General features: G+C 32.1%; 203 protein-coding genes, 8 tRNA genes, 1 other RNA gene, 2 pseudogenes, 3 riboswitches and 3 other annotated features (2 of these 220 running past the window's edge). Of the genes and pseudogenes, 46 read left to right on the plus strand and 168 right to left on the minus strand.

All coding sequences use genetic code 11. The features are described 5' to 3' along the window. The 6 genes from alaS to sal form a co-directional block, all read right to left on the minus strand. On the minus strand, positions 1-1,024 hold the 5' end (the start) of the coding sequence (gene alaS / locus MUA21_RS06825) for an alanine--tRNA ligase (protein ID WP_107525719.1). The gene continues 1,607 nt to the left of window position 1, outside the view; 1,024 of the gene's 2,631 nt are visible here — the first part of the coding sequence; it begins with the start codon at positions 1,022-1,024; the stop codon falls past the left edge of the window. A gap of 299 nt (positions 1,025-1,323) precedes the next feature. Continuing rightward, positions 1,324-3,711, minus strand: coding sequence for an SF1B family DNA helicase RecD2 (recD2, locus tag MUA21_RS06830; protein ID WP_262560918.1), 2,388 nt, complete (start codon positions 3,709-3,711; stop codon positions 1,324-1,326). 4 nt (positions 3,712-3,715) lie between these two features. After that, complete coding sequence (locus tag MUA21_RS06835) at positions 3,716-4,402, minus strand: tetratricopeptide repeat protein (protein ID WP_336606217.1); 687 nt, start codon at positions 4,400-4,402, stop codon at positions 3,716-3,718. Positions 4,403-4,587: 185 nt separating this feature from the next. Beyond that, positions 4,588-5,700 carry a tRNA 2-thiouridine(34) synthase MnmA gene (mnmA, locus tag MUA21_RS06840; protein WP_107525721.1) on the minus strand — a complete coding sequence of 371 codons (1,113 nt, stop codon included), beginning with the start codon at positions 5,698-5,700 and terminating at the stop codon, positions 4,588-4,590. Continuing rightward, the gene (locus tag MUA21_RS06845; RefSeq protein WP_262560919.1) at positions 5,701-6,843 is read right to left on the minus strand and encodes a cysteine desulfurase family protein; all 1,143 of its coding nucleotides are present in this window, start codon (positions 6,841-6,843) and stop codon (positions 5,701-5,703) included. A 60-nt stretch (positions 6,844-6,903) separates the two neighbouring features. Continuing rightward, on the minus strand, positions 6,904-8,535 hold the full coding sequence (gene sal / locus MUA21_RS06850; RefSeq protein ID WP_262560920.1) for a Sal family ABC-F type ribosomal protection protein: 1,632 nt from the start codon (positions 8,533-8,535) through the stop codon (positions 6,904-6,906). Positions 8,536-8,822: 287 nt separating this feature from the next. On the opposite strand from sal, the gene MUA21_RS06855 reads away from it, so the two are divergent. Further along, positions 8,823-9,821: an LLM class flavin-dependent oxidoreductase gene (locus tag MUA21_RS06855; RefSeq protein ID WP_064208878.1), complete on the plus strand. Its 999-nt coding sequence runs from the start codon at positions 8,823-8,825 to the stop codon at positions 9,819-9,821. 84 nt (positions 9,822-9,905) lie between these two features. On the opposite strand, the gene MUA21_RS06860 is transcribed toward MUA21_RS06855, so the two are convergent. The 3 genes from MUA21_RS06860 to cymR form a co-directional block, all read right to left on the minus strand. Then, entirely contained in the window at positions 9,906-10,073 is a 168-nt protein-coding gene (locus MUA21_RS06860; protein ID WP_157947928.1) for a hypothetical protein, read from the minus strand. A gap of 35 nt (positions 10,074-10,108) precedes the next feature. Further along, positions 10,109-10,291, minus strand: a complete 183-nt coding sequence (locus MUA21_RS06865) for a CsbD family protein (protein WP_046208102.1) — start codon at positions 10,289-10,291, stop codon at positions 10,109-10,111. A gap of 130 nt (positions 10,292-10,421) precedes the next feature. Then, complete coding sequence (cymR, locus tag MUA21_RS06870; RefSeq protein ID WP_019469423.1) at positions 10,422-10,841, minus strand: cysteine metabolism transcriptional regulator CymR; 420 nt, start codon at positions 10,839-10,841, stop codon at positions 10,422-10,424. An 86-nt stretch (positions 10,842-10,927) separates the two neighbouring features. Between cymR and MUA21_RS06875 the strand changes: the two genes are divergently transcribed. After that, entirely contained in the window at positions 10,928-12,208 is a 1,281-nt protein-coding gene (locus MUA21_RS06875; RefSeq protein ID WP_262560921.1) for a replication-associated recombination protein A, read from the plus strand. 74 nt (positions 12,209-12,282) lie between these two features. Here the strand turns inward: MUA21_RS06875 and MUA21_RS06880 are convergent, their stop codons facing one another. The 25 genes from MUA21_RS06880 to MUA21_RS07005 form a co-directional block, all read right to left on the minus strand. After that, a complete protein-coding gene (locus tag MUA21_RS06880) occupies positions 12,283-13,050 on the minus strand; it encodes a tRNA threonylcarbamoyladenosine dehydratase (RefSeq protein WP_107525722.1) in 768 nt (255 codons plus the stop codon). Positions 13,051-13,168: 118 nt separating this feature from the next. Then, positions 13,169-13,359: non-coding RNA, 6S RNA (ssrS, locus tag MUA21_RS06885), on the minus strand. Positions 13,360-13,419: 60 nt separating this feature from the next. Next, positions 13,420-15,186, minus strand: coding sequence for an aspartate--tRNA ligase (gene aspS / locus MUA21_RS06890; protein WP_262560922.1), 1,767 nt, complete (start codon positions 15,184-15,186; stop codon positions 13,420-13,422). Between the two features lie 12 nt (positions 15,187-15,198). After that, entirely contained in the window at positions 15,199-16,461 is a 1,263-nt protein-coding gene (gene hisS / locus MUA21_RS06895) for a histidine--tRNA ligase (protein ID WP_046208098.1), read from the minus strand. 342 nt (positions 16,462-16,803) lie between these two features. Beyond that, complete coding sequence (locus MUA21_RS06900) at positions 16,804-17,679, minus strand: N-acetylmuramoyl-L-alanine amidase family protein (RefSeq protein ID WP_064208877.1); 876 nt, start codon at positions 17,677-17,679, stop codon at positions 16,804-16,806. Continuing rightward, complete coding sequence (dtd, locus tag MUA21_RS06905; protein ID WP_046208096.1) at positions 17,676-18,128, minus strand: D-aminoacyl-tRNA deacylase; 453 nt, start codon at positions 18,126-18,128, stop codon at positions 17,676-17,678. The genes MUA21_RS06900 and dtd overlap by 4 nt, the downstream gene beginning before the upstream one ends. A 13-nt stretch (positions 18,129-18,141) precedes the next feature. Next, positions 18,142-20,331 (minus strand): RelA/SpoT family protein, encoded by a 2,190-nt coding sequence (locus tag MUA21_RS06910; protein ID WP_262560923.1) that lies wholly within the window; start codon positions 20,329-20,331, stop codon positions 18,142-18,144. A gap of 310 nt (positions 20,332-20,641) precedes the next feature. Continuing rightward, on the minus strand, positions 20,642-21,160 hold the full coding sequence (locus MUA21_RS06915) for an adenine phosphoribosyltransferase (protein ID WP_046208094.1): 519 nt from the start codon (positions 21,158-21,160) through the stop codon (positions 20,642-20,644). Between the two features lie 15 nt (positions 21,161-21,175). Beyond that, the gene (gene recJ, locus MUA21_RS06920; protein WP_262560924.1) at positions 21,176-23,452 is read right to left on the minus strand and encodes a single-stranded-DNA-specific exonuclease RecJ; all 2,277 of its coding nucleotides are present in this window, start codon (positions 23,450-23,452) and stop codon (positions 21,176-21,178) included. Between the two features lie 260 nt (positions 23,453-23,712). After that, positions 23,713-25,256, minus strand: a protein-coding gene (locus MUA21_RS13345; RefSeq protein ID WP_438873787.1) for an IS3 family transposase whose coding sequence is annotated in 2 segments (ribosomal slippage) — positions 23,713-24,579 and positions 24,582-25,256 — 1,542 coding nt in all. Because the reading frame shifts where the segments join, the coding sequence is not laid out codon by codon here. 153 nt (positions 25,257-25,409) lie between these two features. Further along, positions 25,410-27,686 (minus strand): protein translocase subunit SecDF, encoded by a 2,277-nt coding sequence (gene secDF, locus MUA21_RS06935; RefSeq protein ID WP_262560925.1) that lies wholly within the window; start codon positions 27,684-27,686, stop codon positions 25,410-25,412. Between the two features lie 326 nt (positions 27,687-28,012). Continuing rightward, the gene (gene yajC, locus MUA21_RS06940) at positions 28,013-28,273 is read right to left on the minus strand and encodes a preprotein translocase subunit YajC (protein ID WP_019468514.1); all 261 of its coding nucleotides are present in this window, start codon (positions 28,271-28,273) and stop codon (positions 28,013-28,015) included. A gap of 17 nt (positions 28,274-28,290) precedes the next feature. Then, entirely contained in the window at positions 28,291-29,430 is a 1,140-nt protein-coding gene (gene tgt / locus MUA21_RS06945) for a tRNA guanosine(34) transglycosylase Tgt (RefSeq protein ID WP_262560926.1), read from the minus strand. A 24-nt stretch (positions 29,431-29,454) separates the two neighbouring features. Further along, positions 29,455-30,480: a tRNA preQ1(34) S-adenosylmethionine ribosyltransferase-isomerase QueA gene (queA, locus tag MUA21_RS06950; protein WP_262560927.1), complete on the minus strand. Its 1,026-nt coding sequence runs from the start codon at positions 30,478-30,480 to the stop codon at positions 29,455-29,457. 2 nt (positions 30,481-30,482) lie between these two features. Next, positions 30,483-31,484 (minus strand): Holliday junction branch migration DNA helicase RuvB, encoded by a 1,002-nt coding sequence (gene ruvB / locus MUA21_RS06955; protein WP_262560928.1) that lies wholly within the window; start codon positions 31,482-31,484, stop codon positions 30,483-30,485. Positions 31,485-31,517: 33 nt separating this feature from the next. Next, positions 31,518-32,120 carry a Holliday junction branch migration protein RuvA gene (gene ruvA / locus MUA21_RS06960; protein ID WP_070658660.1) on the minus strand — a complete coding sequence of 201 codons (603 nt, stop codon included), beginning with the start codon at positions 32,118-32,120 and terminating at the stop codon, positions 31,518-31,520. Positions 32,121-32,132: 12 nt separating this feature from the next. Further along, positions 32,133-32,588 (minus strand): ACT domain-containing protein, encoded by a 456-nt coding sequence (locus MUA21_RS06965; RefSeq protein ID WP_046207921.1) that lies wholly within the window; start codon positions 32,586-32,588, stop codon positions 32,133-32,135. A gap of 11 nt (positions 32,589-32,599) precedes the next feature. Further along, positions 32,600-33,892: a GTPase ObgE gene (gene obgE, locus MUA21_RS06970; protein WP_064208870.1), complete on the minus strand. Its 1,293-nt coding sequence runs from the start codon at positions 33,890-33,892 to the stop codon at positions 32,600-32,602. 129 nt (positions 33,893-34,021) lie between these two features. Continuing rightward, on the minus strand, positions 34,022-34,306 hold the full coding sequence (gene rpmA / locus MUA21_RS06975) for a 50S ribosomal protein L27 (RefSeq protein ID WP_019468507.1): 285 nt from the start codon (positions 34,304-34,306) through the stop codon (positions 34,022-34,024). Positions 34,307-34,317: 11 nt separating this feature from the next. Further along, entirely contained in the window at positions 34,318-34,638 is a 321-nt protein-coding gene (locus tag MUA21_RS06980) for a ribosomal-processing cysteine protease Prp (RefSeq protein ID WP_064208869.1), read from the minus strand. A gap of 2 nt (positions 34,639-34,640) precedes the next feature. Continuing rightward, a complete protein-coding gene (rplU, locus tag MUA21_RS06985) occupies positions 34,641-34,949 on the minus strand; it encodes a 50S ribosomal protein L21 (protein WP_046207924.1) in 309 nt (102 codons plus the stop codon). Positions 34,950-34,961: 12 nt separating this feature from the next. After that, positions 34,962-35,035: a sequence feature (ribosomal protein L21 leader region), on the minus strand. A gap of 29 nt (positions 35,036-35,064) precedes the next feature. Beyond that, entirely contained in the window at positions 35,065-35,589 is a 525-nt protein-coding gene (gene mreD, locus MUA21_RS06990; protein ID WP_046207925.1) for a rod shape-determining protein MreD, read from the minus strand. Next, the gene (mreC, locus tag MUA21_RS06995) at positions 35,589-36,431 is read right to left on the minus strand and encodes a rod shape-determining protein MreC (RefSeq protein ID WP_262560929.1); all 843 of its coding nucleotides are present in this window, start codon (positions 36,429-36,431) and stop codon (positions 35,589-35,591) included. The genes mreD and mreC overlap by 1 nt, the downstream gene beginning before the upstream one ends. 463 nt (positions 36,432-36,894) lie before the next feature. Next, complete coding sequence (locus MUA21_RS07000) at positions 36,895-37,053, minus strand: hypothetical protein (RefSeq protein ID WP_164987239.1); 159 nt, start codon at positions 37,051-37,053, stop codon at positions 36,895-36,897. Between the two features lie 67 nt (positions 37,054-37,120). Then, positions 37,121-37,579: a DUF4930 family protein gene (locus MUA21_RS07005; RefSeq protein ID WP_262560930.1), complete on the minus strand. Its 459-nt coding sequence runs from the start codon at positions 37,577-37,579 to the stop codon at positions 37,121-37,123. A gap of 146 nt (positions 37,580-37,725) precedes the next feature. On the opposite strand from MUA21_RS07005, the gene MUA21_RS07010 reads away from it, so the two are divergent. After that, positions 37,726-37,905 (plus strand): hypothetical protein, encoded by a 180-nt coding sequence (locus MUA21_RS07010; protein ID WP_019468500.1) that lies wholly within the window; start codon positions 37,726-37,728, stop codon positions 37,903-37,905. 412 nt (positions 37,906-38,317) lie between these two features. Here the strand turns inward: MUA21_RS07010 and radC are convergent, their stop codons facing one another. The 7 genes from radC to MUA21_RS07040 all read right to left on the minus strand — a co-directional run bounded on the left by radC (position 38,318) and on the right by MUA21_RS07040 (position 46,404). Continuing rightward, positions 38,318-38,995 (minus strand): RadC family protein, encoded by a 678-nt coding sequence (gene radC, locus MUA21_RS07015; protein WP_262560931.1) that lies wholly within the window; start codon positions 38,993-38,995, stop codon positions 38,318-38,320. A 217-nt stretch (positions 38,996-39,212) separates the two neighbouring features. Further along, positions 39,213-39,422, minus strand: a complete 210-nt coding sequence (locus tag MUA21_RS07020; RefSeq protein WP_075100080.1) for a hypothetical protein — start codon at positions 39,420-39,422, stop codon at positions 39,213-39,215. Positions 39,423-39,579: 157 nt separating this feature from the next. Continuing rightward, positions 39,580-40,401: a squalene/phytoene synthase family protein gene (locus MUA21_RS07025; protein WP_107525733.1), complete on the minus strand. Its 822-nt coding sequence runs from the start codon at positions 40,399-40,401 to the stop codon at positions 39,580-39,582. A 233-nt stretch (positions 40,402-40,634) separates the two neighbouring features. Continuing rightward, positions 40,635-41,483, minus strand: coding sequence for an aldo/keto reductase (locus tag MUA21_RS07030; protein WP_262560932.1), 849 nt, complete (start codon positions 41,481-41,483; stop codon positions 40,635-40,637). A gap of 125 nt (positions 41,484-41,608) precedes the next feature. After that, positions 41,609-42,319 (minus strand): prepilin peptidase, encoded by a 711-nt coding sequence (locus MUA21_RS13290; protein ID WP_369076753.1) that lies wholly within the window; start codon positions 42,317-42,319, stop codon positions 41,609-41,611. Positions 42,320-42,499: 180 nt separating this feature from the next. Next, on the minus strand, positions 42,500-43,762 hold the full coding sequence (locus MUA21_RS07035) for a bifunctional folylpolyglutamate synthase/dihydrofolate synthase (protein ID WP_064208865.1): 1,263 nt from the start codon (positions 43,760-43,762) through the stop codon (positions 42,500-42,502). 11 nt (positions 43,763-43,773) lie between these two features. Next, on the minus strand, positions 43,774-46,404 hold the full coding sequence (locus MUA21_RS07040) for a valine--tRNA ligase (protein WP_262560933.1): 2,631 nt from the start codon (positions 46,402-46,404) through the stop codon (positions 43,774-43,776). Positions 46,405-46,444: 40 nt separating this feature from the next. Next, positions 46,445-46,685 (minus strand) — a binding site (T-box leader). Positions 46,686-46,743: 58 nt separating this feature from the next. On the opposite strand from MUA21_RS07040, the gene MUA21_RS07045 reads away from it, so the two are divergent. Next, positions 46,744-47,322 (plus strand): DNA-3-methyladenine glycosylase I, encoded by a 579-nt coding sequence (locus MUA21_RS07045; protein ID WP_262560934.1) that lies wholly within the window; start codon positions 46,744-46,746, stop codon positions 47,320-47,322. A 353-nt stretch (positions 47,323-47,675) separates the two neighbouring features. On the opposite strand, the gene MUA21_RS07050 is transcribed toward MUA21_RS07045, so the two are convergent. The 29 genes from MUA21_RS07050 to MUA21_RS07195 form a co-directional block, all read right to left on the minus strand. Next, positions 47,676-48,758: an AbrB family transcriptional regulator gene (locus tag MUA21_RS07050; RefSeq protein WP_262560935.1), complete on the minus strand. Its 1,083-nt coding sequence runs from the start codon at positions 48,756-48,758 to the stop codon at positions 47,676-47,678. Between the two features lie 224 nt (positions 48,759-48,982). Next, the gene (hemL, locus tag MUA21_RS07055; protein ID WP_046207654.1) at positions 48,983-50,266 is read right to left on the minus strand and encodes a glutamate-1-semialdehyde 2,1-aminomutase; all 1,284 of its coding nucleotides are present in this window, start codon (positions 50,264-50,266) and stop codon (positions 48,983-48,985) included. Between the two features lie 14 nt (positions 50,267-50,280). Next, positions 50,281-51,258 carry a porphobilinogen synthase gene (hemB, locus tag MUA21_RS07060; protein ID WP_046207655.1) on the minus strand — a complete coding sequence of 326 codons (978 nt, stop codon included), beginning with the start codon at positions 51,256-51,258 and terminating at the stop codon, positions 50,281-50,283. Next, entirely contained in the window at positions 51,248-51,934 is a 687-nt protein-coding gene (locus MUA21_RS07065; protein ID WP_107525739.1) for a uroporphyrinogen-III synthase, read from the minus strand. The genes hemB and MUA21_RS07065 overlap by 11 nt, the downstream gene beginning before the upstream one ends. A gap of 18 nt (positions 51,935-51,952) precedes the next feature. Beyond that, complete coding sequence (hemC, locus tag MUA21_RS07070; RefSeq protein WP_107525752.1) at positions 51,953-52,879, minus strand: hydroxymethylbilane synthase; 927 nt, start codon at positions 52,877-52,879, stop codon at positions 51,953-51,955. Positions 52,880-52,928: 49 nt separating this feature from the next. Beyond that, positions 52,929-53,768, minus strand: coding sequence for a cytochrome C assembly family protein (locus MUA21_RS07075; RefSeq protein WP_064208860.1), 840 nt, complete (start codon positions 53,766-53,768; stop codon positions 52,929-52,931). Positions 53,769-53,789: 21 nt separating this feature from the next. Next, on the minus strand, positions 53,790-55,121 hold the full coding sequence (hemA, locus tag MUA21_RS07080) for a glutamyl-tRNA reductase (RefSeq protein ID WP_107525740.1): 1,332 nt from the start codon (positions 55,119-55,121) through the stop codon (positions 53,790-53,792). Positions 55,122-55,270: 149 nt separating this feature from the next. Beyond that, positions 55,271-55,858, minus strand: coding sequence for a ribosome biogenesis GTP-binding protein YihA/YsxC (gene yihA / locus MUA21_RS07085; RefSeq protein WP_046207659.1), 588 nt, complete (start codon positions 55,856-55,858; stop codon positions 55,271-55,273). A gap of 177 nt (positions 55,859-56,035) precedes the next feature. Further along, positions 56,036-57,579, minus strand: a protein-coding gene (locus tag MUA21_RS13350) for an IS3 family transposase (protein ID WP_437129139.1) whose coding sequence is annotated in 2 segments (ribosomal slippage) — positions 56,036-56,902 and positions 56,905-57,579 — 1,542 coding nt in all. Because the reading frame shifts where the segments join, the coding sequence is not laid out codon by codon here. A 215-nt stretch (positions 57,580-57,794) separates the two neighbouring features. Beyond that, on the minus strand, positions 57,795-59,057 hold the full coding sequence (gene clpX, locus MUA21_RS07100; RefSeq protein WP_046207660.1) for an ATP-dependent Clp protease ATP-binding subunit ClpX: 1,263 nt from the start codon (positions 59,055-59,057) through the stop codon (positions 57,795-57,797). 186 nt (positions 59,058-59,243) lie between these two features. Further along, the gene (tig, locus tag MUA21_RS07105) at positions 59,244-60,554 is read right to left on the minus strand and encodes a trigger factor (protein ID WP_046207661.1); all 1,311 of its coding nucleotides are present in this window, start codon (positions 60,552-60,554) and stop codon (positions 59,244-59,246) included. Positions 60,555-60,738: 184 nt separating this feature from the next. Then, the gene (locus MUA21_RS07110) at positions 60,739-61,665 is read right to left on the minus strand and encodes a type 1 glutamine amidotransferase family protein (protein WP_262560936.1); all 927 of its coding nucleotides are present in this window, start codon (positions 61,663-61,665) and stop codon (positions 60,739-60,741) included. A gap of 12 nt (positions 61,666-61,677) precedes the next feature. Continuing rightward, a complete protein-coding gene (locus MUA21_RS07115; protein WP_262560937.1) occupies positions 61,678-62,289 on the minus strand; it encodes an NUDIX domain-containing protein in 612 nt (203 codons plus the stop codon). A 246-nt stretch (positions 62,290-62,535) separates the two neighbouring features. Next, a complete protein-coding gene (gene rplT, locus MUA21_RS07120) occupies positions 62,536-62,892 on the minus strand; it encodes a 50S ribosomal protein L20 (protein ID WP_019468478.1) in 357 nt (118 codons plus the stop codon). A gap of 66 nt (positions 62,893-62,958) precedes the next feature. Further along, the gene (gene rpmI, locus MUA21_RS07125; RefSeq protein WP_019468477.1) at positions 62,959-63,159 is read right to left on the minus strand and encodes a 50S ribosomal protein L35; all 201 of its coding nucleotides are present in this window, start codon (positions 63,157-63,159) and stop codon (positions 62,959-62,961) included. Positions 63,160-63,187: 28 nt separating this feature from the next. Next, positions 63,188-63,715: a translation initiation factor IF-3 gene (gene infC, locus MUA21_RS07130; RefSeq protein ID WP_037539866.1), complete on the minus strand. Its 528-nt coding sequence runs from the start codon at positions 63,713-63,715 to the stop codon at positions 63,188-63,190. A gap of 23 nt (positions 63,716-63,738) precedes the next feature. Then, positions 63,739-63,867 (minus strand) — a sequence feature (ribosomal protein L20 leader region). Between the two features lie 58 nt (positions 63,868-63,925). Further along, the gene (locus MUA21_RS07135; protein WP_107525743.1) at positions 63,926-65,419 is read right to left on the minus strand and encodes an amino acid permease; all 1,494 of its coding nucleotides are present in this window, start codon (positions 65,417-65,419) and stop codon (positions 63,926-63,928) included. A gap of 208 nt (positions 65,420-65,627) precedes the next feature. Beyond that, a riboswitch (Lysine riboswitch) is annotated at positions 65,628-65,801 on the minus strand. A gap of 59 nt (positions 65,802-65,860) precedes the next feature. After that, entirely contained in the window at positions 65,861-67,798 is a 1,938-nt protein-coding gene (gene thrS / locus MUA21_RS07140; RefSeq protein ID WP_107525744.1) for a threonine--tRNA ligase, read from the minus strand. Between the two features lie 340 nt (positions 67,799-68,138). After that, positions 68,139-69,062, minus strand: a complete 924-nt coding sequence (gene dnaI, locus MUA21_RS07145; RefSeq protein WP_073341759.1) for a primosomal protein DnaI — start codon at positions 69,060-69,062, stop codon at positions 68,139-68,141. Between the two features lie 3 nt (positions 69,063-69,065). Further along, complete coding sequence (dnaB, locus tag MUA21_RS07150; RefSeq protein WP_262560938.1) at positions 69,066-70,457, minus strand: replicative helicase loading/DNA remodeling protein DnaB; 1,392 nt, start codon at positions 70,455-70,457, stop codon at positions 69,066-69,068. Beyond that, complete coding sequence (gene nrdR / locus MUA21_RS07155; RefSeq protein ID WP_046207668.1) at positions 70,458-70,928, minus strand: transcriptional regulator NrdR; 471 nt, start codon at positions 70,926-70,928, stop codon at positions 70,458-70,460. Positions 70,929-71,189: 261 nt separating this feature from the next. Beyond that, a complete protein-coding gene (gap, locus tag MUA21_RS07160; RefSeq protein WP_262560939.1) occupies positions 71,190-72,215 on the minus strand; it encodes a type I glyceraldehyde-3-phosphate dehydrogenase in 1,026 nt (341 codons plus the stop codon). A gap of 254 nt (positions 72,216-72,469) precedes the next feature. Then, positions 72,470-73,096 (minus strand): dephospho-CoA kinase, encoded by a 627-nt coding sequence (coaE, locus tag MUA21_RS07165; protein WP_262560940.1) that lies wholly within the window; start codon positions 73,094-73,096, stop codon positions 72,470-72,472. A gap of 15 nt (positions 73,097-73,111) precedes the next feature. Beyond that, complete coding sequence (mutM, locus tag MUA21_RS07170) at positions 73,112-73,984, minus strand: bifunctional DNA-formamidopyrimidine glycosylase/DNA-(apurinic or apyrimidinic site) lyase (RefSeq protein ID WP_262562249.1); 873 nt, start codon at positions 73,982-73,984, stop codon at positions 73,112-73,114. 15 nt (positions 73,985-73,999) lie between these two features. Then, a complete protein-coding gene (gene polA / locus MUA21_RS07175; RefSeq protein WP_262560941.1) occupies positions 74,000-76,630 on the minus strand; it encodes a DNA polymerase I in 2,631 nt (876 codons plus the stop codon). Positions 76,631-76,991: 361 nt separating this feature from the next. Then, positions 76,992-78,680, minus strand: a complete 1,689-nt coding sequence (pnpS, locus tag MUA21_RS07180) for a two-component system histidine kinase PnpS (RefSeq protein WP_262560942.1) — start codon at positions 78,678-78,680, stop codon at positions 76,992-76,994. Beyond that, a complete protein-coding gene (locus tag MUA21_RS07185) occupies positions 78,680-79,390 on the minus strand; it encodes a response regulator transcription factor (protein WP_262560943.1) in 711 nt (236 codons plus the stop codon). The genes pnpS and MUA21_RS07185 overlap by 1 nt, the downstream gene beginning before the upstream one ends. 419 nt (positions 79,391-79,809) lie before the next feature. Further along, positions 79,810-81,078: an NADP-dependent isocitrate dehydrogenase gene (icd, locus tag MUA21_RS07190; protein WP_262560944.1), complete on the minus strand. Its 1,269-nt coding sequence runs from the start codon at positions 81,076-81,078 to the stop codon at positions 79,810-79,812. A 49-nt stretch (positions 81,079-81,127) separates the two neighbouring features. Next, entirely contained in the window at positions 81,128-82,246 is a 1,119-nt protein-coding gene (locus MUA21_RS07195) for a citrate synthase (RefSeq protein WP_064208851.1), read from the minus strand. 352 nt (positions 82,247-82,598) lie between these two features. Here MUA21_RS07195 and MUA21_RS07200 point away from each other — a divergent pair, with 352 nt between their 5' ends. Continuing rightward, positions 82,599-83,963: an amino acid permease gene (locus MUA21_RS07200; RefSeq protein ID WP_070039334.1), complete on the plus strand. Its 1,365-nt coding sequence runs from the start codon at positions 82,599-82,601 to the stop codon at positions 83,961-83,963. Positions 83,964-84,390: 427 nt separating this feature from the next. Here the strand turns inward: MUA21_RS07200 and pyk are convergent, their stop codons facing one another. From pyk to MUA21_RS07240, 8 genes are all read right to left on the minus strand, one after another. Further along, positions 84,391-86,151 carry a pyruvate kinase gene (pyk, locus tag MUA21_RS07205; protein WP_262560945.1) on the minus strand — a complete coding sequence of 587 codons (1,761 nt, stop codon included), beginning with the start codon at positions 86,149-86,151 and terminating at the stop codon, positions 84,391-84,393. Positions 86,152-86,171: 20 nt separating this feature from the next. Beyond that, positions 86,172-87,140 carry a 6-phosphofructokinase gene (pfkA, locus tag MUA21_RS07210; RefSeq protein ID WP_046206871.1) on the minus strand — a complete coding sequence of 323 codons (969 nt, stop codon included), beginning with the start codon at positions 87,138-87,140 and terminating at the stop codon, positions 86,172-86,174. A 393-nt stretch (positions 87,141-87,533) separates the two neighbouring features. Next, positions 87,534-88,478 carry an acetyl-CoA carboxylase carboxyltransferase subunit alpha gene (locus tag MUA21_RS07215; RefSeq protein ID WP_046206870.1) on the minus strand — a complete coding sequence of 315 codons (945 nt, stop codon included), beginning with the start codon at positions 88,476-88,478 and terminating at the stop codon, positions 87,534-87,536. Beyond that, entirely contained in the window at positions 88,471-89,337 is an 867-nt protein-coding gene (accD, locus tag MUA21_RS07220) for an acetyl-CoA carboxylase, carboxyltransferase subunit beta (protein ID WP_046206869.1), read from the minus strand. Before accD ends, MUA21_RS07215 begins: the two co-directional genes overlap by 8 nt. A gap of 75 nt (positions 89,338-89,412) precedes the next feature. Then, a complete protein-coding gene (ystJ, locus tag MUA21_RS07225; RefSeq protein WP_064208848.1) occupies positions 89,413-90,645 on the minus strand; it encodes an NADP-dependent malic enzyme in 1,233 nt (410 codons plus the stop codon). Between the two features lie 238 nt (positions 90,646-90,883). Continuing rightward, positions 90,884-94,087 carry a DNA polymerase III subunit alpha gene (locus MUA21_RS07230; protein ID WP_262560946.1) on the minus strand — a complete coding sequence of 1,068 codons (3,204 nt, stop codon included), beginning with the start codon at positions 94,085-94,087 and terminating at the stop codon, positions 90,884-90,886. A 20-nt stretch (positions 94,088-94,107) separates the two neighbouring features. Beyond that, a complete protein-coding gene (locus tag MUA21_RS07235) occupies positions 94,108-95,043 on the minus strand; it encodes a DHH family phosphoesterase (protein ID WP_046206866.1) in 936 nt (311 codons plus the stop codon). A 35-nt stretch (positions 95,044-95,078) separates the two neighbouring features. Next, complete coding sequence (locus MUA21_RS07240; protein ID WP_262560947.1) at positions 95,079-96,371, minus strand: DRTGG domain-containing protein; 1,293 nt, start codon at positions 96,369-96,371, stop codon at positions 95,079-95,081. A 223-nt stretch (positions 96,372-96,594) separates the two neighbouring features. Between MUA21_RS07240 and MUA21_RS07245 the strand changes: the two genes are divergently transcribed. After that, a complete protein-coding gene (locus tag MUA21_RS07245) occupies positions 96,595-97,008 on the plus strand; it encodes a universal stress protein (RefSeq protein ID WP_046206864.1) in 414 nt (137 codons plus the stop codon). A 145-nt stretch (positions 97,009-97,153) separates the two neighbouring features. Here MUA21_RS07245 and MUA21_RS07250 read toward each other — a convergent pair whose 3' ends face one another. Beyond that, positions 97,154-97,843: a metal-dependent hydrolase gene (locus MUA21_RS07250; protein ID WP_046206863.1), complete on the minus strand. Its 690-nt coding sequence runs from the start codon at positions 97,841-97,843 to the stop codon at positions 97,154-97,156. A gap of 204 nt (positions 97,844-98,047) precedes the next feature. Here MUA21_RS07250 and MUA21_RS07255 point away from each other — a divergent pair, with 204 nt between their 5' ends. Beyond that, positions 98,048-99,100 (plus strand): M24 family metallopeptidase, encoded by a 1,053-nt coding sequence (locus MUA21_RS07255; protein WP_046206862.1) that lies wholly within the window; start codon positions 98,048-98,050, stop codon positions 99,098-99,100. Further along, positions 99,097-99,726, plus strand: coding sequence for a copper homeostasis protein CutC (locus MUA21_RS07260; protein WP_046206861.1), 630 nt, complete (start codon positions 99,097-99,099; stop codon positions 99,724-99,726). The genes MUA21_RS07255 and MUA21_RS07260 overlap by 4 nt, the downstream gene beginning before the upstream one ends. 298 nt (positions 99,727-100,024) lie before the next feature. Here the strand turns inward: MUA21_RS07260 and MUA21_RS13355 are convergent. Together MUA21_RS13355 and ald are read right to left on the minus strand one after the other, a co-directional pair. Continuing rightward, a pseudogene (locus tag MUA21_RS13355) lies at positions 100,025-101,569 on the minus strand (IS3 family transposase). Positions 101,570-101,645: 76 nt separating this feature from the next. Beyond that, positions 101,646-102,761, minus strand: a complete 1,116-nt coding sequence (ald, locus tag MUA21_RS07280; protein ID WP_046206860.1) for an alanine dehydrogenase — start codon at positions 102,759-102,761, stop codon at positions 101,646-101,648. 150 nt (positions 102,762-102,911) lie between these two features. On the opposite strand from ald, the gene MUA21_RS07285 reads away from it, so the two are divergent. Together MUA21_RS07285 and MUA21_RS07290 are read left to right on the plus strand one after the other, a co-directional pair. Further along, positions 102,912-103,415, plus strand: coding sequence for a universal stress protein (locus tag MUA21_RS07285; RefSeq protein WP_046206859.1), 504 nt, complete (start codon positions 102,912-102,914; stop codon positions 103,413-103,415). Positions 103,416-103,623: 208 nt separating this feature from the next. Further along, positions 103,624-104,793, plus strand: coding sequence for an esterase-like activity of phytase family protein (locus tag MUA21_RS07290; RefSeq protein WP_107526092.1), 1,170 nt, complete (start codon positions 103,624-103,626; stop codon positions 104,791-104,793). A 244-nt stretch (positions 104,794-105,037) separates the two neighbouring features. Here MUA21_RS07290 and MUA21_RS07295 read toward each other — a convergent pair whose 3' ends face one another. From MUA21_RS07295 to ezrA, 9 genes are all read right to left on the minus strand, one after another. Beyond that, on the minus strand, positions 105,038-106,237 hold the full coding sequence (locus MUA21_RS07295; protein ID WP_107526091.1) for an acetate kinase: 1,200 nt from the start codon (positions 106,235-106,237) through the stop codon (positions 105,038-105,040). 87 nt (positions 106,238-106,324) lie between these two features. After that, positions 106,325-107,272 carry a class I SAM-dependent methyltransferase gene (locus tag MUA21_RS07300; RefSeq protein ID WP_046206856.1) on the minus strand — a complete coding sequence of 316 codons (948 nt, stop codon included), beginning with the start codon at positions 107,270-107,272 and terminating at the stop codon, positions 106,325-106,327. Positions 107,273-107,430: 158 nt separating this feature from the next. Next, on the minus strand, positions 107,431-107,925 hold the full coding sequence (gene tpx, locus MUA21_RS07305; protein WP_107526090.1) for a thiol peroxidase: 495 nt from the start codon (positions 107,923-107,925) through the stop codon (positions 107,431-107,433). 89 nt (positions 107,926-108,014) lie between these two features. Then, a complete protein-coding gene (locus tag MUA21_RS07310) occupies positions 108,015-108,554 on the minus strand; it encodes an RDD family protein (RefSeq protein ID WP_046206854.1) in 540 nt (179 codons plus the stop codon). 9 nt (positions 108,555-108,563) lie between these two features. Beyond that, positions 108,564-109,556 (minus strand): signal peptide peptidase SppA, encoded by a 993-nt coding sequence (gene sppA, locus MUA21_RS07315; protein ID WP_262560950.1) that lies wholly within the window; start codon positions 109,554-109,556, stop codon positions 108,564-108,566. Between the two features lie 225 nt (positions 109,557-109,781). Further along, positions 109,782-110,558 (minus strand): sulfite exporter TauE/SafE family protein, encoded by a 777-nt coding sequence (locus MUA21_RS07320; protein ID WP_046206852.1) that lies wholly within the window; start codon positions 110,556-110,558, stop codon positions 109,782-109,784. An 80-nt stretch (positions 110,559-110,638) separates the two neighbouring features. Continuing rightward, complete coding sequence (thiI, locus tag MUA21_RS07325) at positions 110,639-111,862, minus strand: tRNA uracil 4-sulfurtransferase ThiI (RefSeq protein ID WP_262560952.1); 1,224 nt, start codon at positions 111,860-111,862, stop codon at positions 110,639-110,641. Then, positions 111,859-112,995, minus strand: a complete 1,137-nt coding sequence (locus tag MUA21_RS07330) for a cysteine desulfurase family protein (protein ID WP_107526089.1) — start codon at positions 112,993-112,995, stop codon at positions 111,859-111,861. The genes thiI and MUA21_RS07330 overlap by 4 nt, the downstream gene beginning before the upstream one ends. 298 nt (positions 112,996-113,293) lie before the next feature. Beyond that, entirely contained in the window at positions 113,294-114,985 is a 1,692-nt protein-coding gene (ezrA, locus tag MUA21_RS07335) for a septation ring formation regulator EzrA (protein WP_107526088.1), read from the minus strand. Between the two features lie 224 nt (positions 114,986-115,209). On the opposite strand from ezrA, the gene MUA21_RS07340 reads away from it, so the two are divergent. The 3 genes from MUA21_RS07340 to MUA21_RS07350 all read left to right on the plus strand — a co-directional run bounded on the left by MUA21_RS07340 (position 115,210) and on the right by MUA21_RS07350 (position 117,287). Beyond that, a complete protein-coding gene (locus MUA21_RS07340; RefSeq protein ID WP_262560954.1) occupies positions 115,210-115,674 on the plus strand; it encodes a free L-methionine (R)-S-oxide reductase MsrC in 465 nt (154 codons plus the stop codon). 254 nt (positions 115,675-115,928) lie between these two features. Further along, complete coding sequence (gene rpsD, locus MUA21_RS07345; RefSeq protein WP_019468598.1) at positions 115,929-116,531, plus strand: 30S ribosomal protein S4; 603 nt, start codon at positions 115,929-115,931, stop codon at positions 116,529-116,531. A 249-nt stretch (positions 116,532-116,780) separates the two neighbouring features. Continuing rightward, positions 116,781-117,287, plus strand: coding sequence for a GNAT family N-acetyltransferase (locus tag MUA21_RS07350; protein WP_262560966.1), 507 nt, complete (start codon positions 116,781-116,783; stop codon positions 117,285-117,287). Positions 117,288-117,620: 333 nt separating this feature from the next. On the opposite strand, the gene MUA21_RS07355 is transcribed toward MUA21_RS07350, so the two are convergent. Further along, a complete protein-coding gene (locus tag MUA21_RS07355; protein ID WP_262560967.1) occupies positions 117,621-118,364 on the minus strand; it encodes a glycerophosphodiester phosphodiesterase in 744 nt (247 codons plus the stop codon). Between the two features lie 78 nt (positions 118,365-118,442). Here MUA21_RS07355 and MUA21_RS07360 point away from each other — a divergent pair, with 78 nt between their 5' ends. The 3 genes from MUA21_RS07360 (at position 118,443) to serA (ending at position 121,817) form a co-directional block, all read left to right on the plus strand. Further along, positions 118,443-118,883, plus strand: a complete 441-nt coding sequence (locus MUA21_RS07360) for an SACOL1771 family peroxiredoxin (protein ID WP_046206844.1) — start codon at positions 118,443-118,445, stop codon at positions 118,881-118,883. Positions 118,884-119,047: 164 nt separating this feature from the next. Beyond that, positions 119,048-120,208, plus strand: a complete 1,161-nt coding sequence (locus MUA21_RS07365; RefSeq protein WP_064208837.1) for a pyridoxal-phosphate-dependent aminotransferase family protein — start codon at positions 119,048-119,050, stop codon at positions 120,206-120,208. Then, the gene (gene serA / locus MUA21_RS07370) at positions 120,201-121,817 is read left to right on the plus strand and encodes a phosphoglycerate dehydrogenase (RefSeq protein ID WP_262560968.1); all 1,617 of its coding nucleotides are present in this window, start codon (positions 120,201-120,203) and stop codon (positions 121,815-121,817) included. Before MUA21_RS07365 ends, serA begins: the two co-directional genes overlap by 8 nt. Positions 121,818-122,226: 409 nt before the next feature. On the opposite strand, the gene MUA21_RS07375 is transcribed toward serA, so the two are convergent. The 3 genes from MUA21_RS07375 to MUA21_RS07385 all read right to left on the minus strand — a co-directional run bounded on the left by MUA21_RS07375 (position 122,227) and on the right by MUA21_RS07385 (position 125,869). Then, complete coding sequence (locus tag MUA21_RS07375; protein WP_262560970.1) at positions 122,227-123,348, minus strand: HAD family hydrolase; 1,122 nt, start codon at positions 123,346-123,348, stop codon at positions 122,227-122,229. A gap of 239 nt (positions 123,349-123,587) precedes the next feature. Continuing rightward, positions 123,588-125,084, minus strand: a complete 1,497-nt coding sequence (gene nagE, locus MUA21_RS07380) for an N-acetylglucosamine-specific PTS transporter subunit IIBC (RefSeq protein ID WP_107526082.1) — start codon at positions 125,082-125,084, stop codon at positions 123,588-123,590. A gap of 164 nt (positions 125,085-125,248) precedes the next feature. Next, positions 125,249-125,869: a lysophospholipid acyltransferase family protein gene (locus MUA21_RS07385; protein ID WP_046206839.1), complete on the minus strand. Its 621-nt coding sequence runs from the start codon at positions 125,867-125,869 to the stop codon at positions 125,249-125,251. 166 nt (positions 125,870-126,035) lie between these two features. Here MUA21_RS07385 and MUA21_RS07390 point away from each other — a divergent pair, with 166 nt between their 5' ends. Next, positions 126,036-127,322: a S1C family serine protease gene (locus MUA21_RS07390; protein ID WP_107526081.1), complete on the plus strand. Its 1,287-nt coding sequence runs from the start codon at positions 126,036-126,038 to the stop codon at positions 127,320-127,322. Positions 127,323-127,442: 120 nt separating this feature from the next. On the opposite strand, the gene tyrS is transcribed toward MUA21_RS07390, so the two are convergent. Further along, positions 127,443-128,705 (minus strand): tyrosine--tRNA ligase, encoded by a 1,263-nt coding sequence (gene tyrS / locus MUA21_RS07395; protein ID WP_107526080.1) that lies wholly within the window; start codon positions 128,703-128,705, stop codon positions 127,443-127,445. Between the two features lie 396 nt (positions 128,706-129,101). On the opposite strand from tyrS, the gene MUA21_RS07400 reads away from it, so the two are divergent. Further along, positions 129,102-130,013 carry a biosynthetic peptidoglycan transglycosylase gene (locus MUA21_RS07400; RefSeq protein WP_262560972.1) on the plus strand — a complete coding sequence of 304 codons (912 nt, stop codon included), beginning with the start codon at positions 129,102-129,104 and terminating at the stop codon, positions 130,011-130,013. Positions 130,014-130,256: 243 nt separating this feature from the next. On the opposite strand, the gene MUA21_RS07405 is transcribed toward MUA21_RS07400, so the two are convergent. Continuing rightward, entirely contained in the window at positions 130,257-131,924 is a 1,668-nt protein-coding gene (locus MUA21_RS07405; RefSeq protein WP_046206835.1) for a formate--tetrahydrofolate ligase, read from the minus strand. Positions 131,925-132,227: 303 nt separating this feature from the next. Continuing rightward, a complete protein-coding gene (acsA, locus tag MUA21_RS07410) occupies positions 132,228-133,937 on the minus strand; it encodes an acetate--CoA ligase (protein ID WP_046206834.1) in 1,710 nt (569 codons plus the stop codon). 181 nt (positions 133,938-134,118) lie between these two features. On the opposite strand from acsA, the gene MUA21_RS07415 reads away from it, so the two are divergent. Together MUA21_RS07415 and MUA21_RS07420 are read left to right on the plus strand one after the other, a co-directional pair. After that, positions 134,119-134,751 carry a hypothetical protein gene (locus tag MUA21_RS07415; RefSeq protein WP_046206833.1) on the plus strand — a complete coding sequence of 211 codons (633 nt, stop codon included), beginning with the start codon at positions 134,119-134,121 and terminating at the stop codon, positions 134,749-134,751. A 17-nt stretch (positions 134,752-134,768) separates the two neighbouring features. Then, positions 134,769-135,923: an acetoin utilization protein AcuC gene (locus MUA21_RS07420; protein ID WP_262560973.1), complete on the plus strand. Its 1,155-nt coding sequence runs from the start codon at positions 134,769-134,771 to the stop codon at positions 135,921-135,923. A gap of 194 nt (positions 135,924-136,117) precedes the next feature. Here MUA21_RS07420 and ccpA read toward each other — a convergent pair whose 3' ends face one another. From ccpA to MUA21_RS07470, 10 genes are all read right to left on the minus strand, one after another. Beyond that, the gene (gene ccpA / locus MUA21_RS07425) at positions 136,118-137,107 is read right to left on the minus strand and encodes a catabolite control protein A (RefSeq protein ID WP_262560975.1); all 990 of its coding nucleotides are present in this window, start codon (positions 137,105-137,107) and stop codon (positions 136,118-136,120) included. 311 nt (positions 137,108-137,418) lie between these two features. Next, the gene (locus MUA21_RS07430; protein ID WP_107525926.1) at positions 137,419-138,510 is read right to left on the minus strand and encodes a bifunctional 3-deoxy-7-phosphoheptulonate synthase/chorismate mutase; all 1,092 of its coding nucleotides are present in this window, start codon (positions 138,508-138,510) and stop codon (positions 137,419-137,421) included. A gap of 664 nt (positions 138,511-139,174) precedes the next feature. Further along, positions 139,175-140,392, minus strand: coding sequence for a hypothetical protein (locus MUA21_RS07435; protein WP_073341675.1), 1,218 nt, complete (start codon positions 140,390-140,392; stop codon positions 139,175-139,177). 82 nt (positions 140,393-140,474) lie between these two features. Then, positions 140,475-140,966: a DUF948 domain-containing protein gene (locus MUA21_RS07440; protein WP_046206829.1), complete on the minus strand. Its 492-nt coding sequence runs from the start codon at positions 140,964-140,966 to the stop codon at positions 140,475-140,477. Positions 140,967-141,037: 71 nt separating this feature from the next. After that, positions 141,038-142,351 carry a UDP-N-acetylmuramate--L-alanine ligase gene (gene murC / locus MUA21_RS07445; protein ID WP_262560977.1) on the minus strand — a complete coding sequence of 438 codons (1,314 nt, stop codon included), beginning with the start codon at positions 142,349-142,351 and terminating at the stop codon, positions 141,038-141,040. A gap of 23 nt (positions 142,352-142,374) precedes the next feature. Then, entirely contained in the window at positions 142,375-146,043 is a 3,669-nt protein-coding gene (locus MUA21_RS07450; RefSeq protein WP_262560978.1) for a DNA translocase FtsK, read from the minus strand. Positions 146,044-146,060: 17 nt separating this feature from the next. Next, entirely contained in the window at positions 146,061-146,660 is a 600-nt protein-coding gene (ytpR, locus tag MUA21_RS07455; protein ID WP_262560979.1) for a YtpR family tRNA-binding protein, read from the minus strand. A gap of 12 nt (positions 146,661-146,672) precedes the next feature. Further along, positions 146,673-147,536 carry a DUF1444 domain-containing protein gene (locus MUA21_RS07460; RefSeq protein WP_107525930.1) on the minus strand — a complete coding sequence of 288 codons (864 nt, stop codon included), beginning with the start codon at positions 147,534-147,536 and terminating at the stop codon, positions 146,673-146,675. 125 nt (positions 147,537-147,661) lie between these two features. Beyond that, positions 147,662-147,970 (minus strand): thioredoxin family protein, encoded by a 309-nt coding sequence (locus MUA21_RS07465; protein ID WP_046206824.1) that lies wholly within the window; start codon positions 147,968-147,970, stop codon positions 147,662-147,664. Between the two features lie 17 nt (positions 147,971-147,987). Then, the gene (locus MUA21_RS07470; RefSeq protein ID WP_192945923.1) at positions 147,988-149,064 is read right to left on the minus strand and encodes a M42 family metallopeptidase; all 1,077 of its coding nucleotides are present in this window, start codon (positions 149,062-149,064) and stop codon (positions 147,988-147,990) included. A gap of 82 nt (positions 149,065-149,146) precedes the next feature. Between MUA21_RS07470 and MUA21_RS07475 the strand changes: the two genes are divergently transcribed. Then, positions 149,147-149,464, plus strand: a complete 318-nt coding sequence (locus MUA21_RS07475; RefSeq protein ID WP_046206822.1) for a hypothetical protein — start codon at positions 149,147-149,149, stop codon at positions 149,462-149,464. A gap of 176 nt (positions 149,465-149,640) precedes the next feature. Here the strand turns inward: MUA21_RS07475 and MUA21_RS07480 are convergent, their stop codons facing one another. After that, on the minus strand, positions 149,641-150,468 hold the full coding sequence (locus MUA21_RS07480) for a YtnP family quorum-quenching lactonase (RefSeq protein ID WP_046206821.1): 828 nt from the start codon (positions 150,466-150,468) through the stop codon (positions 149,641-149,643). 301 nt (positions 150,469-150,769) lie between these two features. Between MUA21_RS07480 and MUA21_RS13360 the strand changes: the two are divergent. Then, a pseudogene (locus MUA21_RS13360) lies at positions 150,770-152,313 on the plus strand (IS3 family transposase). 123 nt (positions 152,314-152,436) lie between these two features. On the opposite strand, the gene trmB reads toward MUA21_RS13360, so the two are convergent. From trmB to MUA21_RS07525, 7 genes are all read right to left on the minus strand, one after another. Then, positions 152,437-153,078, minus strand: a complete 642-nt coding sequence (gene trmB, locus MUA21_RS07495) for a tRNA (guanosine(46)-N7)-methyltransferase TrmB (protein WP_262560980.1) — start codon at positions 153,076-153,078, stop codon at positions 152,437-152,439. Between the two features lie 15 nt (positions 153,079-153,093). Next, complete coding sequence (locus MUA21_RS07500; RefSeq protein WP_046208347.1) at positions 153,094-153,885, minus strand: phosphotransferase family protein; 792 nt, start codon at positions 153,883-153,885, stop codon at positions 153,094-153,096. Between the two features lie 458 nt (positions 153,886-154,343). After that, a complete protein-coding gene (gene dat / locus MUA21_RS07505) occupies positions 154,344-155,189 on the minus strand; it encodes a D-amino-acid transaminase (RefSeq protein WP_064208822.1) in 846 nt (281 codons plus the stop codon). A gap of 2 nt (positions 155,190-155,191) precedes the next feature. Beyond that, positions 155,192-156,601: a dipeptidase PepV gene (gene pepV, locus MUA21_RS07510; protein ID WP_262560981.1), complete on the minus strand. Its 1,410-nt coding sequence runs from the start codon at positions 156,599-156,601 to the stop codon at positions 155,192-155,194. Positions 156,602-156,823: 222 nt separating this feature from the next. Then, a complete protein-coding gene (locus MUA21_RS07515) occupies positions 156,824-157,222 on the minus strand; it encodes a YtxH domain-containing protein (RefSeq protein ID WP_073341656.1) in 399 nt (132 codons plus the stop codon). Between the two features lie 15 nt (positions 157,223-157,237). Further along, on the minus strand, positions 157,238-157,936 hold the full coding sequence (locus tag MUA21_RS07520) for a pseudouridine synthase (protein WP_262560982.1): 699 nt from the start codon (positions 157,934-157,936) through the stop codon (positions 157,238-157,240). Then, positions 157,933-159,570: a putative polysaccharide biosynthesis protein gene (locus tag MUA21_RS07525; RefSeq protein ID WP_262560983.1), complete on the minus strand. Its 1,638-nt coding sequence runs from the start codon at positions 159,568-159,570 to the stop codon at positions 157,933-157,935. The genes MUA21_RS07520 and MUA21_RS07525 overlap by 4 nt, the downstream gene beginning before the upstream one ends. Before the next feature lie 129 nt (positions 159,571-159,699). Here MUA21_RS07525 and MUA21_RS07530 point away from each other — a divergent pair, with 129 nt between their 5' ends. Next, positions 159,700-160,959: a BaiN/RdsA family NAD(P)/FAD-dependent oxidoreductase gene (locus MUA21_RS07530; RefSeq protein WP_262560984.1), complete on the plus strand. Its 1,260-nt coding sequence runs from the start codon at positions 159,700-159,702 to the stop codon at positions 160,957-160,959. A gap of 166 nt (positions 160,960-161,125) precedes the next feature. Then, positions 161,126-161,221 (plus strand): type I toxin-antitoxin system Fst family toxin, encoded by a 96-nt coding sequence (locus tag MUA21_RS07535; protein ID WP_107360307.1) that lies wholly within the window; start codon positions 161,126-161,128, stop codon positions 161,219-161,221. A gap of 155 nt (positions 161,222-161,376) precedes the next feature. On the opposite strand, the gene MUA21_RS07540 is transcribed toward MUA21_RS07535, so the two are convergent. From MUA21_RS07540 to MUA21_RS07550, 3 genes are all read right to left on the minus strand, one after another. Beyond that, the gene (locus tag MUA21_RS07540) at positions 161,377-161,688 is read right to left on the minus strand and encodes a rhodanese-like domain-containing protein (RefSeq protein WP_107525936.1); all 312 of its coding nucleotides are present in this window, start codon (positions 161,686-161,688) and stop codon (positions 161,377-161,379) included. A gap of 21 nt (positions 161,689-161,709) precedes the next feature. Further along, on the minus strand, positions 161,710-164,124 hold the full coding sequence (gene leuS, locus MUA21_RS07545; RefSeq protein WP_262560986.1) for a leucine--tRNA ligase: 2,415 nt from the start codon (positions 164,122-164,124) through the stop codon (positions 161,710-161,712). A 449-nt stretch (positions 164,125-164,573) separates the two neighbouring features. Further along, on the minus strand, positions 164,574-165,743 hold the full coding sequence (locus MUA21_RS07550; protein ID WP_046208338.1) for an MDR family MFS transporter: 1,170 nt from the start codon (positions 165,741-165,743) through the stop codon (positions 164,574-164,576). 109 nt (positions 165,744-165,852) lie between these two features. Here MUA21_RS07550 and mnmL point away from each other — a divergent pair, with 109 nt between their 5' ends. After that, complete coding sequence (gene mnmL, locus MUA21_RS07555; protein WP_262560988.1) at positions 165,853-166,806, plus strand: tRNA modification radical SAM protein MnmL/YtqA; 954 nt, start codon at positions 165,853-165,855, stop codon at positions 166,804-166,806. After that, entirely contained in the window at positions 166,803-167,363 is a 561-nt protein-coding gene (gene mnmM, locus MUA21_RS07560; protein WP_046208336.1) for a tRNA 5-(aminomethyl)-2-thiouridylate-methyltransferase MnmM, read from the plus strand. Before mnmL ends, mnmM begins: the two co-directional genes overlap by 4 nt. Before the next feature lie 122 nt (positions 167,364-167,485). Here the strand turns inward: mnmM and MUA21_RS07565 are convergent, their stop codons facing one another. The 3 genes from MUA21_RS07565 to MUA21_RS07575 form a co-directional block, all read right to left on the minus strand. Next, a complete protein-coding gene (locus MUA21_RS07565) occupies positions 167,486-167,887 on the minus strand; it encodes a transcriptional regulator, SarA/Rot family (protein ID WP_107525940.1) in 402 nt (133 codons plus the stop codon). Positions 167,888-168,035: 148 nt separating this feature from the next. Continuing rightward, the gene (locus MUA21_RS07570; RefSeq protein WP_107525941.1) at positions 168,036-168,992 is read right to left on the minus strand and encodes an L-lactate dehydrogenase; all 957 of its coding nucleotides are present in this window, start codon (positions 168,990-168,992) and stop codon (positions 168,036-168,038) included. A 291-nt stretch (positions 168,993-169,283) separates the two neighbouring features. Then, positions 169,284-170,108: an alpha/beta fold hydrolase gene (locus MUA21_RS07575; RefSeq protein WP_046208333.1), complete on the minus strand. Its 825-nt coding sequence runs from the start codon at positions 170,106-170,108 to the stop codon at positions 169,284-169,286. Positions 170,109-170,375: 267 nt separating this feature from the next. Between MUA21_RS07575 and MUA21_RS07580 the strand changes: the two genes are divergently transcribed. Continuing rightward, a complete protein-coding gene (locus MUA21_RS07580; protein ID WP_107525942.1) occupies positions 170,376-171,377 on the plus strand; it encodes a proline dehydrogenase family protein in 1,002 nt (333 codons plus the stop codon). Positions 171,378-171,859: 482 nt separating this feature from the next. Here MUA21_RS07580 and ribH read toward each other — a convergent pair whose 3' ends face one another. From ribH to MUA21_RS07605, 5 genes are all read right to left on the minus strand, one after another. Then, entirely contained in the window at positions 171,860-172,318 is a 459-nt protein-coding gene (gene ribH, locus MUA21_RS07585; RefSeq protein ID WP_064208811.1) for a 6,7-dimethyl-8-ribityllumazine synthase, read from the minus strand. An 11-nt stretch (positions 172,319-172,329) separates the two neighbouring features. Further along, the gene (ribB, locus tag MUA21_RS07590) at positions 172,330-173,508 is read right to left on the minus strand and encodes a 3,4-dihydroxy-2-butanone-4-phosphate synthase (protein WP_107525943.1); all 1,179 of its coding nucleotides are present in this window, start codon (positions 173,506-173,508) and stop codon (positions 172,330-172,332) included. Between the two features lie 10 nt (positions 173,509-173,518). Next, complete coding sequence (ribE, locus tag MUA21_RS07595; RefSeq protein ID WP_073341629.1) at positions 173,519-174,151, minus strand: riboflavin synthase; 633 nt, start codon at positions 174,149-174,151, stop codon at positions 173,519-173,521. 6 nt (positions 174,152-174,157) lie between these two features. After that, positions 174,158-175,201: a bifunctional diaminohydroxyphosphoribosylaminopyrimidine deaminase/5-amino-6-(5-phosphoribosylamino)uracil reductase RibD gene (gene ribD, locus MUA21_RS07600; protein ID WP_262560992.1), complete on the minus strand. Its 1,044-nt coding sequence runs from the start codon at positions 175,199-175,201 to the stop codon at positions 174,158-174,160. Between the two features lie 157 nt (positions 175,202-175,358). Beyond that, a riboswitch (FMN riboswitch) is annotated at positions 175,359-175,492 on the minus strand. A 394-nt stretch (positions 175,493-175,886) separates the two neighbouring features. After that, entirely contained in the window at positions 175,887-177,362 is a 1,476-nt protein-coding gene (locus MUA21_RS07605; protein WP_262560993.1) for an FAD/NAD(P)-binding protein, read from the minus strand. 161 nt (positions 177,363-177,523) lie between these two features. On the opposite strand from MUA21_RS07605, the gene MUA21_RS07610 reads away from it, so the two are divergent. Then, positions 177,524-178,453 carry an osmoprotectant ABC transporter substrate-binding protein gene (locus MUA21_RS07610; RefSeq protein WP_262560994.1) on the plus strand — a complete coding sequence of 310 codons (930 nt, stop codon included), beginning with the start codon at positions 177,524-177,526 and terminating at the stop codon, positions 178,451-178,453. Between the two features lie 395 nt (positions 178,454-178,848). Here the strand turns inward: MUA21_RS07610 and sagB are convergent, their stop codons facing one another. Both sagB and MUA21_RS07620 read right to left on the minus strand, forming a co-directional pair. Then, positions 178,849-179,703: a peptidoglycan release complex glucosaminidase SagB gene (gene sagB, locus MUA21_RS07615; RefSeq protein WP_262560995.1), complete on the minus strand. Its 855-nt coding sequence runs from the start codon at positions 179,701-179,703 to the stop codon at positions 178,849-178,851. Between the two features lie 164 nt (positions 179,704-179,867). Further along, complete coding sequence (locus MUA21_RS07620) at positions 179,868-180,092, minus strand: hypothetical protein (RefSeq protein ID WP_019468074.1); 225 nt, start codon at positions 180,090-180,092, stop codon at positions 179,868-179,870. Positions 180,093-180,313: 221 nt separating this feature from the next. Between MUA21_RS07620 and MUA21_RS07625 the strand changes: the two genes are divergently transcribed. Together MUA21_RS07625 and MUA21_RS07630 are read left to right on the plus strand one after the other, a co-directional pair. Then, positions 180,314-180,793 (plus strand): sigma-70 RNA polymerase sigma factor region 4 domain-containing protein, encoded by a 480-nt coding sequence (locus tag MUA21_RS07625; RefSeq protein ID WP_262560997.1) that lies wholly within the window; start codon positions 180,314-180,316, stop codon positions 180,791-180,793. 10 nt (positions 180,794-180,803) lie between these two features. Beyond that, complete coding sequence (locus MUA21_RS07630; protein WP_046207598.1) at positions 180,804-181,226, plus strand: competence protein ComK; 423 nt, start codon at positions 180,804-180,806, stop codon at positions 181,224-181,226. Between the two features lie 4 nt (positions 181,227-181,230). Here the strand turns inward: MUA21_RS07630 and MUA21_RS07635 are convergent, their stop codons facing one another. Then, a complete protein-coding gene (locus tag MUA21_RS07635; protein WP_046207599.1) occupies positions 181,231-181,680 on the minus strand; it encodes a hypothetical protein in 450 nt (149 codons plus the stop codon). A 500-nt stretch (positions 181,681-182,180) separates the two neighbouring features. Further along, positions 182,181-182,894 (minus strand): transaldolase, encoded by a 714-nt coding sequence (locus tag MUA21_RS07640; RefSeq protein WP_046207600.1) that lies wholly within the window; start codon positions 182,892-182,894, stop codon positions 182,181-182,183. 285 nt (positions 182,895-183,179) lie between these two features. Here MUA21_RS07640 and MUA21_RS07645 point away from each other — a divergent pair, with 285 nt between their 5' ends. From MUA21_RS07645 to MUA21_RS07655, 3 genes are all read left to right on the plus strand, one after another. Beyond that, positions 183,180-183,485: a hypothetical protein gene (locus MUA21_RS07645; protein ID WP_262560999.1), complete on the plus strand. Its 306-nt coding sequence runs from the start codon at positions 183,180-183,182 to the stop codon at positions 183,483-183,485. Positions 183,486-183,546: 61 nt separating this feature from the next. Further along, positions 183,547-183,912, plus strand: coding sequence for a fluoride efflux transporter CrcB (gene crcB / locus MUA21_RS07650; protein WP_046207602.1), 366 nt, complete (start codon positions 183,547-183,549; stop codon positions 183,910-183,912). Then, positions 183,909-184,265: a fluoride efflux transporter FluC gene (locus tag MUA21_RS07655; protein WP_046207603.1), complete on the plus strand. Its 357-nt coding sequence runs from the start codon at positions 183,909-183,911 to the stop codon at positions 184,263-184,265. The genes crcB and MUA21_RS07655 overlap by 4 nt, the downstream gene beginning before the upstream one ends. A gap of 77 nt (positions 184,266-184,342) precedes the next feature. Here MUA21_RS07655 and MUA21_RS07660 read toward each other — a convergent pair whose 3' ends face one another. The 3 genes from MUA21_RS07660 to metK form a co-directional block, all read right to left on the minus strand. Continuing rightward, complete coding sequence (locus tag MUA21_RS07660) at positions 184,343-185,179, minus strand: aldo/keto reductase (RefSeq protein ID WP_272884796.1); 837 nt, start codon at positions 185,177-185,179, stop codon at positions 184,343-184,345. A gap of 450 nt (positions 185,180-185,629) precedes the next feature. Next, positions 185,630-186,538, minus strand: coding sequence for a nuclease-related domain-containing protein (locus tag MUA21_RS07665; RefSeq protein ID WP_107525952.1), 909 nt, complete (start codon positions 186,536-186,538; stop codon positions 185,630-185,632). Between the two features lie 96 nt (positions 186,539-186,634). After that, entirely contained in the window at positions 186,635-187,831 is a 1,197-nt protein-coding gene (gene metK / locus MUA21_RS07670) for a methionine adenosyltransferase (RefSeq protein WP_262561001.1), read from the minus strand. A gap of 111 nt (positions 187,832-187,942) precedes the next feature. Beyond that, positions 187,943-188,055, minus strand: a riboswitch (SAM riboswitch). A 156-nt stretch (positions 188,056-188,211) separates the two neighbouring features. Between metK and pckA the strand changes: the two genes are divergently transcribed. After that, on the plus strand, positions 188,212-189,801 hold the full coding sequence (gene pckA / locus MUA21_RS07675; protein WP_070658751.1) for a phosphoenolpyruvate carboxykinase (ATP): 1,590 nt from the start codon (positions 188,212-188,214) through the stop codon (positions 189,799-189,801). 26 nt (positions 189,802-189,827) lie between these two features. Here pckA and MUA21_RS07680 read toward each other — a convergent pair whose 3' ends face one another. Further along, positions 189,828-190,631: an alpha/beta hydrolase family protein gene (locus tag MUA21_RS07680; protein WP_198644466.1), complete on the minus strand. Its 804-nt coding sequence runs from the start codon at positions 190,629-190,631 to the stop codon at positions 189,828-189,830. Beyond that, entirely contained in the window at positions 190,588-191,097 is a 510-nt protein-coding gene (ytkD, locus tag MUA21_RS07685; protein WP_064208801.1) for an RNA deprotection pyrophosphohydrolase, read from the minus strand. Before ytkD ends, MUA21_RS07680 begins: the two co-directional genes overlap by 44 nt. A gap of 61 nt (positions 191,098-191,158) precedes the next feature. Between ytkD and yidD the strand changes: the two genes are divergently transcribed. After that, positions 191,159-191,395, plus strand: coding sequence for a membrane protein insertion efficiency factor YidD (gene yidD / locus MUA21_RS07690; protein ID WP_064208800.1), 237 nt, complete (start codon positions 191,159-191,161; stop codon positions 191,393-191,395). Here the strand turns inward: yidD and menC are convergent. Continuing rightward, positions 191,392-192,396, minus strand: a complete 1,005-nt coding sequence (gene menC / locus MUA21_RS07695; RefSeq protein ID WP_262561006.1) for an o-succinylbenzoate synthase — start codon at positions 192,394-192,396, stop codon at positions 191,392-191,394. The genes yidD and menC overlap by 4 nt on opposite strands. A gap of 12 nt (positions 192,397-192,408) precedes the next feature. Beyond that, positions 192,409-193,797, minus strand: coding sequence for an o-succinylbenzoate--CoA ligase (gene menE, locus MUA21_RS07700; RefSeq protein ID WP_262561007.1), 1,389 nt, complete (start codon positions 193,795-193,797; stop codon positions 192,409-192,411). A 370-nt stretch (positions 193,798-194,167) separates the two neighbouring features. On the opposite strand from menE, the gene MUA21_RS07705 reads away from it, so the two are divergent. Beyond that, positions 194,168-194,338 carry a hypothetical protein gene (locus tag MUA21_RS07705; RefSeq protein ID WP_164987238.1) on the plus strand — a complete coding sequence of 57 codons (171 nt, stop codon included), beginning with the start codon at positions 194,168-194,170 and terminating at the stop codon, positions 194,336-194,338. 262 nt (positions 194,339-194,600) lie between these two features. Here MUA21_RS07705 and MUA21_RS07710 read toward each other — a convergent pair. The 12 genes from MUA21_RS07710 to hemE all read right to left on the minus strand — a co-directional run bounded on the left by MUA21_RS07710 (position 194,601) and on the right by hemE (position 199,873). Next, positions 194,601-194,689: transfer RNA gene (locus MUA21_RS07710), tRNA-Ser, on the minus strand. Between the two features lie 46 nt (positions 194,690-194,735). Further along, positions 194,736-194,807, minus strand: a tRNA-Glu gene (locus tag MUA21_RS07715). Between the two features lies 1 nt (position 194,808). Next, a tRNA-Asn gene (locus MUA21_RS07720) sits at positions 194,809-194,883 on the minus strand. Between the two features lie 10 nt (positions 194,884-194,893). Further along, a tRNA-Gly gene (locus MUA21_RS07725) sits at positions 194,894-194,967 on the minus strand. A 13-nt stretch (positions 194,968-194,980) separates the two neighbouring features. Continuing rightward, positions 194,981-195,056, minus strand: a tRNA-His gene (locus tag MUA21_RS07730). 11 nt (positions 195,057-195,067) lie between these two features. After that, positions 195,068-195,140, minus strand: a tRNA-Phe gene (locus MUA21_RS07735). Positions 195,141-195,158: 18 nt separating this feature from the next. Beyond that, positions 195,159-195,234, minus strand: a tRNA-Asp gene (locus tag MUA21_RS07740). A gap of 11 nt (positions 195,235-195,245) precedes the next feature. Further along, positions 195,246-195,319 (minus strand) — tRNA-Met (locus tag MUA21_RS07745). A 400-nt stretch (positions 195,320-195,719) separates the two neighbouring features. Continuing rightward, positions 195,720-196,277 (minus strand): alpha/beta hydrolase, encoded by a 558-nt coding sequence (locus MUA21_RS07750; protein WP_070658759.1) that lies wholly within the window; start codon positions 196,275-196,277, stop codon positions 195,720-195,722. A gap of 142 nt (positions 196,278-196,419) precedes the next feature. Further along, entirely contained in the window at positions 196,420-197,814 is a 1,395-nt protein-coding gene (gene hemY, locus MUA21_RS07755; RefSeq protein ID WP_073341603.1) for a protoporphyrinogen oxidase, read from the minus strand. A 17-nt stretch (positions 197,815-197,831) separates the two neighbouring features. After that, positions 197,832-198,755: a ferrochelatase gene (gene hemH / locus MUA21_RS07760; protein WP_046207614.1), complete on the minus strand. Its 924-nt coding sequence runs from the start codon at positions 198,753-198,755 to the stop codon at positions 197,832-197,834. 83 nt (positions 198,756-198,838) lie between these two features. After that, positions 198,839-199,873 carry a uroporphyrinogen decarboxylase gene (gene hemE, locus MUA21_RS07765; RefSeq protein ID WP_272884797.1) on the minus strand — a complete coding sequence of 345 codons (1,035 nt, stop codon included), beginning with the start codon at positions 199,871-199,873 and terminating at the stop codon, positions 198,839-198,841. 260 nt (positions 199,874-200,133) lie between these two features. On the opposite strand from hemE, the gene MUA21_RS07770 reads away from it, so the two are divergent. Continuing rightward, positions 200,134-200,637: a hypothetical protein gene (locus MUA21_RS07770; RefSeq protein ID WP_046207616.1), complete on the plus strand. Its 504-nt coding sequence runs from the start codon at positions 200,134-200,136 to the stop codon at positions 200,635-200,637. A gap of 53 nt (positions 200,638-200,690) precedes the next feature. Here the strand turns inward: MUA21_RS07770 and ecsB are convergent, their stop codons facing one another. Beyond that, the gene (gene ecsB / locus MUA21_RS07775; protein ID WP_262561009.1) at positions 200,691-201,914 is read right to left on the minus strand and encodes an ABC transporter permease EcsB; all 1,224 of its coding nucleotides are present in this window, start codon (positions 201,912-201,914) and stop codon (positions 200,691-200,693) included. Beyond that, on the minus strand, positions 201,911-202,648 hold the full coding sequence (gene ecsA / locus MUA21_RS07780; RefSeq protein WP_107525961.1) for an ABC transporter ATP-binding protein EcsA: 738 nt from the start codon (positions 202,646-202,648) through the stop codon (positions 201,911-201,913). The genes ecsB and ecsA overlap by 4 nt, the downstream gene beginning before the upstream one ends. A 127-nt stretch (positions 202,649-202,775) precedes the next feature. Here ecsA and MUA21_RS07785 point away from each other — a divergent pair, with 127 nt between their 5' ends. The 4 genes from MUA21_RS07785 (at position 202,776) to prsA (ending at position 205,636) form a co-directional block, all read left to right on the plus strand. Beyond that, positions 202,776-203,201: an HIT family protein gene (locus MUA21_RS07785; RefSeq protein WP_262561010.1), complete on the plus strand. Its 426-nt coding sequence runs from the start codon at positions 202,776-202,778 to the stop codon at positions 203,199-203,201. A gap of 77 nt (positions 203,202-203,278) precedes the next feature. After that, complete coding sequence (locus tag MUA21_RS07790; RefSeq protein WP_046207620.1) at positions 203,279-203,650, plus strand: YtxH domain-containing protein; 372 nt, start codon at positions 203,279-203,281, stop codon at positions 203,648-203,650. A 283-nt stretch (positions 203,651-203,933) separates the two neighbouring features. Further along, positions 203,934-204,500 carry a DUF3267 domain-containing protein gene (locus tag MUA21_RS07795; RefSeq protein WP_103161241.1) on the plus strand — a complete coding sequence of 189 codons (567 nt, stop codon included), beginning with the start codon at positions 203,934-203,936 and terminating at the stop codon, positions 204,498-204,500. A 146-nt stretch (positions 204,501-204,646) separates the two neighbouring features. Further along, positions 204,647-205,636 (plus strand): peptidylprolyl isomerase PrsA, encoded by a 990-nt coding sequence (gene prsA, locus MUA21_RS07800; protein WP_262561013.1) that lies wholly within the window; start codon positions 204,647-204,649, stop codon positions 205,634-205,636. 453 nt (positions 205,637-206,089) lie between these two features. Here the strand turns inward: prsA and yhaM are convergent, their stop codons facing one another. The 6 genes from yhaM to xdrA form a co-directional block, all read right to left on the minus strand. Next, on the minus strand, positions 206,090-207,031 hold the full coding sequence (gene yhaM / locus MUA21_RS07805; RefSeq protein WP_046207623.1) for a 3'-5' exoribonuclease YhaM: 942 nt from the start codon (positions 207,029-207,031) through the stop codon (positions 206,090-206,092). Then, on the minus strand, positions 207,031-209,964 hold the full coding sequence (locus tag MUA21_RS07810) for an ATP-binding protein (protein ID WP_262561014.1): 2,934 nt from the start codon (positions 209,962-209,964) through the stop codon (positions 207,031-207,033). Before MUA21_RS07810 ends, yhaM begins: the two co-directional genes overlap by 1 nt. A 1-nt stretch (position 209,965) precedes the next feature. After that, positions 209,966-211,150, minus strand: coding sequence for a metallophosphoesterase family protein (locus tag MUA21_RS07815; protein ID WP_046207625.1), 1,185 nt, complete (start codon positions 211,148-211,150; stop codon positions 209,966-209,968). Between the two features lie 464 nt (positions 211,151-211,614). Continuing rightward, positions 211,615-211,959, minus strand: coding sequence for a YlbF/YmcA family competence regulator (locus MUA21_RS07820; protein ID WP_019468127.1), 345 nt, complete (start codon positions 211,957-211,959; stop codon positions 211,615-211,617). Between the two features lie 69 nt (positions 211,960-212,028). Next, a complete protein-coding gene (locus MUA21_RS07825; RefSeq protein ID WP_262561016.1) occupies positions 212,029-213,159 on the minus strand; it encodes a DUF445 domain-containing protein in 1,131 nt (376 codons plus the stop codon). A 383-nt stretch (positions 213,160-213,542) separates the two neighbouring features. Further along, positions 213,543-214,007 (minus strand): XRE family transcriptional regulator XdrA, encoded by a 465-nt coding sequence (xdrA, locus tag MUA21_RS07830; protein WP_262561017.1) that lies wholly within the window; start codon positions 214,005-214,007, stop codon positions 213,543-213,545. A 414-nt stretch (positions 214,008-214,421) separates the two neighbouring features. On the opposite strand from xdrA, the gene purU reads away from it, so the two are divergent. The 4 genes from purU (at position 214,422) to MUA21_RS07850 (ending at position 219,292) form a co-directional block, all read left to right on the plus strand. Then, complete coding sequence (gene purU, locus MUA21_RS07835; protein ID WP_262561018.1) at positions 214,422-215,273, plus strand: formyltetrahydrofolate deformylase; 852 nt, start codon at positions 214,422-214,424, stop codon at positions 215,271-215,273. Between the two features lie 499 nt (positions 215,274-215,772). After that, the gene (gene pflB / locus MUA21_RS07840; protein ID WP_262561020.1) at positions 215,773-218,022 is read left to right on the plus strand and encodes a formate C-acetyltransferase; all 2,250 of its coding nucleotides are present in this window, start codon (positions 215,773-215,775) and stop codon (positions 218,020-218,022) included. Between the two features lie 23 nt (positions 218,023-218,045). Continuing rightward, complete coding sequence (pflA, locus tag MUA21_RS07845; RefSeq protein WP_107526284.1) at positions 218,046-218,795, plus strand: pyruvate formate-lyase-activating protein; 750 nt, start codon at positions 218,046-218,048, stop codon at positions 218,793-218,795. Between the two features lie 185 nt (positions 218,796-218,980). Further along, entirely contained in the window at positions 218,981-219,292 is a 312-nt protein-coding gene (locus MUA21_RS07850; protein WP_226861012.1) for a hypothetical protein, read from the plus strand. A gap of 190 nt (positions 219,293-219,482) precedes the next feature. Here the strand turns inward: MUA21_RS07850 and MUA21_RS07855 are convergent, their stop codons facing one another. The 3 genes from MUA21_RS07855 to MUA21_RS07865 form a co-directional block, all read right to left on the minus strand. Next, positions 219,483-220,766: a dicarboxylate/amino acid:cation symporter gene (locus MUA21_RS07855; protein WP_262561021.1), complete on the minus strand. Its 1,284-nt coding sequence runs from the start codon at positions 220,764-220,766 to the stop codon at positions 219,483-219,485. 122 nt (positions 220,767-220,888) lie between these two features. Then, positions 220,889-221,512 (minus strand): response regulator, encoded by a 624-nt coding sequence (locus MUA21_RS07860; protein ID WP_073341562.1) that lies wholly within the window; start codon positions 221,510-221,512, stop codon positions 220,889-220,891. A 21-nt stretch (positions 221,513-221,533) separates the two neighbouring features. Next, positions 221,534-222,643 carry a GAF domain-containing sensor histidine kinase gene (locus MUA21_RS07865; RefSeq protein ID WP_073341559.1) on the minus strand — a complete coding sequence of 370 codons (1,110 nt, stop codon included), beginning with the start codon at positions 222,641-222,643 and terminating at the stop codon, positions 221,534-221,536. A 191-nt stretch (positions 222,644-222,834) separates the two neighbouring features. Here MUA21_RS07865 and MUA21_RS07870 point away from each other — a divergent pair, with 191 nt between their 5' ends. After that, the gene (locus tag MUA21_RS07870) at positions 222,835-223,662 is read left to right on the plus strand and encodes an RluA family pseudouridine synthase (protein ID WP_070658777.1); all 828 of its coding nucleotides are present in this window, start codon (positions 222,835-222,837) and stop codon (positions 223,660-223,662) included. 387 nt (positions 223,663-224,049) lie between these two features. On the opposite strand, the gene fumC is transcribed toward MUA21_RS07870, so the two are convergent. The 8 genes from fumC to MUA21_RS07910 all read right to left on the minus strand — a co-directional run. Continuing rightward, positions 224,050-225,435, minus strand: coding sequence for a class II fumarate hydratase (gene fumC / locus MUA21_RS07875; RefSeq protein ID WP_262561022.1), 1,386 nt, complete (start codon positions 225,433-225,435; stop codon positions 224,050-224,052). A 202-nt stretch (positions 225,436-225,637) separates the two neighbouring features. Then, the gene (locus MUA21_RS07880) at positions 225,638-226,048 is read right to left on the minus strand and encodes a hypothetical protein (RefSeq protein WP_046207635.1); all 411 of its coding nucleotides are present in this window, start codon (positions 226,046-226,048) and stop codon (positions 225,638-225,640) included. Positions 226,049-226,338: 290 nt separating this feature from the next. Next, the gene (locus MUA21_RS07885; RefSeq protein ID WP_073341554.1) at positions 226,339-226,524 is read right to left on the minus strand and encodes an SAS053 family DNA gyrase inhibitor; all 186 of its coding nucleotides are present in this window, start codon (positions 226,522-226,524) and stop codon (positions 226,339-226,341) included. A gap of 24 nt (positions 226,525-226,548) precedes the next feature. Further along, entirely contained in the window at positions 226,549-227,148 is a 600-nt protein-coding gene (locus tag MUA21_RS07890) for a sugar phosphate isomerase family (protein ID WP_046207637.1), read from the minus strand. 180 nt (positions 227,149-227,328) lie between these two features. Continuing rightward, a complete protein-coding gene (gene trmL / locus MUA21_RS07895; protein WP_073341552.1) occupies positions 227,329-227,799 on the minus strand; it encodes a tRNA (uridine(34)/cytosine(34)/5-carboxymethylaminomethyluridine(34)-2'-O)-methyltransferase TrmL in 471 nt (156 codons plus the stop codon). A gap of 5 nt (positions 227,800-227,804) precedes the next feature. After that, complete coding sequence (queG, locus tag MUA21_RS07900) at positions 227,805-228,932, minus strand: tRNA epoxyqueuosine(34) reductase QueG (RefSeq protein ID WP_046207639.1); 1,128 nt, start codon at positions 228,930-228,932, stop codon at positions 227,805-227,807. Between the two features lie 155 nt (positions 228,933-229,087). After that, positions 229,088-229,810, minus strand: a complete 723-nt coding sequence (locus MUA21_RS07905; RefSeq protein ID WP_107526286.1) for an amino acid ABC transporter ATP-binding protein — start codon at positions 229,808-229,810, stop codon at positions 229,088-229,090. Beyond that, positions 229,803-230,686, minus strand: the 3' portion of a protein-coding gene (locus MUA21_RS07910) for an ABC transporter substrate-binding protein/permease (RefSeq protein WP_107526287.1). The gene runs 580 nt beyond the window's last position; the window shows 884 of its 1,464 coding nt (coding positions 581-1,464); its start codon lies beyond the right edge, outside the window; it ends in the stop codon at positions 229,803-229,805. Before MUA21_RS07910 ends, MUA21_RS07905 begins: the two co-directional genes overlap by 8 nt.

Raw genomic sequence — 230,686 nt, forward strand, 5'->3', positions numbered from 1 at the left:
TTGGATAGTATGGTTCCATTATATCTGCAACAATATCAACTAATTTATACATAAACGGCTCATTAATGTCTAAGGATTGGCTAAATCTTACAGCACGACGTAAAAGTCTGCGTAGCACATAACCTCTTCCTTCATTTGCAGGTAACGCGCCATCAGCAATTGCAAATGAAATTGTACGAATATGGTCAGCGATAACTTTAAATGCGACATCATAAGAATCTGTTTCAAGATATTTTTTACCCGAAACATTTTCAACTTCATTAATGATAGGCATGAACAAATCCGTTTCGTAGTTTGTACGAACATTTTGTGCGATAGATGCCATTCTTTCGAGACCCATTCCAGTATCAATATTTTTATTTGGTAATGGTGTGTACGTATGGTCTTTATTATGATTAAATTCACTAAATACCAAATTCCAAACTTCTAAAAATCTTTCATTTTCACCGCCTGGATACATTTCTTCTGCAGGATCATCTTGTCCAAATTGATCCCCTCGATCATAGAATATCTCTGTATTAGGGCCTGATGGTCCCTCACCGATATCCCAGAAATTACCTTCTATACGAATAATCCTACTCTCTTCTAAGCCTATGTCTTCATTCCATATTTTATAAGCTTCTGTATCCTCAGGATGTATGGTTACATACAATCGTTTTGGATCCATAGCCATCCATTTTTCATTCGTTAAAAATGTCCAAGCAAATTCAATGGCTTCTTTTTTGAAATAATCACCAATTGAAAAGTTACCTAACATTTCAAAAAAAGTATGATGTCTAGCTGTAAAGCCAACATTCTCAATATCATTTGTTCTTATGGCTTTTTGGGAATTGACAATACGAGGCTTTTTCGGTGTTTCTCTGCCATCAAAATATTTTTTCAATGTCGCAACACCAGAGTTAATCCATAGTAAAGAATCATCATCTATTGGTACTAAAGGTGCAGAAGGTTCAACCATATGTCCTTGTTCAACAAAGTAATCAATAAAATTCTGTCTAATTTCACTTGCTTTTAAGTTTTTCATACTTAAAATTCCTCCATCTCAACTCAAGTTATATCAGTTATTTGATAAAAATGAAAATAAAAAACGTCCATCCTATCAAAAGGGACGAACGTTTCGCGGTACCACCCTAGTTATAAGCATTAATCATAATTAATAATTCCGCTTATCACTTAAAATAAGTATATTTATTATTTAACATAAAGTAGCTTTCAACTATGCTATCTGTACTTTTCACCAGCCAGTACATCTCTTGTCGACTACCATAATTTACTCATCTTTATGCACAATCAATTATATTGTATTTACTTTAACCTACGTTGTCAATGTTCAACAAAATCATATGGCGAAATATCTCCCATATTAATCATAGGATTAATTTTATATATATTTTCTTCTGTTAAAATAGTCGTGGCATCAAACGTATCTTCAACTGCAACCTCATCTTTACGATCATCATTATTAAAATACGTTTTTAAGAATGAACAGAGCTGAGTCATTCTCACTTGACCATGTGTATTTAAACCGATTTCAAAAGCTTGTGGATCACCCAGAAATACTAGTGATTGCTTAGCTCTTGTTAATCCTGTATATAATATAGGTTTTTGTAACATTCTAAAATATTGCTTAACCATAGGCATAATTACAATTGGAAATTCAGAACCTTGCGATTTGTGAATAGACGTACAATATGCATGTGTTAATTCTAACAAATCTTGTCTTACAAAAGTAATTTCATTTCCGTCAAAATCAACGACCAATACATCTTTATTTAAGGCATTTTCTTTTGCCCAAAATATGCCAACAATCACACCAATATCGCCATTAAATATATTATCACTCGGCCTATTTACTAGCTGTAGCACCTTATCCCCTTTTCTAAAGACAACATCACCGAATTCAATTTCACGCGTATCCTTTTCTTTAGGGTTTAAGATTGTTTGCAATACAGCATTTAATTTTTTTATACCTGCAGAACCTTTATACATAGGGGCTAATACTTGTATATCACTCATATCATAACCTTTTTTAACAGCACTTGAAACAACCTTTTCAACAACTGAAGATATTTGTTCAGTTGAACAATTAATAAAGTTACGATCATGAAATCTTTGTGTGATATCAATCGGTTCTCCCAATTTCATTCTATGCGCTAATTCTATGATACTAGACCCATCTTGTTGTCGGTAAACTTCAATCAGATTCACTCTAGGTATAACTTTAGAATCAATGAGATCTTTGAACACTTGTCCTGGGCCTACGGAAGGCAACTGATCTTCGTCACCTACTAATATCACTTGGGCATCAATAGGTACCGCGCTAAGAAATTGATGAAACAGCCAGGTGTCGACCATTGACATTTCATCAATAATGATTAGTTTAGCTGAAATCTCATTATCTAAAATATCTTCTGGCTGTGTGTCTTGATTCCAACCTATCAATCGATGTATAGTCATAGTTTCCAACCCTGTAGATTCAGCCAATCGTTTTGAAGCTCTACCTGTAGGTGCTGCTAATACAACTGGATAATCATCGTTTTGATAATCATCATAATCTAAAGATAAACCATGTATTTCTGCATATAATTCGACAATACCTTTAATCACAGTAGTTTTTCCTGTTCCTGGCCCGCCAGTTAGCAGCATAACTTTACTATTGATTGCAGTCTGTAGCGCATCTCTTTGGGAATTAGCATAAGTGACTTGATTGCGTTGTTCGATTTCACCAATTTCTAATAATAATTCAGACTGCTCAATTTCTTTTAATTTATTCGTATAGGTGTAATTACGATATAAGTTTTGAACACTTTTAAGTTCCGAATAGTATAAACTAGGAATTGCTAATTCGTGTTCCTGTTTTACTAATTTGGTATCTTCAACTAAGATTTGAATCATATTTTCTAATTGTTGAAGTTCAATCACTTCATTTGGTGATTGTGATAACATATCTTGTGTCATTTCTAATACATTTTGTGTTGGTAAGTATGTATGCCCTTGCTTAATACATTCTTCTTCTAATACATATAATAAACCCGCTTTTAAACGCTCATCATCATTAAATTGAATACCCACATTTCGTGCTAAAGTATCCGCTTTGTTAAAACCGATTCCTTTCACGTCGTAAACTAATTGATAGGGTTTATTTTCTACAATATTAAGTGTATCACCTAAATAAACCTGATAGATTGCCATAGCGAGTTTAGGCCCAAATCCTAAATCATGTAATCGAATAATAATTTGTTCTGTTTCTTGATTACTCGCAATTTGTTCAGCAATTTGCTTTTGTTTTTTCCCAGGTAAACTAGGTACTTTTTCTAAAACAGATGGGTCATTTAAAATGTCTGAAATAGCATTTTCTCCAAGTGTATTCACAATATTTTGAGCTGTTTTTTTACCTATTCCTTTAAATAAATCACTAGATAAATAGCTAATAATAGCCTCTTTGGTTTGAGGCAGCTCTTTTTCAAACGTTTCAGCTTTTAACTGTTTACCATATTTAGGATGTGAAACGACTTGACCTTTAAAAGTATAAACATCGCCTTCAGCAATTTCTGGAAAGAACCCTACAACTGTAGGCATAGAATCAAAATCTTCATTAGATTCTATCGTATCTACTTTTAAAACAGTATAAAAATTGTCTTTGTTTTGAAACAAGATAGCATCTACAGTACCTTTAATCATTGAATTATTGAATAATGTAGGGTTGTCCATTTAATTACTCCTCCTCTGCGATGGATTTAAACGTTTTGATGGCATGTTGACTCATCAAATGTTCTGGGTTGATAGCAACTGCACGTTCAAAATATTCGATAGCACATTCAGTATCCTCTGTTAACATATAAGTTGCTAGACCTAAGTTATATAAAGCGTCTGTATGTTTGTCATCTAATGAGACTACATACTGTAATTGTGAAACAGCCTGTTCGTACATTTCTAAGTGACATAATACCAATCCATATTGAAATTGTACCTCTACATCCTTACGATTATCTTTTTCAGCAGCAGTCATTAAAAAGGGAAGTGCTTCTGTAAATGCTTCTAACTGGTTAAACGACATACCTATCATATAATTGGTGTCGATTTCGTCAACTTTATATTGTAATGCTTGTTGGTATAATTTAACCGCTTCTTTATATCGCCCTTCATTATAATAAACATTAGCTAAATTGTAATAAACAGCCCCATTTTTTGGGTCAATGGTTAGTGCTTTTTGGAAAAACTTTTCCGCTTTATCTATTTCACCCGCTTCAGCGATTAATATACCTGCATTGATATAATTTTCGACTTCATTCGGATTTGCTTCTATATTTTCGAATAATGCTGTTAAAGCTTGCTCAAAATTACCTTGTTTAATCAATGTATAAATTTGTTCTTGATTCATGCTATCCCTCTCTCTCAACATCTCATTATAACATTTAAGAATGAAAAAACAGTAAAAAGGAGTAAGTCACAAATCAAAAATTTAAAATTTGATATTGTATGCTTACTCCTCAAAATACGATTAAACTATGAAACTTTATATTTAATTAACAATATAGCAATGTCATTTTGCTATTTTAATCATTACGAAGCATTTAATTAATTTGTTTAAACAACATAACTTAATTGACCTGATGTTTTATATACATCATCTATAGTAGCGCCACCTAGACAAACATCGCCATCATATAAAACGACTGATTGACCTGGCGTAATTGCGCGAACAGGTTCGTCAAATGTTACTCGAATTGCATTATCATGCTCTTTTTGAACAAAAACTTTAGTATCTTTTTGACGATATCTAAATTTCGCTGTACATTCAAATCCATTTTCTAAATCAACAGGGTTAACAAATGAAATATCTGAAGCAATCAAATAGTCACTGTAAAGCGCTTCATGATGAAAACCTTGTTCTACATATAAGACATTATCATTTAAATTTTTGCCTACTACAAACCAAGGGTCTCCATCTCCACCTATACCTAGACCGTGACGTTGACCGATAGTATAGTACATTAATCCTGCATGTGTACCTATTTTCTTACCAGTTAAAGTTTTCATTTCACCTGACTGTGCGGGTAGATATTGAGATAAAAATGTTTTGAAGTTACGTTCACCGATAAAACAAATACCAGTTGAATCTTTTTTCTTAGCTGTAGCTAAATCTTGTTCTTCTGCAATTCTACGCACTTCTTTTTTATCAATATCGCCAATTGGGAACATCACTCTAGATAATTGTGATTGTGATAATTGATTTAAGAAATAAGTTTGATCTTTATTATTGTCAACGCCCCTCAACATTTCAACATGTCCATCTTCATGACGTCGTACACGAGCATAATGTCCAGTTGCTACATAATCTGCACCTAACTTAAGCGCATGCTCTAAAAATGCTTTGAATTTAATCTCTTTATTACACATCACATCAGGATTTGGTGTACGGCCTTTTTTATATTCATCTAAGAAATAAGTAAACACTTTATCCCAATATTCTTTTTCAAAATTAACTGCATAATATGGTATACCTATTTGATTACATACAGCTATAACATCATTATAATCTTCTGTAGCTGTACAAACACCATTTTCATCCGTATCATCCCAATTTTTCATAAAAATACCAATGACATCATAACCTTGCTCTTTTAATATATGTGCTGTTACGGAACTGTCTACGCCACCTGACATGCCTACTACAACACGTGTATCTTTATTTGACAACTAAACTTCCTCCTTGAATTTATGATAAATTTTGTGAATTTCGGTAACTAAATATTTAATTTCTTGTTCGGTCGTTTGTTCATTAAAACTAAATCGCACAGAATGATTCGCTCTTGTATCGTCATCATACATTGCTACTAAAACATGTGAAGGTGATGTAGAACCTGCAGTACATGCTGAACCAGAAGCTACATATATATTAGCTAAATCTAACAATGTTAACATAGTTTCCACATCAATAAATGGAAAATACAAATTAACAATATGACCAGTAGTATCAGTCATTGAACCATTTAATTCAAAAGGCACTGAACGTTCTTGTAAAGATACAAGAAATTGGTTTTTTAAATTCATCAAATGGACATTGTTTTCATCTCTATATTGGTTTGCTAGTTTTAAAGCTTCAGTCAATCCGACAATTTGAGGTACGTTTTCTGTACCTGCTCTTCTTTTCACTTCTTGTTCTCCACCTAATTGTGGAAACTTAATGTTTGTACCTGATTTTATTAGTAATACACCGACACCCTTTGGTCCACCAAATTTATGTGCCGTAATACTCATTGCATCGATATCAAATTCATGAAAATCTATGTCTAAGTGCCCTATAGCTTGTACAGCATCTACGTGAAATAAAGCATTTGAATGACTAACAATTTCATCAATATCGTACATTGGTTGCACTGTGCCAATTTCGTTATTAACAAACATGATTGAAACAAGGATTGTCTCATCAGTCATTGCACTTTTCAATTGTTCTAACGATATCAGACCTTCTTCATCTACATCAAGGTATGTTACATCAAAACCTTCTTTTGCTAATTGTTCAAAAACATGGAGTACAGAATGATGTTCTATTTTAGTTGTTATAATATGCTTACCCTTATCTTGATTTGCATACACAATACCTTTAATCGCTGTATTATTAGATTCTGTTGCGCCACTAGTAAAAATTACTTCACTAGGCTTCGCATTGAGTTGTTTAGCTACAAAACGACGAGACTCATCTAAATATTTACGTGCATCTCTACCTATACTATGTATAGAAGACGGATTACCGTAATGTGTTGTATAGATTTCCATCATTTTATCTATTACTTGTTGTTTAACAGGCGTTGTAGCAGCATAATCTGCATATACTTCCATGTTTGACACTCCTTACAAATTTATCAATGTTCCAATGATAGCACCATCTAATTAATTTTTCTAGTTGTCTGTTTCAAAATGACCATTTTCATCTATCATTTCATATTCATCTAACAATGTTAATGTTTCGTTTACATTTGATTTTGTCTTTTTATTTTGGGTTAAGTTATATAATTTTTTATTTCTAATTTCCCAGTGTGTCGCTTTAAACCTAGCTTGAAAATACTCATCATGGCTCACAACTAATACTTGACCGTTAAAACTTTTTATCATATTAAAAATTAAGTCCTGTGTTGAAATATCAAAATAATTAGTTGGCTCATCTAAAATTAATAAATTGGCACCAGAGCAATATAGCAGTACAAATTGAAATCTACTTTTCTCTCCCATAGATAATTGACCAATTGGTGCATTAATTTTTTCCTCTTTAAAACCAAATGAAGCTAATATAGTTTGCGCTTCGCTTCTTGATATTTTATTCGTACTTAATAGCATCATCAGTGGAGATTCTGCTTCATTCAAATTTTTGTTCGTCTGATCGAAATATCCAATTTTTAGTGAAGGTGTGATTTTTAAATGTCCTTGATTAGCAAATATCTTTTGTCTGATCATCGCAATTAAAAGAGATTTTCCGCTTCCATTTGGTCCCGTTATTAATACGTTTTCTTTTTGTTTCATTTCGAAATGCGCATGTTCAAATACATGATGTTCACTTATAACAACATTGAAGTCTTCAAAATGAATTAAAAAACGCTTACGTAATTGGGCTTCATGATTAAAATGATAATGTTTTTGTTCGTTATCTGGCTGGTTTATGGTCTTCTCATTTAATTTTTCGGTCATTTGTTTTTCTTTTACTTTAGCCTTTTGAGCTAACTTACTAAGCTTCTTCTGCTCAATAGGGCTACGAACACTTGCTTTTTGTTGTGCTGAATGATGCCATGTTTGGATTCGTTGTATCGTGCGATTAAGTTCTGCTATTTCTTTTTGTTGCTTTTCGTACATATTTTGTTGTGTTTGTAACGTTAAATCTTTAATTTCACGGTACTTGGAATAATTACCATTATATTTATTCGTTTTTTCAGATGTTACTTCAATGACATGAGTCGCTGTTTGATCGATAAAATCACGCTGGTGTGATACATAAACAATCGTACGTTTTGATTTTTGAATTTTTCTAATCAGTTGTTCCAACATTTCTAAATCTAAATGATTCGTGGGTTCATCCAGTAAGATCAGTGGTTTGTTTGACATGAATGCTTTTAATAACGCCAGTCGTGTTTGTTGACCACCACTTAAATCTTGAATTTGTTTTTCTAAATCTTTTTCTGTTAAATTCATTTGATTCGCTTGCGTAATAATACTCTGTTCAAATTCGTAACCATTTAATGCACTATAGTCTGCAATATATTCATAATTGTCTTCAAGTTTTTGCTTTATCTGCAATATTTCGGGGTTTATTTCCATTACATAATCTAACCCTGTTAAGTGTTCATAAGCTAACATATTTTGGTACATTAAATAAGTTTCATCTTTATATTTCGATTTTATCGCTTCTAACAAAGTCGTTTTGCCTACGCCATTGTTACCTATCATTGCAATATGTTCGCCTTTATCAATTTGAATTTCTACAGAGTTAATTAAATTTTTACCAAATTTTTCAAATGGTTTTTGAACAAAATAAAAAGACATACCAATCCCCTCTTTCTTAAGGGATACGACATGCCTTAACAATCCGAACATTATTTATGTTAGGTACTTGAGTGATGATTTTGCATTAAGACATGGTCTTATCCCATATATTACTTTTTTGATTAAATAATTGATATTGTTTGTTTTCATGAGATTTATCCATTGTCTTAATAAGGCCACCTAACTTTTTAATTTCATATAGTATAACAGTGAGCAATTTCTTACGCAAGTTTTATTTAGACTGTTATACTGCAATATATTAATATATTTAAGGAGGACATAGTGAAATGAGCGATATTAAATTATCTGCACTTAATCTAGTTCCAATTAGAGAAGGTCAATCCGACCAAGATGCAATTAGTGATATGGTTAAATTAGCACAAAATTTAGAAGAACTGGATTATGAAAGATATTGGATTGCAGAACATCATAACGCACCTAACCTTGTCAGTTCAGCCACTGCGTTATTAATACAACATACATTAGAACATACTTCTAAAATAAGGGTAGGCTCTGGTGGCATCATGTTACCTAATCATGCACCTCTCATTGTTGCAGAACAATTTGGGACAATGGAAACTGTATTTCCAAATCGCGTTGATTTAGGTTTAGGGCGTGCGCCAGGTACTGATATGATGACTGCAAGTGCGTTACGTAGAGATCAACACAATGGCGTTTATGAATTCCCTGAAGAAGTAGAACAACTTGCAACTTATTTTGGTCCAGGTAATCAACAAACGTATGTCCGTGCATATCCAGCCGTTGGTAAAAATGTACCTCTTTATATATTGGGTTCTTCAACTGATTCTGCACACTTGGCTGCACGCAAAGGATTACCTTATGTCTTTGCAGGTCATTTTGCACCACAACAAATGAAAGAAGCAATTGAAATTTATAAAGAACTATTTGAACCTTCAGAGGTATTAAGCAAGCCATATGTGATTGTTTGTTTAAATGCCATCGTTGCTGATACAGATACACAAGCAGAATATCTGGCAACAACACAGGCTCAGGTAATGGTAAGTATTACTAGAGGAAGAATGCAACCTGTACAACCACCAACTGACGATTTAAAGGGACTACTCACGCCTACTGAATATGAAATTGCCAAACAACGTATGCAAAGTTCACTCATCGGTTCTGAAGAAACGGTTAAACAAAAATTACAATCATTTATTGATGAATATGGTGAAATAGATGAATTAATGGCAATTAGTTACATCTATGATCAAGAAGCACAACTTGAATCGTATCGTAAACTTAAAAATATTATTTCAACTTTTTAATTAAATATAGAAAAGCCCAGTTTCTAGTTAGAAACCTGGGCTTTTCTATATTTAAGCGAATAAACTTAAACTTTAAAGACAATCTTATTTTTTGTCGTCTTTTTTATCTTTGTCATCTTTTTTATCGTCACTGCCACCAGTGAAATTATCGATTTGTTCAGATGCTTGCTTTGCTTTTTCGTTATCCGTATCTTTTAATTTATCAGAAACATTTTTTGCAGTTTCTTTTGCTTTATTCAAGAAATCAGACATAATAAAACCACCTTTTTAGTATTAGTTACCGATTATTATTTTTTAAATTTATCGATAACTTCATTTGCTTTATCTTTTGCATTTTCTACTACTTCTTTGGCTTTACCAGAAGTTTTATCTTCTTTGCCTTCTTTTTCTAAGTCTTTATTGTCGGCAACATTACCAACTGTTTCTTTAACGTTTCCTTTTGCTTGTTCGAATTTATTTTCATCTGCCATAAATAATACCTCCTTAGCAATGTATTTATTAAATACCACAATACTTAAGACGTAAACATTTAAAATAAATTTTTTTAAATATTTTCAGCTAATGACAAAGAAACGTTTTAATAAATAACAATTTTACATCTTATATATAGAACATATATCCATCTAAATTATTAGTTTCATTATAATCTGCTAAATATTTTAAAGTTGTATTATCTAATACTTCTCTAACTGCATCTCTCATTCTAATCCAAAGTTGTTTTTGCGCAGGAGGTTCAGAATCAATACTTTCTACAAATGTAATTGGTCCTTCTAACAAACGAATAATGTCACCAGCAGTAATTTCTTCAGCTGATACTCTCAATTGATAACCACCTTTTGCTCCACGAACACTTCGGATTAAACCAGCATTTCTTAATGGACCTACGAGTTGTTCTAGATAAAGATCACTTAAATTATTTTCTTCAGCTATAGATTTTAACGAAACACATCCTTGCCCTTGCTTTTTGGCTAAAGATATCATTAGTGTTAAGCCATATCTGCCTTTTGTTGATATTTTCATTATATAACCTCACTTAATTCGAATACTATATATTAACATTCTATCATTTTTTACGTTAAGATAATATTAGAAAGGTGTGAAAGATTGTGACGAACGAACCACTCGCTTCAAGAATGCGACCAAATAATATTGATGAAATTATTTCACAAGATCACTTAGTTGGTGATAAAGGTATTATACGTAGAATGGTCAATACCAAACGACTATCTTCCATGATTTTTTATGGTCCACCTGGAATTGGTAAAACGAGTATTGCTAAAGCAATTTCAGGTAGTACTCAATTTAAATTCCGTCAGCTAAATGCTGTTACAAATACTAAAAAAGATATGCAACTCATTGTTGAAGAAGCGAAAATGTCTGGACAAGTCATTTTATTATTAGATGAGATACACCGTTTAGATAAAGCTAAACAAGATTTTTTACTACCGCATCTCGAAAGTGGAAAAATTGTATTGATTGGTGCTACAACATCAAATCCATATCACGCAATTAATCCTGCAATTCGATCAAGAGCGCAAATTTTCGAATTATATCCATTGGATGATAATGATATAAAAATTTCTTTAGAAAGGGCTCTCCAGGATGAATCACGTGGATTAGCTTCATACAATCCAGTCATTGATGAAGATGCGATGAATTATTTCACTACACAAAGTCAAGGTGACGTTAGAAGTGCACTGAATGCTTTAGAATTAGCTGTGCTCAGTGCTGAAGTTAAAGAAAATCAAAGACATATTACATTAGAAGATGCTAAAGATTGCTTGCAAAAAGGTGCTTTTGTCAGTGATAAGGATGGTGATATGCATTACGATGTGATGAGTGCATTTCAAAAGTCAATTCGAGGAAGTGATGTAAATGCAGCATTGCATTATTTAGCACGTTTAATAGAAGCAGGAGACCTACCTACCATTGTCAGAAGATTATTAGTGATTAGTTATGAAGACATAGGTTTAGCTTCACCTGGTGCAGGCCAACGAACTTTAGCAGCAATTGAATCTGCTGAAAGACTAGGATTTCCAGAAGCAAGAATTCCTTTGAGTCAAGCGGTAATTGAATTGTGTCTGTCTCCTAAATCTAATTCTGGAATCACTGCTATCGACGCAGCACTGTCAGATATTCGAAAAGGTCATGTAGGACAAATTCCCGACCATTTAAAAGATGGTCATTACTCAGGTGCCAAAGCTTTGGGTAGAGCAATAGGTTATAAGTATCCTCATAATTATGATAATGGATTTATCGCACAACAATATTTGCCTGATAAATTAAAAAACAAAATTTACTATACACCTAAAACAACATCAAAAACAGAACAACAGCTTAAATCTATTTTTGACAATATCAACAAGGCACAACAAAATAATCATTAGTTTAAGGTTATATCAAACAACCGCGTTAACACATTTGAAATGACATCCTGTGTTAACGCGGTTCGTTGATATCTTTATTTATCTTTGATTCTTGTTACAGGTATATCTTTGAGTATGTCATTAACCACATAGCTTGCACATATCAACCCCACAACACTGGGTACAAATGCATTTGATGAGGGTGGCATTTGCCCTTTCCTAGTTGGTGCATTTGCATCGCCAACTGTTTCTTTGACATCTTCTCTTATAACGATTGGACTTTCATCTGAAAATACTACAGGTATCCCTTTGTATATACCTAATTTTTTCAATTTACGACGTATCAATTTAGCCATTGGATCCATATAAGTATTAGAAATATCTGCAATTTGGAAACGTGTCGGATCTGTTTTATTTGCGGCACCCATACTCGAAATTACAGAAATACCTCTTTCAAGACATTCTTTCATAAGATGAACTTTATATATCAGTGTATCACTTGCATCTATAAAATAATCGATATCATAGTTATTAAACAAGGCTTCGTATGTTTCTTCTGTATAAAACATATGGAGTGATGTAACTTCACATTCAGGATTGATTAATTTGATGCGCTCTTCCATTAATGTGACTTTACTTTGACCTATTGTAGATGTTAAAGCATGTAACTGTCGATTGACGTTCGTTATATCAACATCATCTTTGTCTATTAATATAATATGACCTATATTCGTACGGGCTAATGCTTCAGCTGCAAATGAGCCAACGCCTCCTACCCCTAAAACAACAACGGTTTTTTGTTTTAATAATTCTAAACCCTCTTTGCCGTATGCCAATTCATTTCTTGAAAATTGATGTTTCATTTTTAAACTCCTTATTTAGCGAATACTATTATCATAACATTTTTTACTATTCGATTAATTGTAAAACAATAAATTATAACGATAAAAAAAATACGCAAGACCGAAGTCTTGCGTACCGATAGAGTCCGTGCGTGCCGTAGTTATAAATTGCTTGATCATTCGGCCTGCTATTAACAGGTGGGTGCCCTGTTTCTTGTTTTGCAAGTCCTCCTTAAGAGGCGTGTGCGCTGCAAGAAAACCTATTGGGCTCCCGGATCAAAGAGTGTTAGGCCCAAATATGAAGCAAACTTACGAACACTACAGATGACTACCTTATGCAAGTATAATAACACATTATTAGAATTTAGCAAGAATAAAGACTTAATAAAATTAATGTCTAATTCTTAACGAGAGTTCTTCCAATTGATTTTCTGATACTTCACTAGGTGCATTTGTTAATAAACAAGTTGCAGATGCAGTTTTAGGGAATGCAATTGTGTCACGTAAGTTTGTACGTCCAGTTAACAACATCACTAAGCGGTCTAAGCCTAAAGCAATACCGCCATGTGGTGGCGCACCATATTTAAATGCATCTAATAAGAAACCAAACTGTTCTTTAGCTTGTTCTTCAGTAAATCCTAATACTTCAAACATTTTTGATTGTAAATCTTCATTGTGAATTCTAATTGAACCGCCACCAAGTTCATAACCATTTAAAACAATATCATATGCATTAGCTTGAGCATTTTCAGGTTCAGTATCTAATTTACTAATATCTTCTTGTTTCGGTGCTGTAAATGGATGGTGTGCAGCAGTATAACGTTTTAACTCTTCATCGTATTCAAGTAATGGCCAATCTGTTACCCACAAGAAATTCAACTTACTTTCGTCGATTAAATCTAGTTCTTTAGCCAATTTTAATCTAAGTGCACCTAAGCTTTGAGCTACAACATTAGGCTTGTCAGCTACAAATAAGACTAAATCTCCAGATTGAGCACCAGTCAACGCTTTTAATTTTTCAACATGGTCTGCTTCAAAGAATTTAGCTATAGGGCCATTTAAACCTTCATCAACTACTTTAACCCATGCCAAACCTTTGGCACCATATATATTAACAAATTCAGTTAAAGCATCAATATCTTTTCTGGTATAATTATCAGACGCACCTTTAGCTACAATTGCCTTCACTTGTCCATCGTTATTTACTGCATCTTTGAAGACTTTAAAGTCCATGATTTCACCAAGTTCTGAAACATTCATTAATTCCATACCAAATCGTGTATCTGGTTTATCAGAACCAAAACGCGCCATTGCTTCATCATAAGTCATTCTTGGGAATGGACGAGGCAATTCCATTTCTTTTACATCTTTTACAACTTTTTGTAACATTTCTTCACCCATGTCCATGACATCTTCTTGATCAACAAAGCTCATTTCAATATCAACTTGCGTAAATTCTGGTTGACGGTCTGCACGTAAATCTTCATCACGGAAACATTTAACAATTTGATAATATTTATCAAAACCACTAATCATTAACAATTGTTTAAATATTTGTGGTGATTGAGGTAATGCATAAAATTCACCTTCATGAACACGAGATGGTACTAAATAATCTCGCGCACCTTCTGGTGTTGACTTAGTTAACACTGGTGTTTCAATATCATAAAAACCTTCACCATCTAAATATTGTCTAATTGAACGTGTCGTTTGATGTCTCATCTTAAACGTTTGTGCTAATTCTTGACGTCTTAAATCTAAATATCTATATTTTAGTCTTATATTTTCATCCACATTTTGATTATCTTCATTTAAGGCAAAAGGTGGTGTTTCAGCCTTATTAATAATCTCAATATCTGATACTTGTACTTCAACTTGACCTGTAGCAATTTTAGGATTTACTGTTTCTGGGTCACGTTGTTTTACAATACCTTTTACTTCAACTACATACTCAGATCTAATTGTTTCAGCTATACGTAATGCTTCTTCAGAAAAATCTGGATTAAACACAATTTGTACATAACCTTCGCGGTCACGTAAATCTACAAAGATCAGTCCACCTAAATCTCTACGATTGTGTACCCAACCTTTTAATATAACTTCTTGTTCTAATAGTGATTCAGTCACTAAACCACAATATGTTGTACGCTTACTCATGATATCTTCTCCTTAATTTCTAAAATAGTTAACAAGTTCGTTCAAATCAATACGTTCTGATTCCCCGGTCTCCATATTTTTTACATTAATATTTTTTTCTGCTAACTCTTGATCGCCAATCACAACAGTATATTTGGCATTTAATCTATCAGCTTGTTTCATTTGCCCTTTCACTTTACGCTCCATATAATCTTTGTCCGCTTTCACACCATTTTGACGTAAATCATTTAATAATTTTACTGCATAACGGTCTGCTTCTTGACCCATCGTAACGATAAATAAATCAAAGTCGTGGTCTACGTCTAATTCAATGCCTTCTTCTTCTAAGGCCATTAATAATCTCTCAATACTAAGTGCAAAACCAATACCAGTTTGACTTGGACCATCTAACAATTCAAGTAAACCATTATAACGGCCACCCCCACATAATGTCGTAATTGCACCTTCATAATTCGGATTATCAATCATAAGTTCAAATGCTGTGTGTGTATAATAATCTAGACCTCTTACTAAGTTAGGATCTTCTTCATATTCAATGTCTAAATCATTTAAATGTTGTTTTACTTCCTCAAAATAAGTCTTTGAATTAGCATTTAAATATTCCGTAATTCGTGGTGCGGTTTTAACTGATTCTTTATCTTTATCAATCTTACAATCTAAAATTCTCATTGGATTCGTGTGCAGGCGTGCTTGGCAATCTTTACAAAAATCGCCAATTACTGGTTCAAAATGTTTAACCAAAGCTTCATTATATTCTTTACGAGAATCAATATCTCCAATACTATTAATGACTAATTTTAAATGTTTAAGACCAAATGACTGATAGATATGCATGACCATTGCCAAAATTTCAGCATCGATACTTGGATTTTCTGCACCTATGGCTTCTACACCAAATTGTGTAAATTGACGATAACGACCTTTTTGTTTTCGTTCATACCGGAACATTGGCCCATTGTAGTACAATTTTATTGGTTGATTAGGTAACCCTTGCATTTTATTTTCAATATATGAACGTACGACTGCAGCAGTACCTTCAGGTCTCAGAGTGATACTGCGATCACCTTTATCTTTGAATGTATACATTTCTTTTTGCACGACATCCGTTGAATCACCAACACCACGTGCAAATAATTCAGTACTTTCAAATATCGGTGTACGGATTTCTTCATAATTATATAATTCCATCAATTCATCTAATTTTGCTTCAATATATCGCCATTTTTTTGTTTCACTTGGTAAAATATCTTGTGTCCCTCTAGGAATATTTATCATAAAACCTCTCCTTTTATACAATAAAAAGTCCCTTGCATAACTATTCAGTTATACAAGGGACGAATATCCGTGTTGCCACCCTAATTGGTTAGAAAAAGTCATCAATGAATTTTTTCTAACCCACTTCATACGGATAACGTTCGTCACACGGCTTTAATTTCATAAAGCACCTCTTCTTGTGTTTTTATAACTAAACTACTAAGCATAATTTTCCAGCCACGAATTATGTCTCTACACATTTAAAAATGTTGACGTTTCATTTAGCATAGTCAAGAATAATAACGGTTTTAATATAGAATTCATATTTAATAATAACGAGTTATTGATTAATATGCAACCTTTTTATTCTGAAAAATATGCACGTAAACCATCGACAACTGCTTGTTCAACAATATGGCGATGTAATTGATTTGTTATCATATTTTCATCGGTTGGGTTGCTAATATAACCTAACTCTAATAAAACAGCGGGTACATTCGTCTGTCTCAATACTTGGAAGTTTTCTTGTCTAGCGCCTTTATTTGTCAGTAAGGCTTTCTTTTGTATGTACATATTTAATGTTTCTGCAAGTGCCTCTTGGTTGTTTTTAAGCCAATAAACTGTCGTTCCATTGGCTTTAGAAGATTTGAGTGAATCGTTATGTATACTGATAAAAGCATCACCTTTAATATTACGATCGTCCAAGCTCACATAACTATCTGAACTTCTCGTCATATTTACAGTAGCACCTTCTTTTTCAAGCATTTTTTTCATTTCTTTAGCTGTCTTCAGTGTGTAAACTTTTTCAGTACTTTTCTTTTTTGTATTACTTGAAGCACCCTGGTCACTTCCTCCATGACCAGGATCAAGTACAATTGTTTTATCTTTTAGTGGTTTCTCGTTTGCATTCGCATCTGCCTGAATATTTAGATTTGTATGCCAACCAGCCACCCATCCTTTATCTTTATGATTACTTGACTCAACTTCTATCCATTTACCAGACTTACCAATTTTATTATAACTTTGACCTTGGTTTGCCGGCTTAATAGTTGGATATACAGCATTAGGGCCTGTTCTCAAATCAGTATCTTCAGTGATATATATCGTATTCGAATCTTCATCATTATGATTTAGAAAAGCGATGAGCATAAAAATAAATATGACAAATGCTAACGCAACAATTAGCGTTGGAAAATTTTTAAAATTATGTTTATCTAGCCAAGTATTGATTGTTTTCATACGATTTTGCCATCCTGACTTTCATAAATAATCGTCACTGGTCCATCGTTAGCAATATTTACAAGCATATCTGTACCAAATTCACCTGTTAATACATTTATGTGATAATCGCGTAAAGCATCATTAAATTTTTCATAAAGTTCATTAGCTTTATCTGGCGGCATTGAATTGGTAAACCCAGGTCTATTGCCTTTTCTTACATCTGCATATAGTGTGAACTGTGAGATAGAAAGAATCTCGCCTTGTACTTGTTGCAAATTCAAATTAAGTTTGCCATTATCATCTTCAAACAATCGGGCATTCACGATTTTTCTTACTAATGTATCAATATCAGCTTCTGTAGATGATTTACCTACCCCAACAAACAAACAATAGCCTTTATTAATTTTATTATCTATTGAACCATTAGAAACAGATGCTTCTTTCACTCTTTGAACTATAATCTTCATGTATGTTTCACCTCTAATTCCAAACTCTTGTTACTGTGTAAACATCACCAAGCTGTTTTATTTTATCAACAACTTGATAGACTTCATTTACATTTTTCACCATAACACCAATATTAATGATTGCATTTTTATCAATATCTGAACGACCAGAAACTTTAACTAAGTTACTTTTAGTGGAATTAACGGCTTGTAAAACTTCATTTAATAAACCATTGCGGTCATACGCTGTAACTTCTAAGTCAACCTGATATCGTTGTGTCACATCTTTAGAGCGTACCCATTCGACACTAATTAATCTGTCTTTTTCATTTTTGATATTAGGGCAATCCGTTCGATGCACTTTAATACCATGACCTTTAGTGATATATCCAACAATATCATCACCAGGGATTGGATTACAACATTTTGATAATTTAATCAGTACATTTTCAATTCCTTCAACGTAAACGCCACTATCTGTAGTAATGTCGTCCTTAATGGGCACAGATTTTTGTACTTCTTGTACTGAATTCAACGCTTTTTGTTTGTCTTGAATCCGTTGTTTTTCAGTTAACTTATTTACGATTTGTAAAGCAGTCACGCCACCAAATCCTACTGCAGCAAATAAATCTTCTTCGTTAGAAAAGTTATATTTATCTTTTACAACTTCTATATTATCATCCGTTAAGACTGCATCTACTCGGTAACCCTGATCTTTTATTTCTGCTTCGACCATAAACTTACCTTTTTCAATATTAGAAGATCGATCTTGTTTTTTAAAGAAACTGCGTATCTTACTTTTGGCACTAGAAGATTTAACAATTTTCAGCCAATCACGACTTGGACCGTAAGAGTGCTTACTTGTTCTAATCTCAACGATATCACCGGTTTTCAGAACATAATCTATTGGTTCAATTTTCCCATTGACCTTAGCACCAATCATCTTATTTCCTACCTCGCTATGTACAGCATATGCAAAATCGATTGGCACAGCACCATAAGGTAACTCTATTACATCACTTTCTGGTGTAAAGGCATATACTTTATCGCTTTGTAAATCAAATTTTAAAGTTTCCATAAACTCTTCTGCATCGGTCGTAGTACTATCCGTTTCAGCAAGTTCTTTGATCCAATTTAATTTTTTATTGAAATTTTGTGTTTTCTCAGTAACTTTTTTACCTTCTTTATATGCCCAATGTGCTGCAACCCCATGTTCTGCAATTTCATGCATTTCATAAGTTCTTATCTGAATTTCTAAAGGATCGCCATTGGGTCCAACGACCGTAGTATGTAGAGATTGATACATATTTTGCTTCGGCATAGCAATATAATCTTTAAATCTACCAGGCATAGGTTTCCATAGTGTATGCACAAGACCCAATACAGCATAGCAATCGTTGATTGAATTAACGATGATTCTAATAGCTAATAAATCAAATATTTGATCAAATTGTTTCTTTTGTTTAACCATTTTTCTATAAATACTATATATATGTTTAGGTCTACCATTAATATCGCCGATTATATTCATTTTTCCCATTTCTGTATCTATGCGATTGATAGCATTTTGTATATATTCTTCTCGTTCACTACGTTTTTTCTTCATGAGATTAACGATTCTGAAATATTGCACACTATCAATATATCTAAGTGCTGTATCTTCTAATTCCCATTTAATCGTATTAATCCCTAATCTATGTGCTAAAGGGGCATAGATTTCTAAGGTTTCTTTTGAAATCCTTATTTGTTTCTCTCGTGGCATTGCTTTCAATGTTCTCATATTATGTAACCGATCCGCTAATTTAACAAGAATAACGCGGACATCTTTAGCGATGGCAATAAATAGCTTGCGATGGTTCTCTGCTTGCTGTTCTTCTTTAGAACGATATTTTACTTTTTTTAACTTCGTCACGCCTTCTACGATTATGGCAATTTCTTCATTAAACATGCCTTTTACATCATCAAACGTATAAGGTGTGTCCTCAATCACGTCATGTAAAAAACCTGCAACAATGGTTGGACCATCTAAATGCATTTCGGTTAAAATCCCAGCTACTTGTATAGGATGCATAATATATGGCAAGCCATTTTTACGAAATTGACCTTCGTGTGCCTCATAAGCTAGATGGTAACTTTTCAATACATATTCATAATCTTCTTTTGACAAATATGATTTTGCTTTAGATAATACTTCGTCCACACTGTATGGATATTCATTGTTCACTTAAGACACCCCTATACTAAATATTAATCATGATTAGATACCCAGTATTATTTTATATCGATTGTAACGTATTTTTACGCTATTAGGTCAAATTATGTATAATAGTTATATAATACTACATGTTATTAAATAAATAAATGCGTACCTTTGACAATTGGCAAAATGTAGTTGAATTTTAATTTTTTTAATACACATAAAAGATGTTTCAGTTAATTAATCATAAATACTATTTTAATAAATATAAAGAGCCAAATGAAATCATCTTAAATGTTTTCATTTGGCTTTAAAATTTCGTCAATTATAAATATTATTATTCATCATATGAGATTAAACTCATTACATCATACGCTTTAATTTTTTCAATACCTTTTAAATATTTTAATTCTATAATAAAAGCGATACCTACAACTATACCACCTAATTGTTCAACCAACTTAATTGCCGCTTCAATCGTACCACCAGTAGCTAGTAAATCATCCGTAATCAACACACGTTGCCCTGGTTTAATTGCATCTTTGTGCATAGTTAATACATTTGTGCCATACTCCAAATTATACTCATACCGAATGACTTCTCTAGGAAGTTTGCCTTCTTTTCGCACTGGTGCAAAGCCAATACCCATTGAATATGCGACAGGACAGCCAATGATAAAACCTCTAGCCTCTGGTCCTACAACGACATCAACATCTCGTTGTTTTGCATATTTAACAATTTGATCCGTGGCATATCCATAAGCTTCACCGTTGTCCATTATTGTTGTGATATCTTTGAAGTTAACCCCTGGTTGTGGCCAGTCTGAAACTTCAGATACATATTGTTTTAAATCCATACAAACTTCCTCCTATTATTGTACCAATTCATCTTTTATCCATTGCTTTAAGCGATTAAAATCTTCATAAAGCAATAACTTTTCAACTTCAATTCTATCAATACGACTTTGATAATATTTACTCGAAGCAATGTCACGTTTCGTTGAAACATCTTTTAATTTGATTATACCATCTTCAACTTGAATAAACTCTAAATCCAAGAAAACTTTCAAGATAAATTTAAGCATGTTTGGTTGAATATTTAAAAATTTACTTAGTTGTACGCCTTCATTAGCTAAATTTGTTTCTTTTTTAGTAGCAAGTGCCTTAAAACATTGTTTAAATGTTTCCATTTTTGGCATACCTTCAAAGTATATTGATCTATCATGATTTAACACGAGATATATTTGGGATATATCAACAGTTTTTAATGTTGTTTTTAAATCATTTATAGACGTTGGCAGATCTCTAAAGACGTATTTTTCATAGTTATTACTAATTTCATCACCATAATAATGATAATTTTCACCTAACTTTTCACTTCTTTGATGAATTAAATAAGCAACATCCTTAGCATCAGCTTTTAAATCATTTACTTTGTTTTTACTTCTATAGTCTAAAATCTGTAAATTATGACTCGCTAAATCTTCAATCATAAATTGAGGCGATTGAAATCCATTCCATTCATTAATTTGTAATGTGCCAATGACATTAATAGGTTGTTGTACACCCAATTCTTTTACTAAAGCACCATTTTGCCAAAAAATTGCTTGTAATTGACTTTCACCGATAACGAGTTTCAAATGTTTTTTCTCCTGACCAATGCCTTTAACTTGTTGTACAAGAACGTCTTGTAATTCAAAGCACGGGCTAGTGAAATCTGTGCCAAATGGTCGTAATCTCTGAATATCTTTGATGTTTTGTATCGTAATGTCACTTTCTGAAATCAATACATCAACTTTTTTACGTGGTTCAAGTGAAGTTGTTTTGGCTAATTGTGCCATCCACTCATTTACACTGTTTTGTAGTTGTTGAATATTTTCTATTGGCATTGTGATCCCAGCTGCCATATGGTGACCACCGAATTTTGTAATTAACTGAGAATAATCACTTAAAATTTCAAACATCGACACTTGATCGATGCTTCGAGCTGAACCTTTTGCGTGATTTTGAGCTTCATCTATATTTAAAATTAATGTTGGTAGACTGTATGTTTCCACAATTTTTGACGCTACAATACCAAGTACACCCTCATGCCAATCTGCTTTGGCTAACAATAAAAATTTTGAGCCTTGCTGTACTTGTTCTTCTGCCATTACAAGTGCTTCTTCGGTAATTTGAGACACGATGTCTTTACGCTCTTGGTTAAAAAATTCAACTTGTTCGGCTAAAAACATCGCTTCATCTTCTGTTTCAGTCATTAGTAGCTCTGCAGCAAGTGCAGCATCTTCTAACCGACCAACAGCATTTAATCGAGGCCCTATAATAAACCCGACAGTCTCCTCGTTGATTTCATCATTATAACCTGCTTGGTTAAGTATAGCTTTTATTGATGGCGGACAATATTTATTTAATGATGCTAAACCCTTTTGAACCAATGTTCTATTTTCATCCGTTAAAGATACTAAATCAGCGATTGTTCCAATTGCAACCAAACCTAAAAAATAAACAGGTGGTTCTTCCAATAAACATTGAGCTAGCTTATAAGCAACGCCCGCACCACATAAATATTTAAAAGGATATTCAAACTCAGGATGCATTGGATGGACAATAGCGTATGCATTAGGCATCGTTTTACCAATTTCATGGTGGTCTGTGACAATAACATCAACACCCAAGTCTTGAACCATTTGTATTTCATCATGTCCTTGAATACCATTATCTACGGTTATGATTAAAGATATCCCCTCATCATAGGCATTCTTAAAAGCCAATTCATTAGGACCATAACCTTCAGAAAAACGATTTGGTATATACCAACCTACATGGGCACCAAGTTCTTTCAATGTAGTGACCAATATAGTCGTTGAAGTAACACCATCCGCGTCATAGTCACCATATACTAAAATCTTTTGATTTTGATCTATCGCCACATTGATACGTTCAATAGCTTTTTCCATATCGCTCATCTTCCAAGGATCATGTGTCATTTGGACTCCTTCTAAAAGATTACGAATATCGGTTTCATCTGTAATACCTTTACTTTCCAAAACTTTTTTTACAATAGGAGTTAGCTTTAAATCTGCTGAAATATGATCTGATATTTCAACTTCAGGTAATTTAACGTCCCAATTATATTTTGATTTAATCATACTATTCTCCCTCATTTCCACAAGCAATTATACAAAAGAATCTAAAAAATAAAAAGTAGTAACCTTTAATTCAACCATAACTTAAAACTCCTATTCTTAATAGTTGAATAGTTTATGACATAAATAAATCATTTATCTATGAGTACATGCATAGTCAAAAATTACAATACATTCAATATAAAAAATGACTAATCCGCTTTTGAACTGCACCCTGTCAAGTAGACAGTGAAAAAAACAAAATGTTTATGGCTACCTTATATTTACGATATAAGGGTAGCCATTTTTAATGTTATTCTTTCTTGATTAAAAAATTCTATATATGAATTAATTGCTTTTATTGCTGTAGCCTTGTCTTTAAAAATCACTTTTTTTCTTCCTCTAAACAATTCACTTTTAATAGTTCCCCATACACCTTCCATAGGTCCATTATCTATGCAACATCCTGGTCGTGACATACTTTGTTTTATACCAAGTTGCTCTAACGTAACTTTAAATAATCTGCTTGTATATTGATATCCTCTGTCGCTATGCAAGACTATACCTTCGGTATTCGGCACAAGTTTGACTGCTTTTTTGAGCGTATCTAATACAAATTTATTGTTATTTGAGGTACTTAATTTATGACTGATAATCTGTTTGCTGCCTAAGTCATAAATAGCACTTAAGTAAAGTTTTTTACCATTGCTGAGTTTGAATTCTGTAACGTCAGTTAACCATTTTTTATTTGGGATTTGTTCTTCAAATTTTCTATTTAATATATTATGTGCTGTAATTTCAGGTGTTGTTTTAATATATCGTTTTCTTTTAGGGCGGATAGTAGATTTTAGATTAAGTTGATTCATCAATCTATAGACACGTTTATGATTTACTTTTTGATGTAGTTTAAGTCTTAAATATATGTATATACGACGATATCCATATATGCCTTTGTATTTATTGTAGATATCAACGATATCTTTGATCAATTTTTGGTTTTCAATTTCTTTATTTGATGGTTTGCGATGTAACCATTTATAGTAACTTGAACGTGATATCTTTAATACTGAACATAACCAAGCTATCGGATAAAGGTTTTTAAATGCTTTTACCGTTTGGTATGATGCTTTTTGTCTGATGCCTGTTTCATCAACTTCCTTTCTATTTCTTCTTCCTTTTTTAAAACGTCATTTTCCATTTGAAGAAATTTATTTTTCTCTTTAAGTATCTTAATTTCAGCTTTTAATGCCTCTTCAGGTGTTAATACAGACTGGGGTTTCCCTTTTCCACGTCCATCTTTAAGCCCATCATACCCATGCAAGTTGTACTTTTTTACCCAGTTATATACTTGGCTATAATTGATGTTAAAATGATTTGCTGTTGTCTTATACGATTGACCATGATTCATATAATAATCAACGATTTCCACACGATCTTCAAATGTTAATGATTTATATTTCAATTGATACACCTCGGGTTTTGGAGAATATGTTTTTAATATTTTACCCGATAAATACTTTGAAATCCATTTGTTTACAGTTGAAGTAGTGGGGATATTATATTTAACTACTAAATCAGTTAAAGATAGGCCATCATTTATATATTCGTGCACAACTTTAAGCTTAAATTCATTTGAGTAGGTATTATTTCTCTGAATTGGTAAAAGCACCTTTATTCCATGCTTCTTAAATTTATAATAGTTAATCAATAATGTTCTAGGAGAACAATTTAAATTTAATTTTTGAATTACATTTTTCATACTATATCCTTCTTCATATAAGCTGAAAGCTTTTTGATAAGTTTCAGGTGATAATTTTCTATGAGTCATAAAAAAACTCCCTTCAAAGTTTACATTTTTAAGTGTCTACTTTGAAGGGAGCATATCACTTTTACCACGGATTAGTCATCTATTTTAGAAACGGGCTTTTTCTCTCATACTGATTTATGATTGATTTTTAAGTTAGTACCTATTAGATATTAATTAAACTAATATTTTTTCATCATTTGATTTTTTCTCTTTATATACAATAAGTTTATCGTCGTCTGATTTTTTAAGCTGACGTTTTTTCATTATTCCCCAGAGAGGAACAGCTATAAATACTGATGAGAATACACCAGATATTAAACCAATAAACAATGCTAATGAGAAATTGAAAATACTAGATGCACCAAATGCTAGTAGCGCAACTACAACAATGATAACTGTCAGTACTGTATTGATAGAACGCGTCATTGTCTGACGAATTGATCTATTGACAATATCATCGATTTGTTCAGGTTTCGTAATCACTTTTATTTTATGCAAGTTCTCACGCACCCTGTCAAACGTTACAATCGTATCATTAATTGAGTAACCAATGATAGTTAGCACGGCTGCAATAAATGTAATATCAACTTCTAATCTAAATAGACTGAAAACTGCCACAATCATAAATGCATCGTGTAATAATGCTAGTACAGAAGACAGTCCCATACGCCATTCAAATCTGAAAGTGATATAAATAATGATACCAATGGCAGCATATAATAATGCCATCATCGCATTTTTAGCCAATTCTTGACCTATAACTGGTGAAACAGTATTTACCGTTGGATCATTGCCAAATGATTTATCAATAGTGTTCTTAATTTTTGAAACTTCATCTTTAGATAAATCATTTTTAAATTGTACTGTTGCATTTTTACCATTTTCACCTAAAGAAACTTGTGTAGGTTTAAAATCTTGATCTTCAAGTGTTTTTGTCACTTTCGCTTCAGATATTTTATCTTTTGATTCAAAGTCAACTCTTGTACCACTTGTAAAATCAATACCTAAGTTTAGTTTGAAAATAAACAGTATCACTGCACCGACAATTAAAATTAGTACGCTTAGTGACAACAATGGCTTGGCTAACTTCATGAAATCCCAACGCTCATAAGGTGTTTTTAAATCATGAACTTCCTTACCTTCATTTATATCTGCAATATGATGCTTGTTCACACCAAACAACCAAGATGATTTTTTGAAGAAATTTGAAGAAACAAGCAATGATAGCAACCATCTGGATAAAAATACTGCTGTTACAAAAATCATTAATATGCCAAGTAACAACATCGTTGCGAAACCTTTAACAGAACTTTCACCAAAGAAGAACAATACAGCAGCAGCAATCACAGTTGTAAGCTGCGCATCTACTATGGTTAAGAATGAACTTTTATTCGCTTTTTTGTAAGCTTGTTTGAGCGTTCGTCCAATTTTCAGTTCATCTTTAATCCGTTCATACATGATAATATTCGCATCGACTGCCATACCGACACCCAGCACTAAAGCTGCAAGGCCTGGTAACGTTAAGACACCAGAAATGAAATTAAATGCTACTAATGTTAAGTAAATATAAACAGTAAGTGCAATAACAGCTACTAATCCTGGTAAACGATAGAAACCTAACATAAATAAATAAATAACTGCAATACCAATTGCCGCAGCAAATATGGTTTTATCTAATGCATCTTGTCCAAATTGTGCACCTACTGAATTAGAGTAAATTTCATTTAAATCTACAGGTAATGACCCGGAATTTAATAAATCAGCAATTTGTTTTGCTTCTTCAATCCCTTTTTCACCTTTAAATCCACCAGAAATTTCCACACTATCTGAATTGATAGGTTTGTCAACTGAAGCAGCAGACACGTATTTTGGATCTTTTTTATTCATTTCTTTATGGTAAGTATCACCTTTTTCGTGATCTAACCATACAACCATGACATTTTCATCTTTTTTTGAAATTTCTTCTGTTACTTTTTTAAATTTATCACTATCTTTTAATTTAAAAGTAACCGCGGGCTGATTCGTATTTTGTTTGAATTCTTGTTTCGCTGAACCCTGTTGTATATCTTTACCCGTAAGTTTGATGTTGTCATCAGCATCACGAATCGTTAAATTAGCTTGTGATGATAAAATTTCTCTAGCTTGAGATTGATTTTTTATACCTGCTAATTGTACACGGATTCTATTTTTATCTTCCACTTGAATTTTAGGTTCAGAAACCCCTAAAACGTTCACACGGTTTTCAAGTGTTTTTGCTGTGGCTTTGACAGCTTTATCATCAATTTTATCTCCTTTTTGTAAAGGATCAACTTGATATAAAACCTCAAAACCACCTTGTAAATCTAATCCGAGGCTGACATTTTTAACTACATTTTTATATGTAAGTCCTATCCCGCCTAACAATAGAACCACAAGTAATATAAATGCAACTATTCTACTACTCTTCTTCACTTGAACACCTCATTGTAAGCTTATGTTATAATTTTTACAGAATTCAATCGCCATCTTTATCATTTACTCGACGATTAAACTTTTTCTCAATAACCTTACATATTTTAACACATTACATGTAGTGTAAAAACAAACTTAACTTATTTGTAACTTCTTTTTAAATGTAAGTGTTATCAATTGTAATGATTACTTAAGCTATATAAAATATTTGCTTTTGTCTATCTTTCATTATAACACCAACTATATCTTTAAAGTCCAATATCTTTAGGTTTTGTTAAACAAAAAACGAACTGATAGTATATATCAGTTCGTAATTATAACGTGATTTATGAAGGATCAACTTGTTTAATAGCTGGCTTTTCTAGAGTAATTTCTGTACCGTTGCCATTTAAAGTTAATACAACTGTAGTTTCGTCAACGCTACGTACAGTTCCTTTAATGCCACCTATAGTCGTAACGTGTTGTCCAGATGAAATCTGACTAATCATTTCACGATGCTCTTTAGCCTTTTTCTGTTGTGGTCTAATTAAGAAGAACCACATTAATACTAATAATAATATCGGTAATATCAATGAAGTAAATTGCATATAGTTATTGCTCCCTTTTAAAAGTTTTTTGGGTTTTCTACATTTAGTCCATACTGTTCAAAAAATTCTTCTTTAAAATCAAGTAAACGATCATCACGAATAGCTTGTCGGATGTTTTCCATTAATTTCAGCAAGAAATGTAAATTATGATAAGTAGTAAGACGGATACCAAAAGTTTCTTCTGCTTTTATTAAATGCCTTATGTATGCTTTACTATAATTTTTACAAGTATAGCAGTCACAATTATCATCAAGTGGACCTAAATCTTCAGCATATTTAGCATTTTTTATAGTAACACGGCCATGTGAAGTCATACATGTACCATTACGTGCAATACGCGTAGGTAATACACAATCAAACATATCCATACCTCGAATGCTACATTCTATTAATGCATCTGGCGAACCCACACCCATTAAATAGCGCGGTTTGTCTTTAGGCATAAATTGTTGTGTATGCGAGACCATATCATACATTACTGGCTTTGGTTCTCCAACAGATAAACCTCCAATTGCATATCCAGGAAAATCCAACGCCACTAACTCTTCAGCGCTTTGTTGACGTAAATCTTTATATTCTCCACCTTGGATAATACCAAATAAAGCTTGATCTTCGGGTCTTTGATGCGCTTGTAAACATCTAGCAGCCCATCTACTTGTTCTTTCGATTGAATCTTTTACATATTTATATTCAGCTGGCATAGGTGGACATTCATCAAATGCCATCATAATATCTGAACCAAGGTCATTTTGAATCTGCATTGATTTTTCAGGACTCAAGAATAATTTCGAACCATTAGTATGATGACGGAATTCAACACCTTCTTCAGTAATTTTTCTTAAATTACTTAAACTAAATACTTGAAAACCACCTGAATCTGTCAGTATTGGACCATTCCAGTTCATGAACTGATGTAATCCCCCACTCTTTTTGATAATATCATTTCCTGGTTGCAACCACAAATGATATGTATTTCCTAATATTATTTTTGCTTCCATCTGATGCAATTCTTCAGGACTCATCGTTTTCACTGTGGCTTTGGTTCCAACAGGCATAAACATTGGTGTTTCAAACGATCCATGAGGTGTATGCACGATTCCTAATCTTGCTCCAGATTGTTTACATGTTTTTATATGTTCATACGTTACAGCTGGCATACAAAAACTCCTTTCGTTTCATTCCTATAAAATTAACATTGCATCGCCGAAACTAAAAAATCTATATTCCAATTTGACTGCCTGTTGATAGGCGTTCAGTAAGTAATCTCTTGAACTAAATGCAGAAACTAACATAACTAATGTGGATTTCGGCAAGTGAAAGTTGGTAATTAATCCATCTATCGCTTTAAATTTAAAGCCAGGATAGATAAAAATATCAGTCCATCCACTGTCTGCTACAAAATTGTTACGTGATTGCATGATTGTTTCCAATGTTCTAGTAGAAGTCGTACCTACTGAAATAATACGATGCCCATTTGATTTTGTATGGTTTAGTAAATCTGCCGTATCTTGATCCATCTGATAATATTCACTATGCATTTCGTGATCATCTATATTTTCAACACTCACAGGTCTAAATGTACCTAATCCAACATGCAAAGTAATGAATGCGATATTAACACCTTTAGCTTGCAATTGCTCAAGTAGTTTATCGGTGAAGTGAAGTCCAGCTGTAGGAGCCGCCGCCGATCCGGATGCTTTTGCATAAACGGTTTGATAACGATCTGGGTCATCCAAACGCTCTTTAATGTATGGAGGTAAGGGCATTTCGCCTAATTCATCCAAGCGCTCTTGTAATATACCTTCATAGTTTAAACGCATGATTCTTCCGCCTTGATCTAATGTTTCGATACATTCAGCTACTATTTTGCCTTCACCAAAAGACAATTTGTCTCCTACTTTAATTCTTTTTGCTGGTTTCAATAAGACTTCCCAGTCATTATCTTCGAGTTGCGTTAGCATCAGCATTTCCACTTTTGCACCTGTTTCTTCTTTCAAACCAAATAAGCGTGCAGGCATGACTTTTGTGTCATTAAGTACTAATGTATCTCCTGCTTCTAAATAATCAATGATATTTTTAAAGTGTTTATGCACAATATTTCCAGTTTTTCTACCAAGCACAAGCAATCTACTCTCATCTCTAGTTTTTAGAGGCGTTTGAGCGATTAATGATTCTGGCAAATGATAATCAAATGCTTCAATATCCAAAACTATTCCTTCTTTCCATTCTTACTAAAATGTTCATAAGCATAAGCTGTCGCTCTACGCCCTCTTGGTGTACGTTCAATAAAACCTTTTTGTATTAAAAATGGTTCGTAAACATCTTCTATTGTGACACGTTCTTCTCCAATAGAAACAGCAATTGTATCTAAACCTACTGGGCCACCTTTATATTGTTCTAGGATGCAGTTCATCATCTTATGATCAATATAATCTAATCCTTCATCATCTACTTGTAACAATGCTAGTGATTGTTTTGTCGTATCAATACTAATCAATTCATCTTCTTTAACTTGTTGAAAATCTCTTACGCGTTTTAACAGTCTGTTCGCAACTCTCGGTGTACCTCTACTTCTTTTCGCAAGTTCAATTGCACTTTCATCATCAATAGTCGTACCTAATACTTCTGCGGTGCGTATTATAATTTCTTTTAATTCATCTTCTCTATAATATTCTAATCTCAGATGAACACCAAATCGATCACGTAAAGGCGCAGTTAAGCTTCCTGCTCTGGTTGTAGCACCTATCAATGTAAAAGGCGGCAAGTCTATACGTATACTTCGCGCTTCTTCTCCCTTACCTATTACAATATCAAGAAAGAAATCTTCCATTGCTGGATATAAAACTTCTTCCACAACACTACTTAACCTGTGTATTTCATCGATAAACAACACGTCTCCAGGTTGTAAACTAGACAGAATGGCTGCTAAGTCACCCGGTCTTTCAATAGATGGGCCAGATATGGTTCTAATATTAACTTCCATTTCATTCGCGATGATATTGGATAAAGTTGTCTTGCCTAATCCAGGGGGGCCAAATAATAGCACATGATCTAACGGTTCTTTCCTAATTTTAGCTGCTTTGATAAAAATTTCTAAATTTGATTTAATCGTTGACTGTCCTATATATTGGCGTAATCTTTCTGGTCTTAAAGATAACTCAAATGATGATTCATCTTCATGCATAGATTGATCTACCATTCTATCATCCATTTGTAATTCCCCCTTCTTAAAATTTCAACAAACTTAAGCTATGAGCAATTGTAAACCACGCTTCACTGCATCGTCTATTGAGTCAAAAGATTCTTTATTTAAAGTTTTTTCAACTTTATTTAACTCTCTCTTAGAATAACCTAGCGCTTCTAAAGCTAGTAACGCTTCTTTAACAATAGCAGAATTTTGCTGATCATCATGTTCTACATTAAATAAGTGACTGCTATCTTCCTCAGTTATTTGTACTTTACCTTTAAGATCTAAAACAATTTGACGCGCTGTTTTTTTACCTATACCTGGGAATTTTGTTAAATAAGCATCATTTTCATTCTCAATTGCAACTTTCACTTCATTTGGTGAGCTACTAGCTAAAATTGCTAATGCTGATTTAGGACCGATGCCTGTCACTTTAATTAAACTTAAGAACATGTCTTTTTCCTCTTGATTAATAAAGCCATAAAGCAGCTGTGCATCTTCTCTTACAATCAATGAAGTATGGATCAAAATCTCTTGATCTTTATATTTTTGAAATCGATATGAGTTTGGCGTTTGAATCTCATAACCTACACCTGAAGCTTCTAAGACTACATGAGTAGGATTTAAAACAGTTAAAGTTCCTTTAATATATGCGTACACAGTCACACTTCCTTATATAGTCATACTAATGAGTTCAACATTAGAAATATGTTCAATCTTTTTCAATGAATTTATAACTTCATCTATTTCTAAATCTGTGTCTTTACCATCTAATGATAGTGTAATGGTAGCTCTACCGTCCATCGGTATACTTTGATGAATCGTCAGCACTGACAAATCTAATTTAGAAAGTGTATTTAAAACTTTAGCTAACATACCTATGATGTCATTTACATACAATATCAATGTAAACTCTCTTGTTTCCTCTAATTTTTCGTCAACTGGAAATATCGTGTCTCGATATTTATAAAACGCACTGCGGGATAAATCGAATTGCTTCACTGCTTCAAATATGGACAATGATGGGTCATTTTTCAAAACTTCTTTGATTTGTAAAGTTTTAACCACTGATTCAGGTAAAACATCTTCACGAATTAAATAAAACTTTTTATTTTCATTTTTGTCCATATCAAGCACTCCTATTCAACAAATTCAAATTCTCCACCAAGTATTCTTACAATATCTCCATTTTCACAACCACGTTCACGTAGTGCATCGTCAATACCCATTGAACGCATTTGACGCGCAAAACGTCTAACGGCTGGATCACTATTAAAGTCAGTCATTTTGAACATTCTTTCTATGGCTTTACCACTCACTACGTAAGCAGCATCATCGTCTCTTGTAATCGTAAATGCATCCTGACTAGGCGTGTGTTTATAGACAACTCTATTAACACCCAAATCTTCTTCTTCCTTATTAAAATCTACATCTTTAACTTCTTCTAGTGTATCAGCAATAGCATATAATAATTCATCAATATTGTCGTGCATTACCGTAGACAACGGAATAATACGTACACTGGTATCATTTAATTGTTCTTTAAAAATAGTTAGATTATCTTCTGCATCGGGGATATCCATTTTATTAGCAACAACTATTTGTGGTCGATCTTCTAATCTATGTTCATAAGCTTTTAATTCTTCATTAATAATTTGATAATCTTCGTAAGGATCTCGACCTTCTGAACCACTCATATCAATCATATGCACAATTACTTTGGTTCTCTCAACGTGTCTTAAAAACTGATGACCTAATCCGATACCTTCAGAAGCGCCTTGTATAAGACCAGGTAAATCCGCCATCACAAAACTTCGATGATCTTTGGTAGAGACAACACCTAAGTTAGGTTTAATCGTCGTAAAATGATAAGCTCCAATCTTTGGTTTTGCTTTAGAAACTGTTGATAGTAATGTAGATTTCCCAACACTTGGGAAACCGACTAAACCAACATCTGCAAGTAGTTTTAATTCCAAAGTAACCTCAATTTCTTCACCTGGTTCACCATTTTCACTAAAATCTGGTGCAGGGTTTCGTGGAGAAGCAAAGCGTGAATTCCCACGACCACCACGACCGCCTCTAGCAACTGTAGCACGCTGTCCATTCTCTACTAAATCTGCTAATACTTCTTCAGTTTCAACACTTTTAATGATTGTACCTGGTGGCACTTTTAATACTAAATGCTCAGCGTTTTTCCCGTGCATATTACTACTTTGGCCACCTTCACCTCTTTTAGCTTTGAAATGTGTTTGATATCTGAAATCTAATAACGTTCTTAGACCTTCATCTACTTCGAACACAATTGAAGCTCCGTTACCACCATCACCACCAGCTGGTCCACCAAATGGTACGTATTTTTCTCTTCTGTATGCAGTTATGCCATTACCACCATCACCAGCTTTAAGTGATATTTTAACTTGATCAACAAACATGATTTCACCTCTTTTTTACTAAATTTAATTTACATATCTTGTATATTATAGCATTTTCTAGATAACTAGAAAATAAAGACAAAAATAAACACCAGAAGTCATCACTTCTGGTGTTAACATTAACAAAAATTACTCAGCAGCTGCGTATACAGATACTTGTTTTTTGTCTCGACCTTTACGTTCGAATTTTACAACGCCGTCGATTTTAGCGAATAATGTATCGTCGCCACCACGACCAACATTTTCACCAGGATAAATTTTAGTACCACGTTGACGGAACAAAATAGAACCGCCAGTAACGAATTGACCATCCGCACGCTTAGCACCTAAACGTTTTGATTCAGAGTCACGTCCGTTTTTTGTAGAACTTACCCCTTTTTTAGATGCGAAGAACTGTAAGTTTAATTTTAACATTTGGTTGCACCTCACTTATAATTTAATCTAATATTTTCTTTGTATTCTTCTTCAATTGTCTGCAAAGAGACTAACATTGCCTGAAGAATTAATTGCGCTTTTTCGTTATGTGTATCGACACTTCTAACATGGAAGTATCCACCGTCATCACTATAGTCAATGTCGGGTTTCTCGGTTGTTAATCCCATTATAGCATTAACACTACCGAAAATAACTGCAGATGCTCCTGCACATACAATGTCATAACCATACTCTCCATGTTCGGCATGACCATCCATGACAACGTCTGTTACTTGGCCCGAATCATTTAATGTAACATCTACTTTAATCATAATTATGCGTTGATTTTGTCGATTGTTAATTTAGTGTATGGTTGACGATGACCTTTTTTACGTTTAGAGTCTTTACGACGTCTATAAGTGAATACAGTAATTTTTTTACCGCGACCTTGTTTGTTTACAGTAGCAGTAACTGTTGCACCTTCAACTGTTGGCGCACCAACTTTAACTGAATCTCCACCTACAAATAATACTTTATCAAAAGTGAAAGAATCACCTTCATTTACGTCTAATCTTTCAACGAAAATTTCTTGTCCTTCTTCAACTTTTACTTGTTTTCCACCTGTTTCAATAATAGCAAACATACTTTGCACCTCCTATAATTTAAGTCACGCCAAAATCAGGTGACATCACTGTACTTGAACCTGAATTTGAGCGGTTGTATGTAGCTAGAAACTACTCAACTACTGCATTTTAGCATTACAATCTTTTACTGTCAATCTTCAATTGGATTTTTTTGAGAAATTTTGTTATTAGCGGATACAAAATAATTAATAAAATAAAGTTAAGTATAAACGTCGGTAACATTCTAAAAATCACAAATTCAAATAAATTAAATTGAACTAATCCTAAAGCACTATATATAATTGCTACATAAATTTCTAACACGAGTGTACTCAACAATACGATTGTAAATAGCATCGAATGATCTCGATAAAATACTTTGAAGAAAAAATCCATGATGACAACTAATAAAATATAACCAAATAAATATAGTCCGTAAAAACTTCCATAATATAAATCGGTAATTAATCCTAAGACAATTGAGAAAACCATTGCTACACCAAAACCTCTATAGACACTCATGATTAAGATGTACATTATCGTTAAATGAGGCACGAAGATGATTTCATTTCCAGAAATTTGCATAGGTATCACTAGTGCAATTGCAGTATCAATATAAAAAAGAATGATACCAATAAGAAAGTAGTAAAACGTACGCATTAATTATCACCACTTTCAGTATCAGGCACCGTATTAGGGTCTCTTTTAGCAACATAAACATGGCTTAAATCAGCTAAATCAGTACCAGTTTTCACTCTAACTTCTTTAGATAAGCCATACTCATCATTTTCAACTTTTGCTACTTCACCTATGTATAACCCTGTTGGAAGCTGATCAGCTAATCCACTTGTAACTACTTTATCTCCTTTTTTTAAACTGTCTTTATTGTTTATATCAGATATTACTAGCTCTTCAGTTTTAGCATCATAATGGTCTATGAGACCAAACACATTTTTGTCATCATGTTGAATATTGACAGATAAGCGATTCGCCCTTGTATTTGTTGATATTAAATCTACTTGTGAAGAGAATTGATTCACTTTAGAGATACGTCCCACTAATCCATCAGAAGTCATTACTGCCATATTATTTTTGATGCCATCTTTTGCACCCTGATTAATCACTAATGTATTCATCCACTGATCAGGATTTCTTGAAAGAACTGTGCTTGAAATTGGATCAAATTTAGATATATCTTCAATATCTAATTCTTTTTTATACTTTTTATTTTCTGATTTTAACCTTTGATTTTCTGCTTCTAACTGTTTTATTTCACTTGATTGCTTTTTCGAGTCGCCATTAGAAAAAATACTATTGATAGATCCAGTAACAAAGTGGACTGGATAACTCACAGCTTTTTGACCAAAAGCAACCGTATCTCCCACATATTGTTCAACATGTGATTGTGATTGTGAGCGTAATGACACACCAATCAAGGCTATAAACACAATGATTGCACATAATATAACAATCAATTTGTTGTTTCTAAAAAACTTTGACAACCTAAACACCTCTATTAACCAACTATTTTATCTTCTTCTTATCATTTTATATTACTACTAAAACGAAATAAAGCACGAACATAAAGAATATAGAACAAAATTTATTTACCGATTTAAATATGAAGATAAGTTTATTATATTTTATATTCAAACATTGTGATAACTTGTATTATAGCAGTAATTATATAGAATAGTGTATTATTTAGTATTGATTTTAACACATCAATTAATTTTTATAATAGGCAACTAAAAATAACGTCAAAGTAACCCATTATTCATTTAAATAAATATCCAACCGCATAAAAAAAGAACGAGTCAAAATCAATCATATCCAAATCGACTTTAAAACTCGTCCTGCTTATTTATCCAATTTATTTTTAAAAATCTAAGAAATACTTAGAAGCAGTGTAAACTGCTCTTACATACACATTCGATTAACTTTTAGTACTTGATTTAAATGAATCTAATTTTTTTCTTCATCTGATGATGTTTTAGAGTCGTTAGACTTACTAGATTCTTTTTCATCTTCTTTATAAAGCGTTTCTTCTTTACGCCAACGTGCAAATAAATTTTGTGCTTTTGCTTGTTCGTCTGCTTTTTTTTCATTAGATTTTTCGCTCATTATAAACACCAACCTTTTCTTATTACTTATATAAGGCTAACTTATTTATTAAAAGAATTCAAATCCATTACTCATAATTTGATGCTGGCTTTAATTCTATATGTTCACCTAACTGATTAAGGTCTTGATTCATCTCTATTTCAGTTTTATAAACTCTCATAGAATCAGAACCAAATTTATATATAATAAATTCATCGCCACGTTGCCCAGCCAAATAAGAGTCGTTATATCCCATTCTTTCAATACCAGTTACTGACATAAACTCTCGTTTATCAATCCAATTAAACATATTCTTCGTTTGACTTAGTGGAACGTTATTTAAAATATCATTATCTTCCACTGAATATCTTTGTCCACCTGTTAGATGCCCTTTATTTGCGCTATTATTTAAGGATGATTCATCATTGTGCATTGGATTCCAATCTTGGTCTTTTAAAAAAGGCGCGTATTTGAGTGCGAAAAATACAATTACTATAATGGCAATAATAGCTATAATATTCTTTATAATGCTAAATATGAATCGCATGAACCATCCTCCTATTTTATTCATCAAAATTATAGTATGTTTAATAAAGTTTATCATCAGACTATAGGTGTATTTATATTTTAACTATAGACCGATGTATGTTTCATGCATTAATATTAAACTATATTAAAAGGAGTGAATAGACAATGAGTATTTTATCTATAATCCTGCTTGCACTCTTAGTTATCTTATTATTTAGAGTAGGTTTATCTATTTTAAGATTTTTAATCTATGTTGGCATAATTGTATTATGTATTTACCTAGGATACCAAGGCATTCTTTGGTTAATGGAAAATTATAATCAATTTTTCAGTTTTATAAATTAAAATTTTAGCGCTTATAGACATTGATGTCCAATAAGCGCCTTTTTTTAATTCATATGACTGCTTTTCTCAATTACACGCTAACATTAATAACAAGCACACAATAATAACGCCCAAATTAATCTAACGGCGACCGTACTAAAAATGAATAATCCTAATCTTTCAAAAATTAAGACGCGTTGATGAAAATGTACCGCCAACCGTCAAAATCAAAATAGTACTATATAAATGCATTATTATCATTTTAATCATTTGCATTTAATAAATCACAGGTAATAATAGTGCAACTAAAAGTATATTGCCTACTGCTTAACCAGCTAATTTGATGTCTCGGAAATAAAATAACTATTTAGTATATAATGACAGAGCCATTCAATATCATCAGCAATATTAACTCCATTTAAACTAACACAGTTTAATCAAAATATCCTTCTTCTACCATACTTAAATATTCATGGTCTCCTATAATGACATGGTCTAATAAATCAATACCTAAAAGTTGTCCACATTCTCTAAGTCTTTCGGTGGTTTTAATATCTTCATTTGAAGGCGTTGTGTCACCAGATGGATGGTTATGTAAGACGATAATCGCATTACTGGCATATTTAATCGCTTCACTAAATATTTCTCTTGGATGTACGATTGAAGCATTTAACGTACCTATAAATATTGTTTTCTTTTTTATAACGATATTTTTGGAATTTAAGAAAAGTACAATAAATTTTTCTTGTTTTAAGTGTTCCATCTGACCCATCATAAAGTCCGCCACATCTTTAGGGCTAGTGATTTGAATTTTATCATCGACGCTTCCAGAATGTATGCGCTCTCCTAATTCAAATGCTGCTTTCAATATAAGTGCTTTATACAGTCCCACACCTTTTATTTTGTTTAAATCGTTAATGGATAATGCTTTTAACTCTTTTAAATTATCTACTGATTTTAATAATTCATTAGCTATGTCTAAACTTGAACTACCTTTTCTACCTGTATTAATTAGAATAGCTAATAATTCAGCATGTGATAAATACCTAGCACCCTGACTCAACATACGTTCTCTTGGTTTTTGATGATCTGCAAGTTCATTTATTTTCAATAAATAACAACTCCTATGAAATAATCTAGATGTATTACAATATTGGTAAACTTAATCATTTGTAATGTCATTGGAATAAGATTCTTTAGAAGATTTCAAAAGTGAGATGTATTTATTCTACTACGAATGATATCTCATGTAGACTTTTTTCTCATTAATCTAATAATTGTTAATTTCTAGCTAAAAATTTTTAATTCAATATGAAACAGTTGCATCATTAAAATTTATGATTATCAAAATGATTACTATCATGCTGATATTTTCTAAAACTATCTATTAAAATGAAAATGCCTAATCCAAGTATGATTAAAGGAAGTATGATGATGAAATATATTGTGAGTTTCCCAAATATATTAGTTAAAAATGCTAAAGCAAATATTATTAAAAATACAAAATTTAATAAACTTAATAGTGTCGTTCTATTCATAACTGAATCCATCCTTAAATTAATGTCTGTTCAAAGATATCTCATAATAGTGCGTTAAAATTCGACAAATAAAATCATACATTATATATAATTAAAAAGCATAGTAAATTTCAACATGTAAATCTTACATATTAAAATAACTATGCTTTTAATCAAACTACTCTTCTTTTTTAACTTCTTCTACTGTTTTTTCAACTTCTTCACGTGTCATTTTTTCACGTCCATTTTTCATTGCTTTTAATGTTTTATGTGCGAACGCTAATGGTAAACGACAGAACAACAATATCGTTCTTTTATTGATAGCCTTCATGTATTCATCGGCTTTTGCTAAATTTTCTTCAGCATATGCAAATAAATCTGCGCGAGTCCAACCATCTGGAACAAAGCTTACGTCACGTTCTTCAAGATCTTCTTCCTCGTTACGAAGGATGTTGACAGCCTGGAGTCCTCTACCGTAGCCTATTGCTAAATCTCTATCTGTTTTAACGTTTGCACAAACATCCCAGAGTTTAGATAGCATTACACCTACAAGCCCAGCCACATAATATGTATAATCATCTAAATCATCGCGAGATTTAATTCTCCAATTAGCTTTTGCCCATTTTGCCATACCATACGCCATTTCACTAGAAGATTCTCTAACGATTGACCGTGTGTGTTCAGGGCAAGCATCCAACCAATCTTCCAATCTTACTGTAACCTCTGGTAATTTTTCTTTGACTGGATTTATGATTTCTAAATATTTTTCTGAATCAAAAGGTGTTTTAAGTAAATCGCTAATTTGCATTAATAAACGATACTTTAAATCATTATTAATTTCTTCATGATCTTCAATTTCATCAATTGCACGCATAACTAAATATGCACAAGCTACAGAATGTTTTAGTTCTTTTTCTAAAAAAGTAATTGGAATATAAAACGTACGGCTTGTCTCTTTTAAAACGCGCATTGCATCTTTTGGGAATTTCTTTTCTGCCATTTTATGAGTTCCCCTCCCTTTTCTTGATATTATCATATTTTTAAATATTAAAATAGCATATGCTATACTGTTAGCAGATTTATACTTATGTTATTTAAATATATTAAAAAGCGAGAATAAAATCGACTAAAATTAATCAATTCTATTTCCCGCTTCTAGGAGTTAGCAAACACAGATTTTTAAAATACTAAGCTTCTAAAGATTTTAGTACTTAAATGTAACTTTAAATTCTATTATACAAACTCTTCGTATTCATAAGGATTTTGTCCTTCAACACGACCATTTTCACCTTTGTCTAATGCATCAATTTTAGCAATATCTTGATCTGATAGTTCAAAGTCTAGATAGTTAAAGTTATCACGTTGATGGTTATATTGTGATGCTTTAACTACAGGAAAAACATGTTTTTGGTTTACCCAATTAATAATGACTTGTGCTGTAGAACGATGATATTTTTCAGCAATTTCTTTAATTGTATCATTCATTAGCACATCATTAATCTCACGACCCAATGGACTCCACGCTTCTGATAAAATACCACGCTTATCATATTCTTCAATTAATTCACTATTATTAAAGTATGGGTGAATTTCTATTTGGTTAGTTACCGGAGTAACTCCTGTTGCCTCAATGATGTCATCTAAATGATCAGGCATAAAATTAGATACACCTATTGATTTTATTAATCCATATTTTTGAGCATCAACTAATGCTTGCCAAGCTTCTACATATTTACCTTGTATAGGATTAGGCCAATGAACTAGATATTTATCAAAATAATCTAAACCTGTTCTATAAAGAGATTCTTGTATCAAGTTAATTGCCTTATCATATTCATGAGCCGAACCTGGTAATTTGGCACTGACATAAATTTCTTCTCTTGGAATACTAGAACGACGAATAGCTTCACCTACCATCCCTTCATTATTGTAGTTAGTAGAAGTATCAATGACGCTATAACCTAGATTTAATGCATTTTCTAATTCTTTAACACCTTTACCACCTTGAATATTAACTGTACCTAATGCTATATGAGGTAATGTGGTACCATCATTTAATAGAAACTTTTTATTTAAACTCAATTTATAACTTCCTTTCAATATTAGGTGAGTTTTGTTACAAATCAACCTTAAATTGATTTTAAATCATTACTATTATATTTTACCCTCTTTTAAGCATTTTTAATCGCTATAGTTGCCTGAATTAATCATAAATATCTAAATCCTACTTCGAAAATTCTTAAATGTAATAAAACTGTCTCTATACAAAAAGCAAGATATATAAATGGGATAAGTGGTATTTTAATTTTTCGTTTTTTTGTTTGAAGCACTAATATCGTTGAAATTACACTGCCTAGTAAGAAAGTAAGGAAGAGTATGTTAATAAAGATGGAATAAGGTATTAAGTAAGATAAAAGTGAACAAATTAATATATCGCCATATCCAATACCATGTTTGAACAAGAAATAAAATATGTGTAGCAAGAATGTAACAATGACAAAATAATTAAGATGACCCTCAAAAATTATTGCACTAACAAAAGCAAATATTAAAAATATATGTAATGGGATAGAAAGTGTTTGTATATCAAAGAGAGCAAAAACAAGCAGAAATAAATATAAACATATGAAAGTACTTAACGCTTGTACACTTGGATGAAATAGTGTATAAAGTGCTGGTACTACTGACAATATTTCACCTAAGATATAACATCTACTAAGCGTTTGATTACAGCACGACGTCTTTCCAAAAAGTCTAATATAACTGAATATTGGTATGATATCTCTGTACCTCAATTGCTTATTACAGAAATCACATTTAGATCTACTTACCAAATACTTTAATTTAAAAGTTTCTACAAAACATAACTGGTAAAGAAAACTAAATAATACAGGACATACAACAAACAATAACAGCAATGAATCGCCTCCTCTTGCTTATTATACCTGCAAGAGCCTAGCTTTTTAACAAAAATATCATTTTTTAAAGAATAGTAAATATTTGTAGAAAAAGCTAGTTAACTATTTAACAAAAACAATAAATACCTTTGGTTAAGTTGTAAAATAGTAACTAGCTTTATGATATTCAAATAAAAATATTTAGAAATTCACTTTCGCTTTAACTTCACTAATGAAATACAAACTACCTGTAATGACTAACCCTTGTCCTTCATAGTTTTCAATAAATTGAACAAAATCATCTACAGTTTCTTTTTGCTCGAATCGTATTTCATCATAAATTTCTTCTTTTGTACATGCTTTTGGAAAATCAAAATCGGTAATATACATTGTAGAAGCAATTGTTTTTAGTTGATCAACCATTGCGTGGATAGGTTTGCCATTAATAGCTGCATACAAAACGTCCACATTGTCTATTTTATAATAATCTTTTAATGTCTTTATGAGTGCTTCTATACTTTCTAAATTATGCGCACCATCTATAATCATCAATGGATCATCTTTAACCTTTTCAATTCTTCCTGTCCAATGCACTGCTTCAATCCCATTGATCATCTTGTTAAAATCTAATTCCACTAATCCTGATTCATTTAATTCGATTAATGCTGTAATTGCCAATGCTGCATTCTCTTTTTGATGTTCACCAAACATATCCAAAATAAGCGTTTCTAGTTCATAATTCTTATAGCGATATGTAAATTCCTCACCTTGTGAAATCACACTGATATCTCTATCTAACTCGATACCTTCTGCATTTTGTTGTTCTACAAAATCACGAATGACTTTAAGTGCATCTTCATTCTTCACAGCATATATAACAGGTGTTTCAGGTTTAACAATTGCACCTTTATCTTTGGCAATATCTACATATGTGTCGCCTAAAATATCAACATGATCTAAACCAATACTCGTTAAAATGCTAAGTATTGGTTTAAATACATTGGTAGAATCATTTTTTATACCCAAGCCTGCTTCTACTATTACAAAGTCAACTGGATGAATTTCTCCAAAATATAGAAACATCATCGTTGTAATAATTTCAAATTCTGTTGCTGTTCCAAGTTCTGTTTCTGCTTCTAATGCTTCACTTACTGGTTTTACCTTTTGAACTAATTCTACAATGGCATCATCGCTAATTGGTACACCATTTAAACTTATACGTTCATTAAACGTTTCTATAAAAGGAGATGTAAAGGTCCCAATTTCATATCCATTGTCAACAAGCGCTGACCTTAAATAGGCAACTGTTGATCCTTTACCATTTGTACCACCGACATGAATACCATTGATATTAAATTGTGGATTGTTTAATTTATCTAGCATCCACTCCATGCGTTTAACACCTGGTTTAATGCCAAATTTAGTTCGTTCATGTATCCAATATAAGCTGTCTAGGTAATTCATGTTAAGGACTCCTATGCTTTTAATTGATTAATGCGTTCTTGTACACCATCATATTTTTCTTGATATGTTTGCTTTTTCACACGTTCTTCATTAATAATTTTTTCAGGTGCTTTATTAACAAAGTTTTCATTTGCTAGTTTCTTATTAACACGGTCTAACTCTTTTTCCCATTTTTTGAGTTCATTTTCTAAGCGCGAAATTTCTTTATCCATGTCAATCAAGCCTTCTAATGGTAATACGACTTCACCAGCAGAAGTAATAGATGTCATTGCTTTTTCAGGGATATCTATTGTAGTTTTAATAATCAACTCACTTGGATGACAAAATCTATCAATATAATTTGAATTATTTAATAAAGTCTCTTTTATATTTTCATTTTTTGCTTGAATAAAAATTGGAATTGCTTTAGATAATGGCGTATCTACTTCTAAGCGTGATTGTCTTACGGATTTAATTATTTCAACAAGTTGTTGCATCGTTTCTTTACTTTCATCAAATACTAACTCAATATTGGATTTTGGCCAAGCTGCATTGACAATCGTTTCACCTTCGTGTGGTAAATTTTGCCAGATTTGTTCTGTTACAAATGGCATAAATGGGTGCAACATTCTCATCGTATTATCTAATACATATGTTAATACAGAACGTGTAACTTGTTTTTGATCTTCATCTTCTCCGTTCATAGGTATTTTACTCATTTCTATATACCAATCGCAGAATTCATCCCAAATAAAGTTATATAAAGCTCTGCCAACTTCTCCAAATTCATAACGTTCACTTAAATCAGTGACTGTATCTATTGTTTCATTTAAGCGTGTTAAAATCCATTTATCTGCTAATGATAAATTACGAGTTAAGTCAACATCTTCAACTTTGAAATTGTCACCAATATTCATCAGACTAAATCTAGCAGCATTCCAAATTTTATTAATAAAATTCCAAATTGATTCAACTTTTTCCGTAGAATAACGTAAATCATGACCAGGAGATGACCCAGTTGCTAAGAAATATCTTAAACTATCTGCGCCGTACTCATCGATTACGTCCATAGGATCAACACCATTGCCTAAAGATTTACTCATTTTACGGCCATCTTCAGCACGTACTAATCCATGTAATAACACATCATTAAATGGTCGTTGTCCTGTAAACTCAAGTCCTTGGAATATCATTCTGGCAACCCAAAAGAAAATAATATCATAACCGGTTACAAGTACATTAGTTGGATAATAACGTTGAAAATCTTCGTTTTCAATATCAGGCCAACCTAATGTTGAAAATGGCCAAAGCGCACTTGAGAACCAAGTGTCTAATACATCCTCATCTTGCGTCCATTCTTCTGAATTTTGTGGAGGTGTTTCACCGACGTAAATTTCTCCTGTTTCATTATGATACCATGCAGGTATTTGATGCCCCCACCATAATTGTCGTGAAATCGTCCAATCTCTAATTTCTTCCATCCAACGATTAAATGTTTTTTCAAATCTTTGAGGTACAAAATCAATTCTATTATCCGTTTTTTGGTTATTTAACGCTTGTTCTGCTAATGGTTTCATTTTAACAAACCATTGTGTGGATAGATAAGGTTCAACGACCGCACCAGAACGTTCAGAATGTCCAACAGAGTGTTCATGTTCTTCAATTTTAATCACTAAATCCTGTTCTTGTAAATCTTTTACTAATGCTTCACGACATTCAAATCTATCCATACCTTGATATTTACCAGCATGTGCATTCATATGACCAGACTCATCCATAACAGTAATGCGCTCTAGATCATGACGGTTACCAATTTCAAAGTCATTTGGATCATGTGATGGCGTAACTTTCATCGCACCACTACCAAAATCGATATCCACATATTCATCTGCTAGAATTGGTAATTCTCTTCCAATTATAGGCAAGATTACAGTTTTACCTATCACATCTTTATAACGGTCATCATTCGGATTTACCACGATTGCAGTGTCACCTAACATTGTCTCAGGGCGCGTAGTTGCTATTTCTATATACCCATTGCCATCTGCGTAAGGATATTTGAAATGATAGAACTTGCCTTGAACATCTTCATGAATGACTTCTATATCAGATAAAGCAGTACGTGCAACTGGGTCCCAGTTGATAATGTATTCACCTCGATAGATGAGTCCTTTATTATACATATCGACGAATACTTTTTTTACCGCTTTACTAAGTCCTTCATCTAACGTAAAGCGTTCTCTACTATAATCTAAACCTAAACCTAATTTTGCCCATTGTTGTCTGATAAAATCAGCATACTCTTCTTTCCAGTCCCAGGCTTTTTCGAGGAATTTTTCTCTACCCAAATCATGGCGAGATAAACCTTCTTCTTTGAGTTTCGCTTCTACTTTAGCTTGTGTCGCGATGCCAGCATGATCCATACCTGGTAAATATAGTGTGTCATACCCTTGCATACGTTTCATTCTTGTTATAATGTCTTGTAATGTTGTATCCCAGGCATGACCTAAATGTAATTTACCTGTTACGTTTGGGGGTGGAATAACAATTGTATATGTTTCTTTTGAATGATCTTCTGCTGCTTTAAAATAGCCATTACTGACCCATTGGTCATAACGCCCAGCTTCAACTTCGTTTGGATTATATTTGGGGTTCATTTCCATGTTTAAAATCCTCCTTAAATAAATAAAAACCCATCCTATAAAATAGGACGGGTTTACCGTGGTACCACCTAAATTCAAGAAATTAACATAATAATTTCAAGCACTTAAAATTATGATTAACGCTCAAACACGCTTTAACCTACTTTATTATCTTTGTTTTGACAAATTTCAGCTAAAGTTCAATGAGGGCTACCTTCAATAAGTTAAACTGTACATTTTCAGCGACCATGTACTCTCTGTTAAATTTCAGCTTATTTACTCTTCCCATTAGACAATATTTCTTTACTTGATTATAGTATAATGGATATGAAAATAAGTCAATAAAATGGAGTGAAATTTATGAATGAATGTGCGTTCAGCACTACAGATCCTGTATATATTAATTATCACAATGAAAGTTGGGGACATCCTATATATGATAGTTTGAAATTGTTTAAATTAATGGCGTTAGAATCCCAACATGCTGGTCTATCTTGGTTAACCATTTTAAAGAAACAAGAAGCGTATGAACAAGCATTTTATAATTTCAATCCAGCTAAAATTGTAAAAATGACTTCAGAAGATATTGATAAGTTAATGGCATTTCCTAATATTGTTCATAACAGAAAAAAATTAGAGGCTATTGTCAATCAAGCTAAAGGTTATTTTAAAATTGAGCAAGATTACGGCAGTTTCAGTAAATTTTTATGGTCTTATGTCGATCATAAACCACTCGATTTAGGTTATATTCAATCAAGTGAACGGATTACAGTCGATCAGCGTGCAACTGAACTTTCTAAAAAATTAAAACAATATGGATTTAGTTTTTTAGGTCCGGTAACTGTCTTCTCATTTTTAGAGGCAGCAGGACTATATAATGCTCACTTACAATCATGCCCTTATAATCCTAATATATATAACGGTGAAGGTTTTCATTAACATCAAACTAGTTTTGGTATAAAAAGTGACATGCTCCCTCATAGTATTTATTTTTAAATGTCTACATGGAGGAGCATATTAGGGACTTTGTCGTCAGTCTGGCATGAGCTTTTGTTCATGTTTTTAGATTAAACAACTAGGAATCTTTCAAAAGTGAATCGATGTCATAAATGTATAAATGATATGCATAAAATCATGAAAATTTAAGTTTATAAAAACCACTCCGAAGAGTGGTCAAAAGGATGAAGTACTGGAGGTACTTCTCTTCTATAATATCAAACAGAAATATGTTGTTCAATATATTAAATATTAAATTATTGTAAAAAATAAAAGATTTACAAAGTTATATTTCGCTAATCATTTTTATTGCTTTCACGCTGACTTTCTCTAAATTTAAGAAAATAATTTAACATCGGTGCAATTAAAAATAATATAAAGAAAATTCTAAAGATATGATAACTAGATATCATCGCAACATCTGCGCCAGTTTCAATAGCAACTAATACGATTTGACTCATACCCCCAGGCGCAGCACCAAGGAATAGTTCATTTACTTGATGATGAGATACCGTTGCTATAAACAAGACCATGACAAATGCTAATAATATCAATAAAATATTCTGAAATGCTATTGCTAATGCAATTCTTCCTTTCATTTGGTCAAGTAATTTTGCTATTTGTATCCCTATTCGAATCATATATATGATTTGTGCTGCAGCAATGATGTAATTATCTAATGTGAAAGTCACGCCTGTAACTAAGTTCCAACATATCAGTACGAGGATAGGCGCAAGTAATTGCTTGGTTGGAAAATTTATTTTTGACATAACAAAATAAATAGCGACTATTGCGATAATGAGTAGAGCCATATTGGGAATTGTTAAAGCCTGTGTCAAAACTTCTGTAGACTGTCCAGACGTTGAATGATTTCCAGGGCTTTGAAAAAAATACGAAATAAATGGCACTAATATAACTACAAAAATGATTCTTGATGTTTGAGTTAAACTAACAACCATGATATTCGCTTTTTTATTTTCTTCTGCCATTATTAACATTTGACTTAAAGCGCCAGGAATCACACTTAAAATTGCCGTTTCAGTATTAACATTGGCAATTTTTTTGAAAAAATAAGCCATGATTAATGCTAAAATAAGTAACATAATTGTTATTAAAACAATCGTGAGCCAATCATCTTTAATGTCAAATATGACATTTTTAGTAAACGTGGAGCCAATTTGAACACCTAAAAGCACTAACCCGATTTGGCTCAACCAAAACGGCCACTTTATATCTAAATGTAAATAGCGTATACAAACGATACTAGCAATAATTGGACCAAACATAAATGGTAGCAAAACATGGGCAGCATTTAGTGCCAAACTAAAAATAAGCGCTAATATTAATACGATTATATTATTTTTTAAATGCTTATTCATATGCTCACAACTTTCCTTAGTATCGTTATATATACATGTCTAACTAAAACAATGGAGCGAGTTAGAAATCAAAATGCTTAATTTGATTTCGAATCCTCGCCCCATTAAGGTAAAAAGAACTCTAAAAAGTAAGTACAATTAAATATTTGTTAATGAAGCTTTTAAAATACTGTTTAATTTGGCTAAGTAGTAAATACCAACATAAAACTTTTAAATGACTAACATTAAACAATACGACTTAAAGCAGTATCAAATGCTGCTAATGTTTTTTCTATATCCGCTTCTGTATGGGCAGTAGAAAGGAAAGTCCCCTCGAATTGAGAAGGTGGTAAAAATACGCCTTCTTTAGCCATTTCTCTATACATTTGACTAAACATTTCTAAATCACTTTGGTTTGCTTCTTCAAAATTAGTTACCGGTCCTTCATTCAGGAAATACCCTATCATAGAACCTGCACGATTCACAGTTATGGGTACATTATGTTTTTTAAAAATATCTTTTAATCCACTTTCTAATATATCTCCCAGTCTATTGAAATAATCATATGACTCTGGTGTTAATTGTTTCAAAGTTTCATAACCGCTTGTCATAGCTAGCGGATTTCCTGATAATGTTCCTGCTTGATATATATTACCTGATGGTGCTATATGGTCCATGATTTCTTTTTTACCGCCAAATGCTGCTGCAGGTAATCCACCACCTATAACCTTACCGAGACAAGTTAAATCTGGCATCACATCAAAGTAACCTTGTGCACAATGATAACCTACTCTAAAGCCAGTCATAACTTCATCAAATATTAATAATGAGCCATATTCATTTGTGATATCTCTTAAACCTTGTAAGAATCCATCAACTGGTGGTACAACACCCATATTGCCTGCTACTGGTTCAACGATAACGCCAGCAATGTCATCACCAAACTCTTCGAAAGCTACTTTTAATGATGCCAAGTCATTATATGGCACTGATATTGTATTTTTAGCAATACCTTCGGGTACGCCAGGAGAATCTGGTAATCCTAAAGTTGCAACGCCAGATCCAGCTTTGATTAAAAGCGAATCGCTATGACCATGATAACATCCAGTGAATTTCACTATTTTATTTCTACCAGTATAACCTCTTGCTAAACGTAATGCATCTAATGTTGCTTCTGTTCCTGAAGATACCATACGTAGTTTTTCAATGGAAGGTACACGATCAATAACTAATTCTGCTAACTTGTTTTCAATTAATGTAGAAGCACCAAAACTTGTTCCATTATCAACAGCTTCATGTAATTTTTCATTAACTTGTTTATTTTTATGACCTAAGATTAATGGTCCCCAACTTAGAACATAATCAATATATTCATTGCCATCAATATCGTATATTTTTGAACCTTCTCCATGATCCATAAAAATCGCAGGTGTATCTACAGATTTAAATGCTCTAACTGGACTATTTACGCCCCCTGGCATTAGATTTTCAGCTGTCTTCATTGCTTCTATAGAATTATTATATCCCATTTAAAATTGCCTCCTTATTGTTCATCAATATATCTACAAATATCTTTAGAGAAATATGTGATAATCATGTCTGCGCCTGCACGTTTCATTGAAATCATCTGTTCCATCACAACTTGTTTTTCATCAATCCAACCATTAAGTGCAGCAGCTTTTGTCATGCTATATTCACCACTTACATTGTATGCAATTACTGGTACATTAGTCGTATTTCGCACATCTCTAATAATGTCTAAAAAGCTTAATGCCGGTTTAACTATCATCATATCTGCACCTTCATGTAAATCACTGTCTAGCTCTCTCAATGCTTCTCTTCTATTTGCTGGATCCATTTGATACGTTTTTCTATCGCCAAATTGAGGTGCAGACTCAGCAGCATCACGGAATGGACCGAAAAAGCTAGAAGCATATTTTATACCGTAACTCATGATTGGTATATTATAATAACCAGCATCATCTAAACCTGCTCTAATTTCTGCAACAAATCCATCCATCATATTACTAGGTGCAATGATATCAGCACCCGCTTCTACTTGTGAAATAGCAGTTTTCACTAGTAATGGTAAAGATTTATCATTGTCTACATCATTTGTTTTTTCATCAATAACACCACAATGACCATGGTCAGTATATTCACATAAACAAGTGTCTGCAACAACGAGTAAATCACTGTACATTGCTTTGGCTTTTCTTGTTGCTTCTTGAACAATACCATTATGATCAAAAGCGCCTGTACCGATGGCATCTTTTTCATTAGGTACACCAAAGAACATGATGCCTCTGATACCTAAATCATATGCTTCTTTAATTTCTTCATCAAGCAGATTTAAACTAAGTTGATACACACCTGGCATTGACTTAATTTCTTCTTTAACATTGTCTCGTTCTACAACAAAAATAGGATAAATTAAATCTTCTTTGTGTATATGTGTTTCACGAACCATTTCTCTCATAGATTTACTACTACGTAACCTTCTATGTCTATCAAATTGCATCATTTTCCCAACTTTCTTCAACTTTATTTATTAATGAATCTAACGTTTGAATATTTGATGTTGTTGCATCATAACCATATTGTTTGACCGTGTCTAAGGTTTGTTGTCCTATGACATAATAATGATTAAATCGCGGTGTTTCACTTTGCTCAAAAAAATATTTTACTGCAGATGAACTCGCAAAAGTAATGACATCTAGCTCATTATTTCTCATCATACGTTTAACATCTGCTATATTTTTAGTATGTGGTAATGGACGGTATAAATCAATTTTACAAACTTGATACCCTTGTTGATATAAACTTCTCTGCAATAAAGGACGTGCATAAGCACTTGAAGGAATCAATATTTTACTGTTTTTTGCAGTTTGAAAACATTTAAGAAAACCTTCTTGTGAATAATCTGAAGGATAAAATAATACATCTAATCCCAATGATTTACAATATTCTGCAGTTTTAGCGCCTATTGCAGCAAAATTTTTTACGTTCACTTGCGATAGAAATGGTTGAAAATACTTCACTGCGTTCTTAGACGAAAAAATAAGCCAGTCATAGTCGACATCTAATAAATTTATATCAAATGATAAAGGTTCTACATCTATAAACGGCTTGTGTAAAATATGCTTATCATCTTGTTTAAATTTAGAAGTTTGTGTCATAACTATAACTGGTCTCATTATTTTCACCTCGAACGATTATTGTTCTTCGTTTAGTGCTTTTATTATTTCGTACGCACCTTGTGCATTTAAGACTTCTGTTACTTTTTCACCTAATTCAACAGGATTATTCCCGCGCTCGGTATGTTCGTAACGTTCTTTACCATCAGGTGACATAATTAGTCCTGTAAATTCTATTGTACCATCACTATTTTTACTAGCATAGCCCCCTATAGGCACTTGGCAACTTCCATTCATGCGTTCTAAAAATGTACGTTCGGCAGTTACACATTCTGCAACATCATCATTGTGGACTTTAGCAAGAAGCTCTAGCAGCTCCTTATCATCAGACCGACATTCTATACCCAATGCACCTTGACCAATTGCAGGGATCAAAGTATGCTCATCTAAATATGATGTTACGATATCATCTGACCAACCCATACGTTTTAGCCCTGCTGCAGCTAATAAAATGGCATCATAATCTTCATTATTTAATTTACTCAATCGTGTGTCAATGTTACCGCGAATCCACTTTATTTGTAAATGTGGATATTTTGCTAGTATTTGTGCACCACGTCTTAGCGAACTGGTACCAACAATACTTTGGTTTGGCAATGATTCTAGCGGAACATGATCTTTAGCAATATATGCATCGTATGGATTTTCTCTGTCAGGTATGCAACCTAAAGTCAATCCATCTGGAATTACGCTTGGAACATCTTTTAAAGAATGAATTGCCATATCAATTTCTCCATTAAATAGAGCATTTTGAATTTCTTTAACAAATAGACCTTTTCCGCCCACTTTAGATAATTGTTTATCTAAAATTCGATCGCCTTTCGTTACGATTTCTTTTATTTCCACTTCTAAACTTGGATCTACCAGTTTTAATTTATCAATAAATTGTCTACTTTGTGTTAAAGCTAACTTACTTCTTCGTGAACCTACTACTAATTTACGCATCATGCGCAACCTCCTAGAAACAAGTCTATTCATTCAACTAAATCACACTTCAATAAATACCTGTCCATTGATGAAAATCAGATATATGTGAAGCGAAAAATAAATTAATCATACTAAGACAAAACAATATGATATTAAAATAAATTAATTTGTGCTTTGTTAGCATTTTTTTAACTCTAAAAATTAAATAAATTCCATATAGTAATGTTATGATTGAAGACATAATAACTTTAGGGTCTACGATAATATTTACCCCTAATGTATTAAACCCCCATTGTGCACCTAATACAATACTTAATATGATGAATATGAAACCAATTAAACTACTGTAAAATACCACTTGTTCAAGCGTAGCTACACTACCTATTCTAAAATATTTCTGGTCAAACCGTTTTTGCTTCAAATTATTGTATTGTATTAAATATAAGATACAATTTACAAATGCAAAGGCAAATAATGCGTAACTAATTACCGCCAAACTTATATGCACAATAAGCAATTCATTGATAATATTGAGTTTTTCACCAGTGCTTTGGTAATGCATAGGTTGGAACGTATTGATTGCAATAAATAAAAAACCAATCATATTAAATAAAAATATAGATAAGTTTATTTGTTTTATCACATTGATTACTATGGAAATAGAAATAATAAGCCATGCTACAGCAAAAAACACATCAAATATATTACCTAATGGAATTTGTTTCGTTACATTTACATATAAAGATAAAGAGATTGTTTGTAACATCCAAACAATCCCCAATGAAACAAAACCAATCATTTTAACTCTATGATGCTTTTTCAAAAAATCATAAAAATAACAAGCAATGCTAAATAAATAAATTAATAATATAAGTTCATTTAATCTAATGAACGAAAATTCTTGCATATCATCACCATTTGCATTTACTTATTCAAAACTAAAAATTTGACTTGTTGTTACATTGCGTTTTTTCTCTTTTGGTTTATAGGCTTGTTCAGCTTCAATGTCAAAAATGTTTTGAAATAGCTCTAATTTTTCGTTACTTTTTTTGTCACTACTCAACTCTTTTGCTTGCTTAATAGGATCTTTTAACATTTGATTTATGATACTTTTAGTGTGTTTTGATATCACTTTACGTTCTCTTTCTGTTAATCCAGGGAGTTTTCGATCAATACTACTCATTGTATCTTCTTGAATATCCATCGCTTTTTCTCTAAGCGCGCGAATAACAGGAACAACACCTAACATATTAACCCATTCATTATGTGCATCAATTTCTGCTGGAATTCTTTGTAAAATTTCATCAGCAGCATTTTGACGTTGTTTTAGGTTCGCGTCTACTAAACCTTTCAAATCGTCAACATCATAATTAAAAACATCTTGAATCGTATCTATACCTGGTTCAATATCTCTTGGAACCGCAATATCTATCAACACGAGAGAATCATTTTTCCGTTGTGATTGAATCGTAGCCATCATGCTATTTGTAATGATATATTCATCTGAACTCGTTGAACTAATCACAATATCCGCATGTGCCAAAAGTTGTGGTAGTGCCTCTATAGATTCATATTTAACATTGTGTGCAGTTGCTAATTTCTGTGCTTTACTCACAGTCCTATTAACAATGGTTACATCAGTTACGTCTGAACCTATCAAATTCAAGAGTGATAGCTCACTCATATCCCCTGCACCAATAATCAAAGCACTTTTATTATTAATTTTGCCAAATACTTTTTTACTAAGTTCAACTGCTGCATATGAAACACTAACTGCATTATCTGCAATATCCGTTTCATTATGCGCTTTTTTCGCAAAAGTAATCGCTTGTTTAAACAGATGATTAAATATAGTACCAGTTGTATCTTCTTCTTGAGCAATAAAGAATGCATCTCTAATTTGTCCAAGAATTTGAGTTTCTCCTAACACTACAGAATCTAAGCCTGAAGTAACTTGCAATAAATGTCTTACTGCTGCGTCCCCCACAGTTACTTCAGTCATTTCTTTAATCTCTTCAACATCAAACCCAAAATTTCTCGCTAAAAAACGTTGAATATAATAGCGACCTGTATGAATTTGATCAACAACAGCATATACTTCTGTGCGATTACAAGTTGATAATATTACATTTTCTAAAATAGATTTAGTTTCGAATAAATCAACATTGGCTGAACGTATGGCATCATCTTTAAAAGCAACTTGTTCTCTTAGTGCTACATCTGCTGTACGATGATTAATGCTTATCGCAATTAAATGCATTTATAACGCCCTCCATACATATTACAATAACTAAATTATAACACAATTATCATTTGAGTTAAGCATCTTGCACACGTAAATTAGAAATATTCTAATCTACATTCAAATAGTTGTCATAATTTATAGGCTTTAACCGTTTTCTCAACATTCTATATATATTTTGCAATTATATCCCATACTTGTTGTTGCTTATTCGCTTGGATAGAAGAATAACTGATAATTTCATCTTCAGGTTCCATTTCAAGTTTTCGCTGGACATTGGCTAAATGTTTCTGTACTTTACCTTTAGCGATTTTATCTTCTTTTGTAGCAACTACTAATGTCGGAATATCAAAATACTTCAAATAGTTATACATTAAAATATCATCTTCTGTAGGATTATGTCTCAAATCAACAAGCTGAATGACAAGTTTTAAAGACGTTCTCTGAGAAATATATTTTTCAATCATTTTTCCAAACGCTTCACGTTGTTTTTTACTCACTTTAGCATAACCATAACCTGGCACATCTACAAATACCAGTTGATTATCAATATTATAAAAATTGAGCGTTTGTGTTTTACCTGGTTGTTGTGAAGTTCGTGCCATATTTTTACGTCCAATCATACTATTAATAAAAGATGATTTACCAACATTGGAACGACCACTGAGTCCTACCTCGCTCAAACCAGTTTCAGGATATTGTTCAGGCTTTACCGCACTGATTAATAATTCTATTTCATTAGGATTTATTTTCATTACCGACCCTCTTTTCTATTAAAGTCACTTCATTATTATATTACACAATTTCACTTATTTATATGTATTTTTATATGATTTATATTCCATTTTAAAAGAAAAAGGCTAAGACACATTTGAACTGCACCCTGTCAAGTAGACAGTGAAAAAAACAAAATGTTTATGGCTACCTTATATTTACGATATAAGGGTAGCCATTTTTAATGTTATTCTTTCTTGATTAAAAAATTCTATATATGAATTAATTGCTTTTATTGCTGTAGCCTTGTCTTTAAAAATCACTTTTTTTCTTCCTCTAAACAATTCACTTTTAATAGTTCCCCATACACCTTCCATAGGTCCATTATCTATGCAACATCCTGGTCGTGACATACTTTGTTTTATACCAAGTTGCTCTAACGTAACTTTAAATAATCTGCTTGTATATTGATATCCTCTGTCGCTATGCAAGAGTATACCTTCGGTATTCGGCACAAGTTTGACTGCTTTTTTGAGCGTATCTAATACAAATTTATTGTTATTTGAGGTACTTAATTTATGACTGATAATCTGTTTGCTGCCTAAGTCATAAATAGCACTTAAGTAAAGTTTTTTACCATTGCTGAGTTTGAATTCTGTAACGTCAGTTAACCATTTTTTATTTGGGATTTGTTCTTCAAATTTTCTATTTAATATATTATGTGCTGTAATTTCAGGTGTTGTTTTAATATATCGTTTTCTTTTAGGGCGGATAGTAGATTTTAGATTAAGTTGATTCATCAATCTATAGACACGTTTATGATTTACTTTTTGATGTAGTTTAAGTCTTAAATATATGTATATACGACGATATCCATATATGCCTTTGTATTTATTGTAGATATCAACGATATCTTTGATCAATTTTTGGTTTTCAATTTCTTTATTTGATGGTTTGCGATGTAACCATTTATAGTAACTTGAACGTGATATCTTTAATACTGAACATAACCAAGCTATCGGATAAAGGTTTTTAAATGCTTTTACCGTTTGGTATGATGCTTTTTGTCTGATGCCTGTTTCATCAACTTCCTTTCTATTTCTTCTTCCTTTTTTAAAACGTCATTTTCCATTTGAAGAAATTTATTTTTCTCTTTAAGTATCTTAATTTCAGCTTTTAATGCCTCTTCAGGTGTTAATACAGACTGGGGTTTCCCTTTTCCACGTCCATCTTTAAGCCCATCATACCCATGCAAGTTGTACTTTTTTACCCAGTTATATACTTGGCTATAATTGATGTTAAAATGATTTGCTGTTGTCTTATACGATTGACCATGATTCATATAATAATCAACGATTTCCACACGATCTTCAAATGTTAATGATTTATATTTCAATTGATACACCTCGGGTTTTGGAGAATATGTTTTTAATATTTTACCCGATAAATACTTTGAAATCCATTTGTTTACAGTTGAAGTAGTGGGGATATTATATTTAACTACTAAATCAGTTAAAGATAGGCCATCATTTATATATTCGTGCACAACTTTAAGCTTAAATTCATTTGAGTAGGTATTATTTCTCTGAATTGGTAAAAGCACCTTTATTCCATGCTTCTTAAATTTATAATAGTTAATCAATAATGTTCTAGGAGAACAATTTAAATTTAATTTTTGAATTACATTTTTCATACTATATCCTTCTTCATATAAGCTGAAAGCTTTTTGATAAGTTTCAGGTGATAATTTTCTATGAGTCATAAAAAAACTCCCTTCAAAGTTTACATTTTTAAGTGTCTACTTTGAAGGGAGCATATCAATTTAAAATGTCTCAGCCTTTTAGTCTTAATTTTCAACATTGACTAATATAAAACTTTGATAATCTAATATATACAACGTTAATCAAAACTCATAGGGCAACCAATACTAATCAATTGATTCGCTTTGATTCAGCCCTTTATTTTCAAACTATTTTATTAAGCAGAAGTTTGTTCCTTATTAACGAGATTACCTTCTTTATCGTATAGTTCAGGATCTTTTTCATCATTAATCGTTTCTTCAGTAATTACCACTTTTACAACGCCATCAGAAGATGGAACATCATACATAATATCGATTAATGCTTCTTCAATAATTGAACGTAAGCCACGCGCACCTGTTTTACGCTCAATCGCTTTGTTACTAATTGCAGACAATGCTTCGTCTGTAAATTCTAGTTCTACATCATCAAGTTCTAACATTTTTGTATATTGTTTTACTAAAGCATTTTTTGGTTGTGTTAAAATATTTTTCAATGCATCAACATCTAGTGTTTCTAGATTTGCAACAATAGGCACACGACCAATAAACTCTGGAATTAGACCGTATGATTGTAAATCTTCAGGTCTGATTTGTTCTAAGATTGCATCTTCATCATATTTAGATGCTTCACTACTAGAAAATCCAATGACTTTTTCACCTAGTCTGCGTTTAATAACTTCATCAATACCGTCAAATGCACCACCAAGTACAAACAAGATATTTGTAGTATCTATTTGAATTAATTCTTGGTTAGGATGTTTACGTCCGCCTTGTGGTGGCACGCTTGCAGTTGTACCTTCAAGAATTTTCAATAGCGCTTGTTGTACACCTTCACCTGAAACGTCTCTTGTGATAGAAGTATTTTCTGATTTTCTAGCGATTTTGTCGATTTCATCGACATAAATGATACCTTTTTCAGCTTTATCTATATCAAAATCAGCTGCTTGTATTAAGCGAAGTAATATATTTTCAACGTCATCGCCAACATATCCGGCTTCAGTGAGACTCGTAGCGTCTGCGATTGCAAAAGGCACATTTAATGTTTTAGCTAAAGTTTGGGCTAAAAGGGTTTTACCGCTACCTGTTGGACCAATTAAAGCAACGTTACTTTTTTGTAATTCCACGTCATCTTCATTTGGACCTAAATTTTGAACACGTTTATAATGATTATATACTGCGACAGCTAGAGATTTTTTAGCTTTTTCTTGGCCAATAACATAATCATTTAATTGATCCATAATTTCTTTAGGAGTTGGTAATTCTGTTAGTCCTTCTGATTCTGATTGAGCTAACTCTTCTTCAACTATTTCTGAACATAGCTCAATACATTCGTTACAAATATATACGCCACTTCCTGCGACCAATTTTTTAACTTGGTCTTGATCTTTACCACAGAAAGAGCATTTTAAATTTTCTTCATCTTCATTGAATTTGAACATTCTATTTACACCCCTATTCCCTAAACACTATACTAGATAGCATTTTAATATGCAACTTGAACAAATCTCAAGTTTTTTGCACAAAACATTGTAGCAGACACATTAATTGAATGCATCTGCTACTAGTTTACAATATTAAACAACTATACTTTGTTTCTACAAACAATATGCTTGTGACATTTTTAGTTATGCTTCAGAGTCATCTTTAGATGGTTCTACTAATTTCGCTTCTTCTACTAACATATCAATAACTTTTTGAATACGCACATCATTTTTTACAATGTCAGTGTTACCAAGTGTTTGTTTAATATCTTCTACAGATATATTAAACTGTTCACTCATTTTTTCTAATTCTTTGTCGATGTCAGCATCAGATACTTCTACTTCTTCTGCATCAGCAATCGCAGTTAATGTTAAATTTGTTTTAACGCGTTCCTCAGCATCATCTTTCATTTGCTCTCTTAATTGTGACTCATCTTGTCCAGAAATTTGGAAATAAGTTTCTAAATTAAGACCTTGTTGTTGCATACGTTGTCCAAATTCTTGAACCATGCGGTCTAACTCAGTTTTAATCATCGCTTCTGGAACATCAATTGTTGTGTTATTCGTAGCTTTATTAATAGCTTCTTCTTTTTGAGTATTCTCAGCGTCTGTAGCTTTTTGTTCAGCTAAACGTTTACGTAAGTTTTCTTTATACTCATCAACTGAGTTAGCCTCTGCATCTAATTCGTTTGCAATTTCATCATTTAATTCTGGAACGTCTTTATATTTGATTTCATTAACTTTTGTTTTGAAAGTAGCTTCTTTTCCAGCTAATTCTTCAGCATGGTATTCTTCTGGGAATGTTACATTAACATCTTTTTCTTCGCCAGTTTTAACACCAACCAATTGTTCTTCAAAACCTGGAATAAATGAACCTGAACCAATTTCAAGGTCGTAGCCTTCAGCTTGTCCACCTTCAAATTGTTCACCATCAACATAACCATCAAAATCAATGTTTACCGTATCACCATTTTCAACTGCACCATCTTCTTTAACAACCATTTCTGCTAGATGTCCAAGTTGATGATCGATTGATTCTTGTACTTCTTCTTCAGTTAATTCAGTATTTTGTTTTTCAATTTCTAAACCTTTGTAATCACCAAGTTCAACTTCAGGTTCAACTACAACATTTGCTTCAAATGTCATGTCTTTACCTTTTTCAATTGATGTTACATTGATTTCTGGTTGATCAACTGGTTTAATGCCAGTTTCGTCAATAGCTTCACCATACGCTTCTGGTAATAAGATATCAACTGCATCTTGATACAATGCTTCTACACCAAAGCGTTGTTCAAAAATTTGGCGAGGTACTTTCCCTTTACGGAAGCCCGGCACATTAATTTGTTTAACCACTTTTTTGAAAGCTTGATCAATTGCTTTGTCTACTTTTTCTGCTGGAACAGTAACAGATAAAACACCTTCGTTACCTTCCTTTTTTTCCCAAGTTGCTGTCATGTATAAAAACCTCCATGATTATCCTATTTTATTTTTTCAACTTCATTATTATAGCACACGTCAAAGCTCGACACAAATTATGAATTTTATATGAATAATTAATAAAAAGTTGAAATTTATTATAATTTTATATTACCTCTTAACTCCATTACCCATTTTTCACATGAGTTAATGATAAAACTACTTATTTTTCTTTATCTAACGACTCAATGAATGCAAGCACATGATTCGTTTCATCGATACTTTCTAAACCTAACATTGATTTGAAATAATTTGTATAACCTTCTATCCAAGCTTCCTTTGTTGCAATGAGTTCAACATTTAATGGATAAAGTAAAATGGCATGATTATTCAGCATATGAAGTGCTTCTTCTACAAGTTGTTGTGCTGCACCATCTTCAAGTTGCTTCAGAACGTTAGGTATAACTTCAGTTTTAAATAAAGTTTGTTCTAGCCCTTCAAGATTCCGTGGAATCACATTGATTTCATGTCCATATTTATGAATAGAACTCGTTTGATTATTTTTTGCAAAACGCAAGTATTCCAACATAATAGTTACGACATTGGGTGCGAGTTTCAGCTCATTCAACAAATGAATCACTGTATCTTGATAACGATATTGACTATGATCTATGAGCGTCAGCATAATGTTAACTTGTTCTTTAAGTGTTAATATATCAAAACTTTGTAGCATTTGAGCTGCATGTTCATTATGTTTATCAATTTGGCCTAAAGCAAATTCCTTGATTGGAAACAATTCCATTCTAGTCTTATGATCATTGACTTCATCTATGATTTGATTAATAATTTCAACAACTTCAAAATATTGTCCTAAACCATTTAAACTTTTAACATAATAAATCATTAAATCATCATAATTAGATATACCTTGTTTTAATAGAATGATTGCTTCTTCACGTAACTCTAAATAATGTTCCATTTTAAAAAGCATCGCACATTTTAATAAAGCCATTTGTTCATCAAGTTCGAACTGAGCTTCTAATGACTCAAACAACTGATAAGCTTGTGCTAAATTATTTTCATTAAAAGCTTGTTTAATTTCTCTAATCAACTTTTCTTTTGATCTCGGAAATGGAATAATATCAGACATTAATCAACACCTCTATTGTATTGCCTGTAAAATGAGCGCACTCCATGTTTCAAAGTCACCATAATTGTCTATCTTGTTATGGTTGACCCATTTAATTTTTAAAGTGTCTGTCTCTTTTGCTTCTACATCATTGCTGTTAACATTAATCTTAAACACAACACCTAAATGTACTTCACCAACTTCATTTGTATCATCATTGATAAAGCCTATGTATGCTAAATTTTGTGATTTACTTTCAGAAAGGCCTACTTCTTCATTTAATTCTCTCTGAGCGTTCACTCTAAGCACTTCATTAATAGATTCAGCACCTTTAACGTCATTCATATGGCCACCAACACCGATCGAAGACTGGCCATGCAAACGTGTTTCTCCGCCACCTGAGAGTCGTTCATAAACTAATATTTCATCGTGCTCATTTTCTAAAATGCAATACGAAATAAGTTGTTTATAACTTGGATCTTCTTCCATATCACCACGTCGTTTAATTTCATAATTCGATAGTGTTTCAAAAATGTCTTGTCCCTTGTTCGAATTTTTATCTAAAAATCCATTAAACTGATTATTTTCATTATCAAATAAAATTTTTCTTGGTACTACCGTAATCATTTCGTCAAATTTAGACATTAGTTTCTCCTTCATATGTGACTTCCTTGTCATTTTATCAAAACATTCACGTATCTCAAAACAATACTAATAGCAAAATGCTTATTCGCAGGTAAATTATTAATCATCTAATATTTTAAGCTTTGAATCTAAATCATTAACCTTATAAAAGTATTAACACAAGCATATCTATCATAAAGTATTTACGCAGTTCCAATACCACATAAAAGCCTGAGACAATATGGTGTCCCAGGCTTTATTTAAAAATTATTTTAAAGCTTCTTTAGCTTTTGCTACTAATTCACCGAAAGCTTTGTCATCTGAAATCGCGATTTCAGAAAGCATTTTACGGTTTACATCGATATCAGCTTTTTTCAAACCATTCATTAATCTTGAATAACTCATGTCATGTTGACGTGCTGCAGCATTAATACGTGTAATCCATAATTTACGGAAGTCACGTTTTCTTTGACGACGGTCACGGAAAGCATATTGACCTGATTTCATAACTTGTTGTTTTGCAACTTTATACAATGTGCGTTTCGCACCAAAGTAACCTTTAGCTAATTTAATCGTCTTTTTACGACGCGCTCTTGTTACTGTTCCACCTTTTACTCGTGGCATAATAAATTCCTCCTTAAAATGTGTACATTCTTAAATTTTTCGCCGTTTCTCAGGCTATATCGTCAATTATTTTTTATAAGATAATAATTGTTTTACACGTTTCATGTCTGATTTGTGCACTAATGAAGCTTTACGTAATTTACGTTTTTGTTTAGTTGTTTTATTTGCAAACATATGTGAAGTGAAAGCTCTTGAACGTTTTAATTGACCTGAAGCAGTTCTTTTAACACGTTTAGCAGCTCCACGGTGTGTTTTCATTTTAGGCATGATTCATTTCCTCCTGTATTATCTAATATTATTTTTCGTTTATTGGGTTAAGCATAATGAACATTTGACGACCGTCCATTTTAGGTCTTTGCCCAATAGTTGCGATATCTTTACATTCTTCAGCGAATTTTTCTAAAACTCGTTGACCAATTTCTTTATGCGTAATCGCACGTCCTCTGAAACGAATAGAAACTTTACATTTATCGCCTTTTTCTAAGAACTTACGTCCATTTTTCAATTTAGTTTGGAAATCATGTTCCTCAATTGTTGGACTTAAGCGAATTTCTTTAAGGTTGATTGTTTTTTGTTTCTTCTTCATTTCTTTTTCTTTTTTCTGTTGTTCGAATTTGTATTTACCGTAATCCATAATTCTTGCAACAGGTGGTTTAGCGTTTGGAGCCATTAAGACTACATCTAAACCTACTCTTTCAGCCATTTCTAGGGCTTCGGATTTTGATTTAACACCAATTTGCTCTCCGTCTTGCCCTATCAAACGTAATTCTTTTGCGCGAATCTTTTCGTTAACTTGAGTCTGATCTTTTGCTATGGTTGACACCTCCAAGATTTTTACGAAATTATCCCAAGCAAAAAGAGCGAGTATATAATATACCCGCTCTTCTCTACACATGATATTTTCATGTATATATAGACCTGCCAACTGCATTTAGCGTCGCTACAGGTGAGAAGCGGGAGCTTCTACTTGGTTCGTTTCGTATTCAACATTACCTATCTTAGCAACTATCTTCAAATAAGTCAACAGTTTATTTTAATTATGTTTAATTTCGTCCATATCGATGTCTTGTCGTAAGTTCACTTTCTCTAATGGTACCATTCTCGTTTTATAACGTAATTTATGATAAATAAAGAATGCTAGAAATACTGGAATACCCATATATGTGATAATAAATCGGTTCAGGTTAAAGTCACCTGTTTGGATAAAATCAACGTCTTGTCCAATAATGACTAACACACAAAGGACACCAGCAAAGATTGGGCCAAATGGGAATAGTTTAGCTTTGTATTTTAATTTAGATTTATCATAATTTTGCTTGTCAAATGCTTTTCTGAATCTATAATGACTAACTGCGATACCTACCCAAGCGATAAAACCTGTCATACCACTTGCAGCAACAATATATTCGTAAGCATCACCACTCAAATGTTGCAATACAAAGATACCCACGACAATCACAGCTGTCGTAATTAACGATACATACGGTACACCGTTTCTATTTGTTTTACCAAAAACTGGATATGCTAATTTGTCTTTACTCATGGAGTATAGCATTCTAGTCGATGCATACATTCCAGAATTACCAGCAGATAATACCGATGTTAAGATAACGGCATTCATAAATGATGCTGCAAATGCTAATCCAGCATTTTTAAATACAAGTGTAAATGGTGAGGTAGCAATATCATCGCCACCACCCATTAAAGATGGACTATCATGCGGTATTAACATACCAATTACAAAAATTGCTAATATATAGAAAATCAATATTCTCCAAAATACTTGTTTAATTGCTTTAGGTACTGCTCGTTCTGGATTTTCAGATTCACCAGCTGTAATACCGATTAATTCAGTACCTTGGAATGAGAAGCCTGCAACTAAGAATACACCAAGAATTGTCAGTAGACTACCACCTAAGCCGTCACCAAGAATTGGGCCACCGCCTTTAGAAAATGTGTCAAAACCTACGAATTCTCCACCCATAATTCCAAGTATAGTAAGTAGTCCGATGGCAATAAAAATGATAACTGTAACAACTTTAATTAATGCAAACCAGTATTCACTTTCACCATAAACTCTAACAGACAAAGCGTTTAGTCCAAATATAATAATTAGGAACAGACAGCTCCAACTCCAAGCTGGTATACCCGAAAGAGGTGTCCAATATTGAATCACTTGTGCAGCAATCGTAACATCTGCAGCAACTGTAATAACCCAGTTGAACCAATAATTCCATCCCAATGCAAATCCAAGTGATGGATCAACAAAACGCGTAGCATAAGTACTAAATGAACCAGAAACAGGTAAATAAGTAGCCATTTCTCCTAAAGATGTCATAAGGAAAAATACCATTGCTCCAATAATTGCATATGCAAGTAATGCACCCAAGGCACCTGCATCATGAATTGCACCACCAGAAGTCATAAACAAACCAGTACCAATACAACCACCAATTGCTATCATGGATATATGACGATCTTTTAGCCCTCTTTTAACTCCATTATTTTGATTTACTTCTTTTGCCATAGATGCTCCCTTTCCTTTAAACTTAGAGGCCAACTTACTATGCGATTATAATTATACTTTTATAGTTATTAATAACCTTTACATCGGAATATACATGTTATTTAACCAATTTGCTATAAATTTCCCGTTTTAGTATGAATAATAATCTTAAACCTAAATAAAATGGTTACATACCTATTAGATATGCAACCATTTTAGTCATAGCATTTATATAGGTAGCACATCACATATGTGACAGTCCAGTCTCTTTCGAAAACTGACCCAACCAATAGTGAAAAATGGTCACTTTTGATTTCGGCATTTTTACCTTTCACAAATCCTACATACGCTCCAAATAGCTTACAGATTGTTACTGATTAAAAACGCAACCTCTAACTCAATTTTTTTATTTTTTTATTTCACTAAAATTCAATATACATGATTTCAACATTACTTTCAAGGTTATCTTTGTTTTTTAAGTCTGATTTCATCTACCAAATCCCAAATAAATGATTCTTTTTCAACCGTTTCTTGATCTTGAGAACCATATTTTCTAACATTCACTTCATTATTTTCCATCTCTTTATCCCCAACTACAAGTTGATAAGGGATTTTTTGCATTTGTGCTTCTCTGATTTTGTAACCCATTTTTTCATTTCGATCATCTATTTCGACTCTTATACCTTGTGATTTAAGTTCGTCTTGTAAATGTCGAGCATAATCATAATGCAAGTCAACGTTTACTGGAATAATTTCAACTTGTTTTGGTGCTAACCACGTAGGGAAAGCTCCTTTAGTTTCTTCTGTTAAAAATGCAACAAAGCGCTCCATTGTCGAAACAACACCACGATGGATGACTACAGGTCTATGTTGCTCCCCGTCTTTTCCTATATATGACAATTCAAATTTTTCAGGTAGTAAGAAGTCTAATTGAGCCGTAGATAACGTTTCTTCTTTACCCATAGCTGTTTGTACTTGAACATCTAACTTAGGGCCATAAAAGGCAGCTTCCCCAATAGCTTCTTCGTATGCTAAACCTAGTTCATCAACCGCTTCTTTCAACATACTCTCTGCTTTATTCCACATTTCATCATCATCAAAGTACTTTTCTTTATCTTCAGGATCTCTGTAACTTAAGCGGAATTTATAATTTTCAAATCCAAAGTCTTCATAAACATCGACAATTAAATTAACAACGCGTTTGAATTCTTCTTTTATTTGATCTGGTCTTACAAAAATATGTGCATCATTTAAAGTCATTCCTCTAACACGTTGTAATCCAGAAACAGCACCACTTGCTTCATAACGATGCATTGTACCTAATTCAGCAATGCGAATTGGTAATTCACGATATGAATGTGGTTTATTCGCATAAATCATCATATGGTGAGGGCAATTCATAGGTCTTAACACCATTTCTTCATTTTCATCTAATTTCATAGTTGGGAACATATCCTCTTGATAATGATCCCAGTGTCCTGATGTTTTATATAAATCTACATTTGCCATCACTGGTGTATACACGTGATCATAACCCATGCTTACTTCTTTATCTACAATATATCGTTCAATTTCGCGACGAATTGTTGCACCGTTCGGTAACCACAATGGTAAACCTGCACCTACTAATTGATTGTTTGAGAATAGTTCTAATTCTTTACCAATTTTACGGTGATCACGTTCTTTGCGTTCTTCTAGCATTTTAAGATGTGCCTTTAAGTCTTTTTTATCAAAGAAAGCAGTACCATATATACGTTGAAGCATTTTATTATCACTATCTCCACGCCAATATGCGCCTGCAGTTGATAAAAGTTTAAACTCTTTAATTTTTGAAGTTGATGGTACATGAACACCACGACATAAATCAGTGAATTCACCCTGCGAATACAAAGTAACATTTTCATCTTCTGGAATAGCATCTATTAGTTCTAGTTTATACGGATCATCAGCAAAAAATGTTTTCGCTTCATCTCTCGATACTATTTTTCGTTCTATAGGATAGTTTTCATTGACGATTTGCTTCATTGTTTTTTCTATTTTTTCAAAATCATCAGATGACACGCTTTCAGACATATCAAAATCATAATAAAATCCACCATCAATGACTGGACCCACACCAAATTTCACATCTCCATATAAACGCTTTAAAGCTTGTGCCATTAAATGTGCAGTAGAGTGACGCAAAACTTCTAAAGCTTCATCACTACCAGGTGTAACTATTTCAATTTCACCATCTGTTTCGATTGGTCTTGTTAAATCAATCATTTGTCCATTTAACTTTCCTGCTACAGCTTTTTTTCTTAAACCAGGACTGATTGAGTGTGCAATCTCTTCTGTAGTAGTTCCTTTTTCAAATGCTTTCGCATTACCATCTGGAAAAGTAATATTTATTTGATCCATTTAAATTCCTCCTATTTATACTTGCCTTAAATCATCACGAAATAGTCATATTACAAACGTAAAACAAAAAGACCCCATCCCTAAAAGGGACGAGGTCTTCGCGGTACCACCCTAATTAAAGTAATTTTTATAATGATAAAAATACTTTACTCTACATAAGTTAACGGTCTTGAGCCGGATGTTGATTAGAACATCTATCATGAAGTAGTAACAGATAATGATACTTACCAAATTCTCATCACACATTGGTTCTCTGTGAAGTATGAAATTATCTATCATGTCTTCATTTTATTTCGCTTGATTTAGATTTAATTATATTATACAACATTTTTTTAATAATTCAATCGTTACGATAATTTTTGCCTTCCAAAAAATATGGTGTTGCTAACGATTTAATTCTTTCCATTATTCTAGCTGCTTTTGTTTTTTCAGTACCATTGCGCGTAACAGAAAGATGATATTCTAATTCTTCAAAGCTTAGGTTAGAGCTAAAAAACGTTGGTAATTCTTGAACCATTCTATAATGAAGTAATGGGCCAATTACTTCATCTCTTGCCCAAGGTGTAATCTCTTCAGCACCAATATCATCTAACATTAACACATGTGATTCACGTACTTTCGCTAACCTTGATTCGAAACTGCCATCTTTAAATCCACCTTTTAAAGTGCGAATAAATTCTGGTAGATATACAATCGTAGAAGGCACTTTTTCTACTTTTAATTCATTGGCAATCGCACCTAATATAAATGATTTTCCAGTTCCAAAAGGACCATGTATATATAAACCTTTGACTTGGGGCGCTTTTTCTACTATTTTTTCACAAATATCGGTTGCTGCCATTGCAACATCTATACGATCTCTTTTGTCCATATAAATATCGCTTAATTTCGCATTTAATGTATCTCGTTGCATATGATGTGAAGCAATTAAATGGGCATCAAATTTTTCTTCGTCATGTTTGATTTTACATGGACAAGGTAGGTAACGAATTTTTATGTGCTGATTTTCTACATATAATTCAGGCACATGACCCTTAACAAAGTTCGGACAATCTTTAAAAGCATGGCCATCATAATGTTTTTCTTGATCTTTGTATTCTTGTAAAATATTCAAATCTTCATCAATCATTGCATTAGTTACTTCTGATTGATGTGTCTCTAAAAACATTTTGACATCTGGATCATTGATAACATCTTTTTTTATCTTTTCAATTCGCTGACTTAAATCCTTAGAGTCACCCATAATATGATTGAAAGACTTCATATATTATTCCTCCTCTCGCTTACTATTCAAACGTTTTAACAACGCTTCACGGTCTCTTTTTAACGCTTCATCTTCATCTGGATTATTAAGTTCTTCTAAACTTTGATTTTTCGTTTCTTTACTATCTCGTTCTTCTAGCCATTTAGGTGTCATTTCCCTAGAAACGAGTTGTTTAGGTTTATAACTACCATTTTTAGTTTGATTTGACTGTTTCGTTGTAGGTTGGTTCATCTTTTTAGCATAATGATACGCTTCTTCTGCAGTTTTGATACCCTTCTTTTTCCAATTTGATGCAATCTCAAAGATATAAGTTTTAGGAAGTTTCATGTCTTCTTTTAACATTACAAATTGCAAAAGTATATTAATTACACCAAATGGTAGTTGTTCTCTTTCAACTAATTCTTCGACCATATACTTTTGCTGCGTCGTCGGTTCAGATTCTGACCACGAAGCAAGCATATCGATGGGGCTAGTTTCGTCTAATTGTTTTAACCAATGATTTGAATCATCTTCTGTTATATTATTTTTTTCCGTGCTGACACCATCTATATAATTTGATTTTTTAGCCTTTAATTTTGGAAGCTGTTGCTCATGTTCTATGAGGTAATAGGTTCTAGCATGTTTACGCATTTCTTCAAAAGAGAGCTCTTGTGCACTAGTGATTGATTTTAAAATAATGCGTTTCATTGCTTCTGGTGTTAAACCATATAAAGTCGCAATCTGTGTGATCAATGCTTTAGCTTCACTATCAATTATTTTAGTGCTAATAAAATGATTTTGTAATAAATCATAAAGTACTTCAAAATCAAAATTTACATTAGATAAATCTGTACCACCATAAGTTTCTTCACTTTCAATCATCTGTGTATCTTCAGTCAGTGCTTTGTTAGGCACTTTAAACACATCAATGAATGTGCGCGTCACATCTTTGTACTGACTTAAGTCAATGGTCATTTGATCCTCGAAATGTGATTTCAGTTGCAAGTAGCGTTGCTTACTTACTTGACTATATAAATATACAGATAACATAGGATCATTAAAAAATTGCTCTGCTGATGGTGGTTGTACAAGCTTGTATACAAAAGAAGAGTGTTGTTTAGAATGATGCGCAAAAGATTTTAATAATCCAATGCCTTCTAACAAATCCATTTCCTTTCTGAATTCAAGTAAGTTTATTTTTAATTCATTCATAATAATATAATGTGTCAACACAACATCTTGTTCAAATTCTACGAACTGATTCAAATAATGATACAAACCAATAGCATTTGAGCCAATCATTGGCGTAAATAATCTATTAAGTATTTCTAAATGTTTATGATTTAAATAAAAATGACGCAACACGTGGAAATCATCTTGTGGTCTTAAACCATAATCATAGGACTGTAATCCCATTTAAGAATCACTCCGTTTGTTTTCTGCTAAAATTCCTTGCATTGATTGTAATAGTTGATCAACATCTTTAAATTCTTTATAAACAGATGCAAATCGCACATAAGAAACTTGATCCACATGCATCAACAAATTCATGACGTGTTCCCCTATTTCTCTTGAAGAAATTTCGGCACGTCCTTCATCTCTTAATTTCCATTCTACATTATTAGTAATATCTTCTAATTGTTGATAACGCACAGGTCTTTTTTCACATGAGCGCACCAAACCATTGAGTATTTTTTCAGGTAAAAATTGTTCACGTGTGCCATCTTTTTTGACAACGATTAACGGTCTTTTTTCAATATGTTCAAACGTAGTAAACCTTGTGCCACATTGTTCACATTCTCTTCTACGTCTGATCGCATTAACTTCATCAGCATGTCGTGAATCTACAACGCGAGAGTGCGTTGAACTACATTTCGGGCATTTCATCGAATTACCACCCTCTCAATTTGATTACCATTCATTATACTATAAATCGTTATGCCACAAAAGAATGGTATTACACAATAACGCTATTTATTTATAATAAATACACTTAACCATTCATATTTAAAATAAAACCTCTCTTCAAAGTGAAAATACACATTCACTTTAAAGAGAGGTTAAGATATAAGTTAACAATAAATTAATTTTCTTGGATACGCAATAACAAAGCAGTAACCACATTAAATATTTACAGTAATTAGGCTATTAATTAACAACAGTTGATACATTATTTTTTAATAATTGACCAATTTCTTCGGCAACATCAACAACTCTATTTGAATAACCCCATTCATTATCATACCAAGCTATAACTTTCACTTTATTTTCACCCATAATAATTGTACTTTGTGTATCAATAATGGCTGAATGTGGATTTGTGTTAAAGTCCATAGATACAAGCGGTGCATCTTCAGTCGCAATCACATCTTCTAATGTGTTATTTCTGAAAGCTTCATTAACTTCTTCTACTGTGACGTTAGTATCTAAATCAACCACTAAATCAACTAATGATACATTTTTAGTCGGCACTCTTAAAGCCATGCCATGTAGTTTGCCTTCTAGTTCAGGTAAAACTTCTTTAAGTGCTTTAGCCGCTCCAGTCGAAGTAGGAATAATACTTTCATTACATGAACGCGCACGTCTTAAGTCTTTATGTGGATTATCAATATTATTTTGATCATTAGTAATAGCATGCACTGTTGTCATTAAACCATTTTGAATACCGAATTGGTCATTAAGTACTTTTGCCACAGGCCCAATGCAATTCGTTGTACAAGAAGCATTACTAAAGATATCATATTTTTCAATGTCTAATTGATCATTATTCACACCTTTAACAATCATTTGTACATCTCCACCTTTAGATGGTCCTGTTAACAACACTTTTTTAGCACCAGCCGAAATATGAGCGACTGCTTTATCACCGTGATTAAATTTACCAGTAGCTTCAATTACAATATCTACATCAAGTTCGCCCCATGGTAAATTTTCTGGATTTCTGTCAGCAACAAGTTTTATTTCACGTTCATCAACTTTTATACCATTCTCAATAGGTTCTACCTTTAAATCGAAATTTCCATGTGTTGTATCATAATTGATTAGGTGAGCAATTGTTTCTGGTGGATAGCTAGCATTAATCGCGACTACATTCATATTTTCATTTTTTAGCGCTATTCTTAATACCATTCTTCCTATTCTACCCATTCCATTAATTGCAATATTTGTCGTCATTCGAAGCACCCCTCGTTTTAGTGTTATACTTTATGGAATTAGTATAACATAAATCGATAAATGCGAAAGCGTTTTCTTAAAGAAAAATTTAAAAAACTTAAAATAATTAAAATTGTAGTTTTCTAAACGATTAATTTTAGAAAAATCTTTATCCTTATTATTATTGATATACAAAAAAATCCCTCCAAAGTTTTCATTTATTAAATGTCCACTTTGAAGGAATCAAATAAGTATGATTTTAAAAACATTGTTATTTAAATTTCTTGCGTATGACCTGTTTCACTTTCGATATAACCTTCATCAGTTAATAATTGTTCTAAGTTTTGTTTTAAATCTAATTTAGAATCTCGATTATCGATAACATGGTCTGCCATTCTGCGTTTTTTATCTATGGATATTTGACTATAAACACGTGCCTTTGCATCCTCCATAGAAATATCATTACGTTGCATTAATCTATCAATTTGGATACTTTCAGAAGTATAGACAAGCCATACTTCATCGACTGTATCTTGTAGTTCATTTTCATAAAGTAATGGGATATCCATAATTACATTATATCCATCTTTTAGAAATGCTTCTTTTTCTTGTTCCATAATGGTTCTAACAATTGGATGTACGATTTCATTTAATTCTAATCTTTTTTCTGGATAGTTGAAAATAATATCTCCTACATATTCTCGGTTCATATTACCATCTTCATCGATTGCTTCTTCTCCGAATGTTGAACGCACCTGCTCTAGTCCTTCAGAACCTTTTTCAACAGCTTTACGTGATGCAATATCTGCATCAACAATTTTAAAACCATGTGCTGTTAACAATTCTGAAACAGTTGATTTTCCTGATGCGATACCACCAGTTAATCCAATAACTTTAGGCATAATTTCACTCTTCCTTCATTTTTGACATACAGGACAGAAATGACTATTACGTGTTGCAATGATTTGTGTCTCAATATCATTTCCGCACACTTTACATGTCTTTTGTTTATATACATTTAAATGTTGTTGCATCGTACCTGTACTTCCATCTGCATGGAGATAATCTGAAATACTGGTACCTCCATATTTAATACCCGCTTCTAACACTTCTCGAACATAATAAAATAACATTTCTTTTTCTTGATAATTTAAATCTTTAGATATACGTGCTGGATGGATACCTGCTCTAAATAATGCTTCACAGGCATAGATGTTACCACAACCTGAAACTACTCTATGGTCTAATATCATTTGTTTGATTGGTTTATTTTGATATAATTTTTTATCAAACCATGACATATAATGTGGTAATGCTTCTTTCTCAAAAGGTTCCGGTGCGATTTCTAAAAATGATGGATATCCTTCAAATGAAGCAACATTTCTAATCTCACCAAATCTCCGAATATCTGAGTAAACTAAGAGTTTGCCATTATCTAATTTAAAAATAACATGCCAATGTTTACGATAATTGGGAGCACTGATATCTTCTAAATGATCTACGACAAAAAAACCACCTGCCATACCTAAATGGCTAATAATTATTCTTTGTGTCGAACTATTTTCAATATAAAAAACAATATATTTGCTACGTCTTTCAATATTATGAATCGTGTAGCCTTTAGTATAATGTTTAAATGTATCTAAAGATAACCCTTTAATAATCGTTTCTTTATTATTATTTTTTCCTTCTATCACTTTATCAGAGAACATAATATCCTCAATTTTTTGCCCTTTTACAAAAGGTCTTATCCCTCTTGTAACATGTTCAACTTCAGGTAGTTCAGGCACCATATTCCCCTCTTTCTATTTCGCGTCATACCATGTTTGTCCATAACTAGATTCTACTTTCAATGGAACATCTAATTTCAATGCATTATCCATTATCTTTTCAATAAATTTTTCAAAGTCTTCTACTTCTTCTTCTGGCAATTCAAAAATTAACTCATCGTGTACTTGTAGTAATAGTTGAGCATGAAAATCTGTATGTTTAACCTCGTTAGCAAAATGAACCATCGCAAGTTTGATGATATCTGCTGCGCTTCCTTGTATAGGTGTATTCATTGCTGTTCTTTCAGCAAAACTTCTTAAATTAAAATTTCTACTTGTAATATCTGGAATATAGCGTCTTCTATGAAGCAGTGTCTCTACATAACCTTGCGCTTTACAATCTTTAACTATGTCTTCCATATATTGTTTGACACCAGGGAAACTGTCCAGATAATCATCTATAAATTTTTTGGCTTGTTTTCTAGTTATTCCCAAGCTTTGGCTTAATCCATAGTCACTTATACCATAAACAATACCAAAATTCACAGCTTTTGCTTGTCTCCGCATTAAACTATCAACATTTTCAGGTTCTACGTCAAAAACTTTCACTGCTGTGGCTGTGTGAATATCTTCATCATTGATGAACGCCTGTTTCAAACTTTCATCTTGTGTAATATGTGCCAGTACTCTTAATTCAATTTGTGAATAATCGGCTGAAAAGATAACATTATTTTTATCACTTGACTTAAATGCTTTTCTAATTTTTCGACCTTCTTCTAAACGTACTGGTATATTTTGAAGGTTTGGATCGATTGATGATAGACGTCCAGTTTGAGCCAATGTTTGATTAAATCGAGTATGGATACGATTATCTTCAGCAATCACTTTTTGTAAGCCTTCAACATACGTTGATTGTAATTTAGCTAATTGCCTATATTCTAAAATATATTCTATGATTGGATGTTCTCCTTGTAACTGTTCTAATACATCAACCGCTGTAGAGTATCCTGTCTTTGTCTTTTTAATGACAGGTAATTTTAATGTTTCAAATAATACAACACCTAATTGTTTTGGTGAGTTAATATTAAACTTTTCACCTGCAGCATCATAGATATTGTCAATTAAGACATCTAATTTACTTTGAATTTCTACTTCCATTTGTTGTAGTTCACTAAGTTCAGTATAAATACCTGTCTCTTCCATTTCACTTAAAATACGAGCCAACGGTAATTCTAAATCATGTAATAAATCAGTTTGATTATAGTCATCCAATTGTTGTTGAATTTTTGGTTTAACTTGGTTAATGGCGTTGATAATAGTTCCCACATAAGGATTTAATACGTCATCTGATGGAATTTGTTTTTTCTTGCCTTTTCCATATATTGCTACACTTGATTGAACATAATGCTGACCATAGTTTGCTACCACAGAATTCACATCATCTATTGTGCGTGAAGGATCAATAATGTAACTAGCTAGCATCACATCAAACACAATATGCTTAATATTAATACCAAGTCGATGTGCTACGATATAAGACTTTTTGGCATCGTAGACGATTTTTTCAGTCTTCTCATTTTCAAGCCAAGCAACCAGAGACTGATTTTGTGAAAGTTGTTCGGCATTGACTACGACATAATGTTGACCATCGAAGAAGCCAAATTTCAAAATATTGTCTTTTAAGTAATTGGCACCATCTAACTCGAAATGGATGATTGCTGTTTTTAATGAGTTGAAATCAATTTTTGTAAAATCATCTTCTAGTTCAATATCCATCTCTTGAACGTCAGAGTCATTAATTGAAGCATCCATCTGGTCTAAGAGTTGATTAAATTCTAATTTTTTAAATAGTTCAATTTTGTCATCAGTATCTGATTGATCAGGCAATTTAGTATCTTCTAATGATACTTCAATTGGACTATCACAATTGATAGTCGCCAACGTTTTACTCATTAAAGCATCATCTTTACTATTTTCAAGCTTTTCTTTCAATTTTTTACCCGAAACTTCATCTATATGTTCGTATACATTTTCTACTGTGGAAAATTGGTTTAATAGTTTAATAGCTGTTTTTTCTCCAACGCCTGCCACACCAGGAATATTATCTGAACTATCCCCCATTAGACCTTTCATATCAATAATTTGTTTCGGCGATAAACCATTATATTTTTCTGCTATAAATTCTGGAGTATAATGGTCAACATCTGTAACACCCTTTTTAGTGTAATAGATTGTAACATCGTCAGTAGCTAATTGTGTTAAGTCACGATCACCAGTAATGATTATTGTTTGGAAGTTTTCATGATTAGCTTGTTTGCTTAAAGTACCTATAATGTCATCTGCTTCATAGTTTTCTAATTCATAACGTTTGATATGGTATACATCCAATAATTGTCTAACGTATGGAAATTGCTCACTAAGTTCTGGAGGAGTGGATTGTCGTCCACCTTTATATTCACTATATTGCGCATGTCTAAATGTTGTTTTCCCAGCATCAAAAGCGACTAAAAAATGTGTGGGTTGTTCTTCTTTTATAATTTTTTCCAACAACATTGCAAAACCATAAACGGCGTTCGTATGAATACCAGCTTTATTTTGTAATAATGGTAACGCATAAAAAACTCTAAAGCTCAAACTGTTTCCATCAATTAAAATTAATTTATTCAATATTTTAACCTCCAACACATATTTACTTTCCATTTTATCATAAATTATAGGTCAATCCGTATTCATTCGATGAGGTTGAGATAAAATAATTATCTCAATTAATCTCCATGTTATTGTCAGTCACTGTTAAGCCACATATTATAGTTTAATGATTAAGTATCACTATGCACATGTTTATCGTCTCTATCACAGGCAGCTTTCCACCCTATTCAATCACAAGCACTTTTCTCTTTGTATAGGACAAAACAATGATTTCTAATAAATTTGAGTTTTTCTTACTCTATTTTTACTAACACAAAATAAAACGACCGATTAACCTTGGCCTATGATGGTTATGGTTAAATCGGTCGTAGTTATTATTTTAATCAAAAAATGTGACTCTAAAAGTTGAACCCTTTTCTGGTTCACTAAACACATTAATTCTACCTTGATGGGCTTCCATAATATGCTTTGTAATAGATAAGCCTAAACCTGTGCCTCCAGAATCTCTACTGCGGGCTTTATCTACACGATAAAAGCGTTCAAAGATATGTTTTTGATCTTGCTTACTAATACCAATACCAAAATCTTGAACTTCAAGCACACGCTTATTACCTTCTTTGAAAACACGCACAATGACTTGACCAGAAACTTTAGAATAACTTATTGCGTTCGAAAGTAAATTAAGTGCTACTTGCGAAACTTTATCTTTATTTGCCTCAATAATAATATCTGGTTCAATCTCATTAACTATTGTTATATTTTTACTTTCTGCGATATTTTGCATATGCTTCATTGTTGACTCAGCAATTTCAGATAAACTTGTTGGTTCTGTTTCTAATTGTGTTTGTTGCTCAACATGAGACAAATCTAATAAGTCATATACTAATGTTTCAATACGATTCGATTCTTTAGAAATGATGTTTAAAAAGTCATTTAATGTTTGTTCATCATTTTTAGCACCATCTAAAAGTGTTTCGGCGAAGCCTTTTATAGAAGTGATAGGTGTTTTCAATTCATGTGATACATTAGCTACGAATTCACGTCTTAAATTTTCTAATTTTTTCAAATTTGTAATATCATGTAGCACAACTACCATACCGTAAAGATTCTTTTTACTTTTAGATAAAATTGGAATACATGCTGTGTCAAAGTATTTTTGGTGGACTTGGTCAATTGTCAACTCTATTTGATCATAAGTTGATTTTTCAACTTTAAATGCTTCGGCGATTAACTTTTGAATCTCTGGTTCTATAAAGTCGATATAGCTTTTATGTTCTACAACATTCTCAGGATTAAACACATCATAATATGATTTGTTTGCAATTACAATCTCACCATATTTATCTATCATTAAAATTGAACTAGGAATATTTTCTATCGTTGTTTTCAATCGATTAGATTGTAACTTTTGTTTATGATTTAATCGTTGTAATCTTCTGGCTAGCTCATTTGTGGTGACGAATAATTCTCTCGTTTCTTTAACATTACTTTCTGGAACCCTAACATGATAATAACCTTCGGCTAAAAGGTTTGTTGCATATGTAACTTCATTTATCGGTCTGATGTAAGTTCTATTAATGCTTCTCACGACAAAGAAAATAATAACCAATACAAATAATCCAATTAAGCCTACATATTTCCATATACCTATTTGTAGTTCTAGTATTTGATTATTAACACCACTGATAATCACATCTTTATCTCTAATCGAAGTTTTAAAAGTATATCTACGGTCATCCCCTATTTTATCGTAAATTATTTTAGAAGGATTCGCTTCATTATTAATATCATTATTAAATGGGGTCCCTGCTTTTGTGGAAAATACTTCATCGTTACCTTCAGTAAGTATCAAAGTAAAATTTTCGTTTTTTGCAATATCTTTGATTTCATCTGTTTTATCATGATTGTATAAACTGACTAAATGTTGTGCTTGGTGTTCTAAGTCACCTTGTTGGCTTGATATGACTGTATTGTATATGACATGTGTAATTATTGCACCTAATGCAACAAAACTAATGATAACGATGGTACATAATAAAAATAAGAGTCTTTGGTGAAACTTCAACATTAGACTTTAGGTCTTTCCAATTTATAGCCTAAACCTCTAACTGTTCTTATCAATTTAGGCTGCTTAGGGTTCTCTTCCAATTTATCTCTTAAATGACTTATATGTACATCCACAATTCTTGAGTCACCTGCAAATTCGTAATTCCAAACAGAGTTTAACATATGCTCACGTGTAATTACTCTGCCTTGTCTTTCAATAAGATATAGTAACAGTTCAAATTCCTTAGGTGTGAGTTCTAATAATTCATCACCACGGTAAACCTCAAAATATTCTGGTCTAATTCTGATAGAACCAATTAAAATATCATCTTCATCATTTTCAACTGGTACTGCTTCATTGATCATGGCAGATCGTCTTAAAATGGCTTTAACTCTAGCTACCACTTCTCTCGGTGAAAATGGCTTAGTCATATAATCGTCTGCACCAAGTTCTAGACCTAACACACGATCAAATTCATCATCTTTAGCAGTTAACATTAAAATTGGCACTAAATTTTTATCAGATCGGATCGTTTTACAAACTTCGATTCCATCTTTTTTAGGAAGCATAACATCTAATACAACCAATTCTGGATTTACAGCATTCACTTTTTCTAATGCTTCTTCACCATCATAGGCAACATCCACGATATATCCAGCTTGCTCTAAATTATATTTTAACAAGGTTACAATTGATTGCTCATCATCTACTACAAGTACTTTTTGTGACATAGTATACCTCCAAATTTATGATTACAAATTAATTATAACGTAAATTTTAATAAAAATAACATACTCAAAAGTTTTTTTACATAAACTTAATAAATAGAAAATAATTAGTTATTTGTAAAGAAAGCACAAAGAATTTGTATCGTCTACATAAACAATTCTTCAATAGATCTATAACTGGTATTGAATATACTCATTATTCCAGATTTTAATAATACCTTAACATTAATTTTATATTCTAACTATTAAATCTTTCGTTTCAATTATATTTTGCTAAGATTTGCTTGCTCGTAAAATATATTTTAATCAAAATAAAAGAGCGAGATAGAAATCATAATAATCATGATTTCATATTCTCGCTCTTAAACTAAAGTATTTATTTTCCTTAGAAAAATACTTTTTTATTGTTATTTATTGTCAATTTATTTAATATTTTTGATTAATTCATCAGCGAATTCAGATGTAGATACTTCTTTTGCACCTTCCATTAAACGTGCGAAGTCATAAGTAACGACTTTTGAAGCAATTGTTTTTTCGATAGACTCAGTAATTTTGTCAGCTGCTTCTTGCCAACCTAGGTGCTCAAGCATTAATGAAGCACTTAAAATTTCAGATGATGGGTTTACTTTATTTAAACCAGCATATTTTGGTGCAGTACCATGTGTAGCTTCAAATATCGCATGGCCAGTTTCATAGTTAATATTTGCGCCTGGCGCAATACCAATACCGCCAACTTGTGCTGCTAACGCATCTGACACATAGTCACCGTTAAGATTCATCGTAGCTACTACATCGTGATCTGCAGGACGTGTCAATATTTGTTGTAAGAAAATATCTGCAATGGAATCTTTAATGATAATTTTACCGTCTCTTTCAGCTTGTTCTTGAACTTCATTAGCTTTTTCTTTACCATCTTTTTCAACAATTTCATCATATTGTTGCCATGTAAAGACTTTATCACCAAATTCATTATGTGCTAAATCATAGCCCCATTGTTTGAAAGCACCCTCTGTAAATTTCATAATATTACCTTTATGAACTAGAGTTACAGATTTACGATCATTATCTAGAGCATATTGAATCGCTGCACGAACTAAACGCTCTGTACCTTCTTTTGAAACTGGTTTCACACCAATGCCTGATGTTTCTGGGAATCTTATATTTTTAGCACCCATTTCATCTTGTAAGAAATCGATTAATTTTTTAACTTCTGGTGTTCCTTCTTTAAATTCAATACCAGCATAGATATCTTCTGTGTTTTCACGGAAAATAACCATATCAGTATCTTCCGGACGTTTGACTGGTGAAGGTACGCCTTGGAACCAACGTACTGGTCTTAAGCAAGTAAATAGATCAAGTTCTTGACGTAGTGCAACGTTTAATGAACGAATACCTCCGCCGATTGGTGTAGTAAGTGGTCCTTTAATTGCAATTAAATATTCATTGATTGTATCTAAAGTTTCTTGTGGTAACCATTCGCCTGTTTCATCATAAGCTTTTTGACCTGCAAGTACTTCTTTCCATTCAATTTTCTTTTCACCGTTATAAGCCTGTTCTACGGCTGCGTCAATGACTCTACTAGCAGCTGACCAAATATCTGGTCCAATACCGTCACCGATAATATAAGGAATGATAGGATTATTTGGTACAGTTAACCCTTCTGCTGTTTTTACTACTTTTTCTCCTGCCATGTAAAAATACCTCCATCATTTGAATTGTTTTATTTATGTTAATTCGTGATTATCTTTCTTCAATTGGTTCATAAGTTCTATTAGTTTCACCAATATATTGTGCTCTTGGACGCATAATTCTATTATCTCTATATTGTTCAAGAATATGTGCAATCCAACCTGAAGTTCTACTAACTGCAAAAATAGGTGTGAATAAATCATGTTCAATATTCATACTGTGATATACAGTTGCACTATAGAAATCCACATTAGCAATAAGGCCTTTTTCTTCTTTCATTTTATCAGCTATTTTTACAGATATATCAAATAACTGGCTTTGGCCTGTTTCGGATGTAATCTTTCTACTCATCTCTTTTAAGAATTTCGCTCTTGGATCACCATTTTTATATACACGGTGACCGAATCCCATTATTTTCTCTTTATTTTTAATTTTATTATCAATGTATTCATCTACATCATCAATAGACTTAACTTCTGATAACATACTCATTACACGCTCATTTGCCCCACCGTGTAATGGACCTTTTAAAGAACCGACAGCTGCTACAATACCTGAATACATGTCTGATAATGAAGACACTGCACATCTTGCAGTAAAGGTAGAAGCATTCAACTCATGATCTGCATGTAATACCAATGCTTTATTAAATGCTTCAACTTCGATATCTGTTGGTAATTCACCACGTAACATATATAAGAAATTACCAGCATAATTTAAATCACTACTAGGTTTAACAGGTTCTTTACCTTCTCTAACTCTAGCATATGCTGTAACAAGTGAAGCGATTTTAGCTTGAATGCGTACTGCGCGTTCCATCGTTTGATCTTCACTTTCATCCTCAGCATGTTCATCAAAGTGCGCAACGTAAGACACTGATGTTCTTAATGCTGTCATTGGATGTACATTACTAGTAGCGTACTCTTTAAAATGATTATATACTCTAGGATTTAATGTCATATAGTTAAAGAGTTTTTCTTTAAATGATTGTAATTCTTCTTTATTAGGTAATCGGTAATGCCATAATAAAAAGACTACTTCTTCAAATTCAGCATTTTCGGCTAAATCATCAATTTCATAGCCAGCATATGTAAGTTGACTATCAATGATAGAGCTCACTTTAGTTTCTGCTGCAATTACCCCTTCTAAACCTTTTTGTAACTCTGCCATATATATTCCCCTTTTCTATTTCATAATGAAACGGCTTTCATAAACTATTATAGCCAATATTTACGTTTTTGTGAATATTTCAGTTTAAATTCCTAGTTAATCATTAAGAAATGATGATTTGTTTATATGCCCATAAACACGCCATAATTAATGAACGTTGTTATATCATCATTCTAATATGTAATTACCCTTTCTTCAATTTATCAAAGTTTTTAATTGGTTATCATGATTAATAACAAATTATTAATATAATATTACACTGACTTTTTTAAGATACAACTATAAAAAAGTGTTGTTTTATTTTAAATTGCGTATCATAATAATAAATAACTTAATAAAGGAGTTAAAACTTATGGCAAAACAACAGTTACAAAGAGAACTCAGCAATAGGCATATACAGTTAATTGCAATTGGAGGTGCAATCGGCACAGGGCTTTTCTTAGGAGCAGGTCAAACCATAGCATTAACTGGTCCTTCGATTTTACTTACATATATCATTATAGGATTTATGTTATTTATGTTTATGCGAGGCTTAGGTGAAATTCTTGTAACAAATACGAATTTTAAATCTTTTGCTGATGTAACAAATCAATACATAGGTTCATTTGCTGGATTTGTTACCGGATGGACATATTGGTTGTGTTGGATTATTACAGGTATGGCAGAGGTTACAGCTGTTGCTAAATACGTTAGTTTCTGGTTCCCACATATACCCAATTGGATAAGTGCTCTATTTTGTGTATTAATTTTAATGTCACTCAATTTATTAAGCGCTAAACTTTTTGGAGAACTAGAGTTTTGGTTTTCCATCATCAAAGTAGTTACAATCTTAGCACTTATTGTCGTTGGCATTGTAATGATTGTCATGGCATACGATACACAATTTGGACACACCTCGTTAACTAATTTATATCAACATGGTATTTTCCCAAAAGGGATTAGTGGATTTTTAATGTCATTTCAAATGGCACTCTTTTCCTTTGTAGGGATTGAATTGATTGGCGTGACGGCTGGCGAAACAAAAGATCCAACTAAAACGATTCCAAAAGCAATCAACAGCGTTCCGATTAGAATTTTAGTATTTTATGTTGGTGCATTGACTGTAATTATGTCAATCATCCCTTGGAACAATATTAATCCAGAAGAAAGTCCCTTTGTGAGATTATTTGCTTTAATTGGTATTCCATTTGCAGCAGGCATCATTAACTTTGTAGTATTAACAGCTGCTGCTTCTTCTTGTAATAGTGGTATATTTTCAAACAGCCGTATGTTATTTGGGCTTTCAAATCAAAAGCAAGCACCCCCTATTTTTGAAAAAACAAACAAAAATGGTGTGCCTCACATAGCAATCTTAGTCTCATGTGCTCTATTGTTAATTTCAGCCTTATTGAACTATATTATTCCAAACGCAACTTTAGTATTCACATATATTACAACTGTTTCAACAGTACTATTTTTAGTCGTTTGGGCTTTAATTATTGTTGCTTACATTAATTATCATCGCCAAAACCCAGAAATGCACAAAAATGCTACATATAAATTATTTGGTGGTAAATATATTGGGTATATCATTTTGATTTTCTTCTTTTTAGTATTTTGCTTACTTTTCGTAAATGTAGAAACAAGAAGAGCAGTCTATTTAACACCTATTTGGTTTATCATCTTGAGTCTTATGTATCTAAGATATAAAAAATTCGCTACTTCAGATATGAAGTAATCCTATCAACAACTATTGTTGAATGCTTCAACACATCAATAATCTAATACAATAGCCTAAGACATAAAATGGTCTTGGGCTATTTCTGTAAAAGAAGAGACTTGATGCTACATCATTATGAGTAGTGTTTAACAATAGTATTTGAATATCTCAATTCACGGTGTATATATCATATCGAAATCATTTAAACATATAACTATTGACGTGCTTAACATGTGTTATATATCAATCAAATAAGCGCAATCTGTTAATATTTTTATGGTATGATGCATTTCTTTAAGTGACGATTATAAATCGAGTAACGATGTTAAAGTTTTATATCTAGAAAAAATGCACTTCCATTTATAAATGGAAGTGCATTTTTAATTTGTATTATCACTTATGATGCTTATATTATGAGTAAGGATTTAGCACATGATAACTATGATTAAAGTACGTTTGCATATCCTTCAAATACTTTTCCTTGATTTGCATCTACCGTAATCAAGATATCATTTTGTATCTCTTTAGTCGCATTTTCAACACCTACAATTGTTGGAATGCCTTTTTCTAGACCTATAATTGCGCTCGGAGAAGTGATGCCGCTCTCTTCAGCAATTAAGCCACTGGCTTTTTCAATGTAAGGGACAAGCGTTTCATCTACAGAAGTTGTGACAATGACCGTTTCACTTAAATCTTTGCCTTCAAGTTCACTCGCATCATTCACTACTAAAGTATTTCCAACAACTGAATTTCTACCGATACCTTGACCTTTAGCTAATTCGTCACCTACTAGATGTAATTTCATCATATTTGTTGTCCCTTTTTCTCCTGTAGGTACACCTGCTGTAATAATGATTAAATCACCATTTTGAACTTTTTCAGTTTCGACCGCTGTAGCAACTGCTGTGTTCAACATAGCATCTGTTGTTTTACGTCCTTCTTTAACAACAGGGTGAATACCCCAAACCAATGCACATTGACGCGCAGTTTCAGCATGTGGTGTAACCGCAATAATATCTGATTTAGGACGATATTTAGAAATCGTTCTAGCAGTAGAACCACTTTCAGTTGCTGCTACAATCGCTTTTACATTTAAATTTAATGCTGTATGCGCTACTGAAACACCAATTGCATTAACTAATGAAGTTTGCACTAATTTAGTTCGATCGGATAATAATCGTTTATAATCTTGTGCAGCTTCAGCTGAAATTGCAATATTACGCATTGTTTTGACTGCTTCTTCTGGGTATAATCCAGCAGCTGTTTCGCCTGATAGCATAACTGCATCTGTACCATCATAAATGGCATTCGCAACGTCACTTGCTTCAGCACGTGTCGCACGAGGATTACGTTGCATTGAGTCTAGCATTTGCGTCGCTGTGATAACAGGCTTACCTAATTTATTACATTGTCTGATTAAGTCTTTTTGCACCATTGGTACGGATTCAGGTGGTATTTCAACACCCATATCACCACGAGCAACCATTAAACCGTCTGAAACCTCAAGTATTTCTTTAATATTATCAATACCTTCTTGGTTTTCAATTTTAGGTATAATGCTAATGTTTGTGTTTTTACCATCTTCAAGTAATTTACGAATGTCTAGTACATCACTCGGACGACGCACAAAACTTGCAGCGATAAAGTCAATATTTTCACTTATACCGAATTTAATATCTTCAGCATCTTTATCAGTGATACCTGGTAAACTTACTTTAACACCTGGTAAGTTCACGCCTTTTTTATTTTTTAATTCTCCAGTGTTTAAAACATCACATACAACTTCACCGTTTGCTTTATCTATTTGTTTTACTTGTAATTCAATAAGACCATCATCTAATAAAATATATGAGCCTTCTTGAACATCATTTATTAGATTATCGTACGTTACTGAGAATTTTTCAGGTGTACCTTCAACTTCAGTCATACTTACGATGACTTCCGTACCTTTTTCAAGTTCAATAGCACCATCTTTCATGTTGTGAGTACGGATTTCAGGACCTTTAGTATCCAATAATATTGCAACTGTTTTACCTAATCTTTGAGATACTTCACGAATTCTATCAATTCTAGCTTTATGTTCTGCATGATCACCATGTGAGAAATTCAATCTCGCAACATTCATTCCAGCTTTAATTAATTTCTCAAGCATTTCTTCAGACTCAGATGCAGGTCCAATTGTACAAACAATTTTAGTTTTTTTCATTATTAATGCCTCCCATTATTTTATATCGATAATTCATTTGCTAAAGCAAATGTTTCAAAATCAAACTTGTGTTCATTTGACCTAAATATTTCTTCAAATGAAGTATCTGTTAATTCATTGTTGCGAATACCAACGCCGATTGCTGTTTTTCCTTCTAGTAATAAGTCTACAGCATGTCCACCTAATCGTGAAGCAAGCATTCTATCTGCGCCACTTGGACTGCCGCCACGTTGGATATGACCAAGCACAGATACACGTGCATCAACATTAATATACTTTGTCAGTTCTTTTGCACAATCTTCTCCAGACATACAACCTTCTGCAACCATAACAATGGAATGTTTTTTTCCACGTCTTATTCCGTTGTCAATTTTTTCAGCTACATCTTTAATATCTGTTTCCACTTCTGGGACAATGATCGTTTCAGCTCCTACTGAAAGTCCAGCCCATAGTGCTAAATCTCCACAATCACGACCCATAACTTCTATGATGAATGTTCTAGCATGACTTGAAGCCGTATCGCGAATTTTATCAACACAATCTATAATGGTATTTAATGCAGTATCAAATCCAATTGTAAAGTCTGAACCGTTGATATCATTATCTATCGTACCTGGTACACCTATCGTTTGAATTTCTTTACATTCTTCGCTAATGCGTTGCGCACCTCTATAGCTACCATCTCCGCCTATTACTACTAGGCCTTCAATACCTCTTTTGCGCAAGTTTTCTATTGCTTTTTGTCGAACTTCTGCTTCTTTAAATTCTGGACACCTTGCTGAATACAGAAAAGTTCCGCCACGTTGGATTGTATCTCCAACAGAACCGAGCTCCAACTTCTCGATATCATCGTTTAATAATCCTTGATAGCCTTGGTAAACACCGTAAACTTCAATATTATTATAAATCGCTTTTCTAACAACAGCTCTAATAGCCGCGTTCATGCCTGGTGAATCTCCACCGCTAGTCAACACTGCAATTTTTTTCATGACGACATACCTTTCTAACATGTATTTCTTATTCTAAAAATACCATAAAATCATAGAAGGTGCCATTAAAATAGGGCATTGTAACTCATGTAAACGTTTTTAATTATTGTAAAAAAACATTTTACAATACGAAAGCGTTTCCTTATATTTTATATTTTCAAAACAATGATACTTTATCATACCTTTAACTTTACTTTATTAAACAGATATCTCAAACTCCCACTTTTGACTTACTTTGCTCAATAAAAAAGAGCACTAATATGAAATCAGGGGTTTGTATACCTAATTACAATTTAATGCTCTTTTAAAACCTTAGACTATAAAATCCACATGGTTAGTATGAATACTAAAAAAAATGGCTTTGCAGAAGTATATTATTTCGTGTCTTTTTAATTATTCATTAAAAGAACCGATATTTCTAAATTTGTCATAGCGATCATCTATGATTTGTTGTTCATTAAACGCACTTAATTCATTCAAATGTTTTAAAAATGCACTTTTTATATTTTGAGCTTGCTTTTCAATATCATGATGAGCGCCACCAAGTGGTTCTTTTAAAACTTCATCGGCAATTTTCAATTCATATAAATCTTCTGCAGTAATCTTCATTGTTTCCGCAGCTATTTGTGCTAAATTACTATCTTTCCATAATAATGCAGATGCACCCTCTGGTGAAATTACAGAATATGTGCTGTTTTCCAGCATTAATAAACGATTCGAAATGCCAAGACCTAAAGCGCCACCGCTTCCACCTTCACCAATTACAACCGCAATGACTGGCACTTTAAGTGCTGCCATTTCGATAAGGTTTTTAGCAATAGATTCACTTTGACCGCGTTCTTCTGCTGCTTTCCCTGGATAAGCACCTTTTGTATCAATAAATGTAAAAATAGGTCTATTAAATTTTTCAGCTTGCTTCATTAAGCGTAAGGCTTTTCTATATCCTTCAGGATGCGCCATACCAAAGTTACGATAAATATTATCTTTAGTATCTTTCCCACGTTGTTGACCAACAACTGTAACTGCTTGGCCATTTAAATAGCCAATACCGCCAATCATAGCTGGATCATCTCGGAAATTACGATCACCATGTAACTCAATAAAGGAATCAAAAATATGAGGTATATAATCTAGAGATGTAGGTCTTTCTTGTAAGCGCGCTAATTGTACTCGATCCCATGGCTTTAAATGAGTATATACCTTTTGTGTTTCACGCTCTAATGAAGCCTCAAGCATATCAATTTCTTCCTGTAAGTCCACGTCATTTTTTTCTTGTGATTCTTTTAACGATTCAATTTTGTTTTTTATTTCAAAAAGTGGCTTTTCAAAGTCAAGCATTCGTTTTCACCTCTTGGTGCATTTTTAAAATATTAGATAGTGTTACTTTCATTTCTTTTCTATGTACAACTTTATCTAATTGTCCATGCTCTAATAAAAATTCAGCAGTTTGGAAGTCGTCAGGTAGCTTTTCATTAATCGTTTGTTCAATCACTCGTCTACCAGCAAAACCAATAAGTGCTTTAGGTTCACTTAAATTAATATCACCAACTGAAGCAAAGCTTGCCGATACACCACCTGTTGTTGGGTTTGTAATATACGAAATATATAGCAATCCATGATCCATATGTCTTTTTAAAGTGACACTGGTTTTACCCATTTGCATTAAAGATATAATACCTTCTTGCATTCTAGCGCCACCACTAGCAGAAAATAGGATGAACGGTAAACGATGCTCAGTACAATATTCTATAATTCTACATATCTTTTCACCAACCACTGAGCCCATGCTACCCATTCTAAATCTAGCATCCATCACAGCTACGCCAAATTCAATACCTTCTAAATGTGCTGTACCAGTAACAACAGCTTCATTTAACTCTGTTTTTTGTTGATCTTTTTGAATTTTTTCTTCATAACTTGGAAAATCCAATGGATTCGCAGAGGTCATTCCTTTATCAAATTCTGTGAATGTACCTTCATCAGAAATGGCTTCAATTCTTTTATACGCTGTTAAAGCGATGTGATGATCACAATTGAAACATACATTTAAATTTTCAGCTAATTCTTTAGTATACATGATCTTCTTACATTTCGGGCATTTTGTCATAATTCCTGCTGGAACATCACTTTGTTTTGAATCGGAAACAGTTACATACTTTTTCTTTTTACTACTTCTATTGAAAAAATCTTTAAACATTTTAAACCTCCACTTAACCATTACTGTCTTCCCAATATTATAAATACAATATTTCGAGATCAGTATTCATGAATATTATTTATCTAAATCTGTTAATTTCATTGTTTTATTATAAATTTCTTCTGGGTCCATATCTGTTCTTGCTACCCCTGTTTCCATTGCTGCTTTTGCAACTTCTCTAGCAACAGAAGGTGCCACACGTTTGTCAAACGGACCAGGAATACAGTAATCTGGATTTAATTCTTCTGGTTTAATTAAATTTGCAATTGCTTCTACTGCAGCTTGTTTCATCTCTTCATTTATATGCGTAGCTTCTACATCTAATGCACCTCTAAATATACCAGGAAATGCAAGGACATTATTGATTTGATTTGGATAATCCGAACGACCAGTTCCAATTACTTTAGCACCTGCTTCTTTTGCTACATCAGGATTGATTTCAGGATTCGGATTTGCCATAGCAAATATAATTGGATCTTTAGCCATTGATTCAACCATTTCTTTTGTTAATAAATCGGCTACAGAAACGCCAATAAATACGTCAGCATCTTTTATGACATCGCTTAAAGAGCCTTCTACTTTATCTCTGTTTGTCCATTTAGCTACAAATGCTTTTGTATCATTCATACCATAAGAACGACCTTCGTAAATAGCACCTTTGGAATCACACATAATCATATCTCTAACACCATATGAATAAAGCAATTGAACAATTGCCATACCTGCTGCACCTGCTCCGTTAAGCACCACTTTTATATCAGATAATTCTTTATCTATAATGCGCAGTGCATTGATCATACCTGCAACTGTAACAATTGCAGTACCATGTTGATCATCATGAAAAACAGGTATTTTTGTTTCTTTTTTTAAGCGCGCTTCAATTTCAAAACAACGTGGTGCAGAAATATCTTCAAGATTAATGCCACCATAGTTTGGTTCTAATAATTTTACTGTATTTACAATTTCATCTGTATCCGTTGTATTAAGTGCAATTGGCACACCATCAATGCCTGAAAAACTTTTAAACAAAACTGCTTTCCCTTCCATTACTGGAATACTAGCTTCTGCACCAATGTTGCCCAATCCAAGTACAGCTGTACCATCAGTAACAACCGCGACTGTATTTGCTTTCATTGTATATTCAAATACTTTTCTAGGGTCTTCATGTATTTCTTTACATGGTTCAGCTACACCGGGTGAATATGCCAAACTTAGCTCTTCTTTATTGGTCACTTGAACTTTTGGTGTAACTTCTAATTTACCTTGATTAATTCTGTGCATTTCTAGTGCGTCGTCTCTTAATGTCATGTAAACCTACCCCTTACATTCAATAATTTTAATCAGTCATATACATTTTTATTACAATCTAACAAAAATTACAAATGTTATCGTTAGCATTAAATCATAAGCACATGTTGTATGATAACTTTTGTAATAAAAACATATATTTTACATGTAGTCTATAAACTATCATTTAATATAAACTGATGGTAAGTATCAACTTAACCATCAGTTTACTATATCATAGTTTATAGACTTGATAAAGTTAAATTATCCTTATATCCCATGGTGAACACTTGGCTATCAGCGTTTCAATTTTTTCTTTTTTACGTGATATAAAACCTATAATTTTAAATTGATTTTGGCTTTCTTGAAAATATTTCACTGGGATGTCATCTGCCATTGCTTGTAAATTTAACTGCTGTTTTATTTCTGATAAATCTTCTATATTTCTAATGATGACTTGTTTTGCATTTGCTAGTTTATTACTTTCAAACGACGCAACACTTTCTATTTGGTTAATAATAAGTTGTTTTTTATTATTTCTATATTCAAATTTACCTTTCACAATAAGTGTATCTGTCTTGTTTAAGTATATTTCGAATTTTTTATATGCGTCTGGGAACACTACCCCATCTAAATTATTAAGTCCATCATTTAACGTAATAAATGCCATATTTTGTCCGTTTTTAGTACGAATACGTTTTAACTGGTCGATTTGAATAAAGATAGGTTGATTATCTCTAGCATTATTAAGCTTATAAATACCAAGATATTGTTTTTCTTCAAACGCCTTCTCTACAGGATGTGTCGAGACATAAAACCCTAAATATTCTTTTTCATAATCACTTAGTACTTGATCCGGTAATTCTTCTTTGTCTTCATAAGATGTTTTTGGGGTCAATACATCAAAAATAAAATCATCTTGTTCCACATTGGAGACGTCATCTAACACTTGATCAATCGCATGCAATAAGGTCGCTCTATTTTTACCAAATGTATCAAAAGCCCCGACTAATATTAATGCTTCAAGTAATTTTCTACTCTTTATTCTTTTAGGTATACGACGTGTAAAATCAAAGAAATCTTTATATATACCATTACTTTTTCTTTCATCAACAATAAGTTTAACACTCTGATAGCCGATGCCTTTAATTGCGCCTAAAGATAGATAGATACCTTTGTTGCTTGCTTTATAAAACCAATGACTTTCATTAATATTGGGTGCCAATATATTTAATTGCTGATGTTTCGCTTCATCAATCATTTGTGCTGTCTTCTTTTCACTACCAATTGAATTACTTAGAATATTGGCATAAAAATAATTAGCATAATGTACTTTTAAATAACTCATAATATAAGCTATTTTGGAGTAACTCACCGCATGTGCACGTGCGAAGCCATAATCTGCAAATTTTAAAATCAGATCAAAAATTTGTTTGCTTAATCGTTCATCATACCCGTTACTTAAAGCACCTTCCACAAAGTGTTGTCGCTCACTCTCTAATACTGCACGATTCTTTTTACTCATTGCACGTCTTAATATATCTGCTTCACCATAACTAAAATTAGCAAACTTACTCGCAATTTGCATAATTTGTTCCTGATAGATAATAACACCATACGTTGTTTTTAAAATAGGTTCTAAGTCTTTATGCAAATATTGTACTTTTTCAGGGAAGTGTCTCCTAGTAATATAGGTTGGTATTTCTTCCATAGGTCCAGGTCTATACAAAGAAGTTACAGCTACAATATCTTCAAATTGTTCTGGTTGTAATTTTTTCAATACATTTCTTATACCATCAGATTCTAGTTGGAATACACCTGTTGTATCACCATGTGAGAGTAACTGAAATACTTTTGAATCATTAAAAGGAATGGCTTCAATATCTATATCAATGTTCATATCTCTTTTCACTTGTTTAACGATTTGATGAATAATAGATAAATTTCGTAAACCTAGAAAATCAATTTTCAACAGACCAATACGTTCCGCTTCGGTCATAGTCCACTGTGTCAGTATGCCAGTATCACCTAAAGTTAATGGAGTATACTCATATAAAGGGTGATCGTTTATAATGATCCCTGCTGCATGTGTTGACGTATGTCGTGGTAGACCTTCTAATTTTTTACAAATTTCAAACCAGCGTTCATGCCGATGATTTCTATGCACAAATTGTTTAAATTCCTTTTTCTCATATGCCTCATCTAATGTAATGCCTAATTTATGAGGGATTAAAGATGAAATTTCATTTAATGTTATTTCATCAAAACCCATAATCCGACCGACGTCTCTTGAAACTGCCCTTGCTAATAAATGACCAAACGTCACTATACCAGAAACATGATTATTGCCGTATTTTTCCTGTACATATTTAATCACTTTTTCTCTATGTGTATCTTCAAAATCAATATCAATATCTGGCATAGTAACACGCTCAGGATTTAAAAAACGCTCAAATAACAAGTTATATTTAATGGGATCAATCGTCGTAATATCTAATAAGTAACTAACTAAAGAACCAGCAGATGAACCACGACCTGGACCAACTAATACATCATGCGTTTTAGCAAAATGTATTAAATCACTTACAATTAAAAAATAGTCTTCAAAACCCATGCGTGTAATAATTTCATATTCATGATTAAGCCTTTTAGCATATCTTTGTAGTGATGCTTGGGATAATTTTAACTGTTTCAAATTTTGTTGAAGCATCTCATAAAGATAATCTTTAGACGGCTGATTATTTGGTGTTTTAAATTTAGGTAATAATGATTGATGATATTGTAGTTCGGCATTACAAATGGATGCGATGTAATTTGTATTTTGCCAAATACGCTCACTAACATGGAATGTATCTAGATCAGCTCTACTAAACATATGTGCGTTGTAATCATGCACTTCTTTAACTAAATCTAATTTCTCATTATTTTTTATAGCAGCTAATGCCGTTAAAGTATCCGCATCTTCTTCATTTAAATAGTTTGTACTTTGTGCCCACACGACCGGAAAATCTAATCCTGGTTGGCTATTGTGATTTACAAATATATCTTCATTACCAATGAAAGTTTGTAATATGCTTTGGTGTGCTTCAGTTACATCTTTAAATATGACAATCAAATGATCAATATATTTATTAAGCCACTCTAAGGGCGTTTCAGACTTTTCTTTCATTTTTATTGCAGATGATAATTTAAATAAATCTTTTAGACCTTGATTATTTTTAGCAAGGACAATGGTTTCAACTGAAGCTAAACCATCTGTGAGATAAATTGTCATACCAAATATTGGATGAATATTTGCTGCTATGCACGCGTCGTAGAATTGGGGATAGCCGTATAAAACATTTGTATCTGTAATTGCTAATGATGTGTAACCTTCTTTCGTTGCTTTCGCAATGACATCTTTAATTTTAATACTTGAATTCAATAAGTCATACGATGTATGAACGTTTAAATGCGCAACCATCAGCAAATACCTCCCAAATCTTACAATTTATTATTTAATGCTTGTGCTAATTCTTCAAATTGTTGCCAATCTGCAACGGAAACACCAGATGCATTCGGATGGCCTCCACCACCAAATGCATTAGCAATATCATTAATGACGATACCTTTAGAACGAATGCGACATCTAATTTCAGTTCCTTCATCTACCGCAAAAACCCATATTTTCAATCCTTGAATATCAGCAATCGCATTGACAAATAGCGAAGCTTCATTCGCTACAATATCAAATTTTTCTAGTACATCTTTTGTGATTTTCACCTTACAAAAACCTTTATCATTTAAATCAAAATTTTGTAAAACATAGCCTTGAAATGGCAATAATTTAGGATCTTTTTCACCCAATTTATTCAATTCTTGTTGATGATTAAATGAATATTTTAATAATTGGCTTGCGACTTCCATCGTATGTGGTGTTGTATTATTAAATAAAAAACGCCCAGTATCTCCAACAATACCTAGATACAATACTCTTGCTACAGAATCATCAATCAGAGATTGATCGTTAAAATGACTTATGAAATCAAAAATAATCTCACTCGTTGATGATGCTTCATCATTGACATAATTTATATCTCCATATTGGTCAACTGCTGGGTGATGATCAATTTTAACAAGACGTTTGCCAGTATTGAATCTATGGTCACTGATTCTCGGTGCATTAGCAGTGTCGCATACGATAACCAATGCTTCGTTATATTGGTCATCACTAATATCATCAAAAGTACCGATAAAATCAAGCGACGGTTCTCCTTCTCCAACTGCAAAAATATTCTTTTCTGGAAATTTAAGTTTTAAGTAATTTTTCAAGCCGAGTTGCGATCCATAAGCATCCGGGTCTGGTCTCACATGTCTATGTATAATTACTGTTTGAACCGCTTTTATTTCATCCATAATTTGATTAAATTCCATCGTCATTTTATATCTTCCTTTTTATAATTTATATATACCCTTTAATCTATCATCTGACAAATGATCATTGCTTTTGCAACATGTTTACCATCACTTGTCATCGTTACCTCTAATTTAGCAAAATTTCTACCTACATCTAACATATCATAATGTACATTGATTTCAGATTCAATTTGCACAGTCTTAATGTAAATGATATTTAAACTTTCAATCATTACTTCAAGTTTCTTTAATTTCCGCATTTCATAACGAACGGTTTCTTCAATAATTGCTACAAAAACTGCTTTACTCAATGTGCCAAATTGATTTGTAAGTAAAGGCGAAGTTTGTACTTGAATATCATCGTTTGCAATTGTAATATGTTTAGCTACTTGATCATTAATGGTTTCACCTACTTGTGGCTGACGACTCAGCAATTGCATTGCTGTTAATACATCTTTTCTGGTAATTACACCTATTAATTTTTTGCTTGGTGAAATCACTGGTAATAATTCAATACCTTCCCAAATCATCATGTGTGCACAATTTGCAACAGTAGTTGAAAGTTGTACATTGAGTGGAGACTTCGTCATAAAATGTGCTAAAGTATCATTGTCATCCATTTTAATTATTTCTTTACTTGTGATAATACCAACTAAACGCCAATGTTCATCAATAACCGGGAATCTGGAATGTCCTGTGCGTTTTGCTTTTTCTTTGTAATCGTGCAAGATCATATTATCAAAAACCACAGTATCTTCATTCACTGATTTAACTATGTCTTCAACGACCAATATTTCTTTCCGAATCATTTGATTATACATCGCTCTATTAATAATATTTGCAACTAAATATGTATCATAATTAGATGACAGTATCGGTAAATCATGTTCATCGGCATATTTGATTATCTCATTAGACGTTCTGAAACCACCAGTAATCAATACTGCGCTTCCTCTTTTCAATGCGGCCAATTGGACATCTTTACGATTTCCTACAATCAATAATGTGTGAGGACTTAAATACTTTACCACATCTTCAATTTCCATTGCGCCAATTGCAAATTTTGATAATGTCTTAATAAGGCCATTTCTTCCTCCTAATACTTGTCCATCAATTATTTTTACAATTTCTCCAAATGTAAGTTGTTCAATTTGTTCACGTGATTTCTTTTCTATTCGGACAGTACCAACTCTATCTATTGTTGCTACTAAACCAATTCTACCGGCATCTTTAATCGCACGATACGCTGTCCCCTCAGAGACATTTAAATCTTTCGCTATTTTTCTAACAGAAATCTTTTGTCCTACTGCTAAAGATTCGATATAAGATAAAATTTGCTCATGCTTTGTCATTTTAATAACCTCATTTTTGACATTTTCTATGATATTATAACTTTTTATAGCTAAAATTGCGATTTAATCACTTAAAAAATATATTTTAACTATAATTATGACATATATTCAGTAATATATTAATATTTATAAAACTTTTTACTCTGTTACTATGAAAATATATAATTTTTAATTTGATTTGTGATAAACTCTAATTAGAATAGAATTAAGGAGGGATGGAATAATGTTTAAAAATATTTTACTCGGTGTTGATACCACACTTAAAAATGAAAAAGCGCTAGAAGAAGTTTCAAAATTAGCTGGTGAAGGTACTGTTGTAACAATTCTTAACGCAATCAGTGAACAAGATGCACAAGCATCGATTAAATCTGGTGTTCATTTAGATAAACTTGTTGAAAAACGTAGTAAAGGTTTAGAAAATACACGAAATACGCTCGATGAATATGGCATTAAATATGATGAAATCATTGTGCGTGGCAATGCTAAAGAACAATTGGTAAAAGAGGCAAATAGTGGTAAATATGAAATAGTTGTACTTAGTAACCGTCGTGCTGAAGCCAAGAAAAAATTCGTGCTAGGTAGTGTGAGTCATAAAGTTGCTAAAAGAGCAAGCATCCCTGTGCTTATTGTAAAATAGCATAACACTTAATATGACTCTAATAGTCACCTCATTGTATCAAACGATCCAATTCTATAAAACCAAAGAAAACGCCAATTCCTCTAAAATCCTAGTAGAAATTGGCGTTTTTGTTTTATCCAAGATTTTTTATGTCACAATCACTTTAAAGTTGGACTGCATCACCTGGATTTAATATCTGTACTTCACCTTCTGAAACAGCTGACTTGAAATCTTCTGGATTTTGTTTAATCAAGTCAAATGTATTGTAGTGAATTGGTACTGTAATTTTAGGTTTAATGAACTGATTAATTGCAAAACTAGCATCATCAATGCCCATTGTGAAATTATCACCAATTGGAATAAAACAAATGTCAACTGGATGACGTTCAGCAATTAATTTCATGTCACCAAATAATCCTGTATCACCAGTATGATAAATCGTCTTGCCTTCTATTTCTAAAATTAGCCCCATCGGCATACCTAAATATACGGGAATACCATTGTCATCAGTCAAGCTAGAACTGTGAAACGCTTGTACAAACTTAACCGTTCCAAAATCAAATTCTGCTTTACCACCAATATTCATAGGTCTAACATTTTCAACATTTTTAGTAGTCGTTAAATAATCACCTAATTCAGCTGAACCAATAACTGTTGCATGGTTTCTATTTGCTAATTCAACTGTATCACCAAAATGATCGCCATGACCATGTGTTAAAATTATATAATCTACTTCTAAAGTTTCAGCATCTAAATCAGATAAATCGTTTCCCGTAATAAATGGATCAACAATTACTTTTTTGCCATTTGCTTCAAAATAAATCGTTGATTGTCCATGAAAAGATAATTTCATATCGATAATTCCTCCCATAAAACTATTTATTTTATATATACCACAATGATTAATAGTTATAACACACTTTTACCAAAATACGTGTTTATGAACGATAAATTTTTTTATAATTTTAGCAATATACTTTATTTCAACATATTATTTTTGAATTCCTTACACAACTAACATAAAATTAATATAATCATATATTTAGGAGGCAGTAAAATGAAGTTACAACAAGTTATAGAATCATTAAAGTCACAACAAGCTGATGCAGCATGGATTACTACCCCATTAAACATCTTTTATTTCACCGGCTATTTAAGTGATCCTCACGAACGGTTACTAGCTCTTTTAATCAAAGCGAATGGTGATCAAGTTTTATTTTGCCCACAACTTGAAGTTGAAGAAGTTAAAGCTTCACCTTTTGAGGGAGAGGTCATTGGTTACCTTGATACAGAAAATGCATTAGATAAATATCCACATACTTTCAATAAAATGTTAGTAGAAGCGGCTCATTTAACTGTACAGCGTCAACGTGAATTAATCGAAGCTTTCAAAGTACAATCGTTCGGTGACATAGATCAAACGATAAAGTCACTACGTAATGTTAAAAGTGAATCTGAAATCGCTAAAATTCGGAAAGCTTGTGAACTAGCAGATAAATGTATAGAAATTGGAGCAGATTTCTTAAAAGAAGGTGTGACAGAACGACAAGTTGTTAATCACATTGAATATGAAATCAAAGCTTATGGAGTTAATGAAATGAGCTTTGATACAATGGTCCTTTTCGGTGATCACGCAGCATCACCACACGGTATACCTGGCGACCGTCAATTACAAAATAATGAATTTGTGTTATTTGATTTAGGCGTCATTTACGAAAATTATTGTAGTGATATGACCAGAACAATTAAATTTGGAAAGCCTAGTTCAGAAGCTCAAAACATTTACGATACCGTATTAAAAGCTGAACAAGCGGCGATTGCTGCAATTAAACCTGGTGTACAAATCAAAGATGTAGACGCTATTGCTCGAGATATTATCACAGATGCTGGTTATGGAGACTACTTCCCTCATCGATTAGGACATGGCCTAGGATTAGAAGAGCATGAATACCAAGATGTTTCTAGTACAAATACAAATGAATTCGTACCGGGTATGGTTGTAACAGTCGAACCTGGCATCTATGTTCCAGGAGTAGCTGGTGTGCGTATAGAAGATGATATTCTTGTTACTGAAAATGGAAACGAAAGCTTAACAGGTTACGAAAAATGATCAAAGAGGCCGTAGTCGAAACAATCCAACAAGTTGAATACGCAATTGAAAATGGTGCAGATCGTATTGAATTATGTGATAACTTACATGTCGGAGGTACCACACCTAGTATTGGAATGATTGAAATTGCTACTGAAATTTGTAAAGCAAATCACGTAGAAATTGCTATCATGATACGCCCTCGCGGAGGCAACTTTGTATATAGCTTATACGACTTTGAAATTATGCAACGAGATATTAAAGCTATTAAATCATATGATATTGACTACTTTGTTTTCGGTTGTTTAACAGAAGATAATACACTGAACGAATGGCAAATGAAAACTTTAAAACAACTCGCATCACCAATACCTGTTGTTTGTCATATGGCTTTCGACGAAATTCATTTAGAAGGACAGGTAAAAGCATTACACAAATTAATTGAACTAGGTTTTACCAGGTTACTGACACATGGTGGTCCAGCAGAAACTGATATTTTTGATAATTTAAATCAACTTGGTAAATTGGTCGTGAATTCTGGTGGAAATATTGAAATCATGCCTGGTGGTGGTTTAACAAAATCTAATGTTCAAGCGCTCGTTGCTGCATTTCCTTTTCAAGAAGTACACGGTACAAAAATTGTATAGCAGTATCAAATAATCTTATATGACATTCAAATGCTTAACTGCAACACAAATTTCATCATATTGTTGACCATTAAGTTTATAATGCTATGAAATTAAACGATTGTTGTGTTCGTGTCACAATATTTAGATTATATTTTACAATTATCATTATTTAAACACATTAAATTTCATAAATTATTTTAAAATCCAAATTAAAAACTGGTAACCTCTACTTTATAGAAGAGATTACCAGTTTTTGTGAACTGCACCCTGTCAAGTAGACAGTGAAAAAAACAAAATGTTTATGGCTACCTTATATTTACGATATAAGGGTAGCCATTTTTAATGTTATTCTTTCTTGATTAAAAAATTCTATATATGAATTAATTGCTTTTATTGCTGTAGCCTTGTCTTTAAAAATCACTTTTTTTCTTCCTCTAAACAATTCACTTTTAATAGTTCCCCATACACCTTCCATTAGGTCCATTATCTATGCAACATCCTGGTCGTGACATACTTTGTTTTATACCAAGTTGCTCTAACGTAACTTTAAATAATCTGCTTGTATATTGATATCCTCTGTCGCTATGCAAGACTATACCTTCGGTATTCGGCACAAGTTTGACTGCTTTTTTGAGCGTATCTAATACAAATTTATTGTTATTTGAGGTACTTAATTTATGACTGATAATCTGTTTGCTGCCTAAGTCATAAATAGCACTTAAGTAAAGTTTTTTACCATTGCTGAGTTTGAATTCTGTAACGTCAGTTAACCATTTTTTATTTGGGATTTGTTCTTCAAATTTTCTATTTAATATATTATGTGCTGTAATTTCAGGTGTTGTTTTAATATATCGTTTTCTTTTAGGGCGGATAGTAGATTTTAGATTAAGTTGATTCATCAATCTATAGACACGTTTATGATTTACTTTTTGATGTAGTTTAAGTCTTAAATATATGTATATACGACGATATCCATATATGCCTTTGTATTTATTGTAGATATCAACGATATCTTTGATCAATTTTTGGTTTTCAATTTCTTAATTTGATGGTTTGCGATGTAACCATTTATAGTAACTTGAACGTGATATCTTTAATACTGAACATAACCAAGCTATCGGATAAAGGTTTTTAAATGCTTTTACCGTTTGGTATGATGCTTTTTGTCTGATGCCTGTTTCATCAACTTCCTTTCTATTTCTTCTTCCTTTTTTAAAACGTCATTTTCCATTTGAAGAAATTTATTTTTCTCTTTAAGTATCTTAATTTCAGCTTTTAATGCCTCTTCAGGTGTTAATACAGACTGGGGTTTCCCTTTTCCACGTCCATCTTTAAGCCCATCATACCCATGCAAGTTGTACTTTTTTACCCAGTTATATACTTGGCTATAATTGATGTTAAAATGATTTGCTGTTGTCTTATACGATTGACCATGATTCATATAATAATCAACGATTTCCACACGATCTTCAAATGTTAATGATTTATATTTCAATTGATACACCTCGGGTTTTGGAGAATATGTTTTTAATATTTTACCCGATAAATACTTTGAAATCCATTTGTTTACAGTTGAAGTAGTGGGGATATTATATTTAACTACTAAATCAGTTAAAGATAGGCCATCATTTATATATTCGTGCACAACTTTAAGCTTAAATTCATTTGAGTAGGTATTATTTCTCTGAATTGGTAAAAGCACCTTTATTCCATGCTTCTTAAATTTATAATAGTTAATCAATAATGTTCTAGGAGAACAATTTAAATTTAATTTTTGAATTACATTTTTCATACTATATCCTTCTTCATATAAGCTGAAAGCTTTTTGATAAGTTTCAGGTGATAATTTTCTATGAGTCATAAAAAAACTCCCTTCAAAGTTTACATTTTTAAGTGTCTACTTTGAAGGGAGCATATCATTTGTTTGTTATTTTTTATTATTTAAGAGAACTTTCAACATTAGAATAAGGTAAATTCAAAGCTTCACCTACACCTTTATTTGTTAATACACCATTAATTGTATTTAAACCAAATGATAGAGGTTCGTTATCTTGTAATGCTTTTAAGTAACCTTTTCCCGCAATTTGTAATGCATATGGTAACGTTGCATTATTCAATGCAATGGTAGAAGTACGTGGTACTGCACCAGGCATATTAGCCACAGCATAATGTACAACACCATGTTTTTTATACGTTGGATCATCATGCGTTGAAATACGATCAGTTGTCTCGAAAATACCACCTTGGTCTATAGCAATATCCACGATTACCGAACCATCTTTCATGGATTTTACCATGTCTTCAGTAACTAGATTTGGCGCTTTGGCACCTGGAATTAATACCGCACCGATAACTAAGTCGCTGTTTTTAACACATTGTTCAATATTTAATGGGTTAGACATAATTGTGTGCACACGACCATCAAATAAATCTTCAAGCTCTTGTAAACGCTTAGGATTAACATCCAAAATTGTTACATCGGCACCTAATCCTAATGCTATTTTAGCAGCATTTGTGCCAGCTTGACCTCCACCGATAATCGTTACGCGGCCTTTAGAGACGCCAGGCACACCGCCAAGTAAAATGCCCATGCCACCTTTATATTTTTGTAAAAATTCTGCCCCAATTTGAGCAGACATACGCCCTGCTACTTCACTCATTGGTGTTAATAGTGGTAATGATTTATCTGGCAATTGAACCGTTTCATAAGCAATACCTATTACTTTATTATCTAATAAAGCTTGTGTGAGTTTCTTTTCATTTGCTAAATGTAAATAAGTAAATAGTATTAGTCCTTCCTTAAAGTATTGGAACTCTTCTTCTAATGGCTCTTTGACTTTCATAACCATATCCACGTTCCATACTTCAGCTGGTCCATCACCAATTTTCGCCCCAGCCGTAACATAATCATCATCTTCAAAATATGAACCTAAACCAGCAGATTTTTCAACAATGACTGAGTGACCTTGTTCTACTAATGCATGTACACCACTTGGTGATAAACTCACCCTATTTTCATTGTTTTTAATCTCCTTCGGAATACCTATTCTCATTTTATCCACCTCCAAATTTATAGTAACGCGTATTATATGAAAGCGCAATCATAGTTTAGAGTATTTTTACAACATGTATTAAGGGGAATTATGTTAATATTCTGTAAATAGTGGTATAATATAAGCAAGAAGATGAAGGAGGTAATTGTGATGCTAACGTATAAAAATATTTTAATCGCTGTCGATGGATCACATGAAGCTGAATGGGCATTTAATAAAGCTGTAGAAGTAGCAAAACGTAATGACTCTAAACTAACAATCGTCAATGTTATTGATTCAAGAACTTACTCTTCTTATGAAGTTTATGATGCTCAATTTACTGAAAAATCAAAAAATTTCTCAGAAGATTTGTTAAAAGGTTATAAAGAAGTAGCAACAAATGCTGGTGTAACCGCGGTTGAAACAAGACTAGAATTTGGTTCACCTAAAGCAATCATACCTAAAAAGTTAGCAGCTGATGTAGAAGCAGATTTAATTATGTGTGGTACGTCAGGATTAAATGCAGTTGAAAGATTTATCGTAGGTTCTGTGTCTGAGGCAATTGTACGACACTCTCCGTGTGACGTGTTGGTGGTACGCACAGAAGAACTTCCAGAAGACTTCCAACCACAAGTAGCTACAGATGAATTTAGATCTAAGTATCAAGCACACTAACTTTAATATTCGACCTATTTAATAAAAGCATACAGATTTAAAATAAGAGAGATAGTTTGCACGATATATAGTGTTAAACTATCTCTTTTTATTAATTTTCTTAACATCTATAATTTACTTGTTATCCAATTGTTATATTAAATTCAAATGCGCTTCATATCAGGTAAGTAAAATAAAATTAAGACATACCCCTAAAGGAGTCAATGATATGAAACAATTTAAGAGACTGATGATACTTAGTTTTGCCATTAATGCTTTTTTTATTTCTGCACCAACATATACATACGCATCTTCAACTGATGATATAAAAAGTGAAAAAACAGCTACTCGATTAAATTATATAGATACGGAAACAATTCCTTATAATAAATCATTTAATGATACAAAAGTAGGCGGTCTTTCTGGCATTTCCTATGATGCCAAATCCAAAAAATGGCTTATGATTAGCGATGACCGTTCAGAAGAAAATCCAGCTAGATTTTATGAAGCTCAAATTCATTATAATAAACACAAATTTAATAAAGTAAAATTCACTCGAATGCACTATTTAACACAAGCTAATGGAACAAAATACCCAAATAAAGCATCGTATAATCCCCATTCACAAGATGTTGTAGTTGACCCAGAATCAATTAGAATTGACCCTCTCAATCGTAACCATATACTTTATACAAGTGAAGGTGATCGAAATCTCGGTTTCAATCCCTTCATAAGAATAGCTAGTAGAACTGGAACATTGATCAATGATTTGCAAATCAATAACCCTATCAAAAAGGATAATCAAAATAAATATGGATTTAGAAATAATCAGGCGCTAGAGGGGAGTACGTTTTCTGAAAATGGTAAGTATATCTGGACTTCTATGGAAGCACCTTTACTTCAAGATGATCAATTACCAACCACAGAATCAGGCGCCCTAACACGCTTAACAAAATATAATCGTCAAGGAGATGTTATAACAGAAAAAGCTTATTCTCTAGATCCAATTCCTAAAAAACCTGGAAAAAATAAAGATGCTGAAAATGGAATTGCTGAAATTTTAATCTTGAATCAAAAACAATTACTTGTACTTGAGCGTGCCACTGTTCAAGATAAAAATAGTAATTTCAAAAATTATATTCGCGTCTATAAAGTCGATATAGCCAGTGGAACAGATATTAAAAATATTAAATCTCTCCAAAAATCTCACGTCGCACCGGTAAAAAAACAACTGATCGCAAATCTTAATGAGCAAGACATTGGGCATATCGACAATATAGAAGGAATGTCATTTGGCCCGAAATTACCTAATGGTAACGATAGCTTGGTCTTTATTTCAGATAATAACTTCAATCAAAAACAACAAACGAACCTAACTGCATTCGAAATAAAACCTTAAAAATACAACAATCAGTTTATGTTTTTCAATTCAAGTATATTTTTTTAAAACTTAATAAGTAGTTAAAACATTAATAATAAAACAAAAGAAAACGTCAATTTCTATAAGCTTGCAATAGAAATTGACGTTTATTTATAAATCAAAATGCTTATATTCAAGATTTTGTTTTGAAACTTTTTAAGATTTTGAACTGAATCAAGTCTCTATACTTTGAAATTAAACAATCTCTAGTTTTGTTTCAAACTTATTCTAGATTACCAAATTTAACTACATCGCGTGCAATCATGACTTCTTCGTTTGTAGGAATAACAATGACTTTTACTGGTGAGTGAGGATAGTTAATGAAACCCTCTTCTCCATGAATCGCTTCATTTTTCTTAGCATCCCAATAAACTCCCATAAATTCTAAACCTTCTAAAACTTTTGCTCTAACAGGATCAGAGTTCTCGCCTACACCTGCAGTAAAGATGATTACATCTACGCCGTGCATACGTGTCGCATAAGAACCAATATATTTGTGAATTCTTGATGCAAAGACATCTAATGCTAATTGAGCACGTTCTTTACCTGCTTTAGCTTCATCAATAATGTCTCTTAAATCACTTGAAGTACCAGAAATACCTAATAAACCTGATTCTTTATTTAATGTATTCAAAACTTCTTCTGCATTTTTTCCTGTTTTTTCCATAATAAATGGAATTAATGCAGGGTCAATATTTCCTGAACGCGTACCCATAGTAACACCAGCAAGTGGTGTGAATCCCATTGAAGTATCAACAGATTCTCCGCCATCTATTGCAGCAATTGATGCACCATTACCGATGTGACATGAAATCATGCGTAATTCTTCAATCGGTTTGCCCAAAATCTCAGCTGCGCGTTGAGATACATATTTATGACTTGTTCCGTGGAATCCATATTTACGAATACCATAATCTTCGTAATATTGGTATGGTAAGCTGTATAAATAAGATTTTTCTGGCATAGTTTGATGGAACGAAGTATCAAAAATAGCTACATGTGGAATTTCTGGTAACAATTTACGGAAAGCACGAATACCCATTAAGTTTGCAGGGTTGTGTAAAGGTGCTAATTCACTTAATGACTCAATTTGTTCTTCAACTTCATCCGTAACATATACTGAATTTGGGAATAATTCACCACCATGAACGACACGATGACCTGTTCCGTCAATGTCATAAATGCTATCAATCACACCATGTTTTTTGAAACTTTCTAACATGATATTAACCGCTTGTTCATGGTCTGCAATATCTAAAGTTTCCTTGTGTTTTTCTCCACCCACTTCAATGATAAATACAGAATCTTTTAATCCAATACGTTCAATTAGTCCTTTAGTAACAATTTTTTCTTCCGGCATTTCAATAAGTTGAAATTTCAATGATGAACTACCAGCGTTAATAGCCAAAATTAATTTTGACATAGCATAATGCCTCCAATTTAAATTAAATTATTTTATATCCATATCTATTTAATCATTAATACAGTAAGAATTCAAGAATATTACAGTTTAATTTTCAGGATGATTTTCCATCATCCAAGCGTTTAAATCTTGTAAAAAGGCTTGAAATTGTTGAGGGCTTTTGAAATCAGGTATATTCGCTAACAGAACCTCTACTGGCTTTGTTACATTCGTTTCTTTCTTCTGCAGTATAAGTATGGATTTACGCGCTTTTTCATTTTTAAATAGTGTAGATGGCAAGTTTAAAAAAGCTTGCATTTCTGTTTCTGTTGCAATGAAATTTTGTAACTGTTTCACATTTGTACTTTCAAATAAATTACTAGGTACTACTAAAAATGCATATCCTGATGTTTTTAAGGCTGTTACTGCTTGTTCAATTAATAAATAGTGAGAGAAGCTATGCCCTTCTTCAAACCCTAGTTGCATTTCTTTACTTCTTTCATCTACTGGATAATACCCTATCGGTAGATCACCAATAACAACATCTGCATCTTCAAAAGGTAGTGGCATGATAGCGTCTTGAGGATAAACATCAAATGGAATTTCTAAAAAGTTTGCCAAATGTACACTCACGCGTGATAATACAGGATCCACTTCAACCAGGTGATGCATAATCGTATGTTCAGTGAGTACTTCATGTACAGAAGCGCTCAAATGTCCAGCACCACTCGCAATATCCGCTACATGGAATTCATCTTTGTTTTTTAAAAAACGTTCGGCAAGGAATCCTAGAATCATTCCAATTGAATCAGGTGTAATTTGATGATTTGCTTGAACATCCTCTTTTTGCATTAAATTTAAATAAGCAAATTGAAACGCTTTACGTCTATCTTGTAGCGTGGCTTGTTCCAACAATGACCTTTGATTAGTATAAATATTTTCCATTGCAAGTCCTAAATTTTCTATGAAACTTTGACCATTCTCTTCATTTAAAGATTTGGTTTTTTCATCAAGTGCCTTAAATAATTGTTCCATTACTGTCTCTTCTTGTGCCATTTAAAAGTCCTTTCTAAAAAAACTGTCCATAATTTAATTGAAATTAAGTCAGTACCCTAACTTATATTACCAAATAATTATGGACAGTTTAATTTATAATGTCAACGATACTGTTTTGTGAGTTTTACTAGTTTAATCATATGACAATATTATATTATTTATAGATTACGATAAGCTTCTAAAGCAGCATCAAAGTCTGGGAAATTTGTACCTTCAGAAACAATTTCAGTATAAACTACTTTATTGTTTTTATCTAAGACAAAAACAGAACGTGCTAATAAACGCAATTCTTCCATAACAACGCCGTACGTTTTACCGAAAGATAAGTTTCTATGATCACTTAAAGTGATTACATTTTCTAAACCATTTGAAGCACACCATCTTTTTTGTGCAAATGGCAAGTCTACAGAAATAGTTAAAACCACACCATCTTCCTTAGCAGCTTCTTCATTAAATTTACGTGTTTGTTGATCACAAACACCTGTATCTATAGACGGAATAACACTAATTAATTTCTTATGTCCGTCATAACTTTCTAAAGTTACTTCATTTAAATCATTGTCTAAGACAGTAAAATTTGGAGCATATTCTCCTTTTTTTACTTGTGAACCATATAGTGTTACTGGTTCTTGTTTAAATGTAATTTGTGCCATATTGCACGCCTCCTATTAAATAGTTCTTACAACCATAGTATACCTATCTATCGTATCAAAATAAACTCATAGCTCAGTAAAATTCACATTTATTTTTTTAAATAAAACAACTTTTCAAATTTATTTCTGATTACGACTGTATCAGCGAAGATATCATGGATACCCTTGTGTTTATTTGTAAACAAAACAACCAAGTAAGGTAAGTTAAATAAAACGCCACTTATAATACGACCAATCCATTCTCTAAACAACACATCTGCCCATGTAAGAGATTGACGATCTATCCGTTCTACTCGAATGTTACAAATCATTTTACCTATCGTTTGTTTGAAAAATTTTGTTAATAATACAAAATATAAATAAAATACAAGCGCATCTAAAACGTGACCTAAGCTAAAATAATCAATCCATAACTTAAGTTCATCAATTTGCGTAAAATGGTATATCGGTTTCAATAATAGTCCTTGTATGCCAAATATAATGAGTAAATCAATAATAAAACTCCAAAACCTTATACCAAAACTAGCATATACAGACTTTGTTAATTGTTCATGATACATTGCTTCTATATCAGATTTATCATTTTCTGGGGTTGACTGTAATGTTTGTTGATTTGTATACTGCTCCATTTTATACACCTAACCTTTATATAGATACATAGGTTCAGCTTCTGTATCATTGCTTATAATTGATTTCAATTCACTTAATTCATTTTTGAATTGATGTAATGTTGTTTTAGTTGAATGAATAGAACTAAACCAACCTTCGTCTTCACTATATTTAAACACTTCAGCATCCTTTGCTTTTATGTCTTTCTTAAGTGCTTTTAACGCATTATCGTTATAACCAATTTCATCAATCAAACCATTCTTTTCGGCTTGTTGCGCACTATATATACGTCCATCAGCTAACTTTTTAACCTTTTTCTCTGGCATATCTCTACCTTTAGCAACAATACCAACAAATCTTTCATAACTATCATTTAATACTGATTGCATGATATCTTTCTCTTCATTAGTCATTTTTCGAGAACTACTCATAATATCTTTATGTTCACCAGATTTAATGACATTTTCCTTAACGCCTAATTTTTCTTGTAAACCAGAATAATCAACGTTTGACATAATAACGCCAATAGATCCAGTAGTCGTTTGTGGACCAGCATATATTTTATCAGCAGGGGCAGATATATAATATCCACCAGATGCAGCCATCGCATCCATATGTACATAAACCTTTTTATCTTTTTTCTTTATTTCTTTAATTTTTTTATAAATTTCATCACTTGGATATGTACCTCCGCCTGGTGTGTTAACGGTTAATAAAACACCTTTAATCGAGCTATCTTTTTTAACTTTATCCAACTGTTTAAGGAATGCTTCATGATTATAACCAGAGCTTCCAAACATTCCTTCACCAGTACCCTCACTAATTTCACCATTTAAAGTTAAGTGTACAATGCGTTTTGAAGTATCACCTTCTGATTCTACCGTTTCAGTAAATGGATCTATTTCTGACATACTATCTTCACTAAAAAGCGAAGAAATCACAGTAGATATCGAACTCATAACAATACCACCAAGCACGATAATTACGGCAAGTACTATTGCTATTATTCTCTTTTTCGACATAACGTATTCACTCCCAGAATATTTTTTCAATCGTTTCAAATACAATTTAAACATAATCAATTCAATAATGTATACCATTATATGAAAATAAAAAAGGATTAAGATAGCAATAGGCTAGTATGAGTGTCTATTTAAAATGAAAAGAAGCTGAGACAATTAATTTGTCTCAGCCATGTTCACGTATCTGAATACCTTTGAAATATAGCAAATTCTTTTTCCAAATGATCAATTTATTAATTGCATTATGTAATCGTAAGCATTTTTAATAATCAATATGGCAGTTACAACAATAAATAAAGTTTTTACATAACTGACACCTTTTTTAATTGCAAAAGCTGCCCCAACATACGATCCACAAATCATACTTGCTGCCATAATTAAACCATAAAAATAGTCAACTTGATCTAATATCATAAACAAAATTAAAGCGCCTAAATTAGAAGCAAAATTTAATACTTTCGCGTTTCCGGCAGCACTTAAAAAATCAAATCCGAACATAAGTAAAATAAAAAGCATAAATGAGCCGGTACCACCACCTAAAAAACCATCATAAAATCCTATGAGTGACATAAGACTCATAAATAAGATTGCTTTACCAAGCGACAATTTTGTAAATGTACGCACATTTCCCCAATCTTTTTTAACTAACGTATAAATCATCACTAACGTCAAAATAATGATAACCAATGGTTTTAAAAGTTCAGCGGGTAGAAATGTAGCAACGCTAGCACCACATATTGCTAAAATAAATACAAATGGAAATAACTTTCCTACAATCTTCAAATCGACATTACCCGACCTCAAGAAACGAAATGCACTTGTAAGTGAGCCAAATGAACTTGCTAATTTATTAGTACCCAATGCAATAGCGGGTGGCATACCAACAGCTAATAATGCCGGGATAGAAATTAAGCCACCCCCACCTACAACTGCATCAATAAACGCCGCTAAAAATCCTAGAAGTATAATTATCAGTACGATTGAAATATCCCAATCTAGCATGATTCCATCCCCTATCTGTTTTATCCTTATGTCTAATTAACTCATGTTGTTCTTATGGAATTGAATACTCAAAGTAAATATTAAAATAAATGATCTGCCAATGCTTGCGTTTCAGTATCTTTTTCACTTTGATAGTCTGGCGTAATTGTTAAAGTTTCTATTTGTTCAAATGCTTCTTGTACAAGAGGTTCAAAATCATATATCGCTTCAAATTTTTCGACTTTTTCAATGTCTGGCTCCGTCGCAGGATTTTTAGGTGTAAAGATGGTACAACAATCTTCATATGGTTGAATAGATGTCTCAAATGTACCAATTTCTTTGGCTCTCTTCACGATGTCTTCCTTATCTAATGTTAAAAGTGGTCGTAAGATTGGTGTAGATGTCACATGATTGATAGCATACATACTTTTAAGCGTTTGACTAGCAACCTGTCCTAAATTTTCACCATTTACGATGGCATGTCCATCAATATCATGCACAAGCTTATCCGCTACCCTCATCATCATTCTACGTGTTGAAGTCATCGTATAGCGCTCATGTACGACTTTATTAATTTGTTTTTGTAAAGCAGTGAAGGGTACAATATGCAATTTAATAGGACCAACATGCGCAGACATAATTCTTGTCAGTTCAATTACTTTATCTTTAGCCTTTTCACTCGTGAATGGTGGACTATGAAAATGAATGGCTTCTACAGTGACACCTCTTCTCATAACTTCAATACCAGCTACTGGAGAATCTATACCTCCGGATAACATAAGTAATGTCTTACCACCCGTACCAACTGGTAATCCACCAGATCCTGCAATGACTTGATCATAAACATAAATAGCGTCTAATCGAACCTCAACTTTAATCGTATGGTTCGGGTTGTGTACATCTACTGTTAGATCATCAGTTGCGTTTAATACGGTTCCACCGAGTTCTTTTTGCAATTGATATGTATCAAACGAAAAGTTTTTATCTGAGCGTTTGACATCAATCTTAAATGTATCTCCATGTGCATAACCTTGAGCAAATTTTACAGCTATATCACGTACTGCTTCTATTGTTTTATCAATTTTTAATACGGGACTGATAGAATAAATACCAAATACTTTTTCTAAGCGGCGACACATTTCTTCAATATCTGCACCTTCATCTAATTCAATGTACATTCTATCTCTATTGGCTTTGACTTTATATCCTTGCAATGGCATTAATGCGCGTTTAACATTTGAACGTAATTTATTAACAAACATCTTACGGTTAGCACCTTTTAAGGTTAACTCTCCATATCTCACTAAAATGTGATCATAAATCATTTTAACAACTCCTTCACTTCTTCATATACAAGATTAAATTTCTCCTTAAAATTACGTATATCATCAGTAGTAGTATTGGCACCCATTGATATTCTGATACTGCCTTCTATTTGCGTTTTAGGGATATCCATTGCTAAAAGTACTTCGTTCAAGGATGCTTTTTTGGATGAACAAGCACTTGTAGTAGATAGCATAATATCATATTTTGAAAATGCATTTACTAATACTTCACCTTTCACGCCGGGAAAACCAACATTCAAAATATGTGGTGATGCGCCGCTAGGAGAATTAACCTTTACACCACTATATTCATTTAAAAATTGTATGATTTCCTGATTGAACTCACTTAATTTTTCATATAGTTGCGCACTTTCTTTTACAGCGACTTTTAAAGCTTTCACGATGGCTATATCAATAGGAAGATTGACTGTGCCACTTCTAAGTCCGTATTCTTGACCACCGCCATGAACAATTGGCTCAATTTGATGTAAATTACGAACAAATAAAAGGCCTTGGCCTTTTAAGCCATGAAATTTATGACCACTTAAACTCATTGTGTCAGCAGATTTAAAATCTAACGCAATTTTACCTATTGCTTGTACTGCATCAACATGTAAGTGTGCTTTAGGGTATTGGTGAACAATTTTTGCCACCGCTTCGATAGGTTGAATTTGTCCCATGATATTATTGACTTGCATACATGTTACAAGAGCTACCTTATCTGACATCAACGATTTCAAATGTTCTAAATCAATTTGTCCATCTTTAGTCACGTTTACATATTTTATATCGAAACCTTCATTTTCTAATGAACGAACAACCTCTAAAACAGAGGGATGTTCTAAAACTGAAGTGATTATGACATTTGCAAATGCTCTTTTCTTGTAGGCAATCCCTTTGATAGCAATATTATTCGATTCAGTTGCGCCACTTGTAAAAACAATATCAAAATCTTTTTCTAATTTAAATAGTTCTTTAATTTGATCTTTTGATTGTTGTAATAACTGCTCTGCTTGTATGCCTGCTTTATGTGGGCTGTTTGGATTATAATATAGCGATTCATTTACTTTTAAAAAGGTATCTAATACGTCTTGTCGCGGTTTCGTTGTCGCTGCATTATCAAGATAAATCAATGTTTTCACTCCAATTCAATATCATTTTATATTTAAGGATTTTTCATATTTATTTTTTATATCAACATATCATTTCTTATTTTAAAGTTTCCCTTTTAGCATTATACTCGGTTTTATTAAAAAGAAAAGAGAGTAAGACAGAAAATGGTTTTTTAAATATAATTTCTTCATCACTGTCTATATGAATTTTTAAATGATCATTAAATATTAATAATTTGTTCATACAAACATCTAGCGCCAAAAAATTATTTGAGGCTGGAACATTTTTATGTTCCAGCCTCAAAAACATTACTATTATTTAGTTGATAACTTGTGATTCAATTTGTTTTGTAACACCTGGTTCTACACTCTCTAGCGCTTGTTCAGATATTTCAATTGAGCGTTTGTAACGATTATTTTTAAATAAACGCTCTGCTTCATTAAGACTTTTATCAATATTTGAACTTTCTTTACGATAGCGGTTCCCATATTCAATCAATTTTTCAGCATAGACTGCATTGACGAGAACATCTGTTGCTTCATCTTCAAATTTATTCATTTGTAGAACCACTTTAGAGACTTTATCTTTAAGTTGTTTTACATGGATGGGTCTCACACTAAATTTTTTGTTTACTTCACGCACTTCATAATCTATTTCATTTTTCATAATGATGAATCTTTCAGGTACACTCGGTAAATTTGAGGCCAAGAGTTTTCTATAAACTTCCTCTTTTTTACTTTGAACACGCAAGATATTTTCTTCTGCTTCTGCTTCATCTTCTCGAAGTTGAATTAAATGATTTTGTAGTTTTTCTTGTTTTTCATTGATAACATCAACATGTTCTTCGATATATTTCAAGTTATCTTGGACTTCGCTATATCTTACTGCTGATTTCGCCATTTCTTGTAATATTTCATCATATACTGAAATCATGCTCTGAATTTCATTTTCAAACTGTCTTACATTTTGAACATCACTTTCGTTTATATAATAATTTTCGCGCACATATTCAATTTCAGTTTGTAACGTATAATTCATTTCTTTAGCTCTAAATAGATTATCAGTGATAACTTCTTTTGTTTCTTCTACTTCATTTTTTGCTTTTACTTCATGTTCGATTAATTCATACATTTCATCAAGACGATCATTAATACTATTTAATTTATCATTTGCTTCGTCTAATTCTAATCTACTGATCATTGGTTCAACGAAACTCAATTCTGTTTTAAGCGTCTGTAATGAACTATCAATTTTGACATGATCTAAATCATAACCCTCGACTTTCAAGTCGCGACATCCATATTTTAAATCTTGGAATTGTCCTGGTAATTCTTTTTGTGCTTCTCTAATCAACTCAGGAATTTCATCCATATCTTTTTTAAGATAATTCATATCTTCATTAAGTGTTTTGATATGATTGTACGCTTGGTTATAATTGCCGTCCTCTTTTAATGTTTCATATGTTTCCATTTCTGGAACAAATGATTCAATTTCTTGTTCCAATGGAGCAGCTGCTTCACCGAATTGATGTCTATTAGCTAACACATCACGTTTCATTTCACGATAATCCACCTTACACGCTTCATATAGGTGGTCACTTTCTTTATGTAGATTTAAAATATTTTCAACTTTTGAAGTAAGTTCATTGTAGTTTTCTTCATATTTATCCATCAATTCATGTGCTTCATCAATCTCAGTTTGAGCTTGTGAAAATTTAAATTTATCAAGCAATCCTTCTGCATGATGAATTTTTTCTTCTACTGGTAATAAATATTGATTTTTACTATCTAGTGCATTTTGTTTTAAACTATTATAAGTTGTTTTTGTCTCCCCTGTTAAAGTTAGCTCAGACAATTGAGATAGACTTTCATCATAGGGTAATTGTTCTACTTTTACTTTACGCGTTTCAGCCTTTTCAATTATTTGGCTTTTGTTGGAACGCATATAGAATAATATACCGACAATAATCAGTATAATGACAATAATTGCTAAAATGACATACAATACCATATGTTTTCTCCTCCTATTTTATCACTATTCATTATAACGTAAGATACCTACCCATTAAAGAGAAAATGAGTGAATCATCTCAATTATTTAAAATTAGTCATTTAGTTCTTTCTTTCCTAATCATATGTATAACGATAATTTTAAAATATCTTCTAAAATCAATTGATTGATTACTATTAAAACAGTCTTTATACTAAATGAAAAGTAAAAAGTGAGGTTTTTTTATGCTAGAGGTTAGTGAAACAAATTATGATTTATTACAAAAGCAAGTTTCAAGTTTAATTGAAGATGAGTCCAATATGATTGCCATCCTTAGTAACATATCTGCACTGTTAAATGATTCATTAGATCAAATTAACTGGGTAGGGTTTTATTTAGTAGAAGATAACGAATTAATTCTTGGTCCATTTCAAGGACACCCTGCTTGTGTACATATCGCTATTGGTAAAGGCGTGTGTGGGACTGCTGTTGCCAAAAATGAATCACAATTAGTAGCAGACGTAAATGCATTTCCTGGACATATTGCTTGCGATGCTAACAGCAAATCTGAAATTGTAATACCTATTCATAAAGATAGCAATGTCATAGGTGTTTTAGATATAGATGCACCTATCACAAACCGTTTCAATAATGAAGATAAGCAAGGCTTAGAAAACATTGTAGCAATCATTGAAAAACAATTATCATAAACCAATCCTGTTCTATTACAAACAAACGCAAGGTCGACTATTGACAGATTAATATATCATGGTACAATGTTCTTTGTGTGAATAAACGAAATTAGCAGTTGTATATTAATTGGCACTATGTTGTTCCCAAAGTGGGCGTGCCGTGTAACCGTAGCTATGAGGCGAGGACACATAAAACAATATATCCAATTAAGCATGCAACACTCTTTTTTGTTTTTTCATAACAACAAAAAAGAAAAAGGAGGAGTCTTTTTATGGCTCGATTCAGAGGTTCAAACTGGAAAAAATCTCGTCGCTTAGGTATTTCTTTAAGTGGCACAGGTAAAGAATTAGAAAAACGTCCTTACGCACCAGGACAACATGGTCCTAACCAACGTAAAAAAATGTCAGAGTATGGTTTACAATTACGTGAGAAACAAAAATTACGTTATTTATATGGCATGACTGAAAGACAATTCCGTAACACATTCGAAATCGCTGGTAATCAACATGGTGTACACGGTGAAAACTTCATGCAATTACTTGCTGCACGTTTAGATGCAGTTGTATACTCATTAGGTTTAGCTCGTACACGTCGTCAAGCACGTCAAATCGTTAACCATGGTCATATCGAAGTTGACGGTAAACGTGTTGATATCCCATCATACACACTTAAACCAGGACAAGAAGTTTCAGTACGTGAAAAATCTGCTAAATTAGATATCATTGCTGAATCTGTTGAAATCAACAACTTTGTACCTGATTACTTAGAGTTTGATGCAGACAACTTAAAAGGTAAATTCATTCGCATTCCTGAACGTAGTGAATTACCAGCTGAAATCAATGAACAACTTATCGTTGAGTACTACTCAAGATAATAAGTTTTTATATTAAAACACCGACAAATTTTTTGTCGGTGTTTTTTTGTATCCAAATTTGTAGACAGTGACTCATTACGCAATCATTTCTAAGCTAAAATAATAAACGTAGCATATTGAAAGGCTTCAAGATATCCCCCATTGTATTCACTTAATGTTAAAGGAAAATAAAAGACCTTCCGCTGTACTTCTTTTCAATTTTACATTTTTCTTTACTTTGTTTATATTTAGTAAAAAGGAGTGTTAACATTGAAAATTAGAGCTTTAGAAGAAACAGATTTGGACTTTGTACATCATTTAAATAATGAATATTCCATTATGTCTTATTGGTTTGAAGAACCATATCAATCTTTAAGTGAGTTACAATCACTCTATAAAAAACATCTATTAGATGAATCTGAAAGAAGATTTATTATCGAAAATGATTCTGAGCGTATCGGCGTGGTTGAATTAGTAGAAATCGATTTTATACATAGTAATTGCGAAATTCAAATTATCGTAGATGAACAATATGGTGGTAAAGGATATGCCTCACAAGCCTTTAAAATGGCCATAGATTATGCCTTTTTAGTGTTAAACCTTCATAAAATATATTTATTTGTAGATGTTACAAACGAGAAAGCTGTACATATCTACCAAAAGCAAAACTTTAAAATTGAAGGTACCTTACAAGAACATTTCTATACACGAGGTAAATATAATGATTGCCATGTAATGGGTCTTTTAAGAAATGATTGGATTAATCAACAAAAATAAATGTAACCCCCACTTCTCAACTTGTTGAGTTAGTGGGGGTTATGCATGAGCTTTAGCTCAGGTAATCCTTAAAACCACTTCTCAACTTGTTGAGTTAGTGGGGGTTATGCATGAGCTTTAGCTCAGGTAATCCTTAAAACCACTTCTCAACTTGTTGAGTTAGTGGGGGTTATGCATGTGCTTTAGCTCAGGTAATCCTTAAAACCACTTCTCAACTTGTTGGGTTAGTGGGACTTATGCATGAGCTTTAGCTCAGGTAATCCTTAAAACCACTTCTCAACTTGTTGGGTTAGTGGTTCTTATGCATGAGCTTTAGCTCAGGTAGTTATTGAATTAACAAAATAAGCGATGTGGTTTGTCAGAAATAAGACCATCGACACCAATACGGATTAGTTTTATCGCTTGGCTTTTTTCATTAACAGTATAAGGCATTACTTTTAATCCATGATAATGTGCTTTTTTCATAAAGGTTTTCGTTACTAAGGAAAAGTGTGGATTAACATAGTCAGCATATTCAGCTATTTTTTTAAAAGATGGCATTTTATACCAATATCGTTTTTTGCTAATTAAAACACCTAATCGATAGCCATAATGCTTCAGATATAGTTGTTTTATAAAATTTTGATCAAAAGATTGAATGATCACTTGATTTTTATCTAGCTCATATTGCTGTAGTTTATCTATTAAATCATTTTCAATGCCGGGATAATTTTTAGGTTGTTTCATTTCTATTAATAATGCCTGAGACGATGCTTTGATTAATGTTAATACTTCATCAAATGTCAGCAATGTTTGTTTGGTATATCTTGGATTACTATTTATACCATAATCATATTGTCTTAAATCATTAAGTGTTTGTTCTCCAACCTTCCCCCTACCATTTGATGTTCTGTCAATAGTGTCATCATGTATCACAACTAACTGACCATCCCGCGTTTTATGTAGATCTATCTCTAAAATATCTGCATTGCTTTGAAGGGCAGCTTGAATAGCAATACTGGTGTTTTCTGGATAATCCATTGCCAAGCCACGATGCGCAACTAACATTATATGATGTTTTTCGTATTCAAATGACATAAAAAGTGCCCTCCCCTTTCATTATAAACTAGAATCCACTAAACTTAAGTTATCATAAAAACAATGGAGGTCAAAGCAATGGTACAACATCAATTTAAAGTAACTACAAAATGGGAAGATGGACGAGAATCAGTCGGTAAACTTTCTGGTGATATTTTGAATGAACAAATATCTATCCCAGCAGGTCTAGGCGGAAATGGAACTGGTACGAATCCTGATGAGTTATTAGTATCCGCAGCATCATCTTGTTATATCATTTCCCTTGCGGCTGTATTAGAACGCTCAGGTTTTACCAATATTGATATACAACAATCAACTATTGGATTAGCTATATTTGAAAATGCCAAATTTAAAATGGATACCATTACACATTATCCTGAAATAAATGTAGATACAACACAGAAAGAACAATTAAAAAAGAAACTACCAAAGTTACTAAAGATTGCAGACAATAATTGCATGATTTCAAATTCTATAAGAGGCAATGTCGACGTCAAAATAGAACCTATATTAAAATAATTTTGCAATCATTTTATGTATGACGGAATATGATTATAATAACAATGTATGCCCTTACATATTATTAGAAATTTGAATATATTTAATTATTTTAAATTTTAACACTTTTATATTTTCTGAAAATTTGCTAAACTTGACAATCATAAGCATTGGGGGAATTACACATGAAATATTATCATCCTTTGTTACTTACACCAGGACCAACACCTGTACCAGAACATATATTACACGCTACACAATTACCAATGGTCGGACATCGATCAAGTGATTTTGAAGCTATCGCAGAACAAGCTTTTAAATCACTTAAACCTATCTTTGGTTCTAAAAATGAGGTTATGATACTTACTTCAAGTGGTACCAGCGTACTTGAAGCGAGTATGCTAAATATAGCAAATCCAGATGATGACATCGTTGTAATTGTTTCTGGTGCATTTGGCAATAGATTTAAACAAATTGCAGAAACTTATTACGATAATGTACATATATTTGAAGTTGAATGGGGACAAGCGGTCAGTGTTCCTGACTTTATCGACTTTTTAAAATCTTTAAACACTGAAATCACAGCAGTCTTTAGTCAATATTGCGAGACTTCTACTGCTGTATTACATCCTGTTCATGAACTTGGCAAAGCATTAAACGACTTTGATTCATCGATATATTTTGTAGTTGATGGTGTTAGTTGTATTGGAGCTGTTGATGTAGATTTAGACCGGGATTATATCGATGTACTTGTTTCAGGTAGTCAAAAAGCAATTATGCTTCCACCCGGTCTCGGATTTGTAGCTTATAATAATCGTGCAAAAGAACGATTTAACGCAGTAGAAACGCCTAGATTTTATTTAGATTTAAATAAATATTTAAAATCATTGGCTGAACATTCAACACCTTTCACACCCAATGTATCTTTATTTAGAGGTGTAAACGCATACGCCGAACTAATCAATGCAGAAGGTTTAGATCAAGTTGTTGCTAGGCATTATGCGATAAGGGATGGATTAAGACAAGCATTGAAAGCATTAGATTTGGAATTATTGGTTCAAGATGTTTATGCGTCTCCTACTGTCACTGCGTTCACTCCAAAATCTAAAGATGAACTCAACTATATTAAGAGTGAATTAAAAAATAGATTTGCCATTACAATTGCTGGTGGCCAGGGTCATTTAAAAGGCCAAATATTACGTATTGGCCATATGGGGCAAATATCGCCTTTTGATATTTTACAAGTTGTATCAGCGTTAGAAATACTATTGTCAGAATTTAGAAATGAATCTTATGTTGGTAAAGCTATCACACAATATATGGAGGTCGTAAAAGCATATGTATAAAATTTTAGTTTCAGATCCAATTTCACCAGATGGTTTAAAAAGTCTAACAGATCATAGCGATTTTAATGTCGACATTCAAACTGATTTGAATGAAACAGAATTAGCTGAAATCATTCCTAACTATGAGGGTCTGATTGTACGTAGCCAAACCCAAGTCACATCTAATATCATTGCTGCTGCACCAAACTTAAAAGTTATCGCACGTGCTGGCGTTGGTGTGGATAATATTGATGTAGAAGCTGCTACTAAACATGGTGTTATCGTTATTAATGCACCTGATGGGAATACAATTTCAGCTACTGAACATTCGATGGCAATGATTTTATCCATGGCACGTAACGTCCCTCAAGCCCACCAATCATTAAAAAATGGTAAATGGGATCGTAAAGCTTATAGAGGCACTGAACTTTATAATAAAACATTAGGTGTTATTGGTGCTGGGAGAATTGGAATTGGTGTAGCAAAACGTGCACAAATCTTTGGTATGAACATACTTGCTTTTGATCCTTATCTGTCAGAAGACAAAGCTAAAGAACTTAATGTGACACGTGCTACAATTGATGAAATTGCTGAACAAGCAGATTTTGTAACAGTGCATACACCGCTGACTCCAAAAACAAGAGGTATTGTAGATAAAGCATTTTTTGACAAAGCAAAACCGACCCTTCAAATTATCAATGTTGCGCGCGGAGGTATCATTGATGAAGTTGCGCTTGTCGAAGCATTAGATACTAATCAAATTCAGGGCGCTGCAATTGATGTATTTGAAAGCGAACCTGCAACTGAATCACCACTTGTTGCGCATGATAAAATCATCGTCACACCACACCTGGGTGCATCTACTGTTGAAGCACAAGAAAAAGTTGCAGTCTCCGTTGCCAATGAAATCATAGACATATTTGAACACGGTAATGTCGTTAATGCGATTAACGCACCAAAAATGTCCTTCAATGAAATTAATGATGAATTAAAGCCATATATTGAATTAAGTAAATTAACTGGTGAAGTAGGTATTCAATTATTGGAAAAAGCCCCTCGTGAGTTACAAATTAAATATAAAGGGGATATCGCACTGGATGATACAAGTTTACTTACTAGAACCCTTGTATCAGGTGTATTACGCCAAGATTTAGCAGAACGTGTCAACTTAATAAATGCCTTAGTATTACTAAATGAGCAAGGTGTATCATATAATATAGAAAAAGATACCAAACATCGTGGGTTTAGCAATTATATTGAATTGACTTTAATTAATAAAGACACACAAATTAAAATTGGTGCAACTGTACTAAATGGCTATGGCCCAAGAATCGTACGTATTAATGAATACCCTGTTGATTTCAAACCTGAAAAACATCAATTGGTTATCAATCATAACGATAGACCAGGTATCGTAGGACGTACAGGTCAAATATTAGGTGAATACAATATCAATATCGCTTCTATGCATTTAGGGCGCACAAACCAAGGTGGTAATGCGTTGATGATTTTATCAATTGATCATCCTGTAACACAAGATGTAATCGATGGTTTATATGAAATCGAAGGATTTAATCTAATAAGAAGTGTAGAATTAGATGTTGCAGTAAGTGAAAATTATAATATTTAACAATAATAAGCTGAAAGGACAACAAAATGATTGTCCTTTCAGTTTTTTATCAATATACTTTTAATTTGAACTATTATTAACTGTCTTATTCATATGAAGTACTATTTAAGCGTCTGGACATAAATAGCAGAAAAATAGAGGCTGGGACATAAGTCCCCATTCTCTAAATAAGAGGACCAATCCATAATATGGATTGGTCCTCTTTATAATTAAAATATTACAATTTTGACTGTACATGCTTGCCTGGGGATATGGCTCGAGGCTATAGTCTCTCGCTCATATCATCCCTAACTATTTCTATATGCGCTTTAGTTCAAGTAAACCCTGTAAGTCATTAATCGTAATCAGCGTTAACAAGGTGTAAATATATATTAATATCCCTTATATTCTTCAATCTTCAATATTTGTATTATAATAAGATATCTCGAATTTCACCAACATGATTGACAATATATTCAGCATCATAGCTTTCTAATTCCTCACGTGCATTTTGTCCTTTCAAACCGGTTAAAGGACCAATAAAAGTTGCACCTATCTTTTTCGCACTTAATAAATCAGCTAATGAATCACCCACAATAAATACTTCATTTGGGTTTACACGATTTTCTTGATTTGTTGCATATTTTTTATAATGTTGCAAATCATTACCATCTAGCGTTGCTAAATAGCTAAATGGATTGGGTTTCCCTAGCGGCTTTAAATCAGGAAAATGTTCTTCTGCAATCAATACATCACTAGCAGTCACAATATGTAAATCGTCAAACAATGATTTAATCCCTAATGTTTCAAATGGAACGATTGTCTCAGTACGTGGTCGGCCTGTAGCAATGGCAATTTGGTAACCAGCGTCTTTTAAATCTTCTAACAATTGCTTGATTTCACTAACAGGTCTAAGCACTACCTCTTGATATATATAGCCTTTTTTAAAGTCAGTGCGTTGTTGTTTCTGTTCTACTTCATGATATAATTCGCAACCTAAATACCATTCCTGATATATTTCTTGTGCTAGCGTCCAGAAAGGACTTTTCAACTCAAATAATTCAGCATCTTTTGTATTTAATTGTACTTTTGCATGTTCAATTAATGCTTGATATATATTTTCTTTACCAGAACTTAAACCATCTAAAAATGAAAGAGGTAATTCAAAATTAAGCTCAATATTAGAAATATGATCACCGAGAAATTGTAGCGTTTTTTCACTAAAGCTTTTTGAATTCAATGCAATAAACAATTCCTCTTGAGTAAGTGATTTGCATAAGTCAATGTAATGCAATGCAATAACAATAAATAACATATCCCAGTTTGAATTCAACCCTAAAGATTTTAACTTTGTTAAGATCTCATCATGGTAGAAGACAATCTCTCTTATTTCAGAAATTTGCTCATCATCCAGTTCATGAAAATCTATAGATGGGTCAATAGCAATATAATCTTTACTCATTAACATTTCATAAACCGTTAATGCAGATACATCAAAGCACCTTTCTTCACTTAAAAACACACCATCAACATCAAATAATACCGACTTCATCTTAGTTCCTCTCCTTTAATCAGAAAATTCTGATACTAGTATATCGTACTATTTACATGTGAAAAGAGCAATGTATTTCCAAAAGATATATATAGAAATATATTATTAATTTCATGAAATTAATTTGAAAATAAAATCACGCTTGAAAATGAAACGATAACATGTACTTATCGCTAATTTCCAAACGTGATTGTATGAATTGCTACAACTTTATAATAAAACTTTCAAACGACGTCTATCTAACTATGATCTTCTAGTTGTGCTTCCATTTCGTCTGCTACTTGTTGTACTTGCGTCCCAATGATAACTTGGGTGTTGTGCTTACCGCTTGTTGTAACACCTACTGCACCAGCACTTTTTATCTTAGTTTCATCAATAATACTATTATCATTGAGTTCCATACGTAAACGAGTAGCACAATTTGTTAAAGAAGTAATGTTTTCTTTGCCACCAAGACCTTCTACGATTTGACTAGCCGTTTTTGAATACTTATTTTTCTGTAACTCCCCTTCAGACTCAGCTGAATCTGCAGTGTCACCTGTTGTAGCTTCTTCTGATGTCGGGTCAGGTAGTAAGTTATCACCACGACCAGGTGTATTAAGTTTCAACCATTTTATCGCTAATCTAAATACAACATAATAAATCACAAAGAACACTACGCCTTGAACCATTAACATCAGTGGATGATTTGCTACTGGATTAATCAGAGATAGTAAAAAGTCAATTAACCCCGCACTAAATGAGAACCCTGCCGTCCAGTGGAATAGCGCTGCAATAAACAGAGATAAACCAGTTAATAGTGCATGAATGACAAATAGTATTGGTGCTACAAACATAAATGAAAATTCGATTGGCTCAGTCACGCCAACGAAAAATGCTGAAATCGCTCCACCAAACATTAAGCCATAAACTCTTTTTTTCTGTTTTGTCTCAGCAGTATGATACATCGCTAATGCTGCTGCTGGAATCCCAAACATCATTACTGGGAAGAAACCAGCCATATAGCGTCCTGTAATACCTTTAACGGCACCATCACCCGTTTGGAATTTAGCGATATCATTAATACCTACTAAATCTAACCAGAACACTGTATTCAATGCATGGTGCAACCCGGTAGGTATTAACAAACGGTTGAAAAAGCCATATAAAAATGCACCACCAGGTCCTAAATCCAATATCCATGTTCCAAATGTAACAATTGCTGAGTACACAACCGGCCAAACAAATAACATAATAACTGCTATAAATATACTAAAGAATGCAGTTAAAATAGGTACCAAACGTTTACCACTAAAGAACGATAACGCTGCTGGTAACTCAGTTTTACTAAATCTGTTATACGTATATGCAGCAACTAAACCGATAATCAAACCGATTAAGACGTTTTGATTATTCATTTGTTCGAACGCTTCATTTACTCCTGTTTCTTTCACACCCAATAATGGTGCTAATTTTTCAGGACTAAGCACGACGGTTGTTAAGAAGAAACCAACAGCTGCAGCAAGCGCCACTGCTCCGTCATTTTTTTTCGCCATACCTAAAGCGACCCCAATTGCAAATAATATTCCCAGTTGTTCTAGTATCGTTGACCCTGCTGTAGAAAAGAACGCAGCTATAGTTGGCAATATACCAAGTGCTGTTAATGCATTACCAATACCAACGATAATAGCAGCTGCTGGTAACACTGCAACTGGCAACATGAGCGATCTTCCCAAACGTTGAAAGAAACTATACATAATCATTCCCCATTTCCCAATAAATTACCCAAAAAATCACCACATGTACAAAATGTCCACGTGGTGAATGAAAGCGTTATACTTGTTGTCATTGTACAGTTCCATAATAACACAAGTTTTATAAAATTCGTATATAAAATAAGATTCAAAATGAGTAAAATGAATTATTTATGTGCTACAGACGCATTTAATTCATTTTGTAATTGAATTGTTCTTTTTTCCAATTCTTTTGTTAAATATTCTAATTTTTCATTTCGTTTCATATCTTTTGGTAAATTTTTAGTGTCGATAGGTTCACCAAATTTAATAATTGATTTGCCTGTGATTAAGCCCTGAATTTTTTTGGGACCAATATATGCCGCTGGTAAGATGGGTGCTTGTGCCATCATAGCAATTGTAACTGCACCTCGTTTCATCGGTGAACCTTCGTCATATTTCATACGATGGCCAGTTGGAAAAATACCAACTGTTTTATTTTCTTTTAATAATTTAATTGGCTTTTTCAACGTGCTTGGACCAGGATTTTCTCTGTCGACTGGAAAAGCATTAAGTGAACTTAAAAATCCACCGAACCATTTATTATTAAACAACTCTTTTTTGGCCATATAATGAATTTGATTTGGATAAATAGCCATACCTAACATAATGACTTCATTGTAACTTTCGTGAGTACAAGTGACGACATACCTATGTAATTGAGGAATATTTTCTTCCCCTTGCACTTCTAATGATTTACATATTTTACGTATAATTAAATTTAATATACTGCTAATAAATCTATACATTTTTCCACCTACTTTTTTCACCTTATATTACCTTATTGATTCTATCATTTAGTGCATTAATGAACAAGATAATTTATATTTCAGTCTAAAGTTGTATAGTGATATACTAGAAAAAGTTGGACAAAGCTTTCATAATAGGAGTTAAAGAATAAATCGGAGGTATAATATGTCAGATTTGAACAATGATCAAAATACAAACAATAAACAACCTGAGGCGCAAACATCAAATCACAGCCGACCAACATTTAGTAATCGAACAAAACCAAAATTTCCATGGTTCAAAACAGTACTTGTTGCACTCATAGCTGGTATCATAGGTGCACTCATCGTCTTAGGTATTGGTAAAGTAATGGAAAATACAGTTTTGGACGATAACGGTTCAACTGTTAAAGAAGCGAGTAATAACAATAATGCTGGTAATTCATTAGATGGCAAAAGTGATAAATATGATTCTGTGAATCAAATGATTACAGATGTATCACCTGCAATTGTTGGTGTCATTAATATGCAAAAAGCTCAAAATTTAGATGACTTACTTAAAGGGAAATCTGCTAAATCAGAAGAAGCTGGCGTGGGTTCTGGTGTGATTTATCAAAAAAATGATGGATCCGCATATATTGTTACAAATAATCACGTAATCGATGGTGCTAGTGAAATTAAAGTACAGTTACATAACTCTAATCAAGTAGATGCCAAATTAATAGGTAAAGATGCACTTACTGATATTGCTGTATTAAAAATTGATGATACCAAAGGTACAAAAGCGATAAACTTTGCAAATTCTTCTAAAGTAAAAACTGGTGACAGCGTATTTGCAATGGGTAACCCACTAGGTTTAGAATTCGCAAATTCTGTAACATCAGGTATCATTTCAGCTAGCGAACGTACAATTGATACGCAAACATCAGCAGGTGCGAACAAAGTAAATGTACTACAAACGGATGCAGCCATTAACCCTGGTAATTCTGGTGGTGCATTAGTAGATTTAAATGGGAATTTAGTAGGTATAAATTCTATGAAAATAGCAAATGAACAAGTTGAAGGTATTGGTTTCGCAATACCTAGTAACGAAGTGAAAGTTACAATTAAAGAACTCGTTAAAAATGGAAAAATCGATCGCCCTTCTATTGGTATTGGTTTACTAAATTTAAGCGAAATTCCAGATGAATATAAAAAACAATTAAATACAGATAAAAAACATGGTATATATGTAGCCAAAGTATATGCTGATAATGGACTAAAAGAAGGCGACATTATTACAAAAATAGATGATGAAAAAGTCCAAGAAGATACAGAACTACGCTCTTATTTATATGAACATAAAAAACCAGGTGACAATGTTAATCTAACAATTGAAAGAAAAGGAAAAACACAAAGCGTAGATGTAAAATTAACAGAACAAAAGTCCAATAGCACAGACTCATCTAAAGAAGAAGTCGTCCCTTTTAATTAATAAAATGTATTAATATGTAAGCAAACAGAACACTTATTTTAATCTTTAAATAAAGGAGTTTGGATATCAATGATGTCCAAACTCCTTTTTATCTTTCAATTCTTACGATTAAAAATGACCTTATTTATAATTGATCATAAAGTATTTTTTCTTACCTCTACGCACAATTGTAAATGCATTATCGATCTTATCTTCATCTGACAATTCATAATTTACATCTTGTTGTCTTTCACCGTTTATATAAATCGCCCCATTATTTATGTCTTCACGTGCTTGTCTTTTAGATGAAGATATGCCCGTTTCAACAATGGCTTCAACAATGTTCGAAGTCGTGTGGTTTAAGTCAACTTGTGGTACATCTTTAAATCCTTCTTTTAATTCTTTAGCTGAAAGTGATTTCAAATCACCTGAAAATAACGCTTGTGAAATTCTAATTGCATCATCTAATGCATCTTGGCCATGAATAAATCTAGTTACATTTTCAGCTAATGCTTTTTGTGCTTCTCGTAAATGTGGTGCTTCTTGCAATGATTTTTCTAAATCATTTATTTCTGCTTTACTTAAAAATGTGAAGTATTTTAAAAATTTAATAACATCTTCATCTGTTGAATTAATCCAAAATTGGTAGAATTCATAAGGACTTGTTTTGTCAGCATCTAACCATACTGCTCCACCTTCTGTTTTACCAAATTTTTTCCCATCAGATTTAACTACTAGTGGAATCGTTAGACCAAATGCTTCATTTTCCCCATACATACGACGCATGAGTTCAATACCACTAGTGATATTGCCCCATTGGTCTGAACCGCCCACTTGAATTTTACAATTGTATGTTTGATTAAGATGTCCGAAATCAATTGCTTGTAAAATTGTGTAAGTAAATTCTGTAAATGAAATACCGTGTTCTAAACGCGTTTGAATAGAATCTTTGCCTAGCATGTAATTTACACCGACATGTTTACCATAATCACGTAAAAATTCAATTAATGATATTTGTCCAAGCCAATCTTTATTATTAACTAGTTTTGCACCTTTATTTGTGTCAAATTCAAAAATTTTATGCATTTGTTTACTAATACTTTGTACATTGGTTTCAACTTGTTCCTCAGTTTGTAACTTTCTTTCTTCTGATTTACCAGATGGGTCGCCTATCATTCCAGTACCGCCACCAATTAACACAAGTGGTCGATGACCATGCTCTTGAAAACGACGTAAAGTTAAGAACGGTAATAAATGACCAATGTGTAAACTATCTGCAGTTGGATCGGCACCACAGTATAACGTAACTTGTTCTTTATTTAATAAATTTTCAATACCTGTTTCATCCGTTTGTTGATAAATTAAGCCTCTCCATTTTAATTCTTCTATTAATGCATTTGTCATGATATCAACCTCCTAATTAAATATTGATAAAGTTTTGAATAGGCTTTATTTGCATCATTTCTATGATTCAAGAAAATAGTCTCAGAAATGCAAAAAAGCGCCCTTACATAATTATGTAAGGGCGCATATGCACGGTACCACCATACTTTAAGTCAAACAACTTTATTAATGATACGTTCATTAACTAAAACGTTTGGATAATTACGCTATAAAGGTGTATTCATATAAAGACCAACGTTAGTTCGCAGCAATCACTAACTCTCTGAAGATGATACAATATATTACTTCTCCTCTATCCAAAAACGATATCGAATTGATATTAATTATATTTAATTCTATTTTAAAAGTCAACACTCTGTATTATGTTATAATACTGTTTAGCTAAGGAGGACCACTATGGAAAAACAGATGTTTGATATAGACAATTATAAAAATAAACAACTTACTAGACTGGAACAGTTTGAATTTATTTATAAAAAAATCAAACACTTTTTCGTAGGTTTGTTTTTCATATTCAGCTGTTCTTTGGTTATCTTACTCGCAATATCTGTACTTTATTTTCAAAATTTAACAAAAGAAGCAACGCATATGTCAGATAATGAATTAAAACATAAATTATTAAATGTGTCTGGTAATGAAGATATTGATTATAAAAGTGATAACATTTTATCAGAATATAACAATTCTATTAATACACTTATCGTTGGTCCAAAACATGTTAATAGTAATGTGATCAAAGCATTAACCGCTTCAGAAGACAGCTTGTTCTTTCAACATAATGGTATTTTACCTAAAGCCGTTTTAAGGGCGATTGGTCAAGATATATTTAATTCGATGGATGCTACGGGCGGTAGTACAATTACACAACAACTTGTTAAAAATCAAGTTTTAACCAATAAAAAAACATATAACCGAAAAGCAAATGAACTAGTACTCTCAATGCGTGCTGAAAAAATACTGACTAAAGATGAAATTTTATATACATATTTAAATATTGTTCCTTTTGGTCGTGATTATAATGGCACAAATATTTCTGGGATAGGTTCAGCTGCTTATAGTATTTTTGGCAAACCTGCTGAGGATTTGAATATTGCTGAATCTGCTTATTTAGTTGGGTTATTACAAAGCCCCTACTATTACACACCCTATAATGAAGATGGCTCACTTAAACCTAGTGATCAAATCCAAGTCAGTTTAAATAGACAGCATTATGTATTAAAACGTATGTTAGTAGAAGATGAAATTACCCTTTATGATTATAGACGTGCAGAAAATTATGATATTAAATCTCATTTAATGACTAAATAAAATTATTCATTAATATATTTTACCAAAGTAAAGACTAATCCATACGTAAATGAGTTAGTTTTTATATCTCTAAGATAAACAACATTGCACATAGAAAAACACTTTCGAATGATTCATTTAAAACGAATTCAACGAAAGTGTTTTTATTTAGTCTCACTGATTGAGGTCAGTTTCGTTATAAATTGACCCCTATTTTAAAGTCAGAAATCGTTAGGCCTTTTTCTAAACTTTTTAAACAAATATTTAGAATAAACCAACTGCATGTCCATCATCTGTAACATCCATTTTTAATGCGGCAGGTTGTTTAGGTAAACCAGGCATTGTCATTATTGCACCAGTCAGTGCGACAATAAACCCTGCACCTGTTTTCGCTTCTAATTCACGGATTGTAATTTCAAAACCTTCAGGTGCACCTAATAACGTTGCATCATCTGAAAATGAATATTGTGTTTTGGCCATACATACAGGATAATGATCCCAACCATTTTCTTTAAATTGTTTTAATTGTTTTTGAGCTTTACTACTAAATGTTACTTTGCTACCGCCGTAAATTTCTTTTACGATTGTTTCAATTTTATCTTCTAATGGTTGCTCTAGTTCATATAAATGTTTGAAATCTTGTGGTTGTTCGATCACTTCTAACACTTCGTTAGCTAAATCGATTCCACCTTTACCGCCTTTTTCCCAAACTTCTGTTAAAGCTAGTCGTACACCATTTTCTTTTGCCCATTCTTGAACAAATTTAGTTTCTGCATCTGTATCGTGAATAAATGCATTTAATGCAATCACTGGTTCTAACCCATATTTTTTCACGTTATTTACATGGCGTTCTAAGTTTACAATTCCTGCTTTTAATGCATCAACGTTTTCTTCTTTAAGGTTGTCTTTTGCAACGCCGCCATGCATTTTAATCGCGCGAATCGTAGCTACTACTACGACTGCTGATGGTTCAAATCCTGCCTCACGTGCCTTGATATTAATAAATTTCTCAGCACCTAAATCTGAGCCAAAGCCTGCTTCTGTTACGACAATATCAGCTAATTCTCTTGCTGTTTGAGTAGCAAGAATTGAGTTACAACCATGTGCAATATTTGCAAATGGGCCACCGTGTACTAATGCAGGTGTACCTTCAATCGTTTGGACTAAATTTGGTTTGATTGCGTCTTTAAGTATCATTGCTAATGCACCTTCAACTTTTAAATCCGCAACAGTGACAGGTTTACGATCTCTTGTATAACCTACTGTAATTTTGCTGATTTTAGATTTTAAATCTTGAATATCATTAGCTAAACATAAAATTGCCATAATTTCTGAAGCCACTGTAATATTGAAACCATCTTCACGTGGTACACCTTGCGTTGGCCCACCTAATCCTACGATCACATTTCTTAGCGCACGATCATTCATGTCTAAAACGCGTTTCCACTCAATTCTTCTTTGGTCAATGCCTAAGTCATTGCCTTGATGAATATGGTTATCAATAAATGCTGATAAAGCATTATTCGCTGTAGTAATCGCATGGAAATCACCATTAAAATGCAAGTTAATATCTTCCATCGGTAACACTTGAGCGTATCCGCCACCTGTCGCTCCACCTTTAATACCAAACGTTGGTCCTAAAGCTGGTTCACGTAATGCAACCATTACATTTTTCTTTAATTGGTTAAATGCATCAGACAAACCAACAGTAACTGTTGATTTCCCCTCACCAGCTGGTGTTGGGCTCATAGCTGTTACTAATACGACTTTCCCTTTGTTATCTTTTTGTTTAACTTGGTTAATATCTATCTTAGCCTTATAGTGTCCATATGGTTCTAAAGCATCTGCTGGAATACCTACTTTTTCAGCTATGTCCCCTATAGGTTGTAATGTTGATTGATTAGCAATATCTAAGTCTGATAAATGTGCCAAATTCATTCGCCCCTTCTTTTATAAATTTTAATCACTATTAAAAATCAAATTTTAATCAGTGAGTCAAAATTCCTTACATATTCATAATAACCAAATAATGTTGTGTTGTCGATTAATAGAGATAACGCTTTCAAAATAATAAGCTACTTTTGTAAAATTATGATATACATTTATACTCATATTGTTTTATTACACTAAAAACTCCTTTATTTCAAAATTTTAAGCAAAGTTAAAACCTATCAATAAAGGAGTGTTTTTAGCAATTTTTGCATGTGAAATAAAACTTTAACACTTTGTATTTAATTAATCTTCCATCGTACTTAAGTCGCCTTCTGGCAAGTCAAGCTCCCATGCTTTTAGTACGCGACGCATAATTTTACCTGAACGTGTTTTCGGTAATTTTTCTTTAAATTCTATTTCACGTGGTGCAGCATGTGCAGCTAAACCTTCTTTAACAAACTTACGAATTTCTTCTTTCAACTCATCACTTTCCTCAAATTCAGGGCGTAGCGCAACAAATGCTTTAATAATTTCACCGCGTACAGGATCTGGTTTACCAATGACGCCTGCTTCTGCAACTGCTTCGTGCTCCACTAATTTCGATTCTACTTCAAATGGACCTACGCGTTCACCAGCAGTCATGATTACATCATCAACACGACCTTGGAACCAGAAATATCCATCTTCATCTTTATAAGCTGAGTCTCCAGATACATACCAGTCACCAATGAAATACGATTCATATTTTTCAGGATTATTCCAAATAGAAATCATCATGGATGGCCAACCTTTTTTAATTGCCAAATTACCCATGCGATTAGGAGGTAATTCATTACCTTGATCATCTACAATTGATGCCTCAATACCTGGTAATGGTTTACCCATTGAACCTAATTTCACATCCATCGAAGGATAGTTTACAATCATATGGCCACCTGTTTCAGTCATCCACCAAGTATCTAGCACACGCAGTCCAAATACATCTTTTGCCCATTTAATGACTTCAGGGTTTAATGGTTCACCGACAGATAAAATACTCTTTAATGATGACAAGTCATATTTTTCAACAATATCATCACCAGCACTCATTAACATTCTTAATGCTGTTGGAGCCGTATACCATATAGTCACTTTAAATTCTTCTATCATACCATACCATGCTTCAGGAGAAAATCTACCTCCCGCAATACAATTCGTAACGCCGTTTAACCAAGGGCTAAATATACCATAAGATGTTCCAGTGACCCATCCTGGATCTGCTGTACACCAATACACATCATCATCTTTAAAATCAAGTACATATTTACCTGAAATATAATGTACTAACATCGCTTTTTGCGCATGTAATACGCCCTTAGGTTGACCAGTTGAGCCTGATGTATAATGTAAAATCAAACCATCATCTAAATCTAACCATTCCGTTTCAAATTGATCACTCGCTTGTTCAAATTCACTATTGAAATCTACATATGCACCATCTACATCATTATCAACTACAATGATTGTTTCTAAATTTGGTAACTTATCTACAGGTATTCTTGGCAATAAACTGTTAGTAGTAACTATTACTTTTGCCTCACTATTTTCTAGTCTATCTCCAACAGCTTTTTCCATAAATGCTTCAAATAATGGGCCTACAATTGCACCTATTTTCAAAATACCAAATAATGCAAAATAAAGTTCAGGTGTTCTTGGCATAAAAATAAATACACGATCACCTTTTTCAACGTTGGCTTTATCTTTTAAAACATTTGCAGCTTTATTTGATTTTGATTTCATTTCACTGAAAGTATAACTTTCTTGTCTCTGATCATCTTTATAATGAAGTGCAACTTTTTCTCCTTTACCTTCATCCACATGGCGATCGATACATTCATGCGCCATATTCACTTTACCTGTGTCATACCATGAAAATGCTTTTTCGACCTCTTTCCAATCAAAGTTGTTGTATTGCTTCTCATAGTTTTGAAGGTTAAAATTTCCTTCTTCCCCTTTATATACTTCTACTTTCATTCTAAATCCCCCTCTTAATGAAATCGAATGCTTAATGCATATTATAACTAACAAATTCACAATTTTCAAAATAATTGGTGTAAACGGATACATTATCGTGTTAATTTTCTCCGAAATCACTTATACTAAAAGTATTAAAGGGTGAATATGACATTCATCTACAGTCGTTTGGAGTGAAAAAATGGAACATATAAAAACGTATCAATTTCAAACATTTCATTTGGACGAAGGTACATTTATAATAGAAGGCCCTGTCTCTAGAGAAAATCTTGAACTTATGACTTTTGATGATGGACTTTCTGCTTTTCGACAACCTAACGATCAATTTATAGCTATAAAAGAAATTAGTGAATTAAAAGAAGGTAGAATTTTTGTAATTAGAAAGCATGACCATATTGTAGGTTATGTCACTTATCACTATCCTGATCCATTAGAACGTTGGTCTGATGGTAACCTTGAGTATTTAATTGAACTGGGTGCGATAGAAATTAGTTTACCTTATCGACATTTACATTTAGGCAGTAAACTCATTCGTTTAAGTTTGGCGGCCGATGAATATGAAGATTATATCGTTTTAACTACTGAGTATTATTGGCATTGGGATTTAAAAAATTCAGGTCTAGATGTTTTTGCTTATAAAAAATTAATGCAAAAATTAATGGGTTATGGGGGCCTAGAAATTTTTGCTACAGATGATCCTGAAATCACTAGTCACCCAGCAAATTGTTTAATGGCAAGAATAGGTGCACGCATTTCCATTGATCAATTACAAGCATTCGATGATTTAAGATACAAGAATCGCTTTTTCTTTTAAAGGGGAGTTAAATCAATATGAGCAATACCCAAAAAACTGGTTTTGTTTATTCAAACGAAATCTTACAATACCGTTTTAGTAATCAACATCCTTTCAATCAAATGAGATTGAAACTGACAACTGAACTATTAAGTGATTTAGGTTATTTAAAACCTGAACATATTGTTAAACCGCGAATCGCTAAAGATGACGAATTAAATTTGATTCATAGCTATGATTATATACAATCTATTAGACGTGCATCACATGGCATTTTAAATGACAATGAAGCTAAGAAATATGGCTTAGATGGAAGCGATACACTACAGTTTAGAATGATGCATAAACACAGTGCACGCATTGTGGGTGGTGCCCTTAATTTAGCTGATAAAATTATGGACGGTACATTCACCAATGGTTGCCATTTAGGTGGTGGATTACATCATAGTTTGCCAGGTCGTGCCAATGGTTTCTGCATATACAATGATGTGGCAATTACCATTGCTTATCTCATCAAGCATTATGATTTACGAGTAATGTGTATAGATACAGATGCACATCATGGGGATGGAACACAATGGAGCTTTTACACTAACAACGATGCATTAATTTATTCTATACATGAAACAGGCAAATTTTTATTCCCTGGTTCGGGAAACTATACAGAACGCGGCAATGAACAAGGCTTCGGTTATACCGTCAATATACCACTTGAACCCTACACAGAAGATGATTCTTATCTAGAAGTCTTAAATGAAACATTAGAACCTGTGGTTGCCTCTTTCAAACCTGATATCATTGTGAGTGTGCACGGTGTAGATATTCATTATTTAGACCCACTCACACATATGAGTTGTACATTAAATGCACTATATGAAATCCCCTATAAAATTAAAGCATTAGCAGATAAATATACTGATGGAAAAGTAATTATGTTTGGTGGCGGTGGTTACAATATTTGGAAAGTTGTACCTAGGGCATGGACGCATGTTTTTTTAGCATTAATTGGTGAACAACAACAGCAAGGCAAATTACCTGAAAAGTGGATCGCTAAGTGGACACCCTATGCTACTTGTGAATTACCTACAACTTGGAAAGACCAAAAACTAGATTATCAATTGATACCTAGACGTAAAGAAATTACAGAAATCAATATGAAACATGCAACTCAAGTATTAAGTTGGTTTAAATAACATTGGTATTCATTATTTTATTACATAAAAATACAGACATGATAAAGCCCCACTACTCAGTTCGTTGAGTTAGTGGGGCTTTTGCACGAGTTGCAGATCAGGTGACACTTAAACCCTGTTCATTCTTACTTAACTCGGACAACGAAATCATGTTACATAAAATTTATGTCCAAGATTCTGCTGTTTTATTAACTTTATTGTGTTGTACCTCTGTATTCAATTCTATGTGGTAAAATCACATTAGGTTCATCAATTTCTTCTTCGTTCATATATTTGGTTAATAATCTCATTCCCACTGCACCAATGTCATACAACGGCTGAATCACACTTGATAATTGTGGTCTAACCATTTCAACTAAACGTGTGTTATTAAAACTAACAATTTGTAAATCATCTGGAACAGTTACACCTTCATCTTGTGCTGCATGAACTAAACCAATTGCTTGTTCATCACTAATTGATAAAATAGCATCTGGTTTAGTAGATTTTAATGCATCAAATGCACGTAAACCATCTTTATAGGTCTCATTGCCATTGAAAACTAATTGTTCATCTAATATTAATTGATTTTCTGATAAAACCTCTTTTAATCCTTCTAACACATCTTCTTGTGCCTTTTTGGAATAGTCTCCGCCTACAAAAGCAAAACGTTTTGCTCCTTTTTCTATTAAGTGCGCTGTGATTTCTTTTGCAGCTGTTTGGAAATCGATATTGACTGATGAAATTCCTTCATCTTTACCGTTTGTACCTGACACGACTACTGGAACAGATGATTTATTAATCAATTCTTTAATTTCTTCTGATATCGTTCCACCTAAAAAGATAATGCCATCTACTTGCTTACTTAATAAATTATTAAAAATTTCTTTCTCTTTGCCAGGGTCATTATCAGAATTCGATATGATTGAGTGATATTTATACATTGTAGCAATATCTTCTAAACCACGTGCGAGTTGTGAATAATACACATTTGAAATATCTGGGATGATTACCCCAACAGTCGTCGTACGTTTACTTGCTAATCCTCTTGCTACTGCGTTGGGACGATAACTCAACTTTTTAATAACTTCGTTCACTTTGTCTCGTGTTTCCGGTTTTACATTTTGGTTACCATTTACGACACGCGAAACAGTAGCCATAGATACCCTTGCTTCTCTAGCTACATCATAAATTGTTACAGTCATAAACTTCCTCCTTGAAAGCGATTTCTTTATTATTATACTCTGTTTTCATAACATTTTCAAAGTTTACCATATTTTTCGTAAATGTAAAATCATTTTGATTTGAATGTCATAATAATGTCAATTTCATAATAATTTATTAAATCTTATTTAAGTATAAGTTTTTATTTCTATTTCAATCATTTTCAAAAACAGTAATTAATATTAATATAAATTCATATAAATAGCTATTGAAAAGAAATATAAAAACCTCTATAAGCACCTAAATAATTAGTATGCAAAATAGAGGTTATAAAGTCATCGTATGATATAAATTATTTTAATTGTTTATTGTTATACATATCAGCTAATGGTTTTAATTCATTGTAGAATTTTTCAAATTCATTTAAATCCATTTGTTGACCGCTATCACTTAATGCAACAGAAGGATCTGGGTGAACTTCTGCCATAATACCATCAGCACCAACAGCTAAACCTGCTTTTGCAGTTGGTAACATGATATCTTTACGTCCAGTACTATGTGTAACATCTACTAAAACTGGTAAATGTGTACCCTGTTTTAAAATCGGTACTGCTGAAATATCTAATGTATTTCTTGTAGCTTTTTCATATGTACGTATACCACGTTCACATAAAATTATATTTTCATTACCTTGCGATGCAATATATTCAGCTGCAAAGATAAATTCTTCGATTGTAGCGGCTAATCCACGTTTTAATAATACTGGCTTATTAGAACGTCCTGCTTCTTTTAATAATTCGAAATTTTGCATATTACGCGCACCAATTTGGAAAACGTCTAAATATTGATCAGCGATTTCAAAATCTGCTGGATTTACAATTTCACTTACAACATTTAAACCATATTTATCTTTTGTATTTTTAAGTATTTTTAGTCCTTCTTCACCTAAACCTTGGAAATCATAAGGTGATGTACGAGGTTTAAACGCTCCACCTCTAATGAACTTTTCACCTTTAGCTTGTAAATTTGCTGCAACTGTATCTACTTGTTCTTGTGATTCAACTGAGCATGGACCAAAAACAAAAGATTTATTACCATCACCAATAATACCTTTATTATCAAACTGAACAATCGTATCTTCTGGTTTCAATTTTCTAGATACATATAAATGTTTTTCATTCTCTGATTTTTGCAAGTCAGTAGAGGCTTTAAATATTTCTTTAAATAGTTGTTTAATCACATTATCATTAAACGGACCTTCGTTTTTATCTAATAGTTGGTTAATCATTTCTTTTTCACGTTGAGGGTCATAAACCATTGTACCCTGCTTGCGCTTTTCTTCACCTATTTTTTGTGCAATCTTCCCTCTTTTAGATAATAGGTCTAGTATTTGTTCATTAATTCCAACAATTTCATCTCTGTATTCTTGTAATTTGTCTGTCATTTTAGTCACCTCTATGAAAATTTTACAGCGATATTTTATTCTGCTTTAAAGCGATAAAATATTTGTTAAACGTAATTCTAACAATAACTGCATATAAGTTCAAGTCTCAAACGTAAAAAATCACTTTTAAAGTGAATACGTTTAATGATAACTGAATTTTCTGTTATTTTCTAGCCGTATTTTTACACTATTCCATAAATAATCAAATTATACCAACGTCTCATCACAACGTATGCAAGGATATTATACCCCACTTGATATAAGTAGCTATACTTATGTTATCTAATGCGGGTAGTTGATTCGTTAATTTTTAGTTTACTGATAATTGTAGGAATAAGTGCTGAAGTGTCCATTGACAGTGTATGTTGAGTAAAGATATACATTTCACATATAAGGCATTTCGTTAATTTAGTTGAGTAATGTTTATTAAATTATACGTAAGTGCCTTATTTTTTGAGTAACAAAATATCAATTATACCGATTTTGTAATGTGCTGACACCTAGGGGAATCGTATGAGTGAGAGACTACAGGCTCGAACCATATCCTAGCCAAGCATGGACAGTCAAAACCATAGGATTTTAACTATAAATAGGACCAATCCATATTATGAATTGGCCCTCTTATTTTGAGAATAGAATTTATTCCAAAATCACATAACAGTTTTTAATCATTAAATGTTCTTTTATCTATTTTACTTTTTGCTTTTTCAGTCTTTTTGCTTTGCAATCTATTTTTTGAATATGTTGGCACCTCATTGTCAGAATTAGAGCTATCAGTACTATTATTAGAAGATTGCTTACTAATACCTTGTTCAGCATTATCATGTACAATTATACCGTCTTTAAACGACACACTTTTATGTGTTTGTTTAACACGTTGCTCTGCAGCCTGAGGTGTATTTTTAGTTGAAGATTGATCATGTTTATCAGCAGAATTTTCTACTTTATTATTATTTTCAACTGCATTATCTAATTTCTTTGTAACTAAATTAGGCACTTCTTGATTACCTTTGACTGTTAAAGATTCAGGTTTTAATAAATTAACGGTTTTTTCAGCTACTTTTGGGTCTTTAGACATTGCATCACGTTTTTGACTCGCTGCTAATGCTAATCCCGAAGCAGTAATACCACCTGCAATTGTTGCTGAATTTAAGCTATCTTTAGCTTCAGTCTTGTCATTTTTTGTAACTAAATTAGGTACTTCTTTTTTAGAATTAGATTTTACACTTTCTTCTGTTACAAGTTCAGTTGTATTTTTCTTAATTGTCGGGTCATTTGTTAAAGCTTTATTTTTTTCTTCAGCAGCATTGGCTAATTTCGTAGCCGATACTGTATCATTTTTTTGTGATTCGTTAGACGTTGAAGCAACTGTAGAATCAGCTAAATGATGTGTTTCTGACTCTTTCTTGATTGCATTTTTTTGAGCATTCTTTTCACTATCAGTTGGTTGTGCTTGTTCATCAATATTATTCAAGCCTTCTGATGTTTCATCCGATTGTTGTTCAGTTAATGTATCTTGTGCTTGTGGTGACGTATCAGATAAGTTGTGAGTAGCCGTCTCTTGTTGAATTGCAACTTTTTGCGCACCTAATTCATTGTTTGTAATTGCTTTTTCTTTAATATGCGCAACTTGACGTTCTGCTTCTAGTTTGTCATTTTCAGCTTCTTTAACTACATTTGATTTGAATGTTTTATTACTTTTAGGAACGGATTTCTCACTTTGACGTGATTTACTAATAGACACTAATCCTACAGCCGAACCTATCACAGCACCTACTATAAATCCATAAACAAACACATTTCTAGCACCGGAAGTAAAATATTCTGGTACTTCATAACTTTCTAAATTTCTTTCGTAATCATCTCGATTATAGTACTTCATATTTGAATGCCTCCTATAACAAATGCACTTAAATAAGTTTATACCTCATTTAAGTGCATTTGTTTTTTAAGTATATAAATGATTAATGGTCAACACGTGTAGTATAGCTGTGATTTGCATCATTTGCTACGCTACTTGTTTTATAATTTGCACTTTCTCTACGATTTCTTCTGTTTTGCCATTTGTCAGCAACTTCCATTGCAACATTTGACCATTGTACAACTTGAGAAATTTTATCTTCATTTTGAGAAATATTGTGCGTGATTGAGTTTGTTACTCGATCAACAGAACCATTTAATGTTTGAACTGAATCACCGATACCTTTAACAGCATCAACGACAGAGTTTAAACGTTCTGATTTATCTTGAATATCTTCAGTTAAGCGATTCGCTTTATGAAGTAAATCAGTAGACTCACGTGTAATCCCTTGAATTTGTCCTTCAACTCCATCAAGAGTTTTAGCAACGTGATCTAAATTTTTCTTAACTGAAAGTAATACAACAACGATTCCTATACATAACACTAAAAAAGCAATCGCTGCAATTATTCCAGCTATAGGTAAAATCCATTCCATTAAAAACGCCTCCTAAAAAAACATATGTTGTTATTTAATATAAATACCCACATCATTTTAACATAAACATATTAAAATGAGGTAGTTACACCGATATTTTCCATATATGCGCGCTGGATTTTTTGTATATCGCCTGCACCCATAAATAAGATAACCGCATCTTCATATTGTTCTAAAGTATTTACACTTTGCTCATCAATAAGTTTAGAACCATCTACCCTTTCAACCAAGTCTTGAATAGTTAGTTCGCCATTGTTTTCTCTTATTGAGCCGAAAATTTCGCATAAAAATGTTTTATCCGCAAGACTTAAACATTCAGCAAATTCTTCTAAAAAAGCTTGTGTTCTACTGAAAGTATGTGGTTGGAAAACAGCTATAACTTCTTTATTAGGATATTTTTTTCGTGCTGTCTCAATTGTAGCACTAATTTCTCTTGGATGGTGAGCATAATCATCTACTAATACTTGTTTACCTGCCTTAGTTTCATTAAATCTACGTTTTACACCACCAAATGTTTCTAACGCTTCTTTAATATTATCAACGTTCAATCCTTCTAAATAACTGATTGCTATTACAGCAAGTCCATTTAAGATATTATGGTCTCCAAATTGTGGAGATAAGAAGGTATCATAAAAATTATTATTAATATAAACATCAAATTGTGTACCCTTCTCACTAATTTGAATATTATCCGCATAAATATCGTCATTTTCAGAAAATCCATAATAATAAATAGCTACATCTGCTTTTAAATCACGAAGATATGGATCATCTCCCCATGCGATAATTGCTTTTTTTACATTTTGCGCCATTTCTTGAAAGGCATTAAAAACATCATGTACATCTTTAAAATAATCTGGATGATCAAAATCAATATTTGTCATAATTGTATAATCCGGATGATAACTTAAAAAATGTCTACGGTATTCGCATGCTTCAAAAGCAAAGTAATCACTAGCTGGAATACCTAATCCAGTACCGTCACCAATTAAAAAGGATGTTTTTTTATCTCCATTCATAACATGTGATAGTAAACCAGTTGTTGATGTTTTACCATGCGCACCTGTTACAGCAACTGAAGTATATTGGTTAATAACATGACCTAAGAAATCGTGATAACGAATCACTTCTAAATTTAAATCATGCGCGCGTACAACTTCTTCATGCGTATCAGGAAATGCATTACCTTGAACAATGACCATATCTTCCTTAATATTATCTGCATCAAAAGGGAGAATTTTTATACCTTTATTTTTTAATGCGACTTCTGTAAAAACATAATTCTTAATATCTGACCCTTGTACTTCATTTCCAAGATCATGCATGATTTGTGCTAATGAACTCATTCCGGCACCTTTAATGCCGACAAAATGGTAATGTGTCATTGTAACACTCCTTTATCTCTATATTAATTATCATTTAAATCAGACTCAGTGATATACACATCTCTGGGTTTAGAACCATTTGCTTCCGAAATATAACCTAACTGTTCTAATTGGTCTACAATTCTAGCAGCTCGATTATAACCGATTTGGAAATGTCTTTGTATCAGTGAAGTAGAAATATGTCCTTCTTGTACCATAAATCGACATACATCGTCGAATAAGTCATCTTGCGGATGACTTTCTACTTTTTTCAACAATTCTTTTTCTTCAAAAAGATAATCAGGTTCACGTTGCTGTTTTATAAAATCAACGACATCATCAATTTCTTCATCAGAAACGAAAGTTCCTTGGACACGTATTGGTTTGTTCATTCCACTTCCTAGGTAGAGCATATCTCCATAACCTAATAAGCGTTCTGCTCCACCACTATCTAAAATTGTACGTGAATCTACGCTTGAAGATACCATAAAAGCAATACGTGTCGGTATGTTCGCTTTGATTAGCCCTGTAATTACATTTACAGATGGTCTTTGTGTTGCAACTAACATATGAATTCCACATGCGCGTGCTTTTTGTGCAATTCGTGCAATTGATTGTTCAACCTCTTGTGGCGCCATCATCATTAAATCAGCTAATTCATCTATTACTATAACAATTTTTGGCATTCTATCTTCATAATTTGCCTTTTTATTAAATGCAGTAATATTTCTAACATGATATTTAGCAAATACTTTATAACGACGTTCCATTTCTTCCACTGCCCATTTTAAACTTTGTGTAGCAGCTTTAACATCTGTAATAACAGGAGATACCAAATGTGGCAAACCATTATATGGTGCCAACTCAACCATCTTAGGATCGATAAGTAATAATCTTAGCTCCTCAGGATGATTTTTATACAATAATGACATTAAAATGCTGTTAATAGATACTGATTTACCTGAACCTGTAGCACCAGCAATTAATGCATGAGGCGTTTTTGCTATATCCATAACTAACGGCTCATTATTAATTCTAAGTCCCATAGCAACTGTTAATTTAGATTCAACATTTTTAAAAGTATTATCTTCTATGATAGAACGTAAATTAACAGGTGTTGAAGACTGATTTGGCACCTCAATGCCTACTAAACTTGTACCTGGAATAGGCGCTTCAATACGTATGTCTTTTGCTGCTAACGCCATTTTAATATCATCTTGTAAGTTAGTGATTCTTGATACTTTTACACCTTTTTCTACAGATAATTCAAAACGAGTCACACTTGGCCCTTCTGTAACAGTTTGAACTTCCGCAGGTACATTGAAATAGTAAAATGCTTCATTTAATTCTTGTTTCTTTTCTTCAATCCACTGATTATCTACTTCATGGACCTTAGGTTCATCCAGTAAATCAATACTCGGAAGTTTAATATTTGGACCTTTTCGTATAGTTGTTTTGCTTTCTTGGGATGCTTGCATGCTTTGGTTCTGCTGATTCACAGAATTTGATTTATGAGAAACGGTAGCATCTACAGAATGTTTATCCACATGATTGGTTTCTGCATTTTGTGGTTGTCCATTATACCTGTGACTTATAACTTCATTTTTGTCATCTATGCTGGATGCTACTTCTTCATCCTCAGTCAACGTTTCAGATTCCTTATTTATAAACGTATCTTTTGACTCATTAGCATTAGAATTATGTTCTTCCAGGTTAGTTTCAGTTTGCATTTGTTGATTAAATGCAGCAGTTGATTCATCTTTTTCACTTTGTGCCGTTTTATCTATTTTTTCATCTGATTGTTGTAATTCAGTATCATTTGAGTTCACAAAAGTATGTGTGTCGTTAAGATTTTTCTTGGCATCAAGCATTTTTTTTTTGTCAGATGGTGTCATTACTACATTGAAAGGTTTTGGTTTGCTTCCTTTCGAGTTGATTGTATTTTTATGTTGTTGATTGTTTTGTTCATCGCTATTCGCTTTAGCGTTTGTTTTAACATGATCTTGTTGTGCTTCATTTTCGTTATTCTCTGACATTTGTACGTCATTAGCAACTGTTTCTTCACCATTTTCATCCGCTTCAGTTGAAGTTGATAAATCTTCTTCATTCCGTGATTCATTCTGGTTAATATCATTAGACTCATCTACATATTGCTCATCTTCTTTTTCAAAATGATGATTGGTATGCAATGATGTATTATCTAATACATCATCATTTTCACATTGTGACGTTTTTCGTTCATTGTTATTAGTTTGTTGAGTCAAATCAACTGTATTTTGTGTCGTATCTTTTTGATTATCTGAAATTTCTCTATAGGTAGCTTCCGAAACACCAGTATTATCAATAGTTCCATTTGAATTTTCGTCATGTTGGTGCAAATGATTGTCTATATCTGCATGATCAATATCTTGAGAAAGATTTGTTTCATCGTTAGCATGATTCGTTGATGATTCCGTAAGATTTGATGCTGTTTCTACATTTTCTGTTTGATTTTCATTTGTATTTGAAACATCGTCAGAGTCGTTAATGTTATGTACATTACTTATATTGTCTAAATTAATTTCTTGATAATTGTATTGTGACGTATCAATTTGGTCAGTTGTATCATGTTCATCCGTTGCATCTTCACCAGACGATTTTGTTGAATAGTCTGTATCACTAATTTTATTTTGTGCACCATCTAATGAACTTTCTCCAATATATTGTTTTGCTTGCTGTGCATACATTTCATCAATTGCTTTTTGAATTGTATCTTCATTATTTTGTTGATTTTCTTGACGCTTCTGTTGCAATGCTTTTTTAAATTGACGTTTTTGAAGCACTTTACGTTCACGTTCGCGACGAATTTCTTCAACAATTTGAGAAGCATAGATATTTTCTATATTGATGGTATTATTCTTTTTTGGAGTAGTAGTAGCTTGTGATACATTTTCTTGTTGTATCGACTTATCTTGTAGTTGTTCATTGCTCTTTTTAGCTGATGGTTGTTCGCTATCAACTTGAGAAGGTTGATCAAACGTTGTTTCAGCAGTGTCATTATGGTCATTATTAGAATTTGATTTTCGTTCTTCTTGCACTTTATTTTCATTATCATCTTTAAAACGATGATTAGGTTTTATCACACCATTTTCTAAAGGGTGTGGTTTTTTAGTGCCAAAAATAGCTGACGGAACCTCGCTAGCTTTAAATTCACTTTTATGATATTGAGGGGTAGTGGGCTCATGTCTTTTTGTACTATGACCATTTTCACGTCCAGTACCACCTAAAACGTCTGTTTGAATTCTTGTTCTTTTGCCTTTGTGTTGTCTCTTTTCTTTTTGAACTTCATTATCTAATGACGCATTTGTTTTACTACGAGATGTTGCATATGATTCTTTAGATGATTGAGTAAATTTATCTGTAGCATTTTCATTAGCCATTTGTCTTCTTCTTCTATGACTGTGATTCTCAGTATGGTGACTAGTTGATTTATGGTCAGAATTTTTAAATTCATTTTCTGATTTTCCATTAATAGCGTCCTCAGTTTCACTATTTTCTTCTAAAACACGCATTGGAAATCTAAATTTCCCTTTAGGTCTCTCATAAACATCGTTATTTTGAGGAAGTAATGTGTCTTGATGTTCTTGACTCTTTTGACGTCGTTGGTTTCTTTTATTTAGATAGTCTTTATTAGGATCATTTTCTTCTCCAAATAATTTGTCGAACCAGCTCATTCGGACATTACCTCCTTCTATTCTTCAAAAAATGCCTGTCCAACTTTGTATTCATCAGACAATACCATAATACCTTTTTCCTGTGGTGCATTTGGTAAATTTAATTCTTTCATAGAACAAATCATTCCACTTGAATCTACACCACGTAAGGCTGCATCTTTAATAACCATTCCACTAGGCATTACTGCACCTACTTTTGCAACAACGACCTTTTGCCCTGCTTCAACATTCGGCGCACCACAAACAATTTGTAGCTTTTCTGTTGCTACATCTACATTCAATACACTTAATTTATCAGCATCAGGGTGTTTTTCTTTAGTTTCAACATAACCAACAACAAATTTTGGTGATAAATCTGCATTTAGTTCAAACGTGAAACCAGCATTTTTAATTGCTTGTTGTAAGTCCTGAATTAACTTCTCATCCAACTTTATATGTCCATTTCCATCAATATCTGACACTTTTGATGCATTGAATATATTAAAACCTACAATTTTGTTATCTTGACGAATTGCTACTACATCATTCTTCGTCTCATACGTAAATTCGCCAGTTGCGGGCTCAATTTGAAAAAAAGCTACATCTCCTACAGCTTCTTTATTGTAAAATAAATTCATTTTTTTAACTCCTTATTCCTTATCTTTATTTTCATATTGTTTTCGAGTTGCTTCTAATCTTTGGATGACATTTGGGTTTCTTTTTTGTTTATTATTTTTACCCAAAATAAATATTGGCTCAAAATGTCCATTATCATAAGCTAATGAAAGTGACGTAATTGGAACTAATCCTTTCGTGAAGAATTCCATCGTTAAGTGTGCCATAACATCGTAACCTGTTTTATTTCGAATATCAGCAATAATCAACACGTCTTGATGCGGTACTGCCACCAACATCTCACCTTCACATTGCGCTTGTATGTCATTTAAAAAGGTAGAATTTAAAATTCTACTGGCATCATAACCATCATTTGAATTTACAAAATAGAAGATATTACCCTTAACTTCATCGGTTTTATATTTGTTTTCAAGTTTTCGAACATTAAATAAAGCCATTTCTTTCACTTGTTGTTTAGTAAGATTTAATTTTTCTAACATTTGCTCATCTATCAATCGATAAGATTTTCCTAAATCTACTGCATAATAAATATTAGTTTCTGCAGTATGTTTATCTATAACAAATGAATTACCTACTTTGTCTTTTTTATCAAAACTAGGCGACCTTAATACAGGCATTATCTCAATATTCTCTGTTTCAGATAACGCCTCCCCTTTCATTTGTTCAATCGCTTCTTCGACATAATATACAATTTCATCTACAATATTTTCTTTTTGTTCTTTATATTTCGCTACAATTGTTGAAAGTTTGACAGTGACACCTTTGCCATTATCATTTCTAGATACGCGTAGCGTTTCTTCATCACGATTAAAACTAAATTTGACATCTAAATGTTTTAATCTATCTTTTAATTTATCTCTCATTTGAAAGACATTCATCGTTAACACTCCTATTTACGTGTCTTTATACAGTTTACAATAAATATACCCTTAGGAACAGAAAAAAAGTAAGTTCTAAGGGTATATTTTTATCGTGCACTTAATAAGATTCATTCACTTTATGTTTATAAAGAAGCTAAAAAATTATCTATCTGTTCAATGGATTTACGTTCTTTTCCAATATAACTTCCAATTTGTTGTCCATTACTAAATACTAAAAAGCTAGGAATGCCCATAATACCATGTTCAATGCAAATATCTATAAATTTATCTCTATCCACTGATACAAATTTATAATTTGTATACTTCGCTTCAAGTTGTGGTAAGTCTGGTTCAATCACTTTACAATCTGGACACCAATCAGCAGTAAATAAAAATACAGTGTCCCCTCTTTTAAATTCTAAAAATTGTTGTTCATTTTCTAATTGTTCCATCTAATCACTCCAAAACATTATTTATACTGTAAAGTATTTATTATTTCGTCATCTAAATTTTTAACTGATTGTAATATTAAGTTTCTTGCAGCGTCATAATCACGAAAATCAAATACTGCATTTGTACTGTGAATATAGCGTGCACAAACACCAATAACTGCAGTTGGAATACCAATGTTTGCTTTGTGAATTTCTCCTCCATCTGTACCGCCTGGAGACATATAATATTGATATGGAATTTGAAATTTGTTTGCTAAATCTAATAGAAAATCTCTAAACGTTGGTTTTAGTATCATCGTACCATCTTTTATACGAATCAATGTCCCTTGACCCAATTCACCGGAAAGATTTTGCTTTCCTTTCATATCATTTGCTGGCGAACAATCTACTACAAAAGCTACATCCGGATCAATTAATTCAGCAGAGGCTTTTGCACCTCTTAACCCTACCTCTTCCTGAACATTTGCACCAACATATAAATCAAAATCTAGCTCTACGTCTTTTAATAATTCTAATAATTCTATACCTAATAAACAACCATAACGATTGTCCCACGCTTTACTAGCAAACCTATGCTCTGATAACTGTGTGAACGGTGTGTCTGGAACAATAGTATCACCAATTTGAATGCCTCGATTGATAACATCTTGTTCACTTTCACAACCTATATCTAATAATAGATCCTCAATTTTTGGTGCACCTTCGTTACCTGTCCTAAAATGTTTCGGTATATTCGCTACGACTCCTATGACTTCTTCATTGTTTCTTGTTTTAACTTTTAGTCTTTGACCTTGCCATATATCAGTCGCTACTCCACCTAAATTCGTGAATTGTAAGAGCCCATTATCTGTGATGTGCGTTATTAAAAAGCCTACTTCGTCCATATGAGCAGCAACCATTATTTTCTTTGAATTTTTAGATTTAGCTCTCTTAACTCCATAAAAGCCGCCCATTCGATTGTATACAAAGTCATCTACATACGGTGACATTTCAGATTTCAAATATGATTTAACATCATCTTCAAATCCTGGCGCTCCATGTAATTCTGTTAATATTTTCATTCTTGATAATGTTTTACTTTTGTCTATACTCAATGTCATTCACTCCTTAATATTTATTATATCATCTTCATTATGGTAAACTATAAATATGAATTTATTGGGGGTAGATTGTAATATGTTGAATAAAAAAAGTTGGTTCTTCATCGGCTTAATTTCAATAACAACTATTGTTGGATCAATTTATTTTTATACGCGTCAAAAGCAACTACAAAATCGTAATCCAGAAGCTATTATTACAGATGTAAAAACTTATTTTATGAATGTTGTAGGTTCTTACATACTAAATGAAACGATAATGTATCAAAATGCTGGCGATCAATTAGAAGTCTTTCAAGGTGGTATCACTACCCTTCATAACGGCAAACGCACTTATTATGATTTTTATGCCGACGCTAAAACTGGTGAAGTGATAAACATCATTGAATGTAAATGATAAACGGTTAAAGTTATGAACACACTTGTATCATGTAGAAAATATTTGTCGACTACACTGAGATGATTACAATGAAAGAAATAAACTATATTACTGCTCAAACTATGAAGACATTGATTGTATTTTTAGTTAAGATATAGTGCTATTTCAAATGTTCAAAACTTTAACCTTTTATTTTATTCTCTTGTAATGTAATGCTCGATTTCAGATGGTTCCTTTTGATTAAATTTTACAGCAAAGTAATTTACATCATGATAATATAAAAACCAGTAATTTTCTAAAATGAATCTAGGTATCATGCGTTCTTTTTCTCTTATAGACTGCATTGGATAATCATCGTAAGCAGTTACCCACAGTGGATTTTTATGTGCGACTGTAGGAAAAATATCTCCCATATGTACTGCTTTTTCTCCTGCATTTTCTACTGTAATAATAGAGTGACCGTAACTATGGCCGCCAGTATGATACATATTAATCCCTTTGACGATTTCAATTTCTTTTTCAAACAGCAATAATTTATCGGTGAAATCACCATTATTTTTCTGCCAATAAGTTGATTTACTTCGTATATTTGGGCTAACAAACTCATGCCATTCATCTTGTTGAATAACATGAATCGCATTTTTAAAAACTGCACGCCCTTCACTATCAGTTAATCCTGACGCATGGTCAAAGTGTAAATGTGACATTAAAACATAATCAATATCATTCGTTGTCAAATTAAATAATTTTAAATCTTCTTCTATATTACTTTCATAATGCACACCAAATATTTTACGCTCTTTTTCGGTAAGCTTATGATTACCAATACCAGTATCAATAATAAAGTTAAATTCTTCCGTTTGTATTAAAATTGGATGTGTAGGTAATGGAATCCGATTTTCCTCACTTTGCTCATATTTTTTAGCCCATAAAACTTTCGGAACCACACCAAACATCGCTCCACCATCAATATTTGTAATGCCACCGTTCAGGTAATGTATCTTGAAATTTCCTAATTTCATAATCAGTCCCCATTTCTTGATTTAATTACTAATTAATTAATATAGTAATATAATACACAGTACACGTAAAATAACGAAATTTGTTAGTCTTCTGCTACAACAAAATTTTATGGTGATTTTGTTATGTACTGACGCCTAGGGAAATGATATGAACGAGAGACTACAGGCTCGAGTCATATCCCCAGGCAAGCATGTACGAGCAAAATCGTAGCACGCTTATAATAAAAAGGACTAATCCGTCATTGATATGCTCCCTTCAAAGTAGACACTTAAAAATGTATACTTTGAAGGGAGTTTTTTTATGACTCATAGAAAATTATCACCTGAAACTTATCAAAAAGCTTTCAGCTTATATGAAGAAGGATATAGTATGAAAAATGTAATTCAAAAATTAAATTTAAATTGTTCTCCTAGAACATTATTGATTAACTATTATAAATTTAAGAAGCATGGAATAAAGGTGCTTTTACCAATTCAGAGAAATAATACCTACTCAAATGAATTTAAGCTTAAAGTTGTGCACGAATATATAAATGATGGCCTATCTTTAACTGATTTAGTAGTTAAATATAATATCCCCACTACTTCAACTGTAAACAAATGGATTTCAAAGTATTTATCGGGTAAAATATTAAAAACATATTCTCCAAAACCCGAGGTGTATCAATTGAAATATAAATCATTAACATTTGAAGATCGTGTAGAAATCGTTGATTATTATATGAATCATGGCCAATCGTATAAGACAACAGCAAATCATTTTAACATCAATTATAGTCAAGTATATAACTGGGTAAAAAAGTACAACTTGCATGGGTATGATGGACTTAAAGATGGACGTGGAAAAGGGAAACCCCAGTCTGTATTAACACCTGAAGAGGCATTAAAAGCTGAAATTAAGATACTTAAAGAGAAAAATAAATTTCTTCAAATGGAAAATGACGTTTTAAAAAAGGAAGAAGAAATAGAAAGAAAGTTGATGAAACAGGCATCAGACAAAAAGCATCATACCAAACGGTAAAAGCATTTAAAAACCTTTATCCGATAGCTTGGTTATGTTCAGTATTAAAGGTATCACGTTCAAGTTACTATAAATGGTTAAATCGCAAACCATCAAATAAAGAAATTGAAAACCAAAAATTGATCAAAGATATCGTTGATATCTACAATAAATACAAAGGCATATATGGATATCGTCGTATATACATATATTTAAGACTTAAATTACATCAAAAAGTAAATCATAAACGTGTCTATAGATTGATGAATCAACTTAATCTAAAATCTACTATCCGCCCTAAAAGAAAACGATATATTAAAACAACACCTGAAGTTACAGCACATAATATATTAAATAGAAAATTTGAAGAACAAATCCCAAATAAAAAATGGTTAACTGACGTTACAGAATTCAAACTCAGCAATGGTAAAAAACTTTACTTAAGTGCTATTTATGACTTAGGCAGCAAACAGATTATCAGTCATAAATTAAGTACCTCAAATAACAATAAATTTGTATTAGATACGCTCAAAAAAGCAGTCAAACTTGTGCCGAATACCGAAGGTATACTCTTGCATAGCGACAGAGGATATCAATATACAAGCAGATTATTTAAAGTTACGTTAGAGCAACTTGGTATAAAACAAAGTATGTCACGACCAGGATGTTGCATAGATAATGGACCTATGGAAGGTGTATAGGGAACTATTAAAAGTGAATTGTTTAGAGGAAGAAAAAAAGTGATTTTTAAAGACAAGGCTACAGCAATAAAAGCAATTAATTCATATATAGAATTTTTTAATCAAGAAAGAATAACATTAAAAATGGCTACCCTTATATCGTAAATATAAGGTAGCCATAAACATTTTGTTTTTTTCACTGTCTACTTGACAGGGTGCAGTTCATCATTTTTGCGGATTAGTCCTTTGTTTTGAACGTGAGATTTTGGGCTGCGTCATTACAAATATTTAATTACTATGGAATTTTGCTTCCATTCTATAAATTCTTGAACCTCTCTCTGAAAACTTGCGCTCATATTCTGTTTCAATATTATTTTCTTTTTCTTCTTGATGCAAGTTCAAATTTATTTTTGTAAAATACATACCAAATTGGGACATACTTTCTAAGCTATAGGCAAATAATCCTCTATTATCTGTTTTAAAATGAATCTCACCATCTGTTTTTAACACTTGTTTATACAAAGATAAAAACGTATGATACGTCAATCTACGCTTAGTATGTCTTCTTTTCGGCCAAGGATCAGAAAAATTTAAATAAATACGTGAAATTTCACCACCTTTAAAGTATTCATTTAATTCTATCGCATCGTTACATATCAATTTAATATTCGTTAGATTTTGCTCTCTCACTTTATCTAACACTTTGACCATTACATTTTTTTCACGTTCCATAGATATAAAATTAATTTCAGGTCTTTGTGCAGCAAGTGTTGTTATAAATTGTCCCATGCCGGAACCAATTTCAATATAAATTGGTTGTTCTTTGTCAAACCACTCACTTATATGTCCTGCATGGCTGCCATCTGTGTCTACAATATCAGGATGCGATTTTAAATAATCTTCTGCCCATGGCTTGTAACGCATTCTCATTTTCTTGATAACTCCTTATATAAATGCATTGTTATTCATTACTTGGTTTAAGAACTTCAGCCACATATTCATATCTTTATAGCGTTTTTGTTCTTCATACCACTGAACCATACCAATAGATTGTACAGCAGTATACCATTTCATTCTTTTTTGCAAGTCTATAGAATCTTTCGTACCGTAATCATTTAACCACTGAGGCCATTTATTTTCAGGAACGTAATTGTATAGCAGCATGCCTAAATCAATTGCTGGATCTGCAATCATTGCACCTTCCCAATCCACTAAAAATAGTTCATCGTGGTCAGACAACAACCAATTATTATGATTGACATCTCCATGGACAACTGTAAAAAATCTAGGGTCAAGACTTGGCATATGATCTTCTAAATAAGTTAATGCCTTTCGCACCACATGGTGTGTTAACACTTCTCTAGATAATGAGGCGTTTATTTTATTCAACAAAATATCAGGCGTAATAGGATACATTTCCATACGCTTCAACATATTCAAAAGTGTTTTTGAACTATGTATTTTTTTCAATAAATTAGCTACTCGTTGTTCATACATCTCATCAAAAGTTAACTCTCTGCCATTTTTCCAATGCTGCGCCGTCACGACTTCCCCAGTCTCTATTCGTTTCGTCCATACGAGCTTAGGTACAATACCTTCAGCAGACAAGGCTGCAATAAATGGGTTTGAATTTCGTTTTAAAAACAATTTCTGCCCATCTTGTTCAGCCATATATGCTTCTCCAGATGCACCACCTGCTGAATCAAGTGTCCATCCTAATTGATAAAACTGCTCCAACACGTTCACCTCACTTTCAATTAGAAAATGGCTCCAGAAAACAGATTTCGAGAGCCAAATATAATCATTTTCTAATACATACACTTTTAAACTTAAAACTCTATATTACAGTCATTATATGATGACGACCATTTTGTCCCATAGAATCAAGTTTTTATATTTAAATATGAAATACTGTATCGAGATTGATAATAACTTTAACATCATATCATATATCATCTCGTAACAGTATTTTTTTCGAAAAATTCCTTTAGTTTTTTAAATGAAATTTCATGTCTCAATTTCAAGTCTCATAGAAGATTTTATAATGTTTAGGGATTTATTTCAACCAATAATGAGAAACAAAAAGTCACATTTTACTACAGTATTTTTCTATAATTTTTAAATCGGCTCAGTTAGCATTATAACATAATTTAGCTTTGGTAAAAGTTACATTTTATTTCCTTTTATGGAAAATATTAACTATCTGTGTCAATGTATCTATTAAATCCTTCTTGTAACGATTTCGTTATTGGTCCAACTTCTCCGTCTCCTACTTGTTCACCATCTAATTTTACGACTGGCATTACTTCAATAGATGTACTAGACACAATAATTTCATCTGCATTTCTTAAAAAATCTACAGTAAATGTACCTTCATTAAACGGTATACCTTTTTCTTGAGCAATATCTTTTATGACCATACGTGTAATACCATTCAATATATAATTATTTACTGGATGTGTATAGATTTCTCCAGCTTTAATAGCATAAACATTGCTTGATGATCCTTCTGTAACAATATCACCTCTATGTTGAATAGCCTCTTGAGCGTTATATTTAACTGCACGCTCTTTAGCCAACACATTGCCAAGTAAATTCAAACTTTTAATATCACATCTTAACCAACGAATATCTTCAGTTGTAATCGCATTAATACCTTCTTCTAATAACTTATAAGGACGATCGTAAGTTTTAGTAAATGCCATCACATTTGCTTCTACTGATGGCGTAGGAAATGCATGGTCACGAGGGGCTGCTCCACGTGTAACTTGTATATATACGCCACCATTAACGACACCATTCGCTGCTAATAATTCTTGGATTAATTCTGTAAGCTCTTCTACATTATATTTCAATTCTAAACCTATTTCTTTAGCACTTCTCAAAAGTCTTTCAAAATGTGGTTTGGCAGTAAAAATATTATTGTTGTATGTTCTAATATATTCATATATACCATCACCAAATACATAACCACGATCATTGTATGGTACGCTTGCGTCTTTTTCGTCTACTAAATGTTCATTAATAAGTACTTTTGTCATCATCATTCCTCCACACATAGAGCATATAAAGCTTCTAAATAAATACTAGTTGCATTGAATAATTGTTTTTTCGTAATATACTCATTTTTTTGATGCATTAAATCTTCTGAATCATTAAACATAGCACCAAATGCGACACCTTTATCTAAATTTCGAGCGTAAGTTCCACCACCAATTGTGTATGGTTCAGTTTGGTCACCTGTTTGATTACGATATGCTTTCACTAAAGTTTGTACGAAAGGATCATTTTTATCCACATAGTGAGGTGTTTGATTTTTACCTAATGCTATAGAAAAACCAAGTTCCTGAATCTCACCTTTAAAACGAGTCATGGCTTCTTCAAATTCAAAACCTTGCGGATATCTTAAATTAATACCGAATTGACCACCATTTTGATTATCATATGAAATGATACCTATATTTGTAGTTACATCTCCCATAACATCTGTGTGGAATTTCATTCCCATTTTTTCACCGAAATGAGAATTGAATAAATACTGTTCACTAAATTGAGTGAAATTTTCAGTAGTTTTGTCTAAACCTAATTGGGCTAAGAAATGTAATAAGTACAATCCGGCATTCACACCAATGGATGGATCCATACCATGTACAGCTTTACCATATGCTTTAAGCACTAATACGCCACTATCAACGATACTTTCACCATTTATATTATGATCAGATAAAAATTGTTCGAATTTTTGAATGACGTCAGTCATATTTTCTTTAACCGCAAGTTTACCAATTGCTTCGTCAGGTACCATGTTATAACGTTGACCTGATGTAAAAGAAATAAGTTCGTATTCTGGTTCATCTTTATCTTCAGCTTTTTCATTTTGAACCACATCAAAAGTACTAATACCCTTTTCACCGTGTATTGCTGGGAATTCAGCATCAGGTGCAAACCCTAAAGTTGGCATTTCTTCAGTTTTAAAATAACGCTCTGTACATTTCCAATCTGACTCTTCATCAGTACCTATAATGATATGTATACGCTTTTTCCAATTAACTTTCATATCGTTCAATATTTTCACGGCATAATATGCGGCAATTGTTGGCCCTTTGTCATCTAGTGTGCCCCTTGCAATAATCTTATCTTCAGTTACAACCGGATCAAAAGGATTAGAATCCCAACCATCACCAGCTGGCACTACATCAACATGACATAAAATCCCCATAACATCTTCGCCTTCACCAGCTTCAATACGCCCTGCAATATGTTCAACATCGTGAGTATCAAATCCATCACGTTCAGCAATTTCGTACATATAATCTAATGCTTTACGTGGTCCAGGTCCAACTGGATTATCTGAAGAAATTTCATTATCATCTCTCACACTTTCAATAGATAATAAGCCTTTTAAATCATTTATAATATCTGTTTCGTATTCTTTCACTTTTTCTTTCCACATTTAGCATCAACTTCCTTTTTAATACTTATATATTTAATATTTTACATGAAGTAGTACAGAAACTACAGCGAGATGTGATTATTATTTTAAAAAATTCACTGTATAATTAAATGAAAAACAGTTTAAAACCTTTCATATACCTAACTTTCAATTTCTGTATTAATATATAAAAAAACCTAGTTCAAAACAATGAACTAGGTAAAAAATCAAATGTATAATTGCTTATTTATTTTTATTGTTTTTGAGCTCGTCTTCAGTAACGACGCGAAGATTATTTGAAGGGTCAGCAGCACCTTCATCTGTAAATCTTGCTTCCTCAACATGTTCTTCCTCTTCAGATTCGCCCTTAAAACGTTCTTTTTGTTCGTTAATAAAACCTTTAGGATCTTGTTTTACTTTTGAAGCATAACCTTTAGGGTCTTGTTTTACTTCATTATAAGTTTCATTTGCTTTTGAGCTAATCTGACTGGCGATGTCTTTTGCATTTTGCTTATAAGATTCAGGATTTGATTTATATTTGCTATATTCATCCTTTAATTTATCTCTATTCTCTTTTTTAGAAAGAACAACTGCAGCAGCTGCGCCTCCAACACCTAAAATTGCTTTTAATAATTTTGACATAATAACACCTCTTTATTATTTTAATCCTAATTGTTTAAAATCTATTTGAGTTAAATGGCGATACTCACCTGGCGCTAAAGATTCATCCAGTTTTAATTCACCAATGCTAATGCGTTTCAATTCTAAAACTTCATTATCTATAGTATGAAACATGCGTTTAACTTGATGATATCTTCCTTCATAAATTGTGACAAATGATTTAAATGCTTCATCACTTTTTACTAAAGTCGCAGGCTTTGCCAAACCCTCATTCAATTCAATACCCATTTTAAACGATTTTATATCATTATTTGTAATATTTTTTTGGGAAATCACCTCATAGGTTTTAGATACGTGTTTCGTTGGGCTCATTAGTTCATGGTTAAAAGTGCCATCATTCGTAATTAATAACAAACCCGAAGTATCTTTATCTAAGCGACCAACTGGAAACACATCTAAAAACCGGTACGGTTCAACTAAGTCCACAACTGTTTGATGTTGGTCATCCTCTGTTGCAGATACGTAACCTTTAGGCTTATTTAACATTAGATAGACTTTATCAATATAGTGAATTGTTTCATTGTTTTTCTGTACTTCATCAGTTTCTGGATTTATTTGTTTTTTAGGAGATTTTTCTATTTTATTATTAACTGTAATAATACCTTTTTTCAATAATTGTTTAACTTCTGTACGTGTTCCTACACCCATATTAGCTAAAAATTTATCTAATCTCATTTTATAATCCCTAATTTACGTCTGAGTTTATTTGGAATATCTCCTAAAAATTGGTCAGCAAGTTTCGTCTTCATCGTAATACCACCGTAAACAATCATACCTACTATGACACTGATAATTAAAATTGCTAAAGCACCAAATTTAGTTTGCGGAGAAATAACCATTTGTAATAAAAACGATGATAATTCAACTACGACCATCATTAACAAGCCGTATAAGAAAATTTTACCAAAATGTAACCACGTTTCCGAGAAGTCAAAACTCGCATACTTTTTAAGTATATAAAAATTACAGATAACAGCAAATAGTAATGCTATCGCTGTACTTAAAATTGCTCCAGCGGTATGGAATACCATAATCAATGGCGTATTTAGTATTACCTTTAATACTACTGCCGCTAAAATTACAAAGACTGTTAACTTTTGTTTATCAATACCTTGCAACATAGAAGCTGTTACACTTAACAATCCAATTAAAATAGCAACAGGTGCATAATAAAATAACAATTGACTACCATCGACATTATAACTATAAAAGACAGTATACAATGGTAGCGCTAAAGCCATAATTCCCAGACTTGCAGGGACTGTAATATACATTAACACCCCTAATGATGTTCGAATCTGTCTGTGCATTTCTTTTAATTCACCAGATTCATACGTCTTAGTAATAAATGGAATTAAACTCACTGCAAAACCAGCAGATAATGACGTTGGAATCATTACTATTTTATTTGTCGTCATGTTTAAAATAGTAAAGAAATAGTCATGTAAACGACTTGGCACTCCAGCCAAATCTAAGGCACCATTATGTGTAAACTGATCTACCAAATTAAATAGTGGGAAATTTAAACTAACAATTACAAATGGGATGCTATAAGAAATAATTTCTTTATACATTTTTCCATAAGATACAGAAATATCAGAAGTATCCGTTGCCACCATTTTTTCAATATTAGGCTTTCTCTTTCTCCAGTAATACCATAAGGTGAATATCCCTACAATCGCACCTACTGCAGCAGCAAATGTTGCTATACCATTGGCCTGTAACACACTTCCACCAAAAATATTCAGAACTAGATAACTTCCTACTAAAATAAATAATATACGTGCGATTTGTTCAATAACTTCTGATACAGCAGTTGGACCCATTGATTTATAACCTTGGAACACACCACGCCATGTAGCCAGTAATGGGATAAATATGACTACCATACTGATAATTCTAATAATCCATGTGATGTCAGCGACGGACCAGCCACCCTTAGCACCAGATTCATGGGCTAAAGTAATTGTGGCAATGCTCGGTGCTAATAAATATAAAATGAAAAATCCAATAAATCCTGTTATAGTCATAACTATAAAGCTAGATTTATATAATTTTTCACTGACTTTATACGCCCCTAAAGCATTATATTTAGACACATATTTAGACGCCGCTAATGGCACCCCAGCAGTTGCAACTGCAATGGCAATATTATACGGCGTATATGCATAGTTAAAAGGCGCCAATTTTTCTTCTCCACCAATTATGGAATAAAAAGGAATAATATATAAAACACCCAAGACTTTAGTAATCAATATACTAAGGGTGATTAAAAAGGTACCCCTAACTAATTCTTTACTTTCACTCATTCAGATCTTCCTATCTCAAATTTAATTTTTACAATCATAACTTTAATCATAACGTTATAAACACTTTTTTTCAAAACTATATTACTATAAACTATAAAATAACACTATTTAGTAAAGTGAGGCAATCAAATGTACCAAACAATTATAATTGGTGGTGGTCCTAGTGGTTTAATGGCTGCTGCCGCAGCAAGTCAACATAGTGATAAAGTCCTTCTCATTGAAAAGAAAAAAGGACTCGGACGCAAATTAAAAATCTCAGGAGGTGGACGTTGTAACGTAACAAATCGTTTACCGTATGAAGAGATAATTAAAAATATACCAGGAAATGGAAAATTTTTATATAGTCCTTTTTCCGTATTTGACAATGAATCTATTATTCACTTTTTCGAATCACGTGGAGTTGCACTCAAAGAAGAAGATCATGGACGTATGTTTCCTGTTTCTAATAAAGCACAGGATGTTGTAGATGCGTTAATTCGTACGATTGAAAAAAATAATGTAACTGTAAAAGAGGAAACTTCAGTACACGCAATTGAACATACACCTCAACAGACATTCAAAGTCTTTTTAGGTAATCAACAAGCAATTGAAACGAATAGTTTGATTATCGCTACTGGTGGCACGAGTGTACCAAAGACCGGTTCGACTGGTGATGGTTATAAATTCGCTGAACACTTTGGACATACAATTACAGAACTTTTCCCAACTGAAGTACCAATTACGTCATCCGAGCAATTTATTAAAAACAAAAGATTAAAAGGATTAAGTTTAAAAAATGTTGCGTTATCTGTATTGAAGAAAAATGGTAAAAAGCGCGTCACACATCAAATGGACATGATATTTACTCATTTCGGAATCAGTGGCCCTGCCGCATTAAGATGCAGCCAATTTGTATATAAAGAACAAAAATACCAAAAACGAGAAGATATCGAAATGCAATTAGATGCTTTTCCAGAACTCAGTTTTGCACAATTAGAAGACAAAGTACGTAAATTATTAAAAGATACGCCAGATAAATATGTAAAAAATAGCTTACACGGTTTAATTGAAGAACGTTATCTATTATATATGTTAGAGTTAGCAGATATTTCAGAAACATTAACAGCACATCATATCTCTAATGAACAATTTAATAAATTGATTACTTTATTAAAAGGATTTATTTTTAAAGTTAATGGAACACTATCAATTGAAAAAGCTTTCGTAACTGGCGGAGGGGTCTCTCTTAAAGAAATCGAACCCAAAACGATGATGTCAAAATTAACGCCAGGATTATTTATGTGTGGTGAACTGCTCGATATCCATGGTTATACAGGTGGCTATAATATTACTAGCGCTTTAGTTACAGGTCATATATCAGGAACAAATGCAAGTAAATTTCAACATTAAACCTATCAATTTGTGATCTACTAGACCAACTACGCACTGTTAAAACAAATTCATTTTTTATCCTTTTTAATGTTTTGTATTTTCTATGCGCTTGAGTCACCGAATGTTATAATACTTAAGTCGCCTACTCTCAGGCGTCAATAGACGTAGAGAGGAGGTGTATTTTGTGATTGATATCTTTGTTCATTTCATGACTGCTGTTATCAGTGGTTGTATCGTTACGTTATTTGCGTACTGGCTGCGCAATCGTAATGACAAATAATACAGGCGACATTTAGCCAACACCAAAAAACTCCCTCACTACTCGCAATAGTGAGGGGGTTTGGTGTATCTGTATTGATATCTTTGTTAAATGTATTATAACACTAAACTTGCATAAAATGCAAAATCATCGTTTGATTTTGCTCGATCAAAAGATTAAATACTTTTAATTTCTAAACCTTCATCGCCCCACGCATCCATGCCACCTTCAACATTGACTGCGTGAATGCCATTGCGTTCTAAATATTGGACGACTTGTGCACTTCTGCCACCAGCTTTACAAATAATATAATACGTTTCTTCTGAATTAAAGTGACTTAAATTATCAGGAATTTTATCCATAGGTATCGTTTCTGCATCTGGTATGACACCCATTACTGTTTCTTCATCAGTTCTTACATCTACGACATGAACAGGATTAGAATTTAAAATTTTTGATTTCAATTCATCTATAGTAATTGTTTCCATAATATATACGCCCCTTTTGTGTTATTTGGCAACAATATTAACAAGTTTTTGAGGCACCGCAATCACTTTTTTAATATCCTTGCCTTCTATTTCAGCTTTGATATTTTCGTTACCTAATGCTACTGTTTCCATTTCTTCTTTTGAAAGATCTTTAGAAACTTTAATTTTGGCACGAACTTTACCATTTACTTGAACGACAATTTCCACTTCATCATCGACTAATAATGTTTCATCATAAGAAGGCCATGGTTGATAAGTAATCGTTTCTTCATGTCCTAAACGCGCCCATAATTCTTCACCTATATGAGGTGCGATTGGCGCTAACATTTTAATAAATCCTTCAATATATGGTTTATAAATCTCATCAACTTTATAGCAATCATTTATAAATACCATTAGCTGACTAATTGCCGTATTGAAATTTAATGTTTCAAAGTCTTCCGAAACTTTTTTCACAGTTTGGTGGTAACTTTTATCTAAAGCTTTATTATTAGTATTGACTACTTTATCTGTGATTAAACCGTCTTCTGTAATTAAAAGTCTCCAAATTCTGTCTAAGAAACGTCTTGAACCGTCTAATCCTTTATCACTCCATGCAATTGCAGCATCTAGTGGACCCATGAACATTTCATATAGACGTAACGTATCAGCACCATGTGATTTGATTATATCATCTGGATTAATAACATTACCTTTAGATTTGCTCATTTTTTCATTACCTTCACCTAAAATCATGCCTTGGTTAAATAATTTTTGGAATGGTTCTTTGGTAGGCACTACACCTAAATCATACAAGACCTTATGCCAAAATCTAGCGTACAATAAGTGTAACACTGCATGTTCAACACCACCAATATATAAATCCACAGGCAACCAATGTTTTAACTTTTCAGGATCAGCTAACATCTGTTCATTATCTGGGTCAATAAAGCGTAAATAATACCAACAACTACCTGCCCATTGTGGCATTGTATTTGTTTCACGACGTCCTTTCATTCCAGTTTCTTCATCAATAACATTAACAAATTCATCTATATTAGCTAATGGCGATTCACCTGTACCAGAAGGTTTAATTTCGTCTGTCTCAGGTAAAAGTAAAGGTAATTCATCTTCAGGAACCGTTGTCATCGTACCATCTTCCCAATGTATAACAGGAATAGGTTCGCCCCAATAACGTTGACGACTAAATAACCAATCTCTCAGTTTATAATTGACTTTTCTTGTACCAGCATTGTTTTGTTCTAAAAGTGCAATAGCTTTTTCAATCGCTTCATGATTATATAAACCATTTAATTCTTGTGAATTAATATGAGGCCCATCGCCATCATAAGCTGCTTCAGATAGGTCTCCACCTTCAATTATTGCTTTAATTGGTAAATCAAAAGCTTTTGCAAATTCATAGTCTCTTTGGTCTCCGCTAGGAACTGCCATAACAGCGCCTGTACCATATGAAGATAAAACATAATCAGCAATCCAAATCGGCGTTTTTTCTCCTGATAAAGGATTAAATGCATACGCTCCAGTAAACACACCAGATTTTTCTTTAGCTAATCCAGTACGTTCTAAGTCTGATTTCATTGCCGCTTCTTGTTGATATTTCTCAACACTTTCTTGATGTTCTGATGTAGTAATTTTATTTACGAGTTCATGTTCAGGACTTAACACTAAGAATGTTGCACCATAAATAGTGTCTGGGCGTGTTGTAAACACTTCAATTTGATCATTGAAATTTTCTACATTAAATCTTACAGATGCGCCTTCTGATCGTCCAATCCAATTACGTTGCATGTCTTTTAAAGATTCAGGCCAATCTAAATCATCTAAATCTTCAAGTAATCTGTCTGCATATTCAGTAATTCTAAGTACCCATTGTTTCATTGGTCTTCTATAAACAGGATGTCCGCCACGTTCAGAAACACCATCGATTACTTCTTCATTTGACAATACAGTACCTAACGCAGGACACCAGTTCACTGCTACTTCATCAACATAAGCAAGTCCCTTATTATATAATTGAATGAATATCCATTGTGTCCATTTATAATATTCTGGGTCTGTTGTATTAACTTCACGATCCCAATCATAACTAAATCCTAATTCCTTAATTTGTCGTTTAAAAGTTTGGATATTTTGTTTTGTGAATTCACGAGGATCATTACCTGTATCAAGTGCATATTGTTCAGCTGGTAAACCAAAAGCATCCCAACCCATTGGATGTAATACATTATATCCTTGCATTCGTTTGTATCTTGAAATAATATCAGTAGCTGTATAGCCTTCAGGATGGCCTACATGTAGCCCTGCACCTGATGGATAAGGGAACATATCAAGTGCATAAAATTTTTTCTGGCCTAAATTATCTTCAGTTTTGAACGTTTTATAGTTTTCCCAGTAATTCTGCCATTTTCTTTCAATTTCATTATGATTGTAATTCACTTCATTTCCTCCTGTTCAATAATAAAAAGACACCTCAAACTATTATATAATAGGGACGATGATTTTCACCGCGGTACCACCCTGTTTCACTAAATGTGCGCTCATTTTAATTAATAGTTAGAGATGTCATTGATTCACTTTAAGTCCTGGTAAGTTCACTTGAGGCTTTACGCTAGGTTCCACCCACCCTAGCTCTCTGTCGAAAAGCTTTCAAATTACTACTCCTATACTCTTCTTATGATATTTGAAAAAGCCCTTTATTTCAAGTATAAAGTTGATTTACAAAACTCGCCTTTATGTTTATATAAAATTATTTAAACTATACATAAAATATTATTAATTCAATAACCATTTCTCGCTGAATCATTAATGCTTATTTTTAATCTCATGTACCATGATTGCTCTGTAACAAAAATAAATGAAATCTACATTTTGGGTTCAATATTATATTAAATATCCTTTGGTAATTTACGATCATAAAATGTTAAAAATATAAGTGATAAAACTAACAATGAAATCATGCTTAAAAACATGATTTGCATGTTAAACATATCAACAACAACGCCACCTATAAGAGGACCAAATGCTTTACCAACTGTAGCTGCAGAATTAACGTAACCTTGGAACGAACCTTCTTTCCCATTTGGTGCAAGTTGATTTGCAATTGTCGGAACTGCTGGCCAAACAAACATTTCACCCAATGTTAATATAACCATACCTACCATAAATACAGAAAATTGTTCAGCAAAACTTGTGACAAAGAAAGAGATAATAAAAATACCTATACCAACATACATTTGATGCTTTAAATTTCCTTTTAATAATCTAATTATCGGAATGATTAGTGGTTGTGCAACTAATATCATAATACCGTTGACAGTCCACAATAAACTATATTGGCCCATAGAGATATTTAGCTCTTGAGTAAATGAAGCAATCGTACTTTCCCATTGAATATAAGCAATCCAACAAATGCTAAACATGACACACAGCAAAGTTAATGCAATGAATTGTGGTCTGTACGCTTTATCTAATAAACTCATGGCATCATTTGATTTAACTTTAATGTCCAATTTAATATTAAATTGGCTAATTGCGACTATGGCAAATGCAATATACATTAATAAATTAGCTATAAATATATAATTAAAACTTAATTCTGCCACAAAGCCACCAGATGCTGCACCTATCGCCACTCCTAAATTTTGAGCTAAATATATCGCATTAAAAGTTTGTCTACCACCTTGCGGCCAAACTGCACCTGCTAACGCATAAATTGCTGGGACAATCATGCCACCGCCAAAGCCTAGACAGACTAACCATACTGCATACCATGGCCATCCGTGGAAAAAATTCAACAATGTTGTACTACTTAAACAGATCACAGTTCCAATCATAATTGTCCGATAACCACCCAATTTATCAAATAGATTACCACCTAATAAATTGCCAATGACCATACCAAATGAATTAATCATTAATACTAACCCAGCCATTGTTAAACTTTTGTCTAATTCTTCATTCATATATATTGTATTTAATGGCCATAAAAAACTTGAGCCTGTGATATTTAATGCCATACCAATCACCAACCACCACACTGATTTTGGCATATTCATAACCATAAGCTCCTTTCTAATTTTAAATTTCTGTTTTTACTCTAAACACTATATCATTAAAATATGTTAAAATCTTTAACTAGAATGAATTTAGAAAGGAAAATGTTATATGGGACAATTCTTCCCTTACGCATTCGAGAATAAACGATATCATACTTGGAATTACCATTTGAAAAATAAATTTGGCCAAAAAATCTTTAAAGTTGCAATTGACGGAGGATTTGATTGCCCAAATAGAGATGGCACAGTTGCACATGGTGGCTGTACGTTTTGTTCTGCAGCAGGAAGTGGGGATTTTGCAGGAGATCGTGTAGACCCGATTGATGTGCAATTCCAACAAATCAAAGATAGAATGCATGAAAAATGGCATGAAGGTCAGTATATTGCTTATTTCCAAGCATTTACTAACACACATGCGCCAGTTGAAGTATTAAGAGAAAAGTACGAAACTGCATTAAAAGAACCTGGAGTTGTAGGATTATCTATTGGAACACGCCCTGACTGCTTACCGGTTGATGTTGTCGAATACTTAGCTGAATTGAACGAACGTACCTATTTATGGGTTGAATTAGGTCTACAGACAGTACATCAAAAAACATCAGATTTGATTAATCGTGCACACGATATGAAAACGTATTACGAAGGTGTAGCTAAGCTACGTAAACATAACATAAACGTGTGTACACATATCATTAACGGGCTTCCTGAAGAAGACTATGACATGATGATGGAAACAGCTAAAGAAGTAGCACAAATGGATGTCCAAGGCATTAAAATACACTTGTTACACCTACTTAAAGGTACACCAATGGTAAAACAATACGAAAAAGGCATGCTCGAATTCATGTCTCAAGACGATTATACAAATTTAGTTTGTGATCAACTAGAAATTTTACCAAAAGAAATGATTGTCCATCGAATTACTGGTGATGGTCCGATTGACTTAATGGTTGGCCCTATGTGGAGTGTCAACAAATGGGAAGTATTAAACGAAATTGATGATGAATTAGCACGCAGAAATTCTTATCAAGGAAAATACTATGAATCGACGATTAAATCATGAAACTAGAACGGATTTTACCATTTTCTAAAACGCTATTACGACAACATATCAACAAAGACAGCATTGTGATTGATGCCACTTGTGGTAATGGTCATGACACTGAATTTTTAGCACAACAAGTTCCAAATGGTAAAGTGTATGCTTTTGATATTCAAGAAGTTGCAATTCAAAATACGAGCAACAAGACAAACGCATTTAAAAATGTACACTTAATTCAAGATAGTCATGCTAAAGTAAAGCAATATATACAAAGTAATGAAATTGGACAAATTGATGCAGCCATTTTTAATTTAGGCTATTTACCTAAAGGCGACAAATCAATTGTGACAATCCCCAGCAGTACTTTAACAGCTATAGATGAAATATTTGATATATTGGCAACAGAAGGCATAATTGTACTAGTAATATATCACGGACATGATGAGGGCAAAATTGAACGTGATGCTTTATTAAATTATCTTCAACATTTTGATCAAAACAAAGCACACATATTACAATATCAATTTATTAATCAAAAAAATAATGCACCATTTCTATGTGCAATTGAAAAAAGATAAAGTATGTTAAAAATAAAAATGCATCTCCATTTATATGGAGATGCATTTTTACTTTAGTATAGATATTGATTACCTAATACTATATTGGGTCTAACTTCTCATTTTGTAACTATAATTATTCCCTATAATTTTAAGATAGATTTAAGACTAGATTGTATAGTAGATGATTTTTCACTTATTTCTGCTTTAAAACAATTTAAAAGTTCTTCCCTTTGATCTTTTAAATCATCATTGAAATGTATAATTACCGTACGTTCATCGTTCACAGGTCTTTCTTTAATAATCCACGCTTTCTCAACTAAATCATTATACGTTCTTGTACGTTTATAAGATTTTATTTTAACATAATTATCCATTTCTTTAAGCGTCATTGATCCTTCTTCCCAAAGTGTTAAAAGAATTAAAATTTCTTCTTTTGACATTTTATATTGTTTCTGTACTTTTTCAAAAATTTCTTCAATATCTTTAAGTACATATTCCAATCTAAGGACACTATCTACCATATCAGCAATTGTCTTCCCCATAGAAATATCCCCCAATCATAATATAAAGTTAAACATGTAAAATTAATTTACCAAAAATTCATTCAATGCAAAATTTATTCATATCGGAATAAATTTTGATATTTTCAATAAAATTAATCTTATATACAGTTTAAAATTAAATTATGAATTATGCAATTAGTTGTTTGATTTTATTTTGCATATCTTTCAAAATTATGGCAGAATTTTCAAACTTTTCACTTTCTTCACTATTTAATTGCGTCTCATATACTTTAACTGCACCATTTCTATTAATTAATGTAGGCACTCCAATATAAACATCATCTTGTTTATATTCACCTTCTAAATAACTAGAAACTGGCAAGACTACATTTTGATTTTTTAAAATTGCTTGTGTAATACGTACCAATCCCATTGCTATGCCATAATAAGTTGCCCCTTTTGATTGGATAATCTCATAAGCAGCATCTCTCGTGTTGGTAAATATTTCATCTATTCTATGTTGTTTATCAGGGTTATCATTTAATAAATTGTATAATGGTTGACCAGCAATATTAGCTTGTGACCATAACGCTAATTCAGAATCACCATGTTCACCAATAATTTGTGCATCCACACTCCAAGGGGACACACCAAATTCTTGTGCTAGTTCAAATTTAAATCGTGCGGTATCTAGTATTGTACCTGATCCAATCACTTGAGCTTTCGGTAATCCTGAAACTTTTTGTGTTACATAGGATAATACATCCACTGGATTTGTTGCTATAAGGAAAATGCCATTAAATCCTGTGCTCATAATTTTAGTGACAATATCTTTAAATATTTTTGTATTTTTTTCTACTAAATCTAATCTCGTTTCGCCTGGCTTTTGTGCAGCTCCTGCAGTAATGACAATTAAGTCAGCATTACTACAATCTTCATAACTACCAGCTTTTACTTTTACTGGTGAATCACCGTATGGAGCACTATGATTTAAATCTGCAACATCGCCTTTAACTTTTGCTTCATCTAAATCAATTATTACTAATTCATCAGCTAAACCTTGTGCAACTACTGCAAAAGCATAACTTGATCCAACTGCTCCATCACCTATTAAAACTACTTTATTCCCTTTTTCAATTTTCATGCTAAGTCGCTCCTTTTAATTCAAAGTAAATATTACTAAAGATTAATGTGATTTTTTTCACAATATAAATATAACAATTATTATTTTAAAAATCAATGTTTATTGTGATTTTTTTCACATTATTTTTTATAAATAAAAGAGTGTCAATAAAATCAACGACAGATTAAATTTATTCACTCTTTTTATCAATGATTGTTAAGTCATAATTGTATCAATTAGATGGTTGTTAACACTTATTAAGCATTTCATAAAATGATACTCAAGATCCGATACCATCATTTATTATATAAATTATGAAAGTTCATTTTCATCATGTACAATAAAACCAATATTACTAGCGCTATTATTAAGAAATGCTAGAACATAGCGCATTACGTCATCTCTTTCAGGTTCATTATGTATTTCATGATTCAACCCAGGCCAAGCTTTAAAATATAACTCTTCTGTAGTAATTTTTTCTTTAATTAAACTCATAGTAGAAATATCAGACACTTTATCTTCTAGTCCATACATTAATAATAAAGGAAGTGGTTTAATATCTTTTAAATGTGTAACAGTTTCTTTCATGATTTCAATGATTTGTTTATACCAATGATACGTAACTTTCTGAAGCATGAGTTGGTCCGCTTTTGCCTCTTCAATAACCTCCTCATTACGTGTTAAATCTTCAATTGTAATACCTATTTTAAACCTTGTATCTTTAGTTAATTTTCCTACATTCGACACAATTTTATCTTTTCTAGTTTTTTTATTTTTCTTGAATTCTAATAATGGAGAAATCAACATCAGCCCCTCAATAGGCACTTCCACTTTTTCAAGTAAATTTAAAATGATAAGCCCACCAAGGCCTACACCTAAAAAATAAGTCGGAAGTTTATACTCATTAGCTATTCTAATCCATTCAAGCACATGTTCATGGTATACTTCGAAGTTTGCTATTTGTCCTTTATTAGCACGTGTAGTTTGACCTTGTCCAGGCAAATCACCCATGATTACATGGTAGCCATTTCTACGAAGCATTGTTATAACATATGCATATCTACCTGTATGTTCGAGCATGTTATGGGCGATTACAATGACACCCTTTGCCTCGTTTTCTGTTTCCCATTTCCACATATTCCATACTTCCCCTTCTACAATAATTTCAATAACTACATTGTATCAAAATATGATGTACTTTTTCCATTTTTAACGCATAAATCATACTGTTATGTGTGCCTATAACTTTATGATTATAACTCATAGCTAAAGCGTGAGACAATGTTATCGTGTAGTATATAATATTTAGTGTAATAAATTTTATTGTAAACGATTTCATTACTATTAGATTCATGCTACACTATTATTGAAAGAACAGCTATAAGCAGAATGGGAGGAATTAATATGCCAATTGTGAAAAATTTTTTTATAGGATTATCTAACAATCCATTTTTAAATAAAGCAGCTAAGGAAATTGGTCCTATGTTCGGTGCCAAGAAAGTAGTTGCAGGGAACACTATTCCAGAATTAGTGGACACAATTGAACGTTTAAATAACAAAGGGATTACTGTCACAGTAGATTGTCTTGGTGAATTTGTTTTAAATGAAGGTGAGGCAATACAAGCAAAAGACCAAATATTAGAAGTGATGTATGCTATCAACAATCATAATTTAGATGGTCATATGTCTATCAAAATCAGCCAATTAGGTTCTGAGTTTGACATTGATCTTGCTTATCGTAATTTACGTGAAATATTACTTAAAGCTAACGATTTTGGTAATATGCATATTAATATAGACACTGAAAAATATGATAGCTTATTTGATATTACACAAGTTTTAGACCGATTAAAAGGCGAATTTAAAAATGTAGGAACTGTTATACAAGGATATTTATATAAAGCAGATGCACTCGTCGATAAATACCCAGAATTACGATTACGTATGGTCAAAGGTGCCTATAAAGAAAATGAAAACATCGCCTATCAAACTAAAGAAGAAATTGACGATAATTACATACGCTTAATTAAAAAGCGACTGTTAAATGCGAAAAATGTCACTTCTATTGCTACACATGATGATGCTATCATCACACATATTAAACAGTTTATTAAAGACAATAATATTGAAAAAGATAACTATGAATTTCAGATGTTGTATGGTTTCCGCTCAGAATTGGCAGAATCACTAGCGCGCGAAGGCAATCATTTCTGTATCTATGTTCCATATGGTGATGATTGGTTTAGTTACTTTATGAGAAGATTAGCAGAACGACCTCAAAATTTAAATCTAATGTTTTTAGAAATTATGAAACCCGAAGTGTTGAAAAAAATTGGAGTAGTCGCTGGAGCTCTGTCAACTATTGGAGCTTTAAGTGCATGGCTATACAAAAAATTAAAAAAATAAAAATTTTATGATTAAAGTGTATGTAATTTAAACCTTTTCAAAACATTGTTAGAATAATCAAATGTAATATCATATTTATGAATAAGTGAATGATTACGGATTATGCAAACGATATTTATAGTCCAAGTATGACGAGCAAAAACAAAAATTTAAAACTAGAAGGGACTGGGACATAAATCCCCCTTCTCAAAATAATTTTGTTTGAATCATATAGTTCTTTGACAAATATGACGTATTTTAGCAAGTCTCTCGAGGGATAGGACTAGCTGAAGACTACAGGCTAAAGCTGTCCCCAAAGAAAGCGAGCCAACAATATGAAGTATTGAATAAAAAGACGCACTCAGATGAATTGAATTAAATCATCTGAGTGCTATTTTTTGGGATTTATATGCCTGACTCTTGTTTTGAGCATAGGAAATGATATCTAGAGTTCTGACCTAATTTTTATTTTTAAATAACATTACTAATTATTACTTGAATCATTAAATTTCTCTCAATAAATTTGCCATTTCTATAGCACTTACTGCTGCTTCAGACCCTTTGTTTCCTGCTTTTGTACCTGCACGTTCTACAGCTTGTTCAATATTTTCAGTTGTTAAAATTCCAAAGATAACTGGTGTATCTGAAATATCATTCGCTTTTGAAACACCTTTCGCTACTTCATTACATACATAATCATAATGTGACGTTGAACCTCTAATCACACAACCTAAAGTAATTACTGCATCGTAATCACTTTTTTGAGCTAATTTTTTAGCTACTAATGGGATTTCAAAAGCCCCAGGCACATATGCAACATCAATATTTTCTGCAGGCACTTCGTGTCTAACTAAAGTATCTTTAGCACCATCTAGCAAACGATTCGTAATGAAATCGTTGAATCTACTTACGACAATCGCTACCTTTAAATCTGATCCTATTAATTTACCTTCAAAATTCATGTTTATTCCTCCTATATTAAATGACCCATTTTCTCTTTTTTTGTTTTCATATAAGCTTGGTTATATTGGTTAGATGGTATTACCAATTCAATTCTTTTGGCAATATCAATGCCGTAATTCTCCAAACTTCCAAATTTTTTAGGATTATTACTTAATAAATTCACACGTTTGATACCTAGATATTTTAAAATTTCAGCAGCATATTGGTATTCTCTTAAATCTTCATCAAAACCGAGTGCAATATTTGCTGTAACCGTATCATATCCTTGTTCTATCAATTCATATGCTCTTAATTTATTAATTAAACCGATTCCTCTACCTTCTTGAGGTAAATAAAGGATAACGCCTCCATTTTTATCAATGTATTTCATAGATGCAGCAAGCTGTTCACCACAATCACATCTTTGACTATGAAAAATATCTCCAGTCAAACAAGCAGAATGTATACGTACATTCTCTGTTTCGTTAATATTACCACTTGTGATTGCTACAATTTCTTCACCATTATTTGTTGTAAAACCATACATGTCGAAATTACCATATTCAGTAGGCAACTTTATTTTAGCTTTTGCTGCAACAGACGAAACAGATTGCTTTCTATATTTTTCCAAATCTTCGATAGATATCATTACCAAGTTGTGCTTATTTTTAAATGCTTCTAAATCATCACCTTTTGCCATTGAACCATCGTCATTCATAATTTCACAAATCAGCGCTGCTGGTTTTGCGCCAGTTAATTTAGCTAAATCTACAGAGGCTTCAGTATGACCACGTCTAGCCAATACACCATTGTCTTGAGCAACTAATGGAAATAAATGGCCTGGTTTATTAAAATCTTCTGCTGTTGTACTATTATCGATTAATGCTTTTGCAGTAAGCATTCTTTCATCAGCACTGATACCAGTTGTAGTGTTAATATGATCAATACTAACTGTAAATTGAGTGCCATAAACATCTGAATTATGATTAACCATTGAATGAAGTTCTAAATCTTCGGCTATTTTTTTACTAATCGGTGCACAAATTAATCCTCTTCCATATTTAGCCATAAAATTAACAGTATTATCATACATCCATTCAGTAACTGCTACTAAATCTCCTTCATTTTCTCTATTTTCATCGTCTACTACAATGATACTTTTACCTTTTTTTAGTGATTCAAGTGCTAAATCTATACTGTCCAATTGCATTTTACCCCTCCTAGAATCCAAAAGCGCTTAGTTTTTCTAAACTTAAACCTTTTTCACTTTTACCAACTATTTTTTCTACATATTTAAACAACATGTCTGTTTCAATATGTACTGGGTCACCAACACGTTTTTGATTTAAAATAGTTGATCTTCTTGTTTCTGGTATAAGATGAATATCAAATTCTGTATCTCGTAATTGAAATACTGTCAAACTAACCCCATCTACGGTGATTGAACCTTGTTGTACCATTTGATCGATCACAGAAGTAGATGGTTTGATAGTTACAATTTTAGAATTATCTGAGTTTTGTATTCTAGTAATTCTAGCTACTTCATCAGTGTGGCCAAGTACAAAATGACCTCCAAATCTTCCTGAACCGCTCATTGCTCGCTCTAAATTCACCTCAGCGGATTGATTTAATTGATTCAAATAGGTTTTATTCTCAGTACCTTTGATTACTTGGACTGAAAATGACCGTTCATCAAATTGTATAACAGTTAAACATACACCGTTTACACTAATAGAATCACCAATATGCATGTCAGATAAAATTGTTCTACAATCAATTGTTAAATTAACAACCGCTTGTTGTGTTGTAACTTTTTTTATAGTTCCTATTTCTTCGACAATACCAGTAAACATAATTATTCACTTCTTTCGCAATTCTAATTTAATATTTTGCTCAAGCATTTTGGAATTTACAATTTCAAATTGAGGAACGTCTGATAAATTAAAGACATTTTCTGTTTTGAAAAATTGATTGTCACCAGAACCACCTATTATTTTCGGGGCGTAATATAAGATGAGTTCATTTGTAAAGTTAGATTGGAGAAATTCTGAAGTAATCGTGGGACCTGCTTCAACCAAAACACGTCCAATCCCGTTTTGATATAACTGCTTTAAAATATTTTCAATCGTACAATTTGAACAATACATTATTTCTATATTTTTATTTTGATTTTTTAAATTTTTATTTTCTGTGAAAATCCATATTGGCGTCGTCGGTTGTTGAAAAATGTCTAAAGTAAAATCGACTTGTCCAGATTTTGAAAGTATCACACGTATAGGTTGTTTACCTTGTTCAATCCTAGTAGTATATTGTGGATTATCTGCGTTTAACGTACCAGTCCCGGTGATTACTGCATCATGTTTATGTCTGAGCATAAATACATCTTGTTTAACAGTTTTGTTGGTAATCCATTTACTTTCACCACTATCAGTAGCTTGTTTACCATCTAAACTGCAAGATACTTTTACAGTAACTTCAGGAACGCCTTGTCGCTTAGTAATAAAAAAGTCTTTGTATAATGCTTCAGCATCTGGCTTATGATGAAACTCGACTTTCACTCCAGCATTTTGTAAAATTTCATCACCTTTAGACGATAAGGTTGTGTCTTTAACAGCATAAACAACTTTTGAAATACCAAATTCAATAATTTTGTTTACGCATGGTGGCGTTGAACCATAATGTGAACAAGGTTCTAAAGATATATAAATTGTCGCTCCATTTGCTGCTGCTTTTGCCATATCTAAAGCTTGTACTTCGGCATGTTTGTCACCTTTTCGTAAATGTGCACCAATACCGACGATTCTACCTTGATTTACCACAATTGCACCCACAGGAGGATTTACACCAGTTTGGCCATCTACCATCTGCGCCAATTGAATTGCATAATTTAAATATTGACTCATATAATCACCTCTTAATAATAAAAAACACCTGAAACTCATTTCAGGTGTGGGATGTATTTAGATATAACATAATTTACTTAAATTTGAATACACTTCTCCAATTTTTAGAAAAATGTACGTTAAATAAACACTTGTATAAGTGCCTTTTTGTTATACTTCATTCTTTCTCCCATCCAGACTTTACTGTCGGCTCTAGAATTTCACTAGATCAGCCACATTTGCCAAAACAAATGCAGGTCGCAGGCTTAATTTACTGCCGGTTGGGAATTTCACCCTGCCCCGAAAGAATATTTATGAAATTGTAATTGATGATTGAGTCAAAGTAACTTTTGAAAGCTACAACGTTATCGTACTATATATTTCGACAAAAAACAATTCATATTATCTAAGTCGGCTTTATATCAGTAACAACTTGCTTATATTCTTAACTTCACAATGCTTATAAGTTGGTTTACAAATCCATTCATCAAAAATTTACATCTTAAAATATTTTCATAAATGATTAAACGCTTTACTTATTTAATATTTTTATAATTCAAACCAAAAACGAACGAACATCTAGCAAAAATTACTCTTTTGCTTTCCTCAAAATGAAACCGGATTTAAATTCATTCGGAAACATAATTCATATTTAACTGATTCATCTAAATTGGATAAACATTCGTTTGTATACTACACTACAAAATCAATCATGCTTAGCATTCAACAAATTCTCTACCACACTTACAGCTTGTTTTACTATCATCATAACGCCGTTACGTGATTGATTAATTCCATTTGTAACTTGACCTAAAGCAAACATGTTTTTTAAGGTACCATAACGTGGACTTATAATTTGATTTGTTTCTGGTATGATTTGAATACCACCTAGTGGGTGTGCTTGGACTACTTGCCTATTTTCCAGATTGAGAATCAGTTGATCATCTTGGTCTAATTCTGATAAATGTGATTTTGAACCAGTAGCATTAATGACAATATCAAATTTATCAATTGCTTTAAAATCATCCTCATATTTAAAACAAAATTGATGCCCGTCATATTTAACGTCTTCCAAGCCTTTTTTGATTTCAATTTGCCCTTTTTCGATATGATCGATAATTAATTTTGCGGTACGAGGAGGCATTGGGTTCGAATTTTCTTTTAATATAGATTGGTATTTTTCTAAAAATATCTTCTGATCCTCTCTACTAAAACTGTTCCAAATCCAATTTAAATTTTCTTTTGTTAATTCTAAGATACTTTGAAATTTCCCTAGCACTTCGGCATGTTGTAAATCATAGGTTAAATCCAAAATTGGGTCGCCTTGCCTTCTGTGTACTAATGCTTCTATTGGAATATCATAATATTCACAGTCCTTTTTAAATAATGCCAATGCCTCGTCCAAAGGTACGTTTCCAAAATATTCTTTTTTGATTTCATTAAATTTTTCTGGAGTAAGATATTTAAATTGAATTTCTGGCATATTTCCCCTAACACTGGGTAAATGACCTTTACGACTCGTCACTGTAATAGGTAAATTAGGATGATGTGCCGTTACAAATCGAATGACATCTAAACTTGCTAGTCCAGTGCCAATAATGGCGATTCTATCAGTACTATCAACTTCATTTAATGTGTCATAAGTTGGATAAGGTGTTTTTATGTAACCTGGTGTTCCTTTTAATTGATATGGGTCATGATAGGACATCGTGCCAATTGTTAAAAATACAATATCATAACGTCGGCGTTTCTCTAAATTTTCAGATGTGCAGACAACATATCCAACCTGCGTATCACCAATATTAGATTCTATATACACTTCTAATACTTCTTCTTTAATCATACGAATATTACTATATTGATTATGATAATTTTCCAAATAATCTTTCATATAGTGTCCAAAAATAAATCTGGGTAGATACTCTGGATTAGAAAATTTAAATATAGATTGATGTTGATACCATTCGTAAAATTCTCGCTCATTATTCAAATTTAAAGACATTTGTTTTGCAGGTAAATTGATTAATAATTGGTCGCTGTCATTTTGAAAAGGCACACCTTGACCCATGTTTTTAGGGTTATCATAAACGTCTACTTCCATTTGTTCGAATTCATTATATTTAACTAATTCTTTTAACAAACTAACACCTGCGGTACCCATACCAATGATAGCTATACGCATTTCACTCATCCTTACTTTAATTAATTTATACTTAGTATATCAAGTATTTAATTGATATTACATATTAATGGATTATGCCACCATTATACAAAATTAATATATATGTTAATATAAAAATGTTGTATCAAAAAAGATTTCTAAAACATATAAGGAGTTAAAACATGAAATTTTTTAAAAGAATAATTTATTTATTGATTGTTAGTTCAATTTTATTAGCAAGTTGTGACTTACCTGGTTTAGGCGGCGGTCAATCTAAAAACTCAGTTAAAATTTCTGCTTTAGCTACGAGTGAATCTCAAATCATGGCTTATATGCTTAAAGATTTAATAGAACATGATACAAAGGGAAAGATTACTGGATCGATCATTAACAACTTAGGTTCAGCTACAATACAGCATAATGCATTACTTCGCGGAGATGCCGACATATCAAGTACACGCTACACTGGTACTGATTTGGTTGGCGTTTTAGAACAACAACCTATTACAAATACTCAAAAAGCAATGTCAGTAACTCAAAAATTATTCAATCAAAAATTTGATCAAACGTTTTTCGACTCTTATGGATTTGAAAATACGTTTGCTTTTATGGTTACTAAAGAAACCGCAAAAAAATATGATTTACATACCGTTTCAGATTTAAAAAAAGTAAAAGATAAAGTAAGAGTTGGTACAGATACGACATGGATCAAGAGAGGTGGCGATGGTTATGCACCATTCCGTGCACATTATGGTTTTGGTTTCAATGATTTAAAACCTATGCAAATTGGACTAGTTTACGACGCGCTAAAAAATAATAAACTCGATGTTGCACTTGGTTATACAACAGATGGAAGAATTGCAGCGTACGATTTAGTTGTACTTAAGGATGATAAAAATTTTTTCCCTCCATATGATGCTAGCGCGGTCACTCCAAATGAATTATTACAAAAGCATCCACAAATTAAAAAATCTATTAATAAATTAGATGATAAAATTAGTACTGAACAAATGCAAAAGTTAAACTATGAAGCAGATGGTGAAGGTAAAGAACCAGCAATTGTAGCCAAAAGATTTTTAGAAAAACACAATTATTTCGAAGATGAAAATTAAATTTCAAGTGTAATTCTATATTTAATATTATGTGATATTAATCGATTAGTGTTACTATAGCTACATAGTAAGGAAGTGATTTAATGAAATTCATTATAAAAGTGATAATATCAACGATTATGCTTTTTATATTATTTGGACAGAAAAATAAAGCTAAATAATATTTACTACTTTAACATCTCTCGTTCATCTTGATAATTAATTCACAGTTTACGGAATTCGATTACCTATGTCTATAAAATATAAATTACTAACTAATGTAAATATCAAAAATCAATCATTTATGTATTCAAAAAGGACTAATCCATTTTTCCTACGGATTAGTCCTTCTTTAGTTCGTATAACAAACTCAATCATTTTCATTTGTTATAATTAATTATATTTAAAATCATAGATCATTCTTTTTTATGTTTATTATCATCTTTATATACAAAATATTTATAATATTTACCTTCTGTTTTCATATTTTTATAAAAATTTGACATTAGGCTTGCGTTACTTTCAGCCCATTTAATATCTGTAGCATATTGATGTTCACCAGGGTTTTTAGGATTCCAGCGCATGCTATACAATGTATTTTGATCTTTATTTGATAAAAAGTGTTCATGTATAAAATTAGCACCACCAGTAATTGCTTTTTCTGGTGTATCCCAACCGTGTTTTTTAGCATATTCAGCACCAGTTTTCACTGGATCTTCATCAAGTGCACCGACCCCAAAAAAGTTATAATATTTCTTGCCATCAATTTCAACTCCACTCGATAATTCACTTTTAGCTGATCCTGTTTCAAGCAATGCATGTGATATTAAGTATACCTCATTTACATGTTTTTCTTTTGCTGCTTTTATGAAATCATCTGAATGTTCTAATAGTACTGGATTATCGATTAACATTCTTTTTATTCTATTTTCATCAATTCCTTGATATTTATCTAATTCTAAAAATTGATATTTTTGAGTTTCACTTTCAATAAATTTATTACTATCCATTGCTGCTTTAATCTCAGTTGAAGACGCATCTCTCCATGAATCATTATTTTTATTTGAAATTTGTTGGCTAGTATAATTATCGATTTGTTTTTTTGATGCTTTATCTAAAGTAATATTGAGCTGTTCTACTTTTTCTTGTTGGTTAACCTTTTTAAAAAAGATTTGATCTGAAATCATTGAAAATACAACGACAACAGCTATCACTAACACTACCAATAAGCCAATAATTGATAGTATTGAGCCTTTCTTATGCTTCGTCATGTCCACACCTCATAGGTAATAATAAGAATATTAAGTCCTCTCTTTATAAAAATATACTTTAAGAGACTATCTAAATTTAAATTCTAACACTAAATAGTTGAACGTACAATTTAATATGTTTGTTGTTACATATTCATAAAAAAAGTAATGAAATTTTAATTTCATTACTCTTGACTTTTATTATATTCCATCATAACAAAGCTTACTGCTTGGGATCTATTTTTATAATAATAACGATTTAAATCAATTGTTCCTTCAATTTCACCATCGCGGTACATCATTTCTTTTGTTAGATTATTTATCATAACAAAGTCTGATTTATCTTTAATCATATCTAAATCATCATGTCTCGCAAAAAAATGTTCTAAATTTAAATGTGCGTAATCCATATAAACCTCCTGATTTGTTGTCCGAAGATAATACTAAAACTCTAAAGTGTTATATCTTTAAGTTGAATACGCGTTGATGTTATAAAACTTAAATTTTATCTATCTTATTAACTCTATTTAACACCTATTATCATTATTTAGCAAATGAAAATTACTAAATTTTAAAATAAAATGATTGCATCCGGAAATAAAAGTTATATATATAACAATGGAGTTACAGCATGTCCTTCGAACAAACATATTTTCAATTCAAATTTATTATTTTTGTGTTATTAAAAAAATACCATATTAAGTATAATCGAGAAGAATATACTCAATTACTCACTATCAAAATGTGGGAACTAACACAGAAGTATTCTCCCCATCAATCTGTCTCATTACAACAATTTTTATATTTTCGTTTGAATTGCTATTTGATTGATTTGTTTCGCAGTCAGAAACAATTAGAAATCACAATAAATTCTCCAGATTTAAAAGAACGAGAAAATATCCTGTTTGATCAAATGAATCATCAAATTATATACCAACAGTTTTTGCAACTATTAACTACTAATGAAAAAAATTGGCTTAACTTAAAATTGCTAGGTTATAAACAATTTGAGATTGCATCAATGTTGAACTGCTCTGTTTCTACAATAAAAAATTATCGAAAAAAGGTGCAAATAAAATACATTAAATATTACAGAATAAATCAAAAATAGGAGTTGGCATATGACAAAGTTTACAAAATTATTATACCTCAAATCCGTTGTTGGAAATGAAATCATAACAGTCGGGCAATATACCACGCATCAATTTCACTATCCTACTTCAATCATGCCTACACTTACTTACCTTCTAGAAACCTATGGTTTATCACTATCTTATCAAACAAAACAAGCTAAACAAGTTTTAAAAATCAGAAAAATGGTCCCTATATTTATTAATCCAGATATTACTTTATTTCCGCTTAAAGCGAGACGCGCACCCTTGCAATATTATATCAATGCAAATGCGATTGTTGGGATTAAATCAAATAATGAACAAACAACAATTTATTTTGAAAATGCTACATTCATCATTGTAGATGCACCCTACACTTTTGTATATAAAAAATGGCAAGAAAGCATCACACTTTCTCACCTTTTAATTTAACGCATCATAGCGCTCTATTATGCTTATATTCTAATAGCTTCTTCGTAAAATAACCTGTTGCGACCTTAATTAAGTATAGACTAATCACCAATAATAGTAGCGCACCTATGAGTGTCAATACAACGATAATACTAGATAAATCAACTTCTGGTTTAATAAAAAATTGGACTGACGACAAACTTGTCAATAAAGCAAATAAGAATAATCCTAATAAAATAATATATGTAATTAAAATACCAATTAATAACATGAAGAAATAAGCTGATGAAACTACCTTTTCTTCAAAGATATAATTTTTCAAAAATTGATTGGAAAACGCAATCGGTCGATTGAGTTCTTCCTCATGGTTTTTATCCAAGACTTTCGATAACACTTGATCTAGTTGTTGTTTTTCTTTTTTATTTAAAAACCATAAATGCTTTTTAACTTTCTGTTTAAAAATATTTGCTTTCATTAAAGTTTCTCCTTAAAAAGTATCACACTTATACTATCAATATACAGGATAAGTTATTTATCTTATGGTTTCAATAATATTATAAAAAATTTTGCAATCAAATTATATTTCCTTTGCTTATCCATGCTATTCTATAGTTTTTTATTTCAATCAAGTAACCACATAAATTCAATTTATTCAATCCTACTTTAATCAACACCAACAATGAATTGAAATACAACTTTCCATCGCTTACCCAATAGTAAATGATTTCGCTTCTATAATCGCTCATTATTTACTCGTTTCATTCATTACTAATTCATAATATTATAACTTTAGTTAATTGCTTAATAATAAAATAACTTTTACTTCAGTAACTATACTTTAACTTTGAGTGTGTATAAGCAAGGTAGATGATAATAAAAACACTTTCATATGAATTCATTTTATGATGAATTCAATGAAAGTGTTTTTTCCATCATTTGGGAGTAGCTACAGAAATGAACTAACTGCGTTTACGACTATAAAATAGACAGACCAGAACTTTGGATATCTTTTGCAAAGCCTTTAACTGTATCAACAGATAATTCGTTTATATCGCGTCCTAAATTATTATTCACTTTTTTAACTACATCTGCCGGACATGTAATAATATCCGCGCCAACTTCATCAGCTTGGATGACATTGATGACTTCGCGACAGCTTGCCCATAATAATTTCACACCTTTTTTACTGTGTGTAACGTCAGCTGCTTCTTTCATCAATGGAATTGGATCTACTCCTGTATCTGCAATGCGTCCAGCAAATACAGACACATATGTTGGAACACCTTCTGTTACAGCATTAGTAATTTCTTTAACTTGATCTAAAGTATAAACAGCAGTAATGTTTAAACGAACATTGTTTGCTGATAATTTTTTTATTAGAGAAATAGTTGATTCACCTTTTGTGTTTACAATTGGAATCTTAACAAAAACATTATCGCCATATTGTTTTAAAATTTCCGCTTCTTTTTCCATAGTTTCTAAATCATCTGCAAATACTTCAAATGAAATAGAAGCGTCAGGAATTTCGCGCACAGCTTCTTCGGCAAATGCTTTATAATCTGTTACACCTGCTTTTGCCATTAAACTTGGGTTTGTGGTAAAACCATCTACTTGTTTATTTTTATAAGCTGCTTTCATTTCTTCAATATCTGCACCATCTGCAAACACTTCAACATTTAAATTTGCCATTACTAATTCCTCCTGACTAAAATAAATAATTCTGTAAAGAATTATTTTTATAACGGTTTAAACCATACACTTTATTTATACCACCTTTATTTCATAAATTCTATTTTTCTGCTTATAAATGATTAATTTCTGAAAATAATAGTATCAGTAACAGATCTAATATCATTAAAAACAAGCTTTATAATCTATATTGTTATTAACTAAAAACTTTTCTTATTGTAAATTTAGTTAACTTTAAGTTAATTTATGGTATTATAACTTAATAAATTGCATTAGGAGGTTATTATGGCACGTTCAAAACTTTATTTTTATTTATCATGCATTTTAATTATAATTAGCTTTTATTTTAATACTAGAAACCCTCTACTAAATATGCACTTTAATTCAATGATTAAACTCATTTTTGTTTGTAGTATTATCAATGCTATTATTTTAATACTTGCTATTATCTTTTCTGATAAATCTATTAAAAATTTACATAAAGATTCAGATTGGATTCGTTCAGTTAGCAAAGTTTTACCTTATATAATATTAATTGTGATAGCAATTCATATCTTAGCTTCTCTCTCAACATTTGGTATTATTTTCTAAATCCTACTACAAAAGTTATACTACTTTTGTAGTTTATTTTTTTTGAAAGGAAGATATCATAGTGCAATATTTATATATTTTTGTTGGCGGTGCCATTGGCGCATTCATTCGCTATTTATTATCTGTTTTTAATAGTACTGAAGGATTTCCAACTGGCACATTTTTCGCGAATATCATAGGTGCATTTTTAATGGGCTTATTAGGGTCTTTAGCGATACAGTATTTTAGAAACAATCCACTACTCAAAAAAGGTATAACTACTGGATTACTTGGTGCACTGACTACTTTTTCAACGTTTCAATTCGAACTTGTTGGATTATTACAACAACAAGCATATGTAATGTTAGTAACCTATGCTTTACTCAGCTATATCATAGGTATATTGGTTTGTTATATTGGAGTTAGAATGGGGGCGCGTTTATCATGACTCAGTTTTTTTTAGTTATGTTAGGTGGCGGAATAGGCGCAGTTATTCGTGCATTTGTTACTAATTTCTTTAACAATAGAATTAATAGTACTTACCCGATTGCAACACTTGTCGTAAATATTTTAGGTAGTTTTTTGATTGGTCTATGCATGGGACTGACTTTAAACGTTACTTGGATTAACACATTTTTAATTGTTGGAATTCTTGGTGGACTAACTACTTTTTCAACTTTATCATCTGAATTAGTTCAAATGTTAACACCAAACAAACAGATATTTCATTTTATTATTTATTCAATTTTACAATATGTAGTAGCGTTCATTTCATGTTTATTAGGATATTTTATGATTTAACTTACATAAAAAAAAAACCCGTAAATATAGTTTTAATCTACTATATTTACGGTCTTATTCAAAATGCAATTACTCTATTAGTGTCCACTATACTCTGATGGATTAGGACCAATTCTTTTATCTTCGTTTAAACTGTCTAAACGTTCAATGTGTTCTTTAGTTAATTCAAAATCAAATACATTTAAATTTTCTTCAATTCTAGATGGTGTGACAGATTTAGGTATCACTACAACTCCATGTTCAATATTCCATCTGATTATAACTTGTGCTGGTGTTTTATTTATTTCTGATGCTACTGACTTAACTGTATCATCTTCCAAAATTTGTGCATTCATTAATGGTGACCAGGATTCTACGTGTATATTTTGAACTTCAAGATATCTTCTCAATTCTGACTGTGTGAGATAAGGATGAAATTCAACTTGGTTAATTACAGGTTTAATTGAAACTTGAGCAAGTAATGCTTCTAAATGTTCTGCATTAAAGTTACTAACCCCAATATTCTTAACTCTATCATTTTTATACAAATCTTCCATACCTTGCCAAGTATCTATCATCAATGCTTCATCTAAGCCTGGCCAATGCATTAAATATAAATCTAAATAGTCTAATCCTAGCTTACTTAAACTAGTCTCATAAGCTTCTGCTACATTGCTGCGACCATAATCATCAAGCCATAATTTGGATGTAACAAAAAGATCACTTCTATCTAATCCTGTGGATGCTAATCCTTCTGCAATGCCTTGTCCAACCATTTCCTCATTATCATATATCATTGCAGTATCAATATGTCTATACCCATTTTCAATTGCATGTTTTACTGCATCCTTACATTGATCATTATTTTCAACTCGGAAAGTACCTAAGCCTATGATTGGCATTTCATTACCATTATAAAATGTTACAAATTCCAAATTTAAACTCCCCTTTACTATTAAACTATCTATAATAATAATCAAATTTATCAAACAATTAAATTAAAATGCCTAAATTTTAAATAATTTGTCTAAATAAATTACTTATATACTTAGATATAGACTTTTAACAAATAGCTATAGTCATAACCTTCTAAAAAATTCGATTCTTTTCCTAAACCAAAAACAGATTTCTTAAGTTATTTTAATCCCATTGTTAAATGATATATACATATATTGGTATTATATAGAATTAGAATAACATTAATAAATAGCAATTTAGATACATATATTTTGATAGGCAAATCAAACCAGATAATTTATATTAAAGTTTGCTCGTAGAAAAGTAAGTTCACACTTATAAAATACAAGTAAAAAAGCCCATAAATAAATTTTCGAAAAAATTCATTTATGAGCTATTATAACAAGATTTATATTCTTGATACTTAATTAGTTAAATGTTTCAATTTCATCCATCACACGTTGTAAATCTTCAACATTGTACTGGATACGACCATGAAAAACAAACTTATTAAAGTATTCATCAAGTTGTTCTGGTCCAACTAGCACTTTAGAATTAGTACTTTGTGCATAATTTGAAATTGTCACAGCACCTTCATCTTTAGGATTAAAATAAAGAATTGATGTCGGTGTGAATTTCAAGTTTAATTCTGTTTGTAATTCACCAGCTAGTTTTTCAATTTCATTTAAATAATTCGTATAATTTACAAATGATAAAGAATCTTTGTCATCATTTTGGTCCATAACTAAGGTTTGTGCCGTTTGTTTGTCAAGGTTTAACGTTTCAAACACTTGCTCCATCATCGGTTGTTCTTTGAATTGGTTATCATTAATGCCATTAAATACATGACCTTTTAACAACTGTGAATCTATGAGATAGAGTCCAGTACGTGTGAGTACTAAATGACTTATACGGCGTATATCACTAAAGTTATTTTTCGGTAAGAAAATATTTGCCATGATATGCATATCTTCTGGACGAATACGTTTTTCATTAACTAAGCGTTCACGAATACCAATTAATCTCATATCCGTTACATACTCACTTTTATTTTTAGAGAAAAGTTTTAATGCATCTATTTCTTGCTCTTTTGCATTTACTGTAGCTTCATAGTCCTCTTTTTGTTTAGTAACTTGCTTTTTATTTTCAATTCTTTCTTTTTCTAACTCTTCATCATGTTCATCGCTAAGTTTTTGTTCTCTTGTTTTGTATTGCTCCTCAATGGTCTGCTGTGCTTTTTTCTTACTTTTCAAAGCAACTAAAAATAAGATCAAACAAATAACTGCTACGACAATTGCCACGATTAGTCCAATTTCCATCGGGCCAAATGAATTCATAACAACAACGCTCCTTTATGTGTTCAGTAACTTAATTATAATAGATATGAGTTCATCATTCGATAGTAAAGTTTAAAAAAATTAATTACGTCATGCTTATATTTCTACGCTATCTTTTAATAAATTTACTTTATCTAATTTTTCCCAAGGTAACAGTATATCTGTTCTTCCAAAGTGTCCATATGCTGCCGTTTGTTTATATATTGGATGTTTTAAATCTAACATTTTAATAATGCCTGCTGGTCTTAAATCAAAGTGAGTTCTAACTGCTTCTACTAGTTCTGTTTCACATACTTTTCCTGTTCCAAAAGTATCTATTGCAATCGATACTGGTTCAGCCACTCCAATGGCATATGCGAGTTGAACTTCACATTTATCCGCTAAATCAGCTGCTACAATATTTTTGGCTACATAACGCGCAGCATAAGTAGCTGAACGATCTACTTTTGTAGGATCTTTACCGCTAAAGCAACCTCCTCCATGACGTGCATAACCACCGTATGTATCTACGATAATTTTACGGCCTGTTAAACCAACATCACCCTGAGGCCCGCCAATTACAAATCGTCCAGTTGGATTAATATAGAATCTTGTATTATCGTCAATTAATCCTTCCGGTACTGTTGGGTATATGACATGTTCTTTGATGTCAGCTTGAATTTGTTCTAAAGTAATGTCTTCCATATGTTGAGCTGAAACGACAATTGTATCTATACGATGTGGTTTATCTAGTTCATCATATTCCACCGTTACTTGAACTTTTCCATCTGGGCGCAAGTATTTTAAAATACTATCTTTTCGCACATCTGATAATCGTTTAGCTAATTGATGAGATAAAAATATTGGTAACGGCATATAAGTATCCGTTTCGTTTGTCGCATAACCAAACATTAAACCTTGGTCACCTGCACCAGTTGCTTCAATTTCTTCTTCTGATAAATTATCACGATATTCTAATGCATTATCGACGCCTTGTGCGATATCAGGCGATTGCTCGTCAATAGCTGTTAATATTGCCATCGTTTGACTATCGTAACCATATTTAGCACGTGTATACCCGATGTTTTTAATTGTTTCTCTTACAACTTTAGGGATATCTACATATGTAGCTGTAGAAATTTCTCCTGAAATTAATGCCATACCCGTAGTCACGGTAGTTTCACAAGCAACCCGCGCATGAGGATCATCTTTCAATATTTCGTCTAAAATTGCATCAGACACTTGGTCAGCGATTTTATCTGGGTGCCCTTCTGTAACCGATTCTGAAGTAAATAATCTTCTATTATAAGTCATAAATTAACTTGCTCCTTTGTCTTTGATTACGAAAATTCTCTTTTATTGAGCTCATTAAAAAAAGCCTTCTTCACTATATGAATAGAGAGAAGGCCCTTATACGTCCATTCGCTCTTATCGTTCAGACGCTATTTGTCCGCAAACGGTTTGGCACCTTTCTTCGTTGTAAGAAGAGGTTGCTGGGCTTCATTGGGTCCATGTCCCTCCGCCACTCAGGATAAGAGAATCCGTTAATCACTATAGTACCGAAACTAAGTACTAATGTCAATTTGATATTTATTTAAATTACTTTAAAAATGGTGTGGACTAATCAATCATATGTGTTATACTCTGTAATTGTAAAGGCTTACATTAATTTAATAGCGTTGGAGGGATATAGTATGGCGGTAGATACATACACTTACACAAAAAAAGTTCAAAACATTTTGGACAAGAAGTCTTCATTATTTCAACAATCTACAACACAGTTGTATAAGAAAATTCTTAATAATAATGAAGGAGAACTAACCGAACTAGGTGCAATTAACGCTAAAACGGGTAAATACACTGGTCGTTCACCGAAAGATAAGTTTATTGTTAATGAACCATCATACAGAGATGATATTGATTGGGGAAATATCAATCAACCTATTGAAGAAGACACATTTTTAAAATTATATGATAAAGTATTAAATTATTTAAATGAAAAAGATGAATTATATGTATTTAAAGGCTATGCAGGTAGCGATAAAGATTCACAACTCAAACTAACGGTTGTCAACGAATTGGCTTGGCATAATCTCTTCGCACAAAATATGTTTATTCGTCCTGAAACAAAAGAAGAAGCAGAAGAAATTAAATCTGACTTTACGATTGTATCAGCACCCTATTTTAAAGCTGATCCAAATATAGATGGTACAAATTCAGAAACATTTATTATTACTTCATTTAAACATAAGGTCATTTTAATCGGCGGTACTGAATACGCTGGTGAGATGAAAAAAGGTATTTTCTCCGTAATGAACTACTTACTGCCTAAAGATAATATAATGAGTATGCACTGCTCCGCAAACGTTGGTGAAAAAGGTGATGTAGCTCTATTTTTTGGACTTTCTGGTACAGGAAAAACAACACTTTCAGCAGATTCAACTCGAAAATTAATCGGTGATGATGAACACGGTTGGAATGAAAATGGTATCTTTAATATCGAAGGTGGATGTTACGCAAAAGCAATCAACCTTTCTTACAAAAAAGAACCTCAAATATATGAAGCAATTAAATACGGTACAATTTTAGAAAATGTTGTTGTAGATGAAGAAGGCGATGTCGACTTTGATGACAACTATTACACTGAAAATACAAGAGCCGCTTATCCAATCAACCATATAGAAAATATCGTTACACCTTCCAAAGCAGCACATCCAAATACGATTATTTTCCTTACTGCTGATGCTTTTGGCGTTTTACCTCCTATCTCAAAACTTAGCAAAGATCAAGCGATGTATCACTTTTTAAGTGGATTCACAGCTAAACTTGCAGGAACAGAAAGAGGTATTACTGAACCAGAGCCATCTTTCTCAACATGTTTCGGCTCACCTTTCTTACCTTTACATGCTAAAGTTTATGCAGATTTACTAGGCGACTTAATTGATAAACATGATGTGGATGTTTATTTAGTGAATACCGGTTGGACTGGTGGTAAATATGGTACAGGACGCCGTATTAGTTTAAGTTATACGAGACAAATGGTTAATCAAGCAATCACTGGACAACTAAGAGATACAGAATATATTCAAGATGATATGTTTGGATTAAATATACCAGTGGAAGTTGAAGACGTACCTCAAACACTACTAAATCCAATAAATGCTTGGAGTAAGCCAGAGGCATATAGAGAACAAGCTCAAGATTTAATCGACAGATTTAAACATAATTTCGAAAAATTTGGTGATGAAGTTTCAGATTTAGCACAAAATGGTGGCTTTAAATAAATACTTAATAAAGCACATGGACTACATTATAATTGTGGCCCATGTGCTTTATTAGTAATTTTTTTATTTTTTTCTACTTTATCCATCCATTGTTTAACTGTATATAACGCTGTTTTCATTGCAAATGGCCTTGGTACATGATCTTCATCCATTTGATAAAATGTTTGATAAGTCGAGCCAATATGTTTCAATTGTGTTTCCAAATAATAGGCTTGGTGAATCCCAACTTGTTTATCTTTACCACCATGTACAATAAGTATAGGTGGACTGTCGGCGTGTATATTAGCAATCGCATCCCTTTGCTTATATGCTGTTGCTTGTTTCTTTGGATGTCCGATCATCCTTCTCAACATACCTCTTAAATCTATTCTTTCTTCATACATGAGGTGAATATCAGACACACCACCCCAAATAATAAAACTTGTAACTGGTAAATCTTGAAATGTAAGCAGCCCTTGTAATCCACCTCTGGAAAATCCTATCATATGAATATATGCATCAGGGTACATTGCATTTAATATTCGAACAGCCACGGTTACATCATTTAAATCCCTACCATAAAATTCATCCTTACCTTCACTACCATTGTTACCTCTATAATAAGGCCCAAATACAAGTGTTTGATTATCTGAAAATTGCATTAAACGACCGGCTCTTACTTTACCAACTTGTCCTTTACCACCTCTCAAATATATAACTATTCTTTTTACACTTTTATGTGGTTGCATTAATAAACCTCTAACATTAATCTCATCCACTTCATAAGTGACTTCATCAAAAATATGGTCAGGTACTTCTATCGGCATTCTTTTTCTGTGAATAAAATCCAAGCTCGATCACTCTCTCTAAACATTTTAAAATTGCAGCATCTTTCAATAAATAACTTTTATATGCTTCTGAAATATCTGAGATACTATTGAAAATTAATGGCCCATCAGTTTCTAAATAATCATTTTTCGTTTGTAATCGATCTACTTTAACCATGAAAACATCTTTTGTAAAAGGTGTGCCATTTTGACGATTAACACAATATTGAGCAATATAATGTCTATCTTTAAAATTAATAAGCGCTCCTGTTTCTTCAAACAATTCCCTATCACACGCTTGTACACTTGATTCCCCTGCTTCTCTTTTGCCACCAGGAAATTCTATACCTCTTATTTTATGTTTGGTAAAAAGCAATTGTCCTTGATATATTGGAATAACTAAGACATGGTCTGCATCTGGTATATCATTTTCATCTTTAAATGATAAAAAAACATCATCATTTTCTTTATCTTTAAACTTCACAAACATCAATCTCCCTTTATATATGTTAAACTATCAATGCGATGTAAATTGTTGGAGGCAAAATTTTATGAAAAAAATCTTTCTAGGACTTATCTATATATATCAACATTTCATTTCTCCTATGACACCAGCTACATGTCGCTTTTACCCAACTTGTTCTGAATATACTAGAGAAGCAATAGAAGTTTTTGGCCCCTTTAAAGGTACTTGGTTAGGTGTTAAACGTATTTCAAAATGTCATCCACTCCACAAAGGTGGATTTGATCCAGTACCTTTAAAAAAAGATAAAAAGCATAAACATTAATCAATCTGCATTAAATTATCTTTGTTTACTAAAGGAGGTTCAAAATAAATTGAACCTCTTTTTAATATGCCTGAATGTGCTACAATATCATTTTCAAAATAATAACCTTGTGGTGTAATATCACTTGGATAAGTTGTATATCTTGCTAATAAAGCAGTAAAATAACGACTTAAACCATATTCATACATACCGCCAATGACATATTTCACATCTTTTTGTTCTAATATTTCAATGATTTCCATGACTTTATCAATACCACCGAGTCTAAATGGTTTTAATATGACAACATCGATTTTATAATTTTCAATATAATATAAAATTGTTTTCAAAGATACTGCTTTCTCATCAATAGCTATAGGTGGTAATTCCGTATCTTTAAAATGATTTACTTTTTCTATATCTTTAAAAGGCTCTTCTAAATAAAGAATTTCACTGCTTGAAAGTAACATGATTTTCTCAACTTCGTTATCTCTAACAGATTCATTGGCATCAATGACAATTTGAGGTTTAAATAGCAATCTCTGCAATCGCTTAACATCTTCTAAAATCGTTTCCGACCATTTTATTTTTATGCGTTGTGGTTGTGTGACTTTTAAGTCCTTAATTTGTTTATCCGTTAGGCCGCTAACCGTGGCACCATAAGGCACATTAAACGTCTCTAATTGGAAAAAAATTTGATAACAGGCCATCACAATCATACTTCGTGTAGCTGGATATTTTTCCAAACATTGAAGCGCGTTTTGAACTTCCGAAAAGCATTCAAACTCAATATTTTTAAAAGATTCAAACCACTTTATTGTTTGGTCATAAACTACTTCTATCGTTTCATCATCATACCAGTCTGTTTCAAAAGCGTTACACTCTCCAAAATAATGTTCCTGCTTATCCGTAATAAATTCAATAATAAGTGCTTTACGCTTGTCCAATTTCACCTTAGGAGTAATAATTGAATGTTTAAAATCATTATTACAAATATAAAGTTTCATTTCGCTCAGTTTCATAAATTTTCACGCCTAATTTTTTAAATGTTTTCGTTGTAGTTTACCAGTTGATGTATAAGGTAATTCTGTTACTTGTTTAAAATATTTTGGGATTTTATATTTCGCTATATGTGATTTAAAATGTTCGATTAATGTTTCATTGGATAATTTTGTTTTTGAAACATAATATAAATAAGGTACTTCCCCCCACGTGCTGTCATGCTCTCCGATACACATTGCATCAGTAATTGATTCGTGTAGTTTTGCTACAGATTCTAATTGATATGGATATATATTTTCGCCACCGCTAATGATCAAATCTTTACGTCTGTCATAAATCATTACATATCCATCGTCATCTATTTCAGCAATATCTCCCGTTTTAAAATAACCATTTTCAAACGTATCTATTAAATCTTCAGGATATAGGTATCCATTCATAACATTGTCACCTTTGATAAGTAGTTCTCCATGTCCTAGGTTATTCGGTTCTTTTATTTTCACAAAAACATTTTCACTTGGTTTTCCGACGGTATCATAACGCTCAGCTAAAATACTTGGCGATGCTGTTAAAAATTGGGAACATGTTTCAGTCATTCCGAATGAATTGTAAATCGGCAATCCTAATTTCAAAGCATTTTCAATCAATGTACTAGAAAGCTTAGCCCCGCCTAACAATATCTTTTGAATATTATACGGTTGAGTCAACCCTTCATCCATTAACCATTTTAAAGTTTGAGGAACCAATGATACATGCGTTGGTAATTCTTTTTCTATTATTTCAAGCATCCTATGTGAATTAAACTTCGCTGCAATACGTACTGTAAAACCTTGAATCAGCGCTCTTATTATGACACTTAATCCAGAAATATGATAAATAGGCAATACAGATAACCATTTTGTGTCTTGATTAAACCCTAGACTTTGTTTACAACCCAGTGCACTTGCATAATGATTGCCAAATGTTTGAGGAACAGCTTTTTGTGGTCCTGTTGTTCCAGAAGTAAACATAATAGAAGCAATTTGATCCATATTGAATATAGCTTCATAAGTATTATTAGAAACTTCACGTTTCAATACATCAAAATCAATTATGACTATATCTTGTAACGTTAAATTGGTAGTAGTAATTACTGTATCAGTTTCAATAGAATGCAACTGGTTTTGTATTTCTTCTTTGGTTAAACGCGTGTTTAACATCACGATTTCAACACCTGCTAGCCACAACGCATTAATCAAAGTAATAGATTCAATATGATTTTCTATATATATTCCTATACGCTTTTTCTTCAACTGTTTTATTTGATAAGCTAAACGGCTTGCTTCGTAATACATTGAAGCAAACGTGATTTTATTAAGACCATCATCAATAAATACTTTATTTCCATTTTGTTTTGCTTGCGTTTTCAACCAAAATTCCAATCTGTCATTCCTCCATCTCAAAGACTATTATAACGTTTTTACTTTGATTTAACAGTGTTGGTGCATTTTATTAGTTTCTATTACCGTAAATACATATTTATACTATTTGTTTACATTTCTTTTGTAAAATAGTCGAAATTTAAGTTGTATGCGATGAATTTTGGTGATATGATAATAAAAATGACTTCGTTTCAACTAATTATAAACACATAAACAAAACATGATCTGTAAAAGGACTCTTCATTATCATAATAGATTATTAAGGCATCAGAGATTCGAATCCCACACTCTTCGTTTACTTACACCATATTAGATAAGAAGAAAGATAAACGTTTTTATTTATATATATGATGAAGGAGATCACAATAAAATGAAATTTATTAAATACGAAATTGAGCAAGGCTTGTACTACGACCTCATAACGATATATGCAAAAACTAACAAAAATACTCCGTTCCATTTCACTTTTTCAGAAAGCCATACTCTAAAAGAAATAAGAGATAAATTAGAAGATATTGCAATTAAAATTGACAAACAATAATATTTGTTTAACGCAATCATCAAATAACGAAAAATCGTTACACTTATAATAAATAGAACGATGTCCTAAGATGGCTCATAATCCCTTAATCACAAAACCAAATATTAGAAATTAAGAGCAGTTTGTTCCCTAAGTTATTGTATAAGAATAACTTAGAAAACATCAAAATTCATTTATAGTATCCAACAAAGTTATCGATAAATATAAAACCCGTTATATCAACGTTTTAAATAACGATGTATAACGGGTTTTATAGAATTAACGGAGAGTGAGGGATTCGAACCCTCGAGACGCTTGTGGCGCCTACACACTTTCCAGGCGTGCTCCTTCGGCCAACTCGGACAACTCTCCAATATAGAATTAAAAAAACAGAAGCGATATTTCACTTCTGTTTGTATGACCCCGACGGGACTCGAACCCGTGTTACCGCCGTGAAAGGGCGGTGTCTTAACCGCTTGACCACGGGGCCATGGCTCCACAGGTAGGACTCGAACCTACGACCGATCGGTTAACAGCCGATAGCTCTACCACTGAGCTACTGTGGATTAATTTGAATGGAGCGGGTGATGGGAATCGAACCCACAACATCAGCTTGGAAGGCTGAGGTTTTGCCATTAAACTACACCCGCTTGACAACGATTATGGGGCGGTTGATGGGAATCGAACCCACGAATGTCGGAACCACAATCCGATGCGTTAACCACTTCGCCACAACCGCCAAAAATAAAATGGTTCAGGACAGAGTCGAACTGCCGACACATGGAGCTTCAATCCATTGCTCTACCAACTGAGCTACTGAACCTTAATGGTAAATCAATAATGGCGGTCTCGACGGGAATCGAACCCGCGATCTCCTGCGTGACAGGCAGGCGTGTTAACCGCTACACTACGAGACCAAACTATGTAATTGCGGGAGGCGGATTCGAACCACCGACCTTCGGGTTATGAGCCCGACGAGCTACCGAACTGCTCCATCCCGCGTTAATATTATTAATGACGCCTACCTATTAAATATACCATAATGTCATGACAAAATCAACATTATTTTAAAATTAATTTACAAATAATTAATTTATAATTAAAAATTAAATGTCATAATGAGTGGTTAAGCTCCCCCTCATTTCTGAATACTTATTTAGTATATAAACTTTTATAGCTTTCGTCAATGCTTTCATTAAAGTATTTTGTGTAAAAAAGGAATATAACTATAATATTATAATTTTAGTTAAGAAATGACACATATTTGTTTATTTTTATAGCTTACCCATATTTACTTAAAATATAAGTAAGCTATAAAGACTGTTCATTTTATAATTGAAATATAAAACTTATTTCCCCGTATTGTGCTGTATAATTATAGACCGTCGTAGGTTTATTCAATCTATTTACTCATGATACCCATCATTTTACTTTGTAAATTTGTAAATGTCGTGAAACCATCATCTTCCATGAAGTGTCCTCCAAAATCAGTAATTTTACATTTGCCATTCAATTCATCCATTAAACGCTTTGTTTCTTTGTAAGAAACATGTTTATCGTCTTTTGCACACAAACCATAAAATTCATTCACTTTTTCTTTAACTTTATCATAGTTAATGATTTTATCATCTAATTTCAACGACTCATCAATCTCTTGTGCATCCTCTTTGAAACCTGAGATACTGAATAAACCTTCAATATTGTTTATGTTTTTATTTTGAATAAATTCAAGTGAAGCAATTGTACCAAAACCATGAGTTACAAAATAGGTATCCTGTTTACGTATATGGATCTGTTCATTCATAACATTGAGCCATTTACGTATATCACTATTTTGTTCTTTCGGAATGTTAAAAAGTGTAACTACGTAACCTTCTAATGTAAGATTATTTGCTAACCATTCATACCAATGATTCTTTGAATCACCTAATTTTGAATGTACTATTACTATATCTGTCATAAATCAATCCCCCATTTACAAATATTACTTTTAAAGTATCTCATATATTTCACCGGTATTGTAAGTTTCAACTTAGTAAAAAAAGCCAATTCTACAATAATTAAAAATTAACAAAGTAGAAAATGACTTTTTTATTATTTATTTAGATTTCATCTAAAATCTCTTCAACCGCTTCTTTTCCTTGCTTTATGCAATCAGGTAACCCAACAGCCTCAAATGACGCACCAGTAATACGTAATCTAGGATAATTATGTCTTATATGCGATTGTATCAATTTAATTTGTTCAATATGTCCTACTTGATATTGAGGCATACTTTTAGGTAAACGATTTACAATACTAAAATCAGGCGAACCTTTAAAGGTCATCATTTTACTCAAATCATTTTTCACGATTTTCACGAGTTCTTCATCTGTATGATCGTCAACTACCGTATCACCTGGTTTACCAACATAAGCTCTAATTAACACTTTACCTTCAGGTGTTGTAAATGGCCATTTCTTACTTGTCCAAGTACAAGCCGTGATATTCGTATCGCTTGTACGAGCAATAACGAATCCTGTGCCATCATAATTGTTGATGATATTTGCCTCGTCAAATGCAAGTACGACTGTTGCTACTGTTGTAGAATCCATGTTTTTAAAATAATCAAAAGCAGGATCATTACCAAACCATTGTAAGAAATTTTGATGTGGCGTTGTAACTAAGACACTATCATAGATGCGCTTCTCATTGACTGTTTTAATTTCATATTTTTTCTGTGACGCTGTAATATCTTTAACAGCAGTTTGATATTTAATATTAACACCTTTTGCTACCAAATCGTCTCTTAAACATTCTATAAATGAACTCAACCCATGTCTAAATTGCTTAAATTGTCCTTTAGGTGCGCCTGGATAAAGTTCACGTTGTTTTATTCTTTGCGCCTTCTCATATCGCATTCCTTTAATAAGGCTACCAAATTGTTCTTCTCTTTCTTTAAACTCAGGGAAAGTACTCATTAAACTAAGCTCGTCAATATTTGTGCCATAAATACCACCCATTAATGGTTCTATTAGATTTTCTAGCACTTCGTCACCTAACCGCGTTCTAAAAAATTCACCAACCGACATATCGTTATCCATATCTATAGTTTTTTTAAACAAATCCATTCCAGCTCTTAACTTACCCAATGGAGAAATTAATTTGGTTTTGAGAAATGGTTTGATGTCGGTCGGTATTCCTAAAATAGAACCGCCTGGAATCGGATAGAGTTTATTTTTAGCATATATATACGATTGCCCAGTTTTATTAGTAATGAGTTGATCTTCAAGTCCTATATCTTTGGCTATCTCTGTCATAATTTGTTTTCGTCCTAAATAAGATTCTGGACCTAATTCAATGGTATAGCCTTCATTACGATATGTTTGTATTTTCCCGCCTGCTCTATTAGAAGATTCATAAATTGTGACATCGATGTCAGGTCTTTTTGATTTTATAAAATATGCACTGGATAAGCCTGTGATGCCTGCCCCAATAATTGCGATACTCTTAGTCAATGTGATTCACGCTTCCTTTAATAAACATTTTTAATTTCATCTACGATTGCACCAATAAATAGTGAATCTGTATTAGGCATTGCTGGACGGAAGTAATTAACGCCTAACTCATCACAAATTATTTTGCATTCATAATCATTATCATATAATACTTCCAAATGTTCACATACAAAGCCTACAGGCGTATAAATAAAGTTTTTATAATTATATTTTTCGAATAAGTTTCTAGTTAAATCTTGAACGTCAGGGCCTAACCAAGGTGTCCCAGTATTACCTTCTGATTGCCACCCTTCAGCAACGTGAGTAATGTTTGATTTAGCTTTTAATAATTCAGCAGTATCATGCAATTCATTCGGATATGGGTCATTATTTTTTTCTATAAGTCCTTTAGGTAAACTGTGTGCTGATACTACTAAGACTGTTTCATCATGTTCTTCTTTTGGTATTTGCTCTAAAGTTTCATTTACCTTTTCAGTCCAGTATTGGATGAATTTTGGTTGTTGGTAATAATGTTCAACATGGTTTAACGTAATACCATATTTATCCGCTTCTTCTTGTGCACGCTTATTATAGGAACCCACTGAAAAGCTTGAATAATGTGGTGCTAGTACCACAGTAACAGCTTCATCTATGCCTTCTTTATTCATTGCCTTTACAGCATCTTCAATAAACGGATGGATGTGTTTCAAACCAATGTACAACTTGAACTCAACATCAGTATATTGATTATTCAACTCTGAACATAATGCCTCAGCTTGTCGATTCGTAGTTCCCGCAAGTGGTGATAAACCGCCAATAAATTTATATCTATCTTTTAAGTCTTGCAATTCTGCTTCTGTAGGTTTTTTCCCATGTCTAATATCTGTGTAATAAGCTTCTATGTCACTTTCTTTATAAGGTGTACCATAAGCCATTACTAGTAATCCTACTGTTTTTGCCATTTTAAAATCATCCTTTTATTTAAATTTTTAAGATGTAGATGACATAATTAAATGTAAATCTTGTTCACCTTTTGTATGTCTAACTATCTTTGAGTATATTCGTGAACAAACGTAGTAATTCTTTTTAAAGTTTCGGGTTTAACTTGTGGAAAAACACCATGTCCTAAATTAAATATATGTTTACCATGTGCTAAGCCCTCATCTAAAATAGGTTTTAATCGCGCTTCTATAACTTCCCAAGGTGCTAATAGTAAAGATGGATCTAAATTCCCTTGTAATGTTTTAGTAATATTTAAATCATTAGCTTCTTTAATAGACAGTCTCCAATCTAGACCTAATACATCTATTGGTAAATCATTCCATTCATGTACTAAATGACTTGCACCCACACCAAATAAAATCACGGGCACATCGTATTTCGCCTTAATTCCATTAATTAACTTTTTCATTGCTGGTTTTATATAATATCTGTAATCTTGAACGTTTAATGCACCAACCCAAGAATCAAATACTTGTATGATTTCTGCACCAGCTTCTATTTGAGCTGTCGTATAAGTAATAGACATATCAACTAAATGATCCATAAGCGCAAACCAAGTTGCTTCGTCACTATACATCATTGCCTTTGTAAAATTATAATTCTTAGAAGGCCCACCTTCAATCATATAGCTTGCTAAGGTAAAAGGAGCGCCAGTAAAACCAATCAATGGCACATTCAATTTTTCTTCAGTTAATAATTTAATCGTATCTAATACATATGGAACATCTCGTTTCGGATCAATATTCCCTAATTTTTCAACATCTTGTATATTTTTAATCGTATTATGAATTACTGGTCCTATCCCGGACTTAATTTCTACGTCCACCCCTATCGGTTGCAATGGGGTCATGATATCTTTATATAAAACCGCAGCGTCCGTATTATAATTATCTACTGGTAAATGTGTTACGTATGCACATAATTCTGGCTGGTGTGTAATTTCAAATAAAGAGTATTGCTCTTTCAGTTTTCTATATTCAGTCTGTGATCTACCAGCTTGACGCATAAACCACACAGGTGTGTGCTTAACTTCTTTGCCCCTAATCATATCTAGGATTGTATTATTTTTATTATGCACCTTGTAATCCTCCTACATTATAATCATTCTTATTAATATTACCATATCCACTAATTTCCCGTATTCAATCAATAGAAATGTCATAAAAAAGACAAAGTGTGTTACTTTGTTTTTCTTAATTATTTGACTATTGTTTTCTAACAGAAATCAATTATAATACTGTTAAAGTCTATTTTACATTTATTTGAAATATTAGAAGTATATATAGTAAATTATAATAGTTATGCAATGTTTCTTAAACAATTCAAGGAGGAAAACTTATGAAAATTTACGCATCTTACGGTACATTTGGTTATTTAAATCAAATTAGACTGAATAATCCGACACATCATCTACTACAATTTTCAGCTTCCGATTCTTCAGTTATTATAGAAGAAACAGAAGGTGAAACGGTTTTAAAACACCCGCTGGCTTATGACATCATTAAGTCTGAAGGGAATTTAGATGAAAATTACTTCTATTCTGTTATTTTTATACCAACATCAGAGGATCATGCATATCAATTAGAAAAGAAATTAGAAAATGTCACAACTGATTTCAAACAATTTGCAGGTTATAGAAGTTATCGCTTTTTAAAACCAAATCAAGGGTTAACATATAAAATTTATTTTGGCTTTAATAGTCGTACAGATTACGAAGATTTCAAAGCGTCTGCCGTTTTCCAAGAAAACTTTGATAAACTAGCACTAAGTCAGTTCTTTGGTTCTAGTGGTCAACATTCAAGTTACTTCGAAAGATATTTATTCCCAATTGACGATTACTAATTAAAAATCGCTACTCAAATTTAGCTCTAAGCTAAAACCTGAGTAGCGATTTTTTAATCTGTTAACAAACTTTCTTGATATTTCAATTTTTTAGTTATATTTCTAATCGTTAACCAACCTACAAGAAAGTAAATGAGACCAAACAAACTATATTGTGAAAAAATAATAGCAAAAGTAACAATAAATATCACGCCTATAAAACACATTAATCTATTTAAAAATTGTTCATACCCTTTTATCACTTTACTATCAGATACCGGCCAAACTTGTGGCCATAAACCATATGCTTGTTGTGTATAAAATTGAGCCATTTGTAACAATATAATATACATAAATAGACTACCAATTAATAAAACTACGATGACTTGATGTAACCATATCATCATAACTAAAGCTATAATAATCAATCGTAATATAATATTAAATGCGTCTTTACCTCTAGCAAAACTTCTAATAAATAAATAAAGATACATATAGTTTTCATTAAATTTTTTAGGTTTCGGTTTCCACAATAACGGATCTAAATAACTTCTCCTTACTGCTTTCTCTTCTAATTGTTTTACATCCGTAAACATATTTACAAATTTATAATAATTCATATGATGTTGTTGTTCTGTATTAATCATATGCTCCCATGGGAACAAATAGTCTTTGTTTAAATATCTTATTAACAGAGTCAGAGCAACAAGTATAATAACTGAAAAAATACTTGAGATATTTTTAGGATCTAAGGCTACATAATAACCAGATGTAAATATCACAAACAAAATGCTAAATAAAGACCAACGTTCAAGACGAAATTTATACCACTGCCATTTTAATAATAAACCTAAGAGCGGAAATATAATTGCTAGTCCAGCAAAGATAATATAAAATCCAAACGTTTTGTTATTAAGCACATAAAATAATGGAAATAATATAATAATCAATAATATTTGTATAGGTAATCTAGTAACATAACTATAAATCAAACTTTTTTTCATATATTCAAGCATATGATTTTCAAATGGCAATAGAAATAATTTATCTGCATCTTTTAATAAAGTCCTAATTGGAAACATGGATGTGATGGCAGTTATCATACTAGCAATTAAGGCATAATTAAAATGTTTAGGTATTGTTTTCAACCAATCACCATAACCTAAAATAAATGCCCCTAATAAAATTACAAGAAACACAGAAAAGTGACCATTAAATATAAATTTATTATAATAACTTTTCTCTTTTTTGATTGCTTGTTTCCTTAGGTTAAATAATTGTTTAGCTTCTTGTTTCATGAATTTTGGCCACCTTGAGTAACGTGTATATATATTTCATCTAAGGTTTTACCACTTAAACCTGTTTGTTCCCTCAATTCATCTATATTGCCAAATGCTACAATTCGCCCTTTATCCATTATTAAAAATCTGTCACAATATTTTTCGGCCGTTGCCAAAATATGTGTACTCATCAATACAGTTCTGTTCTCTTCTTTTTTCTCGACCATTAAATCAAGCATAGATTGTATACCTAAAGGATCTAATCCTAAAAATGGCTCGTCAATGATATATAATTCTGGATCCACAATAAATGCACAAATAATCATCACTTTTTGTTTCATACCTTTAGAAAAATGACTCGGAAATATATCTAATTCATTTTCTAACCTAAATGTTTTTAATAATGGATTTGCCCTTTTCATCGCTTCCATTTTATCTATATTATACGCCATTGCTGTCATATTAATATGTTCTTGCAACGTTAATTCATCATATATGACTGGTGCTTCCGGAATATATGACAACTTACGTCTATAAGCTTCTACATCTTGTTTGATATCAATATCTGAAATTGTTAACTGCCCTTCCATCGGCGTTAATAAGCCCAACATATGTTTAATAGTGGTACTCTTCCCAGCACCATTCAAACCTATCAGTCCAACAATTTCTCCTTTTTTTAATTCAAAATTTATATCTTTTATCACAGGTCTTTTGCCATAACCGCCTGTTAAATGCTCTACTTTTACTGTCATAAGGCACCTCCACAAATAGTATTGTATCAAAAATCAAACATTGTTCATAAAGTTACTTCAAAAAATGACGGAATTTAATCAGTAATGCTATAATAGTTACTAAACATCTGACAAGGAGTGAAAATTTATGTCTGAAACAATCTTTAGTAAAATAATTAATGGTGAAATTCCTAGTTATAAGGTATATGAAGATGAATATGTTTATGCATTTTTAGACATCTCTCAAGTGACCAAAGGTCATACTTTATTAGTTCCTAAAAAAGTTTCTGCAAATATCTTTGAAACGGCTAGTGAAACAATGAAACATATAGGCGTTGCTTTACCTAAAGTAGCAAACGCAATCAAAAAAGCATTTAACCCTGATGGTCTAAATATTATACAAAATAATGGTGAATTTGCCGATCAATCTGTCTTCCATTTACATTTTCATCTGTTACCAAGATATGAAAATGAAGTAGATGGTTTTGGTTATAAATGGGAAACACATGAAGAAAGCATAGGCGATGAACAAAAGAAAAAAATTGCACAAGAAATTGCAGCACAATTTAATTAATTATGCTTACCTGATATGATAAAGGGTATATTAAAAATATTAATGACTCAGAAATTTTAGAAATGAGGAGAATTTTTATGAAAACAGCTCAATTATTACTAGGTCTTGGTGCTGGTGTTGCAACTGGAATTGGTGTTGCATTAATGAATCGTGATAAGAAAAATTCAAACCAATTTGAGACAGAAGCGCGCAGACCTACGGGTGCTGAATCTGAATTTGATAAAGAAATCAACACTATAAAGCAAAATGTCAATGATATTGTAAATTACATTTCACAAATCAAATCAGAAAGTACTGAAATTGGCAGTACTATTGGTGATGAAGTGAAAACGATGATTGGTGATTTTAAATCTGATATCGATCCTAATATTGAAAATTTGCAATCCCATATTGAAAATTTACAAAATCGTGGCGAAGAAATTTCAAAAGCATTTGAAAAAGACAAATAATTAACTCAATTAACTAAGAGTTATAACTCACTTGAAAACCTGAGTTATAACTCTTTTCTTTATTACAATAAAAACATCTATGCCTTTAAAATGATGCTGAATTAAAAAATATATAGTACTCTCATCTTTCTTTGATTAAGAACTATAATGTCCTTACATTATAGTGTTTTGAGAACTTTTCAAACTCTAAAATTAACTTAAAGTTAAACTTGACGACTGTAAGAATACGTTAGATAATACGAAAGTATATTCAATAAATTTTAAAAAGGAGTATGATTGCGTAATGTATTTATGTACACGTCAAATAGATATTAACGCTCGTTTTGGCATACCTAGAATTGCTTTCCTTAGTTTTGTTACTACAATTATCACATTTTTAATTGCATACGAACTTTTATACTTCTTTTCAAATACCAAATTAACAGACGACCACTTTTTAATATTTTTAATTTTAGTAGTGCTTTTGTACCCTTTACATAAATTAATCCACTTATTGTTTTTCTATCCCTATCGTAAGTCATTTAAAAAATACAAATTAGTAAAACATAAGTCTGTGCCTTTTTATAATGTGTATGTAAATACACCTGTTAATAAATATTATTTTTGTTTTGATTTAATCACGCCAGCTTTATTTATAACGATTGTTTGCACATTTATAAGTACTATCATCCCTCAATATGGTCATTATTTAATGTTTTTAATTGCTTTGAATTTAGGTTATTCGGTTATGGATTTTCTTTATTTAAAGATCATATTATTTTCAAATGAAGGTGCTTATGTTGAAGAACATCAAACTGGTATTAATATTTTAAACAAAGTATCACCTTATACGAATCATGAACTTGATTAAGCAAACAGCAATGTTTGCTTTTTTTATTCGCTCTTTTTCATATAAAATGGTTACAACTATAGTCGTATATATTAGGTTTCTAATTGGTGAAAACGACTTTATATGTTATATTTACGTTGTTATTCTTACAAAAGGAGTTCCCAATCATGAAAACATTTAAAAAAGTTATAATTCCTGTTACTGCTAGTGTATTATTATTAGGTGCTTGTGGTAATAGCGCTACAGATTCTAAAGAAGATACAATTATTTCATCAAAAGCTGGCGATGTTAAAGTTGAAGATGTAATGGATAAAATGGGTGATGAGCAAGTTGCAAACACATCTTTTTCTATATTATTAAATAAATTGTTAGCAGATAAGTATAAAGATAAAATAGACACGAAAGATATTGATAAAGAAGTTGAAAAAGAACAAAAACAATACGGTGGCAAAGATCAATTTGAAAGTATGTTAAAACAACAAAAAATGTCACTTAGTGACTATAAAGAGCAAAAAAAATTACAATCATATCAAAAGGCACTACTGAACGATAAAGTGAATATTTCTGATAAAGAAATTAAAGAATCTACTAAAAAAGGTTCGCATATTTTAATTAAAGTTAAAGAGAATAAAGATGACAAAGAAGGTTTATCAGATAAAGATGCAAAAGCAAAAGCAGAAAAAATCCAAAAACAAGTATCAGAAAATCCTGACAAATTTGGAGAAATTGCCAAAAAAGAATCAATGGATAAATCTTCGGCTAAAAAAGATGGTAGCTTAGGATATGTTATCAAAGGACAAATGGAAAAAGATTTTGAAAAGGCGCTCTTCAAACTTAAAGAAGGCGACGTTTCAAAAGTAGTTAAAACAGATTATGGTTACCATATTATTAAAGCAGATAAAGAAAATGACTTTGATAAAGAAAAAGGTAAGCTAAAATCGCAATTAATCCAACAAAAAGTACAAAAAAGTCCTAAATTACTAACAGACGCTTATAAAGAACTGTTAGATGAATACAAAGTAGATTATAAAGATAGAGATATTAAAAAAGCTATTGAAGATTCTATTCTAGACCCAGATAAAATTAAACAGCAACAACAACAGCAACAACAGCAAGCGATACAACAAGGTGGAGCTGGTATGACCTCTGGACAATAGAATCATAATTCATAAAAAAACAAGGCAAATGCTACATTCTAGGGCATTTGCCTTGTTTTTTTATGAATGAAACTAACTTATATTTACTTATTAATTATGCTTGTACACATATTTTTCGAGACGATTGTATTTTATCTCTTGCGCTGATATATAACACAGTATAAACACATATTCAATCTACTTATATCAAATCATACGATGCTCATGAATAGAAAACAATTATCTCGCCCCCTACTTCTTACCTTCTAATACGACATATTAATTGTAAATAATCACGGTCAGAAACGAATGATTTTACATATAAAAAAGACTAATCCACGCTAATGAACTGCTCCCTTCAAAGTAGACACTTAAAAATGTAAACTTTGAAGTGAGCATATCAAAATTTGGATTAGTCCTTTACTTTCAAAATGTTTCAATTTTATTTTTTTAAGCGTATATTTTCCGTATCGCTTAATCTAAAGATGTTGGATTGTAAAATTGTCTACCCTCAAGCCCAAAAATACGTTCAGTAAATTGACCTTTTGGCGTTTTCTTATATGCTTTTTCAAACATATTCATTTTTGCATCAATGTTATCGATGAAAAACAATATTTCTGCCTCTTTCATATGTGGTAGTTTCGGAGAGCCAAATTCCATTTTTCCATGATGTGCTAAAATCATGTGACGCAGTAATAATACCTCTTCACCTTCTATATTTAATTCTCGTGCAGCATCTGCTACTTCATCACTGGCAATAGAAATGTGACCCAGCAAATTACCTTCAACCGTATATGTTGTTGCAACAGGACCACTTAATTCTTTAACTTTACCTAGATCATGTAAAATAATAGAACTATATAATAAACTGCGGTTTAAAAGTGGATATATATCACAAATAGATTTTGCGACCCGTAACATTGTTAATACATGATAACTTAACCCACTTGAAAAATTATGATGATGTGTACTTGCTGCAGGAAATGTAAAAAATTCTGTTTGATATTTACGCAATAAATGTCTTGTAATGCGTTGTAAATTTGCATTTTCAATCTCTAACATATAATGAGAGACTTCTTCTTTGATTTCTTCTGGTGTGAGTGGCGCGCCGTCTACGAAATCATGTATGTTTAAATCTGCTTCATCTGAAGCTAATTTAATTTTATTAATTTTCATCTGTTTACGACCACGATAATTAATAACATCACCAATAACGTGTACGATTTTTTCTGGTTCTAAAACACGCATATCTTCCTTAGTAGCAGTCCATAATTTAGCTTCGATGTCCCCACTTTTATCTTGAAGATATATCGTCATATAGTCTTTTCCTTGAGCAGTTACGCCTTGTGTCGCTTTATGAATCAAGAAATAGTGATCAACTGAATCTCCAGGATTTAATTTTTCTACATTTCTCATTATTTACCGCCTTCCTCAGGTTTATTCAAAGTAATAATTTGTTTTGAAGGCACACTTGTATCTTTGACACATGTAAAGTATAAAATTTGATAATCATTGGGCATTTGTCTTAGATAATTCATCATCGTTTCTTTTCTATGTTTATCAAAATGTACAAATGCATCATCAATAATTACAGGGAATGGATAGTAAGGTTTTAATGTTTTAATTAAGCTTAATCGCAATGCGATATATAGTATTTCTTTAGTAGACTGGCTTAATTCAATTGGTTCGTACATTTGACCATTCACTTGTTTTACCATTAAATCTTCATTCGCATAAGTTACTTGTACATAATTTCCATTTGTTAAATGTGCAAAGATTTCTGTTGCTTCATTTATCACTTGTGGTAAACGCTTATCTTTAATTTGTTTAATATGTCCTTCCACTAAAGATTGTAAGTAACTAAGACTTGCCCAATCTTTTGCTCCATCATTCACTCTATTTTTCAAAATATGGAACTTATGACGTAAATCCGCTAACGTTTTGTCTGTTTCCATATCCGTGATTTTAGCTTTTAAATCACTGACTTCTGACTGCATTTCTAAATATTGATCATTATAATGATCAACTTGTCTTTCTAACACTTCATCTTCTTCAGATAGTTGAGCATATGTTTTTTGACTCAGCATAGAACTAGCTTCGTAATTATAATTTTGGTTTTCTAGATATTTCGTTAAATCATTAAAGCGGTTTAATTGTTGATGATAAGCCTGATATTGAGCATGCTGATGATAATACGATTCTTCATCATTTGCACTTACAAAGTTAAATAACTGTGATATCACATTATTATTCTCATGTAAGCGATGTTTAAGCTGTGATAATTCACTTTCTATTAATGTGATTTGTTCTTGATTCCTATTCCATTTATCTAAATTAGTTGTTTCTTCTTTTAACCATTGATTTACGTCATGAAATAAAGATAATGTGTTGAAAGAAGTAAATTGATTTTGGGTTACTGCTTTTGCATGTTCATAAAATGTATCTAATGCCTGTTGTAACTCAATTTTTTGCTCGTTCAATTCAACAGTATGATTGTCATAATCCTTAATTTTATTCATCGTCGCAATACTATCAATAATGAGTTCGTCTGAAATTTTATCAGATAAATGTAATTCATCTTTAATTTGGTTGATCTCATTCTCTGACTTTGAGTATTGTTGTTGTGCAGATTCTAAATTGGAAGATAAATAATTTGCTTTTTTATCTAATGCCTCTTTCGTTTTAATAGCATTATGGAATTGCTCGCGAATTCTATTTTGATCATCTAAATCAAAGTCCAAATTATAATTAGCTTCTAAATTATTAATTTGGTGTTGCAAATCTTCAATTTCATTAGAAAATGTTTCACTATGCCCAATCTCTTTCGTTTTAACTAAGAAGATACCCACGATAAATACAAGAGATAGTAATGCAAATACAATACCAAAGACCAAATTAGCTGAAATAAATGAAAAGATAGTTAATCCAACACCAACAACTGCTAATATAACGAATGCAAATCGAAAAATATTTTGTTTACGTTCATTTTCTTGTTGTTCTTTATCAAAAGCTTCTTTCATTTTTTGATATAAATTATTCTTCTCTTGTAGTTCGAATACACGATTGTTATATTGTTTTTTCTTTTCATAGTTTTCATCAGACACAATATCTTTTTCTAATGCATTCATCTCAGTTTGATTTGTTTCTTTATCAATTTTATTTTCTTCAATATTGCGTTCTAATTGTTGAATAAAAGCAGTCTGTTCTTGCTTATTTTTAATTTGATCGCTTACATGACTCTTCATTGCCTCTGAACTGTCGACTTCATGGTATACATCTTGCCATCCAATATTAGATTTCAAGCCTGATTTTTCACGTTCTTTATCTTGAATTTCTTTTTTAACTGATTTTAATTCGTATTCTTTTTGTTTAATTTCATTTTCTTGTTGTTGTATATGGTTAAAAGCATCAATATCAGATTGCTTAGGTACATTGATTTTTTCGTTTTCGCTTTTCAAGTGTGCTAATCGCTCTTCTCTTAAGCCAATATCTCTTTTTAAATTTTGTGTTTGAATTTTTGCAGATTCATAGCGATCGATGCCTTGTTCAGGAAATGTGACAGGTTCTATATTTAATTGGGTTTCCAATGTTTTCCATTCTTGTGTTTGCTCATGTAAAGCTAATTCCTTTTGTTTACGATCATGCATTTTAGACAATTGGTTTAAATTCTGTTTCAAATTTTCTAAGCGTCGATCTGCTTTATCTTTATCGTCTACTAAACGTTTGTAAGATGACAATTTTTCTTCTTCTTCTCGAATTTGTCGCTCTAATGACTTCAATTCTTCAAGCTGTTGGTTAATAATTGGATTTCTGCCATTTTTCTTATATAGCGCTTCTTTTTTATCATTCAAAATCTCACGCATGCTAGTAAATTCTGTTGATCCTAATGCACCAGCCTGGAGTAAATAGTTTTGTAATTGTTTTTCATCCATATTTTTATGAATATTTTGTAGGCCTAAGACATCAAATGAAAATATACCTTGATATGTACGCTTTGAGATAAAATTAAGTTCTTTCTTTAACCAGCTTTCATCTTTAATGGCACCATTCGGTAGATAAACTTTAACGTCTCCAGTTGCTGCACCTTTGATACGTTCAATTTCTATCAAAGAACCTTCATCTTGAATCAATGTAAGTTTTCCGCCGTATTGATTGCCTAAACGTGGCTCTAGTCGTGGTTCATTTTCTTTCTTAGTTGGAAACCCAAAAAGAATGGAATGTATAAATGCCTGTATCGTAGACTTACCTGACTCATTTTCCCCATAAATTTCTGTAAAATTTTCATCAAACTGAATGGATCTTTGAATGAATCTACCATAACCATATATATCTAATGATTTAATCTTCATTTTACTCCCCCCTCATATCTGACTTTAATAATAATTCAGCGCGTTTAATTAATTCTCGACGATCAAAATCATCATAATTTTCTAGGTATTTGGAAGCTTTTGGATTAAGATATAAATCATTCATAGCTAACTCATAAACTGAATTATCTTCTATCAAATCTGCTGAAAATTCTTTGACAAGGGTCGTTTTTTCATCATCTTTATTCTTTATATTCAGATCTTCTATAAACACAAAATTATGCTCATTTTCTTCATATTCACTAATCATTTCATGCACTTGCATTAAATCTTGATCAGAAATAATTTCATCTGAATTGACATTTACTACTAATTGATAAATTGCTTTACCTTCAGCTCTAACTTGTGATTTAAAATCTTGTATTGCGTCAAACAAACCTTGTTTTGAAGTCATGTTTGTATCTATTTCAGCCTTTTCAAAACGAATAAACTGTGTTGGCACAAATTTAGCATTTAGATGTAAATCATCGCCCTCTATTAATAGGCAACCTTTTTCTCCAGTTTCTTTGAAATGACGACCTTGAATATTACCTGGATAATGAATTTGAGGCATATCGCTTAGTTGTTGTCGCTCGTGTATATGACCAAGTGCCCAATAATGATAAAGTTTATTGTTTAAATCTTCTAATCTAAATTCAGTATATCGGTCTTTTGTGTTCGTTTTGCTATATGTACCATGCAAAATACCTATGTGAATACCTTTTTGACCTTGACTTGACGGATAGGCATCAAGTTTATTTTCATAGCTCGCTTCATTTTGATAACTGAAACCATGTAAATATATTTCTTCACCGTTTTTAGTAATTGTTTGATATGTTTCTACATTTTCAGAAAAAACCGAAACGTTATCTGGCCACTCAGTTCCTATAGATGAAGATAATGGATCATGATTACCATGACAAAGATAAACAAATATTTGTTCTTTTGCCAGTCTTTCAAATTGCTCTTTTAAGAACACTTCAGCACGGAGGGTTCTGTTATGACTATCAAATAAATCCCCTGCTATAATCATAAAATCTACTTCTTCATTTAACGCTAAATCCACGATTTTTTTGAAACTTTCATATGCGCTTTTTTGCATATCTTCAAATATCGATTGACTTAAGTAGCTTCTAGACTTAAATGGACTGTCTAAATGTAAATCTGCACAATGAATAAATTTAACCATATATTTATAGTTCTCCTTTATTTAAAGGTTTTTATAAAAAGCATGAAAAAAAGGCATTTATTTTGAGATTTATAAAACTATACTAGTACCTATGTACATGCTAATACCTTGTATCTCTTTATTTTACCACACCGACTATTGTACAGTCGATAAAACAAAAAAGCTGAAACATAAATAAATGTCTCAGCTTTAAATTCAATATTAACCATGGTTCATTGAATAAAAAATGAACGATTATCCAACAATTAAAGAATTCATTTATTGGCATCAATTCTTTTGTATGTCATTTCTCAATATATTGAGTTTATCATACATATGCTTGAATAAAAGTACATATATTCTTTCAAACTATGGTTGTTGCCATATATTAATTTTGAAAATCATTGTATGGCAACATATTAAATATTTTTAAATTTTTATAAGAACTTTAGATTACTTTTAAAATAATCATTCTGATTAATTAATTAGTCAGCGTAAATTTCATCTAAAGGTTTAACAATGATTTGATTAATTTCTTGGAATACTTGGCTCATGTTTTGCTCAGCAGCCATTAATTCTGAAATGTTAGAATCATTTTCGATTTTTTGTGCTTGTTCTTGAGCTTTTTGTAATTCCTCTTCACCAATTTCTTCACCTTGCATTTGTTTTTGTTGGAAGTTTAATTGTGTTTCGCGGAATTCATCAAAAAGTGCTTTTGATTCATCATTTTCTTTTACTTTAGCATAAGCTTTTTGTATTGCTTGATATTCATCACTTTCTCTTAAAGCTTGTTCTAATTGATTTGCATGATCGTATAAATTTACTGCCACTGTGCTTCACTCCTTTATTTGTATATGTGTTATAACCACATCGATATTACAATAACATAATTTAATATGTTATACAAAAATTGCAATTATGCCTTGTAATAAACCTATGATGCCACCTAATAGAAAGCCTAAAAGCATAATTAATTTCAATTCTTTATTTGCAATATCTATGATTAAACGTTCAATATATGCTAAATCAAATGAATTTATTTGTTCTTCAACCATTTGTCTTAGGTTAACTTTTTTCATGATTGGAGAAATATGCTTAGATCCTTTATCAATAATTAATTCCGTAAGTTGTTTTGAAATTTTTGTTTCTAAGAATGTTATAAATTCTGGCATTAATTCTTTCAATGGTCGATTCGATATACTATCTATGTTTGCATAGTTTATTAGTAATTCGGTAACCGTTACCTTAAGCGAGTCGAATTGATCTTCATTGATGACATCTACTAACGCTTTTGATTTAAATGTAGCGTATTCATTTTCAATAATCTGTTTTGCAATTGCTTTAGCTTTGGGGTGATTTGTTAATCTAATCAATTCATGTTGTATTCGATCTGCAATACTTTCTCTTGTCATAAACATCTGTAGCAAACCTACGATTTTACCTTTCTCATTAAAGAAAGTATCTAACATAGATGCTATATCAGCAGCACCTTTTTCCGATTTAAGATAAACACGTGCGCGTTCAAATAATAACTCAGGCACCCCATCTACCTTTGAATCAATATTTTCTTCAATATCTGAAGGAATCAGTTGATTTATAATGGTTTCTTTATGTTCAGCATAATATTGTTCTAATTTATTATTGATAACTGAATACATTTTATCATTAGTAAACTGTACAACATCAACATCGAAATTTTTCGTCAACGATTGAATTGTCGTATGATCTGCTTTTAATTTTTGGATCTGTTTTAAGATTAGTGATTCGATTGCTTCTCTTGATTTAGGTGCATTTAATTTTGACTTAATTAACGTTTCAGTTAATAAGTGTTCTTCAATAACTTGTCCAATTTTATCTGCAATTTCTGTTCTTCTTTTTGGTATTAACCCGGGTGTAAAAGGAATTCGTCTATTAAAAATATAATAAGTTTTAAACGGATGAAATAACATTCTTACAGCAATTACATTTGTGACGCCACCTATTATTGCTCCAATAATCATCATCGCTATAATTATTAAAAAAGCGTGCATAGTTAATTCTCCTTCAAATAAAATTTGTTATAAACTGAAGGTACATTCATATCAGTCATTTTTACATTGTATAACATATATCAAAAAAATGTGTATACTATTTGTTATTTCCTAAACAAAATTGTTTGCAAGCATGGACTGCTAGTATGTTTATTTTGTTAGTATAAATTCAGAAATAAAAAAAGAGCGATTTAGAAACCAATCAACATTTGATTTCCAATGTTCGCTCTTACAATGATGTATCTTTTTAATAAGGTTCAAAAACTGTATTAGTTTAAGACCAATTTCAATTAACTATAGTGACTAAACCATTCAATATATACGCCATAACTTTTTTAGTTAATGTTATAAATAATGATTTTTCTATCACACAGTACATTTATTTATACGTGCATTAATTCTTCTTTAGAAACTCTACCAAAATATGTTTCAGCTTCTCTTAATTTAGAAGTACCAAAAATAGGTTGTGTTTCCTGATTTAGTACACGGTAGATATCACTTACTTTGTTGCTTTGTAAAATATAGCCGTTACGCGTATCAACTGTGTTCCAATATATATCACTTGTTGTAGAATGATTTGGATACGCACAATGGTTACGTGAAATTGTTTGTACCATTTCTAATGGGTCGCATCCGAAAGTACTATTTAGAACATCAGAATCTCTAAATAATGCACAAATTGACACACATGTTGTCCAGTTTGGCAATACTCTCTCTTTTTCAATTTGTACTAGTGTCTTTTTTGAAAGACCAATTGTTTGTGCCATCGTATCTTGCGTATAACCCGCTTCGATGCGCACCATTTTAAATTTTGTTTGAATTAAATCTGTAAAATTCTGTCTATCCATTACTTTAATCTACCTTTCATAAAAGAATATTTTATCCGGACACAAGAAATTGCAATAATACACGTTTCTTGAAACACAAATTACATCTTAATACAATTTGCGATAAAATAAAAGAGCGAAATGATATTTTCGTTGTTTTTTGTTATTTGCGAAATTATCTAAATAATCAATCTTATATCTTATAATTAACTTAAACATTTTTAGTACTTTTACTGTAAGCGTATAACAAGTATGAAATGTGATTATATTTTTCACTTATTACTCTTTTGATATAAAAACACCATTTATTATTATATCTTAAATTTTACTTTTTGGCATACCATTTGCCTTAAATAATCGAAATTAATCATTTGTTTGCATTTTTCAGAATTTTCATTATAATCAGGGTTACTTTGATAATTGAGGTGTAAAAAAATGACAGAGAAATATATATTACTTGCAACTTGTACAGATAAAGTCGGTATTACTTCACTAATTACTAATAAAATTGCTCAATATGATTCTAATATTCTACATTTAGACCATTTTACAGAATATGACCATTCATCAAATGATACAGGTCAATTATATTTACGATTGGAATTTGAAAATGTGCCTTCATTGAAAGAAGATTTAGAAACAACGTTGCAAACACATCAAATAGATTTTAAACTCTTTGACAATCAACAACATACAAAAATAGCACTTTTTGTTTCTAAGGAAGATCATGCTTTCAACGAAATTTTATTACGTGTTAACAGAAATGAATTGCCTGCCGAAATTGTGTGTATCGTTAGTAATCATGAAAACAATAGGCAATTCGCAGAAACGCTTCATATTCCTTTTTATTACATACCGAGCAACGAAGATAAAGCGATTGTGGAAAGAAAAATACTAGATGTTTGTTCTGAGCATCAAGTTGAACTCATTGTTTTAGCAAAATACATGCAAATACTATCCGACCATTTTGTCAGTCACTATCCAAACCAAATCATCAATATTCATCACTCATTCCTACCATCATTTATAGGTGCTAACCCTTATAAACAAGCATGGGAACGCGGTGTCAAATTGGTCGGAGCAACAAGTCATTATGTTACTTCTGATTTAGATGAGGGCCCTATCATAGATCAAGACGTTATACGAATTAATCATCGGTACAATGTACAAGATTTACGTAAAATTGGTCGGCATGTTGAATCAAGTGTGTTAGCTCAAGCTGTCGAATATCATGTGCTGCATAAGGTAATTGTCACTGCGAGTAGTAAGACTATTGTTTTTAATTAAAAACTTTAAAAGACCTGAGACCGATATCTGCCTCAGGTCTTTTTATTCGAAGCGTAACGCAATCTCAACAACTTTAAAAAGAAACTTTGATATTTTTAAGCATCTTACTTACTTTCTTTAATTTTAACTTTTACAATATCCCTTCTTAAAAAATTAATAGTATATCAATGTGTCTTCGTTAAGTTGTGCTATTAAATAATTATAATTCCTCAACCTATCAACACTACTTAACTTTAATTTATGGTTGTTTTCACTTTTTACTAAACACTTTTGCCAATCTACTTTATATATTGTTTTGTATATGACATATCATTATATACACATTAAAAACTGTTCTATAACAGAACTACAATTGATATTAAGTGTATTACTTTTTAATACAGATTCCAAAAGCTTTCACATTTTAGATTAAAATTATTCAAAAACTTTGTGATTTTTTTAACAAAACAAATGATATAATTATTGTGAAATAAAATAACATACTTTTGGAGGTAATGATATGTTAAAAGAAAATAATATGCAATCCACAGCATGGAATGATTTTAAAAAAGGTCGCTGGCAACATCATGTAGATGTAAGAGAATTTATTCAACTCAATTACACATTGTACGAAGGTGATGATCAATTTTTAGCAAGTCCCACAGAGGCAACAACTCAGCTTTGGGATCAAGTCATGCAATTATCTAAAGAAGAGCGTAATCGCGGTGGCATGTGGGACATGGACACAAAAGTTCCTTCTACCATTACTTCACACGAGGCAGGTTATTTAAATAAAGAATTAGAAAGCATTGTTGGGGTCCAAACCGATAAACCATTCAAACGTTCGATGCAACCTTTTGGTGGTATTCGCATGGCCAAAGCAGCTTGTGAAGCGTATGGTTATGAGTTAAATAGTGAAACTGAAAAAATATTTACTGACTATCGTAAAACGCATAACCAAGGAGTATTCGATGCATACTCCAAAGAGATGTTAAATTGCAGAAAGGCTGGAATCATTACTGGACTTCCAGATGCGTACGGCCGTGGACGTATTATTGGAGATTATCGCAGAGTCGCTTTATATGGTGTAGACTTCCTAATGCAGAAAAAAATGGAAGATTTCAACAATATGTCTAAAGAAATGTCAGAAGATGTCATCCGATTACGCGAAGAATTGTCTGAACAATACCGAGCATTAAATGAATTAAAAACATTAGGTAATATTTATGGATTTGATTTAAGTCGCCCAGCCTATAACTTTAAAGAAGCAGTACAATGGTTGTACTTAGCATATTTAGCCGCAATTAAAGAACAAAACGGGGCAGCTATGAGCTTAGGCCGTACTTCAACATTTTTAGATATCTATGCTGAAAGAGATTTAAACAATGGATTGATTACAGAACGTGAAGTACAAGAAATCATTGACCATTTTATTATGAAATTACGTATCGTTAAATTTGCTCGAACACCTGATTATAACGAATTATTTTCTGGTGACCCTACTTGGGTAACAGAATCAATTGGAGGTGTAGGTATTGATGGACGTGCATTAGTAACTAAAAACTCGTTCCGTTTCTTACATTCACTAGATAATTTAGGTCCAGCACCTGAACCAAACCTCACAGTATTATGGTCAGTTCGCCTACCTGACAATTTTAAAACATATTGTGCAAAAATGAGTATAAAAACAAGCGCAATTCAATATGAAAATGATGACTTAATGAGAGAATCTTATGGTGATGATTATGGTATTGCATGCTGTGTATCTGCTATGACGATTGGAAAACAAATGCAATTTTTTGGTGCTCGTGCTAATTTAGCAAAAACATTATTATATGCGATCAATGGTGGCATAGATGAAAAATCAGGTCAACAAGTCGGACCATCATATGAAAGTATAAAATCAGAAGTACTCGACTTCGATGAGGTATTTGAAAAATTTGATAAAATGATGGATTGGTTAGCTGGAGTATATATTAATTCACTTAATGTCATCCATTATATGCATGATAAATATAGTTATGAACGTATTGAGATGGCACTGCATGATACAAATATCATTAGAACAATGGCTACAGGTATAGCTGGCCTTTCTGTTGCTGCAGATTCATTATCTGCAATCAAATATGCAAAAGTAAAACCTATTCGTGATGAAAATGGCGTTGTAACAGATTTTGAAATCGAAGGTGATTTCCCAAAATATGGTAATAATGACGTACGTGTTGATGATTTAGCAATCGACCTTGTAGAGCGCTTTATGACAAAATTACGTAGTCATAAAACTTATCGTAATTCAGAACATACGATGAGTGTGTTAACGATAACATCAAATGTAGTATATGGTAAAAAGACAGGAAATACACCAGATGGACGTAAAGCCGGAGAGCCCTTTGCACCAGGTGCAAACCCAATGCATGGACGCGACCAAAAAGGTGCACTTTCATCATTAAGTACAGTTGCAAAAATACCTTATGATTGTTGTAAAGACGGCATATCCAATACATTTAGTATCGTTCCAAAATCACTAGGTAAGGAAAGTAATGATCAATGTAAAAATCTCACAAGTATGTTGGATGGCTATGCTATGCAACACGGACACCACTTAAACATTAATGTGTTTAATAGGGAAACGTTACTAGATGCAATGGAACATCCTGAAGCATATCCACAATTAACGATTCGCGTATCTGGTTATGCGGTTAACTTTATTAAATTAACACGCGAACAACAATTAGATGTTATTTCACGTACTTTCCATGAAAAAATGTAATTTGAATTTAAGGTGGCCTCTATATGCTAAAAGGACATTTGCATTCTGTTGAAAGTTTGGGTACCGTTGATGGTCCAGGACTACGATATATATTATTTACTCAAGGGTGTTTATTAAGATGTTTATACTGTCATAATCCCGATACTTGGAAAATAAATGATTATACACGCGCAGTCACAGTTGAGGAAATGGTAAATGAAATAACTCCTTTCAAACCATATTTCGATGCATCAGGTGGGGGCGTGACAGTCAGTGGCGGTGAACCATTATTACAAATCAAATTTTTAACCGCCTTATTTCAATCATTAAAAGCACATGATATTCACACCTGCATTGACACTTCAGCTGGTACAGCGAAAAATACACATACTTTTGAAAAGCAATTAGATGCTTTGCTAAAGTTTACAGACTTAATATTATTAGACATTAAACATATTGATAATTTGAAACATAACAAATTAACTGGCCAACCTAATACACATATATTAAACTTTGCTAAAACACTTTCTCTTAAAAATCAACCCGTTTGGATAAGACATGTACTAGTGCCAGGACTCACAGATGATAAAAAAGATTTGATACGGTTAGGCGAATTTATAAATTCACTCGACAACGTTGAGCGCTTTGAAATACTGCCATATCACCAATTAGGTGTGCATAAATGGCAATCACTAGGTTTAACTTATGCTTTAGATCAAATAACAGCACCTACCGAGGCTGAAGTAAAACAGGCCTATCAATATGTAAATTTTAAAGGTTACACCCCTATTTAACTTTATTACGACACGTTAAAATAATCGCGCTTATTAAAATGTAGTTCATCAAATAAGTAGTGAATTGATATCTGTTGAAATATAGATATCATTCACTACTTTTCTTTTTTGTTAATGAACACGAATTTGAATAACACTATGCAAAATGATATATTAACTAAAACAAATTTTAAGGGGATGTTTCTTTGAATAATCATTCTTCAACAGAACTAATTTCTATCAGTGCTTCTATGAAATTTATTAATGCGCAAATGATTCCAGGCATATTGACGTTATATAATGATAAAATTACGTTTAAAGCAAAAGGAATAATTGAAAATCATGAAATCAAAAGTTTATTCCCTTTTAATGAACTTCAAAGTGTTAAATTTGGTCTATCTTTAACTCCTTTTAGAATAACGATTATGGAGTCTGATGGAGAGCCTTGGCTATTTGATCAGGTTCCTAGAAAAGATGGTAAAAAATTTGTAGAATTGTACAATGTACTTCATTCTTAATAAGTCATCTATCAGGTTAATCTAATACTAAACTATCATAGTGATGGTTTATTTTTTAAGAAAAAAATTTTATAAATCAACAACTCATTTGCAACACTTCTCACGTATCACAAAAAAGAGTGGCCAGCATATTTCAATGTTAGGGCCACTCTCAAATTTTAAATATCTTTAATTTATATCTCTTATTTAATTAACTTTCATTTTTAGCAGCTAATTTTTTATCTTCAGCTTTTGAAATGATTAGTGCACATGCAGCATCACCTGTAATATTGACAGATGTTCTCGTCATATCCAACAATCTATCAATACCTAAGATAATACCAATTGCTGCTGGATTCAATCCAACGGCATTTAAAACCATTGCTAACATTATCAGTCCAACCCCAGGGACACCTGCAGTACCAATGGATGCTACTACAGCGATGACTACAACAGTTATAATTTGCATAAATGAAAGCTCTACCCCAGATATTTGTGCAATAAATATCGTTGCAACACCTTGCATGATTGCCGTACCATCCATGTTGATTGTAGCGCCAAGAGGTTGTACAAAAGATGCTACTTCTGGTCTAACACCTATATTCTTAGTACATTTAAGCGACACTGGTAAAGTGGCAGTAGAACTCGAGGCACTGAAACCAAGTGTAATTGCCGGAAGAAAATCTTTAAAGAATTTCAGTGGACTTGATTTAGCTATAAACTTCACTGCTGAACCATATATAACAAAGAAATGGATAAATAGCGCAAGCAACACTATAAAGAAATACATACCAAGTTGTTGGATAGCTCCAAACCCTGCTCCTGTAAACGCATGTGCAACAAGACCAAAAGTACCAATAGGTGCAAACACGCTCATGATCATCGTTACAATATACATTAAAACTTCATTGGTTTGCTCAAATAGCCGGTAAACCCCTTCAGCTTTCGAACCAACCATAATCAAACCTATCCCAATGAAAATAGCAAATGTAATAATTTGCAACATATTTTCTTCACTCATAGCTTGTAACGGGTTTTTAGGAAATAGATTAATCAATGTTTGATCAAATGATTGATTGGCTGCAGAACTTTGTGAATTATCCTCTTTATCTAATGTTTTTTGATAACTTGATACATCCTCACTTTTTAATAAATCTGATTTCCCCTCACCCGGCTGTAAAACTAAAGCTAAAGTAATCCCAATTATAATTGCTATTGCAGTAGTAGTTAAAAAGAAACTAATCGTTTTTAACCCAATACCACCTAATAATTTAGGATCACCTACCCCTACTACACCTAATACAATTGAAACAAACACAACAGGCACTACTAACATGAAAATTAAATTTAGAAAAATTTGCCCAATCACGTTAAAGAAATATTTATCAACGTTGATCACAAAACTTGATTGAGCAAACATGTTAAATATAGACCCTATTGCTATACCGAGTATTAACGCTATAACAATTTTCAATGAAAGATTTTTAGTCTTCATAACAACATCCCCCTTTATTTTTATTAGCTACATTATATAGTAATATTATACATTTTGAAACAAAAGTATATACACGACAAAAAAATGCTATGTAAAATAATATTTACATAACATCTAATAATTTATATAAGATTATTCTGCATAGCATAAATCGCCGCTTGTGTGCGATCGGATACTTGCAATTTAGCGAATATGTGACTGACATGGGTTTTAACAGTTTTTTCTGAGACAAATAAAGTTTCCGCAATCTCTTTATTTGTTTTACCCTTTGCCATTTCTGTCAAGACTTCAGATTCACGTTTAGATAGTTTATTTGTATAGTGTGGTTTACTACTTACTGACTCCATAACGCTTTGAGCTTGTGGATGGATAACTTTTTCACCTGACAGCACGTTTTTAATTGTTTTAATCAACTTCTCAGGTTCAACATCTTTCATTTCATAACCATCGGCGCCTTTATCAATTGCCGAAATCACATGTTCATCGTCTACATAACTGGTTAGCACTAATATTTTAACTTCTGGATATTTTTGCTTCATAATTTCAGTGATTTCTATTCCATTCATATTGGGCATCACTAAATCTAATAATACGATATCAGGTAATTCATGCGCTTCTAAATATTTTAAAAATGATTTGCCATCTGAAAAACCTTTAACAACCTCTATATCATCAACTGTTGATAATAGAAATTCTAAACCTTGCCTTACGATATGGTGATCATCTACCAAAATGATTCGCTTCATCTTGACCTTCCTTTCGACACTTTATAACGGTATTGAGATATGAATTTTTGTACCTTTGTTTGGTTCACCTTCAATTGTCAATTTACCACTTATCTGTTTAGTCCGTTGTTTCATATTATTTAAACCATGTGAGTGATGAAGGTTTGATTTATGTTTATCAAAACCTTTCCCAAAATCAGCAATCGTTACCAATAAATAATTATCATCTTGAACTAAATCTAACCGAACTTGAGTGGTTTCACTATGTTTTTTTGTGTTATTCATTGCTTCTTGAACAATTCTATAAACATTTTCTTCGATTTGACTTGGCAGCTTAATCAAACCATCTACTTTAACGACTAACTCTAACTGTAGTAACTTACTATACTGTTTTAACGCATTAACTAATCCTTGCTCTAATCCAACGGGTTTTAATTGCCATATCAAAGCTCTCATTTCATTAACTGCTTGTTGACTCGTATCTTCAATCACTTGAAATGCTTTACGAGAAACATTTTCTTGTGTCATTCCTAATGCTGCATGTGCTGTCAACTTAACAGAAAAAAGCATTTGGTTTACAGAATCATGTAAATCTCTTGCTAATCTATTGCGTTCACTTATACGCGCAGCTTCTTTTTCTTGATCTGTTAACAAAATTCTTTTTATCGCTGATCCAATTTGTAATGCAACAGATTCTAACAACTCTAAATTTTCTGCGCTATATCTCCTCGTATAAGGCGTTGCAACATTGAGTAATCCAAATTGCTCTTCACCAGATCTTAATGGAACTGTAGCATGGTGTGTAATACCATCAGTTTCTTCATGATAAGCTCGATTCGCTAAATTAATTCTCGAACAATTTATAATATTTGAAGCCTTCGTTAATTTCTTATTTTGATATGCTTGAACACACCAACACGTTCCTTTTCGCATATACTGACAATGGTTATTTTCCAATGCGCCTGGCAAACCATTATATGATACGAGTTCATGCTGCCCCACATCATCAATGAAAAAAATCCACCCCGTTGTAAATTCACTTCCATCAATTAATGATTTCAATGCGCCTTGTAGCATACTATATGTTTCTGTTTCTTCATTTAAAAATTCAGCAATTTCTTTTAATAATGCTAATCTAGTCGGTTTTTCCATTTAACCAGTCCATTCTTTAACAACACTATTTACATACATTATACAAGTTTGTTAAGCATTTAAAAATAGATAAATAATTCCTTTTTAATTGGACTTAAATAATATGAAAAATTATTAAATCAATCGCAAGGTCTAATATTTTTAACAGCGTGTTTATGGTATGATAATAATTGGTCAAAGAGGAGGATATTATGAAATTTCAAATCCCAGAAAATTATAATGCATTAACACTAAGAGAAATTTTCCAGCAATTACAATTGCCAAAAAAAGATTTACACAATTTAAATATGTCAAAAGAGATTAAAGTCAATGATAAAAATGCAAAACTTACGTCACAAGTTTATGCCGGCGACCATGTTTATATTCCAACACCAGATGAAAAGAGTAATTATTTACCAAGCTATCGATTTGCACAAATTTATTATGAAGACAATGATCTAGCCATCGTTATGAAGCCTAAAGGGGTTAAAACGCATCCCAATGATTTAAAAGAAAGTAATACATTAATGAATCATGTGATATATACCATTAAAAGTGATTATGTAGAACCAATACATCGCTTAGATCAAGAGACAGTTGGTCTTTTAATAGTTGCCAAAAATCCTTTAATGAAAAAAATCCTCGACCGTATGTTAGAGGAAAATAAAATTGATCGTATCTATAAGGCAAACGTACATAGCTTATTACCAATAAAACCACAAACCATCGATGCTCCTATAGGTAAAGATAAATTTCACTCGAATAAGCGCCGAGTATCTACTACAGGTCAATCTGCCATTACACATATTTTAACTTCTCGCATGGTTAAAGAAAATGTATGTGAAGTCGATTTGAAATTAGATACGGGTAGAACACACCAAATACGTGTACATTTAGCAGAAATTGGACATCCAGTTATCGGTGACCCATTATATGGTGATTCGACGTTAAGACAACTTCAATTAAATAGTTACAAAATAGAATTTATTCATCCTTTAACACAAGAAAAAATTTCAGTTAGTTTAGATGATGAAATCTAAATATGTAAAGTTACATTTCTAATTCTTTTTATAGATTTTATCGTACACACAACATTGTTGTTAATAGGAGTCACAATAAATGTAGACACTTACGCATTCATTCAACAAGAAGACCGATATCATATTAGCTGAAGACTTAAACAGAATTGGTAAACTTTAAACTATTAATCAGTTTTTGATTATATTAAGGAAATGATAACTTAAACCCTAATATTATTAACTCTAACCTAGAAGTAAACAAAAAATGTAATTCTAGAATGATGCTAATAAATATAAAAAATAGTTTAGCGTAATTGAAAACTTTTATAAATGAAAAAACGTCAATTTCAATAGAAATTGACGTTTTTTCTTTAATCAAAGATATTGATATTCCTTTATTTTTTTAAATTACTTGGGTTCAACCATATCTTCAGGTTTAATCCACTCATTAAACTGTTCCTCAGTTAAATATCCAGATTGAACAGCCGACTCTTTTAATGTTAAACCTTCACGGTGGGCTTTTTTAGCTATGCTAGCAGCTTTTTCATAACCAATATGAGGATTTAATGCTGTTACTAACATTAGTGATTGATTTAAATAATTATCAATGTTTTCTTCAATTGGCTCTATGCCTACTGCACAATTATCATTAAATGTTTGCATACCATCTGCCAATAAGTAAATAGACTGCAATGTATTATGCAAAATAACAGGTTTATAGACATTTAACTCAAAATTCCCTTGTGAACTACCTATGCCAACCACAGTGTCATTTCCCATAACTTGAACTGCAACCATCGTCAACATTTCACATTGTGTTGGGTTGACTTTACCAGGCATGATAGATGAACCAGGTTCATTTTCTGGTATAGAAATTTCAGCAAGCCCAGCACGTGGTCCAGACGCTAACCATCTCACATCATTTGCAATTTTCATTAAGTCAGTAGCTAATGCTTTGAGCGAACCATGTAATTGAACGACTTCATCATGTGCAGTTAATGCATGAAATTTATTTTCAGATGATACAAATGGATACCCTGTATTTTTTGAAATAAATTTAGCAACTTTATCACCAAATTCTGGGTGCGCATTGATACCGGTACCTACTGCAGTACCACCGATTGCTAAATTTAAAATATGGGCTTTTGATTCACTAAGTAATGTTTCACATTTATCTAACATATAACGCCATCCACTTATTTCTTGGCCTAAACGAATAGGTGTAGCATCCTGTAAATGAGTACGCCCTATTTTAATAATTTCATTAAACTTTTCTTCTTTTTCTTTAAAAGTATCACGTAATGATTTTAATGCCGGTTCAAGTTTTACTTCAATTTCATTATATAGTGCAACATGCATCGCAGTTGGGAAAGTATCATTTGAACTTTGAGATTTATTCACATCATCATTTGGATGTATTGATTCATCGCTACCTTGCTCTTTGAGATACATGTTCGCAACATAACTCACTACTTCGTTAACGTTCATATTACTTTGTGTACCGCTTCCAGTTTGCCAAACGACTAATGGGAAGTGTTCATCTAATTCTTTGTTTAAGATACGATCACATGCATGCATAATAGCATCTTTTTTTGCGTCACTTAGTTTTCCTAATTCATGATTGGCTAATGCTGCCCCTCTTTTTAATTGAGCAAATCCATAAACAACTTCAATTGGCATTTGTTCTTTGCCAACTGGAAAGTTTCGTTTACTTCTTTCTGTTTGTGCACCCCAGTATTTATCTGCAGGTACTTCAATTTCACCAAATGTATCATGTTCAATTCTAACTGACATTTAAAAATCTCCCCTTCAATATGTATTTAACTTTAGTATAGCATTAATTAATTTAACTGGGCAATCTCTTTAATATAGCGTTTTCATGACAATGAAAAATGTCTGATTATTAACTTTGATTTGTACATTCAAACAATTAATTACTAACTATTAATAAAACCAGAAACTAATTTTAGTCTCTGGTTTTAAACATCATTCATTATTATTTTGTAATTGTTACATCATTAAATTTCATCTTTGCTGCTTGTATTATACCTATTGCAGTTAAAATTAAAAGTATTGCACCAATAATCATTGTTACAGGACTAACTGTGATAAGAAGCCCTAAAAACCCAGTTAAACTATTATAAAAATCTCCAAGCGGTTTAAATAATAATACTGTTATAACAATACAACACAATACACTAATAATGATTCCAGTTTGATTACTTTTTACAAATGTAGAAGCATTGACTTTATCTACGAGACCATGTGACAAGTTGATTTGTAATTGAATAATTTTAAACAAGATTGGTAAATATATTGCACCAATGGCCATAGGAAATCCTTTTATAGAAATTAAATTTACAATTACCGCACATATCATGAGATATTTCCAATAGTTACTTAACATATTAATGATAACTCCTTAAATTCAAATAATGACTTAATAATAACATAATCAAATTTATGTTGGCATTGTTTTTTTAATATTCATATAACCACATACTAATAACGTGGCAAATTGATTACATTTATAAAAAAAAATAGAAGCGAGTAAGACATCAAATATTAATATTTGATCAACACTTACACGCTTCCATGTATTTATAAACGAATTAATAATTTTTATTGTAAATCACACGTATTGACTAACAATTTAAACTTTATTTCAATTTTTTCACTTACAAAGAACTCACTATTTTAATTATCTAAATCTGAACGTACTTTAGAATCATGTGATTTATCTAATTTATCTTCATCATTTTCTTCTGAAATTTGTTCCATTTCTTTGCCCAATTCTACAATATCTTCAAAATCATCAACCATTTCATTTTGTGGTTCTGCATCATGGTTGGTAGACTTTTTATTTACATTATCATTAGTCATTGGTTACACCTCACATTTTGAATTTTATGCGAAACGTGCAGTGAAATAGTGACGAACATCTTCAGGAAGACCCTCTGCAGCAGCTTCATCCAAAATAACATTCACCATACGATGTGCTTTTAAATCAGATGGTTCAAATGAAGTTTTACCATTTTCTTCATATAATTTATGCACAACATCTTTTTTCTCACTACCAGTAATCACTAAAATTACTTCTCTTGCAGAAAATAGACCATGATTAATACTTACATTAAGTCTACCATTTGTATCAATTGAAAGTATTTGTGTAATCAATTTACCTTTATTTTCTTTAGTTTTGATTTTATCACTTATAAATGACTCCGTATCTTGACCATATGAAACGCCATATATTTGGCCTTCTGGTACGCCTAACGCTTCATAATATGATTTATTGCTATCATAATCTAATATATTAATTTGACTGAAATCTACTGCATGGTCATCTACATTTTTCTTTAATTCATCTAATACTGGTGCATTATCATTAGATAAATGGATACCTGCTATCGTAGTTGGATTATTGTTAAACTGTTTTCTTAAAATATCTGCAGCATATTCTGCTACACTTTTTTCGTTTTCTAAAACTTTAAAGTTCATTGCCATAGTTATTACACTCCTCTTAATCTTTTAAGACGCGTTCTAGCATTATTTATAATAATACCCTTGAAGCTATCTTCATAAACTACTTAATTTTAATAATCAACTAAATTTTCAAATACTCACTTATAGCTTTAACTATATTATACAAATGTCAAAGTCGTTTTTCATTGATTAATATAGATTTTAATGTAAATTTGGGAAATTTTGTTGTCTTAATGCTTCATAAATAAGTAAAGAAGCAGTATTGGATAAATTTAATGATCTTATATTATCATTCATGGGAATTCTTAAAGCTGTATCTTTATATTTCTCCTTTACCCAATCAGGTAAGCCCGTCGTTTCTCTACCAAAAATAAAATAATGATTTTCATCTTCATTAGTAAAATCAAAATCAGAATAAGTTTTTTCTCCAAACTTAGTTAATAAATAATATTTACCTTCCGTAGTTTCAAAAAACGATTCTATATTTTCATAATAATTGATATTAACTGCATCCCAATAATCTAATCCTGCTCTTTTCAGCATTTTGTCATCTGTACTAAATCCTAATGGTTTTATAAGATGTAAATGTGTGTAAGTGCCAGCACAAGTTCTAGCGATACTGCCAGTATTTCCAGGTATCTGTGGTTGAAATAATACAATGTGGTTGGTCATGCTTTTTATTCTCTCCTCATATTTAGTCCTTTTATCATCTCATGTTGGACTTCCTCTAATTCACTCTCGTAGTGTGATTCAATAAATGATCTTGCTTGCTCTCCTTGAATTTGTCCAATTGCCCAAAAAGCAGTAGCTCTAATCATCGGTCTTGGATCATTCAATGCGACTTCTTGTAATTCAGGTATCGCAGTTTCTTCTTTAAAATGTGCTAATGCTAGAATTGCGTTTCTTTGAATTGGTTTTTTACCTCTCCATGCGCCCGCTAAATGACCATAAGTATTTTTAAATTCCTTATTGCTCATTTGTAATAGTGGTACTAACCTTGGTTTTAATATTTCTGGCTCTAATACAATATCATCATGCTGTGTATTGATACCACGATTTCTTGGGCAGACTTGTTGACATGTATCACAGCCATAGAGACGATTACCTATTTTATATCGATATTCATCTTGTAGATAACCTTTTGTTTGTGTTAAAAAGCTAATACATTTTTGACTATTTAGTTGGCCATCTCCTACTAGGGCCCCTGTTGGACATCGATCAACACATATTGTACAATCTCCACAACTATCAATGATTGGGTCATCAGGAGGAAAAGGAACACTTACTAACATTTCACCTAGATAAGTCCATGTTCCGAGATCTGGATTTATAACAAATCCATTTCTACCTACATAACCTAATCCTGCACGTTCTGCTACAGCTCGGTCTGACAACACACCTGTATCAACCATTGATTTAATTTCTACATCTGGTACTCTAGTCTCTAAATACTCAGCTAATTTATCTAAACGTTTTCTCATGATTGAATGATAATCTTGACCCCAAGATGCCCTAGCAAACATACCTCTTCTGTCTCCACGCACACTTCTAGGTGCACCCTTCAATTTATTAGGATAACCAACAGCAATGGCAATGATAGATCTTGCAGTAGGTAATGTTAATTTGGGTTCAGTACGTAATCCAATGTCTGGTTCTTCAAATCCTGAAGCATAGCCCTTTTCATGATAATCAACTAATTTTTGTTTTAATTCATCAAATGGGTCAGCAGTAGTAAAACCAATACTATCAATACCAATTGAATGTGCATAGTCTATAACATCTTGTTTCAATTGATTTATATTCATTTTTTACACCCCATCTTAAAAACATACATTCTTTAGTTTAACACATTCATTATTAATAAGAGAATTCGAGAATTCAAATTTTTATATAAAAAAAACAAGATGCTATGAATGAATAACTATAATCCATCTTCATAACATCTTGGTCCATTTTGTAACTATAAAACACGTGCTAAAAAGTTTTTAGTTCTATCATGTTGCGGCTGTTCAAAAATATTTTGTGGTGTCCCTGATTCTACAATGACACCATCTGCCATAAACACAACCTTATCACTCACATCTTTAGCGAAATTCATTTCGTGTGTTACAACTGCCATAGTCATACCCTCTTTTGCTAAAGCTTTCATTACTTCTAAGACATCTCCAACCACTTCAGGATCTAATGCTGAAGTAGGTTCATCAAATAGAAGTACTTCTGGATTCATTGCTAAAGCCCTAGCAATCGCAACTCTTTGTTTTTGTCCCCCGGATAATTGAGATGGATATGCATTAGCTTTATCTTCCAATCCAACTTTTTTCAACAAATCCATTGCTTCTTTTTTCAATTCATTTTGACTTCCCTTTTTTAATAAACTCGGCGCCAATATAATATTATCTATAACTTTTTTATGTGGAAACAAATTAAAATTTTGGAAAACCATACCCATCTGTTGTCTTAATGCTTCTAATTTAGTTTTTTCATTTGTTAAACTATGATCTTTAAATACTACTTCCCCACTTGTAGGTGTTTCGAGAAGGTTCATACAGCGTAAAAGCGTACTTTTACCACTACCTGAAGGACCTATTATAGCAACAACATCACCTTTATCCACAGTTAGATTAATTCCCTTTAAAACTTCATTTTTTCCAAACGATTTATATAAATTTTTAATATTAATCACTAACTTTCAATCTCCCTTCGAAGAAATACATCACTCTTGATAAAGTAAATGTAAGTATAAAGTATAAAATTGCTGCTACAATAAGCGGTGTGAAAGGATCAAATGATGCTCCCTGTACAACTTGTGCGTTAAACATTATTTCACTAACGCCTATGACAGATACAATTGACGATTCTTTTATCACAGTGACAAATTCATTACCTAAAGCCGGTAATATGTTTTTTACAGCTTGTGGCAAAATAACCGATTTCATTGTCAGACCATAACTAAGACCTAAACTTCTTGCAGCTTCAGTTTGCCCTTTATCAACTGCATTTATACCAGCTCTTATTATTTCTGCAATATATGCTGAACAATTTATAACAAGTGCTATCATACCACATATTAAAGCTGAAATATCTAGACCTAATACTGCTGTAGTACCAAAATAAACTAAGAAAACTTGTACTAATAAAGGAGTGCCTCTTAAAAATTCGATATAAGCTGAAGAAATCCATCTCAATATTTTAATTTGACTTAGTTTTAATAATGCAATCAATGCACCAAATACAGCTCCTAAAACAACACCAACTATAGAAATTAAGATTGTGTTTTTAATTCCTTTTAGGAAAAAATTACCATATTTTGTGAAGAAATTACCGTCATCTTTTTGCATTGCATCAGCAGCTGACGCTTTATAATCTTCTAACAAATTTTTATTTTTAACATCTTTGATTGAAGTATTTAATTTCTCCATGAGTATTGGAGAATTTTTAGGTAAGGCAATTGCCGTTTCCTTTCTACCTTCATTAAATTTAACATCATTAGCAAAAGTTAAATCTTTATTTTGTTTTAAATATGCTTCTGCAACAGGACCTTCAATCACCATTCCATTAA

The sequence above is a fragment of the Staphylococcus ureilyticus genome, assembly GCF_025558845.1.
In the GTDB taxonomy this organism is placed as follows: domain Bacteria; phylum Bacillota; class Bacilli; order Staphylococcales; family Staphylococcaceae; genus Staphylococcus; species Staphylococcus ureilyticus.

Excerpts from the sequence above, each read along its gene's own strand:
- hemC (WP_107525752.1), bottom strand. The coding sequence starts at position 52,879 with ATGCGTAAATTAGTAGTAGGTTCACGAAGAAGTAAGTTAGCTTTAACA.
- MUA21_RS07570 (WP_107525941.1), bottom strand. The coding sequence starts at position 168,992 with ATGAAAATTGAAAAAGGGAATAAAGTAGTTTTAATAGGTGATGGAGCA.
- gap (WP_262560939.1), bottom strand. The coding sequence starts at position 72,215 with ATGACGACAAATATTGCAATTAATGGAATGGGTAGAATAGGAAGAATG.
- rpsD (WP_019468598.1), top strand. The coding sequence starts at position 115,929 with ATGGCTCGATTCAGAGGTTCAAACTGGAAAAAATCTCGTCGCTTAGGT.
- MUA21_RS07625 (WP_262560997.1), top strand. The coding sequence starts at position 180,314 with ATGTCCTTCGAACAAACATATTTTCAATTCAAATTTATTATTTTTGTG.
- MUA21_RS07115 (WP_262560937.1), bottom strand. The coding sequence starts at position 62,289 with ATGTCTAAATTTGACGAAATGATTACGGTAGTACCAAGAAAAATTTTA.
- MUA21_RS07075 (WP_064208860.1), bottom strand. The coding sequence starts at position 53,768 with ATGCAAGAATTTTCGTTCATTAGATTAAATGAACTTATATTATTAATT.
- MUA21_RS07025 (WP_107525733.1), bottom strand. The coding sequence starts at position 40,401 with ATGGCAGAAAAGAAATTCCCAAAAGATGCAATGCGCGTTTTAAAAGAG.
- sppA (WP_262560950.1), bottom strand. The coding sequence starts at position 109,556 with ATGTCGAAAAAGAGAATAATAGCAATAGTACTTGCCGTAATTATCGTG.
- pnpS (WP_262560942.1), bottom strand. The coding sequence starts at position 78,680 with ATGTTGAAGTTTCACCAAAGACTCTTATTTTTATTATGTACCATCGTT.
- MUA21_RS07415 (WP_046206833.1), top strand. The coding sequence starts at position 134,119 with ATGGAACATATAAAAACGTATCAATTTCAAACATTTCATTTGGACGAA.
- MUA21_RS06965 (WP_046207921.1), bottom strand. The coding sequence starts at position 32,588 with ATGGACAAAAATGAAAATAAAAAGTTTTATTTAATTCGTGAAGATGTT.
- MUA21_RS07235 (WP_046206866.1), bottom strand. The coding sequence starts at position 95,043 with ATGACGATGGAATTTAATCAAATTATGGATGAAATAAAAGCGGTTCAA.
- MUA21_RS07480 (WP_046206821.1), bottom strand. The coding sequence starts at position 150,468 with ATGAAATTAGGAAATTTCAAGATACATTACCTGAACGGTGGCATTACA.
- ystJ (WP_064208848.1), bottom strand. The coding sequence starts at position 90,645 with ATGACATTAAGAGACGACGCACTAGAAATGCACAGAATTAATCAAGGT.
- MUA21_RS07605 (WP_262560993.1), bottom strand. The coding sequence starts at position 177,362 with ATGCGTATAGCTATCATTGGTATGGGTACCGCAGGTGTTAGTTTGTTA.
- yhaM (WP_046207623.1), bottom strand. The coding sequence starts at position 207,031 with ATGAGAAATGTAGAAAAATTAAATCCTGGAGATTCAGTTGATCACTAT.
- MUA21_RS07385 (WP_046206839.1), bottom strand. The coding sequence starts at position 125,869 with ATGTATAGATTTATTAGCAGTATATTAAATTTAATTATACGTAAAATA.
- prsA (WP_262561013.1), top strand. The coding sequence starts at position 204,647 with ATGAAAACATTTAAAAAAGTTATAATTCCTGTTACTGCTAGTGTATTA.
- MUA21_RS06855 (WP_064208878.1), top strand. The coding sequence starts at position 8,823 with ATGAGCGATATTAAATTATCTGCACTTAATCTAGTTCCAATTAGAGAA.
- MUA21_RS07620 (WP_019468074.1), bottom strand. The coding sequence starts at position 180,092 with ATGGATTACGCACATTTAAATTTAGAACATTTTTTTGCGAGACATGAT.
- ribH (WP_064208811.1), bottom strand. The coding sequence starts at position 172,318 with ATGAATTTTGAAGGTAAATTAATAGGATCAGATTTAAAGGTAGCGATT.
- MUA21_RS07400 (WP_262560972.1), top strand. The coding sequence starts at position 129,102 with ATGGAAAAACAGATGTTTGATATAGACAATTATAAAAATAAACAACTT.
- dnaI (WP_073341759.1), bottom strand. The coding sequence starts at position 69,062 with ATGAAGTCTTTCAATCATATTATGGGTGACTCTAAGGATTTAAGTCAG.
- ccpA (WP_262560975.1), bottom strand. The coding sequence starts at position 137,107 with ATGACTGTAACAATTTATGATGTAGCTAGAGAAGCAAGGGTATCTATG.
- ribB (WP_107525943.1), bottom strand. The coding sequence starts at position 173,508 with ATGCAATTGGACAGTATAGATTTAGCACTTGAATCACTAAAAAAAGGT.
- mreD (WP_046207925.1), bottom strand. The coding sequence starts at position 35,589 with ATGCGTACGTTTTACTACTTTCTTATTGGTATCATTCTTTTTTATATT.
- queG (WP_046207639.1), bottom strand. The coding sequence starts at position 228,932 with ATGAATATAAATCAATTGAAACAAGATGTTATAGACTATGCACATTCA.
- pflB (WP_262561020.1), top strand. The coding sequence starts at position 215,773 with ATGTTAAAAGAAAATAATATGCAATCCACAGCATGGAATGATTTTAAA.
- MUA21_RS07705 (WP_164987238.1), top strand. The coding sequence starts at position 194,168 with ATGAAATTTATTAAATACGAAATTGAGCAAGGCTTGTACTACGACCTC.
- hemH (WP_046207614.1), bottom strand. The coding sequence starts at position 198,755 with ATGGCAAAAACAGTAGGATTACTAGTAATGGCTTATGGTACACCTTAT.
- MUA21_RS07750 (WP_070658759.1), bottom strand. The coding sequence starts at position 196,277 with ATGACAGATATAGTAATAGTACATTCAAAATTAGGTGATTCAAAGAAT.
- MUA21_RS07855 (WP_262561021.1), bottom strand. The coding sequence starts at position 220,766 with ATGAAGACTAAAAATCTTTCATTGAAAATTGTTATAGCGTTAATACTC.
- MUA21_RS07285 (WP_046206859.1), top strand. The coding sequence starts at position 102,912 with ATGCTAACGTATAAAAATATTTTAATCGCTGTCGATGGATCACATGAA.
- MUA21_RS07245 (WP_046206864.1), top strand. The coding sequence starts at position 96,595 with ATGTTTAAAAATATTTTACTCGGTGTTGATACCACACTTAAAAATGAA.
- metK (WP_262561001.1), bottom strand. The coding sequence starts at position 187,831 with ATGACTTATAATAGAAGATTATTTACTTCAGAATCGGTTACAGAAGGG.
- ruvB (WP_262560928.1), bottom strand. The coding sequence starts at position 31,484 with ATGGATGATAGAATGGTAGATCAATCTATGCATGAAGATGAATCATCA.
- MUA21_RS07195 (WP_064208851.1), bottom strand. The coding sequence starts at position 82,246 with ATGGCAGAGTTACAAAAAGGTTTAGAAGGGGTAATTGCAGCAGAAACT.
- ezrA (WP_107526088.1), bottom strand. The coding sequence starts at position 114,985 with ATGGTATTGTATGTCATTTTAGCAATTATTGTCATTATACTGATTATT.
- MUA21_RS07785 (WP_262561010.1), top strand. The coding sequence starts at position 202,776 with ATGTCTGAAACAATCTTTAGTAAAATAATTAATGGTGAAATTCCTAGT.
- thrS (WP_107525744.1), bottom strand. The coding sequence starts at position 67,798 with ATGGATCAAATAAATATTACTTTTCCAGATGGTAATGCGAAAGCATTT.
- MUA21_RS07610 (WP_262560994.1), top strand. The coding sequence starts at position 177,524 with ATGAAATTTTTTAAAAGAATAATTTATTTATTGATTGTTAGTTCAATT.
- thiI (WP_262560952.1), bottom strand. The coding sequence starts at position 111,862 with ATGATTTATGATCACATTTTAGTGAGATATGGAGAGTTAACCTTAAAA.
- MUA21_RS07255 (WP_046206862.1), top strand. The coding sequence starts at position 98,048 with ATGAAGTTACAACAAGTTATAGAATCATTAAAGTCACAACAAGCTGAT.
- pflA (WP_107526284.1), top strand. The coding sequence starts at position 218,046 with ATGCTAAAAGGACATTTGCATTCTGTTGAAAGTTTGGGTACCGTTGAT.
- MUA21_RS07290 (WP_107526092.1), top strand. The coding sequence starts at position 103,624 with ATGAAACAATTTAAGAGACTGATGATACTTAGTTTTGCCATTAATGCT.
- dat (WP_064208822.1), bottom strand. The coding sequence starts at position 155,189 with ATGACAAAAGTACTTATTAATGAACATTTAGTAGACGAAAAAGACGCA.
- coaE (WP_262560940.1), bottom strand. The coding sequence starts at position 73,096 with ATGCCTAAAGTTATTGGATTAACTGGTGGTATCGCATCAGGAAAATCA.
- MUA21_RS07215 (WP_046206870.1), bottom strand. The coding sequence starts at position 88,478 with ATGCTTGACTTTGAAAAGCCACTTTTTGAAATAAAAAACAAAATTGAA.
- MUA21_RS07110 (WP_262560936.1), bottom strand. The coding sequence starts at position 61,665 with ATGTCTGATATTATTCCATTTCCGAGATCAAAAGAAAAGTTGATTAGA.
- mnmL (WP_262560988.1), top strand. The coding sequence starts at position 165,853 with ATGGGACAATTCTTCCCTTACGCATTCGAGAATAAACGATATCATACT.
- MUA21_RS07795 (WP_103161241.1), top strand. The coding sequence starts at position 203,934 with ATGTATTTATGTACACGTCAAATAGATATTAACGCTCGTTTTGGCATA.
- MUA21_RS06865 (WP_046208102.1), bottom strand. The coding sequence starts at position 10,291 with ATGGCAGATGAAAATAAATTCGAACAAGCAAAAGGAAACGTTAAAGAA.
- MUA21_RS07430 (WP_107525926.1), bottom strand. The coding sequence starts at position 138,510 with ATGACAGACAAATTACAAGAATACAGAGATGAAATTGTTGGAATTAAT.
- MUA21_RS07005 (WP_262560930.1), bottom strand. The coding sequence starts at position 37,579 with ATGCGATTCATATTTAGCATTATAAAGAATATTATAGCTATTATTGCC.
- purU (WP_262561018.1), top strand. The coding sequence starts at position 214,422 with ATGACAGAGAAATATATATTACTTGCAACTTGTACAGATAAAGTCGGT.
- MUA21_RS07770 (WP_046207616.1), top strand. The coding sequence starts at position 200,134 with ATGAAAATTTACGCATCTTACGGTACATTTGGTTATTTAAATCAAATT.
- ecsB (WP_262561009.1), bottom strand. The coding sequence starts at position 201,914 with ATGAAACAAGAAGCTAAACAATTATTTAACCTAAGGAAACAAGCAATC.
- rplT (WP_019468478.1), bottom strand. The coding sequence starts at position 62,892 with ATGCCACGAGTAAAAGGTGGAACAGTAACAAGAGCGCGTCGTAAAAAG.
- MUA21_RS07020 (WP_075100080.1), bottom strand. The coding sequence starts at position 39,422 with ATGAATAGAACGACACTATTAAGTTTATTAAATTTTGTATTTTTAATA.
- MUA21_RS07890 (WP_046207637.1), bottom strand. The coding sequence starts at position 227,148 with ATGGCAATGAACTTTAAAGTTTTAGAAAACGAAAAAAGTGTAGCAGAA.
- MUA21_RS07870 (WP_070658777.1), top strand. The coding sequence starts at position 222,835 with ATGAAATTTCAAATCCCAGAAAATTATAATGCATTAACACTAAGAGAA.
- MUA21_RS07320 (WP_046206852.1), bottom strand. The coding sequence starts at position 110,558 with ATGCTAGATTGGGATATTTCAATCGTACTGATAATTATACTTCTAGGA.
- MUA21_RS07810 (WP_262561014.1), bottom strand. The coding sequence starts at position 209,964 with ATGAAGATTAAATCATTAGATATATATGGTTATGGTAGATTCATTCAA.
- MUA21_RS07360 (WP_046206844.1), top strand. The coding sequence starts at position 118,443 with ATGGTACAACATCAATTTAAAGTAACTACAAAATGGGAAGATGGACGA.
- pckA (WP_070658751.1), top strand. The coding sequence starts at position 188,212 with ATGGCGGTAGATACATACACTTACACAAAAAAAGTTCAAAACATTTTG.
- MUA21_RS07065 (WP_107525739.1), bottom strand. The coding sequence starts at position 51,934 with ATGAGACCAGTTATAGTTATGACACAAACTTCTAAATTTAAACAAGAT.
- pfkA (WP_046206871.1), bottom strand. The coding sequence starts at position 87,140 with ATGAAAAAAATTGCAGTGTTGACTAGCGGTGGAGATTCACCAGGCATG.
- MUA21_RS07135 (WP_107525743.1), bottom strand. The coding sequence starts at position 65,419 with ATGGCAAAAGAAGTAAATCAAAATAATGGAGTTAAAAGAGGGCTAAAA.
- ytkD (WP_064208801.1), bottom strand. The coding sequence starts at position 191,097 with ATGTTTGTGAAGTTTAAAGATAAAGAAAATGATGATGTTTTTTTATCA.
- MUA21_RS07885 (WP_073341554.1), bottom strand. The coding sequence starts at position 226,524 with ATGACTAATGATAATGTAAATAAAAAGTCTACCAACCATGATGCAGAA.
- MUA21_RS07640 (WP_046207600.1), bottom strand. The coding sequence starts at position 182,894 with ATGGCAAATTTAAATGTTGAAGTGTTTGCAGATGGTGCAGATATTGAA.
- rpmA (WP_019468507.1), bottom strand. The coding sequence starts at position 34,306 with ATGTTAAAATTAAACTTACAGTTCTTCGCATCTAAAAAAGGGGTAAGT.
- MUA21_RS06980 (WP_064208869.1), bottom strand. The coding sequence starts at position 34,638 with ATGATTAAAGTAGATGTTACATTAAATGATTCGGGCCAAGTAACAGAC.
- ytpR (WP_262560979.1), bottom strand. The coding sequence starts at position 146,660 with ATGAATTTATTTTACAATAAAGAAGCTGTAGGAGATGTAGCTTTTTTT.
- MUA21_RS07450 (WP_262560978.1), bottom strand. The coding sequence starts at position 146,043 with ATGAGCTGGTTCGACAAATTATTTGGAGAAGAAAATGATCCTAATAAA.
- murC (WP_262560977.1), bottom strand. The coding sequence starts at position 142,351 with ATGACACATTACCATTTTGTCGGCATTAAAGGTGCCGGAATGAGTTCA.
- MUA21_RS07460 (WP_107525930.1), bottom strand. The coding sequence starts at position 147,536 with ATGAATGTCTTTCAAATGAGAGATAAATTAAAAGATAGATTAAAACAT.
- tig (WP_046207661.1), bottom strand. The coding sequence starts at position 60,554 with ATGACAGCAACTTGGGAAAAAAAGGAAGGTAACGAAGGTGTTTTATCT.
- MUA21_RS07010 (WP_019468500.1), top strand. The coding sequence starts at position 37,726 with ATGAGTATTTTATCTATAATCCTGCTTGCACTCTTAGTTATCTTATTA.
- hemL (WP_046207654.1), bottom strand. The coding sequence starts at position 50,266 with ATGGGATATAATAATTCTATAGAAGCAATGAAGACAGCTGAAAATCTA.
- MUA21_RS07375 (WP_262560970.1), bottom strand. The coding sequence starts at position 123,348 with ATGAAGTCGGTATTATTTGATGTTGATGGTGTGTTTTTAAGTGAAGAA.
- MUA21_RS07865 (WP_073341559.1), bottom strand. The coding sequence starts at position 222,643 with ATGGAAAAACCGACTAGATTAGCATTATTAAAAGAAATTGCTGAATTT.
- hemB (WP_046207655.1), bottom strand. The coding sequence starts at position 51,258 with ATGCAATTTGATAGACATAGAAGGTTACGTAGTAGTAAATCTATGAGA.
- MUA21_RS07525 (WP_262560983.1), bottom strand. The coding sequence starts at position 159,570 with ATGAGTGAAAGTAAAGAATTAGTTAGGGGTACCTTTTTAATCACCCTT.
- tpx (WP_107526090.1), bottom strand. The coding sequence starts at position 107,925 with ATGGCACAAATTACATTTAAACAAGAACCAGTAACACTATATGGTTCA.
- MUA21_RS07355 (WP_262560967.1), bottom strand. The coding sequence starts at position 118,364 with ATGTCATTTGAATACGAAAAACATCATATAATGTTAGTTGCGCATCGT.
- MUA21_RS07230 (WP_262560946.1), bottom strand. The coding sequence starts at position 94,087 with ATGGTTGCGCATTTAAACGTTCATACATCGTATGACTTATTGAATTCA.
- MUA21_RS07250 (WP_046206863.1), bottom strand. The coding sequence starts at position 97,843 with ATGAAATTATCTTTTCATGGACAATCAACGATTTATTTTGAAGCAAAT.
- MUA21_RS07475 (WP_046206822.1), top strand. The coding sequence starts at position 149,147 with ATGTTGAATAAAAAAAGTTGGTTCTTCATCGGCTTAATTTCAATAACA.
- hisS (WP_046208098.1), bottom strand. The coding sequence starts at position 16,461 with ATGATAAATATTCCTAGAGGGACACAAGATATTTTACCAAGTGAAACA.
- tyrS (WP_107526080.1), bottom strand. The coding sequence starts at position 128,705 with ATGACAAATGCATTAATAGAAGAATTAAAATGGAGAGGCTTAATTTAT.
- MUA21_RS07440 (WP_046206829.1), bottom strand. The coding sequence starts at position 140,966 with ATGGAATGGATTTTACCTATAGCTGGAATAATTGCAGCGATTGCTTTT.
- nagE (WP_107526082.1), bottom strand. The coding sequence starts at position 125,084 with ATGTATAGTTTCTTTCAACGTTTGGGAAGATCGCTCATGTTGCCAGTT.
- MUA21_RS06835 (WP_336606217.1), bottom strand. The coding sequence starts at position 4,402 with ATGTTGAGAGAGAGGGATAGCATGAATCAAGAACAAATTTATACATTG.
- MUA21_RS07390 (WP_107526081.1), top strand. The coding sequence starts at position 126,036 with ATGTCAGATTTGAACAATGATCAAAATACAAACAATAAACAACCTGAG.
- yidD (WP_064208800.1), top strand. The coding sequence starts at position 191,159 with ATGAAAAAAATCTTTCTAGGACTTATCTATATATATCAACATTTCATT.
- MUA21_RS07240 (WP_262560947.1), bottom strand. The coding sequence starts at position 96,371 with ATGACAAAGCATGAGCAAATTTTATCTTATATCGAATCTTTAGCAGTA.
- ribE (WP_073341629.1), bottom strand. The coding sequence starts at position 174,151 with ATGTTTACTGGTATTGTCGAAGAAATAGGAACTATAAAAAAAGTTACA.
- tgt (WP_262560926.1), bottom strand. The coding sequence starts at position 29,430 with ATGCCAGCTGTAACGTATGAACATATAAAAACATGTAAACAATCTGGA.
- MUA21_RS07300 (WP_046206856.1), bottom strand. The coding sequence starts at position 107,272 with ATGGCACAAGAAGAGACAGTAATGGAACAATTATTTAAGGCACTTGAT.
- ecsA (WP_107525961.1), bottom strand. The coding sequence starts at position 202,648 with ATGACAGTAAAAGTAGAGCATTTAACAGGCGGTTATGGCAAAAGACCT.
- hemA (WP_107525740.1), bottom strand. The coding sequence starts at position 55,121 with ATGCATTTAATTGCGATAAGCATTAATCATCGTACAGCAGATGTAGCA.
- yajC (WP_019468514.1), bottom strand. The coding sequence starts at position 28,273 with ATGCAATTTACTTCATTGATATTACCGATATTATTATTAGTATTAATG.
- MUA21_RS07340 (WP_262560954.1), top strand. The coding sequence starts at position 115,210 with ATGCTAGAGGTTAGTGAAACAAATTATGATTTATTACAAAAGCAAGTT.
- trmL (WP_073341552.1), bottom strand. The coding sequence starts at position 227,799 with ATGACCAACCACATTGTATTATTTCAACCACAGATACCTGGAAATACT.
- mnmM (WP_046208336.1), top strand. The coding sequence starts at position 166,803 with ATGAAACTAGAACGGATTTTACCATTTTCTAAAACGCTATTACGACAA.
- MUA21_RS07790 (WP_046207620.1), top strand. The coding sequence starts at position 203,279 with ATGAAAACAGCTCAATTATTACTAGGTCTTGGTGCTGGTGTTGCAACT.
- xdrA (WP_262561017.1), bottom strand. The coding sequence starts at position 214,007 with ATGGATAGACAGAATTTTACAGATTTAATTCAAACAAAATTTAAAATG.
- MUA21_RS06845 (WP_262560919.1), bottom strand. The coding sequence starts at position 6,843 with ATGGAAGTATATGCAGATTATGCTGCTACAACGCCTGTTAAACAACAA.
- dnaB (WP_262560938.1), bottom strand. The coding sequence starts at position 70,457 with ATGGGATTACAGTCCTATGATTATGGTTTAAGACCACAAGATGATTTC.
- MUA21_RS07515 (WP_073341656.1), bottom strand. The coding sequence starts at position 157,222 with ATGTCAAAATTATTAAAAGCAATTTTAGGTGTTGGAGGCGCAGCTGCT.
- MUA21_RS07880 (WP_046207635.1), bottom strand. The coding sequence starts at position 226,048 with ATGTTAAGTAACTATTGGAAATATCTCATGATATGTGCGGTAATTGTA.
- MUA21_RS07580 (WP_107525942.1), top strand. The coding sequence starts at position 170,376 with ATGCCAATTGTGAAAAATTTTTTTATAGGATTATCTAACAATCCATTT.
- acsA (WP_046206834.1), bottom strand. The coding sequence starts at position 133,937 with ATGAAAGTAGAAGTATATAAAGGGGAAGAAGGAAATTTTAACCTTCAA.
- MUA21_RS06915 (WP_046208094.1), bottom strand. The coding sequence starts at position 21,160 with ATGGATTTAAAACAATATGTATCTGAAGTTTCAGACTGGCCACAACCA.
- MUA21_RS07860 (WP_073341562.1), bottom strand. The coding sequence starts at position 221,512 with ATGAAGCGAATCATTTTGGTAGATGATCACCATATCGTAAGGCAAGGT.
- menC (WP_262561006.1), bottom strand. The coding sequence starts at position 192,396 with ATGAAACTGAGCGAAATGAAACTTTATATTTGTAATAATGATTTTAAA.
- trmB (WP_262560980.1), bottom strand. The coding sequence starts at position 153,078 with ATGAGAATGCGTTACAAGCCATGGGCAGAAGATTATTTAAAATCGCAT.
- MUA21_RS07365 (WP_064208837.1), top strand. The coding sequence starts at position 119,048 with ATGAAATATTATCATCCTTTGTTACTTACACCAGGACCAACACCTGTA.
- nrdR (WP_046207668.1), bottom strand. The coding sequence starts at position 70,928 with ATGAAATGCCCGAAATGTAGTTCAACGCACTCTCGCGTTGTAGATTCA.
- MUA21_RS07530 (WP_262560984.1), top strand. The coding sequence starts at position 159,700 with ATGTACCAAACAATTATAATTGGTGGTGGTCCTAGTGGTTTAATGGCT.
- MUA21_RS07665 (WP_107525952.1), bottom strand. The coding sequence starts at position 186,538 with ATGAATTCATTTGGCCCGATGGAAATTGGACTAATCGTGGCAATTGTC.
- MUA21_RS07000 (WP_164987239.1), bottom strand. The coding sequence starts at position 37,053 with ATGAGCGAAAAATCTAATGAAAAAAAAGCAGACGAACAAGCAAAAGCA.
- rpmI (WP_019468477.1), bottom strand. The coding sequence starts at position 63,159 with ATGCCTAAAATGAAAACACACCGTGGAGCTGCTAAACGTGTTAAAAGA.
- MUA21_RS06880 (WP_107525722.1), bottom strand. The coding sequence starts at position 13,050 with ATGAAACATCAATTTTCAAGAAATGAATTGGCATACGGCAAAGAGGGT.
- MUA21_RS07465 (WP_046206824.1), bottom strand. The coding sequence starts at position 147,970 with ATGGAACAATTAGAAAATGAACAACAATTTTTAGAATTTAAAAGAGGG.
- cymR (WP_019469423.1), bottom strand. The coding sequence starts at position 10,841 with ATGAAAATATCAACAAAAGGCAGATATGGCTTAACACTAATGATATCT.
- MUA21_RS07520 (WP_262560982.1), bottom strand. The coding sequence starts at position 157,936 with ATGAGATTAGATAAATTTTTAGCTAATATGGGTGTAGGAACACGTACA.
- MUA21_RS07645 (WP_262560999.1), top strand. The coding sequence starts at position 183,180 with ATGGCACGTTCAAAACTTTATTTTTATTTATCATGCATTTTAATTATA.
- fumC (WP_262561022.1), bottom strand. The coding sequence starts at position 225,435 with ATGTCAGTTAGAATTGAACATGATACATTTGGTGAAATTGAAGTACCT.
- ald (WP_046206860.1), bottom strand. The coding sequence starts at position 102,761 with ATGAGAATAGGTATTCCGAAGGAGATTAAAAACAATGAAAATAGGGTG.
- MUA21_RS07825 (WP_262561016.1), bottom strand. The coding sequence starts at position 213,159 with ATGCACGCTTTTTTAATAATTATAGCGATGATGATTATTGGAGCAATA.
- MUA21_RS07575 (WP_046208333.1), bottom strand. The coding sequence starts at position 170,108 with ATGTGGAAATGGGAAACAGAAAACGAGGCAAAGGGTGTCATTGTAATC.
- MUA21_RS07260 (WP_046206861.1), top strand. The coding sequence starts at position 99,097 with ATGATCAAAGAGGCCGTAGTCGAAACAATCCAACAAGTTGAATACGCA.
- MUA21_RS07420 (WP_262560973.1), top strand. The coding sequence starts at position 134,769 with ATGAGCAATACCCAAAAAACTGGTTTTGTTTATTCAAACGAAATCTTA.
- pepV (WP_262560981.1), bottom strand. The coding sequence starts at position 156,601 with ATGTGGAAAGAAAAAGTGAAAGAATACGAAACAGATATTATAAATGAT.
- sal (WP_262560920.1), bottom strand. The coding sequence starts at position 8,535 with ATGTCTTTTTATTTTGTTCAAAAACCATTTGAAAAATTTGGTAAAAAT.
- pyk (WP_262560945.1), bottom strand. The coding sequence starts at position 86,151 with ATGAAAAAAACTAAAATTGTTTGTACAATTGGACCTGCATCTGAGTCT.
- MUA21_RS07045 (WP_262560934.1), top strand. The coding sequence starts at position 46,744 with ATGAATGAATGTGCGTTCAGCACTACAGATCCTGTATATATTAATTAT.
- rplU (WP_046207924.1), bottom strand. The coding sequence starts at position 34,949 with ATGTTTGCTATTATTGAAACAGGTGGAAAACAAGTAAAAGTTGAAGAA.
- sagB (WP_262560995.1), bottom strand. The coding sequence starts at position 179,703 with ATGACGAAGCATAAGAAAGGCTCAATACTATCAATTATTGGCTTATTG.
- MUA21_RS07295 (WP_107526091.1), bottom strand. The coding sequence starts at position 106,237 with ATGTCAAAATTAATTTTGGCTATTAACGCTGGTAGTTCATCATTGAAA.
- MUA21_RS07815 (WP_046207625.1), bottom strand. The coding sequence starts at position 211,150 with ATGGTTAAATTTATTCATTGTGCAGATTTACATTTAGACAGTCCATTT.
- MUA21_RS07050 (WP_262560935.1), bottom strand. The coding sequence starts at position 48,758 with ATGAATAAGCATTTAAAAAATAATATAATCGTATTAATATTAGCGCTT.
- icd (WP_262560944.1), bottom strand. The coding sequence starts at position 81,078 with ATGGCAGGAGAAAAAGTAGTAAAAACAGCAGAAGGGTTAACTGTACCA.
- MUA21_RS07435 (WP_073341675.1), bottom strand. The coding sequence starts at position 140,392 with ATGAAGTACTATAATCGAGATGATTACGAAAGAAATTTAGAAAGTTAT.
- obgE (WP_064208870.1), bottom strand. The coding sequence starts at position 33,892 with ATGTTTGTTGATCAAGTTAAAATATCACTTAAAGCTGGTGATGGTGGT.
- serA (WP_262560968.1), top strand. The coding sequence starts at position 120,201 with ATGTATAAAATTTTAGTTTCAGATCCAATTTCACCAGATGGTTTAAAA.
- aspS (WP_262560922.1), bottom strand. The coding sequence starts at position 15,186 with ATGAGTAAGCGTACAACATATTGTGGTTTAGTGACTGAATCACTATTA.
- ribD (WP_262560992.1), bottom strand. The coding sequence starts at position 175,201 with ATGAGTCAATATTTAAATTATGCAATTCAATTGGCGCAGATGGTAGAT.
- MUA21_RS07630 (WP_046207598.1), top strand. The coding sequence starts at position 180,804 with ATGACAAAGTTTACAAAATTATTATACCTCAAATCCGTTGTTGGAAAT.
- MUA21_RS06900 (WP_064208877.1), bottom strand. The coding sequence starts at position 17,679 with ATGAAAACAATCAATACTTGGCTAGATAAACATAATTTTAAAAATTTT.
- MUA21_RS07040 (WP_262560933.1), bottom strand. The coding sequence starts at position 46,404 with ATGGAAATGAACCCCAAATATAATCCAAACGAAGTTGAAGCTGGGCGT.
- MUA21_RS07310 (WP_046206854.1), bottom strand. The coding sequence starts at position 108,554 with ATGGAGCAGTATACAAATCAACAAACATTACAGTCAACCCCAGAAAAT.
- MUA21_RS07035 (WP_064208865.1), bottom strand. The coding sequence starts at position 43,762 with ATGAATTACCTAGACAGCTTATATTGGATACATGAACGAACTAAATTT.
- MUA21_RS07200 (WP_070039334.1), top strand. The coding sequence starts at position 82,599 with ATGGCAAAACAACAGTTACAAAGAGAACTCAGCAATAGGCATATACAG.
- clpX (WP_046207660.1), bottom strand. The coding sequence starts at position 59,057 with ATGTTCAAATTCAATGAAGATGAAGAAAATTTAAAATGCTCTTTCTGT.
- MUA21_RS07185 (WP_262560943.1), bottom strand. The coding sequence starts at position 79,390 with ATGTCACAAAAAGTACTTGTAGTAGATGATGAGCAATCAATTGTAACC.
- accD (WP_046206869.1), bottom strand. The coding sequence starts at position 89,337 with ATGTTTAAAGATTTTTTCAATAGAAGTAGTAAAAAGAAAAAGTATGTA.
- MUA21_RS07655 (WP_046207603.1), top strand. The coding sequence starts at position 183,909 with ATGACTCAGTTTTTTTTAGTTATGTTAGGTGGCGGAATAGGCGCAGTT.
- MUA21_RS07550 (WP_046208338.1), bottom strand. The coding sequence starts at position 165,743 with ATGAATATGCCAAAATCAGTGTGGTGGTTGGTGATTGGTATGGCATTA.
- recJ (WP_262560924.1), bottom strand. The coding sequence starts at position 23,452 with ATGATTAAATCAAAATATAATTGGGACGTTAAATTACCTGAAGTTGAA.
- MUA21_RS06860 (WP_157947928.1), bottom strand. The coding sequence starts at position 10,073 with ATGTCTGATTTCTTGAATAAAGCAAAAGAAACTGCAAAAAATGTTTCT.
- MUA21_RS07635 (WP_046207599.1), bottom strand. The coding sequence starts at position 181,680 with ATGAAAGCAAATATTTTTAAACAGAAAGTTAAAAAGCATTTATGGTTT.
- dtd (WP_046208096.1), bottom strand. The coding sequence starts at position 18,128 with ATGAAGATTATAGTTCAAAGAGTGAAAGAAGCATCTGTTTCTAATGGT.
- MUA21_RS07540 (WP_107525936.1), bottom strand. The coding sequence starts at position 161,688 with ATGGAAACAATTACTATAGATGAATTGAAATCAAAAATTTTAAATTCT.
- MUA21_RS07565 (WP_107525940.1), bottom strand. The coding sequence starts at position 167,887 with ATGGGGAAGACAATTGCTGATATGGTAGATAGTGTCCTTAGATTGGAA.
- recD2 (WP_262560918.1), bottom strand. The coding sequence starts at position 3,711 with ATGGACAACCCTACATTATTCAATAATTCAATGATTAAAGGTACTGTA.
- yihA (WP_046207659.1), bottom strand. The coding sequence starts at position 55,858 with ATGAAAATAAATCCTAATGAAATAGAATTATTAATCAGTGCGGTAAAG.